The sequence below is a fragment of the Pseudomonas sp. SDO524_S393 genome, assembly GCF_054071875.1.
In genome coordinates, this window is sequence record NZ_JBSVVZ010000001.1 from 1 (window position 1) to 227,618 (window position 227,618).

General features: G+C 62.1%; 208 protein-coding genes, 2 tRNA genes and 5 pseudogenes (1 of these 215 running past the window's edge). 89 read left to right on the forward strand and 126 right to left on the reverse strand.

The window, feature by feature from the left end:
* Nucleotides 1-257: 257 nt before the first annotated feature.
* Nucleotides 258-1,160: a LysR family transcriptional regulator gene (locus ACW9IB_RS00005; protein ID WP_457411653.1), complete on the forward strand. Its 903-nt coding sequence runs from the start codon at nt 258-260 to the stop codon at nt 1,158-1,160.
* Nucleotides 1,161-1,239: 79 nt separating this feature from the next.
* A complete protein-coding gene (locus ACW9IB_RS00010) occupies nt 1,240-2,034 on the forward strand; it encodes an alpha/beta fold hydrolase (protein WP_457364268.1) in 795 nt (264 codons plus the stop codon).
* On the opposite strand, the gene ACW9IB_RS00015 is transcribed toward ACW9IB_RS00010, so the two are convergent.
* The 3 genes and pseudogenes from ACW9IB_RS00015 to ACW9IB_RS00025 all read right to left on the reverse strand — a co-directional run bounded on the left by ACW9IB_RS00015 (nt 2,024) and on the right by ACW9IB_RS00025 (nt 8,116).
* The gene (locus tag ACW9IB_RS00015; RefSeq protein WP_457411952.1) at nt 2,024-2,791 is read right to left on the reverse strand and encodes a methyl-accepting chemotaxis protein; all 768 of its coding nucleotides are present in this window, start codon (nt 2,789-2,791) and stop codon (nt 2,024-2,026) included. The genes ACW9IB_RS00010 and ACW9IB_RS00015 overlap by 11 nt on opposite strands.
* Before the next feature lie 135 nt (nt 2,792-2,926).
* Nucleotides 2,927-3,976: pseudogene (locus tag ACW9IB_RS00020) on the reverse strand (cache domain-containing protein); the annotation flags it as partial.
* A 135-nt stretch (nt 3,977-4,111) separates the two neighbouring features.
* A complete protein-coding gene (locus ACW9IB_RS00025) occupies nt 4,112-8,116 on the reverse strand; it encodes a molybdopterin-dependent oxidoreductase (RefSeq protein ID WP_457411656.1) in 4,005 nt (1,334 codons plus the stop codon).
* Between the two features lie 642 nt (nt 8,117-8,758).
* On the opposite strand from ACW9IB_RS00025, the gene nirB reads away from it, so the two are divergent.
* Entirely contained in the window at nt 8,759-11,299 is a 2,541-nt protein-coding gene (gene nirB / locus ACW9IB_RS00030) for a nitrite reductase large subunit NirB (protein WP_457411659.1), read from the forward strand.
* Nucleotides 11,299-11,655, forward strand: a complete 357-nt coding sequence (gene nirD, locus ACW9IB_RS00035) for a nitrite reductase small subunit NirD (protein ID WP_457411661.1) — start codon at nt 11,299-11,301, stop codon at nt 11,653-11,655. The genes nirB and nirD overlap by 1 nt, the downstream gene beginning before the upstream one ends.
* Before the next feature lie 24 nt (nt 11,656-11,679).
* Here nirD and ACW9IB_RS00040 read toward each other — a convergent pair whose 3' ends face one another.
* A complete protein-coding gene (locus tag ACW9IB_RS00040) occupies nt 11,680-12,147 on the reverse strand; it encodes a MarR family winged helix-turn-helix transcriptional regulator (protein WP_457364272.1) in 468 nt (155 codons plus the stop codon).
* Nucleotides 12,148-12,226: 79 nt separating this feature from the next.
* On the opposite strand from ACW9IB_RS00040, the gene ACW9IB_RS00045 reads away from it, so the two are divergent.
* Nucleotides 12,227-13,723, forward strand: a complete 1,497-nt coding sequence (locus ACW9IB_RS00045; protein ID WP_457411663.1) for an FAD-dependent oxidoreductase — start codon at nt 12,227-12,229, stop codon at nt 13,721-13,723.
* Here the strand turns inward: ACW9IB_RS00045 and ACW9IB_RS00050 are convergent.
* The 12 genes from ACW9IB_RS00050 to ACW9IB_RS00105 all read right to left on the reverse strand — a co-directional run bounded on the left by ACW9IB_RS00050 (nt 13,713) and on the right by ACW9IB_RS00105 (nt 26,453).
* Nucleotides 13,713-14,204: an Lrp/AsnC family transcriptional regulator gene (locus ACW9IB_RS00050; RefSeq protein ID WP_457364274.1), complete on the reverse strand. Its 492-nt coding sequence runs from the start codon at nt 14,202-14,204 to the stop codon at nt 13,713-13,715. The genes ACW9IB_RS00045 and ACW9IB_RS00050 overlap by 11 nt on opposite strands.
* 348 nt (nt 14,205-14,552) lie before the next feature.
* Entirely contained in the window at nt 14,553-15,938 is a 1,386-nt protein-coding gene (locus ACW9IB_RS00055; protein WP_457411664.1) for an aminotransferase, read from the reverse strand.
* Nucleotides 15,935-17,422, reverse strand: a complete 1,488-nt coding sequence (locus ACW9IB_RS00060) for an NAD-dependent succinate-semialdehyde dehydrogenase (protein WP_457411667.1) — start codon at nt 17,420-17,422, stop codon at nt 15,935-15,937. Before ACW9IB_RS00060 ends, ACW9IB_RS00055 begins: the two co-directional genes overlap by 4 nt.
* 166 nt (nt 17,423-17,588) lie before the next feature.
* On the reverse strand, nt 17,589-18,614 hold the full coding sequence (proX, locus tag ACW9IB_RS00065) for a glycine betaine/L-proline ABC transporter substrate-binding protein ProX (protein WP_457411670.1): 1,026 nt from the start codon (nt 18,612-18,614) through the stop codon (nt 17,589-17,591).
* Between the two features lie 69 nt (nt 18,615-18,683).
* Nucleotides 18,684-19,580, reverse strand: a complete 897-nt coding sequence (locus tag ACW9IB_RS00070; RefSeq protein ID WP_457411672.1) for an ABC transporter permease — start codon at nt 19,578-19,580, stop codon at nt 18,684-18,686.
* Nucleotides 19,573-20,769 carry a quaternary amine ABC transporter ATP-binding protein gene (locus tag ACW9IB_RS00075; RefSeq protein ID WP_457411674.1) on the reverse strand — a complete coding sequence of 399 codons (1,197 nt, stop codon included), beginning with the start codon at nt 20,767-20,769 and terminating at the stop codon, nt 19,573-19,575. The genes ACW9IB_RS00070 and ACW9IB_RS00075 overlap by 8 nt, the downstream gene beginning before the upstream one ends.
* 177 nt (nt 20,770-20,946) lie before the next feature.
* Nucleotides 20,947-21,342, reverse strand: a complete 396-nt coding sequence (locus ACW9IB_RS00080; protein WP_457364280.1) for a carboxymuconolactone decarboxylase family protein — start codon at nt 21,340-21,342, stop codon at nt 20,947-20,949.
* Complete coding sequence (locus ACW9IB_RS00085; RefSeq protein ID WP_457411676.1) at nt 21,335-22,147, reverse strand: alpha/beta fold hydrolase; 813 nt, start codon at nt 22,145-22,147, stop codon at nt 21,335-21,337. The genes ACW9IB_RS00080 and ACW9IB_RS00085 overlap by 8 nt, the downstream gene beginning before the upstream one ends.
* A gap of 4 nt (nt 22,148-22,151) precedes the next feature.
* On the reverse strand, nt 22,152-23,228 hold the full coding sequence (locus tag ACW9IB_RS00090) for an LLM class flavin-dependent oxidoreductase (RefSeq protein ID WP_457364282.1): 1,077 nt from the start codon (nt 23,226-23,228) through the stop codon (nt 22,152-22,154).
* 18 nt (nt 23,229-23,246) lie between these two features.
* On the reverse strand, nt 23,247-24,758 hold the full coding sequence (locus ACW9IB_RS00095) for an aldehyde dehydrogenase (RefSeq protein WP_457364283.1): 1,512 nt from the start codon (nt 24,756-24,758) through the stop codon (nt 23,247-23,249).
* A gap of 18 nt (nt 24,759-24,776) precedes the next feature.
* Nucleotides 24,777-25,724, reverse strand: a complete 948-nt coding sequence (locus ACW9IB_RS00100; RefSeq protein ID WP_457411678.1) for a flavin reductase family protein — start codon at nt 25,722-25,724, stop codon at nt 24,777-24,779.
* Between the two features lie 135 nt (nt 25,725-25,859).
* Complete coding sequence (locus tag ACW9IB_RS00105) at nt 25,860-26,453, reverse strand: amino acid synthesis family protein (RefSeq protein WP_457411681.1); 594 nt, start codon at nt 26,451-26,453, stop codon at nt 25,860-25,862.
* Between the two features lie 188 nt (nt 26,454-26,641).
* On the opposite strand from ACW9IB_RS00105, the gene ACW9IB_RS00110 reads away from it, so the two are divergent.
* From ACW9IB_RS00110 to ACW9IB_RS00120, 3 genes are all read left to right on the forward strand, one after another.
* Nucleotides 26,642-28,402 (forward strand): helix-turn-helix domain-containing protein, encoded by a 1,761-nt coding sequence (locus tag ACW9IB_RS00110; RefSeq protein ID WP_457411684.1) that lies wholly within the window; start codon nt 26,642-26,644, stop codon nt 28,400-28,402.
* 193 nt (nt 28,403-28,595) lie between these two features.
* Nucleotides 28,596-29,549: a PDR/VanB family oxidoreductase gene (locus ACW9IB_RS00115; RefSeq protein WP_457411687.1), complete on the forward strand. Its 954-nt coding sequence runs from the start codon at nt 28,596-28,598 to the stop codon at nt 29,547-29,549.
* Between the two features lie 11 nt (nt 29,550-29,560).
* Nucleotides 29,561-30,607, forward strand: coding sequence for an aromatic ring-hydroxylating dioxygenase subunit alpha (locus ACW9IB_RS00120; RefSeq protein WP_457411689.1), 1,047 nt, complete (start codon nt 29,561-29,563; stop codon nt 30,605-30,607).
* Here ACW9IB_RS00120 and ACW9IB_RS00125 read toward each other — a convergent pair.
* The gene (locus ACW9IB_RS00125; RefSeq protein WP_457364291.1) at nt 30,604-31,248 is read right to left on the reverse strand and encodes a TetR family transcriptional regulator; all 645 of its coding nucleotides are present in this window, start codon (nt 31,246-31,248) and stop codon (nt 30,604-30,606) included. The genes ACW9IB_RS00120 and ACW9IB_RS00125 overlap by 4 nt on opposite strands.
* A gap of 112 nt (nt 31,249-31,360) precedes the next feature.
* On the opposite strand from ACW9IB_RS00125, the gene ACW9IB_RS00130 reads away from it, so the two are divergent.
* From ACW9IB_RS00130 to ACW9IB_RS00140, 3 genes are read left to right on the forward strand one after another with little or no spacing between them, the layout of a single operon-like run.
* Complete coding sequence (locus ACW9IB_RS00130; protein WP_457364292.1) at nt 31,361-32,017, forward strand: O-methyltransferase; 657 nt, start codon at nt 31,361-31,363, stop codon at nt 32,015-32,017.
* 25 nt (nt 32,018-32,042) lie between these two features.
* Nucleotides 32,043-32,909, forward strand: a complete 867-nt coding sequence (locus ACW9IB_RS00135) for an SDR family oxidoreductase (protein ID WP_457411690.1) — start codon at nt 32,043-32,045, stop codon at nt 32,907-32,909.
* 13 nt (nt 32,910-32,922) lie between these two features.
* Entirely contained in the window at nt 32,923-34,122 is a 1,200-nt protein-coding gene (locus ACW9IB_RS00140) for an arabinose transporter (RefSeq protein ID WP_457364294.1), read from the forward strand.
* Here the strand turns inward: ACW9IB_RS00140 and ACW9IB_RS00145 are convergent.
* Nucleotides 34,119-34,739, reverse strand: coding sequence for a LysE family translocator (locus ACW9IB_RS00145; RefSeq protein WP_457411692.1), 621 nt, complete (start codon nt 34,737-34,739; stop codon nt 34,119-34,121). The genes ACW9IB_RS00140 and ACW9IB_RS00145 overlap by 4 nt on opposite strands.
* A 134-nt stretch (nt 34,740-34,873) precedes the next feature.
* On the opposite strand from ACW9IB_RS00145, the gene ACW9IB_RS00150 reads away from it, so the two are divergent.
* Entirely contained in the window at nt 34,874-37,072 is a 2,199-nt protein-coding gene (locus tag ACW9IB_RS00150; RefSeq protein WP_457364296.1) for an OsmC domain/YcaO domain-containing protein, read from the forward strand.
* A gap of 184 nt (nt 37,073-37,256) precedes the next feature.
* Here ACW9IB_RS00150 and ACW9IB_RS00155 read toward each other — a convergent pair whose 3' ends face one another.
* Both ACW9IB_RS00155 and ACW9IB_RS00160 read right to left on the reverse strand, forming a co-directional pair.
* A complete protein-coding gene (locus tag ACW9IB_RS00155) occupies nt 37,257-38,423 on the reverse strand; it encodes a cystathionine gamma-synthase (RefSeq protein ID WP_457411694.1) in 1,167 nt (388 codons plus the stop codon).
* A complete protein-coding gene (locus tag ACW9IB_RS00160; RefSeq protein ID WP_457364298.1) occupies nt 38,420-39,796 on the reverse strand; it encodes a pyridoxal-phosphate dependent enzyme in 1,377 nt (458 codons plus the stop codon). The genes ACW9IB_RS00155 and ACW9IB_RS00160 overlap by 4 nt, the downstream gene beginning before the upstream one ends.
* A 263-nt stretch (nt 39,797-40,059) precedes the next feature.
* Between ACW9IB_RS00160 and atzF the strand changes: the two genes are divergently transcribed.
* Both atzF and ACW9IB_RS00170 read left to right on the forward strand, forming a co-directional pair.
* Nucleotides 40,060-41,856, forward strand: a complete 1,797-nt coding sequence (atzF, locus tag ACW9IB_RS00165; RefSeq protein WP_457411696.1) for an allophanate hydrolase — start codon at nt 40,060-40,062, stop codon at nt 41,854-41,856.
* A gap of 2 nt (nt 41,857-41,858) precedes the next feature.
* On the forward strand, nt 41,859-42,566 hold the full coding sequence (locus ACW9IB_RS00170) for a GntR family transcriptional regulator (RefSeq protein WP_457411699.1): 708 nt from the start codon (nt 41,859-41,861) through the stop codon (nt 42,564-42,566).
* On the opposite strand, the gene dapA is transcribed toward ACW9IB_RS00170, so the two are convergent.
* From dapA to ACW9IB_RS00205, 7 genes are all read right to left on the reverse strand, one after another.
* Nucleotides 42,549-43,412, reverse strand: a complete 864-nt coding sequence (dapA, locus tag ACW9IB_RS00175) for a 4-hydroxy-tetrahydrodipicolinate synthase (RefSeq protein ID WP_457411702.1) — start codon at nt 43,410-43,412, stop codon at nt 42,549-42,551. The genes ACW9IB_RS00170 and dapA overlap by 18 nt on opposite strands.
* 284 nt (nt 43,413-43,696) lie before the next feature.
* A complete protein-coding gene (locus ACW9IB_RS00180) occupies nt 43,697-44,680 on the reverse strand; it encodes an alpha/beta hydrolase (RefSeq protein ID WP_457411705.1) in 984 nt (327 codons plus the stop codon).
* 6 nt (nt 44,681-44,686) lie between these two features.
* Nucleotides 44,687-46,078 carry a hypothetical protein gene (locus tag ACW9IB_RS00185; protein WP_457411708.1) on the reverse strand — a complete coding sequence of 464 codons (1,392 nt, stop codon included), beginning with the start codon at nt 46,076-46,078 and terminating at the stop codon, nt 44,687-44,689.
* A gap of 120 nt (nt 46,079-46,198) precedes the next feature.
* Entirely contained in the window at nt 46,199-46,678 is a 480-nt protein-coding gene (locus ACW9IB_RS00190; RefSeq protein ID WP_457364304.1) for a VOC family protein, read from the reverse strand.
* A gap of 79 nt (nt 46,679-46,757) precedes the next feature.
* Complete coding sequence (locus ACW9IB_RS00195; protein ID WP_457364305.1) at nt 46,758-47,240, reverse strand: hypothetical protein; 483 nt, start codon at nt 47,238-47,240, stop codon at nt 46,758-46,760.
* Nucleotides 47,241-47,350: 110 nt separating this feature from the next.
* Entirely contained in the window at nt 47,351-48,388 is a 1,038-nt protein-coding gene (locus tag ACW9IB_RS00200) for a helix-turn-helix domain-containing protein (protein WP_457411709.1), read from the reverse strand.
* Between the two features lie 111 nt (nt 48,389-48,499).
* The gene (locus ACW9IB_RS00205; RefSeq protein WP_457411712.1) at nt 48,500-49,405 is read right to left on the reverse strand and encodes an AraC family transcriptional regulator; all 906 of its coding nucleotides are present in this window, start codon (nt 49,403-49,405) and stop codon (nt 48,500-48,502) included.
* A 99-nt stretch (nt 49,406-49,504) separates the two neighbouring features.
* Here ACW9IB_RS00205 and ACW9IB_RS00210 point away from each other — a divergent pair, with 99 nt between their 5' ends.
* The 3 genes from ACW9IB_RS00210 to ACW9IB_RS00220 all read left to right on the forward strand — a co-directional run bounded on the left by ACW9IB_RS00210 (nt 49,505) and on the right by ACW9IB_RS00220 (nt 52,386).
* Nucleotides 49,505-50,245: an SDR family oxidoreductase gene (locus ACW9IB_RS00210; protein ID WP_457411714.1), complete on the forward strand. Its 741-nt coding sequence runs from the start codon at nt 49,505-49,507 to the stop codon at nt 50,243-50,245.
* A gap of 179 nt (nt 50,246-50,424) precedes the next feature.
* A complete protein-coding gene (locus ACW9IB_RS00215; RefSeq protein WP_457411716.1) occupies nt 50,425-51,468 on the forward strand; it encodes an SMEK domain-containing protein in 1,044 nt (347 codons plus the stop codon).
* A gap of 204 nt (nt 51,469-51,672) precedes the next feature.
* Nucleotides 51,673-52,386, forward strand: coding sequence for an alpha/beta fold hydrolase (locus ACW9IB_RS00220; protein ID WP_457411718.1), 714 nt, complete (start codon nt 51,673-51,675; stop codon nt 52,384-52,386).
* On the opposite strand, the gene ACW9IB_RS00225 is transcribed toward ACW9IB_RS00220, so the two are convergent.
* Nucleotides 52,373-53,254, reverse strand: coding sequence for an SDR family NAD(P)-dependent oxidoreductase (locus tag ACW9IB_RS00225; RefSeq protein WP_457411719.1), 882 nt, complete (start codon nt 53,252-53,254; stop codon nt 52,373-52,375). The genes ACW9IB_RS00220 and ACW9IB_RS00225 overlap by 14 nt on opposite strands.
* A 34-nt stretch (nt 53,255-53,288) precedes the next feature.
* On the reverse strand, nt 53,289-54,350 hold the full coding sequence (locus ACW9IB_RS00230; protein WP_457364312.1) for an aldo/keto reductase: 1,062 nt from the start codon (nt 54,348-54,350) through the stop codon (nt 53,289-53,291).
* Between the two features lie 204 nt (nt 54,351-54,554).
* Between ACW9IB_RS00230 and ACW9IB_RS00235 the strand changes: the two genes are divergently transcribed.
* Nucleotides 54,555-55,463 (forward strand): AraC family transcriptional regulator, encoded by a 909-nt coding sequence (locus ACW9IB_RS00235; RefSeq protein ID WP_457411721.1) that lies wholly within the window; start codon nt 54,555-54,557, stop codon nt 55,461-55,463.
* Nucleotides 55,464-55,608: 145 nt separating this feature from the next.
* On the forward strand, nt 55,609-56,868 hold the full coding sequence (locus ACW9IB_RS00240) for a serine hydrolase domain-containing protein (protein ID WP_457411723.1): 1,260 nt from the start codon (nt 55,609-55,611) through the stop codon (nt 56,866-56,868).
* A 68-nt stretch (nt 56,869-56,936) separates the two neighbouring features.
* Here ACW9IB_RS00240 and gstA read toward each other — a convergent pair whose 3' ends face one another.
* From gstA to ACW9IB_RS00275, 7 genes are all read right to left on the reverse strand, one after another.
* Entirely contained in the window at nt 56,937-57,548 is a 612-nt protein-coding gene (gene gstA, locus ACW9IB_RS00245) for a glutathione transferase GstA (RefSeq protein WP_457364315.1), read from the reverse strand.
* A gap of 15 nt (nt 57,549-57,563) precedes the next feature.
* Nucleotides 57,564-58,430 carry a glutathione-dependent disulfide-bond oxidoreductase gene (yghU, locus tag ACW9IB_RS00250; protein WP_457364316.1) on the reverse strand — a complete coding sequence of 289 codons (867 nt, stop codon included), beginning with the start codon at nt 58,428-58,430 and terminating at the stop codon, nt 57,564-57,566.
* Nucleotides 58,431-58,449: 19 nt separating this feature from the next.
* The gene (locus ACW9IB_RS00255; protein WP_457411725.1) at nt 58,450-59,388 is read right to left on the reverse strand and encodes a LysR family transcriptional regulator; all 939 of its coding nucleotides are present in this window, start codon (nt 59,386-59,388) and stop codon (nt 58,450-58,452) included.
* Between the two features lie 201 nt (nt 59,389-59,589).
* Nucleotides 59,590-60,213, reverse strand: a complete 624-nt coding sequence (locus ACW9IB_RS00260; protein ID WP_457411726.1) for a DJ-1/PfpI family protein — start codon at nt 60,211-60,213, stop codon at nt 59,590-59,592.
* Between the two features lie 81 nt (nt 60,214-60,294).
* Nucleotides 60,295-60,864, reverse strand: a complete 570-nt coding sequence (locus tag ACW9IB_RS00265) for a TetR/AcrR family transcriptional regulator (RefSeq protein WP_457364319.1) — start codon at nt 60,862-60,864, stop codon at nt 60,295-60,297.
* A 75-nt stretch (nt 60,865-60,939) separates the two neighbouring features.
* A complete protein-coding gene (locus tag ACW9IB_RS00270; RefSeq protein WP_457411727.1) occupies nt 60,940-61,527 on the reverse strand; it encodes a carboxymuconolactone decarboxylase family protein in 588 nt (195 codons plus the stop codon).
* Between the two features lie 299 nt (nt 61,528-61,826).
* Nucleotides 61,827-62,741, reverse strand: a complete 915-nt coding sequence (locus ACW9IB_RS00275; protein WP_457411728.1) for a LysR family transcriptional regulator — start codon at nt 62,739-62,741, stop codon at nt 61,827-61,829.
* Between the two features lie 249 nt (nt 62,742-62,990).
* Here ACW9IB_RS00275 and ACW9IB_RS00280 point away from each other — a divergent pair, with 249 nt between their 5' ends.
* Entirely contained in the window at nt 62,991-63,977 is a 987-nt protein-coding gene (locus ACW9IB_RS00280) for an alpha/beta fold hydrolase (protein WP_457411730.1), read from the forward strand.
* Between the two features lie 132 nt (nt 63,978-64,109).
* Nucleotides 64,110-64,880 carry an alpha/beta fold hydrolase gene (locus ACW9IB_RS00285; RefSeq protein ID WP_457411732.1) on the forward strand — a complete coding sequence of 257 codons (771 nt, stop codon included), beginning with the start codon at nt 64,110-64,112 and terminating at the stop codon, nt 64,878-64,880.
* Between the two features lie 52 nt (nt 64,881-64,932).
* Here the strand turns inward: ACW9IB_RS00285 and ACW9IB_RS00290 are convergent, their stop codons facing one another.
* The 26 genes and pseudogenes from ACW9IB_RS00290 to ACW9IB_RS00415 form a co-directional block, all read right to left on the reverse strand.
* Complete coding sequence (locus ACW9IB_RS00290) at nt 64,933-65,406, reverse strand: cupin domain-containing protein (RefSeq protein WP_457411733.1); 474 nt, start codon at nt 65,404-65,406, stop codon at nt 64,933-64,935.
* Between the two features lie 94 nt (nt 65,407-65,500).
* Nucleotides 65,501-66,379, reverse strand: coding sequence for a helix-turn-helix domain-containing protein (locus ACW9IB_RS00295; RefSeq protein WP_457411735.1), 879 nt, complete (start codon nt 66,377-66,379; stop codon nt 65,501-65,503).
* Nucleotides 66,380-66,499: 120 nt separating this feature from the next.
* Nucleotides 66,500-67,030: pseudogene (locus tag ACW9IB_RS00300) on the reverse strand (methyl-accepting chemotaxis protein); the annotation flags it as partial.
* A 1,145-nt stretch (nt 67,031-68,175) separates the two neighbouring features.
* Complete coding sequence (locus tag ACW9IB_RS00305; RefSeq protein WP_457411736.1) at nt 68,176-70,341, reverse strand: TonB-dependent siderophore receptor; 2,166 nt, start codon at nt 70,339-70,341, stop codon at nt 68,176-68,178.
* 354 nt (nt 70,342-70,695) lie between these two features.
* Nucleotides 70,696-71,175, reverse strand: coding sequence for a cytochrome P460 family protein (locus tag ACW9IB_RS00310; RefSeq protein ID WP_457364327.1), 480 nt, complete (start codon nt 71,173-71,175; stop codon nt 70,696-70,698).
* Nucleotides 71,175-72,209, reverse strand: a complete 1,035-nt coding sequence (locus ACW9IB_RS00315; RefSeq protein ID WP_457364328.1) for an alpha/beta fold hydrolase — start codon at nt 72,207-72,209, stop codon at nt 71,175-71,177. Before ACW9IB_RS00315 ends, ACW9IB_RS00310 begins: the two co-directional genes overlap by 1 nt.
* 223 nt (nt 72,210-72,432) lie before the next feature.
* Nucleotides 72,433-74,967 carry an autotransporter family protein gene (locus ACW9IB_RS00320; protein WP_457411737.1) on the reverse strand — a complete coding sequence of 845 codons (2,535 nt, stop codon included), beginning with the start codon at nt 74,965-74,967 and terminating at the stop codon, nt 72,433-72,435.
* 245 nt (nt 74,968-75,212) lie between these two features.
* On the reverse strand, nt 75,213-75,974 hold the full coding sequence (locus ACW9IB_RS00325; RefSeq protein WP_457364330.1) for a PIG-L deacetylase family protein: 762 nt from the start codon (nt 75,972-75,974) through the stop codon (nt 75,213-75,215).
* A 179-nt stretch (nt 75,975-76,153) separates the two neighbouring features.
* A complete protein-coding gene (locus tag ACW9IB_RS00330) occupies nt 76,154-76,813 on the reverse strand; it encodes a glycosyltransferase (RefSeq protein WP_457411739.1) in 660 nt (219 codons plus the stop codon).
* The gene (locus ACW9IB_RS00335; protein ID WP_457411741.1) at nt 76,810-77,409 is read right to left on the reverse strand and encodes an SAM-dependent methyltransferase; all 600 of its coding nucleotides are present in this window, start codon (nt 77,407-77,409) and stop codon (nt 76,810-76,812) included. The genes ACW9IB_RS00330 and ACW9IB_RS00335 overlap by 4 nt, the downstream gene beginning before the upstream one ends.
* Nucleotides 77,406-78,164 (reverse strand): PIG-L deacetylase family protein, encoded by a 759-nt coding sequence (locus ACW9IB_RS00340; protein WP_457364333.1) that lies wholly within the window; start codon nt 78,162-78,164, stop codon nt 77,406-77,408. Before ACW9IB_RS00340 ends, ACW9IB_RS00335 begins: the two co-directional genes overlap by 4 nt.
* On the reverse strand, nt 78,161-79,159 hold the full coding sequence (locus tag ACW9IB_RS00345; RefSeq protein WP_457411743.1) for an acyl-CoA dehydrogenase: 999 nt from the start codon (nt 79,157-79,159) through the stop codon (nt 78,161-78,163). The genes ACW9IB_RS00340 and ACW9IB_RS00345 overlap by 4 nt, the downstream gene beginning before the upstream one ends.
* Nucleotide 79,160: 1 nt before the next feature.
* Nucleotides 79,161-81,320 carry a glycogen debranching protein GlgX gene (gene glgX, locus ACW9IB_RS00350; RefSeq protein ID WP_457364335.1) on the reverse strand — a complete coding sequence of 720 codons (2,160 nt, stop codon included), beginning with the start codon at nt 81,318-81,320 and terminating at the stop codon, nt 79,161-79,163.
* A gap of 123 nt (nt 81,321-81,443) precedes the next feature.
* Entirely contained in the window at nt 81,444-81,698 is a 255-nt protein-coding gene (locus ACW9IB_RS00355; protein WP_457411745.1) for a DUF2934 domain-containing protein, read from the reverse strand.
* A gap of 23 nt (nt 81,699-81,721) precedes the next feature.
* Nucleotides 81,722-84,484, reverse strand: coding sequence for a malto-oligosyltrehalose synthase (locus tag ACW9IB_RS00360; protein ID WP_457411746.1), 2,763 nt, complete (start codon nt 84,482-84,484; stop codon nt 81,722-81,724).
* Nucleotides 84,481-86,565: a 4-alpha-glucanotransferase gene (gene malQ, locus ACW9IB_RS00365; protein WP_457411747.1), complete on the reverse strand. Its 2,085-nt coding sequence runs from the start codon at nt 86,563-86,565 to the stop codon at nt 84,481-84,483. Before malQ ends, ACW9IB_RS00360 begins: the two co-directional genes overlap by 4 nt.
* The gene (treZ, locus tag ACW9IB_RS00370) at nt 86,562-88,307 is read right to left on the reverse strand and encodes a malto-oligosyltrehalose trehalohydrolase (protein ID WP_457411749.1); all 1,746 of its coding nucleotides are present in this window, start codon (nt 88,305-88,307) and stop codon (nt 86,562-86,564) included. The genes malQ and treZ overlap by 4 nt, the downstream gene beginning before the upstream one ends.
* 19 nt (nt 88,308-88,326) lie before the next feature.
* On the reverse strand, nt 88,327-89,883 hold the full coding sequence (gene glgA, locus ACW9IB_RS00375; protein ID WP_457411751.1) for a glycogen synthase GlgA: 1,557 nt from the start codon (nt 89,881-89,883) through the stop codon (nt 88,327-88,329).
* A gap of 569 nt (nt 89,884-90,452) precedes the next feature.
* On the reverse strand, nt 90,453-91,406 hold the full coding sequence (locus tag ACW9IB_RS00380) for a D-2-hydroxyacid dehydrogenase family protein (RefSeq protein ID WP_457411753.1): 954 nt from the start codon (nt 91,404-91,406) through the stop codon (nt 90,453-90,455).
* Nucleotides 91,407-91,432: 26 nt separating this feature from the next.
* On the reverse strand, nt 91,433-92,437 hold the full coding sequence (locus ACW9IB_RS00385) for an alpha/beta fold hydrolase (RefSeq protein ID WP_457411755.1): 1,005 nt from the start codon (nt 92,435-92,437) through the stop codon (nt 91,433-91,435).
* Nucleotides 92,438-92,493: 56 nt separating this feature from the next.
* Complete coding sequence (locus tag ACW9IB_RS00390) at nt 92,494-92,931, reverse strand: YqaA family protein (RefSeq protein ID WP_457411757.1); 438 nt, start codon at nt 92,929-92,931, stop codon at nt 92,494-92,496.
* A gap of 3 nt (nt 92,932-92,934) precedes the next feature.
* Nucleotides 92,935-93,381: a DUF411 domain-containing protein gene (locus ACW9IB_RS00395; RefSeq protein ID WP_457411758.1), complete on the reverse strand. Its 447-nt coding sequence runs from the start codon at nt 93,379-93,381 to the stop codon at nt 92,935-92,937.
* A 98-nt stretch (nt 93,382-93,479) separates the two neighbouring features.
* Nucleotides 93,480-93,938 carry an SRPBCC family protein gene (locus tag ACW9IB_RS00400; protein WP_457364345.1) on the reverse strand — a complete coding sequence of 153 codons (459 nt, stop codon included), beginning with the start codon at nt 93,936-93,938 and terminating at the stop codon, nt 93,480-93,482.
* A gap of 81 nt (nt 93,939-94,019) precedes the next feature.
* Nucleotides 94,020-94,865, reverse strand: coding sequence for a methyl-accepting chemotaxis protein (locus ACW9IB_RS00405; RefSeq protein WP_457364482.1), 846 nt, complete (start codon nt 94,863-94,865; stop codon nt 94,020-94,022).
* A gap of 15 nt (nt 94,866-94,880) precedes the next feature.
* Nucleotides 94,881-96,014, reverse strand: a pseudogene (locus ACW9IB_RS00410) (cache domain-containing protein); the annotation flags it as partial.
* Nucleotides 96,015-96,148: 134 nt separating this feature from the next.
* Entirely contained in the window at nt 96,149-97,144 is a 996-nt protein-coding gene (locus ACW9IB_RS00415) for an aldo/keto reductase (protein WP_457411760.1), read from the reverse strand.
* Between the two features lie 120 nt (nt 97,145-97,264).
* Between ACW9IB_RS00415 and ACW9IB_RS00420 the strand changes: the two genes are divergently transcribed.
* Entirely contained in the window at nt 97,265-98,176 is a 912-nt protein-coding gene (locus ACW9IB_RS00420; protein ID WP_457411761.1) for a LysR family transcriptional regulator, read from the forward strand.
* Here ACW9IB_RS00420 and ACW9IB_RS00425 read toward each other — a convergent pair.
* Entirely contained in the window at nt 98,173-99,078 is a 906-nt protein-coding gene (locus tag ACW9IB_RS00425; RefSeq protein WP_457411763.1) for an AraC family transcriptional regulator, read from the reverse strand. The genes ACW9IB_RS00420 and ACW9IB_RS00425 overlap by 4 nt on opposite strands.
* A gap of 102 nt (nt 99,079-99,180) precedes the next feature.
* Between ACW9IB_RS00425 and ACW9IB_RS00430 the strand changes: the two genes are divergently transcribed.
* From ACW9IB_RS00430 to ACW9IB_RS00455, 6 genes are all read left to right on the forward strand, one after another.
* Nucleotides 99,181-99,741 carry a carboxymuconolactone decarboxylase family protein gene (locus ACW9IB_RS00430; protein ID WP_457364350.1) on the forward strand — a complete coding sequence of 187 codons (561 nt, stop codon included), beginning with the start codon at nt 99,181-99,183 and terminating at the stop codon, nt 99,739-99,741.
* Between the two features lie 51 nt (nt 99,742-99,792).
* On the forward strand, nt 99,793-100,854 hold the full coding sequence (locus ACW9IB_RS00435; RefSeq protein WP_457364351.1) for an acyl-CoA dehydrogenase family protein: 1,062 nt from the start codon (nt 99,793-99,795) through the stop codon (nt 100,852-100,854).
* The gene (locus ACW9IB_RS00440; protein WP_457411765.1) at nt 100,851-101,654 is read left to right on the forward strand and encodes an ABC transporter ATP-binding protein; all 804 of its coding nucleotides are present in this window, start codon (nt 100,851-100,853) and stop codon (nt 101,652-101,654) included. The genes ACW9IB_RS00435 and ACW9IB_RS00440 overlap by 4 nt, the downstream gene beginning before the upstream one ends.
* Complete coding sequence (locus ACW9IB_RS00445) at nt 101,641-102,840, forward strand: ABC transporter substrate-binding protein (RefSeq protein WP_457411766.1); 1,200 nt, start codon at nt 101,641-101,643, stop codon at nt 102,838-102,840. The genes ACW9IB_RS00440 and ACW9IB_RS00445 overlap by 14 nt, the downstream gene beginning before the upstream one ends.
* A gap of 11 nt (nt 102,841-102,851) precedes the next feature.
* Nucleotides 102,852-103,598, forward strand: a complete 747-nt coding sequence (locus ACW9IB_RS00450; RefSeq protein WP_457411953.1) for an ABC transporter permease — start codon at nt 102,852-102,854, stop codon at nt 103,596-103,598.
* Between the two features lie 115 nt (nt 103,599-103,713).
* The gene (locus ACW9IB_RS00455; RefSeq protein ID WP_105521727.1) at nt 103,714-103,902 is read left to right on the forward strand and encodes a hypothetical protein; all 189 of its coding nucleotides are present in this window, start codon (nt 103,714-103,716) and stop codon (nt 103,900-103,902) included.
* Nucleotides 103,903-103,928: 26 nt separating this feature from the next.
* Here ACW9IB_RS00455 and ACW9IB_RS00460 read toward each other — a convergent pair whose 3' ends face one another.
* Nucleotides 103,929-104,312, reverse strand: a complete 384-nt coding sequence (locus ACW9IB_RS00460; protein ID WP_457364354.1) for a fe2+ zn2+ uptake regulation protein — start codon at nt 104,310-104,312, stop codon at nt 103,929-103,931.
* Between the two features lie 235 nt (nt 104,313-104,547).
* On the opposite strand from ACW9IB_RS00460, the gene pvdQ reads away from it, so the two are divergent.
* Both pvdQ and ACW9IB_RS00470 read left to right on the forward strand, forming a co-directional pair.
* Nucleotides 104,548-106,836, forward strand: a complete 2,289-nt coding sequence (gene pvdQ / locus ACW9IB_RS00465; protein ID WP_457411767.1) for a bifunctional acylase PvdQ — start codon at nt 104,548-104,550, stop codon at nt 106,834-106,836.
* Nucleotides 106,837-107,047: 211 nt separating this feature from the next.
* Nucleotides 107,048-107,121, forward strand: a tRNA-Cys gene (locus ACW9IB_RS00470).
* A 121-nt stretch (nt 107,122-107,242) separates the two neighbouring features.
* Here the strand turns inward: ACW9IB_RS00470 and ACW9IB_RS00475 are convergent.
* From ACW9IB_RS00475 to ACW9IB_RS00490, 4 genes are all read right to left on the reverse strand, one after another.
* Nucleotides 107,243-108,496, reverse strand: a complete 1,254-nt coding sequence (locus ACW9IB_RS00475) for an O-antigen ligase family protein (RefSeq protein WP_457411769.1) — start codon at nt 108,494-108,496, stop codon at nt 107,243-107,245.
* A 333-nt stretch (nt 108,497-108,829) separates the two neighbouring features.
* Nucleotides 108,830-110,248 carry an efflux transporter outer membrane subunit gene (locus ACW9IB_RS00480; RefSeq protein WP_457411771.1) on the reverse strand — a complete coding sequence of 473 codons (1,419 nt, stop codon included), beginning with the start codon at nt 110,246-110,248 and terminating at the stop codon, nt 108,830-108,832.
* Entirely contained in the window at nt 110,245-111,813 is a 1,569-nt protein-coding gene (locus tag ACW9IB_RS00485) for a DHA2 family efflux MFS transporter permease subunit (RefSeq protein ID WP_457411772.1), read from the reverse strand. The genes ACW9IB_RS00480 and ACW9IB_RS00485 overlap by 4 nt, the downstream gene beginning before the upstream one ends.
* Nucleotides 111,806-112,915, reverse strand: coding sequence for an HlyD family secretion protein (locus tag ACW9IB_RS00490; protein WP_457411774.1), 1,110 nt, complete (start codon nt 112,913-112,915; stop codon nt 111,806-111,808). Before ACW9IB_RS00490 ends, ACW9IB_RS00485 begins: the two co-directional genes overlap by 8 nt.
* A gap of 98 nt (nt 112,916-113,013) precedes the next feature.
* Here ACW9IB_RS00490 and ACW9IB_RS00495 point away from each other — a divergent pair, with 98 nt between their 5' ends.
* From ACW9IB_RS00495 to ACW9IB_RS00525, 7 genes are all read left to right on the forward strand, one after another.
* On the forward strand, nt 113,014-113,721 hold the full coding sequence (locus ACW9IB_RS00495) for a CerR family C-terminal domain-containing protein (RefSeq protein ID WP_457364360.1): 708 nt from the start codon (nt 113,014-113,016) through the stop codon (nt 113,719-113,721).
* Between the two features lie 174 nt (nt 113,722-113,895).
* Complete coding sequence (locus ACW9IB_RS00500; protein ID WP_457364487.1) at nt 113,896-114,360, forward strand: hypothetical protein; 465 nt, start codon at nt 113,896-113,898, stop codon at nt 114,358-114,360.
* A 273-nt stretch (nt 114,361-114,633) separates the two neighbouring features.
* Nucleotides 114,634-115,113, forward strand: coding sequence for a hypothetical protein (locus tag ACW9IB_RS00505; RefSeq protein ID WP_457411775.1), 480 nt, complete (start codon nt 114,634-114,636; stop codon nt 115,111-115,113).
* A gap of 95 nt (nt 115,114-115,208) precedes the next feature.
* Nucleotides 115,209-115,817 carry a LysE family translocator gene (locus ACW9IB_RS00510; protein WP_457411776.1) on the forward strand — a complete coding sequence of 203 codons (609 nt, stop codon included), beginning with the start codon at nt 115,209-115,211 and terminating at the stop codon, nt 115,815-115,817.
* A 161-nt stretch (nt 115,818-115,978) separates the two neighbouring features.
* Nucleotides 115,979-116,998 (forward strand): hypothetical protein, encoded by a 1,020-nt coding sequence (locus tag ACW9IB_RS00515; protein ID WP_457411777.1) that lies wholly within the window; start codon nt 115,979-115,981, stop codon nt 116,996-116,998.
* A 393-nt stretch (nt 116,999-117,391) separates the two neighbouring features.
* A complete protein-coding gene (locus ACW9IB_RS00520; protein ID WP_457364364.1) occupies nt 117,392-118,012 on the forward strand; it encodes a LysE family transporter in 621 nt (206 codons plus the stop codon).
* A 94-nt stretch (nt 118,013-118,106) separates the two neighbouring features.
* Nucleotides 118,107-119,090 carry a GlxA family transcriptional regulator gene (locus ACW9IB_RS00525; RefSeq protein ID WP_457411955.1) on the forward strand — a complete coding sequence of 328 codons (984 nt, stop codon included), beginning with the start codon at nt 118,107-118,109 and terminating at the stop codon, nt 119,088-119,090.
* Between the two features lie 217 nt (nt 119,091-119,307).
* Here ACW9IB_RS00525 and ACW9IB_RS00530 read toward each other — a convergent pair whose 3' ends face one another.
* On the reverse strand, nt 119,308-120,060 hold the full coding sequence (locus tag ACW9IB_RS00530) for an SDR family NAD(P)-dependent oxidoreductase (protein ID WP_457411779.1): 753 nt from the start codon (nt 120,058-120,060) through the stop codon (nt 119,308-119,310).
* A gap of 165 nt (nt 120,061-120,225) precedes the next feature.
* On the opposite strand from ACW9IB_RS00530, the gene ACW9IB_RS00535 reads away from it, so the two are divergent.
* The 3 genes from ACW9IB_RS00535 (at nt 120,226) to ACW9IB_RS00545 (ending at nt 124,285) form a co-directional block, all read left to right on the forward strand.
* Entirely contained in the window at nt 120,226-121,125 is a 900-nt protein-coding gene (locus ACW9IB_RS00535) for a helix-turn-helix domain-containing protein (RefSeq protein WP_457411781.1), read from the forward strand.
* A gap of 118 nt (nt 121,126-121,243) precedes the next feature.
* Complete coding sequence (gene treS / locus ACW9IB_RS00540) at nt 121,244-123,310, forward strand: maltose alpha-D-glucosyltransferase (protein WP_457364367.1); 2,067 nt, start codon at nt 121,244-121,246, stop codon at nt 123,308-123,310.
* A gap of 102 nt (nt 123,311-123,412) precedes the next feature.
* Nucleotides 123,413-124,285 (forward strand): intradiol ring-cleavage dioxygenase, encoded by an 873-nt coding sequence (locus tag ACW9IB_RS00545; RefSeq protein ID WP_457411782.1) that lies wholly within the window; start codon nt 123,413-123,415, stop codon nt 124,283-124,285.
* Between the two features lies 1 nt (nt 124,286).
* Here the strand turns inward: ACW9IB_RS00545 and ACW9IB_RS00550 are convergent, their stop codons facing one another.
* The gene (locus ACW9IB_RS00550) at nt 124,287-125,180 is read right to left on the reverse strand and encodes a LysR family transcriptional regulator (protein WP_457411784.1); all 894 of its coding nucleotides are present in this window, start codon (nt 125,178-125,180) and stop codon (nt 124,287-124,289) included.
* Nucleotides 125,181-125,297: 117 nt separating this feature from the next.
* Here ACW9IB_RS00550 and ACW9IB_RS00555 point away from each other — a divergent pair, with 117 nt between their 5' ends.
* Together ACW9IB_RS00555 and ACW9IB_RS00560 are read left to right on the forward strand one after the other, a co-directional pair.
* Entirely contained in the window at nt 125,298-125,690 is a 393-nt protein-coding gene (locus tag ACW9IB_RS00555) for a tautomerase family protein (protein ID WP_457411786.1), read from the forward strand.
* A gap of 145 nt (nt 125,691-125,835) precedes the next feature.
* Nucleotides 125,836-126,051, forward strand: a complete 216-nt coding sequence (locus tag ACW9IB_RS00560; RefSeq protein ID WP_457364371.1) for a hypothetical protein — start codon at nt 125,836-125,838, stop codon at nt 126,049-126,051.
* 167 nt (nt 126,052-126,218) lie between these two features.
* On the opposite strand, the gene ACW9IB_RS00565 is transcribed toward ACW9IB_RS00560, so the two are convergent.
* The 4 genes from ACW9IB_RS00565 to ACW9IB_RS00580 all read right to left on the reverse strand — a co-directional run bounded on the left by ACW9IB_RS00565 (nt 126,219) and on the right by ACW9IB_RS00580 (nt 128,155).
* Entirely contained in the window at nt 126,219-126,557 is a 339-nt protein-coding gene (locus tag ACW9IB_RS00565) for an antibiotic biosynthesis monooxygenase family protein (protein ID WP_457411787.1), read from the reverse strand.
* A 41-nt stretch (nt 126,558-126,598) separates the two neighbouring features.
* On the reverse strand, nt 126,599-127,573 hold the full coding sequence (locus ACW9IB_RS00570) for a zinc-dependent alcohol dehydrogenase family protein (RefSeq protein WP_457411788.1): 975 nt from the start codon (nt 127,571-127,573) through the stop codon (nt 126,599-126,601).
* A gap of 62 nt (nt 127,574-127,635) precedes the next feature.
* Nucleotides 127,636-127,938, reverse strand: coding sequence for an ArsR/SmtB family transcription factor (locus tag ACW9IB_RS00575; protein ID WP_457364374.1), 303 nt, complete (start codon nt 127,936-127,938; stop codon nt 127,636-127,638).
* 130 nt (nt 127,939-128,068) lie between these two features.
* Nucleotides 128,069-128,155, reverse strand: a tRNA-Leu gene (locus ACW9IB_RS00580).
* A 224-nt stretch (nt 128,156-128,379) separates the two neighbouring features.
* On the opposite strand from ACW9IB_RS00580, the gene ACW9IB_RS00585 reads away from it, so the two are divergent.
* Complete coding sequence (locus ACW9IB_RS00585; protein ID WP_457411789.1) at nt 128,380-128,856, forward strand: hypothetical protein; 477 nt, start codon at nt 128,380-128,382, stop codon at nt 128,854-128,856.
* Nucleotides 128,857-128,894: 38 nt separating this feature from the next.
* Here ACW9IB_RS00585 and deoC read toward each other — a convergent pair whose 3' ends face one another.
* A complete protein-coding gene (gene deoC / locus ACW9IB_RS00590) occupies nt 128,895-129,575 on the reverse strand; it encodes a deoxyribose-phosphate aldolase (protein ID WP_457411791.1) in 681 nt (226 codons plus the stop codon).
* Between the two features lie 144 nt (nt 129,576-129,719).
* On the opposite strand from deoC, the gene deoR reads away from it, so the two are divergent.
* From deoR to ACW9IB_RS00630, 8 genes are all read left to right on the forward strand, one after another.
* A complete protein-coding gene (deoR, locus tag ACW9IB_RS00595; protein ID WP_457411792.1) occupies nt 129,720-130,478 on the forward strand; it encodes a DNA-binding transcriptional repressor DeoR in 759 nt (252 codons plus the stop codon).
* A gap of 154 nt (nt 130,479-130,632) precedes the next feature.
* The gene (locus ACW9IB_RS00600; protein WP_457411794.1) at nt 130,633-131,607 is read left to right on the forward strand and encodes a substrate-binding domain-containing protein; all 975 of its coding nucleotides are present in this window, start codon (nt 130,633-130,635) and stop codon (nt 131,605-131,607) included.
* Between the two features lie 42 nt (nt 131,608-131,649).
* Nucleotides 131,650-132,666 carry a galactitol-1-phosphate 5-dehydrogenase gene (locus tag ACW9IB_RS00605; protein ID WP_457364379.1) on the forward strand — a complete coding sequence of 339 codons (1,017 nt, stop codon included), beginning with the start codon at nt 131,650-131,652 and terminating at the stop codon, nt 132,664-132,666.
* Nucleotides 132,667-132,766: 100 nt separating this feature from the next.
* On the forward strand, nt 132,767-134,287 hold the full coding sequence (locus tag ACW9IB_RS00610; protein ID WP_457364380.1) for an FGGY-family carbohydrate kinase: 1,521 nt from the start codon (nt 132,767-132,769) through the stop codon (nt 134,285-134,287).
* Nucleotides 134,284-135,258: a sugar-binding transcriptional regulator gene (locus ACW9IB_RS00615; RefSeq protein WP_457411796.1), complete on the forward strand. Its 975-nt coding sequence runs from the start codon at nt 134,284-134,286 to the stop codon at nt 135,256-135,258. The genes ACW9IB_RS00610 and ACW9IB_RS00615 overlap by 4 nt, the downstream gene beginning before the upstream one ends.
* Nucleotides 135,251-136,738, forward strand: a complete 1,488-nt coding sequence (locus tag ACW9IB_RS00620) for a sugar ABC transporter ATP-binding protein (RefSeq protein WP_457411797.1) — start codon at nt 135,251-135,253, stop codon at nt 136,736-136,738. The genes ACW9IB_RS00615 and ACW9IB_RS00620 overlap by 8 nt, the downstream gene beginning before the upstream one ends.
* Before the next feature lie 19 nt (nt 136,739-136,757).
* Nucleotides 136,758-137,786, forward strand: a complete 1,029-nt coding sequence (locus tag ACW9IB_RS00625; protein WP_457364383.1) for an ABC transporter permease — start codon at nt 136,758-136,760, stop codon at nt 137,784-137,786.
* A 12-nt stretch (nt 137,787-137,798) separates the two neighbouring features.
* Nucleotides 137,799-138,467 carry an HAD-IA family hydrolase gene (locus tag ACW9IB_RS00630; protein ID WP_457411798.1) on the forward strand — a complete coding sequence of 223 codons (669 nt, stop codon included), beginning with the start codon at nt 137,799-137,801 and terminating at the stop codon, nt 138,465-138,467.
* A gap of 7 nt (nt 138,468-138,474) precedes the next feature.
* Here the strand turns inward: ACW9IB_RS00630 and ACW9IB_RS00635 are convergent.
* Nucleotides 138,475-138,754: pseudogene (locus ACW9IB_RS00635) on the reverse strand (hypothetical protein).
* A gap of 196 nt (nt 138,755-138,950) precedes the next feature.
* On the opposite strand from ACW9IB_RS00635, the gene ACW9IB_RS00640 reads away from it, so the two are divergent.
* Nucleotides 138,951-139,409, forward strand: coding sequence for a GFA family protein (locus ACW9IB_RS00640; RefSeq protein WP_457411799.1), 459 nt, complete (start codon nt 138,951-138,953; stop codon nt 139,407-139,409).
* Between the two features lie 2 nt (nt 139,410-139,411).
* Here the strand turns inward: ACW9IB_RS00640 and ACW9IB_RS00645 are convergent, their stop codons facing one another.
* Nucleotides 139,412-139,939, reverse strand: a complete 528-nt coding sequence (locus tag ACW9IB_RS00645; RefSeq protein WP_457411800.1) for a DinB family protein — start codon at nt 139,937-139,939, stop codon at nt 139,412-139,414.
* Nucleotides 139,940-140,065: 126 nt separating this feature from the next.
* Between ACW9IB_RS00645 and ACW9IB_RS00650 the strand changes: the two genes are divergently transcribed.
* Complete coding sequence (locus ACW9IB_RS00650; RefSeq protein ID WP_457411801.1) at nt 140,066-140,764, forward strand: tellurite resistance TerB family protein; 699 nt, start codon at nt 140,066-140,068, stop codon at nt 140,762-140,764.
* Here the strand turns inward: ACW9IB_RS00650 and ACW9IB_RS00655 are convergent.
* From ACW9IB_RS00655 to ACW9IB_RS00685, 7 genes and pseudogenes are all read right to left on the reverse strand, one after another.
* Nucleotides 140,758-140,949: pseudogene (locus ACW9IB_RS00655) on the reverse strand (hypothetical protein); the annotation flags it as partial. The gene ACW9IB_RS00650 and the pseudogene ACW9IB_RS00655 overlap by 7 nt on opposite strands.
* A gap of 18 nt (nt 140,950-140,967) precedes the next feature.
* Nucleotides 140,968-141,315, reverse strand: a complete 348-nt coding sequence (locus ACW9IB_RS00660; protein WP_457411803.1) for an SLOG family protein — start codon at nt 141,313-141,315, stop codon at nt 140,968-140,970.
* 64 nt (nt 141,316-141,379) lie between these two features.
* Complete coding sequence (gene mgtA / locus ACW9IB_RS00665) at nt 141,380-144,094, reverse strand: magnesium-translocating P-type ATPase (RefSeq protein WP_457411804.1); 2,715 nt, start codon at nt 144,092-144,094, stop codon at nt 141,380-141,382.
* 222 nt (nt 144,095-144,316) lie between these two features.
* Nucleotides 144,317-144,610: a hypothetical protein gene (locus ACW9IB_RS00670; protein WP_457411806.1), complete on the reverse strand. Its 294-nt coding sequence runs from the start codon at nt 144,608-144,610 to the stop codon at nt 144,317-144,319.
* A 340-nt stretch (nt 144,611-144,950) separates the two neighbouring features.
* Complete coding sequence (locus tag ACW9IB_RS00675) at nt 144,951-145,424, reverse strand: arsenate reductase ArsC (protein WP_457411807.1); 474 nt, start codon at nt 145,422-145,424, stop codon at nt 144,951-144,953.
* Nucleotides 145,425-145,437: 13 nt separating this feature from the next.
* Entirely contained in the window at nt 145,438-146,721 is a 1,284-nt protein-coding gene (locus ACW9IB_RS00680) for an arsenic transporter (RefSeq protein WP_457411808.1), read from the reverse strand.
* 19 nt (nt 146,722-146,740) lie between these two features.
* On the reverse strand, nt 146,741-147,097 hold the full coding sequence (locus ACW9IB_RS00685; protein ID WP_457364394.1) for a metalloregulator ArsR/SmtB family transcription factor: 357 nt from the start codon (nt 147,095-147,097) through the stop codon (nt 146,741-146,743).
* Between the two features lie 174 nt (nt 147,098-147,271).
* On the opposite strand from ACW9IB_RS00685, the gene ACW9IB_RS00690 reads away from it, so the two are divergent.
* The 4 genes from ACW9IB_RS00690 to ACW9IB_RS00705 all read left to right on the forward strand — a co-directional run bounded on the left by ACW9IB_RS00690 (nt 147,272) and on the right by ACW9IB_RS00705 (nt 149,100).
* Nucleotides 147,272-147,487, forward strand: a complete 216-nt coding sequence (locus ACW9IB_RS00690) for a hypothetical protein (protein WP_078742613.1) — start codon at nt 147,272-147,274, stop codon at nt 147,485-147,487.
* Nucleotides 147,488-147,558: 71 nt separating this feature from the next.
* Nucleotides 147,559-148,254, forward strand: coding sequence for an AzlC family ABC transporter permease (locus ACW9IB_RS00695; RefSeq protein WP_457364395.1), 696 nt, complete (start codon nt 147,559-147,561; stop codon nt 148,252-148,254).
* Nucleotides 148,251-148,562 carry an AzlD domain-containing protein gene (locus ACW9IB_RS00700; RefSeq protein ID WP_457411809.1) on the forward strand — a complete coding sequence of 104 codons (312 nt, stop codon included), beginning with the start codon at nt 148,251-148,253 and terminating at the stop codon, nt 148,560-148,562. Before ACW9IB_RS00695 ends, ACW9IB_RS00700 begins: the two co-directional genes overlap by 4 nt.
* A gap of 184 nt (nt 148,563-148,746) precedes the next feature.
* Nucleotides 148,747-149,100 (forward strand): hypothetical protein, encoded by a 354-nt coding sequence (locus ACW9IB_RS00705; RefSeq protein WP_457411811.1) that lies wholly within the window; start codon nt 148,747-148,749, stop codon nt 149,098-149,100.
* A 146-nt stretch (nt 149,101-149,246) separates the two neighbouring features.
* Here the strand turns inward: ACW9IB_RS00705 and ACW9IB_RS00710 are convergent, their stop codons facing one another.
* From ACW9IB_RS00710 to ACW9IB_RS00745, 8 genes are all read right to left on the reverse strand, one after another.
* Nucleotides 149,247-149,951, reverse strand: a complete 705-nt coding sequence (locus ACW9IB_RS00710; protein ID WP_457411813.1) for a YoaK family protein — start codon at nt 149,949-149,951, stop codon at nt 149,247-149,249.
* A gap of 68 nt (nt 149,952-150,019) precedes the next feature.
* Entirely contained in the window at nt 150,020-151,642 is a 1,623-nt protein-coding gene (locus ACW9IB_RS00715) for an ABC-F family ATP-binding cassette domain-containing protein (RefSeq protein ID WP_457411814.1), read from the reverse strand.
* Nucleotides 151,643-151,767: 125 nt separating this feature from the next.
* The gene (locus tag ACW9IB_RS00720) at nt 151,768-152,805 is read right to left on the reverse strand and encodes a DNA topoisomerase IB (RefSeq protein ID WP_457411815.1); all 1,038 of its coding nucleotides are present in this window, start codon (nt 152,803-152,805) and stop codon (nt 151,768-151,770) included.
* Nucleotides 152,806-152,880: 75 nt separating this feature from the next.
* Complete coding sequence (gene modC, locus ACW9IB_RS00725; RefSeq protein ID WP_457411817.1) at nt 152,881-153,960, reverse strand: molybdenum ABC transporter ATP-binding protein; 1,080 nt, start codon at nt 153,958-153,960, stop codon at nt 152,881-152,883.
* 5 nt (nt 153,961-153,965) lie between these two features.
* Entirely contained in the window at nt 153,966-154,646 is a 681-nt protein-coding gene (modB, locus tag ACW9IB_RS00730; protein WP_457411818.1) for a molybdate ABC transporter permease subunit, read from the reverse strand.
* Complete coding sequence (modA, locus tag ACW9IB_RS00735; RefSeq protein ID WP_457411820.1) at nt 154,647-155,414, reverse strand: molybdate ABC transporter substrate-binding protein; 768 nt, start codon at nt 155,412-155,414, stop codon at nt 154,647-154,649.
* Between the two features lie 118 nt (nt 155,415-155,532).
* Entirely contained in the window at nt 155,533-156,591 is a 1,059-nt protein-coding gene (locus ACW9IB_RS00740; protein WP_457411821.1) for an NAD(P)H-dependent flavin oxidoreductase, read from the reverse strand.
* Between the two features lie 109 nt (nt 156,592-156,700).
* A complete protein-coding gene (locus ACW9IB_RS00745; RefSeq protein WP_457411822.1) occupies nt 156,701-157,579 on the reverse strand; it encodes an alpha/beta fold hydrolase in 879 nt (292 codons plus the stop codon).
* Nucleotides 157,580-157,775: 196 nt separating this feature from the next.
* Between ACW9IB_RS00745 and acuI the strand changes: the two genes are divergently transcribed.
* Both acuI and ACW9IB_RS00755 read left to right on the forward strand, forming a co-directional pair.
* A complete protein-coding gene (acuI, locus tag ACW9IB_RS00750) occupies nt 157,776-158,759 on the forward strand; it encodes an acrylyl-CoA reductase (NADPH) (RefSeq protein ID WP_457411823.1) in 984 nt (327 codons plus the stop codon).
* A 67-nt stretch (nt 158,760-158,826) separates the two neighbouring features.
* On the forward strand, nt 158,827-159,399 hold the full coding sequence (locus tag ACW9IB_RS00755; protein ID WP_457411825.1) for a CGNR zinc finger domain-containing protein: 573 nt from the start codon (nt 158,827-158,829) through the stop codon (nt 159,397-159,399).
* Here ACW9IB_RS00755 and ada read toward each other — a convergent pair.
* From ada to ACW9IB_RS00775, 4 genes are all read right to left on the reverse strand, one after another.
* A complete protein-coding gene (gene ada, locus ACW9IB_RS00760; RefSeq protein ID WP_457411827.1) occupies nt 159,396-160,442 on the reverse strand; it encodes a bifunctional DNA-binding transcriptional regulator/O6-methylguanine-DNA methyltransferase Ada in 1,047 nt (348 codons plus the stop codon). The genes ACW9IB_RS00755 and ada overlap by 4 nt on opposite strands.
* A gap of 75 nt (nt 160,443-160,517) precedes the next feature.
* Nucleotides 160,518-161,183: a DNA oxidative demethylase AlkB gene (alkB, locus tag ACW9IB_RS00765; protein ID WP_457364409.1), complete on the reverse strand. Its 666-nt coding sequence runs from the start codon at nt 161,181-161,183 to the stop codon at nt 160,518-160,520.
* A 4-nt stretch (nt 161,184-161,187) separates the two neighbouring features.
* Nucleotides 161,188-161,355, reverse strand: coding sequence for a hypothetical protein (locus ACW9IB_RS00770; protein WP_457364410.1), 168 nt, complete (start codon nt 161,353-161,355; stop codon nt 161,188-161,190).
* 31 nt (nt 161,356-161,386) lie between these two features.
* On the reverse strand, nt 161,387-161,689 hold the full coding sequence (locus ACW9IB_RS00775) for a DUF1883 domain-containing protein (RefSeq protein ID WP_457364411.1): 303 nt from the start codon (nt 161,687-161,689) through the stop codon (nt 161,387-161,389).
* Nucleotides 161,690-161,899: 210 nt separating this feature from the next.
* Between ACW9IB_RS00775 and ACW9IB_RS00780 the strand changes: the two genes are divergently transcribed.
* Nucleotides 161,900-162,250: a hypothetical protein gene (locus tag ACW9IB_RS00780; protein WP_457364412.1), complete on the forward strand. Its 351-nt coding sequence runs from the start codon at nt 161,900-161,902 to the stop codon at nt 162,248-162,250.
* 43 nt (nt 162,251-162,293) lie between these two features.
* Here ACW9IB_RS00780 and ACW9IB_RS00785 read toward each other — a convergent pair whose 3' ends face one another.
* Both ACW9IB_RS00785 and ACW9IB_RS00790 read right to left on the reverse strand, forming a co-directional pair.
* Entirely contained in the window at nt 162,294-162,575 is a 282-nt protein-coding gene (locus tag ACW9IB_RS00785) for a hypothetical protein (protein WP_457364413.1), read from the reverse strand.
* Between the two features lie 141 nt (nt 162,576-162,716).
* Nucleotides 162,717-162,902 (reverse strand): hypothetical protein, encoded by a 186-nt coding sequence (locus ACW9IB_RS00790; RefSeq protein ID WP_457364414.1) that lies wholly within the window; start codon nt 162,900-162,902, stop codon nt 162,717-162,719.
* Between the two features lie 308 nt (nt 162,903-163,210).
* On the opposite strand from ACW9IB_RS00790, the gene galU reads away from it, so the two are divergent.
* Both galU and gorA read left to right on the forward strand, forming a co-directional pair.
* On the forward strand, nt 163,211-164,050 hold the full coding sequence (galU, locus tag ACW9IB_RS00795; protein ID WP_457364415.1) for a UTP--glucose-1-phosphate uridylyltransferase GalU: 840 nt from the start codon (nt 163,211-163,213) through the stop codon (nt 164,048-164,050).
* A 103-nt stretch (nt 164,051-164,153) separates the two neighbouring features.
* Nucleotides 164,154-165,512, forward strand: coding sequence for a glutathione-disulfide reductase (gene gorA / locus ACW9IB_RS00800; RefSeq protein WP_457411828.1), 1,359 nt, complete (start codon nt 164,154-164,156; stop codon nt 165,510-165,512).
* Here the strand turns inward: gorA and ACW9IB_RS00805 are convergent, their stop codons facing one another.
* A complete protein-coding gene (locus tag ACW9IB_RS00805) occupies nt 165,513-166,520 on the reverse strand; it encodes a DNA-binding protein (protein WP_457411829.1) in 1,008 nt (335 codons plus the stop codon).
* Nucleotides 166,521-166,691: 171 nt separating this feature from the next.
* Between ACW9IB_RS00805 and ACW9IB_RS00810 the strand changes: the two genes are divergently transcribed.
* From ACW9IB_RS00810 to ahpF, 3 genes are all read left to right on the forward strand, one after another.
* The gene (locus ACW9IB_RS00810) at nt 166,692-167,618 is read left to right on the forward strand and encodes a site-specific integrase (RefSeq protein WP_457411830.1); all 927 of its coding nucleotides are present in this window, start codon (nt 166,692-166,694) and stop codon (nt 167,616-167,618) included.
* A 144-nt stretch (nt 167,619-167,762) separates the two neighbouring features.
* Nucleotides 167,763-168,326 (forward strand): alkyl hydroperoxide reductase subunit C, encoded by a 564-nt coding sequence (gene ahpC, locus ACW9IB_RS00815; RefSeq protein WP_457364419.1) that lies wholly within the window; start codon nt 167,763-167,765, stop codon nt 168,324-168,326.
* Between the two features lie 119 nt (nt 168,327-168,445).
* Nucleotides 168,446-170,011: an alkyl hydroperoxide reductase subunit F gene (gene ahpF, locus ACW9IB_RS00820; protein ID WP_457411832.1), complete on the forward strand. Its 1,566-nt coding sequence runs from the start codon at nt 168,446-168,448 to the stop codon at nt 170,009-170,011.
* Between the two features lie 75 nt (nt 170,012-170,086).
* On the opposite strand, the gene gloA is transcribed toward ahpF, so the two are convergent.
* A complete protein-coding gene (gene gloA / locus ACW9IB_RS00825; protein ID WP_457411834.1) occupies nt 170,087-170,608 on the reverse strand; it encodes a lactoylglutathione lyase in 522 nt (173 codons plus the stop codon).
* Between the two features lie 205 nt (nt 170,609-170,813).
* Here gloA and ACW9IB_RS00830 point away from each other — a divergent pair, with 205 nt between their 5' ends.
* On the forward strand, nt 170,814-171,350 hold the full coding sequence (locus ACW9IB_RS00830) for a DUF4946 domain-containing protein (RefSeq protein WP_457411835.1): 537 nt from the start codon (nt 170,814-170,816) through the stop codon (nt 171,348-171,350).
* A gap of 110 nt (nt 171,351-171,460) precedes the next feature.
* Here ACW9IB_RS00830 and ACW9IB_RS00835 read toward each other — a convergent pair whose 3' ends face one another.
* The 3 genes from ACW9IB_RS00835 to ACW9IB_RS00845 all read right to left on the reverse strand — a co-directional run bounded on the left by ACW9IB_RS00835 (nt 171,461) and on the right by ACW9IB_RS00845 (nt 174,558).
* On the reverse strand, nt 171,461-171,826 hold the full coding sequence (locus tag ACW9IB_RS00835) for a histone-like nucleoid-structuring protein, MvaT/MvaU family (protein WP_457364422.1): 366 nt from the start codon (nt 171,824-171,826) through the stop codon (nt 171,461-171,463).
* A 205-nt stretch (nt 171,827-172,031) separates the two neighbouring features.
* The gene (locus ACW9IB_RS00840; protein ID WP_457411836.1) at nt 172,032-173,573 is read right to left on the reverse strand and encodes an EAL domain-containing protein; all 1,542 of its coding nucleotides are present in this window, start codon (nt 173,571-173,573) and stop codon (nt 172,032-172,034) included.
* Nucleotides 173,574-173,670: 97 nt separating this feature from the next.
* Nucleotides 173,671-174,558 (reverse strand): LysR family transcriptional regulator, encoded by an 888-nt coding sequence (locus tag ACW9IB_RS00845; protein ID WP_457411838.1) that lies wholly within the window; start codon nt 174,556-174,558, stop codon nt 173,671-173,673.
* 79 nt (nt 174,559-174,637) lie between these two features.
* Here ACW9IB_RS00845 and ACW9IB_RS00850 point away from each other — a divergent pair, with 79 nt between their 5' ends.
* Nucleotides 174,638-175,561: a DMT family transporter gene (locus tag ACW9IB_RS00850; RefSeq protein WP_457411840.1), complete on the forward strand. Its 924-nt coding sequence runs from the start codon at nt 174,638-174,640 to the stop codon at nt 175,559-175,561.
* A gap of 245 nt (nt 175,562-175,806) precedes the next feature.
* Nucleotides 175,807-176,883, forward strand: a complete 1,077-nt coding sequence (gene hppD, locus ACW9IB_RS00855) for a 4-hydroxyphenylpyruvate dioxygenase (RefSeq protein WP_457411842.1) — start codon at nt 175,807-175,809, stop codon at nt 176,881-176,883.
* Between the two features lie 136 nt (nt 176,884-177,019).
* On the opposite strand, the gene rarD is transcribed toward hppD, so the two are convergent.
* The gene (gene rarD / locus ACW9IB_RS00860) at nt 177,020-177,901 is read right to left on the reverse strand and encodes an EamA family transporter RarD (RefSeq protein WP_457411843.1); all 882 of its coding nucleotides are present in this window, start codon (nt 177,899-177,901) and stop codon (nt 177,020-177,022) included.
* A gap of 136 nt (nt 177,902-178,037) precedes the next feature.
* On the opposite strand from rarD, the gene ACW9IB_RS00865 reads away from it, so the two are divergent.
* Nucleotides 178,038-178,514: an Lrp/AsnC family transcriptional regulator gene (locus ACW9IB_RS00865; RefSeq protein WP_457411845.1), complete on the forward strand. Its 477-nt coding sequence runs from the start codon at nt 178,038-178,040 to the stop codon at nt 178,512-178,514.
* Here ACW9IB_RS00865 and ACW9IB_RS00870 read toward each other — a convergent pair.
* Together ACW9IB_RS00870 and ACW9IB_RS00875 are read right to left on the reverse strand one after the other, a co-directional pair.
* Nucleotides 178,511-179,518: an aldo/keto reductase gene (locus tag ACW9IB_RS00870; protein ID WP_457364429.1), complete on the reverse strand. Its 1,008-nt coding sequence runs from the start codon at nt 179,516-179,518 to the stop codon at nt 178,511-178,513. The genes ACW9IB_RS00865 and ACW9IB_RS00870 overlap by 4 nt on opposite strands.
* Nucleotides 179,519-179,599: 81 nt before the next feature.
* On the reverse strand, nt 179,600-180,502 hold the full coding sequence (locus ACW9IB_RS00875) for a LysR family transcriptional regulator (protein WP_457364430.1): 903 nt from the start codon (nt 180,500-180,502) through the stop codon (nt 179,600-179,602).
* A 101-nt stretch (nt 180,503-180,603) separates the two neighbouring features.
* Between ACW9IB_RS00875 and ACW9IB_RS00880 the strand changes: the two genes are divergently transcribed.
* Entirely contained in the window at nt 180,604-181,308 is a 705-nt protein-coding gene (locus ACW9IB_RS00880) for an SDR family oxidoreductase (RefSeq protein WP_457411846.1), read from the forward strand.
* A gap of 412 nt (nt 181,309-181,720) precedes the next feature.
* On the opposite strand, the gene ACW9IB_RS00885 is transcribed toward ACW9IB_RS00880, so the two are convergent.
* The gene (locus tag ACW9IB_RS00885) at nt 181,721-183,031 is read right to left on the reverse strand and encodes an MFS transporter (protein ID WP_457411847.1); all 1,311 of its coding nucleotides are present in this window, start codon (nt 183,029-183,031) and stop codon (nt 181,721-181,723) included.
* Nucleotides 183,032-183,203: 172 nt separating this feature from the next.
* Here ACW9IB_RS00885 and ACW9IB_RS00890 point away from each other — a divergent pair, with 172 nt between their 5' ends.
* The 3 genes from ACW9IB_RS00890 (at nt 183,204) to ACW9IB_RS00900 (ending at nt 186,109) form a co-directional block, all read left to right on the forward strand.
* Entirely contained in the window at nt 183,204-184,310 is a 1,107-nt protein-coding gene (locus tag ACW9IB_RS00890; RefSeq protein WP_457364433.1) for a sugar diacid recognition domain-containing protein, read from the forward strand.
* Nucleotides 184,311-184,401: 91 nt separating this feature from the next.
* Nucleotides 184,402-185,547 (forward strand): glycerate kinase, encoded by a 1,146-nt coding sequence (locus ACW9IB_RS00895; protein WP_457411849.1) that lies wholly within the window; start codon nt 184,402-184,404, stop codon nt 185,545-185,547.
* 49 nt (nt 185,548-185,596) lie between these two features.
* Complete coding sequence (locus tag ACW9IB_RS00900) at nt 185,597-186,109, forward strand: GNAT family N-acetyltransferase (RefSeq protein WP_457411851.1); 513 nt, start codon at nt 185,597-185,599, stop codon at nt 186,107-186,109.
* On the opposite strand, the gene ACW9IB_RS00905 is transcribed toward ACW9IB_RS00900, so the two are convergent.
* Nucleotides 186,106-186,798: an aspartate/glutamate racemase family protein gene (locus tag ACW9IB_RS00905; RefSeq protein WP_457411853.1), complete on the reverse strand. Its 693-nt coding sequence runs from the start codon at nt 186,796-186,798 to the stop codon at nt 186,106-186,108. The two genes, ACW9IB_RS00900 and ACW9IB_RS00905, sit on opposite strands and share 4 nt — an antisense overlap.
* Before the next feature lie 164 nt (nt 186,799-186,962).
* Between ACW9IB_RS00905 and ACW9IB_RS00910 the strand changes: the two genes are divergently transcribed.
* Nucleotides 186,963-187,634, forward strand: coding sequence for a DUF3313 domain-containing protein (locus tag ACW9IB_RS00910; RefSeq protein WP_457411854.1), 672 nt, complete (start codon nt 186,963-186,965; stop codon nt 187,632-187,634).
* A gap of 242 nt (nt 187,635-187,876) precedes the next feature.
* Here the strand turns inward: ACW9IB_RS00910 and ACW9IB_RS00915 are convergent, their stop codons facing one another.
* Both ACW9IB_RS00915 and ACW9IB_RS00920 read right to left on the reverse strand, forming a co-directional pair.
* Nucleotides 187,877-189,277: a DUF1254 domain-containing protein gene (locus tag ACW9IB_RS00915; RefSeq protein ID WP_457364437.1), complete on the reverse strand. Its 1,401-nt coding sequence runs from the start codon at nt 189,275-189,277 to the stop codon at nt 187,877-187,879.
* A 128-nt stretch (nt 189,278-189,405) separates the two neighbouring features.
* On the reverse strand, nt 189,406-189,771 hold the full coding sequence (locus tag ACW9IB_RS00920) for a response regulator (RefSeq protein ID WP_457364438.1): 366 nt from the start codon (nt 189,769-189,771) through the stop codon (nt 189,406-189,408).
* Between the two features lie 276 nt (nt 189,772-190,047).
* Between ACW9IB_RS00920 and ACW9IB_RS00925 the strand changes: the two genes are divergently transcribed.
* The 5 genes from ACW9IB_RS00925 (at nt 190,048) to ACW9IB_RS00945 (ending at nt 196,627) form a co-directional block, all read left to right on the forward strand.
* Nucleotides 190,048-193,551 carry a response regulator gene (locus ACW9IB_RS00925; protein WP_457411957.1) on the forward strand — a complete coding sequence of 1,168 codons (3,504 nt, stop codon included), beginning with the start codon at nt 190,048-190,050 and terminating at the stop codon, nt 193,549-193,551.
* Entirely contained in the window at nt 193,552-194,382 is an 831-nt protein-coding gene (locus tag ACW9IB_RS00930; RefSeq protein WP_457364439.1) for a CheR family methyltransferase, read from the forward strand. It abuts the gene before it with no gap.
* Nucleotides 194,379-194,984: a chemotaxis protein CheB gene (locus ACW9IB_RS00935; protein ID WP_457411855.1), complete on the forward strand. Its 606-nt coding sequence runs from the start codon at nt 194,379-194,381 to the stop codon at nt 194,982-194,984. The genes ACW9IB_RS00930 and ACW9IB_RS00935 overlap by 4 nt, the downstream gene beginning before the upstream one ends.
* Nucleotides 194,978-196,171 carry a hybrid sensor histidine kinase/response regulator gene (locus tag ACW9IB_RS00940; protein WP_457411857.1) on the forward strand — a complete coding sequence of 398 codons (1,194 nt, stop codon included), beginning with the start codon at nt 194,978-194,980 and terminating at the stop codon, nt 196,169-196,171. Before ACW9IB_RS00935 ends, ACW9IB_RS00940 begins: the two co-directional genes overlap by 7 nt.
* Before the next feature lie 78 nt (nt 196,172-196,249).
* Nucleotides 196,250-196,627 carry a response regulator gene (locus ACW9IB_RS00945; RefSeq protein ID WP_003217591.1) on the forward strand — a complete coding sequence of 126 codons (378 nt, stop codon included), beginning with the start codon at nt 196,250-196,252 and terminating at the stop codon, nt 196,625-196,627.
* A gap of 42 nt (nt 196,628-196,669) precedes the next feature.
* Here ACW9IB_RS00945 and ACW9IB_RS00950 read toward each other — a convergent pair whose 3' ends face one another.
* The 4 genes from ACW9IB_RS00950 to ACW9IB_RS00965 form a co-directional block, all read right to left on the reverse strand.
* Nucleotides 196,670-198,340 carry an ATP-binding protein gene (locus tag ACW9IB_RS00950; RefSeq protein ID WP_457411858.1) on the reverse strand — a complete coding sequence of 557 codons (1,671 nt, stop codon included), beginning with the start codon at nt 198,338-198,340 and terminating at the stop codon, nt 196,670-196,672.
* Nucleotides 198,337-199,839: an ATPase domain-containing protein gene (locus tag ACW9IB_RS00955; RefSeq protein WP_457411859.1), complete on the reverse strand. Its 1,503-nt coding sequence runs from the start codon at nt 199,837-199,839 to the stop codon at nt 198,337-198,339. The genes ACW9IB_RS00950 and ACW9IB_RS00955 overlap by 4 nt, the downstream gene beginning before the upstream one ends.
* A gap of 132 nt (nt 199,840-199,971) precedes the next feature.
* Nucleotides 199,972-201,030: a tetratricopeptide repeat protein gene (locus ACW9IB_RS00960; protein ID WP_457364444.1), complete on the reverse strand. Its 1,059-nt coding sequence runs from the start codon at nt 201,028-201,030 to the stop codon at nt 199,972-199,974.
* A 76-nt stretch (nt 201,031-201,106) separates the two neighbouring features.
* Nucleotides 201,107-202,000 carry a bestrophin family protein gene (locus tag ACW9IB_RS00965; RefSeq protein ID WP_457411860.1) on the reverse strand — a complete coding sequence of 298 codons (894 nt, stop codon included), beginning with the start codon at nt 201,998-202,000 and terminating at the stop codon, nt 201,107-201,109.
* 224 nt (nt 202,001-202,224) lie between these two features.
* Between ACW9IB_RS00965 and ACW9IB_RS00970 the strand changes: the two genes are divergently transcribed.
* From ACW9IB_RS00970 to ACW9IB_RS00990, 5 genes are read left to right on the forward strand one after another with little or no spacing between them, the layout of a single operon-like run.
* On the forward strand, nt 202,225-203,874 hold the full coding sequence (locus tag ACW9IB_RS00970; protein ID WP_457411862.1) for an AMP-binding protein: 1,650 nt from the start codon (nt 202,225-202,227) through the stop codon (nt 203,872-203,874).
* A gap of 21 nt (nt 203,875-203,895) precedes the next feature.
* Nucleotides 203,896-204,663 (forward strand): SDR family NAD(P)-dependent oxidoreductase, encoded by a 768-nt coding sequence (locus tag ACW9IB_RS00975; protein ID WP_457411863.1) that lies wholly within the window; start codon nt 203,896-203,898, stop codon nt 204,661-204,663.
* Nucleotides 204,664-204,675: 12 nt separating this feature from the next.
* Nucleotides 204,676-205,860, forward strand: a complete 1,185-nt coding sequence (locus ACW9IB_RS00980) for an acetyl-CoA C-acyltransferase (protein ID WP_457411865.1) — start codon at nt 204,676-204,678, stop codon at nt 205,858-205,860.
* 24 nt (nt 205,861-205,884) lie between these two features.
* A complete protein-coding gene (locus tag ACW9IB_RS00985) occupies nt 205,885-207,012 on the forward strand; it encodes an acyl-CoA dehydrogenase (RefSeq protein WP_457411867.1) in 1,128 nt (375 codons plus the stop codon).
* 11 nt (nt 207,013-207,023) lie between these two features.
* Complete coding sequence (locus tag ACW9IB_RS00990) at nt 207,024-207,797, forward strand: enoyl-CoA hydratase (protein ID WP_457411869.1); 774 nt, start codon at nt 207,024-207,026, stop codon at nt 207,795-207,797.
* Nucleotides 207,798-207,839: 42 nt separating this feature from the next.
* On the opposite strand, the gene ACW9IB_RS00995 is transcribed toward ACW9IB_RS00990, so the two are convergent.
* The 12 genes from ACW9IB_RS00995 to arnC form a co-directional block, all read right to left on the reverse strand.
* A complete protein-coding gene (locus ACW9IB_RS00995; protein WP_457411870.1) occupies nt 207,840-208,991 on the reverse strand; it encodes an acyl-CoA dehydrogenase family protein in 1,152 nt (383 codons plus the stop codon).
* 3 nt (nt 208,992-208,994) lie between these two features.
* Complete coding sequence (locus ACW9IB_RS01000; protein ID WP_457411871.1) at nt 208,995-210,098, reverse strand: enoyl-CoA hydratase/isomerase family protein; 1,104 nt, start codon at nt 210,096-210,098, stop codon at nt 208,995-208,997.
* Nucleotides 210,099-210,238: 140 nt separating this feature from the next.
* Entirely contained in the window at nt 210,239-210,949 is a 711-nt protein-coding gene (locus ACW9IB_RS01005) for an HPP family protein (RefSeq protein WP_457364453.1), read from the reverse strand.
* A gap of 161 nt (nt 210,950-211,110) precedes the next feature.
* Complete coding sequence (locus ACW9IB_RS01010) at nt 211,111-211,275, reverse strand: hypothetical protein (protein ID WP_457364486.1); 165 nt, start codon at nt 211,273-211,275, stop codon at nt 211,111-211,113.
* A 290-nt stretch (nt 211,276-211,565) separates the two neighbouring features.
* On the reverse strand, nt 211,566-213,188 hold the full coding sequence (locus ACW9IB_RS01015; protein WP_457411873.1) for an ArnT family glycosyltransferase: 1,623 nt from the start codon (nt 213,186-213,188) through the stop codon (nt 211,566-211,568).
* Nucleotides 213,189-213,191: 3 nt separating this feature from the next.
* Entirely contained in the window at nt 213,192-214,571 is a 1,380-nt protein-coding gene (locus ACW9IB_RS01020) for a UDP-glucose dehydrogenase family protein (RefSeq protein WP_457364455.1), read from the reverse strand.
* Nucleotides 214,568-214,969, reverse strand: a complete 402-nt coding sequence (gene arnF, locus ACW9IB_RS01025) for a 4-amino-4-deoxy-L-arabinose-phosphoundecaprenol flippase subunit ArnF (protein WP_457411875.1) — start codon at nt 214,967-214,969, stop codon at nt 214,568-214,570. Before arnF ends, ACW9IB_RS01020 begins: the two co-directional genes overlap by 4 nt.
* Nucleotides 214,966-215,313 (reverse strand): 4-amino-4-deoxy-L-arabinose-phosphoundecaprenol flippase subunit ArnE, encoded by a 348-nt coding sequence (gene arnE, locus ACW9IB_RS01030; protein WP_457364457.1) that lies wholly within the window; start codon nt 215,311-215,313, stop codon nt 214,966-214,968. The genes arnF and arnE overlap by 4 nt, the downstream gene beginning before the upstream one ends.
* Entirely contained in the window at nt 215,310-216,965 is a 1,656-nt protein-coding gene (gene arnT / locus ACW9IB_RS01035) for a lipid IV(A) 4-amino-4-deoxy-L-arabinosyltransferase (RefSeq protein WP_457411877.1), read from the reverse strand. The genes arnE and arnT overlap by 4 nt, the downstream gene beginning before the upstream one ends.
* Nucleotides 216,962-217,846: a 4-deoxy-4-formamido-L-arabinose-phosphoundecaprenol deformylase gene (gene arnD, locus ACW9IB_RS01040; RefSeq protein WP_457411879.1), complete on the reverse strand. Its 885-nt coding sequence runs from the start codon at nt 217,844-217,846 to the stop codon at nt 216,962-216,964. The genes arnT and arnD overlap by 4 nt, the downstream gene beginning before the upstream one ends.
* Nucleotides 217,846-219,837 carry a bifunctional UDP-4-amino-4-deoxy-L-arabinose formyltransferase/UDP-glucuronic acid oxidase ArnA gene (gene arnA, locus ACW9IB_RS01045; protein ID WP_457411880.1) on the reverse strand — a complete coding sequence of 664 codons (1,992 nt, stop codon included), beginning with the start codon at nt 219,835-219,837 and terminating at the stop codon, nt 217,846-217,848. The genes arnD and arnA overlap by 1 nt, the downstream gene beginning before the upstream one ends.
* The gene (gene arnC / locus ACW9IB_RS01050; protein WP_457411881.1) at nt 219,834-220,868 is read right to left on the reverse strand and encodes an undecaprenyl-phosphate 4-deoxy-4-formamido-L-arabinose transferase; all 1,035 of its coding nucleotides are present in this window, start codon (nt 220,866-220,868) and stop codon (nt 219,834-219,836) included. The genes arnA and arnC overlap by 4 nt, the downstream gene beginning before the upstream one ends.
* Nucleotides 220,869-221,342: 474 nt before the next feature.
* Between arnC and ACW9IB_RS01055 the strand changes: the two genes are divergently transcribed.
* The 5 genes from ACW9IB_RS01055 to ACW9IB_RS01075 form a co-directional block, all read left to right on the forward strand.
* Nucleotides 221,343-222,146, forward strand: a complete 804-nt coding sequence (locus ACW9IB_RS01055; RefSeq protein ID WP_457411883.1) for a M949_RS01915 family surface polysaccharide biosynthesis protein — start codon at nt 221,343-221,345, stop codon at nt 222,144-222,146.
* A gap of 116 nt (nt 222,147-222,262) precedes the next feature.
* Nucleotides 222,263-223,177: a site-specific integrase gene (locus ACW9IB_RS01060; RefSeq protein ID WP_457411884.1), complete on the forward strand. Its 915-nt coding sequence runs from the start codon at nt 222,263-222,265 to the stop codon at nt 223,175-223,177.
* A 159-nt stretch (nt 223,178-223,336) separates the two neighbouring features.
* Complete coding sequence (locus ACW9IB_RS01065) at nt 223,337-225,319, forward strand: methyl-accepting chemotaxis protein (protein ID WP_457364464.1); 1,983 nt, start codon at nt 223,337-223,339, stop codon at nt 225,317-225,319.
* Nucleotides 225,320-225,442: 123 nt separating this feature from the next.
* Nucleotides 225,443-226,204, forward strand: coding sequence for a GntR family transcriptional regulator (locus tag ACW9IB_RS01070; protein WP_457364465.1), 762 nt, complete (start codon nt 225,443-225,445; stop codon nt 226,202-226,204).
* Nucleotides 226,201-227,618, forward strand: the 5' portion of a protein-coding gene (locus tag ACW9IB_RS01075) for a fumarate reductase/succinate dehydrogenase flavoprotein subunit (protein ID WP_457364466.1). Its footprint extends 313 nt past the window's final position; only the first 1,418 of its 1,731 coding nucleotides appear in the window; its start codon is at nt 226,201-226,203; its stop codon lies beyond the right edge, outside the window. Before ACW9IB_RS01070 ends, ACW9IB_RS01075 begins: the two co-directional genes overlap by 4 nt.

Consider the following 227,618-nt stretch of genomic DNA (forward strand, 5'->3'; position numbering starts at 1 on the left):
CGCAGCCTCGCCGGGGCTCGACAGCTCCCACAGGGGTCTTGCAGTGGCTGAAAAAAACCCGCCAGCAGGGCCATCGCGCCGAACACTTTTTTACCAGCAACAGAGATCCCCTGTGGGAGCTGGCTTGTCGGATCGCCGCACCGCTGCGAAAGCGTCGGCACTGCTAATACAGATACCACCCTCCACACATCAGGTTAAGCTATAGGATTATTGGCAATAAACTCACCTATTCATACGCCTAACCTATGGATTGCCCCATGATCAACTTTCGCCTCATCCGCCATCTCTGGCTGTTTCTCGCCGTCGCCGAAGAACAGAACTTCGGCCGTGCCGCCAAGCGCCTAGGTATGTCGCAACCGCCGCTGAGCGAGCAGATTCAGGTGTTGGAGCAGGCGCTCAAAGTCACATTGTTCGAGCGTTCGCGGCGTGGGGCTCGGTTGACGCCCGTGGGGGCGGCGATCTTGCCGGCGGTGCGCAAGTTCGCCGAGCAACTGGAGCGCCTGGAGCTGGCGGTGGAAGAGGCGGTGGCGGGGCAGTCGGGCATGCTCACCATCGGGGCGATTTCCACGGCGATGTTCGATGTGCTGCCCGGCCTGATCGACCGGCTCAAGCAGCAATACCCCCATCTCACCGTATCGGTGCGCGAGATCGATAGCGTGGAGGCGGTACCGGCGCTGGAGGCCGGAGACATCGACCTGGCCTTCGCCCGGCTGGACGGTGACCTGGGCCCGGCCATCCACTCGCTGCCACTGCGCGAAGACCGCCTGATGGTGGCGCTGCCCAGCGATCACCCGCTGGCCGCGCGCTCGCGCATCAGCCTGTCGAGCTTGGCCAGCGAGCCGCTGGTGATGTTTTCGCGCAAGGTCAGCCCGGTGTATTTCGACAACCTGATTGCCACCTGCCGCGCCAGCGGTTTCTCGCCACGGGTGCTGCACGAAGTGCGTTCGGTGGCCTCGCAGATCGCGTTTGTCAGCTGCGGCCAAGGCATCGCGCTGGTGCCGGCTTCACTGAAAAAACTCGCGCCGGACAACGTAGTGCTGCGCGCGCTCAGCCAAAAGCTGCATGTGGTCACCACCGCCGTGGCCTGGAACAGCGAACGCCCAAACCCGTTGGTCACGGAGCTGGTCGCGCAGTATCAGGCTCATACGATTGGCGTATGAAAGCGTTCCGTCATTCGTCATTTACACAGGGTTGAAAACCCTCGAGATTTGACGGCTGTCTGATCAAGGAGCCTCCACCATGTCGTTCGCCCATACCCTTGTGCCGCTGACGGTCGACGGCGTGTCATTGAACATCGCTGCCCTGCATCGTCCCGGCGAGCGTGCCCCCATCGTGTTTTTGCATGGCTTTGGCTCGACCAAGGAAGACTATGCCGACATCGTCCTGCACCGGGCTTTCGACGGGCACCCCTTTGTGGCCTACGACGCTCCGGGTTGCGGCGAAAGCCAGTGCGCCGACCTGTCGAAGATCAACATTGCCTTCCTGTTGGACACCGCGTTGCAGGTGCTGGCGCATTTCGAGATCGAGCGCTTCCACCTGGTGGGCCACTCCATGGGCGGCTTGACCGCACTGATGCTCGCCGACCGGTTCCCTGGGCGCGTGCTCAGCTTTGTCGATATCGAAGGCAATATCGCCCCCGAAGACTGCTTTCTCAGCCGCCAGATCGTCGATTACCCGGCGCAGGATCCCGAAGCGTTTTTCAGCGCCTTTATCGAGCGCACCCGCCAGGCCCCGGCGTACGCCAGTGCGTTGTACTCGGCAAGCCTGCGCCACAAAGTCAGGGCCGGCGCGGTGCGCGGGATTTTCCAGTCGATGGTGCACCTGTCGGACCACGCCGACCTGATGGGCAAGTTCCTCGGCCTGCCGTGCCCGCGCCTGTTCATGTACGGCGAGCAGAACGCCACGCTGTCCTACCTGCCGCACATTCAGGCCCGGGGCGTGCGCCTGGCGCCGATTGCCGACTGCGGGCACTTCCCGATGTATTCCAACCCGGTGGCGATGTGGCGCCAGATCGGCGACTTCATCAAGACTTGAACCGTCCCACCAGGCCATTCAACTCATCCGACAGGTTCGACAGCCGGCCCGAATCGTCCTGCGCCGAGTTGGCCAGGCGTTCCACCAACCGCGCCTCGTCATAGATCTGCTGGATGTGCCGGTTAATCTCTTCGGCCACGCTGTGCTGTTCCTCGGCGGCGGCGGAGATTTGCAGGTTCTGGTCGCGGATCTCGTTGACCGACAACTGGATGCCTTCAAAGCTGTCCCGCGCATTTTCGATGGACGCCACACTGGCGCGGGACAGGTCCAGGCAACTGCCCATTTTCTGCGTGACTTCCTGGGTCTTGCTGCCCAGGGTGCCGAGCAGTTGTTCGATCTCCCCGGTGGAGTCGGACGTGCGCTTGGCCAGGGCGCGCACCTCGTCCGCGACCACGGCGAACCCGCGGCCCTGGTCGCCGGCACGGGCGGCTTCGATGGCGGCGTTGAGGGCCAGCAGGTTGGTCTGTTCGGCAATCGCGCGGATGGTGCCGAGAATCTGGTTGATGCTGCGGCTGCCGGCCTCCAGCTCGACCATGGCCTGGGACGACTCGGTCAGGCGCTGCCCCAGGCGGTTGACATTGTCGGTGGTCAATTCGATCTGTTGCTTGCCTTCGGCCACGCGGCGATGGCCGTTTTCGGCGGACTCGGCGGCGCCGCTGCACGAGCGCGCCACTTCGTTGGCGGTGGCCACCATTTCATTGAAGGCCGTCGACACCAGTTCCACTGCTTCGCGCTGTCTGCCGGCGGCCTCGTTCATGTTGTGCGCCACCTCGCTGTTGACCTTCGAGGCGTTGTGCAAATTGCTCGACGCCGCACCAATGTGCTGGATCAGTTGGCGGATCGCCGCGAGAAACTTGTTGAACCAGCCGGCCAGCTCGGCAGTTTCGTCTTTACCCGTCACATGCAGTTCATGGCGCAAGTCGCCTTCGCCCTGGGCGATCGACTGCAAGCCGGTGCTGACCTGGCCGATGGGCTTGACGATAACCTTGGAAAACGCCGCTGCGATCAACCCGAAAATCAGCACCAGCACGCCGACGATGACCGCCGTGAGGTACGTCATGCGGGTGGCTTCGGCCATGACTTCGCGCTGTTCGATCAGCCCCACATACCGCCATCCCAGACCCGGGGAAGTCCACACGTTGGCCATGTAGCGCACGCCATCGATGACCACTTCGGTGGAGCCCTGGGGCGTCTCGGCCAGGTGCGCGTAGGGCGCGCCAAGGTCCTTGAGCGGTTTGAAGTTGTGGGCGGCGTCACGCGGGTCCACCAGCACCACGCCGTCTTCGATCAGCATCACATAGCCGCTTTCTCCCAGCCTGATGCTCTTGAGCAGCTCGGTGAGGTTCTTGAGTGACACGCTGACCACGAACACGCCCTTGGGCTTGCCGGTGTTGTCCAGCAGTGCGCGGGCGGTGCCCACCAGGGCCACGTCATCCTTGTCGTAGTAGTAAGCCGGGGTTCGCACGGTTTTGCCGGGGCTGGCCATGGCGGCCTTGTACCACGGGCGGGCGCGGGGATCGTACTGGGCCAGTTTCGGGTCGTCGGGCCATTTGGCGTAGGTGCCGTCTTCCAGGCCGATGGACAGAATCGCCGCCGCTGGGTGTGTGGCGCCATAGCGGGCAAAACGGTCGATCACCTGCTGCGCCGCCGCCGGCATCGGTTGGTTGGCCGCATCGGCGGGGCGGTAATCTTTGAGGCTGTCGACGGACGTGTATACAGAATCGGTCGCCAGCTGATCGACGTTTTGCAGCGTGCCATCGAAGAACTGGCGGATATTGCCATCGATCTGGCGAATTTCCCGGGTGCTGCCATCGATAAACTGATCCACCGCCTGGGTCCGCGTATTCATGACCGAGATCACGGCGACCAGGCTGACCGGGATAAATGCGACAGAAACAAAAGCCAGTACCAGTTTATTTTTTATTTTCATCGAGACGACCATCAGCAGGGAGGGCGGCCAAACCGCCGCGTGTCAAAAAGCACGCGGCAATTTGCTATGACTGATGTTTCGGCGCTGTTTGGATAAAGCTTTAGGGTTTTTTGTACACAATACAAAAGGCGATTGTTCTGTATCCAATCAATACACATCACGCAGGTAACGCTTCTGTTCGCTCAACTGGCGCCAGTACTCGCCGGCGCCCTCGAGGCCCAGTCCGCCGTGGGTTTGCGCGATGTCACGCAGCGCCTGGTCGACGTCCTTGGCCATGCGGCTGGCGTCGCCGCAGATATACAGCCGGGCGCCGTCCTGCAACCAGCGCCACAGTTCGGCGCCGTTTTCGCGAATGCGGTCTTGCACGTAGATCTTCTGCGGCTGGTCGCGGGAAAACGCCAGGCTCAGATGGGTGAGCAGGCCGTCGTGCTGCATGCCCTGCAACTCTTCGCGGTAGTAGAAGTCCGTCGCGGCATGCTGTTCGCCAAAGAACAGCCAGTTGCGTCCCGAGTGGCCCTGGGCGCGGCGCTCCTGCAAAAAACCGCGGAACGGCGCGATGCCGGTGCCCGGGCCGATCATGATCATCGGCACGTCGCCGTCGCTGGGCGTACGGAAATGTTTGGACGGTTGCACGAACACCGGCACGTCGCCGTCGCCGGCACGGTCGGCGAGGAAGGTCGACGACACCCCCTTGCGTTTGCCATAGCGCACGGCGGCCACGGTAAGGTGCACTTCCTGCGGGTGGGCCTTGGCACTGGAGGCGATGGAATACAGGCGCGGTTGCAGGCGCTTGAGGGTGCCGAGCAGTTCGTCCGCCGTGCAGTCGATGGGGTATTCATGCAGCACATCCGCCAGTTGCCGGCCCCACAGCCAATCCTTGAGGGCAGCCTTGCGTTCGGGTTCGAGCAACTGCTTGAGGCCCGAGTTCGCGCTGCGTTCAGCGATAAACGCCAGGGTGTCGCTGCTGGGCCGGGCGATTTCGAAATGCTGGATGAGTGCCTGTTGCAGCGGCAGATCACCAAAGGTATCGATGTTCACTGGCGTCGTGGCAGCCAGACGGGTCAGGCCCAGCAGCTCGTCAACCAGCTCCGGACAGTTGCGCGGCTTCACGCCCAGGGCATCACCGGCTTCATAGCTCAACCCGGAGCCGGCCAGGTCAAGAGCGAACTGGCGCGTCTCCTTGTGTTGGCTCTGTGGATTCAAGTGCCGATTGAGCAACAACCGCGCGCCGTGCAACTTGGTTTTGCCGGCGTGGGTGGCGGGCGCGGCGGCCTTGGCCGGGTTGAGGCTGTGTTGCAAACGCTGCAACCAGGCCTCGGCGTGCTCTTCGAATTCGGTGTCGCAGTCGACGCGTTCCAGCAGGCGCGTGGCACCCAGTTCCAGCAGGCGCTGGTCAAGTTGTTTGCCGTGCTGGCAGAACTGATCGTAATTCGGATCGCCCAGGGCCAGCACTGCGAAGCGCAGCGATTCCAGACGCGTCTCGGCGTTGTTCAGGCTGTGCCAGAACGCCTGGCCATTGTCCGGCGGATCGCCGTCGCCAAAGGTGCTGCTGATCAGCGCCAGGGTGTGGGTGCTGGCCAGTTTGCTGGCGGGAAAGTCGGCCATGGCACTCAGTTGCACGTTGATGCCGCTGTCACGCAAACGCAGGGCGAATCGCTCGGCCAGGGCTTCGGCATTGCCGGTTTGCGAGGCCCAGAGCAAGGTCACGGCGGGCGACTCCAGCGCGGGCAGCGCAACGGCGGTGTTGTCGGCACGGCTGAACAGCCCGGCGAGTACACCGTCCAGCCACAGGCGGGTGTCTGCGGCCAGCGGCGCGCTGGAGGGCAGCGTCGGTACACCGGCGACCTGGCCCCCGGCGCCCGACTGCAAACCGCTGAGGAAACCGGCGAGGTAGGTGCGCTCGCGGTCGCCGAGTGGCGGCGGCGAGACGTTACGGATGCCGGCGATTTCGGCGAAGGCGTCGAGGCGCGACATGCTGAGGTCCTCTACTGAAGGGGATGAATCGGTGGCGGCCGGGCCGTCGAGGAACCGATGGTCGATCAGCTCGACCCGGGCCAGCGCCACCGCGCAGAATTTGAATTCAGGCTGCAACGAAATCGGGTCGACGGCATCGTGGGTGACGGCGTTGATCGCCAGGTGTTCGCCGAACACATCGTTCCAGTGGAAGGGCGCAAAACAGTTGCCGGGCCGCACACGGTCGGTGACTCGCGCCGGCAACACCGCACGGCCACGTCGGGAGCGCACTTCCACTGCGTCTTTGTCCTTGATGCCCAGGCTGGCGGCGTCTTCGGGGTGCAGTTCGACGAAGGGGCCGGGGTTGAGTTTGTTCAGGGTTGCGACCTTGCCGGTCTTGGTCAGGGTGTGCCACTGGTGCTGCACGCGGCCAGTGTTGAGTACGAAGGGAAAGCCCTCATCGGGCATTTCCGCCGGCGGCAGGTGAGGGCGGGGCAGGAAGTGCGCCTTGCCGTCTGGAGTGGCGAAGCGCAGCGTGCTGCCGTTCCTGTAGCGGATCGGGTTGCGGTCGCCGGCATCACTGGATGCGCAGGGCCATTGCACGGGGCGTTCGCGCAGGCGTGCATGGCTGGTGCCGCGAATGTCGTAGCCGGTCGCGGGATTCCAGGCGCGCTTGATCTCCTCGAACACTTCGGCGGCGCTGGCGTAGGTAAACGCCTCGGCAAAGCCCATCTCGCAGGCGACCCGGGCGATGATCTGCCAGTCCGGCAGGGTGTCGCCGGGGGCGTCCACGGCCTTTTGCATCAGCGTCAGGTTGCGCTCGGAGTTGATCATCACCCCTTCGGCCTCGGCCCACAGGGCGCCGGGCAGCAGGATGTCGGCGTAACGGTTGGTTTCGGTGTCGAGAAAGGCATCCTGGGTGATGACCAACTCGGCGGCCTGCAAGCCCTCGATCACTTTGCGGCGATTGGGCGCGCTGGCGACCGGGTTGGTGCAGATGATCCAGCAAGCCTTGATCTGTCCGGCGGCCATCTGCTCGAACATCGCGACGGTGCCGCTGCCGGCGGAGCGCGACAGGCTGTCGGCGGGCAACTGCCACAGGTCTTCGACAAAGGCGCGGTCGGCTTCGACCAATAGCGAGCGCTGGCCCGGCAGGCCCGGGCCCATGTAACCCATTTCGCGACCGCCCATGGCATTGGGTTGCCCGGTGAGGGAAAACGGCCCGCTGCCCGGACGGCAGATGGCGCCGGTGGCCAAGTGCAGGTTGCACAGGGCATTGGTATTCCAGGTGCCGTGGGTACTCTGGTTGAGACCCATGGTCCAGCAACTCATCCACTCGGCGGCCTCGCCGATCCAGGTGGCGGCCTGGCGGATATCCGCTTCGGCCAAGCCGGTCAGTTCGGCCACGACAGGGGGCGGGTAGTCGTCGAGAAACCCCGGCATCGCCTCCCAGCCTTCGGTGAAGGCGGCGATAAAGGCAGGGTCGGTGTGGCCGTTCTTGACCAGCAGGTGCAGCAGGCCGTTGAGCAGGGCCAGGTCGGTGCCCGGCTTGATGGGCAGAAACAGGTCGGCCTTGTCCGCCGTGGCGCTGCGTCGGGGGTCGACCACGATCAGCTTCGCGCCGGCCTTGACCCGGTCCATCATGCGCAGGAACAGGATCGGGTGACAGTCGGCCATGTTGGCGCCGATCACGAAAAACAGGTTGGAACGGTCGAAGTCGTCATACGAACCCGGCGGGCCGTCGGAGCCCAGTGACAGCTTGTAGCCGCTGCCGGCGCTGGCCATGCACAGCCGCGAATTGGACTCCAGGTTGGCGGTGCGTACAAAACCCTTGGCCAACTTATTGATCAGGTACTGGGCTTCCAGCGACATCTGGCCCGACACATAGAACGACAGTGCATCCGGTCCGTGAGTGTCGAGGATACGGCGCAGGCGGCCAGCGGTTTCACGGATCGCCTTGTCCATGGGCAGGCGCACCGGATCGTGATCGCGGGCCTGGCGCAGGTAGGCGTTCTCCATGCGCCCGGAGTCGGCGATGGCCTGACCGCAGGTGGTGCCCTTGGTGCACAGGCGGCCGAAGTTGGTGGGGTGGGCCTTGTCGCCGATCACCTTGACCACTTTGTTGTGTTCCACCTGCATGACGATGCCGCAGCCCACGCCACAATAGGGGCACACGCTGCGGACGCTCTGATTTGCCATCGATCACCTTCATAAACAAAAAAAGCGCCATGCGGCCCTCCGTTGAAAAACGGGGGCCACACGGCGCCTTTGTCGTGAGTGGTCAGTCTGCGTTGACTGCCTGATTGAGGTGTTGCTAGCAAGTCACGCGCCAGCTTTTTATCGGATGTCGTGTGGGGAAATGTCTCCCCAGGGTGAAGCTACTGATGCCCTGTAGTGAGCGGGCTTGTCGAATCGTCGCACCGCCCGCGCCGGGCTGCGTAGCAGCCCCAAAAACGGGAGCGCTGCGCACTCCAGCGCGGGACAAGCCCGCTCACTACAGAAAAGCATCCTGTCCAGCACAACAAATACCCAGCGCACCTGAATGTGCACATTTTTGAAGCGATGCGCACCAGTTGGAGGCGTGGAACACGGTCTGGCGCAGGGTCACTCGCCGCGCAAGCCAGTCCTGCGGGCGTCGCAGCCAATTGGCACAGAGCCTGCAAGTCCACCCTCAACCCACCTCGGTCAACGACGATCGACAACAGGGGTAATAGCGGAAGGTCCGGCGCAGTCGCCCGATCCGAACCCGCATAAGAACAGGCAAAGACGCCTGGAACCGTAAGGTTTCAGGCGTTTTTTTTTGCTTTTTAAAACCGTGATGAGCGTTGTCGGGTGCCTTATATGAACAGTCTGAAAACCCTGGTCGTCGTCGGCAATGGCATGGTCGGCCACCACTGCGTGGCGCAATTGATCGAACGTGGCGCGCTGGCGCATTACCGCCTGCACGTGTTCAGCGAGGAGCCGATGCGCGCCTATGACCGCGTGCACCTGTCGGAATATTTCACGGGTCGCGATGCCGAGTCGTTGGCCTTGTCCGAGGCGTCGCTGTACCAGACGCCGGGGGTTACCCTGCACCTGGGCGTGCCGGTGCTGGAAATCGATCGGGCCCGCCGCGAAGTGATCACCGCCGACGGATGCGTGCCGTACGACAAGCTGGTGCTGGCTACCGGGTCCTATCCGTTCGTGCCGCCCATCGAAGGCGCCGAAGGCGATTCGCGGTTGGTCTACCGCACCCTGCAAGACCTCGACGCCATTCGCACCGCCGCCCGCAGTGCACGCCGTGGCGTGGTGGTCGGTGGCGGCCTGCTGGGCCTGGAAGCGGCCAACGCACTCAAGAGCCTGGGCCTGGAGGCGCATGTGGTGGAGTTCGCGCCGCGCCTGATGCCGGTGCAACTGGATGACTTCGGCGGGCTGGCCCTCAAGGCCCAGATCGAACGCCTGGGCGTCGGCGTGCACTTGTCCCGAGCCACCCAGTCGATCAGCGCCGGCGAGCATTACCGCTACCGCATGAACTTTGCCAATGACGAGTTCCTGGAAACCGACCTGATCGTGTTCTCCGCCGGCATTCGTGCCCAGGATGCGCTGGCGCGCCAGGCCGGGCTGGAGATCGGTCCGCGCGGTGGCGTGGTGATCAATGACGAGTGCTTGAGCTGCGACCCGAACATCTACGCCATCGGCGAATGCGCCTCGTGGAACGGCAGCCTGTTCGGCCTGGTCGCACCGGGTTATCAGATGGCCCGGGGCGTTGCCGCACTGTTGTGCGGGCAGACCGCCGAACCGTTTGTGGGCGCCGACATGTCCACCAAGCTCAAGCTGCTGGGGGTGGACGTCGGGTCCATCGGCGATGCCCACGCCCACACCCCGGGCGCACGCAGCTATCAATTCATCGACGAGGCCAGCGCCAGCTACCGTCGCCTGGTGGTGGACGCCAGCGGCAAGCACGTGATCGGCGCGGTGCTGGTGGGTGACAACAGCTACTACGACACCCTGCTGCAATACATGCAGAACGCCATCGCGTTGCCCACCGAGCCGGCTAGCCTGATCCTGCCCTCCACCGGCGGCGCCCCGACCCTGGGCCCGGGCGCCTTGCCCGAGTCGGCAACGGTATGCTCGTGCCACAACGTGACCAAGGGCGCGATCTGCTCGGCCATCGATGGCGGCTGCACCGACCTCGGCCTGCTCAAGTCGCAGACCAAGGCCTGTACCGGTTGCGGCGGTTGCGCCGGTTTGCTCAAGCAAGTGTTCGAGCATGAACTGATCGCCCGTGGCGTCAGTGTCGACAAGAGCCTGTGCGAACACTTCGCCTTCACCCGCCAAGAGCTGTACGCGATGGTGCGCGTGGAAGGCATCACCACCTTCGAAGCACTGTTGGCCAAACATGGCCGGGGCCATACCGGGTGCGATGTGTGCAAGCCGGCGGTGGGCTCGATCCTCGCATCGTGCTGGAACCAGCCGATCATGGACGCATCGCTGGTGCCGTTGCAGGACACCAACGACACGTTCATGGCCAACATGCAGAAAAACGGCACCTATTCGGTGGTGCCCCGCATCCCGGGTGGCGAGATCACCGCAGACAAACTCATCGTGATCGGCGAAGTGGCGAAGAAATACGACCTCTACACCAAGATCACCGGCGGCCAGCGCATCGATTTGTTCGGCGCGCAACTGCACGAGCTGCCGGACATCTGGGGCGAACTGATCGCCGCCGGGTTCGAGACCGGGCATGCCTATGGCAAGTCCACACGCACGGTGAAGTCCTGCGTGGGCAGCACCTGGTGCCGCTACGGCGTGCAGGACAGCGTGAAAATGGCGCTGCTCATCGAAGACCGCTACAAGGGCCTGCGCTCGCCGCACAAGCTCAAGTTCGCGGTGTCCGGCTGTACCCGCGAGTGCGCCGAGGCGCAGAGCAAGGACGTGGGCGTGATCGCCACCGAGAACGGCTGGAACCTCTACATCGCCGGTAACGGCGGCATGCGCCCGCGCCATGCCGAACTGTTCGCCACTGACCTGGATGACGCCACGCTGATCCGCTACATCGATCGCTTCCTGATGTTCTATATCCGCACCGCCGACCGCTTGCAGCGCACTTCGGTATGGCGCGAGAGCCTGGAAGGCGGCCTGGACTTCCTCAAGGACGTGATTATCGACGACAGCCTGGGCCTGGGCGCCGAGCTGGAAGGGCAGATGCAACTGGTGGTCGACCGCTACGAGTGCGAGTGGGCCAATGCTCTCAAGGACCCGGAAAAACTCAAGCGCTTCCGTACCTTCGTCAACGACAAACGCCCGGACCCGGACATCCACTTCGTCCAGGAGCGCGGCCAGCGCCGGCCGATCATGGCCGCCGAACTCAACTTGATTCCCGTCATCGAGGAGATTGCCTGATGCACTCGTCCAATGTTCAGCGACACCTGGCTACCTGGAAAACCGTGTGCAGTGCACAGGACCTGGTGAGCAATTCCGGGGTGGTGGTGTGGTTCGACGGCGCGCAAGTGGCGCTGTTCTACCTGCCCCAGGCGCAAGCGCTGTATGCCATCGACAACCACGACCCGGAATCCGGGGCCAATGTGATCGGGCGTGGCTTGATCGGCAATATCAAGGGCGACCTGGTGGTGGCCGCGCCGATTTACAAACAGCATTACCGCCTGGAGGACGGCCAATGCCTGGAGGCGCCGCAACAACGCCTGCGGGTCTGGCCGGTGCGCTTGAACGGGGATGCGGTGGAACTGGGGGTGGACTGACTCGCGACCCGCCCGGGGCCTCCTTCAGGTCAGGTCCCGGGTGGCCCGGATCGAATCGTTTTTCAGTTCTTCGGCAAACTTGCGCATCAGCCGCACCAGGTTGTCGAAATCGCCTTCGTCCCAGGTGGAAAAGATCGAAACACCCATGCGTTCGCGGGCGTCGTCTACGCGGTCGGTCATGGCCTTGCCTTTTTCGGTGATCACCGACTCCCGCACTCGCCGGTCCAGCGAACTTGCCTGGCGCTCGATCAGGCCCTGGCTTTCCAGTTTGGTGACTTGCCGGCTCACGGTGGTGTAGTCACGTCCCACGCGATCGGCCAGTTCGACCACGCCAATCGGCCCCAGCCGCTCCACCAGCACCAACAGCGGGAACAAGGCCCGGTCGAGGGTAATTCCGGCTTCGCGCACCATCGCCTCGTCACGCTGGGGGCGGTTCATCACCCCGACAATCTCAACGAGTGAGCTATGCAGATCGCGCAGTTGCGCGCTCATATGTGCTTTTTGCATATTTTTAATTGACACTGTGTTCCTCCATCTTAATATGTGCATATTGCACATATAGGTGATCCGTATGAAAGCGCAATCCGTTGTCGATGTTCTGATTTGCGGTGCCGGTGCCGCCGGCCTGACCCTGGCGATTGACCTGGCCCGCAGGGGCATCGGCGTACGCCTGATCGAAAAAAACGCGCAACCCTTCCATGGTTCGCGGGGCAAGGGCATTCAGCCCAGATCCCAGGAAGTCTTCGAAGACCTCGGGGTGCTCGAGCGCCTGATGGCCGCAGGAGGAGTCTATCCGACTGAACGGCGATACCGCGACGACGGCACCTGCATCGACGCCGATTTCACCGAGGGCAGGGTGCCGACGCCCGCCGAACCGTACCAGCTGCCATTGATGGTGCCGCAGTTTCTGACCGAACGGGTGCTGCGTGAACGCCTGCTGGAACTGGGCGGCCGGCCCGAGTTCGGCTGCGAGTTGATCGGCTTTGTGCAGGACGCTGAAGGCGTCACCGCCAGGTTGTCGAGCGCGTCGGGCGAAGAAAGCCTGCGCGCCCGCTGGCTGGTCGGCGCCGACGGTGGCCGCAGCTTTGTCCGGCACGCGCTGGATATCGGCTTCCCCGGCAAGACCCTCGGCGTGCGTGCATTGGTGGCCGATGTGGAATTGTCCGGGCTGTCGCGAGAGGCCTGGCACCGCTTCGGTGACGCCGACCCGCAGCGGCAAATCGCGGTGTGCCCGTTGGCCGGTACCGAGCTGTTCCAGATCCAGGCGCCGGTCCCGCTGGACGCCGAGGTCGACCTCAGTGCCCCAGGCCTGACCGCCCTCGTCGCGCAGCGTACCGGGCGTGATGATATTCAGGTGCGGGCGGTGTCCTGGGCGTCGGCCTACACCATGAATGCGCGGTTGGCCGACCACTACCGGGTGGGGCGTGTGCTGCTGGTGGGCGATGCCGCCCATATCCACCCGCCCACCGGCGGCCAGGGCCTCAACACCAGCGTGCAGGACGCCTACAACCTGGGCTGGAAACTGGCGTCGGTGAGCCGCGGTGCCCCGGATGCATTGCTCGACACTTACGAGCAGGAGCGGCGTCCCGTGGCGGCCTCTGTGCTCGGGCTGGCCACCCGCCTGCTGGGGGCGATGAAAGACGGTGACATGCGCCGGGGCCGGGAAGTGCAGCAGCTCGACCTGGGGTATGCCGGGTCTGCATTGGCCCTGCAAACGTCTGCCCGCTCAGGTGCGCGGATGGCTGGCGACCGCGCCGCGGATGCGCCGCTGACCGGCGCGAGCGGCCAGCCGCAGCGGGTGTTCGACCTGCTGCGCGGGCCGCAGTGGACGTTGCTGGCGTTCGAGGCGCCGCGTGGGCTGGTCGCACCTCGGCCCGGGTTGGCGATTCATCACGTAGGGGCAGGCGATGAGCTGATCGACGCGCAAGGCCATCTTCAGCGTGCCTATGGTCTGGCGAAAGGGGACTGGATGCTGGTGCGCCCGGATGGCTACCTTGCAGGGATCGTAGCATCCAGGGAAGTTGACAGTTTGGAGGCGTATTTCCCGGGCGTCGGGCTTAGCCGTTGAGCGACGGATTGCCCAGCGCTTGCGCCGGCACCGCGCCGGGCGTCTTGATGGTCTTGGTGACGATGTAGGTGAAGTAGCGTTCGATGGCCAGGTCTTCCACCAACAACTGGTCGATGAAGCGTTGGTATTGATCGATGTCGGCGGCACGGATCATCGCGATGTAGTCCACGCCGCCGCCGGTGGCGTAGCAGAACTCCACCTCCGCGGCCTCGGCCATGCGCTGTTCGAAGCGGCGCATGTCCTGGGCGGTGTGGCGGGCCAGGGTGATTTCCACCAGCAGTTGCTGGCTCTTGAACACCTGGCTCCAGTCGATCACCGCGCGGTAGCCCTTGACCAGGCCGGCGCTTTCCAGCTTGCGCACGCGCTCCCAGGCCGGGGTCACCGACAGGTTGATCGCCTCGGCCAGGCTGGACTTGGTGATGCGCCCGTCCTCGGAGAGGATGCGCAGGATGTTCAGGTCGTAACGGTCAAGCTTGTGCATCAAGGAAAAACTCCACAGGCCACAGACTTAAAACAGCTCCTACAGGGATTTTGCCAACCCGGGAAGTCCCTGGTTGAAACACAAAACCTGTGGGAGCTGGCTTGTCGGGTCGCCGCATCGCTGCGAAGACGACGGCACCGCTAACACAGATGCCGCCTGACCCACCGTCTTCGCAGCCTCGCCGGGGCTCGACAGCTCCCACAGGGGATTGGCAGTGGCTGAAAAAGCTCTGCCAGCAGGGTCATCGCGCCGGGCACGTTCTCGCCAACAATAGAGCTCCAATGTGGGCGCTGGCTTGCCGGCGGAGGTCGTCAACGATAACGCATACCTGCCGGGTGTACGCCGTGTTCAACCGAGGACTTCGTTGGCCACCTGGTCTATCGCGCCGACGGTGATATCGACGATCAGGTCGGCGTCTTCGCGGGTGAGGATCAGCGGCGGGGCGAAGCCGAGGATGTCGCCGTGGGGCATGGCGCGGGCGATCATGCCGCGTTCCAGGCAGGCGGCCGAGACTTTCGGGCCGACTTTCAGCGCGGCGTCGAACGGCGTGCGCTGCTCGCGGTCGGCCATGAATTCCACGGCGGCGAGCATGCCGTCACCGCGCACTTCGCCCACCAGCGGGTGGCCTTCGAGGGTTTCGCGCAGGCGCCGGTTGAGGTAACCCCCCACCTGTTCGGCGTTTTCCGTGAGGTTTTCGCGTTGCAGAATGTCGAGGTTGGCCAGCGCGGCGGCGGCGCAGATCGGGTGTCCGGAGTAGGTCCAGCCGTGGCCCATGGCGCCTTCGGTGGTGGAGGCCTTTTCGATCACGCTCCACACCCTCTCGCCGATGATCACCGCCGACAGTGGCGCGTACGCACTGGTCAGGCCCTTGGCCGTGGTGATCAGGTCCGGGCGCATGCCGTAGCGCTGGCTGCCCATTTTCGAGCCCAGGCGGCCAAAGGCGCACACCACTTCATCGGCAATCAGCAGCACATCGTATTTGTTCAGCACGGCCTGGATCGCGTCCCAGTAACCGGTCGGCGGCACCACGATACCGCCGGTGCCCATCACGGGCTCGCCGATGAACGCGGCCACGGTGTCCGGGCCTTCGGCCAGAATCATTTTTTCCAGCTCGTCGGCGCAATAGCGCACGAATGCGGCTTCATCCATGCCGGTCGGTGCCTTGCGGTACCAGTGCGGGCACACGGTGTGCTTGATGCCCTGTTCCGGCAGGTCGAAATGCTGATGGAAGGCGGCCAGGCCGGTGAGGCTGCCGGTCATGATGCCCGAGCCATGGTAGCCCCGGTCGCGGGAGATGATTTTCTTCTTCTGTGGGCGACCCAACACGTTGTTGTAGTAGCGCACCAGCTTGATCTGGGTTTCGTTGGCGTCGGAACCCGACAGGCCGTAGTAGACCTTTTTCATGCCCTGCGGCGCCCAGTCCATGATGCGGCTCGACAGCTCGATGATCGCCTCGGTCGAGTGGCCGACATAGGTGTGGTAGTAGGCCAGCTCCTTGGCCTGCTTGTGGATGGCGTCGGCCACTTCGGTGCGGCCATAGCCGATGTTCACGCAGTACAGGCCGGCAAAGGCGTCGATCAGCTCGCGCCCTTCGTGGTCACGGATGCGGATGCCCGAGGCGCCTTGAATGATGCGACCTTTCAGCGCGCCGCTGGCATGGTCGTGGGCGTGGGTGGACGGGTGCATGAAGTGCGCGCGGTCCTGTTCGAACAGGCGGTCGAGTTCGTGGTTCATTGCGAGTCTCCTGGGAATTGTCCTTGGTGGTGCAGGCAAAAGTATTTGGTTTCGACAAAGGCTTCGAAGCCCTCGGTGCCGCCTTCACGGCCCAGGCCCGAGGCCTTCATGCCGCCGAACGGAATCGGGTGGCCGGTGAATTTCACCCCGTTGACCGCGACCATGGCGTGGTCGAGGCGGCGGATCAGCGGGTAGATCAGGTCGAGCCGGTTGGAGCAGATGTAGGCCGCCAGGCCGTATTCGGTGTCATTGGCCAGGGCAACCGCCTGGTCCAGGCTGTCGAAGGGCATCACCCCGGCGATGGGCGCGAAGTTTTCTTCGCGGTAGATGCGCATCCCGGGCGTGACATCCGCCAATACGGTGGGCTGGTAGAACAGGCCGCCGAGGGCATGAGCCTCGCCGCCGACCAGGCGTTGTGCGCCCTGTTGCAGCGCGTCGGCCACCCGCTCGGCAGTCACGTCGAAGGCGGCCTGGTGCATCAATGGGCCCACATCCACCGCCTGCTCCCGGTCACCCACAAGGGCCGGGCCCACCCTCAGTTCGCGCACGGCGGCGGCGAAGCGGGCGAGAAACGCCGGGTAGACCGAACGGTCCACGAGGATGCGGTTGGCCGCGCAGCAATCCTGGCCGGAGGTCTGGAACTTGGCTTCCACGGCCACCTTCACTGCCAGGCCCAGGTCGGCATCGGCACACACAATGAACGGTGCGTTGCCGCCCAGCTCCAGCGCGACCTTTTTCACATCCTGGGCCGCGGCTTGCAGCACCAGCTTGCCGACGCGCGTGGAGCCGGTGAAGCTCACCGAACGCACGCGGCTGTCCTGCACCAGGGTTTGCATGGTCATCTGTGGCTCGCCCAGCACCACGTTGAACACCCCGGCGGGAAACCCGGCTTCTTCGGCCAGTTGCGCCAGGGCAAAGGCCGAGTAGGGGGTTTCGTGGGCCGGCTTGACCACCACCGTGCAACCGGCGGCCAGCGCGGCGGCGGCTTTGCGGGTGATCATCGCCGAAGGGAAATTCCATGGCGTGAGCAGGGCGCAGACGCCCACTGGTTCCTTGACCGTGCCCAGGTGCGCGCCGGGAATATGGCTGGGGATGTTCTGGCCATAGAGGCGCCGGGCTTCTTCGGCGAACCACGGGATAAAACTGGCGGCGTAGGCGATTTCGCCACGGGACTCGGCCAGGGACTTGCCTTGTTCCTGGCTGAGGATACGGGCGAGGTCTTCCTGATGTTCGAGGATCAACGCGGCCCAGCGCTTGAGGATCGTTGCGCGCGCCTCAAGGCTCTGTTCACGCCAGGCGGGGAAGGCGCGGTGCGCGGCGTCGATGGCGGCGGCAATCTGCGGTTGTTCGAGCATCGGCACATGGCCGATCACTGCCTGTGTGGCCGGGTTGTGCACGGCGATGCTGCTGGCGCTGTCACTGTGGACCCAATGGCCGTCGACATAGCACAGCGCCTTGAACAGCAGTGGGTGTTGGTACGTCATGGTGGTCACTCCCAATCGTCTGAGTGCAGTCATGCTAGGGCAGGGCAGCGCGGGAAAAAGTCGGTTTGGTCGGGGCGTGGCAGTGGTTTTTTTCTGATTGCCGGTGCCATTTCCGGTGATTTCTGTGGGAGCCGGGCAAGCCCGGCTCCCACAAGGGGCGCGGGGGTTATTGGGCGGCCTTGGCGTTGGCGATCCAGCCGTCGAAGGTGGCCTTGTTTTCACTCATCCAGTCATCCGCGAGCTTGCGAATGTTGCGTTCGCTCGAACCGTCCTGGCTGATGGTTTTTTCCCAGTAGCTCCAGGTGGCCTGCGGGAAGGTCATCTGTTCCACCAGCTTTTTCACCGCCGGGTTGGCGGCAATGAACTGCTTGTTGCCGATCGCGTACCAGTTCCATGCCGCCATGGCCATGCGGCACGGGTCGGCGCCGCCGGCGCAACCTTCCACGCCAGGGGTCAGCGCGCTGGTGGTGCTGGGTACGTTGCCCGGCAATGCATCGAACGGCGTCGGCAGCCACACCACGTCCTTGCCCGGCACCATGGTGTTGGTCATCCACGACGGCGCCCAGGCGTAGAAAAACACCGGTTCGCCGCGCTTGAGGCGGGCGACGTTTTCGAACATCAGTGCTTCGTACTTGCCGCGCACCGGGTTGACGGTGGCCTTGAGGCCGAACTTGTCGAGCTGGTAGTCCACCACGTCACCGCAGCCCCAGCCCGGGTCGCAACTGATCAGGTCGGCCTTGCCGTTCTTGCCGAACAGGGCAGCGATCTTCGGGTCTTTCAGCTGTTCCAGGCTGGTGATGTGGTAAGCGTCGGCGGTCTTCTTGTCGATCATGTAGCCGTTGTAGCCGGCGCCGGTGATGGAACCGCCACCGACCACTTCGGTACGGTCCTTGACCTTGTCGAAGCTGGGTTGAAGCTGTGGCAAGGTCACGTCCATCGACAGGTCCAGGTCGCCCTGGGCCGCCGCCGGAAAGAACAGCGTGGTGTTGACGGTGCTCAATTTGCTCGCGTAACCGAGCCGCTTGGCGGCCTCGATGGCGATCTTGGTGATCACGTAGTTGCCGCCGGTGCTTTCCGACTGCACGAAGCGGATGGTCTTGCCATCGCCCGGCAAGCTTTCGGCCAGCACCGAAGTGCTCCCCAGGTACAGCACCGCCGCAACGCCAAGCAAGGTTTTGACTGGATGCATCATGATTTCCTCTTTGTTTTTCTCGTTATGGTTAAAGGGTGGCAGTCAATAACGGGCATTCATGATTGGTTGTTATGCGTTTACCGCGCGCAGGGTGAACAAGCGCTTGAACAGTGACTTGCGTTTTTGCGGTGTGGGTTGCGCCAGGTTCTGGGTAATGCGGTCGAGCATCATCGCCAGCAGCACGATGGCGATCCCGCCCACGGCGGCGCGGCCCACGTCCATGCGTCCCAGGCCCTGCAGCACCACCAGGCCGAGGCCTTCGGCGCCGATCATCGCCACCACCACCGACATCACCATGGCGGTCAGCACGGTCTGGTTGAGGCCGCCAAGGATGGTCGGGATCGCCAGGGGCAACTGGATTTCCCAGAGCAGTTGGCGACGGTCGGCGCCGAACGCCAGGCCGGCTTCGACCAGTTCGGTCTCGACCATGCGGATGCCCAGGTAGGTGAAGCGGATGAGGGGCGGGCAGGCGGAGATCACGACCGCCACTTCGCCCGACACGGTGCCCACGCCGAACAGCATCACCACCGGCACCAGGTACACGAAGGTCGGCGTGGTCTGCATGATGTCCAGGATCGGTCGCATCACGCGCCACACCCGTTCGCTGCGGGCGCACCATACGCCCACGGGAATGCCGACGATCATGCAGATCACAATCGCGGTGGTGATCAGCGACAGGGTGGTCATGGCTTCGTCCCACACCCCCAGCGCGGCGATCACGATCAGTGCCGCGGCGCTGAACAGCGCTACGCCCAGGCGCGCGGCGCGGTAGGCGATCAGGAACATCAGCACCACCATCACCGGGAACGGAATGGCGTGGATCACCGTGTCACTCAGCGCCAGCAGGTGCTCCACGGGCCAGCGAATCGCCTGGAACAACGGGCGCAGGTGAATGCCGATCCATTCCACACCCTGGCTGATCCATTGGTCCACGGGAAATACAGCGAGGTCTTCTGACTTAAGCATGGTGTGCAACCTCCGAAACGGCAGGGCGAGGGGGCGGGACGCTGGCGATGCAATCGAGGATATCGGCGCTGTCGAGGGTGCCGGCGAACAGCCCGTCGGCGTCCACCACTGCCACCGGCAGGCCCGGCTTGAGCAGGCGCGCCACTTCCACCAGCTTGGCGTTGGCCGGCACGCTGACGAATTGCGGCGACAGGCGTTGCAGGGCATCGCTGCCGGCGCCCACCGCCAGCAACGCGCCGGAGTCGAGCACGCCCAGCGCTTTGCCCGCAGCGTTGAGGACAAAGGCGCTGGCGCTGTCGTTGCCGACGACGCGGGTATCGCCCTGGGCCAGCAGCGTGTCGGCGGGGCGCATGATCGAACGCGCATCGAACAACCGCGAGCGGTCCACTTCGCGGGTGAACCCGGCGACATAATCGCTGCCCGGGTCGGCGACGATTTCCTGTGGCGTGCCTTCGCGCACCACTTGGCCGTCGGCCATGATCGCGATGCGCGTGCCCAGCTTCAGCGCTTCCTGGAAATCGTGAGTGATGAACAGGATGGTTTTTTTCAGGGTGCGTTGCAGGCGCAGCAACTCGTCCTGCATCTCGGTACGGATCAGTGGGTCGAGGGCACTGAAGGCTTCGTCCATGATCAGCACATCGGCGTCGGTGGTCAGCGCACGGGCCAGGCCGACCCGCTGGCGCATGCCGCCGGACAGCTCATGGGGATGGTGGTCGGCCCACTTGGCCAGGCCGACCACCCCGAGCACTTCCAGGGCGCGCTTGCGCCGTTCGGCAAGGGGCACGCCGCGCAGCTTGAGACCGAATTCGGTGTTTTCGATCACGGTCTTGTTCGGCAGCAGGGCGAAGTGCTGGAACACCATGGAGATGCGTGTGCGGCGCACTTCGCGCAGCTCGTTTTCGTTCAGGCTCACCAGGTCCTTGCCGTCCAGCAGGATCTTGCCGGCGGTGGGCTCGTTCAGCCGGTTGATGCAGCGCGCCAGGGTCGATTTGCCCGAGCCCGAAAGGCCCATGATCATGTAGATCGCGCCCGTGGGAATGGACAGCGATACGTTATTGAGGCCGACCACCGTGGCGGTCTCGGCCAGGATCCGGTCCTTGCTGGCACCGGCGGTCAAGAGCTGCATGGCTCGGTCGGGCGTCTGCGAGAACACTTTGTACAGGTTCTCGATCTTTAGTCGTTCGCTCACCAATTGCCTCCAATTGTTGTTTTGCTATCTGCGGATATTTCGTCAATCGAAATTTTTGGGCTACCGGCAGTAAAAGGTCACTTGGTGGTGCAGTCGCAAGGGTGCAGTCGCAAAAATTTCTTGTTGTTGTACACATCACTTACAGCATGAGCGGCAGGGCGGTGCAAGGGCCGGGCGTCAGCCGGTCGGGCTCTGCGCCGCGGCCATGCTGTCCCGGGCCTTGCGCGCCACGCGAAAGGCCTCCACGCCGGCGGGCACGCCGCAGTACACCGCGATCTGCACCAGGGCGGCGCGCAGTTCGTCGTCGGTCAGGCCGTTGCGCAGGGCACCGCAGAAATGCGTGCCGAATTCGTCCATGCGCCCCAGCGCGGCGAGCATGCCCAGGTTGAGCAGGCTGCGTTGCTTGAGGTCCAGGGCGTCGTCAGTCCAGACCATGCCCCAGCAATATTCGTTGAGCACGGCCTGGAACGGCCGCGAGAAATCGTCAGCCTTGCCCAGGGCCTGGTCGACGTAGGCATTGCCCAGTACCTGGCGGCGTACGTTTTCGCCCTGGGCCTGTAATGATTTATCCATGGTGGGTCTCCGAATCGGTCAGGAAGTCACGCATGAGGGCCGCCACCTGCTGCGGCGCCTCGATCAGAATGCAATGGCGCAAGCCCGGCAGTATGCGCAGCGTCGAGCCCTGGATGCGCTCGTGCATATAGGCGGCCATGCGCGGGTTGGAGCCGAGATCGTCGGAACCGGTGGCGATCAGCGTGGGGCAGCGGATCTGTCCCAGTTGCTCGCCGAAATCCGACTCGGCCAGCACCCGGTACGCCGCCGCATAACAGCCTGGGTCGTTGGCCGCGTTCAGCTGACGCAAACGCAGCACCGCATCGGGGTTGCGCGCCTGGAAGTCCTCGGTCAGCCAACGCGCCAGCGACGCTTCGTAATGCGCCACCGGCTCGCCGGATTGCAGGGCGGCGAGGCGTGCTGCCACACGCTCGCGCTCCTCGACGTTGCGCCCGGCGACGGTCGACAGCAGCACCAGCCGCCGCACCCGCTCGGGATGCGTCAGGGCCAGGCGCTGGGCAATCAGGCCGCCCAGCGAAAACCCGGCCAGGTCGAACGCGCCGAAGCCCACGTGCTCGGCCAGCGCCAAGGCTTCACCGACCAGGTGGTCGATTTCGTAGCGTCCCGGTGTGCGCGACGACTGGCCGTGACCGCGCAGGTCGAACGTGAGCACGGTGAAATCGTCGATCAACTCCGCCACCACCTCGCGCCAGGCGTCCAGGCTGGAGCCCACCCCATGGATGCACACCAGCGCGCGGGGGCCATGCCCGTCGAGGCGGTAATTGAGCGTGACGTTGGCCACGTGCAGTTGTCGTGAGTCGCTCATGGGCTTATCCCGTCACCGTTTCGCGACGCTTGGCGCGCTCGCGTTCGGCGAACACCGGCATCACTTCGTCGATGAACAGGCGCAGGGTCTGTTTTTGCAGCTCGAACGGCAGGTTGAAGGTCAGGCCCAGGCAATACTGGTCGACGCCGGCGGCTTCGTAGTCGAGCAGCTTGGCGATGATCTCGTCCGGGGTGCCGAACATCAGGTTGCGCCGGATGTTTTCCGGGTTGTAGTTCTCCTTGCCGCGCACCGCTTCGAACGGTACCGGTTCGGGGAAACCGTTGTGCACGGTGCCGACGTTCTGCATCAGGTTTTCGAAGGCGCGGCCAAAGTCCATGCTGTGTTGCACCGGCACTTGCCAATCGTCGGCGTTCGCGTAGACGCAGGTACGGCGCTGCATCATGAAACGTGGACGCGGCACGTGGGGGTTGTCGGCCACGGCCTTGTTGAATTTCTCGCCCAGCACGGCGATTTCCGCCGCGGGCATCGACAACGGCGTGGAGAGAATATTGGCGCCGATGCCCACCGCCCAGTCGAAGGTGCCCGGGTCGCGCGCAGCCACCCAGATACGTGGGTGGTCCTTTTGCAAGGGCTTGGGTACCGCGGCGGTCAGCGGGAATTTCCAGTAGTGGCCGTCATGGGCGTAGTCACCGGCCCAGAGTTTCTGCACCGCCGGCACCAGCTCCTTCATGTAGCCGACGCCTTCCTGCTGTTGCAGGCCCGGGGTCATGCGGTCGAATTCGTACTGATAGGAGCCTCGGGCGATGCCGAACTCCAGGCGGCCTTTGGTCAGGTGGTCGCACAACGCGGCTTCGCCGGCCAGGCGGATCGGGTGCCAGTAGGCCGCCGCGATGGTCGCGGTGCCCAGGCGAATGCGTTCGGTGTGCTGGCCGAGCCAGGTCAGGGTCTGGAACGGGTTGGGCGCAATGGTGCATTCGAGGGTGTGGTGTTCGGACGTCCACAGGGTTTCGAAACCGCCCTCATCGGCGATCTTCGCCAACTCCAACAGGTTGGCCATGACGGTCTGCATCGGCACGTCCGGGGAGAAACGTTCCATGCTCAGGGATACGGCAAATTTCATGTGAGGCTCCTTGAATAATCAGCGCAGGCGGATGACGAACGGGTCCTGCATCTCGCCGGAATAGTCGATGACCACGTTCTTGGCGCGGGAGAACTCGCGCATCACATCAAAGCCGCCGCGTCGCCCGTAGCCGCTCTGCTTGAAGCCGCCGTTGGCCGACATGTAGGCCGAGCTGCGGTAGGTGTTGATCCACACCGTGCCGGCGTCGATCTGGTTGGCAAAACGCAGGGCGCGGTCGATGTTCTGGGTCCAGATGCCCGAGGCCAGGCCGTAGGAGGTGTCGTTGGCCAGGCTGATCATCTGGGCTTCGGAACTGAACGGCATGACCCCCACCACCGGCCCGAACAATTCGTCGCGCATGAACGGCATGTCGTTGCTGGCGTTGGCCATCACCGTCGGTTCGAAGTACCAGCCTTCACTCAGGTGTGCGGCGCTCGGGCGCTTGCCACCGATGGCGGCCTGGGCGCCTTGCTGGAGGCCGCTGGCGATGTAGCCTTCGATCTTCTGCAATTGGGCCTGCAAGGCCAGCGGGCCGATGTCGGTGTTGGCTTCCATCGGATGCCCGACGGTGATGCGCTGGGTGCGCGCCACCAGCGCTTCGACGAACGGCTTATAGATCGAGGCCTCGACAAAGCACCGCGAACCGGCCACGCAGCTTTGCCCGGCGGCGGCGAAGATGCCGGACACGACACCGTTGACCGCCTTCTCGATGTCCACGTCGGCAAACACCACATGGGGCGACTTGCCGCCCAGTTCCATCTGGCACGGCACCAGGTTGTTCGCCGCGTTGCCGGCGATGCGGCGCCCGGTGTCGGTGCTGCCGGTGAACACGTATTTGGCGATGTCCGGGTGACGGGTCAGCGCTTCGCCGGTGACCGCGCCGTTGCCGGTGACCACGTTGACCACCCCGGCAGGGAAGCCGGCTTCGATGATCAGCTCGGCCAGGGCCAGGGTCGAGGCGCTGGCATGTTCCGAAGGTTTGATCACCACCGTGTTGCCGATGGCCAGGCACGGCGCAAGGGTGCCGGTGAGTAGCATCAGCGGCGAGTTCCATGGCGTGATCATGCCCACCACACCCAGCGGTTCGCGGCTGCTGTAGTTGAGCTGGTTGAGTTTGTTCACCGGGATCACGTCGCCCTGCAGCTTGTCGGCCATGCCGGCGAAGTAGGTATAGGCGTCGGGCAGGGCGCTCATCTGCGCGCTCATCTCCCGCAGAAGCTTGCCGTTGTCGCGGGTTTCCAGCAGGGCCAGCTCTTCGGCGTGTTCGGCCACCAGTTGGGCCAGGCGGTAGAGCAACTTGCCGCGTGCGGTGGGCGTCATGTTGCGCCACTGCGGGTCATGGAAAGTGCGCTTGGCCGAGGCCACCGCGCGGCCCACATCGCCAGCATCGCCCTGGGCGAACTGGTACCAGGATTGACCGGTGGTGGGGTCGAAGCTGTCGACATAAGTGCCGTTCTCGGGCGCGACGAAGCGGCCGTCGATAAACAGGTTGAGACGATTGCCCTCAAGGGCGCTGACCGTGGTTTTCATGCAAGTGTCCTGTGTGGATCAAAGCGGGGCGTTTTCGAGCATCGCGATGCGGCCGCTGGCGGCGGAACCGGTGTAGATGCCGAACTGCTGGTTTTCGCGTTCGCGGGCGTAGCGGCGCACCACCGAACGCAGTTCGTTGACGGGCATCTGTTCGATGGGCAGCTCGTCCAGCGGGAAGAAGCGCAGGGTGTCGGGCAGTTCGCCGTCCAGTGCGCCGAGTTGGGCGCGGTAGATCAGAAAGCCCGGGTCGGTGTCGTCGACATCGAACACCGAGTACAAAAAGGTCGACTCCAGTTCAACCGGCAACGCGCTGGTCCCGGCGTCGATAAAACCTTTGCGCTTGCCGGCCACCGGCAGCGTCCAGCCGCCCTTGCCGTCGGCGCGGAACAGGATCGCGCCGTCGGTTTCGATCAGGTAACCGATGATCATCTTGTGCGAGTCCAGCCAGCTGGCGGGCAGCGGGTCCTGGATATTCGCGTAGCGCCCCCGGCAGAAACACAGGGGCAGCTTGGGGCTGGTGCCGAAGGCGCGGACCTGGCCGATCAGCACCAGGTGATCGCCGGCGTCGATGCGCTGGTGCACGGAGCAGTCGAACCAGGTGAGGCTGTCGGTGAGGATCGGCGCGCCGGTGTGTACGGTGTCGTGGTTGACCGTGTGGAACTTGTCCGGCGACTTGGAGGCAAAGGTGCCGGAGACGTCGACCTGGCCTTCGTGCAGCAGGTTGACGGCAAACTGTTCGCTGGTGGCGAAGGCGTCGTGGCTGGCGGCGGATTTGCCGACACACACCAGCAACAGCGGTGGATCGAGGGACACCGAGGTGAACGAATTGGCAGTCATGCCCCGGGGGTTGCCTTCGGCGTCATGGGTGGTGATCACGGTCACGCCGGTCACGAACGTGCCGAACGCCTGGCGCAAGGCTCCTGGGTCGACGGCTGCAACGTTGGCGCTGATCTCGGTGCTCGGCATCGGAGTGCTCCTGTTATTAGGTGTTGAGGCAAGCCTACGGGCGAGTGGCGCCGTGGGCTTGCGTCGAAAAACCGGAATTGTGCGGCCGGTTTTGCTGGGGTTCGCGCTAATCCCTGTGGCTGGGCCGGTTTTTGTTTAAGACTTCTCCGCCTCCATCTCTGCCATGTCCTGGTAGCGATCCGCGATGCGCGGGTGGGCGCGGGAGCCGTCGGAGGCGCCGATGGCGATCAGCACTTCGTCCGGGCCCGGGGCGTCGGCCACCTGGAAGTTGGCGGTGAGGAAGTGCGAGCGCTTGCCGGTCTCGCTCTTGTGCACCATCGGCAGGGCGAGCAGGGCGCCCGGGGCGTTGCGGGTGTTGGTGAAGCTCAGGTAGGCGGTGCCTTCCACCGCTTCGCGGAACAGGTTGCCGAAACGCAGGGTGTGGATCAGGCCCGAGGCGTGTTCGATCTCGCCATTCACACCGACGGCGGCGGCCTTGCCAAAGGCTTCGACCTTGCCACCCGGCATCAGGGCGATCAGGCGGCGGGTCATTTCGTGGCCCAGGCCCGGGGCCAGACGCAGGATTTCGGGGCGCAGGTTTTCGACGAAGCCCTGGCCGGCCCAGGGGTTTTTCAGGATAGCGGCCACCACGATCAGCGTGATGGGTTGGCCGGCTTCCTTGCCCCCTTCGATAAAGGTTTCCTCGATGAAGGTGCAGTACTTCCTGACGCCCAGATTGTCCAGATTCATGATGAGGTGTCGCCCTTGTTGTGGTTGGTTTTGCCCAAGGCTAGGGGCAAAGGCAAAACCCGTCTTCCTGCGGTTCGGCGGATAAATGCGCTGGACATTGCTAGGAAGTGGAGCAAGTATAAGGCGGGCCGGGCAGGCACCTTGGCTGTCATGATCCCCACGTTCAGGTGAGCGTCTTGAATCGAGAAATGCAGATACTGTCGCTGCGCGACGTGGCCAGTCAGATCAACTCGGGCGGCGACTTGCAGTCGATGCTGCACCAACTGGTGTACGCCAGCTGCCGCCACACGCACTGGACCATGAGTTCGATCATGGCCATCGACATGGACGCAGGCTTTGGCCATGTGATCGCCCGGCACGACCCGACCCTGGTGCAGCGGCCGTTGGTGGACAGTTGGGAGTTGTCCTCCAGCCCGGTAATGACCGCCTTGCAGCGCAACGAGCCGGTGTTCATCCATGACGTGCGCGATTGCGAATACCCGGGCTACCGGCGTGATTCGGTGGAGCGTGATTACCGCACGGTGATGGTGATGCCGATGAACTGCACCGACTTCGAAGGCCGGCCCATGGTGCTCAGCGTGATCTCGCGCACGCTGATGGCCGCCTCCGAAGAAGACCGGGTATTCCTCGGCATGATCATTCACCTGGGGGCCATCGCCGTGGAGCGCCAGCGTCAGCTGGAAACCCAGCGCCGCGCCGCCGAACGCATGCAACAGGCGCTGCACGTGCACACCTCGATGCTGGAACACGTATTGGGCGGGGGCTCGGTGACGTCGCTGTCGTTGATGGTCGGCAACCAGTTACCCAACCCGGTGATCGCCGTGGACTTCACCGCCAACCAGGTGGTGGCGGGGCGTTCACCCGACACCACGTTGTTCGACGACGCCGCCTGGCAAAGCGCCGTTGCCGGTGTGTTGAGCGTGCAGATCACCCAGGCTGCCCAGGACAGCTTGCGCAGTGCGCTGCGCAACACCGTCAATCTGTTCCTGGATGACGGCCAGCGCCAGTTCACCTTGCGGGCGCAGATCGAGCCGCTGATGGTCGACCATGAGCTGGTGGGCGCGCTGGTGCTGTTTCCGGTGGCGGCGCCGGTCAACGAGCTGGATTTGCTGATGCTGGAAAGCGCCAAGTTCGCCCTGAGCGTGCAGATGATGCGCAGCTTTATCCGCTTTCGCTTCGAGACCCGCACCCAGACCGAACTGCTGTTCGAAGTGCTGGAAGGCCGCTGGCGCGACGCCGAGGATATCCAGCAACGCGCCCGGCGCCTGGGCATCGGCTTCAACAGCGCACAGCAGATGCTCATCATCGACTACGGCAGCAAGGCCCGCGAAGCGCGGAACCTGCACCACAACGTGGCGCGCATCCTCACCCGTGCGGCGATCCCGGCCACGGTGATCAGCGTCGACAACGGCCTGGTCTGCCTGGTCCCGGCCGAAGAACCGAACGGTCGCGAACGCCGGGCCAAGGTCAAGCGCCAGATCGCCGATGACCTGGCCCATTACCTGGGCGGCGAACCGCTGCTGTTGGCCAGTGGCGTGTGCAAGGTGCTGGACGACTATCCCGTGGCCTGGGAGCGCTGCCGCCGGTTGCTCGACATTGCCCGTTCGTTCGGGCGCAGCGGGCCGATTTCCGACCAGGACTTCGGCCCGATCCCGATCTTCGTCGCGGCCGTGGGCGGTGAAGACATCCGCACCTTCGTCAACGAAAGCGTGGGCGCCATGCTGGAACACGACCGCAAACACCAGACGCCGTACCTGGAAACCCTGACCGCCTACCTGCGCGAAAGCTGCCGCAGCCAGGCTTGCGCGGATGCGATGGGGGTGCATGTGACCACCCTGCGCTACCGCCTGGCGCGGATCCAGGAATTGTTCGGCATCGACGTGGAAACGCCGGAACGCCGCTTTGCCACCGAGCTGGCGATTCACTTGCAGCGGGTTATCGACAGTTGATCGACGCCCGGGAAAACCGCGCAGGCAAGTATCAATCTGAACAGCTTGCGCAGCAGGACGACGTGGAAAAAGACTGGCGGGCATTGTCGCGGCCATAAGCAGATCAAATAGATTGAATCACCAATGCTTATTTTTTTTATGGGAAATCACGGGGGAGAATCGGCGCAACAATAAAAAAACGACAGGTCCTTCCATGTCCGATCTACCTCTGCAACTACGCATTGCCCGGCGCCAGGACGAAGCCGAGGGCATCATCTCGCTGGAGCTTGTGGACCCCAACGGCGACTGCCTGCCGCCATTCGAGGCGGGGGCGCATATCGAGGTCCGGGTGGCGCCCGGTCTTGTACGTCACTACTCACTGTGCGGTTCACCCGAAGACCTGGTGCGCTACCGTTTGGGCATCTTGCGCGAGCCGGCTTCCCGGGGCGGTTCGGCGCAGATTCATGGGCAGTTTCACGAAGGGCGGTTGGTGGAAGTGACGGCGCCGCGCAACCAGTTCCGACTGGTGGAGAACGCCGGGCATTCGTTGTTGCTGGGCGGCGGTATCGGTATCACGCCGATCCTGGCGATGGCCTGGCGATTGCAAACGCTGGGGGCGTCGTTCGAGGTGCATTATTGCGTGCGCAGCGAGGCCCGTGCGGCGTTCCTCAATGTGCTCAAGGACGCGCCGTTCGCCGACTGTGTGACCTTGCACGTGGATGACCTCGGCCAGCGCGTGGACCTGCGCGCCTTGTTGCAAGGGCCCGATCCGCAGCGGCATGTGTACGTGTGCGGTCCGGCGGGTTTCATGGATGCCACCCTCGACACTGCACGCGGCCTCGGCTGGGCCGCGCAGAACCTGCATTACGAATATTTCGCCGCGCAGCTCGACACCGAAGGCGCCGCCTTCACCCTTCATGCCGAACGCTCCGGCCTCACCCTGCGAGTGCCGCCGGACCGTAGCATCGCCCAGGTGCTGCAAGCCGCGGGCGTGGAGGTGCCGCTGTCCTGCGAGCAAGGCGTATGCGGCACCTGCCTGACCCGGGTGCTGGACGGCATTCCGGACCACCGTGACCTGTTCCTCACCGACGACGAAAAAGCCGCCAACGACCAGATGCTGCTGTGCTGCTCCCGCGCCCACAGTGCGAGCCTGCGCCTGGATATCTGAAGGAGATGCCCATGAGTTTTCTACGCAATTGCTGGTACATCGCCGGTTGGGCCGATGAGTTGATCGAAGGCCAACTGCTGCCGCGCACGCTGCTCGACGAAAAGATCGTGATGTTCCGCGACAGCCACGGCGCCTTGCAGGCGTTGCAGGACCGTTGCCCGCACCGCTTCGTGCCGCTGCACCTGGGGCGCCTGGAAAATGACCGCATTCAATGCGCCTACCACGGCCTGAGTTTCGATTGCAGCGGCGCTTGCGTGCACAACCCCCACGGCAACGGCGCGATCCCGGCGGCGGCGCGGGTGCGGGTCTATCCGATGCAGGAGCGGCACGGGTTCGCCTGGATCTGGATGGGTGACCCGGCGTTGGCCGACGCGGCCCTGATCACCGACTTCAGCCCGGTGGACCCGGGCACCGCGTACATCGGAAAGAGTTACCTGCACGTGAAAGCCAATTACGTGTTGGAGACGGACAATATCCTCGACCTCAGCCATATCGAATTCCTGCACGGCAATTCCCTGGGCAGTGCGGCCGTGGCACAGGGCGTGATCGAGGTGGAGCAGCATGGCGACACCGTGCATTCCAAACGCACCACCCACAATGAACAGCTCACCCCCGAGCTTGAACGCCTGCGCGGTGTGCCCGCCGGCCAGCGCGTGGATCGCTGGCTGGATGTGCGCTGGAATGCGCCGTCGAACATGCTGCTCAACAGTGGCTACACCTTCAGTGGCGCGCCGCGTGAGCAAGGCAAGTCGGTGTACGTGGCCCATGTGTTCACCCCGGAGACCGCGTCCACCACCCACTACTGGTTCGGCATTGCGTTTCCCAAGAGCCTGGGCGAAGAGGGGCGGCGTCTGGCCGAAGACAATATCCAATGGCTGAGCCAGCCGTTCACCACCGAAGACATGCCGATGCTGCAAGCCCAGCAGGCGGTGATCGGCGACCAGGACTTCTGGGCGCTCAAACCGGTGTTATTGGCCAGCGATGGCGGGGCGGTGCGGGCGCGACGCCTGCTGGAAAAAATGATCAGGCATGAGCAGGCCGGCCTGCCCAGCGCTTAATCCTGGGGCGGGGACGCGTTCAGCGCCTGTGCATAGGCGCTGAACATGTCGGCCATGGCATCGGCATACACCGCGATCTCTTCGGGGGTTCGAGGGCTGATGGAAAAATCCTTGCCCACCGAACTGAGCGTGTTGAGGATCAAGTCGCAGGCCAGCGCGCGAACCGGCGGCGTTGCCTCGGGTAGCAACTCGAGCATGAAGCGCTCGAATGCCTGTTGTCCCGCCGCGCGCACCTCGACGGCCTCGGGGGCGTCGCGATACAGCGGCGCGGAATCGTGCAGGGCGCCGCGCATCTGCGCTTCCTCGCATTCCGAGCGGATGAATGCATGCACCAGCGTGCGCAGGCGCTCCAGGGGCGGGGTGTCATGCCGTTCCAGAATGTCGCGCAGCATCTGGGTAGTTTCCTGCCACTCATCGCTCTGCAAGCGGAACAGGATCGCCGCCTTGTTCGGGAAGTACTGATACACCGAACCCACACTGACGCCCGCCTTCTCGGCCACCCGTGCGGTGGTGAAACGGGTGGCACCTTCCTTGGCCAAAACCTGAATAGCCGCCTCCAGAATCGCAGCCACCAGTTCCGCAGATCGGGCCTGCTGGGGCTGTTTGCGCGAGGAAATACGCGGGGTCTGGCGCGTGGTCATGGAGCGCTCCTGTTCTTGGGGCCAATGCGAATAGCGAATGCGACGAATCGCTCGCATACTTTTAATGCGACGAATTAGTCGCATCTTAATCCCAACCCCACGGAAATCAATCATGTCGAGCCTGACCACCGCGCCATTGGCGCCCCTGATCGAACGCCTCTACGCTCAAGCCAGCGCCGCCACCAGCCCGGTGCTGGGGTCGGTGTCCAACGAAGAACGCGAGCGCCTGATGCACAGCAAGACCGAATACCTGGAACTCTACGGCATGCTCAAGGATCTGTGGCTGCCGGTGTCCCGCGACACCGGCAAGCTGCTTTACCTGCTGGCGCGCAGCAGCAAGGCGCGGGCGATCGTCGAGTTCGGCACTTCGTTTGGCCTGTCGACCCTGCACTTGGCTGCCGCGCTGCGTGACAACGGCGGTGGCGTGCTGATCGGCAGTGAATTCGAACCCTCGAAAATCGCCCTGGCGCGCCAGCACTTCATCGAAGGCGGCGTCAGCGACCTGATCGAGATTCGCGAGGGCGATGCGCTGGTGTCCCTGGCCCGCGACCTGCCGGACAGCGTCGACCTGCTGTTGCTGGACGGCGCCAAGGCGCTGTATGGCGAGGTGCTGAGCCGGGTGGAACCGCACCTGCGGCCTGGCGCGCTGGTGGTGGCGGACAACACCGATTACTGCCCGGAATACCTGGCACATGTGCGCGCACCGGAAAACGGTTATCTGTCCGTGCCCTTTGCCGATGACATCGAGTTGTCGATACGTCTGCGCTGACGTTCACTCACCCAGGAGCAACCTTATGCACGTATTTGTCACCGGCGCCACCGGTTGGGTCGGCACCGAAGTGGTGAAAGACCTGATCGACGCCGGTTATCTGGTCACCGGTTTGGTCCGTTCCGACCCCAAGGCCCGTGTGCTTGAAGCCATGGGCGCCAAGGTGCTGCGCGCGACGCTGGACGATCTGGACACCTTGCGTCGCGCCGCCTGGACCGCCGACGCGGTGATTCACACGGCGTTCAACCATGATTTTTCGCGGTTCGCCGAAAACTGCGCGCAGGACCGTCGCGTGATCGAAGCCTTCGAAAGCGCGCTGAAGGGCTCGGATACGCCGCTGATCGTGACCTCCGGCTTGTCCGGCCTGACACGCGGCGCCACCGAAGCCGACCTGCCGGGCGCCGGCTCGCCGCGTCAATCGGAAGCCGCCGCCCGGGCCCTGGCCCAGCGCGGTATCCGTACGGCCACCGTGCGCCTGGCGCCCTCGGTGCATGGGTTGGGGGACCACGGCTTTTTGCCGATCCTGATTCGCCTGGCGCGGGAGACCGGCGTGTCCGCGTATCTCGGTGAGGGAGGCAATTGCTGGTCGGGCGTCTATCGTTGCGATGCCGCGCAGGTTTACCGCCGGGTGCTGGAAGACGGCCTGAGCCAGTCGGCCTACCACGCGGTGGCGGACGAGGCGGTGCCGTTCAAGGCCATCGCCGAGGTCATCGGCCGCCATCTGGGCGTGCCGGTGGAGTCGCGGCCACGGGAGCATTTTGGCTGGTTCGCCAACATGGCCGGGGCCGATATGGCGGTGTCCAGCGCCCAGACCCGCGAGGTACTGGGCTGGAACCCTGGCGGCCCGAGCTTGCTGAACGACCTTGATCAAAGCGGTTATTTCACTTTCTGAGCAGGAACTTTTCATGACACAACACACTACGCCTCGGGGCTCGGTCAGCAGCGTGTTGCTGACGTTGCTGCCGATCACCCTGGCGGTATTCGTCGGTTTTCTGATCATGGGCATGCAATTGCCGGTGCTGCCGTTGCACCTGCACCAGACCCTGGGCATGAGCCCGCTGGTGGTGGGTGTGGTGGTGGGCGCACAGTTCGCGGCGGCACTGCTGTCGCGGGGTTGGGCGGGCAATTTTGCCGACATGCGCGGGCCCAAGCGCGCCATGTTGATCGGCCTGCTGGTGGCGGCCAGCTCGGGCTTTCTGTACCTGGCATCGCTGGCGTTCGTCAGCTCGCCGGTGCTGTCGGTGTGGATCCTGCTCGCCGGGCGCGTGGTGCTGGCGCTGGGTGAAAGCCTGATCATCACCGGCTCCATGGGTTGGGGCATGGGCCTGGTGGGACCGCAGAACGCCGGTAAGGTGATGGCCTGGATCGGCATCGCGATCTACGCCGCATTCGCCCTGGGCGCGCCCTTGGGTGTGCTGTTCAATCGGGAGTGGGGCTTCAGCGGGATCGCACTCGGTACCTTGGGCATTCCACTGTTGGCCCTGGCGATCGTAGCCGGTGCCAAGGGTGTTGCGCCGACCAGTCAGCGGCGCATGTCGTTCTATCGGGTGCTCGGCGCGGTCTGGTTGCCGGGCCTGGGGCTGGCGTTTTCCAGCATTGGCTTTGGGGTGATCACAGCGTTCATGGCGTTGTTGTTCGCGGCCAAGGACTGGGACAACGCATCGTTTGCCTTCACGGCCTTTGGCCTGGCGTTTATCGGGGCGCGGATTTTCTTTGGGCATCTGCCGGACAAAATGGGCGGGGCGATTGTCGCGCTGGTCTGTGTGCTGATCGAGGCGGCGGGGCAGTTATTGATCTGGGGCGCGGGTTCGCCGTTGATGGCGTACGTGGGCGCGGCCTTGACCGGCTTCGGCTATTCGCTGGCGTTTCCCGGTTTTGGCGTGGAGGCGATCAAACGCGCGCCGCCGCAAACCCGTGGGCTGGCGATGGGCGCCTATGTGGCGTTCCTCGATATCGCGCTCGGCATCAGCAGCCCGCTGGCCGGTGCCTTGGCCGGCGCGGCGGGGGTGGAGTCGGTCTACCTGGCGGGTGCGGTGGCAGTGTTGCTGTCGGTGGGGGTGGCCTGGGTACTGCTGACCCGGGCGCCCCGGTTGCAGAGCGCCTAGCGTTTGCTCAGGGCCAGTCGCGCGGCGAACAGCACGAAGATCAGGCCGGTGGTGCGGTCCATCCACTGGATGACCTTTTCCCTGCGCAGGAACCGGGACAATGGCTGGGTCGCGCCGATCAGCGCCAGCGACCACACCAGGCCCAGCACCACGTGAATGCTCACCAGGCCGAAGGTCCAGGCGATCAGCGAATGGCCCTGGGGAATGAACTGCGGCAGGAACGACACGTAGAAAATCCCCACCTTGGGGTTGAGCACGTTGCCGAGCATGCCCTTGAGGAACCAGTTGCCGCTGGGTTTTTCATCCGCTTGCAACGGTGACAACGAACGGCGCGGACGCAGCAGCATGTTCAGGCCGAGCCAGGCCAGATAGGCCGCGCCGCAGTACTTCAAGAGGTTGTAGGCCAGCTCCGATACCGCAATCAACGCGCCCAGGCCAAAGGCCACCGCCGCCCCCCAGACCAGGCAACCCGCGTTGATCCCCAAGGTGGCCTGCAACGCCTGGCGCTTGCCCTCTACAGTGGCGGTCCGCAGGACCAGCGCGGTATCCAGCCCGGGAGTGAGGGTGAGCAGGGTGGCGGCGAAGGTGAAGGCGAGGAGGTTGTCGGTGATGGACATGGGGCGTTGTCTGCAAGGAAAGGTGGGTGAAACTTAGCACCGATCGGCAGCCCGGTCGCAAAACCCTGAGACTTCCCGGCGAAAATCTTCATAATGGCGGCCATTTCGTTTAGCCCGTTATTCTGGTGTGCCCCATGGAAATCAAGGTCAACTTTCTCGACAACCTGCGACTTGAAGCCAAGTTCGACGACTTCACGGTGATTGCCGACCAGCCTATCCGCTACAAGGGCGATGGCTCGGCGCCGGGGCCGTTCGACTATTTCCTGGCGTCGTCGGCATTGTGCGCGGCGTATTTCGTGAAGTTGTACTGCCAGACCCGCAACATTCCCACGGACAATATCCGGTTGTCGCAGAACAACATCGTCGACCCGGAGAACCGTTACAACCAGATTTTCAAGATCCAGGTGGAGTTGCCGGCGGACATTTCCGACAAGGACCGTCAAGGCATCCTGCGCTCCATCGACCGTTGCACCGTGAAGAAAGTGGTGCAGGCCGGTCCTGAATTCGTGATCGAAGAGGTGGAAAACCTTGACGCCGATGCCCAGGCGTTGCTGATGCCGAGCAGCACTTGCGAGGGCGGCACCTACATCGCCGGCAAGGACCTGCCGCTGGAGCAGACCATCGCCAATATGTCGGGCATCCTCGCCGGGCTGGGCATGAAGATCGAAATCGCCTCGTGGCGCAACATCGTGCCCAACGTCTGGTCGCTGCATATCCGCGATGCGCAGTCGCCGATGTGCTTCACCAACGGCAAGGGCGCGACCAAGGAAGGTGCGTTGGCCTCGGCCTTGGGCGAGTTCATCGAGCGCCTCAACTGCAACTTCTTCTACAACGATCAATTCTGGGGCGAGGAACTGGCCAATGCGCCGTTCGTGCATTACCCGGACGAGCGCTGGTTCCAGCCGGGCCCCAACGACGAGCTGCCCGCTGAAATTCTCGATGCCTACTGCCGCAAGGTCTACGACCGCGAAGGCGAATTGCGCGGTTCGCACCTGTACGACACCAACTCGGGCAATGAAGCGCGCGGCATCGTTTCGCTGCCGTTCGTGCGCCAGTCGGACGGTGAGGTGGTGTATTTCCCGTCGAACCTGATCGAAAACCTCTACCTCAGCAACGGCATGAGTGCCGGCAACACCCTGGCCGAAGCCCAGGTGCAGTGCCTGTCGGAGATTTTCGAGCGGGCGGTCAAGCGTGAAATCATCGAAGGCGAATTCGCGTTGCCTGACGTGCCGGCCGAGGTCCTGGCCAAGTACCCGGGCATCGTCGCCGGTATCGAGGGCCTGGAAGCCCAGGGTTTCCCGGTACTGGTCAAGGACGCCTCCCTGGGCGGCGAATTCCCGGTGATGTGCGTGACCTTGATGAACCCGCGCACCGGCGGGGTGTTCGCCTCGTTCGGTGCCCACCCGAGCTTCGAAGTGGCGCTGGAGCGCAGCCTCACCGAACTGCTGCAAGGTCGCAGCTTCGAAGGACTCAACGACTTACCGCAGCCGACGTTCGAAGCCCAGGCGGTGACCGAGCCGAACAACTTCGTCGAGCACTTCATCGACTCCAGCGGCGTGGTGTCGTGGCGCTTCTTCAGCGCCCAGTCGGACTATGAGTTCGTGGAGTGGGATTTCTCGGGGCAGGGCGAAGACTCCAATGCCGAAGAGGCCGCGACGCTGTTCGGCATTCTCGAAGGCATGGGCAAGGAGTCCTACATGGCGGTGTACGAGCATCTCGGCGCAACCGCTTGCCGCATCCTGGTGCCGGACTACTCGGAAATCTACCCGGTGGATGACCTGATCTGGGACAACACCAACAAAGCGCTGTTCTTCCGCGCCGATATCCTCAACCTGCACGCGCTCGATGAACAGGCCCTGCAAGCCTTGCTCGAGCGCCTGATCGAAAGCGAGCTGGACGACTACACCGACATCACTACGCTGATCGGCATCGAGTTCGACGACAACACCGTGTGGGGGCAGTTGACCATTCTGGAGCTGAAACTGCTGATCTTCCTGGCCTTGCAACAGTATGAAGAAGCCAAGGAATGCGTGGAGATGTTCTTGCAGTACAACGACAACACCGTTGAGCGCGGGCTGTTCTACCAGGCGCTGAACGCGGTGTTGGAGATGGAGTTGGACGACGACCTGGAACTGGCGGATTACGAAGCCAACTTCCGCCGGATGTTCGGCAATGAGCGGATGGACGCCGTGATCGGCTCGGTCGACGGCAGCGTGCGTTTCTACGGCCTGACCCCGACCAGCCTGAAACTGGAAGGCCTGGATCGCCATCAGCGCCTGATCGAGAGCTACAAGAAACTGCATGCGGCTCGCGCCAACATAACTCCAGCCTGACTCCAGCGAGAACGCAGTGGCAGGTTTGGGGCCGCTTCGCAGCCCAGCGCAGGACAAGCCTGCTCACCACAAGAGCTTGTGCATGACCGAGCCCCGGTAGACGCAAGCCTTTTTTTTTTGTAGTGAGCGAGCTTGCCTCGCGCCGGGCTGCGCAGCAGCCCCAACAGGGCCGCCGCGTTAGCCGCTAGATCCGTGCCAGCGCCTGGGCCAAATCCGCGCGTAAATCTTCCACGTCTTCAACCCCCACCGACAGCCGTACCAGCCCGTCGCCGATGCCCAATTGCGCCCGCGTGGCCGCCGGGATGCTGGCGTGGGTCATGATGGCCGGGTGTTCGATCAGGCTTTCGACGCCCCCCAGGCTTTCGGCCAGGGCGAAGATCTTCACGTTTTCCAGGAAGCGCGTGGCGCCGGCAAGGTCGCTGTTGAGGTCGACCGAAATCATCCCGCCAAACCCACGCATCTGCCGACGCGCCAGTTCATGCTGCGGGTGCGAAGCCAGGCCCGGATAGTAGACGCGCGACACTTGCGGTTGTTTCTCCAGCCAGGTGGCCAGGTCCAGGGCGTTGCTGCAATGACGCTCCATGCGCAGGGCCAGGGTTTTTACCCCGCGCAACGTCAGGAAGGCGTCGAACGGCCCGGCGATGGCGCCCACCGAGTTCTGCAGAAACCCGAGGCGTTCGGCCAGTTCCGGGTTGTGGCCGACGATGGCGATACCGCCGATCACATCGGAGTGGCCGTTAAGGTATTTGGTGGTCGAATGCACCACCACATCAAAACCCAGTTCCAAGGGGCGCTGGATCCACGGGCTGGCGAAAGTGTTGTCGGCCACGCAAATGATGCCGCGATCACGGCAGATGCGGGCGATGGCGCCGAGGTCGGTGAGGCTCAGCAGCGGGTTGCTGGGGGTCTCGACCCAGACCATGCGCGTGTCGTCTTGCAGCGACGCTTCAAAGGCTTGCAGGTCGCTCAGGTCGACGAAGCTGAAGCGGTGCCCGGCGCTGCGCTGCCGCACCTTGTCGAACAGGCGGAAGGTGCCGCCATACAGGTCATTGCCGGACACAATATGGGCGCCCGCGTCCAGCAGTTCCAACACCGTGGAAATCGCCGCCAGCCCGGACGCAAAGGCGAACGCCTGGCTGCCGCCTTCCAGGTCGGCCACGCAGCGTTCCAGGGCGAAACGCGTCGGGTTGTGGGAGCGGCCGTAGTCAAAGCCCTTGTGCACGCCGGGGCTGTCTTGCAGGTAGGTGGAGTTGGCGTAGATCGGCGGCATCAGCGCGCCCGTGGTTGGGTCGGGGGATTGCCCGGCATGGATCACACGGGTGGCAAACGCGCTGTTATCGGACTGACTCATGCAAGGGATCTCCGTAGGTGGTTGAGCAGGTCGACGCGGGTGATCAGGCCATGGAAGCCCGACGCGTCGGCAATGATGGCGACCAGGCCGCGATCCAGTTCTGCCTGGAGTTCAGCCAGGCTGGCGCCGGGGGCCAGGGTGTGCAGGGTGTCGGTCATGGCGCTGGCGACAATCATGGCGAAGTCCGCCGCATCGTGGTGCAGGCCCAGGAGGATGTCGGATTCATCGATCACCCCGACCAGCTCCTTGCCGTCCACCAGCACTGGTAATTGCGACACATCGGCCAGGCGCATGCGCTGGAAGGCGGTGAGCAACGTGTCGTCGGGGCTCACGCTGATCACGCGGCCATCTTCGAAGCGCCGCGCGATCACATCGCGCAGGTCGCCGTAGTGCTTGTACTGCAACAGCCCGGCTTCTTTCATCCACTGGTCGTTGTAGACCTTGGACAGGTAGCGCGTGCCGGTGTCGCACACGAACGTGACCACACGCTTGGGCTCGGTCTGTTCGCGGCAGTAACGCAGCGCGGCGGCGAGCAGGGTGCCGGTGGACGAGCCGCCCAGGATGCCTTCGGCGCGCAGCAATTGGCGGGCGTGGTCGAAGCTTTCTTCATCGCTGATGGAGTAGGCATGGCGCACGCTGGAAAGGTCGGCAATGGAGGGGATGAAGTCTTCACCGATGCCTTCCACCGCCCAGGAACCGGGGGTTTCCAGCTGGCCGCTGCGGCTGTATTCGGCCATCACCGAACCGACCGGATCGGCCAGGACCATCTCCAACTCAGGCTGTACGCGCTTGAAGAAGCGGGTGAGGCCGGTGAGGGTGCCGGCAGAACCGACGCCCACCACGATGGCGTCCACATCATGCTGGGTCTGCGCCCAGATTTCCGGAGCGGTGCTGGTTTCGTGGGCCAACGGGTTGGCCGGATTGTTGAACTGGTCGGCGAAGAATGAACCGGGAATGTCCTTGGCCAGGCGCGCGGCCACGTCCTGGTAATACTCGGGGTGGCCCTTGCCCACGTCGGAGCGGGTGATATGCACCTCGGCGCCCATGGCCTTCAGGTGCAACACTTTTTCCGTGGACATCTTGTCGGGCACCACCAGCACCACGCGGTAGCCCTTGGCCCGGCCGACCAGCGCCAGGCCCAGGCCGGTGTTGCCGGCGGTGGCTTCGATAATGGTGCCGCCGGGACGCAGGCGGCCATCCCGTTCGGCGGCATCGATCATGGCCAGGCCGATGCGGTCCTTGATGGAGCCGCCGGGGTTCTGGGATTCAAGCTTGAGAAACAAGGTGCAGGGGCCGGTATCGAAACGGCTGACACGAACCAGCGGCGTATTGCCGATCAGTTCGAGTACGGCGGGGCGGGAAAGCGTGGGCATGTCGTCACCTGGTTACGGAATGGGCACAGGGCGGGGCAGCGAATTTCACAGCATGGCTTGGAACATAGGCCGGTATCGCGCACCTCGCAACCGGTGGGTCCGATGAATGTCTTTTTTTGGCGCATGGGGCCGTCGCGGTGCGCCATCAGCGCGCAGGCTGTCGCCAGAAAGGGGGGCACAACCGCTCTGAGTCGGGGGTTCTGGAGGTTGGCCCGTGGTTTGCTAATGGTTATTCAAACTTGGATACAAGATGGGATTTCGCTATGCACAACATGATCGGCTGGACCCTGGGTGAGTGGCAGGCGGCGTACCGCAGCGGCACGCTCACACCCGATAGTCTGTTGACGTTGGCCGCGGGCTATCCCGCCGACGACAGCGCCTGGATCAGCCGCGCGCAGCCCAGGCAGTTGGCTGAACAACTGACACGCCTGGCCGAACGACTGGCGGCGGTGGGCGGCGATTTCACCCGGCTGCCGCTGTATGGCGTGCCCTTTGCCATCAAAGACAATATCGATGCCGCCGGTTGGGAAACCACGGCGGCTTGTCCCGAATTTGCCTACGTGCCCGCGTCGGATGCCACCGTGTTGGCCAAGCTGTGCGACGCGGGGGCCATTCTGATGGGCAAGACCAACCTCGACCAGTTCGCCACGGGTCTGGTGGGCACACGCTCGCCCTACGGTGCGGTGGGCAACAGCTTCGACGCGGATTACGTCAGCGGCGGTTCCAGTTCCGGCTCGGCCTCGGTGGTGGCGCGCGGGCTGGTGGCGTTTGCCCTGGGCACCGACACCGCAGGCTCTGGACGGGTGCCGGCCGGGTTCAACAATATCGTGGGCCTGAAGCCGACCAAGGGGCGTTTCTCCAACACCGGCCTGGTGCCGGCGTGTCGCACGGTGGATTGTGTGTCGATTTTTGCCCTCACGGTGGACGATGCCGCGACCGTGGCGCAGGTGGTGGAGGGCTACGACGCCACGGATGCCTATTCGCGTGCCAACCCCTACACCGCGCCGGTGGCGGTGGGTGCCGCCTTTACGCTGGCGATCCCTTCGGTGCTGGAGTTCTTTGGCGACACGCAGACCCAGGCGGTGTTCGAACAGGCGGTCGAGCGCTTCAAGGCGTTGGGCGCGCAGATCACTCCGGTGGATTTCAGCCCGTTCAAGGCACTGGCCGACCAGTTGTATTTCGGGCCTTGGGTGGCCGAACGCACCGTGGCACTGGAGCACATGCTGGAACACCAGCCCGGGGCGATCAACAAGGTGGTGCGCGGCATCGTTGACAGCGGCCGCCAGTACAGTGCCTGCGATGCCTACAAGGCCGAGTACCTGCGGGCCGAGTTGAGTCGACAGATCAACGACACGCTGAACGGTTTCGACGCGTTGCTGGTACCCACCTCGCCGACGATTCGCAGCCAGGCAGAGATGGCGCAGGAACCGGTGCGCTACAACTCGCAGTTCGGTTACTACACCAACTTCACCAACCTGGCGGATCTTTCGGCCCTGGCGCTACCCGCCGGGCTGCGCGCCGATGGCTTGCCCAGCGGCATCACCTTGCTCGCGCCGGCCTGGCACGACACGGCCCTGGCCCACTTGGGCAAGCGCTGGCAAGCCGGCCTCGACCTGCCCTTGGGCGCCACCGGACGAGCATTGCCGGCACCGCAGGCTGCCCCGCAAGCCAGCGGCAGCGTGCGCGTGGCCGTGGTGGGCGCGCACCTTACCGGCATGCCGCTGAACTTCCAGCTGACCCAACGCAACGCGGTATGGGTGGAACAAACCCGCACCGCCGACACCTACCGCCTGTACGCCTTGCCGGGCACGGTGCCGCCCAAACCGGGGCTGGCCAGGGCGGAAAGCGGCAGCTCGATCATCGTCGAGCTATGGGACATGCCCATCGCCCGCTTCGGTGAGTTCGTCGCCGAGATTCCCGCACCGTTGGGCATCGGTACGCTCACGCTGGCGGACGGGCGCAGCGTCAAAGGTTTCATCTGTGAGCCCTGGGCCCTGGCCGATGCCTTGGATATCACCGAGTTCGGCGGCTGGCGCGCCTATATCGCGAGCCGGAGTTGAGCATGCAACTGGTGTCTACACGCAAACAGCGGGAGCGCCCCGATAGCTTGGCGGAGCGGATCTACGCGCAACTCAAGGCGGATATCTTCGAGTTTCGCCTGCTGCCCGGTGACCGTTTCAGCGAAGGTGATGTGGCCGCACAAGTGAACGCCAGTCGCACGCCCGTGCGTCAGGCGTTGTACCGACTGGAGCGGGAAGGCTACCTGGAGGTGCATTTCCGCAGTGGCTGGCAGGTCAAACCCTTCGACTTCGACTATTTCGAGGAGCTGTATGACGTGCGCATCGTGCTCGAACTGGCCGCCGTCAGCCGCTTGTGCGAAGGCGGGGCGGTGGACCCTTCGTTGCTGGAGGAACTGAAGGCAATCTGGCTGGTGGAGACGGGCGAGCGCCTGAGCGATACCCAGGCGGTGTCGGCACTGGACGAGCGCTTTCACTGCGCGCTGGTGGAAGCCACCGGCAACCGTGAAATGGCGCGCATGCACCACGAGATCACCGAGAAAATCCGTATCATCCGCCGCCTCGACTTCACCCGGCCCGAGCGCATCGCTGCCACCTACGACGAGCACGGGCAGATCCTCACGGCAATCCTGCAACAGCGCAATGACCTGGCGCAGCCCCTGCTCAAGCGCCATATCGAACTCAGCAAACAGGCCGTGCGCCAGATCACCCTGCACCGGTTGCACCTGGCCCGGTCAGTGGCCGGGGTTTGACACCGCCTGCAAGTGCGCCCGCAGGGTTGCGCTGGCCGGCTGCATCGGTGCGCGCAACGCGCTGCCGATCAAGCCTTGCTGGGCCAGCGCCGCTTTGACCGGCGCGGGGTTGGGCTCGATGAACATCGCGTGGATCAACGGCAACAAATCAAAAAACGTCGCCCGCGCCTCGGCGAGCTGGTTGTCGCGCACCTGTTGCCACAGCGTCACGAACCGTTCGGTGTGCACATGGGCCGATGCCGCGATGGCACCGCTGGCGCCCAGACACAGGGCGTTGAAGATCTGTATATCTTCGCCGCACAGCACCTGAACCTGGCCGCTGGCCAGCAGCGCGAGGGTGTTATTCAGGTTGCCACCGCAGTCCTTGATCGCAACGATACGTTCGTGGGCGACGATGTTCAGCAAGGTGGCCTGTTCGAAGGTCGCACCGGTGCGGTAGGGAATGTCGTAGAGAATGATCGGCACGCTGGAAGCGTCGGCCACCGCGCGGAAGAACGCTTCAAGGCCGGCCTGGGACGGGCGAATGTAGCTCGGCGCGGGCACCAGCAGGCCGGCCACCGGGCGTTTGAGGACTTCGCTCTGGAACTGCAGCAGTTCGAGCTGGTTGCTGCCGGCCAGCCCCATCACCACGCGGTGGGCGGGCACCCATTGCAACACCGCATCGAGCACGGCCAGTTGCTCCTGGCGGTTGAGCGACGCGGCTTCGCCGGTGGTGGTGCACACCATGATGCCCGCGACGTGTTTTTCCAGCAGATGGCTGACCAGCCGGTGCAGGCCGATGAAGTCGATGGCGCCGTCGTGAAACGGTGTGACCACGGGAACCCAGATACCTTGAAACGATGACATGCGCTTTCTCCTGAAGGTAGACCGATCAAGTCACCGTCAGAAGGGCAGAGGGAATTGTGCAAAGGGGGAGAGGTCCGTCGCGCTCAATGTCCTGTCAGCTCATCTGACGGGACAGCGCGCCCCGGTCACATGAGCGACTGTTTCTTCGATTTGAGGGTGCGCGCCACGCAGCCTTGCGCCTTGGCAATCAAGCCAATGGCGCGAAGGTTAGCGAATGACGTTGCAGACATGAGCTGACACACCCTGAAGAAGACCTGCATCTTTATGGATTGTCAGCGGATGTGTCAACCCGCCAGCAGGTGTTCCCGTACAAAACTCACCACCTCGGTTTCCAGCTCCGCGTCTTCCGGCGCGCCCATGAAACCGCCATGGGGCATCGCTTCGAAGATGTGCAGCAGCGCCGGCACCCGTGCCTGGCGCAAGGCCCGGTGCAGGCGCACGGTGTTGGACAGGAACAGGTCTCGCGTGCCGCTTTGCAGGAAAGTCGGCACAAAGCCCTGGGTGAAATCACCGAACAGCGGCGACAGGTATGGGTGGGTCAGGTCGGCACCATTGGCATACAGCAGGTTGGCTGCCATCAGCGGGTTGGGCAGCATCACATCGACCGTACGGTTGACGTGGAAACTGTCGCCCGATTCGGTCAGGTCCACTTCCGGCGACAACAGCACCAGCGCCGCCGGCAGCGGCAAGCCTTCATCACGGGCACGCAGCACCATGGCCACCGCCAGATTGCCACCGGCCGAGCGGCCACCAATCACGATCTGCTGCGGGCGGTGATGTGCGAGCACATGCCGGTAGGTGGCCATGCAGTCGTCCAGCGCCGCCGGGTAAGGGTGTTCCGGCGGCATGCGATAGTCCACGCCGTAGCAACGCAGGCCATGCAGGTCGGCCTGCTTGCCGGCGGCGATGCGGCAGTTGTCACCGCCGCCGAACACCAGCGCGCCACCGTGCAGGTCGATGTAGGCCAGGTTGTCGCCCACGGTTTCAGCGGGGGTGGCCATGTGCACGGTGGCGTTCTCCACCACGATGGTCGCCAGCGTCGCGCGCAGCGTGGCCGCCTGGGCGGCGCTGGCGGCTGCGTAATGCTGGGCGACAAGGGCTTGCAGGCGGCGCCAGCCGTCGTGGTCCTCGGGCGCGGGCAGGGGCTGCATCGCGTTCAAGGGCACGCCGTCGGCGCCGACCAGGCGCTTGAGCAGCGCCTGGGCCTGGGGGCTGATCGAGGACGGGACCGGCAGGGTCCGCGCTTCCAGGTGTACGCCGTTGGTCATGGGCCGTTACTCGAAGCGATCGATGCGGGTGGTGGAGTAGAAGAACTCGTTCTTGTCCGTGCTCGACTCGTAGAAGTACGCGTAGTCAGTCAGGTAGTACAGGTGGCTGACGCGCTTGTACTCGTCGTTGTCGTAGGTGCACGACAAGGCCTTGGCGCTGCCCAGCAATTGCGAGTTGAGCTCGCTGGCCTGCAGTTCGCGCTCGACGACGCAGCGGGTGGTCTGCGGTTTGCCGTAGCTGCCGACGATGCTGTTGAGGGTCGAACGGGTGCTCGAGTAGACCACGGTGTCACCCACCGGCAGGGCCTTCCAGTTGCCGCTGAAGCTCAATTGGGTGAGCGTCGAGCTTTCGGCCATGCCACCGGCACCAAAGGCGGATTTCGATACCAACTGCACCAGGTTGCGCCAGCTGATCGATTGCGACTCATAGCCCTGGCCACGGTTGGCCACGTTCAGTTGACCGCTTGGGGCATCCTGGGTGATGAAGTATTCGTTGCTCGAATCGCTGGTCTTGCCCTTGTAGGTCGAGGTGCCGCTGGTGCGCACGTATTTGAACGTGCGGGTCGGCTTGTCCAGGTTCAGTTGCTGAATGGCCGCCAGTATCTGCGGCTGCACCGAGTTCAATGCGATGGACACGGGGGCCTTCAGGCGTGGCTTGAAGGCCGGCAGCGCGGCGATCTTGTCAGGCGTGGCGCAGACGCTGTTGAACAGCAGCGTATAGTCGGCATTGGCGCCGGCCACCGGCTGCGGGGTCGGGAAGCTGTCGACGCGACCGTCGCTCACGCGGTTGGCCGCATCCATGTCATAACCGGCCAGGGCCTTGTAGGTACCGCCGTTGCAAGCCACGGCGAAGTACTCGCGTTTTTGCGCGTAGGGGGCGTTGTACGGCAGGTCGTTGAGCACCGACGGGTTGTCGAAGGCCGCCCAGAAACGGGTTTCGCCATTCACGGTCTTGACGCTGTTGGCGTCGATCAGTACCCAGTTGTCACGCTCGTTGGTCTGGACCAGACGCCAGTCGGGTTTCGGCGTGTCGGCACAGGCGCGGACGAAGGTCTGGTTGGCGGCCAGGGTCGCGCGTAATTCATCGGACAGTTTGCGCGGTGCGCTGTAGCGTCCGGCACTCAGCGGGTATACGCGCTGGGCGCCATCCAGGTAGAGCAAATGCAGCGACGGTGATGAGCAGGCGGCTTCGAACTGCATGGTGCGGCGCACACCGGCGGTGGACTCCGGCATCAGCAATTCGAAACTCAGCGCGTCGCCTTCGCGCACGATGCTGTTCTCGACCAGGGGTTGGGACAGGGTGCCGGCGAGCATGCGATCGACACTGGATTTCTGGGTGGCGCAGCCGGCCAGGGTGGCGATGCCACCGATGAGCAACAGGGAAGAAATAAAACGCACAGGGGCCTCGTTGAGTCCATTCAGGGATGTAAGGGTGACGGCAGCAAGGTGTGAATCTTTAAGGGTAACTGAATGAAATCGTCAGGGGGCATTCGGATTGAATGCCCCGGCGGGTGATTGTCAGCCCTTGACCGCCGCTTCGATGGCCGCGATATCGATTTTGCCCATGGTCATCATGGCGTCGAAGGCGCGTTTGGCGATGGCCGGGTCGGGATGGGTCACAGCTTCGGTGAGCACGCGCGGGGTGATCTGCCATGACAGCCCCCACTTGTCCTTGCACCAGCCGCAGGCACTGGCCTGGCCGCCATTGCTGACAATGGCGTTCCACAGACGGTCGGTCTCGGCCTGATCCTCGGTGGCCACCTGGAAGGAAAACGCTTCGGTGTGGGGGAACGCCGGGCCGCCGTTCAGCCCCAGGCAGGGAATGCCCATTACGCTGAATTCCACGGTCAGCACGTCGCCGAGTTTGCCCGAGGGATAGTCGCCGGGAGCCAGGTGCACGGCCTTTACGGCGCTGTCAGGGAAGGTCATGGCGTAGAAGGTCGCCGCCTCCAGGGCGGTGCCGTTGTACCAGAGGCACAGGGTGGTTTTGTCGGTCATTTTCGTGCTCCACGGGCGATGGGTGTGTGGAGTCTAGACGAAGCAGAAGGTGCGCCCGGCTTGCCCGCCGGGCGGTGGCTTACATGATGGTGTAGTCCCTGACCACGCCCTTGTTGAGGTGGATATTCAGGCGGCGGTTCTTTTGCTCGGGGGCGATGTTGTCGATGGCGGTGCGCCGTGTATCCAGGGCGTTGTCGTAGGTGTTGCCGGGAATATGGTTGGACACCAGCCCGAGCAAGTGGCGCATCGACGCGTTCTGGGTGGTGGAGGGGGAGTAGTTCCAGGTCTCGGTGCCGTCCGCCGAAATCGACTGGTCCTGGGGCTCGCCGTAAAGCGCCTTGAGTTGCTCGGCGGTGGTCTTGCCGGAAATGATATGGGTGCGCACGTAAGTGGTGTCGAACAGTGAAATGTCCGGCCCGGCCTTGCCCTGGATCCCGGGCAGTGACAGGTTGTTGAGGCTGCTGAGCCCGTTGACACCATTGACGCCGTTGGCACATCCCGACAGCAGGATGGCAGCCACAAGGGGTCCGATGACGTTGCGATTGAGTGCGCGCCTGGCCATGATTTTCTCCGTTTATTCAGGGCTGGATAACAGGGGCCAATCATAAAACGGCGAAAAAAACGCGGAAAAAATCTTCCTGTCCCAGCGTCTCAATGACTTGCCTGGGTGTCTCAGGCGGGCTGCATCTGCTCCAGAATGTTGCGCAGTGAAAACCCGGTATGCCGACCTGCCTGCGCGTGGGAGGGGGCCACCACCAAGGCTTCCCGGGCTTCCCGAGGCGAGTAGCCGAAGGCGTGTTTGAAGGCGCGGCTGAAGTGCGCATCGCTCTTGAATCCGAACTGAAAGGCCAGCCCGGACACCCGATGCCGCACCCCGGAATCCCCCTGAATCATCAACCGCGCCCGGTTCAGCCGGCGCTGCTGGATGTAGGCCGATACCCCGGTTTCCTGGCTGAACACCCGATACAGTTGCGCCCGCGAAATGCCAAGGTGTTTGCACAGGAACGTGGGTGACAAATCCGGATTGCGCAGGTGCTGTTCGATCAAGTGGCGGGCGCGGTTGAACAGGGTGAAGTCGATCTCGTCGGCGGCGTTGTGCAGGTTGGCCACCGAGGGCGCAAGGGCCGCCGAGACCATGGCCAGCGTGGCCTGCTGGGCATGGGGGATTTCCTCGGCGCTCAGCCTGGGCAAACGGTATTGCAGGGCGCGCATGTGATCGGCCAGTAATTCGCTCAAGCCGCCTTGCAGCACTTGGCCGTGCAGGTCCTTGTGGCCCAGGCTGGGGCTGAGCAGGTCGCGGGGGATGGTCAGGATGATCGTGTCGCCGGCGGTGATCAGGCAGTCCAGTTCACGGGCGAGGTCCAGCAGGTAAATCTGCGAATTGCCCGCCGCCAGCGTCGTGCGCCCGGCGGTGCCGTTGATGGTATGGGACAGGCCCAGGCACAGGTAGTAATGGTCCAGGCTGTCGCGGCGGATCATCTGGGTCGCACGCTTGACCCGGTACGGCACCGGCTCGCCGGCCCCGTCCCAGGCCCCGCAGCCCATCAACAGCGCACCCAGGTAGCCGGTGGCCAGGCGGTAGTTGAAGGCCGTGGACTCCGGCTCGCTGATCGTGATGTCGAAAATGGCGTTGACTTCTTCGCGCCATACTTCAAAGCGTTGCCGGGGCGGATAAGGCTGGGTGGTGAAGGTGTAAAGCGGGTTCTCCACGTGCGGCTCCCTGCGTGACAGCGATGGGTCGAAAGCGGCTTAGGATACGTGCTGGGAAAAGGCAGCGGTCTGCCGTTGATCGGCAGGACCGTGTGGCAGCCAATCGTGCACTCACACCGGTGCCGCCTCCCGGGAATAGCGCCCAGGCGCCAGTCCGGTGTAGCGCGTAAAGGCCACGCTGAAGGCACTCACTGAGTTGTAGCCGACCCGTTGGGCAATATCGGTGAGGGACTCGGTGCCTTCGCGCAGCAGTTTTTTTGCCTGAGCCATTCGCCACGCCAGCAAGTACTCCATGGGTGCCATGCCGAGGGCTTGCCTGAAGCGCTCGAAGAAGGTCGAGCGTGAGAGGGCGGCCTCTTTGGCCAGGTGGGCCACGGTCCAGGCCTGGTTTGGTCGCTCGTGCATGCAGCGCAGCGCGACGGCCAGGCGTTCGTCGCCGAGCCCGCGCAGCAGGCCGGGTGGGGCGCCGGCGGTCGGGGTCGCGCGCAGGGCTTCGATGAACATCACTTCCAGCAGGTGCGCCAGTATCACGTCCCGCGCCGGGCGTTTGCCGCGTGCCTCTTCGGTGAGCAAATCCACCAGCATCGCCAGGCGGCGCTCGCCGCGCACATGGATCAACCGGGGCAGCAGCGAGACCAACAGTGCCGCATCCGGGGAGCCGAAGGTGCAATGGCCGATCAGCAGATGCACATCGACGGCGGCGTCCTGCGGACCGATGCGAATGTCCCGCGGGCGCACTTCGACCGGCACGGTGTCCGGGGCTTCGGCGGGCAGGGGCTGGACGCTCATCATTGCAAAGTCATAGGCCGCCGGGATCAGCACGAAGTCGCCGGCCTGCAAGCCGATAGGCGGCTGCCCGGCGATGGAAAGCCGACACGCGCCGTCGAGAATCGCGTAATAAAACGGCTGGCCCTGCACCGAGCGACTGACCCGCCAGGCCCCGGCACCACTGACCACTTTGGCCAGCGAGGCACGGGGTTGCAGCAGCGTGACCACTTCGGCGAGCGGATCGAGCATGTCGGACTCCTGCGAATAATTGACGGACTGGCGATGATATTCAGTCCGGCTACGACAGCCTATCGTGGTGTTCCTGTCAATCATCGAGGCAAACGCCCCATGAACACTGTACTGATCACTGGCTGCTCTTCGGGTTTTGGTCTGGAGACGGCGCGGTATTTTCTCGAGCGCGACTGGAATGTCATCGCCACCATGCGCACCCCGAACGCAGGGTTGTTTGCTCCCTCCGATCGCCTGCGGGTGTTGCCTCTGGACGTGACGGATCCGCAGAGTATCCAAACCGTGATGAACGCTGCCGGGCCGATCGATGTGCTGGTCAACAATGCCGGGATCGGCTTGCTCGGTGCCCTGGAAGGCATTTCCATGGACGCGGCCCGAGGCCTCTTCGAAACCAACACCTTCGGCACGATGGCCATGACGCAGGCCGTATTGCCGCAGTTTCGCGAGCGCCGCAAGGGCGTGGTCATCAACGTGACCTCCAGCGTGACGCTCAAGTCGCTGCCCCTGCTCAGCGTGTACACCGCGAGCAAGGCGGCGGTGAACGCGTTCACCGAGTCGGTGGCCCTGGAATTGGCGGCGTTCAATGTGCGCGTGAGGCTGGTATTGCCCGGGCGTGCGCCTGGCACTGACTTCGGCAAGAACGCCCAGCCGCGCATGCAAGGCTGCATTCCCGAGGCCTACGGCGACCTGGCCCAGCGCATCTTCGCCGAGTGGTCGCAGGACACGCTGGTCACCGAAGCACGGGATGTCGCTGAGGCGGTATGGCGCGCAGCGAATGACCCGGCGACACCGATGCGCCTGGCGGCGGGGGCGGATGCGCTGGCGTTGACTGGAGAGTAGGGGGGATGGCGGAGATCATGGACACGTCACTGACATCTTCGTAATCTCGGTGCCGGTGTTTTTGTGTTCTTCGCCTTGTCCTTCTCGCGTCCCGTTGTGCAGGGGTATCGGATCGAAGCATGGTGCAAAAAACAGGAAGTAATAGCTTGGACATCCGATAACTCTATTTAAGGCAAATCATGATTACGCGCGGTCATCTTATTGGTGAAGTTATTGATGGGCTCACCACGATCTCACAACAAGTTTCTACTCGGTGTCAATTGGGGCTGACAGACCTCAATAATTACCTGGAGGATTTTTTTAAAGAGTACCTGAATACGGCGTTGGGTTTGTCGCTGGTCAACTTGAATGATGAGCGGAGTAATGAACCAGGACTGGATCTGGGAGATACGCTTGCTTCAATGGCTTTTCAGGTAACTTCAACGAGAACGTCTGCCAAAATTAATAAGACACTAGAGGTGGTTGCAAAGCTTGATAATCAGTTTGATAAGGTGGTGGTGCTGATTGTTGGAAAAAAACAGAAGACTTATTCGCTGGATGCAAAGCGTTCAAAAAAGCTTGGTTTTACGGATAAAGATATTTGGGATATGGATGATCTATGCAGGAAAACGATATCTCTCCCGCTTGATCGTCTGCAGTCTCTTTATGAGCTTGTACGTCGTGATCTGGCGAGGGTGCGCATAGAGCTTGAAATTCCGGATGAGGACGGTAATTTTGCGACATCGATCAGTTCTTATATTGAAAGTATTCCGAAACCTCAGTTTTCTGATTTTAAAAAATATCAACGATACCAGCGTGAAGTAGAGGAAGCGTTTGAACACTCTGTGAAAGATATTGCTGTACATTTTAAAGAATTTGCACGTCGCTTAGCCGCCTTGCCACGGATTACTCGTGAGGTCTACGCGTTTCTTGTAGAGCGTAGGGAAATGGATGAAAAGTTGATTCCGGAAGGTTTGGTTTATTATTCTGAGTGCGTGTGGTTTAACCGAAATAAGTTATTAAGGATTTGCAAGTTCCCTGATCTCCAGGTTGAGTTGGATTTACTTGATGAGCACGGATTTATCGATGTCTGGGAACCCGTGGAGAATAATCAGAGTCCTTTCATTCGGATCTTTGCCCTGGGCAAGGTTGAAGGGTTTATCCATGAGTTGATTGGCTATATTGAGAACCAGGGGGTTGGGTACAAGAAGCCAATTGTGTCGCTGGATTTTAGTGGCTTTTGAATTTTGCCCGGCGGTCAAAAGCGATCACCGTGGCAACCTGTGAGGAGCTTACGCAATCCCGAGCAGGTTTCCTCCATCTGATCCAGAAAGCACTTCAGGCTTGCAGGTGCCGGGGCGGATAGGTTTAGGTCAGCAGGGCAGAGGGATTCCGGTGGCGTTCATGCTAATGTTCCGGGCGGCCTCCCGCCCGGAACCCTGACACCCATGCATCCATTCCAACCCCCCACCGAATTCACCGTCCCCTTCGACGGCCACCTGCTTCGCGCCGACACGCTGACGGGGCGGCTCGATCCGCACCTGTTTTGCATCCACGGCGGCGGTACCCGCTGCCGTTCGGTGTTCGCCGAGCTGCGTCAGATGTTGCACGCGCAAGGGGTGGGGTCCACGGCCCTGGATTGCATCGGTCACGGGCAAATCGGGGGCGTGTTTGCCGATTCGTCCCTTTACCGCCGCGAGCAACAGGCGTTGTCGGTGATCCGCCACCGTCAGGTGCGGCCCAGTGCGCTGGTGGGGATCAGCATGGGCGCGTACAACGCCATCCGTCTGAGCGAAACGCTGAATGCTGGAACATTGATTTTGATCGTCCCCGGCATCTACACCCCTGAGGCGTACCAGGTGCCGTTCGGTGGGCAATTTTCGGCGATCATTCGTCGCCACCGCAGCTGGAGCGACAGCGATGTGTGGGACATTCTCGGACGTTTCACCGGCAGGTTGCTGGTGATCGCCGGAGAACAGGATGCGGTCATTCCGCTGGAAATTCCCGAGCGGTTGGTCGAGGCCGCGACGTGCGCCCGCGACCGGGAACTGGTGATCGTCCCCGGGGCGGGTCACAGCGGTTTGTTGCCATTGGTCCTGCAGAACCCCGAGTGGCGTGCGGCGATCACCACCCGGGTGCTGTCCAGCGTTACGACACGTTGAGCAAGTGCTTGTAGCCCATGATCTCGAAGACCCGCGCGGTCTGGGCTTCGGTCACCGCGTTCACGGCCTCGGTGCCGTAGTCGGCGTAATCGACGACCGTGCGCATCGGTTTTTGCCCCTTCGGTAATGCGAGCACACGGGCAATTTCGTCCGCCACGCCCTGGACCGGCGCATCGGCGCCGCGCAGCAGGTCGCGCAGGCCGTCGCCAATGTGGTCGTAGTCATCCTTGAAGCGCTCGTAGTCCTTGGCGGTCGCCGGGTCTGCCGGATAGACCGCCGACTGGAAGTGAGCCGTGCCGTCGGGAAAGATGCCGGGCATGACGATCACGGTTTCGATGCCGAAACGGTTGACCTCGTAGGCCGTCACTTCCGCCAGGGAATCGAACGCATATTTGCCGGTGATGTAGGGGCCGACGAAGGGCGTCACGATGCGGGTGATCGTGCTGCCCACATACAGCAGCACGCCGCTGCCTTGCTGGCGCATCCGGGGCAGGGCGGCGCGGTTCAGGCGATGGGCGCCGACCACATTGGTGTTGAGGCTGCTGGCCAGTTGATCGGGGGTGAACGCTTCGTACACGCCGATAAACAGGTGCGCGGCGTTGTGAACCACGATGTCGAGCGTTGCGTGCTCGGCGAGCACGCGCCCGACAGCGGCCTGGCACGAGGCCTCGCTGTGAATGTCCAGGTCCACCACCCGGACATGGCCGCCCTGGGCCTTGGCATAACCTTCCAATGCGGTGCGACGGTCGGCGTTGCGCCCGTTCGGGTCACGTACGCCGGCGAACACCGCGTAGCCCTGGCGAATCAACGTTTGGGCGGTCAACAAGCCCATGCCTGAACCGGCGCCGGATATCAGTACAGTCTGCATCGTTATCGTCCTTTCAACGGTTGCCGGGCAAGGTTCAGGAGGTGTGGGCCGTCGCGGCGTCCCACAGGTCCACTGCGCCTAAACGGTCGGCGCCCTGGGTGTCGACCATCCAGCCTGGGTATTCGGCGGGCAGCTGGCTGACGGCGTCGAGCTGGCGCATGTCTTGCGGCGTGAGCTCCAGGTCAACGGCGGCGATATTGTCCGCAAGTTGGTCCAGGCGCTTGGCGCCGATCAGCACCGAGGTCACGGCAGGCTTGGCGAGCAGCCAGGCCAGGGCGACACGGGCCGGGCTGCACCCGTGCGCCTCGGCGATGGGGCGCAGTACGTCGATGACCTTCCAGCCGCGCTCCTTGTCGACGATGGGGAAGTCGAACCCGGAACGACGCGCACCTTCGGGTGACTGGTTTTCACGGCTGTATTTGCCGGAGAGCAGGCCGCCGGCCAATGGGCTCCAGATCAGCAAGCCCATTTTTTCAGCCTCCAGCAACGGCACCAGTTCACGTTCCAGGTCACGCCCGACCACCGAGTAATAGGCCTGGAGGCTTTCGAAGCGCGCCAGCCCCTGGCGAGCCGCAATGCCTTGCGCTGTCGCCAGGCGCCAGGCATGCCAGTTGGACACACCGATGTAACGCACCTTGCCCTGACGCACCAGGTCATCCAGGGCGCGCAGGGTTTCTTCGAGCGGGGTGAGGGTGTCGGTGGCGTGAATCTGATAAAGGTCGATATGGTCGGTGCCCAGGCGCTTCAGGCTGGCTTCGACGGCATCCATGATGTGTCCGCGGGACGCACCGACGTGGTTTTTGCCGGGGCCCATGCGGCCGGCGACCTTGGTCGCCAGCACATAATCTTCGCGGGCGACGCCCAGGTTGCGGAACGACTGACCCAGGGTCTGTTCGCTTTCGCCCTGGGTGTAGATGTCGGCGGTGTCGAAGAAGTTGATCCCGGCTTCGAGGGACGCCTTGACCTGTTCGTCGGCGCCTTTCTGATCCACGGCGCCGATGTGCGCATAGATGCCGGCGCCACTGCTGAACGTCATCGTACCCAGGCACAGTTGCGAGACGATCAGGCCGGTATTACCCAGTTGCTTGTACTTCATCACGATCTCCTTCGGTCAATCAGACAAGGCAGTGACGACCGCTGGCCGCCGCTGTTTCGAGACCTATCGTCGACCTGGCGCGGCGGCGGTCGGTAGCATGCATGTCCCGGATGCTTGCACGATCCTCCAGAGACGCGGACAAGTGACTTCCCCAATGGGCCTAACCGTGAGAAAACGGACCCCTGCGCAGAACGGGAAACCTCCATGACCACACTGACGAGCCTTGCCCAGCTTATTTCACGCCAGACCGCCACTGACGGTACGTTCGAGACGGCGGTGCCCGGGGTGAAACTGATCCGCTGGTCGTCCCCCAGCGAGCCGATGCCGGTGGTGTTCGAACCGACGGTGTGCCTGGTGGCGCAGGGACGCAAGCAGGCGAGCGTCGGCAGCACCACCTATGTGTATGACCGTGCGCGACACCTGATCGCCTCGGTGGCGCAGCCGGTCATGGGTTCGGTGATCCAGGCGACTGAGGCCGAGCCTTATCTGTGCCTGCAGATCGACCTGGATATACGCGAGATCGCCGAACTGGCCATGCGTCATCCCGTCGTTGGGGAGTTCGCCGGGCCTGCTTCCGGGTTGTTGCTCAACGACACCTCGCCGGCGCTGCTGGAGGCCGCTGCACGCCTGGTGGCGCTGTTGGAAACACCGGAGGATGTGCCGACGCTGGCACCCTTGATGCTGCGCGAAATCCATTACCGCCTGCTCAAGGGCCCCGGTGGCGGCATCCTGCGACAAATGGTGCATGCCAATAGCCGACTCAATCAGATCGCGCGTTCGATTGTGTGGATTCGCCAGCACTTTCGCGAAGCCTGTCGAATCGAACAGGCCGCCGATGTCGCCGGGATGAGTCGCTCCAATTTCCACCTGCATTTTCGTTCGGTCACGTCCCTGAGCCCCCTGGAGTTTCGCACGCAGTTGCGTATGCAGGAGGCGCGCCGGCTGATGCTGGCGGAGGGGATCGACGCGGCCAGCGCCGGGTTCGAGGTGGGTTACAACAGCCCGTCCCAGTTCAACCGGGACTATGGCCGCCTGTTCGGTGTGCCGCCCGCGCGGGACGTGGGGCAACTGCGCGCTAACGGCCAATATGCCTGCGCGCAAGACCCCGACTGATCCACCCCATGGCCCGATCCCGCGCGAGATCGGGCCCGATCCCGTGCGCTCTAAAACACCCCACCGTGCATGCTGACCTCGGCACGTCAGCCGTGCTGATGTGCCGATGCGTTCAAGACCTGCAAACAATAATAATGAGGTGTTTATGCCGGTGTTTCTGCGTCATTCATTGCGCGGTGGGCGCAATGCCGTTCACCTGTGGGTGGGGGCTTCCACCCTCGCACTGTCGTTGAGCGCGTGTGCGGTCAACCCTGATGGCCCAAAGCCTTATCCCCATGCGCAGGAGCCGATTGGCGATGTGCAGGCCATCTATGACGGCAGGCTCAGCCAGGAACTGGCGATCACTACGTTCCGCAATACGGACCGCCTGTTCCCCGTGCGCACGATCAAGGCGGGCGGCCATCCGTTCCCGTTGCCGCGCAGCAGCCAACCGCTGGCTCCGGTGAGCTTCGACTACAAGGGCACGCGTTACAGCCTGGATGACTATGTGGCGACCAACCACGTGACCGGCCTGCTGGTGCTCAAGAACGGCCAAGTAGTCAATGAGCGTTTCGAAAAGGGCAACACCGCCCAGACCCGCTGGATGTCGATGTCGGTGGCCAAGTCGATCACATCCACTCTGGTGGGTGCGGCGTTGCAGGACGGCGCGATCAAGAGCCTCGACGACAAGGTCACCCGTTACCTGCCGGCGCTGACCGGCAGCGGTTATGACCAAGTCACCGTGCGCCAGATTTTGGCGATGCGCTCCGGGGTCAAGTGGAACGAGAAGTACACCGACCCGTCCTCGGACGAACGCCAGTTGATCAAGCTGCGCAGCGAGCAGGTGCCCGGTTCGTTGCTCAAGTTCATGGCCACGCTGTCGACCGCCGCGCCACCCGGCACGCGGACCAACTACAGCACCGGTGAAACCCAGGTGCTGGGGCAACTGGTCAGCGCGGCGGTGGGCAAGCCCCTGACGCAATACCTGAGCGAGAAAATCTGGGCGCCCTATGGCATGCAGAGCGATGCCAAATGGTGGCTCGACGGTCTTGATGGCAATGAAGTCGGGGGCAGCGGCATCAGTGCGACCCTTGAGGATTACGCGCGCTTCGGCCAGTTCCTGCTCGGTGGCGGCAAGGCCGGTGGGCGGCAGGTGTTGCCGGAGGGCTGGATGCGCTTCGCCAGCGCCACCACCGGCACGGACGCGGCCTACGGTGACTTCGCGTCCATGTGGTGGCCAGGCTGGACCGAGGCGTCCAAAGCCGATAAAGCCTTTACTGCGGTGGGCACCTTTGGCCAGTACCTGTACATCAACCCGACCCGAAATATCGTGATCGTGGTGTGGCAGGCCCAGACCAAACCCACCGGTGGCGAGGTGATCGACGACATGGTCGCCTTCGATGCCATCGCCAAGGCCCTGCCTTAAGTAACGGCAAGGGGCGGGTGGCTCCAGGAGTGACCCGCCCCGCATCGTTTCTCATTGCATCGCCAGAGCTACTTGAGCAGCAGGCCTTCTGCGTCCAGGGCGGCACGCACGCTCGGGCGTTGCTCCATGGTGGCCATGAACCGCTGGATCGCCTGATAACGGGATATATCAATGTTCACCCGGGGTGGCCAGCACAGCACGTTGTACAGATAGGCATCGGCCACCGAAAACTGCGTGCCCAGCACATATTCGTGACTGGCGAGGTGTTCGTCCACGTACTGGAAGCGTTCGTGCAGGTTGCCGGCGGCGAAGTTGGCCTTCGAGCGGGCATCGACGAAGGACGAAAACATCACGGCCATGCCCTTGTGCAGGTCGGTCGCCACGAAGTTCAGCCACTCCAGTGCGGTGTAGCGATCCCGGGAACCGAAAGGCGGCAACAACTGGAGTTGCGGGTGTTTGTCGGCGACCCATTGCAGGATGACGGCACCCTCGGTAATGACGTTGCCATCGGCCAGTTTCAGCGCCGGGACGAAGCCCTTGGGGGTCACCTCAAAATAGTCACCTTCCACGGTTTGCTTGGTACTGAAGTCGACCTTGATCAGCTCGAAGGTCTGCTGGGCTTCGCGCAAGGCGATTTGTGGCGCCAGCCCGCAGGAGCCAGGTGCAAAATACAGTTTCATTGAAGCCTCTTGCTATCAGGACAGGGAGTCGAAGTCGGTGGCGGCGTGGCGTTCGAGCAGGAACTCGCCCGGGGTGTCGGACCGGCGATTGACCCTGCGGCCACGGGCCAGGGCAGGGCGTGCGCTGAGGGCGGCGTACCAGCGCAGCAGGTGCGGGTACTGTTCGACGTCGAGAAATTCGTGGGTTTTATAGACCCCGTACAGACTGCCGGGGTACCACGGCAGCACCGCCATGTCGGCAATGGTGTACTCATCGCCGGCGAGGAATTCATGGGTCGCCAGGTGCGTGTCCAGTACATGCAGTTGACGCTTGGTTTCCATGGCGTAACGGTCGATGGCGTACTCGATCTTGATCGGCGCGTAGGCGTAGAAATGCCCCAGGCCACCGCCCACGAACGGCGCCGACCCCATCTGCCACATCAACCAGTTGAACGTCTCGGTGCGCGCCCGGCGGGTGGTCGGCAGGAAGGCGCCAAAACGCTCCGCCAGGTACACCAGGATCGAGCCGCTTTCGAACACCGGGATGGACGGTGTGACGGAATAGTCGACCAGTGCAGGGATCTTGGAATTGGGGTTGATGCCCACAAACCCGCTGCCGAATTGATCTCCCTTGAAAATGTCGACCAGCCAGGCGTCGTATTCGGCCTCCGAGTAGCCGGCGGCCAGCAACTCTTCCAGCAAAATGGTGATCTTCTGCCCGTTGGGCGTGCCCTGGGAGTAGAGCTGCAAAGGGTGTTTGCCCACCGGCAGTTTCTGTTCGAAACGGGCGCCCGAAACCGGCTGGTTGATGCTGCCGAACTGGCCGCCGTAGGTGTTTTTCGGGGTCCAGACCTTGTCGGGCACATAGCCGGGAGGCTGGCTGTCGAGCGGGGTGTCTGTCATGGGAGGCTCCTTGGCGATGCTACGGTTGGACTGCTGGGCAGGGCGTGCAGAGTTCGGAACGCAAGAGCGGGTCGTCTTTAAGATGGTGGACCAGAAAGTCGACAAATGTGCGGATCTTGATCGAGGCGCTGTTGTTCTTGCGGATGATGATGTTGATCGCCAGCGGCGCGGGCTCATAGGCGTCCAGCACGCTTTCCAGGGCGCCTTGGGCGATGTCGTCCAGCACCTGATAGGACAGCGCTCGAGTGATACCGAACCCTTGCCGGGCAATCTCGATGGCGCTCTGGGTGGTACTCACGGAGATTCGCGGGTTGATGCGTTGCGTCAAGGCAATGCCCTTGTGCATCAGCTTCCATTCCTGCGCGCGCTGGCTGGAGAACGAACAGATGGTATCGGCCTTGAGCAGGTGTTCGGGGCGTTCAGGGCGCCCGTGGGTGTCCAGGTAAGCGGGCGAGGCGCAGAGGATCTGTCGGGCCTTGCCGACGGTGATCGCGTGCTCGCTATCACTGATGCGGTTGCCGATGCGAATGGCGACGTCGATGCCATCCTCCAGCATGTTGACGGGCCGGTCGTGGAAGATGCTGGACAGGTTGACGTCCTTGAAGCGGGCCGTGTAGTGCCCCAGCAGTGGCGCGATGTAACGCTCACCGAACTGCACGGGCACCGTCAGCGTCAACAGGCCGGAGGGGGCGGCGGCGTAGATGCCCTCAAGGCCTTCGTCGGCTTCGCGCAGCCGTTCGAGGATATGGCGGCAGTCTTTGAGGAAGTATTCGCCCACTTCGCTGAGGCTCATGCTGCGGGTGTTGCGCAGGATAAGGTGCACCCCGATTCTTTTTTCCAGGGAGGCCACCGCGCGGGTGACACTGGCCGGTGATATCTCCAGGCGGCGAGCGGCCGCCGAGAATCCGCCTTCCTCGACCACGGTTAAAAAAGTCTGCATTTCTTGAAAACGATCCATGATTAACCCCGGTTATGTTTCGTAACTTCCCTGTCCTCTAGGCTCTGTACGAAAAGCCTTGATACTGCGTTGAAGCATTTTCTTTGATGTAAGGCGGGGCTTGAATAGGCCGGGTTGACAACACTGTATTTCGTTTTATGGAACGTTCGGATGGAATAAAAAAACACGATGCCTCTAAAGAGAACATCGTGTTTTAACCGGCTACATAACTTGAGGTGTCTCAAACCAGTGCTGGCTGGGCGTGTCGAAACGCATTCTTTTACGCACGTGCAGGCTGTTGTCCGCACTGCTCAGACGCTCCAGCAACAGGAAGGCAACTTCCGAGGCGGTGCCGGGACCACTGGAGGTAATGAACGGGCCATCTTCGACGACTGGCCGGTCGAAGAATTCGACGCCGGTGTCCACCAGTTGCTGCTTCCGCTTGCCGCCAACCTGGTGGTAGACCGTGGCTTTCCTGCCTTCCAGCACGCCCGCCGTCCCCAGCGCAATCGATGACACGCACACGCTGGCGACGGGTTTGCCGGCATGGGCGAAGTGCCTGATTGCCGCGAGGTAAGGCTCGCTCAACGCCTCTTCATAGAACCCTGCGGGCTCGGAACCACCGGGCAGCGCCAGTGCGTCGTAGTCGTCGAGGTTCAGTTCACCCAGCAGATTTGAAATACGCAGGTGCAAGCCAAACGTGGTGTGGATTTCCGGCCGCAGGCCGGCATGTACCAGGGTGAAGGGCGTGTCGCCCACCAGGTCCGCCCAACCGAAGACATCGGTAAACGCGGCAATTTCAAGTGGCTCTACGCCATTGGCCAACAGCATCAGGATACGTTTCATGGGAACTTCCTTAGTTGTCAAAAAGGTTATGTGACAGGCATACAACACCGTTCGGCCTTGGACGCCGCGGTGAATAACGCGTTATTGCGGTTGCAGAATGATCGTGGGCAGCCTGTCCAACATCCGGCTGAACACCGACAGGTCGGAAATACCCCGCGCCAGCACCAAGGCACCTTGTAATTCGATCAGGACTTGTTCGGCCCGATTGCGCGCTGCGGTCTCTGTCGCGCCCGAGGCTTTTGCCACGTGCATCAAACCTTCCAGCAACTGATGAAAGGTCTCGGCAATGGCCTGCCCGCAGGCTTTTGCCTGGTTGCGCGGCGGCGACAGCGTGTTCAGCAGGCACGATTCGGCGCCTTCCAGATAGACCTTGCGCATGGCCGAGGTGAACAATTCCATTTTGGTCGCCGCCGGCAGATCACCTTGCAGGACCGGGAACACCTGGCTCTCCAGGAACAGCCGGGTGTGTTTTAAAACGGCTTCGGCAATCTGTTCCTTGCCGAGGGGGAAACGGTGGTAAAGGCTGGATTTCGTCAGCCCCGTGGCAGACGACAGCATAGACATCGAGGCCCCTTCGAAACCGACGTCCTTGAACGCCTGACCGAGGCGTTCGATCAGCACGTCGTCTTCTACTTTGCGTGGTTTAGTCATGGCGCACGGGGTTCTCGCTCAACGGAACAGCAGCCGTGGCTTCGGGCGCAAGGCCCGAAACCACGGTGACTTCATTCAAACCACTTGTTTGAACGCGTGGCTGCCGCCGCGCGAGATTTTGCTTTGGTCGAACAGACGCAGGATCGGGAAGTCGACGTCGGTGCGTGCGACTTTCCAGAAGTAGTTGGTCATGAAGTTGAGCGTCAGGTGGCCGAACACTTCGGTGATGTCCTCGTCGTTCCAACCGGCGTCCTTCACTGCCTGGACTTCTTCGTCGGTGAGGTCACCCTTGTGGTTGACCAGTTGCAGCACGAATTGCAGCAGCGCGGTTTCCTTGGCGTTTACCGACTGGCCTTTGCGCGCCAGTTCAATGTCGTTCTCGGTGAGCTTTTGCAGCTTGGCGATGTAGGCCAGCAGTGAAATGCAGTATTCGCAACCGTTGGCTTCGCCGATGGCCAGGCCGATCTTGCGTGCCAGTTGTTTATCGAAACGCCCGTCGGTCAAGTTCTGGAACAGCGTGAGGTAGCTGTTCATGGTGGCCGGCGAGTTGGTCAGGGCACTCATGATCAGTGGGTTTTTACCAAACTTGCCTTCGGTCTTGGCAAAAATCTGTTGTTGTTCTTCAGTTGCAGTGGCGGGAGTCAATACGTTGATACGTGCCATGGGGAATGCCCTTTAAGTTGAAAGTTTGAATGTGCCGAACGTTCGGTCCAATTAAAGTTATAGGGGCGGTTAATACAGCGTCAAGCGCACGGATTTTGAAATTGCCAGGCAAAATTATTATGGGTTTTGAAAGGATGGTTTTACTTTTTCATGCGTTGAAAGTGTTTGCGTAGTTGTGCGGTTAGTTGTTGTCTGGCGTGGCGTTGTTTTGGGGTGATTGTTTCGTGCAGCGTTTCAGTTGGGTTTGAAAAAATAATGCGCGAGGCACGATTATTTTTTTATGACAGCTCGCCAAGTGTTCAATGATTCGTCGAAAACCGTGACAACGATTGCCGCAGGCGCGGCGTCGCGAACTCCAGGAAACGCCGCATCTTGAGCGGCATGTGAGGGTGTGCGGCGTACAGCAGGTGCACCGGGAAGGGTTCCAGCTCGTAGTCTTCCAGCACCCGGCACAAGGTGCCCGAGTCGATCGCCTCAAGCGCCTGGTAATGGAGCAGCCGCGCCACACCGGTGCCGCGGATCGCCGCGTCGACCAGGGCCACTGCCGATGTCAGCAATCGCGGCGTCACCGCCAGCTCGATTGGCGACCCCTTGTGCGGGTCGATAAAGCGCCAGGCCGTGGTGATCGTGGGGCCGTAGGTCGAGATGCAGGGCATGTTTTTCAGCGCCTCGGGGGTTCGTGGCGCACCGTGTACCTCCAGCAGCCGCGGGCTTGCACACACCACGCCGCGCAGCGAACCGACCTGGCTGGCGATCATGCCGCTGTCCGGCAGGTGGCCGATGCGCACCACCAGATCGATCTGGTCGTCGAACAGGTCCACGTTGCGGTCGCCCAGTACCAGCTTGATGTTGATGTCTGCAAAACGCTCCAGAAAATCGGACACGATGGGCAGCACGTGGAGCCGGCCAAACAGTTCCGGGGCGGAGATCACCAGGTCGCCACGGGGTGCGACGAACTCGCCGGCGGCGATGCGCTCGGCTTCGGCGAGCTGTTCCAGGATCGAACGCGCCGCCTGCGCGTAGCCGGCCCCGGCATCGGTCAGACCGATTTTGCGGGTGGTGCGCGTCAGTAACTGGGTGCCGATGCAGCGTTCAAGGTCCGCGATTTTGCGACTGACTGTTTGAACCGGAATCCGTAGTGCGCGCCCGGCGGCGGAAAAGCTGCCGGTTTCGAGGGTGGTCAAGAACAATGTCATGGCTTCGATACGGTCCATCGGGAATAACCTGAACGTTAAGGAGGAAAGTTGATGGGTTTGTTAAGTGAAAAAGTACGGTAGTTCAGCGGTCGATTGTTTCGTTATGGAAAAATAACCTTGAGTTGTATCTTCCCATTTTTGTTGAAGGTACTTCGCAAGATTACCCGATTATCACCCTGGGCGTGAGTGCGCATACTTGTTCGGCAGACCATGGGTAGTGCGCGAGCAATACTCCGAACTTTTATGCAGAACAGTCAGGTAAACCGTATGAGCCTTAACAAGTTGCTCGCCGCGATGTGTGCGTGCGCCGTAATTAACACTGGGTTTGGCATGATGACCGCGAACGCGGCGCCGGAGAAAAGCATGAGTGCGAAGATCGCTGGGTTTAACCAGGTGCATTACCGTTATGCCCAGGTCAAGGACGTCAAGGTCTTTTACCGTGAGGCGGGTGACCCCGCGAATCCCACTGTGCTGTTGCTGCATGGGTTTCCCACGTCGTCGTTCATGTACCGCAACCTGATCCCCATCCTCTCCAAGCGCTATCACGTAATTGCGCCGGACCTGCCGGGGTTCGGCCTGACCGAGAGCCCGCCGCAGGGTCAGTACACCTATTCGTTCGAGAACCTGTCGAACACCATCGACCAGTTCACCCAGGTGCTGGGCCTCAAGACCTACGCGTTGCAGGTCTTCGATTACGGCGCTCCGGTGGGCTGGCGCCTGGCGGTCAAGCATCCGGAGCGAGTCACCGCGATCGTTTCCCAGAACGGCAACGCCTACGTCGAGGGGTTGAGTGACGGCTGGGCACCGGTGAAGAAGTATTGGCAGGAACCGTCCCAGGCCAACCGCGATGCCTTGCGTGCAGTGTTGGATGTGGCCGCGATCAAGGATCAGTACCAGCACGGCACGCCGGATCCGAGTGTGATTGCCCCGGAAACCTACCTGATGGACGCCGCGCATGTCGGCCAGCCGGCCAACGCGGAAATCCAGCTGGACCTGTTCCGCGACTACAAGTCCAACGTCGATATGTACCCGCAGCTGCAACAGTACTTTCGCGATTACCAGCCGCGTTTGCTGGCGGTGTGGGGCAAGAACGACCCGATCTTCATTCCGCCGGGGGCCGAGGCGTTCAAGCGTGATCTGAAACACGCGGACGTACGTTTCTTCGACACCGGGCACTTCGCACTGGAAACCCACCTGGACCAGATCGGTGCGGACATCGTGGAATTCCTCGACCACAACGTTAAGCGCAAGTAACGCAGCGTTCCACGCAGTGGAATAGTCAATTGCGAACCATGGATGTTCTGGCGTCCCAGGGAAGGGACGAGACTGCCCCGGCGACAATCTGCGATTTTCCTATTGATCAGTGTTTCTATTTACAGGACTTATATGAAAACGTTTTTTCCCGGTCTCGCCCTTGCCCTTGCCATCTGTTCCAGCGCTTTCGCTGCCACGTCTGATACCAAACCCACGATTGTCCTGATCCACGGCGCGTTTGCCGACTCGTCGAGTTGGAACGGCGTCACCCAAATCCTGCACAAGGACGGCTACGACGTGATCGCCGCCGCCAACCCGTTGCGTGGGCTGGCCAACGACTCACGCTCGGTGGTCGAGCTGCTTCGCACCATCAAGCACCCGGTGGTGCTGGTGGGGCATTCCTACGGCGGCCCGGTGATCACCGAAGCGGCCAAAGGCAACTCGAATGTCAAAGGCCTGGTGTTCGTCGCCGCCGTCGCCCCGGAGAAGGGCGAAAGCGTGCACGACATCCTGGCCAGGTTCCCGGGCAGCACGCTGCCGACCTCGCTGGAAAAACCGGTCGAACTGTCTGACGGCAACAAAGACCTGTACATCCAGCAGGACAAGTTCCACGACCAGGTCGCCGCCGACCTGCCAGAGGCCGCCACTCGCCTGGCCGCCATCGCCCAGCGCCCGATTACCGCCGCCGCCCTGAGCGACGCCGCCACCGAAGCGACCTGGAAAAAACTGCCGTCCTGGTTCGTGTTCGGCGACGCCGACAAGGCCATTCCACCCACCGCACTGGCATTCACGGCCGAGCGCGCGCACTCGAAACAAACGGTGGTGGTCAAGGGCGCGTCCCACGCGGTCATGATCTCCAACCCGCAGGTTGTGGCTGACCTGATCGAAAAAGCCGCGCAGTAAAACGTTGAAAGCGGTCTTGTCGCTCAGGGTTTCAGGCTGAGTGGCAAGGCCGTTACCCCCTCAAAATCCGAATCCCATGGCGCTCCGCCAACGCCACCACGGCCTCCAACTGCGCCTCGGTCGGCGGCGCCACCTCTGGCACCACGCCATCAATGATCGGAATACCCGCTGCTGCAACAAATTCGTCAAACCCTCCAGGTGTGCCCATGACCACGGCGCGAACGGTGGTGTTGCCGAGGTTACGCAGGCGTTGCGGGACGTTGCGCGGTGCGAAGTAGCTTTCGCCGGCCCGCAGGGTGAACACTTCTTCGCCGATGGTGACTTCCAGTTCGCCTTCGTACAGGTGCATCGATTCGTCTTCGTGGATGTGCATGTGCAGGCCGGCATCGCAGCCGGGCGGCATCAAGCCTTCGACCATGCAGAATTGGCCGGCGGTTTCCTGGCTCGAGAGCAGGATTCTCAGTTGCACTCCGAAGAGCAGATAAGTGTCGGGATGGCGTTTGTGAACGGCCGGCTTGGTCAACATGGCGCTACCTTCAGCGTCGGGAAAGGAGCCGGGATTTGAGCATGGGCGGCCTGGCGTCTGCGTGTCTGTACGTGCGGTGAGGGGCCTGATCCTGCTATTCGCAAGCGTGTCGGAAGGTACTCGGGGTGACGCCGGTCTGACGTTGAAAGGTGCGGGCGAAGTGTTGCGGGGTCTGGAAGCCACAGGCCAGGGCGACCTCCAGGATGGACAGCCGAGGCTGGCGCAGCAAGGTCCTGGCTCTGTCGATACGAGCCTTGAGCACGTACTGGTGGGGCGGCAGGCCGAAGGTGGCCTGGAACAGCCGGGAAAAATGCGCGCGGCTGAAGCCGGCACACAGGGCGAGGTCGTGCAGGGAAAGACGCTGGTCCAGGTGCGTCTGAATGTAATCCTCGACCCGTTTGGCGCTGTAAGGCGGCAAGCCGCTGACCGGTTTGATGCCGGATGGGGCAAAGGCGTTGTAGCGGTTGACCAGGGTCGCGGCGATCGCATGCTCCATGGCGTCGACGAACAAGCGCCCCGAGGGGAAGCCTTCGCTTTGTTCCAGGTGCAGCGCCTGGAACAGCGCGCTCAGACGCTCATCGCGCACCCCGGGTGCCGGCAGCAGTTCGAATTGGCTCTTGCCGGCCTCGTCGGCGACGGCGCTCAGCGTTGCATCGCTCAAGCTGACGCTGATCAGATGGGCCGGTGCCAGCCAACGAATGTTTTCGTCTTGCCCGCGCAGGGAAAACGCCAGGGAGCGCGCCGCCACCGGAATCTGCCGTGTGGCGGAGTGATCGGTGTTGTGCAGCAGGCTGCTGGTGCGCAAGAACATCGTCAGCATTTGCGTGTCGAGCCGATGGGAGTGCCAGTGACCGGGCTCGATGCGGTGGGTTTCAACCGGCATGGCCGCAGGTGACGGCGTGCCGGTGGTGCTGGATCCAAACAGCGGTATGGAAGTGCCGTTGTGAATGGCCTGGATTTTTGCGTGAGCCATGGCCTGTGCCTTGTCGTGCATACCTGAGGATGGGCTGCTCGCGGGTGAGCAGCGGCATCAAAATCCACTATTGCAGAGCACAGTGCAATGGCCGGTCAGCGGATAATCAGCGCATGTCGCTCACGAGTTCGAGCCCTGGGGATGAAAGCGGCGCCCCAGCGCGTCCAGCCGTGTGGCGATCGGCGGCAGGCGTTCGCTGCTGCGGGCCAGGGTTTCCACGTCTTCGGCGGTGCCTTGCGCGATGCTCTGTACGGACTGCAAGCGGGCAACGATGTCCAGGTTGGCGGCGGACTGTTCGCGGGTGGTGGTGACGATGCGCCCGTTGAGTTGATCGATATGGGCGATGTCGTTGCCGACGGCCTTGAGCATTTCCACGGCCAGATGGCTGTCTTCCACACAACGTTCCACGCCCTGGCGGCTGTCGTGCATGGCGTCGACGGCCTTGCGGCTGCCTTGCTGGAGGCCCTCGATGATCTGGCGAATTTCCTGGGTGGAGAGGGCGGTACGCTGGGCCAGGTTGCGCACTTCGTCGGCCACCACGGCGAAGCCGCGGCCTTGCTCGCCGGCGCGGGCGGCCTCGATGGCGGCGTTGAGGGCCAGCAGGTTGGTCTGTTCGGCAATGCTGCTGATGACTTCCAGCACCGAGCCGATTTGTTCGGCCTGTACCGCCAGCGATTGCACGGTCTCGTTGGTGCCAGTGAGGCGCGAGGCCAATTGGGTGATTTCGTGCTGGGCGCGGCCGACGCTTTCCTGGCCGCGCTGAATCTGCCGGCTGGCTTGCCCCGCGTGTTCGACCGCCTGTTCGACGTGCACGGTGATGTGGCCCATGGCGTCTTCCATGCGCTGCATCGAGCCGGTCATCTGGGTGATTTCTGCCAATTGATGCCGTGCGCCTTTTTCCAAGGTGCCGCTGGCATGCGCCAACTCGTGGCCCAGTTGGCCGAGGCCGTGGGAGTCGCGGGTGACGCCGTCGATCAGTTGGGTGAGTTGCGACAGGAAGTGGTCGAAACGTTGGGCCAATGAGACATGCACCTTGCCTTCAGCCTGGGTGGTCTGCGCAGTGAACTGAGAGGTGACGGCGAGCATCTTTTCGAGCATTTCCTGGCTTTCCACCGCTTCGGCCTGGCTGTGCACGGCCAGGTAGAGCAGGGCGACGGTTTCCATCACCACGTAGAACGCATGAACGAAGATCATGCCCCAGCCGCCGTGATGCTCCATCACGAACACCGGGAAACCCTGATGCTGCAACGCATGGAACACTACGTGGTGCACGGCGATGGTCACGGCCGCCACCAGGATCGGCAGCCAGTCGCGGTAAAACGTGAGCACCGCGAGCAGGGCGAAAATGCCGAAGTGGGATTCGATCACGCCCTGTGCCTGGTTGATGTGCAGCGCCGCCATGACCATCAGGCCGGCACCGAGGGCGCAGCGCATCACGCGGGTACCGCCGATGGCACGGTAGAGCGCGGTCAGCACCAGGCTGGTGCCGCCGCCCACGAACACGGCCTGCAACAGGCTGTCGTGCCAGAACGCCAGGCCCAGGGAAAACGCGAACATCAGCCAGACCAGCGCCAGCATGATGCGGTCGGCTTTGCGGTAGTGCTCGAAGAAACGCGTAGAGGTGGGCATGCACACTGACTCCATGTGGTGTGGTCGACGCAGGACGAGGGCAGGGTGGAGCGAATCGGCGGTGTTCGATTTTTTATGGGATTCAGTGATGCTTGTTATCTATCGGCATCAGAGGGAGGGACTTGAGGAGCGGCTGCCCGGGCAGGCAGCCGCTGATCGGATCGCGGTCAGAAGCTGTATTTGGCCGTGAGCATCATGTTGCGCGGGTTGCCATAGGCGTCACCGCCGTAGCTGACCGAGTTGGCGATGGAAGAGTAGTAGCGACGGTCGAAAATGTTGTTGGCGTTGAGCTGCAGGTCGAGGTGGTCGCTGACCTTGTAGCCAGCCATCAGGTCGGTGACGGCGTACGCGCCTTGTTTCAGGCGATAGCTGCTGCCATCCGCCAGCGTGAGGTCGTTGTACATGCGGCTCTGCCAGGAGATGTTGCCGCCGACCCGGAGTTTTTCCAGAGGGCCCTGGAAGTTGTAGCGGGTGGTCAGCTTGAACAGGCGCTCGGGGGTGTCGGTGTCGAACTGTTTGTTGACGTTCTGCGGGTTGGCCTCGTCCTTGATGGTGTGGGTACGCGCATAGGTGTAGCCGCCGCCGACCTGCCAGTTTTCGGTCAGCGCGCCTTGCAGTTCGAAGTCGATGCCCTGGCTGCGAATCTCGCCCGAGCCTTCATAGCAGGAGGCCTGCGGGCAGTTTTGCACGAACACCTGCACGGCGCGGTTTTCCTGGTCGACGCGGAACAGGGCCAGGCTCGCATTCAGCGCGCCACCCAGGTATTCGCCCTTGACGCCGACCTCGTAGTTTTTGCCGACGATGGGCTTGACCGGCGTACCGGCAGTGTCCTTTTCGCTTTGCGGCGTGAAGATGTCGCTGTAGCTGACGTAGACGGAGTGATGGTCGTCCAGCTCGTAGATCAGGCCGGCGTAGCGGGTGAGGTTGCGCGTGACTTTGTAGTCGGCCCCATTGTCGTCGCCGTGGGCGTCGTAGTCATACCAGTCCAGGCGCGCGCCGAGAATCAGCTTCAGCGGGTCGGCCAGGCTCAGGCGGGTAGTGAGGTACACACCATCCTGGGTGGTGACGGCGCGGTCGTTGCTGTTATGCACGAAATCCGGTTTGCCTGCGGTGAGCGGCCAGTTGGTGTCGTAGGGGGTGTAGTTGTGGGTGGTCATGTCATAGATGCGCCGGCTGGCGCCTACCACCAACTCATGGGTGCGTCCGAAGGCCTCGAACGGGCCGCTGGCGAACGCGTCGATGCCGGCTTGCTTCTCATCGTAGGCGGCCTGGTAGACCGTGCGCGCCAGCGTGTTATTGACCCAGCGCGACTGGTAGGAGCCGGAGAACAGCGCGTTCTGTTCGGCGTAATTGGCGTTGACTTGCAGGCTCCAGTCGTTGGCCAGGCGTTGGCGCAGTTCGGCGAAGACCGTGTTGATCTCCTGGTCCTTGTTTTCCCAGTCGGTGCCCGGGTTGTAGGAACGTGACAGGTTCAGGTGGTGACCATCCTGGCCGACCATCGAGGAGCCCCAGAAGTAGTTGGTCTTGTCCTTCTGGTTCGAGAAACCGAGGGTCAGGGTAGTGTCCTCGCCCAGATCGGCTTCGGTGACGGCGTAGAACAGGCCGTGATAGTCCTCGGCGTGGTCGATGAAGCTGTTGGCATCGCGATAAGACGTGACCACACGGCCGCGCCAGGTGCCGCTGTCGTTGAGCGGGCTGGAGGCGTCGAGTTCGCCACGGTAGTCGTCCCAGCTGCCGGCGGCGCCGGTGAGGGTGACTTTCTGCTCGTCCAGCGGGCGCTTGCGGATCAGGTTGATGGCGGCCGACGGGTTGCCTGCGCCAGTGACCAGGCCGGTGGCGCCGCGCACCACTTCGACGCGGTCGAACATCGCCAGGTTCGGCTGGGCGCCGACCGACACGCCGTTGTAGCCGCTGGGAATGCCGTCGTACATGAGGTTGTCGATGTCGAAACCCCGTGATGTGTACGACTGCCGGCCAGGGCCGCTGGAGAAGTTCAGGAACAGACCCGGCGTGGCGTTGACGACGTCGTTGATACTGGTCATGGCCTGGTCGTCCATGCGCTGGCGCGTGATAACGGTCACGGCCTGCGGGGTTTCACGCATCGTCAGTGGCAGCTTGGTCGCGGTCTTCATCGCGCCGGTGGTGTAGGACTGCGTGCCTTCGGTGGTTTCGCCCAGTTGGCCTTCGCCCGAGATTTGCGTAGCGCCCAACTCCAGTGTGGCGGGTGGTGTTTCAGTGTCGGCGGCGAAGGCCGCTGTCGAGCTTGCCAGGCAGACCGCCAAAGCCATCAGACTGGGTGAAAAACCTTTGCCATTGCGTTGTTGCACAGACATGAAACTGACTCTCCCCGATACACCGTCCCTGGCGAATAATAAAGATGTTGATAATTATTCGCATCAGTGTGACGGATTGGATCCGGGAAAAAAAGCCTTTGCCAAGAATTGGTTAACGAATTTTTCACATTAAGGGAGCAGGCGTTTTGCCACTTTCAAAGACGAAACGCCGTCAATCCGGGGGTCGCTCCCGTGATTGATCACTCCGGGAGTCGTCAGGCGGCTGGTCGTTCTGACCTCGCGTCTTCCTGTAGCAGGGCGAGGATGGCGCGATCGGCCGGACACACGCCTGGCGCTGTGCGTGATGCCGGCCTGGTTTATCTGGTTGGGGATTGCCCACCCGCTGTCGCGCTTTCAGGGCGCCAGCTTGGTAAAGACATAATCCCGGTCTTTCACCAGCGCCTGGTGGCAGGCGAAGCAGGTCTGATGCTGTGCCTCATCCGCCGGCTTGCCGTTGATGAAACGACCAAAGCCCCAGCCCCCGGTGGACGCGTATTTCTTCGAGTCCTTGACCATGAACTGCACCGTGGTGGCCGCGCCGGGGATCGACGCGGTCTTGAACTCCGGCGACTGTTCGTGTTTCCACGCCAGCTTGGCCAATACGGTGCCATCGGGGAAGGGCAGCTTGCCCTCCCGGTAGGCTTTGAGTGCAGCGCTGTTGCCCAGCACCACGCGCAGTTCGTTCAGCGGGTCTGCCTCCTGGGCCGGCGCCACCAATTCCCATTGGCGGTAGCCGTCGGGGATGGTCACGCCATAGATCGGTGACGGGGCGCTGTCGGCGAAGGCACTGGCTGAACCCGCCAGGGCCAGTGCGGCTATGTAGAGGCGCTTCATCACAGATGGTCCGCGTCGATGACGGCTTTGGCAAACGCTTCGGGCGCTTCCTGCGGCAGGTTATGGCCAATGCCACCGTTGATCAGGCGGAATTCGTATTTGCCGGTAAACCGCTTGGCGTAGTCTTCGGGGGCCGGGTGGGGGGCGCCGTTGGCGTCGCCTTCCAGGGTAATGGTGGGCACGCCGATGGAAGGGGCCTGGGCGAGCTTTTGCTCCAGCGGATCGTATTGGGTTTCGCCCTGTACCAGGCCGAGACGCCAGCGGTAGTTGAACACCGTGATAGCCACATGGTCGGGGTTGTCCAGGCCTTTGGCGCTGCGGTCGAAGGTAGCGTCGTCGAAGGCCCATTTGGGCGAGGCGAGTTGCCAGATCAGCTTGGCGAAATCATGGGTGTTTTTCTGGTAGCCCGCCGCACCACGCTCGGTCGCGAAGTAGAACTGGTACCACCATTGCAACTCGGCCTTGGGTGGCAACGGGTTTTTACCGGCGGCCTGGTTGCCGATCAGGTAACCGCTGACCGACACCAGCGCCTTGACCCGCTCCGGCCACAATGCCGAGACGATATCCGCCGAACGTGCGCCCCAGTCGTAGCCGCCCAGCACGGCTTGCTTGATCTTCAGCGCGTCCATGAAGTCGATCACGTCGCTGGCCAGTGCCGCCGGTTGACCGTTGCGCAGGGTTTTATCCGACAGGAAACGTGTGTCGCCGTAGCCCCGGGCGTAAGGGATCAACACGCGATAGCCCTTGGCGGCCAGCAACGGCGCGACTTGCGCGTAACTGTCGATATCGTAGGGCCAGCCGTGCAGCAGAATCACCGCCGGACCGGTGGCCGGGCCGACTTCGGCGTAGGCCACGTCCAGCAAGCCGGCCTTGACGTGCTTGAGCGCACCGAAACCCGTCTGCGGGGCCGCGACGGCACGGGTTGGCGCTTCGGGCATTTCCGCGTGGGCCATGCCCATCACACCGAATTGCGACAGGGCCAGGGCCAGGAAAAGGGAGTGGCGGTTGAAGCGGCGATTCTTCTGAGTGTGCATGGCGAGCCTCCCGGGGCTTGATGTTTGCCTGGTGCTCAGTTGAACGCCCGGCTGTATCTGGCCTGTTTCAGGAAACCCGCCGAGTTAAAGACTGTGTATCGCAGGGCTCTCCGTACACACTGCGATACAAACCCAGGCTCTGTACGAAAAGCCTTGATACTCGGTGATGCTGCGTCGAAAACAGCCTCGCCTGACCTTCGTCTCAAGACTTTTCATCGAGACCCTAGAATTCGATTCTCACCCCCAGCGTTCCTTCGCGACCGCTGGAGCGGTTGCTGTCCAGATTGCGCTGGTAGCCCACTTCGCCATACAGGCTCACGCCTTCAGCGACCTGCACCCTGGCGCCGGTGCCGAGTTCAAGGGTGGTGGATTGCTGCTCGGTGTCGATCCGCGTGACATCGTTGTAGATCACGCTGTTTTCCCCGGCGCGGGTGTGCCATACGTTTGTCCGCACGTAGGGTTGCCACGGCATGCCGTAGAGCGTGTAGTCACCGCGCAGGCGTACGCCCAGGCGCGTGGTGACGCGGGTGTCGGCGCTGTACTTGACGTCGGAAATTTTGTCGTTCTGGCTGTCCAGGCGGGTCTTGCCCACGATCAGTTGCGCCTGCGGCTCCACGATCCAGTTCGACGTGACCGGCAGTGGCCAGCCCACTTCGGCAGAGGCAGTGAGGTCACGCCCACGGGTCTTCATCTTCACGCCCCGGTCCGACTCGTTGTTGCCCGTGAAGCGGGTGCCCATCAGCACCAGGTCCACATACCCCTGGTTCGCGCCGATCAGCGTCCAGTAAACCCCCAGGCTGTCGCCGCGCAGGGTGGTCTTGCCCGCATCCATGTCCTGCCAGCCGCCGGTAAAGCCCTTGATGTTGCCTTTGAGCGTGCCGTGGCCGACAAACACGCCGGCGCGCTGCGTGCTGCCGCTGTCGTGGGTATGGGCATACACATCGCTGCCCACCTGAAATCCCGTGAGCCTACTGTCCAGCGTCGGATTGACCGTCCCCGCAAAACGCTGCCGGCTGCTGTTGCCATAGACCCGGCCCCATCCCGCCGGAACATTGCCTGCCTGTTGCCGGCTCTGGTCACCCATGCGTTCGTGATAGGTGCCCAGCATGGCGCGCACCATCTGGTCGGCCGCGGGAAAGATCGCTGCGTAGACCGGCACTTCCTGGCGGTACAGAGGAATCGGTGTCAGCCCCGGGTTGAAGGGCAGCGGCGCCGCGCCGGGAGCCGGCAAAGGCACGATCACCACGGGGCCGGGTGGTTGCACGGGCACCGTGGAGCGCAGGTAATAATTGTTTTCGGTACCCGCCGTCACGCCGCCCTTGAACAGGCGATAGTCAAATGCGCCGGCAGACACCGGCCCCGCGAGACTGAAGGCGCCGGCACTGCCGGTGGCACCGTTGAGTGCCTGCACCACCTGAATGCCATCTTGCAGTGTCGCCGCGCCCGCGCCGCCCAGGTTGGTCACGCTGATGGCCGTGGTGCCGCCGTAGGTGCCCTGGTTGATCACCAACTTGTCGCTGGGCGAGCCGTCGCCCCCCAGCGCACTTTGCAGTGAAAGGCGCCCGCCGTTGCCGGTGTAGTTGCCGTTGATCGTCAGGGTGTCGCCGGCACTGGAACTGCCAGTGAGCATATCGATCAAGCCGCTGTTGTTGACGGTCACCTGCCGGCCGGCGGCAAAGGCGCCGATGACCCCGGTGCTGACCAACAGTTTGCTGGTGCCATCCAACCCCAGCGTGCCAGTGCCGGTCGCGCTGTCACCCAGGATGAGCGTGCCACCCAGTGTCAGCTCCGACTGGTTGTCGAGCTGCAGGTTTTCCCAATTGGTCAGCAAGCCCGGATTGTCGACTTTGGTGTTGTCCAGCGTAAGTCGGTCGTTGTCCAGGCCGCCGTCCAGCAGTTGGGTGGCGTTCACTTGCGCAGCGCTCAGGTTCTGCAGCAGCGCCGTGTCGTCGCCTGCGCCCATCAATACGAAGGCGTGCAGGTTGCCACCGCTCCAGATGAACTGGTCATTGCCGAAGCTGAGCAGGATCTGCCCGTTGACCTCGCCGCCGGACACCGTCACCTGGTCGTCACCGCCGCTGACGCTGATATTGCCGCCGACGAACGCCGTGCCCGAGATCAGAATGGTGTCGTTGCCAAAACCGGTCACCAGGTTGCCGATGATCCTGCCACCGGACATACCGAACAGGTTGTTGTCGAGCTTCATGTCAACGCGGCCGATGGTGCCGCCGGTCATGGTGGCCTGGTCGCCGTCTTCGAATGCCCCGGTGACGGTGCCGCCACTCATGTTGAAGGTGTCGAGGCCATCGCCCTGTGCCAGTGAGGCGACGGTGCCGCCACTCTGGGCGTAGCTGTCGATGCCGCCGCCCTGGCTGATGGCGCCCACCTGGCCACCGGCGATCTGCACCACATCGGCCCCGGCGCCCTGGGTTACGGAGCCGGTGACGCTGCCTTCGTTGATACGAAAGATATTCGCCCCGTCGCCCTGGTTGAGCGAGCCGTCGATGCCCGCACTCGGCCCGTTGATGTCCACCAGATCGTTACCCGCACCAAACACCACATTGCCGGTAATCCGCCCGGTGTCGGTGATATTCAGGGTGTTGTTGCCAGCGGTGTCGGTAAAGCCCGGCGCCGTGGCGCTGTCGCAGGAGGAGGTGTCATCTGCGGCAGTGATGACGGGCGTGCAGGCTCCGTAGGAAGTCGTCGGCGAAACTGCCACGACCATCAGGTACAACCACGAAAGTGTCCGTATGCGCATGATCCGTCCTCGCTTGGGGAACGTTGTCCCGGCACCTGCAAAGGCAAGTGCGGGCCAGACCATGACAACGTGACGCGCGATACGGATCAGGGAGGGCGGGTTACCTGTTCGAAAACACCGGCCAATGCAAGGCGTTGGCATGGCTTTCTCGACTGCACCTCAACAGGCACAGCACTTTTTGCACCCTAGTCGTCCCTGGAGCAGAGCGCTACTGTCAGAACTGACAGGTAGGCACGAATAAAAACCTACGAAAAAACGATTTCGTAGGGTTCGCGCATGCGTTCGAGCAACACTTGCGCGAGCATCGGCGCCAGGCCGATGGCGGGATCGCCGACCAACTGGCTGGCGTAGGCGTGAGCCGCATGCAGCTTGCGCGCAACGCTCCAGGTGTCGAGCCGCACCTTGCGCGCCCGCTGCCACGGAATCACCGAGGCTTCGCGCGCCGGCCAGTGCCAGGCCCAGATCGGCAGTTCGTAGAGGTGCGCACCGATCAGGGTGCAGGCATTGGCGCTGGCACGGCCCACCGCTTCGTGGTCGTCGTTGCCGTCCTTGCGCCAAGTGGTGAAGACCACGTCGCCCGGTTGCAGGTAGCGCGCGATGAACTGGCTCAACTGCGGTTCGCGCGCCGACAGGGCGTTGTCGCAGAAGCCGCCGCGAATCCACTTCAGGCTGTGCAGCGGCATGCCGAGGCGGCGCAGGGCTTCCACGCTTTCCTGGGGGCGTACCACGCTCAGGCGACTGGCCGGCCAGACATTCGAGCCCGGGTGGCTGGCGCTGCCGTCGGTGATGGAGATCAGTTGCAAGGGGTGTTCAAGGGTGCACAGCAGTTGCAGCAGGCCGCCACAGGCCAGCACTTCGTCGCCGGGGTGGGGGGCGATGATCACGACCCGCGCGCCAGGAGGCACCAGCGAGGTAATGGGAATGGGGGGAATCTGCGCCAATTGCGGGGCGGTGTTCCAGATTTGCACCGGGCCGCGGCGGCCTTCCTTCAGGGAGGCAGGTTTCATGGGGGTCACATCCTTGTCGAGTGAGGCGGGGTCGTACTCCATGGCGGGGACGACTCTCTTTTACACACGACAGACTCCGCCGTCGTGGCTGCATGACACTCCAACCCTTGGACTGCCAGCAAGGCGTCCTCAGCATAGACAAGGATTCGATTCTTTTACATCGTGAAACATCGATTTTTTTACGTAGCGCACACCAGGCCCTTCAAATAATCGCCAAACCCGCCCTGCGCGTGAGCGTCGAGCCGGGCGCTGGTGATCACTTGCGGGGCATGACTCCAGGCGATATTCGCGCCTGAGCGCTCCAGGTCCCGCACCAGTTGCACATCTTCATGGCACGCCAGTGGTTCGAAACCACCCGAGCGTACATAGGCACCGGCGCTGACCCCCAGATTGGCTCCATGCACATGCCGATGGCCATCCCGTGCCTCATAGCCCTGGTGATAGCGAATCTGCGCCGCCGCATCGAACCCTTCGCTCCAGGTATCGACGGTGACCGTGCCGCACACCGCATCCACCTCCAGGGCCAGCTGTGCCACCAACCAGTCGGGTGCGACGCGGCTGTCGGCATCGGTGCAGGAGATCCAGCGTGCCCCCAGGTTCAACAGATGCCGCGCGCCAACCCCACGCACGTGCCCGACATTGCGTGCCTGCACTTCCAGGCACTGCACTTGATAGCCTTGGGCAATACGGGCGCTGCCATCGCTGCAACTGTCCAGCACCACCAGGATCTGCACGGCCTCACCCTTTAGGGCCGGATGCCCGGCGGCGACCATCGCCGCGTCCAGGCACGCCTCCAGCAGCAGCTCTTCGTTATGGGCCGGGATCAGCACACCGATCATCGCAATTCCTCGAGGGTGGCAACCGAGGTGCCGTCGCGGCTCCACAGGTCGAGCAGAAAGTCGCTTTCATGGTGGCGAACCAGCGAATGCAGGGGCAGGCGCTCTTCCAGGAGGGCATGCACCTGTTCGCCCGTTTGTGGGCAACCTTCGATAGGCGGGCGCCAATGGCAGGCGAGCAACTGGCCGCCGTCAGTCAGGGACGCGACGGCCTGCCCGATCAGGCGGCAGAGGTCCTGCGTGTCGAGGTAGTAGCACAGCTCACTCAAGACGATCAGTTCGAAGCGTTCGGTGGGCCATTGTTCGGGCAGGCGGGATTGGCGTACCTGCGCATGGGGAAATCCCCCTAAACGACTGCGCGCCAAGTCGACTGCCGCCGCTGCGGTGTCGCAGCACAGCAGACTGTCGCAACGCGGCGCCAGCTCTGCGCTCAATTCACCATTGGCGCAGCCAGGTTCGAAAATCGAGGCGTAGCGCGGGCGAGTCAAGGCCGCCAGGGTCAGTGCGCGCTTACGACGCTCGTACCAGCGCTGGCGAAAAGCCCAGGGATCGTCGTTACCGGCAAACATCCGATCAAAGTAAGGCGTTGCCACACTCATACGAAAACCACCTCAAAGGGTTGCAGCAAGCGCTCCACCACATAGGGCGCCAATACCGGCGGCAAACCGATCTGCGGGTCGCCCTCCAGTTGGCTGGCAAACGCGTGAATCGCGTGACGCTTGCGGGCCACGGACTCGCATGTCAGCGGAATTTTACGGGCGCGGTGCCAAGGTACCTGGGCGTCTTCAGGCGTGGCCCAATGCCAGGTCCACACCGGCAGTTCATACAAGGCGGCACCCGTGTTCGAAGCCGCCTGGGCGCTGGCGCGACCGACCGCTTCATGGTCGCAATGACCGTCTTCACGCCAGGTGGTGAACACCACGTCATTGGGTTTGAGATAGCGCTGAATGAACCCGCTCAGTTGCGCCTCACGGGCGGCGACCTTGCCGTCGGTGAAACCGGCGCGCAGCCATTTCAGGCTGTGCAACGGCACACCCAGTCGGTGCAGGGCCTGCGCCGACTCCTGGGGGCGCACCACGCTCAGGCGTTCCACCGGCCAGCGCCGCGAGCCCGGATGGCTGGCGCTGCCGTCCGTCACCGAGATCAACTGGATCGGCCGGTCCAGCGCCGCCAGGCCTTGCAGCAAGCCACCGCAGCCCAGCACTTCATCGTCCGGGTGCGGGGCGATGATCACCGCGCGATGGCCTTCGGGCACCAATTGCTCGACGCTGACCTCGGGCAGCTCGGCCAACCGCGTCGAACCTTGCCAGTGATGCAGCGGCGTGCCCTGGCCAACGATCGGGTTGGGTCTCATAGTTGCCACCTCCCTGTGGGGTCGCCGGCCACCTGTTCGCCGAGAGCGGCCAGGTCGCGTTCGGCGTGACTTTGACGCACGTACACCGGCAGGTCCGCCATCAACTGTGCGAAGTGCGGGTCCTTGCAATAAGGCCCGGCACCGACGGCGCGGCCCACATGGCGCATCACCTGTTCCACGGTGTCCTCAATGGATGCCCGGGCCTGTTGCGCCAGTTGCCTGGCATCGGCGCGGGGGGCGCGGTCGATCTGCTCCGCGCAGGCCCGCAGCACACAAGCGGCGCTGTTGAGGGCACTGTCGACCGCACCCAGGTGGGCGAGGGCGTGAGGTTCCGGGCGTTTGCCGCACTGCTCGCGCAGCGCTTCGCCCAGGCGTTGCGCGGCGCCGTACCAGCACGCGGCGATGCCCACGCCGCCGTGCCAGAAGCCGACGCGACTGAGGTAGTCGCCCGGGCCGCCCACTGCGATGGCGTAGGCCCCGCTGAACACGATTTCGACACTGCCGGTGGCCGCCATGCCGACCGCATGCCAGCCCTCATCGGTCACGCTGACGCCCGGTTGTTGCATCTCCACGGCAACCAGCTGTTGGCGGTCCTGTTCATCCCAGGCGGTCAACAGCCCATGGCTGACCACGGCGGCGCCGGAGCACCACGCCTTGCGCCCCTCCAGCGTCAATCGCGCGCCGTCGCTGTGCACGCGCACCCTGGCGTTCGGCGGTTCGGCGGCCCACATCCCCCAGGTGCTGCCCAGAGGCGGCAGCGGGCTGTGCAGTTCGGCGATGATCGCCAGGGCATCGGTATGCCCTTCGAACAACTTGCACAGCCGCAGGTCGTGCCCGGCCACTTGCGCCAGCCGGCTGAAGCGTTCCAATGTCTGGCCGCCGCCGGGCAGCGGCAGTTGGTCCAGGCCTTCTTCCTGAAGCGCCCTCAGCGCGGCCCCCAGGGCCTGCGTGTCCGCATACCCACGGAAGCCCTGAAGGAATCCATGAAGTGCCATGTCACACCTCTTCCTCGTATTGCAGCTCGAACAACAATAGTGAACGGCCGGTCACGGCGTACTCGTGATCGAACTCGAAGCGTTCCTGGCCGCGCACCGAAGGCTGGTTGGTGTCGACCATACAGGTCCAGAAGCCGCCTTCCGGTACCGGTGGCAGGCGGAAGTTGACCAGGTCGTGATGGGCATTCACCACCAGCAGCAGGGTCGCGTCCGCACCGGGGCGACGGATGCCGGTTTCCTGGGCCCGGCCATCCATCAGCATGCCCAGGCAGCGGCCATGGCTGTCCTGCCATTGCTCGGTGCTCATTTCATTGCCGTCCGGCGCCAGCCAGGTGACGTCCTTCACGCCGATGTCTTCGTTATAGTCGCCCACCAGGAAACGGCCACGGCGCAGGATCGGGTAGGTCAGGCGCAACTTGATCAGGCGCTTGACGAACTTGAGCAGCGACTTGCCGTCATCGTCCAGGTCCCAGTTGACCCAGCCAATCTCGCTGTCCTGGCAGTACGCGTTGTTGTTGCCATGCTGGGTGCGCGCGAATTCGTCGCCGGCGACGATCATCGGCGTGCCCTGGGCCAGCAGCAGCGTGGCGAAGAAATTGCGCATCTGGCGCAGGCGCAGGGCATTGATGTCCGGATCGTCGGTGGGGCCTTCGACACCATGGTTCCAGGACAGGTTGTTGTTGCTGCCGTCCTGGTTGTTTTCGTCGTTGGCCTCGTTGTGCTTGTCGTTGTACGACACCAGGTCGTGCAGGGTGAAACCGTCGTGGGCGGTGATGAAATTCACCGAGCTGTAAGGCCGGCGCCCGCGATGGTTGAACATCTCGCCCGAGGCGGTCATGCGCCCGGCAAAATCGGCCAGCTGGCCGTCATCGCCTTTCCAGAAGGCGCGCACGGTGTCGCGAAAGCGGTCGTTCCATTCCACCCAACCCGGTGGGAAGTTGCCCACCTGATAGCCGCCGGGGCCGCAGTCCCAGGGTTCGGCGATCAGTTTGAGCTGGCGCAGCACCGGGTCCTGGCGGCAGGCCACGAGGAAACTGTGGCGCTCGTCGAAACCGTCGCGGTAGCGCCCCAGAATGGTGGCCAGGTCGAAGCGGAAACCGTCCACGTGCATCTCGTTGGCCCAGTAGCGCAGGGAGTCGGTGACCATTTGCAGCACGCAGGGATGGCTCAGGTCCAGGGTGTTGCCGGTGCCGGAGTCGTTGATATAGAAGCGCTTGTCATCCGGCATCAGCCGGTAGTACGAGGCGTTGTCGATGCCGCGCATGGACAGGGTCGGGCCTCGCTCATTGCCTTCGGCGGTGTGGTTGTAGACCACGTCCAGAATCACTTCGAGCTTCTGCTCGTGCAGGTGCGCGACCATCTCCTTGAACTCGGCGATCTTGCCGCTGGCCAGGTAGCGCGGGTCGGGGGCGAAAAACGCGATGCTGTTGTAGCCCCAATAATTGGTCATGCCTTTTTGCAGCAGATGCTGGTCGTTGACGAACGCGTGCACCGGCAGCAATTCCACCGACGACACCCCCAACTGGCGCACATGCTTGAGCACGTCATCCACCATCAGGCCGGCGCAGGTGCCGCGCACCGCTTCGGGCACCGACGGGTGACGCATGCTGAAGCCGCGCAGGTGGGTTTCGTAAATGATCGTGCGGTCCCACGGCACACGTACCGGCTGGTCGTTGCCCCAGGTGTGGGCGGGGTCGATCACCTTGCACTTGGGTACGAAGGGGGCGCTGTCGCGTTCGTCGAAACTGAGGTCGTCATCGGGGTGGCCGATGGTGTAGCCGAACAACGCTTCGGACCACTTCAGCGCGCCCACCAGTTGTTTGGCGTAGGGGTCGATCAGCAATTTGTGGTGGTTGAAGCGATGACCGTTGGCCGGGTCATACGGACCGTACACGCGATAGCCGTAGATCAGCCCGGGATGGGCGTCAGGCAGGTAGCCGTGGAAGGTCTCGTCGGTGTATTCGGGTAGCTCGATACGTTCCAGCTCCACTTCACCGGTGTCATCGAACAGGCACAATTCCACCTTGGTGGCATTGGCAGAAAACAGTGCAAAGTTGACGCCCAGGCCGTCCCACGTGGCGCCAAGGGGGAAGGGCAAGCCTTCTCGAATCCGCGACGGCTCGGTTTCGGGCGTCGCCTGGCCTTTATCGGGTTGGCTCATTGAATTGCTCCTGCAAGGTGTTTTTTGGGCCGAACGCGACCGCGCCGGCTGTGCGCCAGGCAAATCTCAAGTTCGGAGTGTGGTTTCCTGTGGGAGCTGGCTTGCTCCCACAGGGGATAGCCGTCAGCCCGCTGGCTTGGGCGGCGCCTTGGGCTTCTTGGGCGCGGCAGCTTTCGCAGCTGCGGGCTTGGCTTTGGGCGCAGCCTTCGGCGCGGTTTTCGGCTTGGCGGCCGCCTTGGGCTTGCTCGGCGTCAGGGCTTCGGCTTCCGCCAACTTGCGCGCCATCTCCCAGTGCCGCGTGTCCTGTCCATGGGGCTTGCCTTCAGACTCCCAGATCTGATGCGCCAATTCGCGTATGCGTTTGTCTTCAGTGCTCATCACAATGCTCCTCGCAGAAAATTTCAGCTTTGTCGATCATCAGAATTGGTGAAGACATTGACCGGGAGCTCCCCCAGGGCAGTGCTGATCAGCAGCTCCTTGTCTGGTGTGACTGCACCGGTATGAAAAAGTCCCTTCCAGTTTCGGGTCGGGGCGGCGAGCGGTAATTTCACCCGCGTATCGCCCCAAACCCGCGCATTGATCAGCGGGTGCACCGCGTTTTCCAGCAGGTGATGGGGCCAACGCGGCACCAGCACCAGCACCCATTGACCCGCCCATTCGCGGCTGAACGCTACGACGCGATCCGCCTGCGCGCCCACGACCTCCAGCGGCGTGTAGGTGCCGCTGTGGAACAGCTCGGGCCAGGCGTTGCGCAAGGCCAGGCCCTGGGCAATCACGGCTTGCTTGAGGCGTCCGTCGCGCCAATGGAACAGCAACTCGCCGAGGTCCGGCGGGGCGGCCAAGGCCTGTTGGCGCGCGATGAAGTCCACCGGACGACGGTTGTCCGGGTCGACGAGGCTGAAGTCCCAGAACTCGTCGCCCTGGTACAGGTCCGGCACGCCAGGCACGGTGATGCGAAGCAAGGATTGCGCCAGCCCGTTCACCGCACCAGCCGGGGCGATAACCTGAACAGCTGCGTTCAGGGCATCGCGCAAGGGCTGGCCGGCGTCACTGAGCAGCAGGCGCTTGAGGAAGCTTTCCACACCCTGCTCATAGGCGTCATTCGGTGCACTCCAACTGCTCTGCAGCTTGGCCTCGCGCAAGGCTTTTTGTTGCCATTGCCACAGGCGCTGTGCGTAGGCCTCGAGCGCCGCGTTATCCGTGAGGTCGAGGTCCAGCGGCCAACTGCCGAGCAACGCCTGGTAAAGGATCAGCTCATCGCCCGCCGACGGCGCCTCGGCGGCGTCACGCAACGGGGCGGCGAGTTCGCGCCAGTGGGCGACCTGCGTGGCATACCAGCCTGCGCATTCGCTCAGCACCGCCAGGCGCGCGCGGGTGTCCTCGCCGCGTTTGTGGTCATGGGTAGCGGTGGCCAGCAGGTTGTCGGGGAAGGCCCGCAGGCGTTGTTGGTTGACGGCATGGAAATCCGCCAACGGCGCACTGAACTGTTCGGTGCTGAAGCCCACGTCATTGCGCGACAACAGCACCGCCGAGCGATAGAACGCGGTGTCTTCCACGGCCTTGGCGGCGGCGGGCGAGGTCAGTTGCTGGAAGCGCACGCAGGCGTGCTTGAGGATCTTGCGTTCACGGCCCACCGGGCGATTGCGCCAGGGCTGGCCGCCGAGCCAGTTTTGCAGGTGTTCCAGCACCAGCCAGTCGCCTTCGCCCAGGGTGCTGCGCGCGCCGTCCATGGCCTGCTGGAACACCCGGTCGTCGGCGGCGCTGCGGCCCCGGGCACTGATGTAGGTGCGGTACACCGGAAAGTGCACGATCAGTTCCTGCAACGCCCGGCGGATGGCACCCAGAGTCAGGTCGCGGGTCATCACGTCGTCACGGGCCACTTGCAACAGGGCCTGGGCCACGCTTTCGAAGTCGCCTCCGAGGGAACCGTTGAGGATCTGCTGACGCGCCAGCCGCGCCTCGTCGATAAAGGCCGGCGGGCGTTCGCTGTGGTGCGCCCAGAGTTTGGCGAGGGTTTCGGCGCCCGCCGGATCATGTTGCAGCAAGGACACCTGGTCCATGAATTCGTAACCGGTGGTGCCATCTACCTGCCAGTCTTCGCGCAGGGTCTCGCCTTCGCCGAGGATCTTTTCCACGAAGATCGGCAAGTGCCGTCCGGGTGCCAGTGAATCCACCCGGCGGCGCAGTTTGCGGCAATACCCCCGAGGGTCGGCCAGGCCGTCGATATGGTCGATGCGCAAGCCATCCACCAGGCCGTCACTGATCAATTGGAAGATCTTGCCGTGGGTGGCTTCGAACACGGCGCTGCGCTCCACGCGCAGGCCGCCCAGCTCGTTCACATCGAAGAAGCGCCGCCAGTTGATGTCGTCTGCGGCGGTGCGCCAGCTGGCCAGGCGATAGGTCTGTTGTTCCAACAGTGGGTGCAGGCGCTCGAAGCCTTCGGGCTGGCGCCCGTCGAATGCGTTCAAGCGTTGTTCGATCAGGGCCGATACGTCGCGGGCCTGCTCGGCCAGCGCGCGCTTGAGCGGCACGGCGGCGGCGTGGGCGTCGTCCTGATAGGCCAGGGCGCTGAAACGCTCGGCCAGCGGCTTGAGCGGTTCGTCGGTGCCGAGTATGGCCGCGTAGTCCCGTGGGCAGATCGGGAAGCGGTGTTCGTAGTGCTGCGCATAAAACTCGCCCTGGGCCGCATCGAAGCGCAGCGCCAGGGTGCCGGTTTGCAGGGCTTCGCCGTAATCGCTGCCGAGGAACGGCATCAGCAGTTGGCCCTTGAGCAGCGGGTCGGGGGAGTGCCACTGAATGTCGAAGAATTCGCTGTAGGGGCTCAAGCGGCCCCATTCCAGCAGGTCGAGCCACCACGGGTTATCCGCGCCGCCCACGGCCATATGGTTGGACACGATGTCGAGGATCAGCCCCATGTCGTGTTCGCGCAGCGTGATCACCAAACGCCGCAACGCGGCCTCGCCACCCAGTTCCGGGTTGACGCGGGTGGGGTCGACCACATCGTAGCCGTGCATGGAACCGGCCCGCGCGCTGAGCAAGGGCGAGGCATAGAGATGGCTGATGCCCAGCTGCGCGAAGTACGGCACCAGCGGCACCGCATCATCCAGGGTGAAGCCTTTGTGAAATTGCAGGCGTTGGGTGGCGCGTAGCGGCAAGGCCTTCATCGGTCACGCTCGTAGGCCTGGTTGCGCGCCACGGCCAGTAGCTCCAGGCGGCGGGCGGCGTTGTCGTTGTCGAGCAGGGCACTGGCTTCCCCCGGCAGGCGTCGCCGCCAGTTGGGGTGTGTGTCGAGGGTGCCGGGCAGGTTGGCTTGTTCTTCGATGCCCAGTGCGTCTTCCAAGGGCAGCAACACCAACGGTGCGCGGGTGTGGCCGAGGTAGCGCACACTGGCGTCGAGCACGTGGTCGGTTTCGTTGCGGATCTCGTCGACGAAGTTCTGCGGGTCCTGGCTCAACGCCTGGCGCAGAGCCTGGCGTTCGCGCAGGCGGTGTTCGCTCCATTGTTCGACGGTAGGTGCGTCGATCAGGCTCAGTTGAATGTTCCACTCGATATCACGGCTGTGCCACCAGCCGTTGAGCGTGGGCAAGTCATGGGTGCTGGTGGTGGCCAGGGCGTTGTCCGGCCAGTCGAGGATCGGCTTGAACTGGCCATCGTGGTTTTGCTCGAACAGCAGCACGCGCATACCCAGAATCGAGCGACCGCTGAGTTTTTCGCGCAGGCCGTCGGGCACGGTGCCCAGGTCTTCACCCAGTACGATGGCCTGGTGCCGATGGGATTCCAGGGCCAGCAGGCGCAGCAGGTCATCCACCGGGTAATACAGGTAGGCGCCTTCCCGGGGCGAGGCGCCCAGGGGAATCACCCACAGGCGTTGCAGGCCCATCACATGGTCGATACGCAGACCGCCGGCATGGGCAAAGTTGGCGCGCAGCATCTCGATAAACGCGCGGAAGCCGTTGCGTTTCAAGCCTTCAGGGGAGAACGCGGAAATGCCCCAGCCCTGGCCGGCGCGGTTGAGAATATCCGGCGGCGCGCCGACGGTGAGGTCGGCCAGCAGTTCGTCCTGCCGGCTCCAGGCCTGGCTGCCACCACCGTCGGCACCCACCGCCAGGTCGGCGATCAGCCCGACGCCCATGCCACTGCCGCGCGCCGCTTGCTGGGCGCGCTCCAGGCTGCGGGCAACCAGCCATTGGGCGAAGGCGAAGTAGCCGATTTCATCCGCGTACTCCTCGGCGAATTGCGCCAGCGCGGGGCTCTGTGGGGTACGCCATTCCTGGGGCCAATGACGCCAGTCGAGGTCTTCGCCGGCCTCGGCACGCACCGCTTGCACGGCTTCGAAGCGGCAGTGGTTCTCCAGGGCTTCGCCGCCGGCCTGGCGGAAGCTCAGAAAGTCGGCATGCTGCGGATGCTGGCCGTGGCGGAAGTCTTCATACAAGGCGCGCAGCAAACGTTGCTTGGCGCTGGCGGCAGCGGGCCAGTCGATCAGGTTGTCCTGTTCCAGGGCATGCAGCGTCTCTGCCAGGCCGCTGGCCTCGATGGCGTTGCGCACTTCGCGCTCACCGAGGATGCAGGCCGGTGACGCGTAAAGGCTGTTGAGGAACAGTCGGCTCGACGGCGAATAGGGGCTGTAGCGCCCGGTGTCGGCACTGAACATTGCGTGCATCGGGCTGATTGCCAGGGCATCGGCGCCGCGTTCGGCGGCAGCGCGGGCCAGGTGTTCCAGGGCCAGGGTGTCGCCAAAACCGCCGTCGCCCAGACGCCGCAGTGCATAGAGCTGGGCGCTGAGGCCCCAGGCGCGGGCAGGGCGGCTGTTGACCGCTTCGGCCACGCTGTAGCAATGGGCCGGGGCCACGGCCAGGGTGAAGGTCTGCCCGTTGATGTGCACCTGGTGATAACCCAGGGCGATCACTCCGGGCAGCACGGCGTCGCCATCCAGGCGCAGGTCCAGGGTGTCGCCGTCTTCCAGGCTGACGCGGCACAGGGTGTCGGGCTCGAAGTAACGAGCCAGGTCGAGGCCTTCGCCGCTGTCGATGGTGAGCAAGGGCGGCAGGTGCTTGTCTTGTTGTATCTGTTCCAGCGCCAGCAGGCTGGCGTCGATTTCGGCATCGGTGTCGGCCGTGTGGCCCAGGCCTTTGAGAACGGCGCGCAGGGCGTCGGGTTTCACTCGTTGCGGGCGGCCGTTTGCGTCGATCCAATCGACGGCCAGACCCGCGCGGCTGGCGAGGATTTCCAGGTTCGCTTCGCTCAAGGGTGTTCTCCAACAGGGAATAGGGTGACGCGCGCGCCAAATGGCGCCAGTTGTGCGTCTTGATGGGCGGGCGTTTCGTACAGGCGCTGGCCGCAGGCAGGATGCTCCAGGGCGGTTGCGCCCAGGTTCAAGTCGATCTGCAACAGGCTGCCGTCGCCCAGTCGCCAACGTGCGCTGACGGCACCCGGTGCCAGCACCTGCGCGCCCAGGGCCACGCAGCCGGGCAGGTGCGGCAGGATATGGCGATGGCGCAAGCTCAGCAGGTGACGGTAGAACTGCGCGTGTTCGGGGTGGCTGAACGTCGGTGTGGATTGTTCGAAGGTTGCGGCGGCGTTGGGGTCTGGAATGCGCTTGCGTCGCTCAGGGTCCTTGAATGCGGTGAAGTCCGCGAATTCGTTGCGCCGGCCTTCGCGCACCGCTTCGGCCAGCTCGCCATGGTGGTCGGTGAAAAACAGGAACGGCTCGCTGGCGTTGACTTCATCGCCCATGAATAGCAGCGGAATCATGGGTGACAGCAACAGCAGCGTGGTCGCTGCCTTGAGTGCTTCGGGCGTGCAGAGCTGATGCAAGCGTTCGCCCAATGCTCGGTTGCCGATCTGGTCGTGGTTCTGCAAAAACAGCACGAAAGCGCTGGGCGGAAGGTGGGCGCTGGGTTCGCCGCGTGCATGGCCATGCCGGGTGGCTTCGCCCTGGTAGATGAAGCCTTCCCCCAGGCAGCGCGCGAGTTTGGCGGTGGTGTCTTCGGCGAAGTCGCGGTAATAGGCGTCGGTCTCTCCGGTAAGCAGCACGTGCAGGGCGTTGTGCCCGTCGTCATTCCATTGCGCGTCGAAGTGGTGCTCCAGCAGGTGCGCCTGGTTGAATTCGTTTTCCAGCACCAGCCACACATGTCGGCCAATGTCCGCCTGTTGGCGCACCCGTTCGGCCAGTTCCTGCAGAAACCCGGGGTTGTCGATGGCGTGCACGGCGTCCAGACGCAGGCCATCGAATCGGTACTCGAGCAGCCACATCAGCGCGTTATCGAGAAAAAAATCGCGCACTTCCCGGCGGTCGAAATCGATCCCGGCGCCCCAGGGCGTGTGCACGTCTTCGCGGAAAAAGCCCTTGGCGTACTGGCCGAGGTAATTGCCATCCGGGCCGAAGTGGTTGTAGACCACGTCGAGGATAACGGCCAGGCCGTGTTCGTGGGCGCAGTCGATCAAATGCTTGAGTTGTTCGGGCGTGCCATAGGACGCCTGGGGCGCATAAGGCAGCACCCCGTCGTAGCCCCAATTGCGCTCGCCGGGGAATTGCGCCAGGGGCATCAGTTCAATGGCGGTCACCCCCAGCTCGGCCAGGCGTGGCAAGTGGCGCTCCACGCCGGCATAGCCGCCCAGCGCACCGACATGCAGCTCGTAGATCACCGCTTCGTGCCAGGGGCGACCTTGCCAATGCGTATGCCGCCATTGGTAGGCCAGCGGATCGACCACCAGGCTCCAGCCATGCACATCCGACGCCTGGGCCCGAGACGCCGGGTCGGGTACATCCTTTTCCCCGTCGATATTGAAGCGGTAGCGCGTGCCCGCCGGGCAGGGTATTTCCGTTTCGAACCAGCCATCCGCCTGGGGCAGCATGGCGATGGACTTGCCGTCTTCCAGCTCGACGCTGACATAAAATGCGTCTGGCGCCCACAGAGCGAATCGCGTGTGTTGCGCGTCCAGCATGATTGCGCCGTGGGGCCAGGTTTCCAGAGTCCGTGACGGCATCTGCAGAGACCTCCCTTGGTTATTTCGTCGGTTTCCCCAGTGCCTTGGCCACCAGTTGTTCGTAGAGTTCGGCGTAGGGTTCCACCGCCTGGCACCAGTTGAACGGTTGAGTCATGGCGCGCGAACGCATGGCGTTGAGCAGGCCCGGGTAGGCGAAGACCTTGAACGCGCGGCTCAGGGCTTCTTCGAAGCTTTCCACGGTGGACTCGTTGAACAGGAAACCGGTGACGCCGTTTTCAATGGTGTCCGCCAGCCCGCCGGTGTTGCGCGCCACCGGCAGCGAACCGAAACGTTGGGCGTACATCTGGCTCAGGCCGCAGGGTTCATAACGCGATGGCATCAGCAGGAAATCACTGCCGGCGAACATGCGGCGTGCGTCGGTTTCGTTGAAGCCGATTCGTACGCCGACCCGGCCCGGGAAGCGCAGCGCCAGTTCGCGCATGGATTGTTCCTCCTCCGGCTCGCCGCGACCGATAACCGCGATCTGGCCGCCATGCTCGACGATAAAGCTGGCCACGGCTTCGGTGAGGTCCAGGCCCTTCTGGTAGACCAGCCGCGACACCACCGCAAACAGCGGGCCGGTGGAGTCGTCCAGGCCGAACAGTTCGCGCACGTGGACCGCGTTGACCGCCTTGCCGGCCCAGTCGCCGATATTGAAGTTGTGCATCAGGTGCGTATCGGTGGAGGTTTCCCAGCTTTCATCGATGCCGTTGGGGATGCCACTGAGCAAGCCTTGCTGGGTCTTGCTGGCGAGAAATCCATCCAGGCCGCAGCCGAATTCGGGGGTGGTGATTTCCTGGGCGTAGGTCGCGCTCACGGTGGTGATATGGCTGGAGTACGCCATGCCGGCCTTGAGGAACGACATCTTGCCGTAGAACTCCATGCCCTCCTGTTGCAGCGCATGGGGCGGAATGCCCAGCTCTGGCGTGGAAGCCAGGCTGACCACGCCCTGGTAGGCCAGGTTATGGATGGTGAACAGCGTCGGCGTGCGTGAACCACGCCAGTGCATATAGGCCGGAGCCAGGCCGGCGGGCCAATCGTGGGCGTGCACCAGGTCCGGGCACCAGTGAATCTGGGCGAGGTTGGCGGCCATGTCGGCGGCGGCCAGGCCCAGGCGGGCGAAGCGAATATGGTTGTCCGGCCAGTCGCGGCCGTTGTTGGCGCCGTAGGGCGTGCCTTCGCGCTCATAGAGCTCGGGGCAGATCAGCACGTAAATGACCAGGCCATCCTTGAGGTCCATACGCCCGATCTTGCACGGTGGCAATGCGGCATGACCGCCCAGCTCACCGATGATATGGATCGGGTTGTCGCTCTCCATCACCTGCGGGTAGCCGGGGATCAACACGCGCACATCATGCAGGTGCGCCATGGCACGGGGCAGGGCGGCGGACACGTCACCCAGGCCGCCTGTCTTGATCAGGTCGGCGAATTCCGAAGTGACAAACAACACTTTCTTGCGATTGGGGTTCTGACTCACGATCGGCCGCATAGTGGTGGGCAGGTCGGCCAACGATGTCGGCCCCCCTGCTGGCTGACTGAAACGCTCTCCCTGAGTATCTACTGCGGCACTGATCATAATGCACTCCCATCTGTTGGTCGGCTAATGGCCCGCTGCCACTAGCTCCGATTGGCCGCATCCTGCGGCCAGGCGCACAAGCGCTTTACAAACTGGCAAGGCGTATGCCAGTTGCACGGTCGGCGTAAAAAGATTGGATGGACGGGCATGGGGTGTGAACCGCGTGCGCTCGCCTTACCTGAAACTGGACCTACGGCAGAGTTGGAAAGTTTCGATTTTTTGCGGGGTTTTTGTTTTGGAACGGACCCATCGGTCATGAGTCTAGGACAGATCCCAGAGCCTGTAGGGGTTCTGGGGAAATTTTGTAGGACAAAAAACTTTTAAGCCTATGCCCAACTGGAAGGGGTGGGGGGACAGGTTGTAGTGAGCGGGCTGCTTTTTGTGGTGAGCGGGCTTGTCGAATCGTCGCACCGCCCGCGCCGGGTGGCGAAGCCGCCCCAATAAAAACGCCGCATCCCGTCAGACAGAATGCGGCGCCTGATTCCAGGGCCGCTTCGCGCCCCGGCGCAGGACAAGCCTGCTCACTACAGTGAGTATTACATCGGTGCGGCTTGCCCTCGATTGGTGCGTCAGCCCAGCACCCGAATAGGCGCCGCATTGGCCCAGGCATGAATGTCTTCGATCATCTGCACATAGAACTGCCGGTAGTTCTGTTCGCTGACGTAGCCCACGTGGGGCGTGGCCAGTACATTCGGCAGGCGGCGGAACGGGTGGCCTACCGGCAATGGCTCTTCGGCGTACACGTCCAGCGCCGCGCCGGCCAGGCTGCCACTTTCCAGGGCATGGATCAGCGCCTGTTCGTCGACGATCGGTCCGCGTGCGGTATTCACCAGGCGTGCGGTGGGTTTCATCCAGCCCAGGGCCTGGGCGTCCACCAGGCCACGGCTGCGTTCGCTGAGCACCAGGTGCACGGTGAGGATGTCGGCCTGCTCGAACAGGTCACGCTTGCTGACCCAGGTCACGCCTGACTCCGCTGCGCGCTCCGGGGTGAGGTTTTCACTCCACGCGATCACGCGCATGCCGAACGCCTGGGCGAATTTGGCCACCTTCTGGCCGATGCTGCCCAGCCCGAGAATGCCCAGGGTCTTGCCATGCAGGTCGCCCCCCAGGCCGATTTGCCAGTGGCCTGCGCGCAGGGAGTTGGCCTCGGCCACCAGGTTGCGGGTGGACGCCATGATCAACGCCCAAGTCAGTTCCGGCGCTGCGTGCTTGTAGCTGTCGGTGCCGCAGACCTGGATGCCCAGCGCCTTGGCCGCTTGAATGTCGATGGCGGCGTTGCGCATGCCGCCCGTCACCAGCAATTTGAGCCGGGGCAAGCCTTGCAGCAGAGCCTTGTCAAAGGTGGAGCGCTCGCGCATCACGCAGATCACCTCGAACCCCTGCAAACGCTCGATCATCGTGGCGGTATCCGCCGGGTAATCGTGCAGGAAATGCACCTGGCCCACGGCCGCAAGGCTCGACCAGTCCACTACGTCACTGGCCACATTCTGCCAATCATCAATGACTGCAATCTGTACCGACATTCACGAGTGCCTCGAAAAGGGTTGGATTAAAGGGCATTCAAGCCCTGCAACAGTGCGGCATGAAACCGGACCGGTTCTTCCATCTGCGGTGCATGCCCCAGGCCCGGGAATTCCACCAGGGTCGCGTGGGGGATCAGCTTGGCCGCTTGCTTGCCCAGTTCTGCGTAGCGACCGATCTTCGCCTTGACCGCCGGCGGGGCGATATCGCTGCCAATGGCAGTGGTGTCGGCGGTGCCGATCAACAACAGAGTGGGCATCTGCAGGTCCTTGAATTCGTAATAGACCGGCTGGGTGAAGATCATGTCGTAAATCAATGCCGAGTTCCATGCGACCTGAGTATGCCCCGGGCCTTGGTTGAGGCCGGCGAGCATGTCGACCCAACGCTCGTACTCGGGCTTCCAGCGCCCTGCGTAGTAGGTGTTGAGTTCGTACCGGCGGATGCCCTCGGCGCTGAGTTTCAGCTCGCGCTCATACCACTGGTCAACGCTGCGGTACGGCACGCCCAGGGCTTTCCAGTCTTCCAGGCCGATGGGGTTGACCAGCCCCAGCTGTTCGGTTTGCGTGGGGTAGAGCAGCGCATATCGGGTGGCCAGCATGCCGCCAGTGGAGTGGCCGATGATCGTGGCTTTATGGATGCCGAGCTTTTCCAGCAATTGGTGGGTGTTGATTGCCAGTTGCTGGAAGCTGTACTGATAGTGGTCCGGCTTGCTGGAGGTGCAGAAACCGATCTGGTCCGGTGCGATCACCCGGTAGCCGGCTTCGCTCAGGGCCTTGATCGAGTCCTCCCAGGTGGCGCCGCAAAAGTTCTTGCCGTGCATCAGCACCACGTTGCGCCCATTGGGTTGGCCCTTGGCGGGGACGTCCATGTAGCCCATCTGCAAGGCTTTGCCCTGGGACTCGAAATGGAAGTGTTCGACCGGGTAGGGGTAGGTGAAACCTTGCAGTTCAGGGCCGTAGGTGGGGCTGTCGGCAAAGGCGGGAACGGTGGCCAGCAGCAGGCTGGAAAGGCAGAGCGAGCGGATCAGCGGCATGGGGACGGCTCCGAAAACGAGTGCCCGGATGCTGTTGCCGGTGGATTAAGTGGGGATTAAGTCGGCACCCACTGCAAGGTCAGCGCGGCCAGCACGCCATAGCGCAGCCCCTTGGCCAGCGTCACCAGCAGCAGAAAACGCCACCAGGGCTCACGCATCACGCCCGCGACCAAGGTCAGCGGGTCGCCGATGATCGGCACCCAACTGAGCAGTAACGTCCAGTGCCCCCAGCGCGCGTAATGCCGGCGCGCCTTGTCCAGTTGCTTGTCGTTGACCGGAAACCAGCGTCGATCCTTGAAGTGTTCGATCCAGCGTCCCAGCCAGCCGTTCACCACGGAGCCCAGCACATTGCCCAGGGTGGCGACACCCAGCAGCAGCCACAGGGAATACTGGCCATTGAGCAGCAGCCCGACCAGCGCGGCTTCCGATTGCAGCGGCAGCAGCGTCGCGGCACCAAACGCCGCGACGAACAGCCCCAGATAGCCCGCCAGCACTGATCAGTGCGCCGGGTAGTCGGCCACGACCACATTGCGACCGTCGCGGCTCAGACCGATGACCTGATAGGCATCGCTGCGGCCATCCACTTCCATACCCGGCGAGCCGAGGGGCATGCCGGGAGCGGCGATGCCGAGCAGGTCGTCACGCTTGCGCAGGGCCATGACCTGGTCAGCGGGCACGTGGCCTTCGACGAACTTGCCGTCGATCACGGCGGTATGGCACGAGGCCAGGCGCGGTGTCACCCCCAGGCGTTGCTTGACGGCGCTCATATCGGTTTCGACGTGGTCATTGACCTTGAAGCCGTTGTTTTCCAGATGGCTGATCCACTTTTTGCAGCAGCCGCAATTGGCGTCGCGGTGCACGTCAATGGGGACCAGGTCGGCGGCCTGGACGAGGGAGGTGGTGAACAAGGCAGACAGCAAGACCAGGCGCAGTGGGGTTTTCATGGTGAGGCTCGCGGGTGGGAGAACGTCGTCAGAATGAGGCGATCATGACGACGTCATCGCAGGCAAGCCAGTTCATACCGGTGCGGAGTGTTTCCAAATTATACGAAAGGCGGGTTTTCCAGGCGGTGCTTGAGCTGGTCCAGGGCGATGGTCGAGAGCTCGATCATGCGCTCATGCAAAGTGACCAGTTGCAACTCGGTTTCGTAGGTGAGCACGCGTTTGAACAGCGTGCCGCCGCGAAAGGGTTGCAGGAAATAGTGGATGGAGCCGTCGACGGCCAGGGAGGTGAATACGGTCTTGAACTCCCCGGGGCGCCGGGCGATCTGCACGCGATAGCTCATGGGCACGCGCACGCCCAGCAGGTCGATGAACTCGGTGAAGCGGGTGCCGGCGGGGAGAGAGCCGGTGGTGCCGGTGTCGGCGCTGAGGGAAGTGGGGTGCCATTCGTGCCAGCGGTCTGGCTGGGTCACATACTCATACACCGCGTCGATGGGGGCCTGGATAAACCGTTCCTGACTGATCCGCTCCAAGCGGACCGATTGCTCGGCAGCGCGCATGGCACACCTCCTGTGTGACGACTGAGAACTGTCAGAATAGTCCCACTCCCGCGCTTTGCACGGGAGTGTCCACGCATTTTATCAACGGACTTTGAAGCGGCTCATCAAGGCAATCACCCGACCATTGGCCTCCAGCAGGCTCTGGGTGTTGGTTTGCGTGGCATGACCGCTTTGCACCAGCTCTTCGACCATCTGTCGGATCTGCACCATGCTGCGGTTGATCTCCTCGGTGACCGCGCTCTGTTGTTCGGCCGCCGTGGCGATCTGGGTGCTGAGGCTGTTGATATGGTTGACCGAGCCGGCCATCTCATCCAGGCCGCTGTTGACCCGTGCCGTGGCGTCCGCCGCCGACTGGCAACTGGCCTGGGTGTTTTCCATGGCGGCCACCGACGAACTCACGCCGCTGGTCAAGCGCGTGAGCATGTCGTTGATCTGCGAGGTGCTGGCCTGAGTGCGCGCGGCCAGGGCGCGGACTTCGTCGGCCACCACCGCAAACCCGCGCCCTTGCTCACCGGCACGCGCCGCCTCGATGGCGGCATTGAGTGCCAACAGGTTGGTCTGGCCGGCAATCGCACCAATCACACCGAGGGTTTCGGTGATGCGCGCGGCGTCCTGGCGCATGTTGTCCACCGTGTGGGTGGCGCTGGACACCTCGCCGATCAACGCGCTGACGCTGCTGGAGGCCTCGCCCACCACCACGCGAGAGCGATCGGCATGCTCGTTGGCGCGCTGGGTGAAGGCCGCGGTTTCGGCGGCGTTCTGTGCGACGGTGTCGGCGGTGGCGCTCATTTCGGTGATCGCCGTGACCGTCTGATCGGTTTCCGAAGCATGGCGCACCAGAATCTGGTTGGTCTGCGCCGAAGTGTGCTGCAACTGCGCAAGGCCCGAGGACATGGCGCCGGTGGCCTGGGTCACTTCACCAATCATGTTTTGCAGGTAGACGATAAAGCGGTTCACCGAGTGGCCGATGGCACCCAGTTCGTCTTCGGCCCGAATGGTGATGCGGCGCGTCAGGTCGGCATCGCCGGTGGACAAGGCATCGATATTGGTTTTCAGCATCCGCATGCGTTGCACCAGTTGGCGGATCGCATAGGCGGCCAGCAGTACCAGCAACACCACCATGGGGATTTGCAGCAGCGCGAGGCTGCCGAGCACATCATCGCGCTGGGCGGTGATCAGCGAGGTGGGCAGGGCGGTGGCCAGGAACCACGGCGTGCCTTCGATAGGGCGCATGTAGAAGGTGCTGGCCACGCCACCATTGTCGAACTCGCTGCGTTGCAACGCCTGGTCACGATGGGCGAGGGCCGCGCTGACCTGGGCGGCGAACGCCGAGGTGCCGGTCAGTTCGCTGATGTTTTTCAGCACGACCGGGCCGTTGATGCGTGTGCTGTTGCTGATGATCTTGCCGTCGCCTTCGACGATCAGCAGTTGACCGCCGATGTCTTTTTCCTTGCTGGCCACCAGGTCATTGAAGAAGCCCAGGGTCACATCGATGGTGGCGACGCCATAGGGCACGCCGTCGCGCTGGATGGCCATGGCACAGTTGGTGCGCGGCTCCTGGCTGGCGTCGTCCTTGTAGGCCGCCGCCCAGGCGCACTGGCCCCGGGGCGCGGCGAGGCCGCCCTTGTACCAGCTCTGGTCGTAATAATTGGGGGCGGGGTCGCTGTTCCAGAACGTGTTGACCACCAGCTTGCCCGAGGCGTCGCGGTGCCAGAAGGTGCTGTGCTTGTTGCGCCCCGGCGTGCGCTGATCGGGCAGCGGCCAGATACCGCCGCCAAACACCTTCAGTTCGCCATACTGGTCGACCAGGCCGGGCAGGACCTTGTCGATGGCATCGCTGTCCAGCAGCGGCACCGTCTGGGTGATGCTGCGTTGCTGGGCCTGAACCTTGTTCAGTTCGCCCTTGATCTGGTCGGCCACTTCGGCGACACGGTTGAGCACCACCTGTTCCTCGGTGTGACGCAGCGTGGGCGCGACCAACTGGCCGATGCCGACCACGGTCAACACGAACAACACCAGGACGAACAGCACCAGAAACAGGGTATAGCGGGCTTGGATGGAGCGCAGTGGGGGCATGGCAGTCGTCCTTACGAAGCGTTTGTTGTCGACGCGGCTTTATTGGAGCTTCGTAGGGCTATCGGCTTGGGAGGGAGGAGCTTTAGGTACGATCGTGCTAAAAAAGAGCGCCTTTTTCGGAGGCGCTCTCCGGGTCAGATATTCAGCATCGCCATGACCGCTTCCGGGTAGCGCGAGCCGGCCGTGGCTTCCAATGGAAAGATCGCTTCCAGTGTCGCCAGCTCGCTCGGGCTGAGTCGGATCGAAACCGCTGCCACATTTTCCTCCAGGTATTTACGTTGCTTGGTGCCGGGGATCGGGATGATGAAATCACCCTGTGCCAGCACCCAGGCCAGGGCCAGTTGCCCGGCGCTGATGCCCTTGTCGGTGGCCAACCGCTGTACCTGTTTGACCAGCTCAAGGTTTTTGCCGAAGTTCTCCCCTTGAAAACGCGGGCTGGAGCGACGGTAGTCATCGGCACCGAAGTCGTCCGAGCTTTGCAGTGCACCGGTCAGAAACCCGCGGCCCAGTGGACTGTAGGGCACGAAGGCGACGCCCAGGCGCCGGCAGGCGGCGAGGCAGCCGTTGTGTTCCTGATCTCGGCTCCACAGGGAGTATTCGCTTTGCAGGGCGCTGATCGGATGTACTTTGTGCGCGCGCTCCAGGGTCGCGGCGGAGGCTTCGCTCAAGCCCAGGTAACGCACCTTGCCTTGTTGCACCAAGTCGGCCATGGCTCCGACGGTTTCTTCGATTGGCACATTCGGGTCGATGCGGTGCTGGTAATACAGGTCCAGGGTGTCGACGCCCAGCCGTTGCAGGGTGCCGTCGATAGCGGTGCGGATGTATTCGGGGCGGCCATTCACACCGCGCAACGCGGGGTTGGCCGGGTCGCGCAGAATGCCGAACTTGCTGGCCAGGAACACTTGGTCGCGCTTGCCGGCAATGGCTTTGCCGATCAATCTTTCGTTGGTGTGCGGGCCATAAATGTCGGCGGTGTCGAGCAAGTTGACGCCCAGCTCCAGCGCGCGGTGCAGGGTTGCGGTGGCTTCCCGGGTGTCGCCGCCGGGGGTGTAGAAATCGCTCATGCCCATACAGCCGAGGCCGATGGCTGATACGAGGGGACCGTGGGTACCGAGTTGGCGGGTGTGCATGGGTTCAGCTCCTTGGGTGAGTAGGGCTGCATTGTTACGCTCGACAAAATCGAGATAAACCGGCTAAAAGTGCTATCAGTATTCGTAATATCTAAATAATCAGGCCGGGGGAGTCGTCATTTGGACCGTTTTAACGCGATGCGCGTGTTCACCCGGATCGTCGAGTTGCGAGGCTTTGCCAAGGCCGCCGACAGCCTGCAATTGCCCCGTGCCTCGGTGACCGTGCTGATCAAGCAACTCGAAGCGCATCTGGGGGTGCAACTGTTGCAACGCACCACGCGGCAAGTCAGCCCGACCCTGGATGGCGCAGCGTACTACCAGCGGTGCGTGCAGTTGCTGGCGGACCTGGAAGAAACCGAGGCGGTGTTTTCCACCCGCCGCCAGAACCCCAGCGGTACCTTGAGCGTGAATATGCCCTCGGGCATCGGACGCTTGATCGTGATCCCGGCATTGCCTGCCTTTGCGGCGCGTTATCCCCAGATCGAGCTGGAAATCGGCCTGAACGACCATCCGGTGGACTTGATCCGTGACGGCGTGGACTGCGTGCTGCGCGGTGGCCTGGCCCTGGATGAATCGCTGGTGGCGCGGCCCCTGGCGATGATGGACCAACTGACCCTGGCCAGTCCCGAATACCTGGCGCGCAAGGGTGTTCCGGGCTCAGTGGATGACCTGGTTGAGCATCAGATGGTGGAATACGTTTCCAGTGTCAGCGGTAAACGCTTTGGCCTGGAGTTCCAGGTAGGCAGCCAGTTACATAGCGTAAATTTGAAAAAGGGCTTGGCGGTGAACAGCTCCGATGGGTATTTCGCCGCGTGCGAAGCGGGATTCGGTTTGATTCAGGCGCCGCATTATCACGCCATGCGTCAACTGGCTGCCGGCACGCTGGTGGAGGTGTTGCCTCAGGTGGCGGTGCCCAAAATGGCGCTCTCGGCGCTGTACCCACCGCACCGTCAGTTGTCCCGACGCGTGCGAGTATTCGTGGACTGGCTGGTGGAACTCTGTGCCGAGCCCACCACCGGGTTGCGGCGCTAGCCCTGCGCCTTGCGATACGCCCCCGGCTGTTGCCCGGTGACCTTGTGGAATGCCCGGGTAAACGCCGCCACCGATTGATAACCCACCGCCAACGACACCTCCGCCACGGTCTGGTTGCCCTTGAACAGCTGGCAGGCGTGGCGCATGCGCATCATCAACAGCACCTGCCCCGGCGATTGCCCGCACAGTTCGTTGAAGCGCTTGAAGAATGCCGAGCGCGACAGGCCGGTGCTGGCCGCCATGCTTTCCAGGGTCCAGGCGTCGGCGGGGCGGGCGATCAATTGCTCCAGCAAGCCCGCAAACGCCGGCTGGCGGCCGAGTGCAGCAAGCCCGCCGAGCTCGGCGTTATCTCGCACCTGTTGGCGCAACACATACAGAAACAACAAATGACACAAACGTTCGAGCAGGGCGGGTGAGGGCGTCGGGGCAAGCTCGCACTCTTGCAGGATCAGTTCGAACAGGTTGCGCGCCGCGGTGAGCGACGGGTCGCCCGCGCGCAGAATGATCCAGGCGGGCAGGGTGTCGACGATCATCGCCGAGAGTCCGGACTGGAAGTGGAAAAAACCGCAGACCAGCCCCACGCCGTCGCTGGCGCTGCTGTCCAGCGGCAGCATCGGGCGGCGCGGGCATTCCTGTGCACCTTCTGCGGTGGGTTCTCCGGAGAGCCGATAAGCCAGGTCGCGCAACAGAAATACCGCGTCGCCATTGTCCAGGCGGTGCGGCGTGGTGTCGCCTTCGAGGTGCAGCCAGCATTGGCCCTGGACCACCAGATGGAAACTTGCGCTCGCCAGGCCGTGGGTACTCGCGTGCCAATCGCCGCAATAGCGGCCGACATGAAAGAGATTGGTGTTGAACTCGAGGCTATCTAATAACCAATCGACAAGTGCACTGGACGAATTCATCTAACGGAAAGACTCAAGAGCAAGTAATCGCTACTTTAGCCTATTGAGACGATTTTTTATAACCAACAGACTGGAGGCACGAACCCATCAGGAGACCACTCCATGTCCCGCGTACCTTTGCTCACCCCTGAAACCGCACCCGAAGCCGCCAAACCTTTCCTGGAAAACGCTCAAAAAGCCTCGGGTTTCATTCCCAACCTGCTGGCGGTGCTGGCCAATGCGCCCGCAGCGCTGGAAACCTACATCACCGTGTCGGGCCTTAACGCCAAATCGGAACTGAGCCTGGCCGACCGTGAGGTGGTGCAGTTGATTGCCGCCACCACCCATGGCTGCGATTTCTGCGTGGCCGGCCACACCGCCGTGGCGCGCAACAAGGCCAAGCTGCCCGAAGAGGTGATCGAGGCGCTGCGCCAGCGCGGCGAATTGCCCAATGCCCGTTATGAGACACTCGCCGCCTTCACCCGTGAAGTGATCGCCACCCGTGGCGATGTCAGCGATGCAGGTTTTGAAGCCTTCCGCGCGGCTGGTTACACCGACGGCCAGGCCCTGGAAGTTATTTTGGGCGTGAGCCTGGCAACCCTGTGCAACTTCGCTAACGTGTTTGCCCGTACCCCGCTGAACCCGGAGCTGGCGCAATACCGTTGGGAAAAGCCGGCAAGCTGAAGGCGCGTACGCGTTTGTGAAGGTCTACCGCTGTAAAAAGGAGAAACACCCATGCTTGACCCTATCTTGAGCCGTTGGCTCGATGTTCAAGCGCAGGCCCTGGACGTGGGCAGTTGCGATCCACAGGATGTGTTACCCCGCCTGGCCGAAGCCAATGTGCTACGCATTGGCGTGCCCACTCGGCTTGGCGGGCTGGGCGGTGATGTCACGGGGGCGGTGGAAGCCATCGCCAATGTCGCCAGCCATTCCCTGGCGGCGGCGTTTGTCTGCTGGGGCCAGCGTTCCTTTATCGAATACCTGCTGCAAAGTCCCAACGCGCGGCTGCGTGAGCAACTGATGCCGGACTTGCTCAACGGCACCCTGGCCGGTGCCACCGGGCTGTCGAATGCGATGAAGTTTCTGTCGGGGATCGAGAGCCTGCAAATCAGCGCCGAGCCTACGGCGGATGGCTGGACGCTCAACGGTCGCCTGCATTGGGTGACCAACCTGCGCAAGAATGGCTTTGTGGCGGCGGCGGCCATCGAGCATGCCGCCGGTGGCGCGCCGTTTATCCTGGCGATCCCGGATTCGGTGGCCGGTCTGCAACGCTCCCGTGACCTGGAACTGCTCGGCCTGCAATCAAGCAACACCGCAGCGTTGGGGCTGGAAGGCGTGGAACTGAGTCGCGACTGGTTGCTGCATGACGATGCGCGCAAATTCTTGCCGGCAGTACGCCCAGCCTTCCTGGGGTTGCAGTGCGGTATGTCGATCGGCCTGGCCCGGCGCTCCCTGGCGGAAGTCGCCAACCACCTGGGCGCCAGCCGCACCGTGCTGCGCGAAGAGCTGGAAGCCCTGCGGGTGACCCTTGATCATTTGGTCACCGAGCTCAAGAAAGGCCTGCTCGCCGAGCGCTTCGCCGCCGAGCCGGTGCCGTTGTTCAAGCTGCGCATCGCCTTGGCCGAAACGGCGGCCAGCGCCGTGCAACTCGAATTGCAGGCCAGTGGCGGCAAGGCCTACCTCACGGCCCATGGCAGCGGTTTTGCGCGGCGCTGGCGCGAGTCGGCGTTTGTGCCGATCGTGACGCCCAGCCTGGTGCAATTGCGCACCGAACTGCAACGTCAGGCCGGCCTGTGAGTGCGGCGGTATTGAGCGCCCGGGGCGTTTGCCTGGGGTACGCCAGCGGGCCAGTGTTGCAGGGCTTTGACCTCCAATTGCAGCCGGGTGAAGTGGTGTCGATCCTCGGCCCCAGCGGCGTAGGCAAGTCCAGCCTGTTGCGGGTGCTCGCCGGTTTGCAGGCCCCCCAGGGCGGCAGCGTGCAGGCCCTCGGCGAAGCCTTGCACGGGCCACATCCGCGGGTAGCGGTGGCGTTCCAGGACCCCAGCCTGTTGCCGTGGCTGAACCTGGAGAAAAACGTCGCGTTCGGCCTGGACTTCGCCCGACAACCGCACCTGAGCAGCACCGAGCGTCGGCGCCGTGTCGACCATGCCATTGCGGCGGTGGGCCTGGAACATGCGCGTCAGCAGTTTCCGGCGCAACTGTCCGGCGGCATGGCCCAGCGCACCGCGTTGGCCCGCTGTCTGGCGCGCCAGCCGCAAGTGCTGCTGTTGGACGAACCCTTCGGTGCCCTCGATGAAGTGACCCGTGCCGACATGCAACACCTGTTGCTCAAGGTCAACCGCGAGCAGGGTTCGGCAGCGGTGCTGATCACCCATGACATCGACGAAGCGCTGCTGTTGTCCGACCGCATTCTGCTACTGGGCAACCGCCCGGCGCGGACCCTCGGCGAATGGCACATCGACCTGGCGCACCCGCGCGAAGAACAGGTGGAAGCCATTGGCGCGCTGCGTATCGACATTCTCAAAACCCTACGGCAGGCGAGCCGCCCTCAACCCAACCCTCTTGATCTGCTGGAGCCTGCCCATGTGCCTGGATGACCTGACCCACTCGCGCCGCGACTTTCTCAAACTCTCGGCGGTGCTCAGTGCCGCCGGTGCCCTCCCGTTGTTGAGCAGCCTGCAGGCCCGCGCAGCCAGCGAGCCGGATGCACCGGTACGCATCGGCTACCTGCCGATCACCGACGCCACGCCCTTGCTGGTGGCGCACAACAATGGCCTGTTCGAAGCCGAGGGCATCAAGGCTGAACGTCCGGTACTGCTGCGCAGTTGGGCGCAGGTGATCGAGGCGTTCATTTCCGGCCAGGTCAACGTCATTCACCTGTTGTCGCCGATGACCGTGTGGGCGCGCTATGGCAGCAAGGTGCCGGCCAAGGTAGTGGCCTGGAACCATGTGGGCGGCTCGGGGCTGACGGTGGCACCGGGCATTACCGACGTGAAGCAGTTGGGCGGCAAGTCGGTGGCGATTCCGTTCTGGTATTCGATCCATAACGTGGTGGTGCAACAGCTGTTTCGCGACAACGGCCTGACGCCGGTGGCTCGCGCGACGGGCAGCGAGATTGCGCCCAATGAAGTCAACCTGGTCGTGCTGCCGCCGTCGGACATGCCGCCAGCCTTGGCCAGCAAGCGCATCGACGGGTATATCGTCGCCGAGCCGTTCAATGCCTTGGCGGAGAACCTCAAGGTCGGTCGTGTGCAACGCTTTACCGGCGATGTCTGGCGCAATCATGCGTGCTGCGTGGTGTTCATGCATGAACACGACCTGGCCAATCGTCCGGAGTGGTCGCAGAAGGTGGTCAATGCCATCGTCAAGGCCCAGGTGTGGACCCGTGATAATCGCGAAGAGGCAGTCAAACTGCTGTCCAAGGACGGCCCGAACCGCTACACCCCACATGCCGAGCCGGTGTTGAGCAAGGTGCTGGCGCCGGTGGCGGCCGATCGTGCGGCGTACCTGGCCGATGGGGCGATCCAGCACGCCAACTGGGACGAGCACCGCATCGACTTTCAGCCTTATCCGTTCCCCAGTTACACCGAAGAGCTGGTGCGCCGTTTGAAAGACACGCTGATCGAGGGCGACAAGAAATTCCTCGCCGACCTCGACCCGGCGTTCGTCGCCAAGGACCTGGTGGATGACCGCTTCGTGCGCAATGCCATCCAGGCAGTGGGCGGCATGAAAACCTTCGGTTTGCCGGACGGCTTTGAGCGGCACGAGGAGATTGGCGTTTGAATAACAGCAAAATCCCGGGCGCTTTGCTGGGACTGGGCGGTCTGGCCGCCCTGGTGGTGCTCTGGTGGCTGGGAGTGAAGATATTCGGGGCGGCCGACGGCTTGTCGGCGCGCTTTTCCGTAGCGGCCACCTTCAGCAGTCTGTGGGAGTTACTGGGGCGAGGTGAGTTGTACCTGCACGTGGCGGTGAGCCTCAAGCGCATCTTCGTCGGCTTGTTTCTGGCGTTGCTGGTGGGCGTGCCGCTGGGGCTGCTGGTGGGCAGTTCGCGCAATCTGGAGGCGGCGACCACGCCGGCGTTCCAGTTTTTGCGGATGATCTCGCCGCTGTCCTGGATGCCGATCGTGGTGATGCTGATGGGGGTAGGGGACCAGCCGATCTACTTCCTGCTGGCCTTTGCCGCCGTGTGGCCGATCATGCTCAACACCGCCGCTGGCGTTCGGCAACTCGACCCGCGCTGGCTGCAACTGAGCAAAAGCCTGAGCGCGACGCGTTGGGAAACTCTGCGGCGGGTGGTCATTCCCGGTGTGGTGGGGCATGTGTTGACGGGTGTGCGCTTGGCCATCGGTATTCTGTGGATCGTACTGGTGCCGTGCGAAATGCTGGGTGTCAGTGCAGGGCTTGGCTATTACATCCTCGACACCCGGGATCGCCTGGCCTATTCGGAACTGATGGCGATGGTATTGCTGATCGGGCTGCTGGGGTTCGCGCTGGATGCGTTCGCCCGCTGGCTGCATCAACGTTGGGTGCATGGCGGTTGATTGGCCGGGCCAGAGTTTCCTGTACCATGGGCGCCTGTCGGATCCGTTCGCCGTTGTACGCAGGGCGGGTCCGGCGCTTGGCACCGGCTACATTTTTCAGGTTCAGGAACCCGTCATGACACAAAAGCAACGTTTGAAGTATTCGATTCTGATCGCCCTGGCCGTACTGGCCTCGATGTTTGGCCTGTCCTACCTGCAGAACATCGGCGTGATCAGTGAGAAGACGTTCCAGACCATCGCCATTGCAATCGCTGTGGTCGTGGTGGTGATCAACGGCATCATGCGCCGCAAGGTCAAGCTCTGAATGTGAGGCAATGAGCCTGGCGTTAATCAGTCAGGCCGACCTTCGAGTACCTTGGCAGCCTCTTCATGGAGGCTGTAGCTTTTATCCGCGTTGAGGGTGATCACACCTTCGCTGCACAGACGCTTCAGCACTTCACGCACGCTGAGAAACGACAACGGGATGCCCAGCTCCATCAAATGGCTGTGCACGCCGCGCACGCCCAGGGTGCGCTGGTTGTCGGCTGCGGTGAGCAAGGCGTCGATGACCTTCAGCCGAATCAGGCTGGTGCGTAGCCCGAAACATTTGAGCAAGTGACGAATACGTTGGTTGCCCTGCTGTTCGGGCGCTTTGCCGAACGCACGGGCGCCGCCGCTGAAATTGGCGTCGGCAGTGGCTGAATGTCCATCCGTGGGCAGTTGCGGGTTGTACATGCAAAAAACTCCTTATCAGAGCCTGATCAGGAAAATGATGGCGCTCTTAGTAATAAGACGAACGAGCGAGCAAAATCATGAACGGATGTGTGTAGAAATTTTGTCGATGCCCATGTTGCGTCCCGTTGAACGCCTTAAATAAACGGCGGCCCGCGCTAAATTAATCCCGATTGTGTGCGTTCTTACGGTGGGGTAACTGCCCTGTGAGGGTGTTCAATTTGACTGTGGAGTCTGCGTGATTATTTCCAAGCGGTTGTCCGGTGTGTGCATGGCGGGTGTGATGCTGGGGCTGAGCCTGGCCGCCTCGGCACGGGAACAGGTGACACAGGCGTCGGCGGACATCCGTCGCACCAGCTTCGGCGTGCCCCATATCCGTGCCAGCGACGAGCGCGGCCTGGGTTACGGCATCGGTTATGCCTACGCCCAGGACAACCTGTGCCTGCTGGCCAATGAAGTGGTCACGGTGAATGGCCAGCGCGCCCAGTTCTTCGGCCCGGAGCAAGCGACCCTCGAAGAACGCAACAACCTGGCCAGCGATGTGTTTTTCACCTGGCTCAACTCACCCCAGGCCGTTGCGGCGTTCTGGAAAGCGCAAAGCCCGCAGATCCGGCAGCGCATCGAAGGCTATGTCGCCGGTTACAACCGATACCTGAAAGAGCAGGGCGCGCCCGTGCAGTGCCAGGCAGCCTGGGTGCGACCGCTGGTGGCTGAAGACCTGGTGAAGTTGACCCGTCGCTTGTTGGTGGAAGGCGGTGTTGGTCAATTCGCCGAAGCGCTGGTGGGCGCGGCGCCGCCGCAGGCGACGGCCAGCGTGCAGCCCGATGCCAAGGCTTTTGCCCTGGCGACGGCCCAACAGCAACGCTTCAGCCTGGATCGCGGCAGCAATGCAGTGGCCGTGGGCCGTGACCGTTCGTTCAATGGCCGCGGCATGCTGCTGGCGAACCCGCACTTTCCGTGGGTGGGCGGGATGCGTTTCTATCAGATGCACCTGACCATTCCTGGCCAGTTGGATGTGATGGGGGCTGCGCTGCCGGGCCTGCCGGTGGTGAACATCGGTTTCAACCAGCATGTGGCCTGGACCCATACGGTCGATACGTCCAAGCACTTCATGTTGTACCGTCTGACGCTGGACCCCAAGGATTCGACGCGTTACCTGCTGGACGGCAAATCCATCCCCCTGGACAAGACCACCCTGACGGTGCAGGTCAAACAGGCCGATGGCAGTCTCAAGGCGCAACCGCACACGGTTTACAGTTCGCAGTTTGGCCCGGTGGTGCAATGGCCCGGCAAGCTGGACTGGGACACTCACTACGCCTTCAGCCTGCGTGACGCCAACCTTGGTAACGACCGTGTGCTGCAACAGTGGTACGCGATGAACCGTGCCGGCAGCCTCAAAGAGCTGCAAACCTCGGTGCACACCTTGCAAGGTATCCCGTGGGTCAACACCCTGGCCGCCGATGACCAGGGCCAAAGCCTGTACATGAACCTGTCGGTGGTGCCCAACGTCAGCGCGGCCAAACTGGCTCAATGCAGCGATCCGCGTGCGGGCCTGCAATTGATCCTGCTGGACGGTGCCCATGGCGCCTGCGCCTGGGACGTTGACGCGCGCGCGGCCCAGGCCGGTATTTTTGCCGCAGACCAACTGCCGCAACTGGAACGCACCGACTACGTCCAGCACTCCAACGACTCGGCGTGGCTGGCCAACCCCAAGGCGCCGCTCACAGGTTTTTCACCGCTGATCAGCCAGGACAAAATCGGCCTGGGGCCGCGCGCGCGGTTTGCCCTACAGCGTCTGCAATCCCTGGAAAAGCAGCCGATCACAGTGGTCGATCTGCAAAACATGGTGATGGACAACGAGGTGTACCTGGCGAGCCAGGTCATGCCTGATCTGCTGGAATTCTGCGCCAAGCACCTCGGTACTGACGCGAGTACTTTGCAACCACTGTGCACCAGCCTGAAAGACTGGGACCAGCGCGCGAACCTCGACAGCGGCCTGGGCCTGGTGCACTTCACCGACCTGGTGGAACAACTGCAGGCCATCCCCGATGCCTGGCGCGTCGCCTTCGACCCGACGCAACCCCTGACCACGCCGCGTGGCCTGGCCATCGAGCGTGAGCCGGTGGCCAAGGCGCTGCGCAACGCCATGCTGGCGTCGAGTGCCGAGGTGGCCAAACTCGGCCTGACGGCGGACAGCCACTGGGGCGATGTGCAGGTGTCCGGCCAGACGCCGATCCATGGCGGCCCTCAGCAACTGGGGATCTACAACGCGATGCAAAGCGTGCCCCGGGCCGACGGCAAGCGTGAAGTGGTCAGCGGCAGCAGCTACCTGCAAATCGTCACCTTCGACGAAAAAGGCCCCCATGCCCTGGGCGTGCTGGCGTTTTCCTTGTCGAGCAATCCGGCTTCCCCGCACTTCAAGGACCAGACCGAAGCGTTCTCCCGGAAAACACTCAGCCCGTTGCCCTTTACCGAAGCCCAGATCAAGGCCGATCCCCAGTACCAAGAGCAACGGATCCAGGAGTAGGCCGACCACGCAACTCCTTGATGGCAAACCGAAATATTTTTGAAATCAAGGGGTTGCACGGGTTGGCAAATACGTACATAATGGCGCCCATCGAACGCATCGAAGCATTAAAAACTTCAATGTATTCAATGAGTTAGAGTAGAGACAGGGTTTAAAGCCCACTCAAGTTTTTACGCGGTGAGTGTTGATTGTAAAAGCACTGATCGTTTGAGGCCGAGTAGCAAAATGGTTATGCAGCGGATTGCAAATCCGCCTACGCCGGTTCGATTCCGACCTCGGCCTCCACTCTTGAAAACCCCGTAGATTAACGTCTACGGGGTTTTTTATTGCTCTGGATTCAGGGGGCGTTCTGCAACAACGATAGGCCTGAGCGTTCAACTCTTCGGTGAAAATTGCGCGCCGGCCATCATGAAACAGCATGCAATGAGTTGGAGTGGGGCGCCTTCATTATCCGACTTCTGCTGGACACCATCCCCAGCGTGATAGCCACCAAAGGATAAGCAAAATACTTTCCGTATAGCAGTAGAACGGAGGTAGTGGCGAGCATGCCGATGCACAGCGCGACGTCTTTTGATTTTTGACGTTTCAGCAAGGATTGCCGTGTGAAATAAACCAGCGGAATGGCCAGCATCAGACAGAAATAGATAAAGCCGAATAAACCCAGGTCCTGCCACGCGGACAATATATTGTGTATATACAAGCCAGGTTCATAGTTTCCGTAGGCGCCCAATAGAGGGTTTTCGATTATTTTTGATAAGCCTTCTTGTGCAATCTGATCCCTGACAATGGATGAGTTGTCTTCGGCCAGGTTGGCCAGTCTCAATGTTCTATTGTTCGAACTCTCATCGCTGAACGTGAGGACTGCGGTAATCGTTACTGCTGTGGCGATGGTAACGAGTAGTGCTTCCAGTATTCTGCGGTTGGACAGCGAAGACTCAAAAGTGGTGAAAAATATCAGGATGGCAACGAATTCGCTTCGCGCGCCGTTAAGATACAGACATGAGGCGGCAATGATGAATAAAATATATCTTTGTATTCTGGAGGTTGATTTTGCAATGGCCAAAATCATCGGGGGCATATAAGCCAGTGCAATAGTCTGGTAATTAGCCACCGATAACGGGTTTTCGGAGTGCGCGCTTAAGTCAAAGGCACCGTCGTTGGACTGATAAATGATGACGGCGCTCATCGCAAGACCCAGTGATGTAATGGTCTTTTTATAGCTGTTATCGAAGGCGTTGATATTTTTGAAAATAAAGTAGCAGGCTGCAAGGTTTACAAACAGCAGAAGGTTGTTCTGCGCGTTTTCTGTGTGCGGGCCGATGAGGTAGTGATAAGCAGAGACACCGCCAAAGAACATCATGAAAAACAGGAAAGTGATGTTTCTTTTTTCTATTGATTGTTTACTTAACAGGGTGAGTGTTGCATGCGTCATAAGTACTGCTGTCGCCAATGCTCCGACGATGCTTATGTACCCATTCAGAAATGGCGAGATGTAGTTAAGGCCAATGGCCGTATGATAAAAAAATGCGCCTGGAAACAATAGTAACAAAAATACGATTGACAATCTTTCGATGCTGGGTACGGAGGCATCCTTATGGGTTAAGAAAAAAATTATGCCATAAGAGTCTCGCTTGGGGCGAAGCGGGAGCCGGGCGGTCATGAATCAGCGCTGATGCTCACGCCGTCATTTGGGAGGGAGCCGGGCCAGAGAGATACTCTCGCAGGCCGGTAAATACCGACCATGCCGACACGCTGCTCACGACTTTTCATACAGACCCTAGTTTTTGAAGGCGTCAACGGCTGCGCAATAGGGACCTTTTTCAAAACGCGGTTATTGGAAAGAAAGCGTCTGATAGGGCTTCTTCTCAAGGGTCAGCGTTATGTTTTTTTGAGTGGAGTCGGTGACGATGGGTATGCCATCCCTCATGCTCATCTGGCGCGGTGCCTGGCGGAGGGCGGTCAGCCGATTGCCAGGGGAGTGTAAGCGCGGATGTCACAATGTCCACCCCAAGCCCAGCGCCTTGTGCAGCGACGCAAAATCCTTCAGCAACTCCGCGTCCCCCGAAATCCGGCTCTCCTGTGCCTGGTAGCGCGTGCGCTCCGCATCCAGCAAATCCAGCGTGCTGGCAGTACCCGCGCGATAGCGTTGGCGTGTCAGGTCGGCTGCGCGCACGGCGGACGATTCCACGTTGCGCAGCAGTACCACGTTCTGGCGTTGATGCCCGTAGCGCGCCAGTGCCACGTCTGCGTCACGCAATGCACTCAGCACCACGCTTTTATACTGGGCGAGGGCCTCGTCGCGGCCCGCTTCGGCGCCTTTGACGCTGGCCGCTACACGCCCGAAGTCCAGGGCGTTCCAGGTCAGCCTGGGCAGGATCAGCCAGGTGCCGTTGTCCTTGCGGGTCAGGTGGCCGGGGTCGCCGGCGGAGAATGACAAGTCACCCATGAAGTTGAGTTTGGGAAACCAGTCGGCGGTTTTCTCGCCGATCTGGGCGTTGCTGGCGGCGAGCTTGCGTTCGGCGACGCGGATGTCGGGGCGGGCCTTGAGCAAGGTGGCGGGATTGGCCAAAGGTACCTCGGCAGGAATACTCGGCAGGGCTTTGGTGCTGGCCAGGCGGTTGTCCAGTTCGCCGGGTTCCAGACCGCACAGCAGGCTCAGTTGGTCGAGGGATTCAACGATGGCTGCTTGCAGTGGCATGCGCTGGGCCTGGGTGTTTTCGGCCTGGGTCAACACTTGCTCCAGTTGCAGCTGTGAGGCCACTCCGCGACTGCGGCGTTGGCGGGTAAGGTCAAGGGCCTGGTTCTCGATATCGACGCTGGCGTCCACCAGGGCCAACCGAGCCTGCTGGTCGCGCAGGTCGGTGTAGGCTTGCACGACTTCGGCGGCCAGTTGCACTTGGGCATCGGCCAGTTGGGCTTGCGAAGCATCGGCTTCGGCCTGCGCCGCTTCGACGGCCCGGCGGGTGCCGCCGAACAGGTCGGCCTCCCAACTGGCGTCGAAGCCTGCAAGGTAGAGGTTCAAGGGGCCGCGTCCGCCACCGCCGCTGCCACCCAGCGCCGACGTGTCGGGCGAGCGCAGTTTCAACAGTGCCGCGTCGCCGGTCACCTTGGGCATCGCGTCTGCCCGGGCCCCGCTGAGGCTGGCGCGTGACTGCTTCACGCGGGCCTGGGCGGTGGCGATGTCAGGGCTATTTTGCAGAGCCTGGCTGACCAGCGCGTCCAGCTGTTTATCACCCAGGGCGTGCCACCACTGAGCGACGGCAGGTGTGCCGACGGCACTGTCGGCATGGGGCAGGTGACCGGCTGCCAGGGTTTTTGGCGCAACGTCGGGGGCGCCGTGGTAGTCCGGGCCGACGGTGCAGGCGGTCAGCAAGCCGACGGACAGGAGCAGGGGGAGGGAGCGAGCAATCATGGCTGTACCGTGCGCTTTTTCAGAATGAAGATCAGGGGCAGGCACGCAAGCATCGCGAGGCCCAGCAAGTAGAACGCGTCGTTGTAGGCCATCACCGAGGCTTGCCGCGCGATGTCGCTGGCCAATTGGGTGAGCGTCTGCAACTGCGCAGTGGAGGCATCGCCGGTTTGCGCCAGGTAGCTGGCGGTGTTGCTGGTCATGTGGTCCTGGGCCAGTTGGCTGTTGGCCAGGATGCCTTCGCGCAAACGGTCGTCATGGAAGTGGCTGCGGCGGTCCATCAGCACACCCAGCAACGCCAGGCCGATGGTGCCGCCCAGGTTGCGCGACATGTTGTAGAGCCCCGCCGCATCACCGGCATCCTTGGTCTCGACCGAACGCATGGACAACTGGCTGAGGGGCATCATCACCAGGATCTGCCCGAAGCCGCGCAGCAGTTGGGACCAGACAAAGTCATGGCCGACGCTGTCGGCGGTGAGTCGAGTGTCGACAAAACAACTGCCCCAATACAGCAGCAGGCCCAGGCCGACCATCCAGCGCAGGTCGTAGCGCCCGAGCATGCGCGGCAGGATCGGCATCAACAGAAATGCCGGTACGCCCGCCAGCAACATGATCGAGCCCGACTGTTCGGCGTTGTAGCCGGAGAGCAGGCCCAGGAACTGCGGCACCAGGTACGCCGTGCCATACAACCCGGCGCCGACGGTGGTGGCGATCAACAACACGCCGCCAAAACTTTTATTGAGCAACAACGGCAGGCGCAGGATCGGCGTGCTGGAACGGAACTGGCCGACCGCAATCAGGAAAAAACCGACCAGGGTAGTCACGCTCAGCCAGGTGATCAGCAGCGAGTCGAACCAGTGTTCGCGCTGACCTTCCTCAAGCACCACCGTCAGCGAACTCAGGCCCATGGCCAATCCCAGAATGCCCAGCCAGTCAGCACTGATGAAGCGTTGCAGGTTCATGCGCTCGGTGGGCAGGCCGGTGATCAGCAAGGTGATCAACGCAATGCTGATGGGCAGGTTGAGGAAGAAACACCAACGCCAGTTGATGTTTTCCGTGAGCCAGCCGCCGATAACCGGGCCCAGCAGCGGGCCGAGGATCACCGTCATGCCGAACATCGTTGTACCAATCGCCAGTTGGTGCGGGGGCAGGCGCGTGCGCACGATGGTCTGTGCGGTGGGGATCATGGCGCCGCCGGCAAAGCCCTGGCCGATACGCCCGGCGATCATCGCGCCAAGGCTGGAGGACAGGCCGCAGAACATCGAGAACAGGGTAAACATCAAGGCCGTGCCGATCAGGAACCGACGCAGGCCGAACACACGGGTCAGCCAGGCGGCGAGGGGGATCATGACGATTTCCGACATCAGGTACCCGGTGGCGATCCAAGTGCCTTCGGTGCCGGTGGCGCCGATCTGGCCCTGGATCTGCGGCAGCGCCGAGTTGGTGATCGACACGTCAAGGGTGGCCAGCAAGGCCCCCAGTGCCCCGGCGGCGACGGCGATCCAGTCGGTCAGCGAGGCATTGCGCGGTTTCTCGGCGGCCACCTCGGCCATCAGCGCTTCAGCCATGGTGGGCGTCCGCGTCGTGGGTGCGGGTGTCCACTTCCACGGTCGCCGACAGGCCCGGCATCAAGGCCGTGCGCACCTCATCCGGCACGTCCAGGGCAATGCGCACCGGCACGCGTTGTACGATTTTAGTGAAGTTGCCGGTGGCGTTGGACGGCGGCAGCAAGGCGAATTGCGCGCCGGTGCCCGGTGAAAGGCTGTCGATATGGCCTTGCAGCGTGCGTCCGGGCAGTGCGTCCACATGCACGCTGACCGACTGCCCGGCGCGCATCTCGCCGATCTGGGTTTCCTTGTAGTTGGCCGTGAGGTAAATGGCGCTGAGCGGCACCACGGTCAACAGGCGTGTGCCCGGTTGCACGTATTGGCCGACGCGTACGCCGCGGTCGGCGATACGGCCATCCAGCGGGCTGCGGATCACTGCGTCATCGACGTCCAGTTGGCTTTGCGCTTCGCTGGCACGGGCCACGCCGAGCTGCGCCTGGGCCTGCTTGAGCTGGGCCTGGAGCGTCCCGTAGCGGGTTTGGCTGGAGCGCAACGCGGCCTGTTTGGCGGCCACGGTACTGCGGGCCTGCGCCAATTGGTTGTTCAACTGCGCCAGGCGTTCTTCCGGCTCTGCGCCCGAACGGGCCAGCGGCGCGTAGCGGGCGACTTCAGTCTGGGCATGGCGTGCGTCGGCCTCGGCGCCTTGCAGTTGTGCACGGGCTTCGGCGATGGTCGAGTCCTGCTGCACCAGGTCGGCCTGGGCCTTGGCAAAGTCCGCTTCGCGGGCGGCAATGGTCGCCGAGGCTTCGTCACTCACGGCCTGGTATTTGCGCGCATCGAGTCGCACCAGGATGTCACCGCGCTTCACGTTCTGGTTGTCGGCCACCAGCACTTCGGCCACGTAACCGTTGATCTTCGGTGCCACGCTGATGCTGTCGGCCTGCAGGTAGGCGTCATCGGTGGTTTCGATGAAGCGCCCGGTGAGCCACCACCAGGCGGCCCACGACACACCGATCAGCAGCGCCACGCCGGCGAGGCTCAGCAGGATCCGTCGCGCCTTGCCGCGCTGGCCGTTGACGGTGTCTTCAGGCATGACCTGAGGGGAGGGAGGGGCAGCGGACATCGGGTCACTCCGGATTTATATCGGGTGGTATAAATTCCAATCTTCGCGAATTTTTGTCAACTGGTATATTTTGGTCCGATATTCGAAGGGAGTTGCCCATGGCACGACACAAACCAGCCGCCGAAGGGGGCTACCAACGGGGCGAGGAAACCCGCGCACGCATTGTCGAAGCTGCCGTCGCGGTGTTCGGCGAACGTGGCTACGACGGCGCATCCACCCGTGATATCGCCACCGCCGCCGGGGTGAATGCACCGGCGATCCAGTACTACTTCGACGGCAAGGAAGGGGTGTACCTGGAGTGCGTCGAACACTTGATCAGGTTGCTATGGGGCAAAATGGCCCCCAGTGTGGAGGCTGCCGAAGCCGCCCTGGCCGATGCCGAATCCGGCGACCCGGCACTGATCGAGGTGTCGCTGGGCATTCTCGGCACCGTGGTCTCGACCATCCAGGACAGCCCCCAGACCAGCGCGTGGCGCGCGTTCCTCGACCGGCATCAGGCCGGCCTGTGTCCGGAAAGCGCAACAATGGCGTTCGAAGAGCGCTTCAAGCTGCGCATTGGCCGGGTGATCCGCCAGTTGATCGCACGGCTGGCCGGCTTTGCCGTCGAGGACGATCGCACAGTGATTCACTCGATGGCGCTGTTTACCCAGGGCCTGGCGTTTCGCGTGCAGAAACCCAAGCTGCTCACGGCCCTCAAGTGGAGCGAAATCAATCAGAAGGAAATGGAACAGGTGCGCGATGTGGTGTTGATGCAGGCGCGCTTTACGCTGGAAGGGCTGGTGCGCCAGCGTGGCAAGCAGTCTTGATCAATGCTCTGCGTGAGTGCTCCGGCGGGCTGTCTCGGCATTTGGTCGCGACATTGGCGGTCCTTGTGAATTGTTGTGAAGGAGGTGATTAATGGCCACTGGCCCATGCTACCGTCCGTGACGGGCTATCGTCAGCTCGACGATTTCATTCGTTTCATTGAGGGAGCAGCGCCGATGTCTACTACTGTAACGCCCACTGGTGGCGGGTCGAACACTCCAAAAACCTCACCTTCGGTGTTCGACGACAAGTTGAACATCTCCAAGTCCAGCAAGGTCATCGCCGACTATATGCGCCAGAATGGCAAGTCGGCGATCACCAAGCAGGAACTGACGCAACTGGCCAACAATGCGTCGGGCAAGGTGCCGAAGGATGTGTCCGACGCGGCCAAGTACATGGAACGTCATCCGGATGTATTCACCGCCATCGAAACCCATGACGTGGCGGGTGCCGACAACCTGTCCGGCGTGTGGAACTTCGATTGGGCGGCCAACGGTGGGCTGAAAGGCACATCCACCGAAGCCATTGCCAAGATGCAGGACACTTTCGACCTGGCCATCGCCAAGTCGGCGCAGATCACCGAAATTTCCACGGCCAAGAAAGCCGAGCTGGATTCGACCAAGCAACGTCCGCAGAACTGAGCCGTTCCCGCCTCACACGACTCCCGGGGCAAAACCGGGAGTCGTCTGCTCATGCGATTGATCCTGAAGTTTCTCTTCAAAGCGCTTGTGGCTTGGGCGCCTTTTTCGCACCCATCCCGCGCCCTAAGCTGGCCCCTCGAACCCCAACGAGGACATGCCATGCCACTTTATCGCCGCCGGGCCGCAGGGGCCTGCTTCAAAATACTTGCACTCAGCCTTTCAGTCGCGTGGCTGGGATGCAGCCATGCCGCCACGGCGAAAGCAATCGCGCCTTTGGCCCAGTACGAACAACAGGCTCGTCAGTTCCAGCCGCTAAACGGCTTGGCCGCGACCAACAGCAATGACATCCGCCAGTTCATCTATGAATGGTTCACCCATTTCGAACACGCCTCCAGTGCCGACTACTTTCTCGCCCATCTGGATGACCAGCACCTGTCGGCGGTGTTCCCCGGCATGGCGCCGCTGACCAGCCACGCCGCGTTCGCCGACTGGTACAACAACCTGCTGGCCCAGACACTGTGGAATTTCCATGACGTGTCGGCCATCGAGATCAAGCAGACCGCCGCGCAGTCCTATCACGTCAGCTTCGTGGTCGACTGGTACGGGGAAGTGCGCGCCGACAGTGCGCAACTGGCCGGATGGCAGAGCCGCAGTGACAGCCGTGTCTACCATCGCAAGTTGCGCCAGGACTGGACGGTCAGGACAGGCGGCCCACTGGTGATCGAACAACTCACCGTCAGCGTCGTCCCTTGAAAGTGTATCCCTCGATCCGAGCATGGCTGTACGGGGCAGCCGGCCTCGCAAGCCATTAATGTCACTGGCATGCCTCTTCGCCCGGATACCGCGCCATGTTCATGTCCACCAGCCTATTGTCGGCCTTTGTACTGTTTGCCTTCGTGTCGTCGATCACACCCGGGCCGAACAACACGATGTTGCTGGCTTCGGGCGTGAACTTCGGCTTCCGTCGTTCGATGCCCCATGCATTGGGGATCAGCATCGGTTTCATGGTGCTGGTGATCGCCGTGGGCCTGGGGTTGGGCGAAGTGTTCAAGGTATTCCCGTGGGCGTACACGCTGCTGCGTTACGTCGGTGCGGCTTATCTGCTCTATCTGGCCTGGAAAATTGCCACGGCCGGGGGCATGTCCGAGGGTGGCGACGCGCAAGCCCGGCCCATGACCTTCCTCGGCGCGGCGGCCTTCCAGTGGGTGAACCCCAAGGCGTGGATCATGGCGCTGGGTGCCATCACCACCTACACGCCGGCCGAAGGTTATGTGGCCAACGTGCTGCTGATTGCCCTGGTGTTTGCCGTGGTCAACTTGCCCAGTGTGTGCATCTGGGTCGGTTGTGGCAGCGGTTTGCGCAATGTGTTGCGCGAACCGCGCTGGCTGCGCCTGTTCAATGGCTCGATGGCCGGGTTGCTGGTGCTGTCGCTGTACCCGATGTTGTTCTCGGGGTGAGGGAATGCCTATAGCCGCTTGCCGCCATTGACGGCTTTTGAGCGGCTATTGCATGCTCGCCGCTGCATGTCAGCCCTGCTACTGGATGTTGCGGCACGAAGCGATTGAACGGGTTCCTGGTTCAAGGGATCGCTTCAACACTCTCATTCGAGACCCTCAGCGTGAAGCGTCCTTTATTCCATTGCCTTGCCCTCGCGGTGCTTGCGAGTACCTCCGTTGCCGCGCACGCCGACACCCAAGTCGGTATTCGCGCCATCGAAACCGCCTACCATCAACTGCTCACCGAACTGGACCACAGCCGTGGCGCCCGTCCGGATGCCGATACCCGTCAGCGCATCATCCAGGCATCCCAGGTGTTTCAGGCCGCGATGCAGCGCGATGGCGGTGCCCGCGACAACCTGAACACCGACGTGAAAAACATCGTCAATTCCCTGAGCGACGGCAGCTACAGCGCCGATGGCAGCATTCGCGCCCTGCAACGAGACGCCAAGGGCAGCGTGATCGACGCCGGGCCCTGGGCGCCGGCATTGGCTGGCAGCCCGATCCGCCAACCCATCGGCACCCACTTGAACCAGACCAGCGAAGGCGACTGCGTGGGCATTTCGGTGGTCAAGGCGTTTTCCAACACCCGCACCGGTGCCGACATCCTGCAACGCGGCGTGACCCTGAATACCGACGGCAGCTTCAACGTCAGCCTGCCGGGGGCGCCGGGTACGGTGTTCCATTTGCAGGCGGGTGATCTGGACCAATACGGCAAGGGCGATGCGCCGGCAGCGGCGGTGGTGGGGGCGATGTTCCAGTATTTCCACCTGGACCCGGCAAAAGGTGCGCTGCCCACCAACAAAGTCATGGAGTTGCTGGCGGGTCAGTACGGTGATCACCTGCGCCTGGCCGACGCCCATAGCTCGCCTGACGACATCACCCGCTTCCTGCTGAGCAATGCCGGCGCAGTCGGCACGCGGGCGGCCATCGTGTTCGGCGGCAAACCGGCGCGCAATGGGGATTGGTCCAAGGGCGATGGGCATGCCTTTGCCATTCTCCATATCGACCCGGCGAGCGGACTGCTCAGTTACACCAACCCGTGGAACGAGGGCGTCCAGGTGCGCACCATCGCCATCAAGGAGCTGGCGATGCAGGCGGCGGGCACCTCGGCGGACTTTGAAATGGTGACGTTCCGCTAGGCTCAGACCGGCGAAATGGTCGCCAGCAGGCCGATACCGATGGTCAGCGCCAAAAAGCCGAACAGGAAAATTGCCATCTTGGTCATGGGACCTCCGGAGGGAAGGGCGGCAGGCACCTGCCTGTCGCGCCCGACAGGGATGTCGGGCGTGCGTTGATTGTCGGCGTCGAGGCGTTTTTGGTACAGATTCAGATAGTGAAGAAAAAACCGTATCAGATGCGCCGCCTCTCAGTAGGTTGAGGGGCTGGAGGGCAGCGGTTTTTTTGAGTATCAGGGAATAAAACCCAGGATTGCGCTGTTTTGTTCGATACAGCAACGCAATGGCGCTGAAACATCTTGTTCAGCTTTTATTGCGCGTTTTAGACTCGATCCACCTTTTCCGTGAGGCATTCCCATGTTCGGCGTAACTGACTACGGCTCCTTTGTGCTGGCGTTCATCCTTCTGCTGTTGATCCCGGGGCCGGGCAACCTGGCGTTGATCACCTCCACCAGCAAAGGCGGACTGCGTGCCGGCATAGCGGCCACGTTTGGTGCGATCCTGGGCGATCAGGTATTGATGTGGCTGGCGGTGGCCGGCGTTGCGGCCATCCTGCAATCCCACCCGGCGGCCTTCCATGCCGTGCAGTGGCTGGGTGCGGCCTACCTGATGTGGCTGGGCGCGAGCCTGTTGCTCGCCAAGCCGGGCGCCGCGTTGGTACTGGAGATCAAGCCTCGCCATTACCTGCGCCAGAGCGCAACGATCGCCTTGCTCAACCCCAAGACCATTGTGTTCTACATGGCGTTCTTCCCGCTGTTCATCGATCCGACCAGCAACCCGGGCTTTTCGACCTTTGCGTTCATGGGCGCAACCGTTGCCAGCCTGACCCTGATCTACGGCACGATCGTGGTGCTGCTGACCGGCTTTTTCGCCAGTCGCCTGCGCGCCAATGCCACGGCTTCGCGGGTGATGCAAAAGCTTGCGGGCATGTTTCTGGTCGGTTTCGGCCTGAAGCTGGCGGCGTTGCGCGCCGCCTGAGACAGCCGCTGCATTTGCCCCTAAGATGGCGCCCACTGCATCAACAACAAGAGTGGGCCAACCCTCGATGGAAAGACGTCAATTCAGCGGCGGCATGCAAGGCAAGAACCTGCGCTACCTCAACGATGCGCCCTGGCAGCCGACACCGGTCACCCGCGTCGGCTTCCTGTTGCTCGAACACTTCTCGCTTCCGGCCTTCACCCAGACCCTCGACACTCTGGTCACCGCCAACCTGCTGCGTCCCGAATTGTTCAAGTCCCGCACGTTCGGCTGGGACGATGGCGAAGTCATCAGCGATCTGGGGCTGGTCATCCGCCCGGACGCGCGCCTCGACGCAGCGGCGCTGCAAACCCTGGAACTGCTGGTGATCTGCGGTGGTTTCCGTACCGAACTCAAGGCCAGCGAAGATTTCATCCATCTGCTGCGCACCGCCGCCGAACACGGCATCCATCTTGCCGGGTTGTGGAACGGCTCCTGGTTCCTTGGGCGCGCCGGTCTGTTGCAGGGCTACCGTTGCGCGATCCACCCGGAACATCGCCCGGCCCTGGCGGAAGTGTCCAAGGCCACCCACGTCACCAGCGAACCCTATGTGATCGACCGCGACCGCTTGACTGCGTCCAGCCCCTCCGGCGCCTTCCATATGGCCCTGGACTGGATCAAAGGCCTGCACGGCAAGGCGCTGGTCGAAGGCATCGAAGACATTCTGGCCTTCGAAGAGTCTCGCTACCGCCGCGTCAAACCCACCGAAAACATCAGCGTCAGCGCGCCCTTGCGCGAAGTGGTGAAACTGATGGACGCCAACCTCGAAGAACCGCTGGAACTGGTCCAGTTGGCGGTCTACGCCGGCCGCTCACGCCGCCAGCTGGAGCGGCTGTTCAAGGAACAACTGGGCACCACGCCGCAACGCTACTACATGGAACTGCGCGTCACCGAAGCTCGCCGCCTGTTGCAGCACACCGAACTGTCGCAGGTGGAAGTGCTGGTGGCCTGCGGGTTTGTCTCGCCAAGCCACTTCAGCAAGTGCTACAGCTCGTATTTCGGATACCGCCCCTCCAAGGAAAAGCGGTTGGTCAAGTAGCTCCAGGTCGCGGGAGTTGTGTCAGGTGCAGAGGTACTTGCTGTGCCACCGTCTTCGCAGGCAAGCCAGCTCCGACATTAGAGCTCTATTGTTGGGGAGAAAGCGTCTGGCGCGCCGGCCCTGTTGGCAGAGCTCTTTCAGCCACAGCGAATCGCCTGTGGGAGCTGGCTTGCCTGCGAAAGCGGTAGCGCAGGCGCTGAAAAGATCGCCTGTCCGCTTAGCCGGCAACCACGCTCATACCGCCATCCGCCATGACCACTGAACCGACCATGTAAGACGCCTTGTTCGAGGCGAGAAATGCCACGACTTCAGCGATTTCTTCCGGCTGTGCGGCGCGTTTGATCGGTGCGGTTTCGCCGTGTTGTGCCAGGAAGCTCGGCCCGTCGGCGACGACGCTGTCGAGAATATGGGTGACCACATCCCCGGAGCCCACCGCGTTGACGCGAATGCCGTGCTCGATGACTTCCAGCGCGAGTGTCCGTGTGAGCTGCGCCAGCGCCCCCTTGGACGCGGTGTAGGCGGCAATGGTGGGAAACGCCTGGTACGCCGCGTAGGACGCAATGTTCACGATGGCGCCCGTGCCGTTGGGAATCATGGCTTTGATGGCTTCGCGCGAATGCAGGAACGCGGCGGTCACGTTGACGTTCTGCACGCGCTCCCAGTCTTCCCGGGTCATGTCGATCACCGGTTTGTTGATGATGATCCCGGCGTTGTTCACCAGTACATCCAGCCGCCCGAAGTGTTCGATGGCTTTGGCCACCGCCTGTTCGGCGACGCCGTCCCGGGTGATGTCCGCCACAAGGGGGACCAGCCCGGGACGAGCCAATTGCTCGACTGTCGGGTTTTTGTCTTCGGCGATGACGCTTGCACCTCGTTCATGCATCAGCAGCGCAACCGCGCGCCCAATACCGCTGGCGGCGCCGGTGACGAGTACGACTTTTCCGGCGAAGTCTTGAGGGATGGTATTCATTGAAACAGCACTCCTGATCGAATTAAGGCACCCAGGCCGACAGGCATTGGATGAGGGCCTACTGTCCGCTGTTGGCCCATTCGAATCTGGAGGGTGTTTGTCGAAACTATTGTGATCTTGCTTTTTATTGCTACCGTTAACGCCCATATACACGTTGGCCACTTGATGAAACCACTTGAACGAATCGCTGCGCAGTCGATGCCGCATTACCTGGCGCCCAGTCCCGTTGAAGCGCCTGCGCATTGGTTGCACCCGGATGTCCAGATACAGGTGTTCACCCATGCCAGCACTGCCCACGCCATCATGGTGCCGGCGGTGGCCGAACCGCTGTTGGTGCTGGTGCTTTGCGGAGGTGCACGGGTGCAGGAACGCGAGTTGGGGCAGGGGTGGAGCAACAGTGACGTCGGTGTCGACGATTTTTTCCTGACCCAGGCTGAGCGGCCTTACGAAATGCGTTGGCAAACCCGAGGCGAAGCGACGTTCCAGGTGGTGCATCTGTACCTGAGCCAACGTCTGCTGGACCAGGCGGCGGCTGATCTTCAACAGCACGGTCAACGTATACGCCTGGTCGAGCTGTCCGGGGCCAGGGATGCTCACGTGGCGTGCCTGGTGCGCTGCATCCACCAGGAGCTGGCCGGGCACCGCACGCCCAGCAATCTTTCTGCCACCGGCCTGGCCCAGGCTTTGGCGGTGCATCTGGTACGGCACTATCGTGAGCATGGCACACAGGCCAAGCCGCGAAATGCCTTGCCCGCATATCAACTGCGACGGGTGATTCAACGGATGGAGCAAGCGTTGGACCTCGACCTGAGTCTGGACGACTTCGCCGAAGAAGCGGGGTTGAGCCGCTTCTACTTCAGCCGCCTGTTCCACCAGGCGACCGGTCATTCGCCGTCGCAGTTCTTTATTCGGCTGCGCATGGCCAGGGCCCGTGAGCTCTTGTCGAGCACTTCCCAGAGCATCATCCAGATCGCCCTGGAGGTGGGTTACAACAGCCCGGCGCATTTCGCCCAGGTGTTCCGGCGTCACACCGGCATGACGCCGCGCGAGTACCGACAACAGTAGGCGTCGCCTCATGCGTGATGGCAGATTCGATGCAACGAATGGCCACGGGGCGCCTCATATGCTTACCACCGGCTGAATCTGCCGGTTGGATTCACTCACGACGACGGGTATCGAGCTTATGACGGCGGCGGACAAGGACCATGTGAACTGGCTGGTGGAACAATCGATGCTGCACGCGGCGCGGCAGCGGGCCCGGCTTTATTCGGGGCAGGGTCGCTTGTGGCAGCAGCCTTACGCACAAACCCGGCCCCGTGATGCCAGTGCCTTGTCCTCGGTGTGGTTCACCGCATATCCCGCGTCGATCATCACCCGCGACGGCGGCACGGTGCTTGAAGCCCTGGGGGACGAAAGCCTGTGGCACGCGCTGTCTAAAATCGGTATTCAGGGCATTCACAATGGTCCGCTGAAAAAGTCCGGGGGCCTGTCCGGCACGCGGCACACGCCGACCATCGATGGCAATTTCGACCGCATCAGCTTCGACATCGACCCGCAACTCGGCACCGAAGCACAGTTGCAGGCCATGACCCGCATGGCTGCGGCGCATAACGCAGTGATCATTGACGATGTGATCCCGTCGCACACCGGCAAGGGGGCGGACTTTCGCCTGGCCGAGATGGCTTATGAGGATTACCCGGGCCTGTACCACATGGTGGAGATCCGCGAGGAAGACTGGCCGCTCCTGCCCGAGGTGGCCGAGGGGCGCGATGCGCAGAACCTCAGCCCGTTGCAGGTCGATGCCCTGCGCGACAAGCATTACATCGTCGGCCAACTGCAACGGGTGATCTTCTTCGAGCCCGGGGTGAAGGAGACCGACTGGAGCGCCACGCCCGTGGTGGTCGGTGTGGACGGCAAGCCGCGGCGCTGGGTGTACCTGCATTACTTCAAGGAGGGCCAGCCGTCGCTTAACTGGCTCGATCCGTCCTTCGCCGCGCAGCAGATGATCATTGGCGATGCGCTGCATGCCATCGACGTGATGGGCGCCAAGATCCTGCGTCTGGACGCCAACGGTTTTCTCGGCGTGGAACGCAAGCTGGAAGGCTCGGCGTGGTCGGAGAGCCATCCGTTGTCGATCACTGGCAACCAACTGTTGGGCGGGGCGATCCGCAAGGCGGGCGGGTTCAGCTTCCAGGAGCTGAACCTGACCGTCGACGATATCGCCGCCATGTCCCACGGCGGCGCCGACCTGTCCTATGACTTCATCACCCGGCCCGCCTACCAACACGCCTTGCTGATGGGCGACACCGAGTTCCTTCGCCTCATGCTGCGCCAGATGCACAGCCTGGGCATCGATCCCGGCTCGTTGATCCATGCCCTGCAAAACCATGACGAGTTGACCCTGGAACTCGTGCATTTCTGGACGCTGCATGCCCATGACACCTTCCTGTATCAGGGCCAGACGTTCCCCGGCAATATCCTGCGCGAGCATATCCGCGAGCAGATGTACGAACGCCTGGCCGGCGAACACGCGCCGTATAACCTCAAGTTCGTCACCAATGGCGTGGCCTGCACCACCGTCAGCCTGATCACGGCAGCGCTGGGCATTCGCGAGCTGGAGGCGATCAGCGCGGCGGACATCCAGCAGATTCGCCAGATTCATTTGCTGTTGGTGATGTACAACGCGATGCAGCCCGGGGTATTTGCCCTGTCCGGCTGGGACTTGGTAGGCGCGCTGCCGCTGGCCGCCGATGAGGTGGCGCACCTGATGACCGACGGCGATACGCGCTGGATTCATCGCGGCGCCTACGACCTGGTGGACCTCAACCCGGACGCCGAGCTGTCGGCCGGGCAGATGCCGCGCGCGAATACGCTGTATGGCAGTTTGAACAGCCAGTTGCAGGACCCGGCGTCCTTCGCTTCGCAGTTGCAGAAAATCCTCGCCGTACGCCGCGCCTACGACATTGCCGCAAGCCGCCAGATCCAGGTGCCGGACGTGGACCACCCAGGGCTGCTGGTGATGGTCCACGAGCTGCCTGCCGGCAAAGGCACGCAGATCACCGCCTTGAATTTCGGCGCCACGCCGCTCACCGAAACCCTGCACTTGCCCGACGTTGCGCCAGGTCCGGTGGTGGACATCATCAACGAGCGGGTCGAAGGCGACCTGACGCCCGAGGGCGAGTTCACCATCACGCTGGACGCCTACGAAGGGCTGGCGCTGCGCGTGGTCAGCAGTTCGCCGATGCTCTAGTGGAATAAACCGGCATACCGGGGTGTTTCTGGAATAACCCATAAAACAACAAGGGTTCTCCGGAGTATCCGCCCCGGAGCGCTGATGTGCCGGAGCCTGCCCATGTCCCATCCCGACCGTGTTTTCGAATCGCTGATTACTCAACAAGCCGTCGACAGTTTCAACGACGCGCCAGACGCCCGCTTCAAGCAAGTGATGCAGAGCCTGGTTCGCCACCTGCACGCGTTCGCCAGTGAGGTGGAGCTGACCGAGCAGGAGTGGTTCGAAGCCATCGGTTTTCTGACCGAAACGGGTCAGCTGTGCGATGGGGCGGTGCGTCAGGAATTCATTCTGCTGTCGGACACCCTGGGCCTGTCGATGCTGGTGGACGCGGTCAACCACCGGCAGAGTGCCAAGGCCACGCAAACCACGGTGTTCGGACCGTTCTACATTGACGGCATGCCGGAGCGTGTCTTTGGCGAAAACATGGCCCTTACGCCCGGCGAATCCACCTTGATACACGGGCGCGTGCTGGACACCGAAGGTAAACCCTTGGCCAATGCGCTGCTGGATGTCTGGCAGACCGCCGGCAATGGCATGTATTCAGGACAGGACGTCGATCAACCGTTCGGCAACCTGCGCGGACGGTATCGCACCGATGAGCAGGGCAACTATGCGATCCGCACGATCCTGCCGGTGTGCTATCCGATCCCGGACGACGGCACTGTCGGGCGCATGCTGCATGCCGCCAACCGTCACATCTGGCGGCCCGGGCATGTGCATTTCATGCTGGAAGCGCCGGGTTATCGCAAGTTGGTGACCCACCTGTTCACTGAGGGGGACCCGTACCTGGCGTCCGATGCGGTGTTTGGCGTCAAGGCGTCGTTGCAGGTGGCCTATGCGCCACAGACGGCCCATGACGAGCTGTCCGCGAGGCTTGGCATGGCGCTGCCGTTCAAGCGTGCGCATTACGACTTTGTGCTGGAGCGTGAGTGATTCAGGCTGACAACCCTTGCGCGATGGTCTCGGCCAGCCACTGATTGGCCCGTCGCAAATTGCCGGGGTGGGGCGATTGGGTCATCCACACGCCCAAGGTCAACTGAAAGTCGCTGAGCTCGACGATGCTCAGTTCATCCGCATAGGCAGTGCCGGGCAATAGCGTGCGGGGGATCAGGCCCAATCCCAGCCCGGCGGCCACCATGCGCATCTGCACGCCGGCGCCGTGGGTGTCGACGGCGAGCTTCAAGCGTTGGCCGCGACTGCCCATGGCCGCTTCCAGCGCCGCGCGGTAGCCGCAGCCTTTGGGGTTCAACACCCATTCCAGGGAGGCTAATTGGTGGATGTCACTGGCGGCGCGGACCAGGGGATGGTGCTTGCTTTGCACCACCAGAATATCGAGCGTGGTGAGCAAGTGGCTGTCCAGGCCGGCGGGCGGGCGGTTGGCCGCCGGCAGCATCAATGTGGCCGCATCCAGTTCGCCCGCGAGCATCTGTTGCTCAAGCGTCGAGCTCCAGTCGGTGACGATCTGCATCTCCAGGCCGGGCAGTTCGGTGCGGATCCGCGTGACCACCTCCAGCACCACCGCATCCGCGACGATCTGCGTCAAACCCACCCGATAGCGACCGCTGGGCAAGGCGTTTTCCTGGGGAATACTCAGCAGATGGTCGGCGTCGCGCAGCAGATCCACGGCTTTCTCATAGATGCGCCAGCCCATGGCATTGGGCAAAGGCGGGCGAGTGGAGCGGTCGAACAAGGCCTCACCCAGGGTTTCTTCCAAGTGCTGGATGCGCCGGGATACGGCGGATTGCGTCAGGCACAAGGTCTGCGCAGCGCGGGTCAGCGACGCACTCTCGACGACCGTCACGAACGCTTTCAAATCCTGAAATAGCATGCTTATTACTCATCATGATTTGGAAAATTATGCGCTTGATGAATCAATAGGTCGAGACTAGCGTAATCACCACGGGCCGCCGCCGTGGATAGGCCGTTTACCCTTGAGATGATTGCCATGCCTTTAGTTCGAATCGACCTCGCCGCCGACACTTCCGCTGAAACCGCTGCGGCGATCGGCGATGTGGTGTATGCCGCCATGACCAGCGTGGCCAATGTGCCGGAGCACGACAAATTCCAGATCATCAACCGCCATGCCCGGGATGAATTGGTGTATCCCGCCGCCGGCTACCTCGGCGTGACCTATACGCCGCGCATTGTGTTTATCCAGGTGACCTGGAACGCCGGCCGCACGGTTGAAGTGAAAAAGGCGTTCTACCGGTTCATCGCCGAGGGCATCCACGCAAAAACCGGCCTGCGCAAGGAAGACGTGTGGATCAGCCTGGTGGACGTGAAGCGCGAAGACTGGTCGTTCGGCAACGGTGAGATGCAGTACGCGCCGACGGAATGATGTGGTGGTTTTGGGAGGTACCCCGGCAATTGCCGGGGTGTTCAAGCTCTTAATAGGCGTCCTCAAAATACTCACAATTCTTTACTTCTCACGAACCACTGCAAGGCTAACCTTTTCAGCATGTGGCGGCTCATGCCGCCTTTGAATGATCGAGGAAAAGATGATGCTGGATTTGCAAGGGCGCACATTGCGTAACAGTGACGAGACACTGGCACGGGTTCTTGAACAAAAAAGGGCGGTTGACGAGATGCTGGACAAAGGATCGGCGGCGGCCCGCGACAGTCACAATCGTAAATATGCCGCTATCTTCGACGCGATCATCGCCTCGCATGGAGACGGTGCACCGTCTGCCAAGTCCTAGGCAGTTGCTGGAAAGTTATTGCGAGACAAAAAGATAAGGGCGACCGGCCACTAGCATTCGATCTGACCAGTCGCACGTATGTCTAATGAGTGATAGTCCCCATCCACGACCGGCAGCTAACGACCCAAAGCTGCCGGTCAGCTCCTGCGTAAATCGGCCAAAAGCAGTCAGCCTCGCCATTCTACGAAACCGGCAACTACCTGTTCGCCAGCAGAAAAAGCAGCTCCTTCAATGTGGTAGACCCTCGGTTCTTCCGAAAAATATTCTTCCAGGCCTGCCATGAATATCCGATGGTCTTCACTCTCTTCGAAGCCCGGCGTGTGATCTTCAAGTGAAGCCCAACGCACTATCAAATTAAACCGCTCGGGGCTTTCAATTCCTTGCGCGAGCAAGTGTCCGCCGTAACCCTTCGCACGGGTGAGCAATGGAGCGACTTCGGCAAATGCACGTCTGAAATTTTCAATGCGTTCTTTGTGGACGGGGAGCAGAGCGATTTCATAAATCATGGTGTTCCTCTCATATGACTTGAACAGTTAAAAGTACGAACCTACGAAATAAGCGATGGCTCGACTGCAATCGCGATTTTTCCTTGAATGCCGTTGTTGGGCTTTTCCAGTCGGGCATGGGCGAGCGCAATGTCGGCAAGCGAATAGACAGCGCCGACGTGTGGCCGCAGCTGACCGCGCTCTACCAATGCGCTCAGCTCATCCAGTTTGCCCCGGTTCTGTCTGGTGAAAACGAAGTGATAACTCGCGTTCTTGCCCCATGCCTGGACAAGGTTCTGCGGCTGAGCAATGTCCACAATCGAGACCACGCGGCCGAGTTGAGCGAGCACATCAGGGCTGCGCGTCAACGTGTTGCCGCCGATGGTGTCGAACACCACATCGACTCCGCGGCCATGCGTTTCCCGATTGATGACATCGACGTAATCCTCCTTTTCATAGTCGATAACCACATCGGCCCCCATGCTTCGTGCGAACTCGAAGTGTGCTTCGCGCACGGTCGTGAAGACCCGCGCTCCAATGGCCTTGGCGACCTGGATCGCGATATGACCTACGCCTCCCGCGCCGCCGTGGATCAGGATGCTTTCTCCCACTCTGAGCACTGCACGACCGGTCAATGCTTCCCACACCGTCCCGCCAACCAGGGTCAGACTTGCCGCTTCGAGATGGCTCAGCGATGGCGGTTTCTTCCCGATAATGCTTTCGGCTGCAACCTGGTATTCGGCGTAACTGCCTGGCCCTTCAAATATCTGCGGGGTGTACCAGACTTCGTCGCCCGGAGCGAAGGACGTCACCCCCGGCCCGACTTCTTCGACAACCCCCGAGACGTCGTGTCCGGTAATGGCCGGTAGTTGCACCAGGTCGGAATAGTCACCACGTCGAACCTGATAATCCAAGGGGTTGATGGAGGTCGCGTGTACCCGCACCAGGACTTGTCCCGCACCCGGCACTGGCTTGGGCACGTCGCAGAGTTCGAACGATTCCGGGCCGCCAAATGACTTAAGCATCAACGCTTTCATTGTGAATCCTCATATCGATAAAAAGGGATATCGAGATATTTCGATATCATGCGGTAAAAAAATTACAGATCTGTCCCTATGATCTTGGCAAGCGCACTGATGGTGGCTTCATTGCGCTTGTAGTAGGTCCACTGACCGATGCGCCTGACCTCGACCAGGCCCACTCGTTGCAGTGTTGCAAGATAACCAGACACCGTTGACTGCGACAGCCCGATGCCTTCCTGAATACTACTGACGCAGACCCCCACCGTGAGAACGTCTCCTTCATCCTGTGGAGGAAAGTTCTTAACGGGGTCCTTCAGGCCTTTGAGGATTTCAAGGCGTGTAGGGTTGGAGAGGGCTTTGAATATTTCGAGTAATTCCATGAGCGCAAGATATCGAGATTTACCGATATGTCAATACAAGAGTCAAAAGAGGATGAAACAGATCCAGAAATTGCGGAACACAAAAGATAAGGGCCTGCATGAAGTTCATCATGCAAGCCCTTGATATCTATGGTGCCCGAAGCCGGAATCGAACCGGCACGCCCTTTCGAGCGGGGGATTTTAAGTCCCATGCGTCTACCAGTTTCGCCATTCGGGCGGTAGCGCGGTGCAGCAGGGTTGGGAATATATAGATCCAGGCTCTGTGGCGCAAGGTCATGAAGCCCTTTCTTCTCTGTGGAAGCGTACGAAAAAGCTCGATAGATCAGTGATCTACGCCGGCTTTGCAGAGTCAATCGGCCTATTCCCGCAACTTGGGAATAAGTTTCGAAAATGACAGTCGTAGCGATATGCCATCCCGGCTGTCTGGAAAGGAATCAAGTGATGCTCAGTGTTCGCACGTCGTCCTGGAAGCTTGTTGCAGGTGTTGTGGGTGTATTGGCGGCCAGCGCGGTAACGGCTGTGCAGGCGCAGGAGGTGGTGCAATGGGGCCGGTACAGTGCTGATCGAGGTGATCGCCTGACGGCGGCGTCGCGGGTCAAGGGAGACGAGTATGTGTTGCAGACATCGGGTATTTCGGTAGGGGATATCGAGACGCTGCAAACCGCACAAAAGCATCAAGACGAGACGCTGGAAAGCCTCAAGTCCCGGCTGGACGCTCAGACCCGAACGCTTGATGAGTTCAGGCGCAAGGAGGGTTCCAGTTCAAGCAGCAGTGACAGTCAACTGGCGGACCTGAAGCGCACCGTTGCCGATCAGAAAAGCACGATCGATCGGCTCAAGAGCGATATCAGCGACCAGAAACGCAGTTATGACGACCTCAAGCGCACCGTTGACAACCTGAGCAGCAAAGTGAAATGAGCCAATGAGCCCAGCAACCCCGCTGGGCTTTTTCATGCTCAATAGGCGCCGGCCACCGCAGTGTGCCCGCTGACAATCGCGATCCCGGAGCTGCTGCCCAGGCGCGTGGCACCGGCCTCGATCATCGCTTGGGCGGTGGCCAGGTCGCGCACGCCGCCTGAGGCTTTCACGCCGATCTCTGGCCCGACCACTTCGCGCATCAGGCGCACATCCGCCAGGGTGGCGCCGCCGTGGCCAAAACCGGTGGAGGTTTTGACGAAGGCGACGTTCAAGGCGCGGCAGATCACGCAGGCCTGGGTCTTCTGAGTGTCGTCGAGCAAGCCGGTTTCCAGAATCACCTTCAGCGGCACCTCGCCACAGGCCTTGAGGACCTGAGCGATATCGTCACGCACCTGGTCGAGCAGGCCGTCCTTCAGCCAGCCGATGTTCAGCACCATGTCGATCTCCCGCGCGCCAGCCTGGATCGCCAACTGCGCTTCATGCGCCTTGGCGGCGCTCAAGCCGGCGCCCAGCGGAAACCCGACCACGGCGCACACCAGTGGCGAGGTACCGCGCAGGCATTCAACCGCCAGCGGCACATTGGCGCTGTTGACGCACACGGACTTGAAGCCATGCTCGCGGGCTTCGTCGCAGAGTTTGCGAATGCTCGCCCGGGAAGCATCGGCGGCGAGGAGTGTGTGGTCGATATAGGCGGCGAGGGCTGCGTTATCTTGGGGCATGAGGGGCGTCCTGTGGGGAAGAGGGTGCTGGGAAAAGCCTGTTTGTGTTAAGTTGAAGGCATTAAATGTGAAATAAATAACATTGTAAATGGATTTTGTGAGCCTTGTTGTCAGCCGGCCACATACAACCTGGGTGAAAGCGCAGTGGATTCAAAGAAAAACGCACGATTCAAAGCCATGCATCAGGCCTTGCAGGGTGAGGTAGCGGTGCACCTGCGGGACATGGCCGCCTTGCTGGGCGTATCGGAAATGACCCTGCGTCGTGACTTGGTGGACAGCCCCCAGGGCCTGCGCCTGTTGGGCGGCCATGTGACCCGCAGCGGTGCGCCGGAGCCGGACTATCAGGTCGCCGAGCAAGACCAGCGCAACGTCACCGAGAAGCGTCAGATCGGCCTGCTCGCCGCCAGCCTGGTACGTCCGGGCGACACGATTTTCATCGATTGCGGCACCACCACGCCGTTTATCATCGACGCATTGCCCGACGACCTTGAGTTCACCGCGCTGTGCAATTCCCTCAACGTGCTGCTCAAGCTCCAGCAAAAGCCGGGCTGCACCGTGATTCTGTGCGGCGGCATGCTTGACCGGCGCAACCTGGTGTTCGAAAGCCGTGCCGAGGCCGGGATCATTGATGGCATTCGCGTGGCCTGGGCGTTCATCTCGGCGGCCGGGGTCAGCGCGAGCCAGGGCGTGACCTGTTTCAACCTCAATGAAGTGGACGTCAAACGCCGGGTCATGGCCCGCGCGCAGACCTGTGTGCTGGTGGCCGATCACACCAAGTTCGACCAGGTACGCGCGGCGCATTTTGCCGAGCTGACGGATTTCCAGCGGGTCATCAGTGATGCAGGCCTGTCGCCGGCACAGCGCCAGGTGATCCATGAAGCGGGGGCTGTTCTGGTGGTGTGATTTTTATATCGCATGTTTGGATTTTAACAAAATTGCCTTGACACCTCCGGGCGCAAGGCATAGTTTTTCAAATGTGATCGCTGTTCACATTTGTGAGTGCGGCCTCCTTGAAGGTCGTGCCCGAATCCAGACAACAATAAAAATAGGAATCACCATGCTACAGATCGCCCGTAAACCTGTTCAGGTGCTGTCCCTCGCACTGGCTGTCACGGCCTCGGTACTGGCGCTCAATGCCCAGGCCAAGGATCTGAAGATCGGTTTCAGCCAGGTCACCCTCCAGTCTCCGTTCTATGTGCAATTGCGCGACGGCGCCAAAGCCGCTGCCGCCAAGGACGGCGACGAGTTGATTTTCCTCGACGCCAATGGCGATATCAGCAAGCAGAACAACGATATCCAGGACCTGCTGACCCGCAAGGTCGACGTCCTCATCATCAATGCGGTGAACCCGGACGCCGTCGGTGCCTCCCTCGAAGCGGCCAAGCGCGCCAAGGTGCCGGTGATCGCCGTCGACCGCGCCATCAACGCGCCGGTCGCTGCCACCATCGGCCGCAACAATGCCGAGATGGGCGAGCTGTCCGGCAAAGCGCTGGTGGCCGCGTTGAAACAACAAGGCGTGGTCAGAGGCAAGATCATCGAGATCCAGGGCGATGCCGGTGGCGTGGTGATGCAGGAGCGGCGCAAAGGCTTCCACACTGCCTTGGCCGGCACCGACTTCAAGATCATCGAAGGTCCTTACAGCGAATACATGCGCGCCAACGCAGTCACGGCGATGCAAGACCTGCTGCAAGCTCATCCGGACGTCAAGGCGGTGATCGCCCATAACGATGACATGGCCATGGGCGCGCTCCAGGTGCTCAACGAGCGTGGCAAGAAAACCGTACTGGTGGCAGGCGTCGATGGCCTGTCGGAAGCCATCAATGCGATTCAGAACGGCGACCAATACGTGGCCACCGCCCTCAATGATCCACGTTATCTGGGCGAAGTCGCCATCGAAGCCGCGCGTGGCCTCATCACCGGCAAGACCATCCCGGCCTTCGTCGACGCGGGCACCCAAGTCGTGACCAAGGCCAATGCGGCCCAGGTCAAGCACGACGCCACCTTCGGCGAATACCGTCCCGGCGCGCTCTGAGGCGCCGCACTTTCCATTGCTTACCAACCAGGGGATTTCACTGTGAAAGCTGCCGTCATGTACAAACCGGGTGATATCCGGGTCGAAGACGTTCCAAAACCTGCGGTCAAGGCCGGCCACGCGCTGGTGCGCGTAGCCGCGTGTGGTGTCTGTGGTTCGGATATCCCGCGCATGCTGAGCAAGGGCGCCCATGTGATGCCGCTGATCTGCGGCCATGAATTCGCCGGTTTTATCGAAGAGATCGGCAGCGGCGTCGAGGGCTATGCCATCGGCGAACTGGTGACGGTGCCGCCAATGATTCCGGACGTGACCAGCGACCAATACGCCCGTGGTTTCCCGTCACGCTCGGAACAGTACGACTACTTCGGCAGCCGCCGCGACGGTGCCTATGCCGAGTACGTCAATGTGCCGTTGAGCAACCTGATCAAAGTGCCCGAAGGCATGGACCCGATTGCTGCGTCCCTGGTGGACCCGGCGGCCATTGCCCTGCACGCCATCTGGAAAGCCGACTTCAAGGCCGGGCAGAGCGGGGCGGTGGTGGGTTGCGGGCCGATTGGCCTGTTTGTGATCCAGTGGCTGCGCATCATGGGCGCCAAGGACATCGTGGCCATCGACATCGCCGAAGAAAAACTCGCCATGGCCCGCCAGGCTGGCGCGACCCACACCCTGCTCAGCGGTGCCGCGGATGGTGACCTGCCGCGCTGCCAGCTGGTGATTGAAGCGGCGGGCCATCCCAGCTCGATCAACCAGGCGGTGCAACTGACGAAGGCCGGCGGCCACGTGGTGTTTATCGGTATTCCCACCGGTGAAGTGCCAATCAGCACCGCCACCTTTTCGCACTTTCTGCGCCAGGAAATTTCCCTGCATGGCGCGTGGAACTCGTTCTCGGCACCGTTCCCGGGGGATGAGTGGACCGCGTCCATCGACAAACTCGCCTCCGGTGAATTGCAGTGGCAGTTCATGATCACCCACGACCTGCCGCTGGATGAGCTGCCGTCGATGTTCGAGCGTTACGCGGACCGCAGTGAAGTGGCCGCCAAGGTCATTTTCCGGCCTTGAGCCAACGGCATACGCTGTGATTCGCCCAGCCCTGCGACGCGCGCCGTTGCAGGGTTAAAAACAAAAAGCGTCGGCGGCACAAGACGCAGGAGGATGACCGATGACGTTGTTGTTGGGACTGGATTTCGGAACAGGTGGGGTGCGCGCCGGGTTGTATGACCTGCACAGCCACAAACTGGTGCAGGTGGCCGAAGCCCCCTACGCCACGCAATACCCGCAGTTGGGCTGGGCCGAGCAGGCGCCGGCGGACTGGTGGTCGGCGCTGGGCAAGGCCTGCCGGCAGTTGATGAGCCAGGCCGGTCACCCCAAGGTGGCGGCAGTGAGTGTTGCCACCACCGCGTCTACAGTGGTGGCCGCCCAGGCGGATGGCCAGCCCCTGGCTCCGGCGCTGTTATGGATGGATTGCCGCGCTGCCGTTGAGTCGGCGCGTACTGCACAGATCCACCATCCGATGATGAATCAGGGCGGTGACGCCGTAGAGTGGCTGGTGCCCAAGGCGATGTGGCTGGCCGAGCACGAACCCGAGGTGTACCGGCGTGCGGCGCGCATTTGTGAGGCGGTGGACTGGATCAACTTCCAGCTGACAGGGCGCTGGGTCGCTTCCCAGTTGAACGCCAGTTGCAAGTGGAACTACGACACCCTGCAACAACGCTTTCCGGTGGAGCTGTATGCCGAACTGGGCATTCCTGAACTGGCGGAAAAACTGCCGCCGGAAGTGATCAAGGTGGGCGGACGCATCGGTGCGTTGACCGCCGATGCCGCCAGCCACCTGGGCCTGGGCCGTGACACGCTGGTGGCCCAGGGCGGCATCGATGCCCACATGGCCATGCTCAGCGCCGGCACCACCGGCGCGGGCGAATTGCTGTTTATCGGTGGCACCTCCGTGGTGCAGTTGATGCACACGCCCAAACGTATTGATGTGCCCGGTATCTGGGGGCCTTACCCCGATGCCTTGCTGGACGGCCAGTGGTTGATGGAAGGCGGGCAAGTCTCTGCCGGCTCGATCCTCAACTGGCTCGCACAAAAGATGTTTGGCCTCGACGATGCCGGTCACCAACAACTGATCCGCCAGGCCGCGGCCTTGCAGCCGGGCTCTACCGGTCTGCTGGTGCTGGATTACTGGATGGGCAACCGCACGCCGTATCGCTCGCCGGACATGCGCGGCGCGATCATGGGGCTGTCGCTCAATCACGACCGCCATGACCTGTACCGCGCTTCGGTGGAAGCCATTGCGCTGGGCTCGGCGAATATCTTTCACACCTGGCGCGCCGAAGGTATCGAGATCACTCGCGTAGTCGCCGCCGGAGGCTTCCAGAAAAACCCGTTGTGGTTGCAGGCCACCGTCGATGCCACGGGCGTGCCTTTTGAAATGGTGCCCCACGACAACCTCACCCTGATCGGCACCGCCGCCGCAGCCGCCTGTGCCCTCGGCGAGTTCAGCGATTTGCAGCAAGCGGCCACGGACTTCACCACCGTGGGCCGGCTGATCGAGCCCGACCCGTATGCCCATGAGCAGTACATCGAATTGCTGGGCCGTTATCGCGCCGCCACCGACAGCGTGGCGCCCATCAGTTGCAAGCCGCCGGCGAATCGCGTCCTGGGTGTGAGGCCGGCCGCATGAGCGCCGAATCGCTGTCACCCAGGCTCAGCGGGGATTCCCAGCGCGATGACCTGATGGTGCAGGTCGCCAAGCTCTACTACGACCTGGAAAAGACCCAGAGTGAAATTTCCACCGAGACCGGCCTGACCCGCTGGCAAGTCAGCCGCCTGCTGCGTGAAGCCCGTGATTGTGGGGTGGTGCGCATCGACATCGTCGCCCATTCGGCCCGCGCACCGGCGCTGGAAGTGGCCCTGCAACGCCGTTACGGGCTGCGCGAAGCCCTGGTGCTGGAGGTGGATGACGAGGACGCCCTGAACGTAGTGACCCAGGCCGCCGCGCGTTACCTGTGCAACCTGCAACCGATGCCGGCGCTGATTGGTGTGTCCTGGGGCCGGACCCTGACCAAAATGGCCCAGTGGCTGGTGCCGCGCTGGAACGAGGGCGTCAACGTGGTGTTGCTCAATGGCGCGATCAACACCCGCTCGGTCGGCGAGCCGAGCCATAACGTGGCAGAGCGTTTCGCCCAGGCGGCGCGTGGCCAGGCCACGTTGCTGCCGGTACCGGCGATTCTCGGGCATGCCCACACCCGCGAAGCGCTGGAACAAGACCCGGTGATCGCCCAGGTCATGCGCCTGGGTGAACAGGCGCCGGTCGCCTGTTTCAGCCTGGGGGAGCTGTCGGACCATTCGGTGTTGATGGAATCGGGTTACATCGACCTGCCGCTGCTCAGGGAGCTGGAGCGCCTGGGCGCAGTGGGCGACATCATGGGCCGTTTCATCGGCATGGACGGCGAACCGGTGCTGCCCGAACTGGATGCTCGCACGCTGGGCCTGCGCCTGTCGGCGTTGCGTGAAAAAGCCTGGTCGATGGCCGTGTGCGTCGGCGCCCACAAACACCGCATCGTGCGGGCTGCGGTCAAGGCCGGTTACGTCAATGTGCTCGCCACCGACGCCGGTACCGCCCGTTATCTGCTGGAGCAGGATCATGAATGAGTTGGCCCTGGAGATTCGCCACGTCAGCAAGCGTTTCCCGCCCAATGTCATCGCCCTGACCGATGCCTCCCTCGAGGTGCGGCCGGGCGAGGTGCACTGCCTGCTGGGCGCCAATGGCGCGGGCAAGAGCACGTTATTGAAGATCGTCGCCGGGGCCCACCGGCCTGATGCGGGCGACCTGTCCATCGCCGGTGACCCCATCGAACTGAAGAACCCGCAACAGGCGCGTCAGGCCGGTATCGCGATGATCTACCAGGAACTGGATTTGATCCCGCAAATGACCGTCGAAGAAAACCTGATGCTCGGCTACGCGCCCAGGCGCTTTGGCATGATCGACCGTGGCCGGCGCAGCGCCTTGGCCAAGGCCGCGCTGTCGCGTGTCGGCGCGAATTTTTCCAGCACCGACCGGGTCGGCACCTTGTCGATTGCCAATCAGCAACTGGCGGCGATTGCCCGGGCGTTGACCTGTGACGCCAAGGTGGTGGTGATGGATGAGCCGTCCGCTGCCCTGAATGAAACCGAACTCAAGCAAGTGTTCCAGGTAATCCGCGAGATCACCGCCGCCGGCGTCGCGGTGTTGTATGTGAGCCATCGGCTGAATGAAATTCGCGAGATCGGCGACCGGGTCACGGTGCTGCGGGCCGGGCGCACCCTGCAAACCCACGAGTTGGCACACATCGACGATCAGGCGCTGATTGCGGCGGTGGTCGGCGAGCATCGTGACCTGCTGGAGCGCAGCCCGCGCCAGCCGCCGCGCGAGACGCTGGCCCTGAACATTCGGCACTTGTCGGGTGCGCAAGGGCTGGATGTGCGTGAGTTGCAGGTGCGCCAGGGGGAAATCGTCGGCCTGGCCGGCCTCAATGGTGCGGGGCGCAGCAGTTTGCTCAAGGCGCTGTTTGGCGTGGGGCGCACCGACAGCGACGTCGAGCTGTTTGGCGAGCCTTATCGTCCGTTGACGTCACGCCAGGCCATCCGGCAGGGCGTCGGCCTGGTCCCGGAAAACCGCAAGACCGAAGGCCTGGTGCTCGACGCGCCGATCTACCGCAATGCCTGTCTGGTGCACACGCGGCACCTGCGCTGGTTTTCCCATCGCCAGGCCAAGGACCGCGCCGGCCCGGTGCTCAAGCGCCTGCAAACCAAGCTCGACAACCTGGAGCAGCCCGTGCGGCAACTGTCTGGCGGCAATCAGCAGAAAGTGGTGATGGCCAAGTGGGTGATCGACGGCGCGCGCCTGTTGCTGCTCGATGAGCCCAGCCGGGGCCTGGACGTGGGCGCCAAGGCCGACCTGTACGCCCTGGCCCGCAGCCTCGCGCAGGAAGGCGCGGCGGTGCTGGTGGCCAGCAGCGAACTGGACGAGTTGTACGTCAACTGTGACCGGATCTGGGTGATGCACGAAGGGCGCAACGCAGTGTGTTTCGACCCGCTGCACGCCACGCGTGACCAGATCGACCAAGCCATCCTTGTGGGTCGGCATCCTTAAAGAACAAGAGTGTAGAACCATGACTATCGCCAGCAATCCGACCCCGGTCTTCGACAAGCCCGTGAGCCTCACGACCCACCGCCGCCGCGCGGTGCTGGACTGGGTGATGCGCTACAACTTCGTGTTTATCTTTCTGTTCGCCGTGGTGGTGGCCACGTTTCTGTCCGATGACTTCCTCACCTTCGGCAACATCGCCAACCTGTTCCAGCAAGGCGCGATCGTGGGGATTGTCGCCATCGGCATGACCTTCGTGATTCTCACTGCCAATATCGATCTGTCGGTCGGCAGCCTGTGCGCATTCGGCGGCATCCTGGTGGCGGTACTCTTGCAAAACCAGGTCAGCGGCTGGCTGGCAGTGCCGGCGACGTTGCTGGTGGGCCTGGCAATCGGCACCTTGATGGGCAGCTTGACGGTGTTTGGCAAGGTGCCGAGTTTTATCATCACGCTGGCCGGGCTGGTGTCGTTGCGCGGTGCGACATTCCTGGCATCCGATGGCGCGCCGATTGGCGGCCTGCCTGCCGGTTTCACCGGTTTTGGCTCGTCGATGCTCGACATCCTGCCCAGTGCCGGTATCGCGTTTCCGGTGTTGGGGCTGATCTTTATCCTGATCACCGCCATTGCCTGGCTGGTGCTGCGCTACACGGTGTTCGGCGAGTACGTGCTGGCCACCGGCGGCAACCTCGAGGCAGCGCGCTTGTCCGGTGTGCCGGTGCGCGCGGTGACCATTGCGGTGTTTGCCATTTGCGGCGGGCTGGCGGCGTTTGCCGGGTTGTTGATGACCTCGCGCCTGCATGTCGGTCAACCGACCGCTGCCCAGGGCCTGGAGCTGGACGCGATTGCCGCCGTGGTGCTGGGCGGCACCAGCCTGTTCGGTGGGCGCGGCAGCGTGGTGGGCACCGCGGTGGCGGTGATGCTGCTGCAGGTGTTGCGCAATATCTTCAATTTGCTCGGGTTGGGTTCGTTCTATCAGATGGCGATCACGGGCGTGATCATCGTGCTGGCGATTTTGCTCAATCGCCTGATCGACCATTACGCGGGCCGTACCTGAGGACAACCACAGATGAACGTTCCATCTATCAAAGCAGTGATTTTCGACATGGACGGGCTGCTGCTCGACACCGAGGGCGTTTATACCGAGGTCACGCAGTTGATTTCCGATCGGTACAACGGTCGCACCTTCGATTGGCAGTTCAAGCAAAACACCATTGGCCTGGGCGCCCATGACCTGGCGAGCTATATCGTGCGCTCGCTGGAGCTGCCCATCAGCCCTGAAGATTTTCTGGCGCTGCGCACGCCGTTGATGAATGAGCGCTTTCCCTATGCGGACGCCATGGCGGGCGCCGAAGCGCTGGTGCGGCATTTGTCGGCCTGCGGCATCCCCATCGCGGTGGGGACCAGTTCTTCACGGCGTTACTTTGACCTGAAGATCACGCGGCACCGCGAGTGGTTCGCGCTGTTCGACGCCATCGTCACGGCGGATGACCCCGAAGTGGGCGCCGCCAAGCCAGCACCGGATATCTTTTTGGTGGCGGCGCGGCGTCTGGGTGTCGACCCGGCGCACTGCCTGGTCTTTGAAGACTCGCCGTTCGGCATTACCGCGGCCAAAGCTGCCGGAATGCAAGCCATCGCCATCCCGGACCCGGCAATGCCGGAAGACAAGTTCCGGCACGCCGATGGGCGTCTGCTCAGCCTGGAAGCGTTCGACGCAGCGGCTTGGGGCCTGGTTTGAACCGCGTCTAAACGAACGGCTGCCCGCTGAAACCCCGTGGCAGGCGCTGCAAGCCGGGTAGGTCGGTCAGACGCTGGGTCCAGGCGCTGCGCCAATCGTCGGCGGTGTGGGTCTTGGCCTTGCGTGCGGCGCGGCGCGGCGTTGCGCTGGTTGCGACGGGCTTCTTTATACGCGTCGGTATTGCGGCAGGTGCGGCATTTGACCCGATTCAACTCAGTGCTGGAGGGCAGATTGTTACCGTGATGGCCGCAGGCCAGATGCCCGGCGACTTTGAAGTGAATGACCATGTGAGCGTCTCCTTCAAGGGGGTACGTGTACCGGTAGACCCACGGCGCACGCGGGGAGGGCGGGGTTGTCTGAAACCTCGACACCTGAAGTTACGACCTCACGCGCAGCGCAGCGTTCGGTTGGGGTTTCAAGCCTGTTCAAGGCCTGCCGCCAACGTTACCCTGCCAAGCACCCAATCATGAAAAGGAAGCAATGATGAGCGTCGAAACCCTGCTGCAAGAGGGCGGTTGCCGCTGTAACCGCGTGCGCTTCAGTGTCAGCCTGCCGCCGGTAATCACCATGGCGTGCCATTGCACCGGCTGCCAGAAAATGACCGCCAGCGCGTTTTCCCTGAGCGCGCTGATCCCCGCCGGCGGTTTCACGGTCACCCAGGGGTGCCCAGTGATCGGCGGCCTGCACGGCGTGGACCGCCACTACTTCTGCCCCCATTGCATGAGCTGGTTGTTCAGCCGCCCCCACGGCATCGACGAATTCGTCAACGTGCGCGCAACCTTGTTGGATAACGCCAGCGACTATGTGCCCTTCATGGAAACCTGGACCCGCGAAAAACTGCCTTGGGCCGTCACGGCAGCGGTCGAAAGCTTCGAGCAACTACCCGAGCCCCAGGACTTTCCGCGTCTGATGCGGGCTTACGCCGAGTTCAGCGCGCGCTGACGTCAATCGATCAACGCCAGCAGGTCGGTGTCACCCACATCCGCCCCGGCCTGGGACAACAGGGTGGTGACCTGGCCACGGTGATGGGTCTGGTGATTGAAGAAGTGCACCAGCAGGCTGAAGAACGGTTTGTCGGCCGCGATGCCGCGCATGTTGTGGTAATGCAGGCGGTGGTCGAGGTCGGCTTCGGTCAGAGTGGGCACCCAGTCGAGGATCAGTTGGTCCAGCCAGGCGCGATGGGACGTCAGTTCGCGAATATCAGCGAAGGCCAGTTGCTTGAGGTTCGTGGGGGTTGTTATCGCCGTCAGAGGTTCCAGTGCTGAATAGTGGGCCGGATGTTGTGCGAAGCGCTTGAGCCACACGGTGTCAGCCAGGGCCAGGTGGTTGAGGGTGCCGAGTATCGAGCCGAAGAAGGCCTGGCGGTCCAGTGCCAGCTCTGCGTCCGTCAAGCTGCCGGCGGCCTGATAGACCTTGCGGTTCATCCACTGGTTGTAGCTCGCCATCAGCGTGAGGTGTTCGATCCGGTTCACGGGGCTTTTCTCTGGAAGATGGTGTGACGGCCATGATAAGCCGTGCCCGCCCGGCGGTCATGGTGTTCTGACGGTGGCGGGCTATGGTTGATGAACGTCCCTGTTGCACCCCGGGAGGGTGACGCCATGAACACCAGTGATCTATTGGAACAACTGCTGCGCGCCGGGCAGCAGGGCGGCTCGGCCCCCGGCGGTGGCCTGGGCGGGCTGCTGGGCGGTTTGTTGAAGGGGGCCGGTAACGGCAATGCCACTTCCGGTGGTGGTCTGGGTGGTTTGCTGGGCGGCCTCGGTGGCTTGTTGGGCGGTGCGCCGACGGGGGGAACCGCGCAAGGACGTTCCGGCGGCATGAACTACGCCGTGCTGGCATCCCTCGGGATGGCCGCCTTCCAGGCGTACCAGGCGTGGCAACGTCAGCAGGCGAGTACCTCGCAGCAGGCTTTCCAGACGGTCGATCAACTCGATGGCCCGGCTGCCGAAGCCCATAGCCATGCCGTGTTGCGCGCGCTGATAGCGGCAGCCAAGGCCGATGGCCGTATCGATGAGAAAGAACAGGAGCTGATTTCCAGTGAGCTGGGCCGGCATACCGATGACCCGCAGCTACAGCAATGGCTGGATGCGGAAGTGGCCAAGCCATTGGATGCGGCGGACTTCGCCGAATTCGCCCAGGACCCCGCCATGGCCGCCGAGGTGTACCTGGCCAGTGTGATGCTGGTGGACGATCAGCAGGACGCCGAACGCAACTACCTGGACGACCTGGCGGGGCAGTTGCAGATCGACCCGCAATTGCAACTGCACCTGGAGCAGCAGGCCCGTCAGACTGCGTAGAGCTTGGACAGCACGCTGATGAGCAGAATGACGCTCAACGTCAGTCCGACAAAAATCAGGTTGCGCCGCAGCGCTCGCCGTTTGGCCGGCGGCAACAGCAACAGGGTGTGGCGCGCACCGCGATAGTGGCGGGCACGGTATTTGGCGAACCCGTCCGGACGTTGTGGGGTGTGTTTTTTGTGCATGATGCACCTCGCTTGTGTTCAGCTTTCTACGCTCAGTACTGAAATACCGTTGGTTCTGGCCTGACCGACCAGCTCCGAGGTGTCATCACCGCCCGGCAGGGCGATGATCACGTCGGGGCGGCTGTCGGCCAGCATGAAGTGGTTGCGTTGGCGCTCGGCCTGTTTGCCATGGCGTTGCCAGTTGGGCGGGTAGCGCACTACGTCAATGCCCAACTCGCGGGCCCAGTCCTCGATGGCACTGCCGAGAAACTGGTTGCCGCCATGGATCAATACCTGCACCGGGCGCAGGCGGTGGTAAGCGTCCAGCACCTGGCGGGACTTTTGGGTGTCGGCGTAATGACGACCTGCACAGATCAAGACGCGCATAGGGTGTTTCCTTGTGTTGCACGGTGGCGGTCGGGCGACCGCCACCGTTTAAACGGCGGGGAGATCAGTACCACTGCTTGAAGCGGCGGATGTAGATCGTCTTCATCAGTTGGGCCACGCAGCAGTAGCTCAGCAAGGTGCCGACCAGCCACGGGAAGTACGCCAATGGCAGCGGTTGCAGCCCCACCAGGGCGCCCAGCGGCGAGAACGGTACGTAGATCCCCAGCACGATCACCACACAGGTCATCATCAACACCGGCCAGGCGGCGGTGCTCTGGAAGAATGGCACCTTGCGCGTGCGCAACATATGCACCACCAGGGTTTGCGAGAGCAGCCCCTCAATGAACCAGCCCGACTGGAACAGCGTCTGCACTTCCACACTGTTGGCCGCGAACACGAACCACATCAGCGCAAAGGTGGTGATGTCGAAGATCGACGAAGTCGGCCCGATCCAGATCATGAAGCGGCCGATGTTTTTCGCATCCCACTTGCGTGGCTTGGCCAGGTACTCCTTGTCCATCTTGTCCCACGGCAGGGCCAGCTGGGAGATGTCGTACATCAGGTTCTGCAACAGCAGGTGGATCGACAGCATCGGCAGGAACGGGATGAACGCACTGGCCACCAGCACCGAGAACACGTTGCCGAAGTTGGAGCTGGCGGTCATGTTCAGGTACTTCATGATATTGCCGAAGGTTTCGCGGCCTTTGAGCACACCTTCTTCCAACACCATCAGGCTCTTTTCCAACAGGATGATGTCGGCCGATTCCTTGGCGATATCGGTTCCGCTGTCCACCGAGATGCCCACGTCGGCATCCCGCAACGCCGGTGCGTCGTTGATACCGTCACCGAGGAACCCCACGGTGTGACCATTGGCTTGCAGCGCCTTGAGCACGCGGGATTTCTGTAGCGGCGTCAGTTTGGCGAACACGGTACGTTCTTCCACACGGCGTGCCAGCGTAGCGTCGTCCATGGCCTCGATTTCAGCACCCAGCAGGGGCTGGCCGGGTTCCAGGCCGACCTGGCGGCAGATCTTGCTGGTGACTACGGCGTTGTCGCCGGTCAGCACTTTTACCGCCACGCCAATCTGTTGCAGTGCGGCAATCGCCGGGCCGGCGGTTTCTTTCGGCGGGTCGAGGAACGTCAGGAAGCCGTGGATGACCAGATTACGCTCGTCGGCGGTGGTGTACTGCTGGCGCGCCAGGGATTTGGGAATGTGGCGAGTCGCAACCACCAACACACGGAAACCGTCTTCGTTGTAGTCGTTGGCAATCGCCAGCAATTCTTCGCGGCGACGCTCGTCCAGCGGTACAGCGGCACCCGACTCCATGACATGGGTAGAAATGCTCAGCATCTCTTCCACGGCGCCTTTGCACACCAGTAGTTGGTCTTCGGCGGCGTCCTTGACCACGATCGACAGGCGGCGGCGTACGAAGTCGAACGGCAATTCATCGACCTTGCTGTAGGCGAACGGCACCTTGAACTTGGGGTTCTGCTCGGAGAACTCCACCACCGCCTGGTCCATCAGGTTCTTCATGCCGCTTTGGTGGTGGCTGTTGAGCCAGGCCAGGGACAGCACGGCATCATCGCGCTGGCCGAAGGCGTTGACGTGGTGTTCGAGGATGATCTTGTCCTGGGTCAGGGTGCCGGTCTTGTCGGTGCACAGCACGTCCATCGAGCCGAAGTTCTGGATCGCGTTGAGGCGCTTGACCACCACTTTGCGCTTGGCCATGGCCGTGGCGCCCTTGGCCAGGTTGGCGCTGACGATCATCGGCAGCATTTCCGGGGTGAGGCCTACCGCCACCGCCAGAGCGAACAGGAACGCGTCACCCCAGTCGCCTTTGGAGAAGCCGTTGAGCAGGAACACGATCGGTACCATCACCAGCATGAAGCGGATCAGCAGCCAGCTGACGCTGTTCACCCCACGGTCGAACGCGGTTTGTACCCGGGAGCCGACAATCGCCTTGGCCAGGGAGCCGAAGTAGGTCCGTGGCCCGGTAGCCACCACCACGGCCTTGGCCCGGCCGCTGACCACGTTGGTGCCCATGAAGCAGATGTTGGGCAGGTCCAGCAGGTTGTTTTGGTCAGCCGCCAGGGGCGTGGCGGATTTTTGCGTGACGTCACCGAGGGTGTCGTACTTTTCCACCGGCAAGGCTTCGCCGGTCAGCACGGCCTGGCTGATAAACAGGTCGCGGGATTCGATCAGGCGAATATCCGCCGGGATCATGTCGCCGGCAGACAGTTGCACGATGTCGCCGGCCACCAGGTCGCGCATCGGCACTTCCCGCAGGGTTGGCTGGGCGCCCACCTGTTCACGGCGCAATACCGTGGCGGTGGTGCGCACCATGGCCTTCAGGGCTTCGGCGGACTTGGCCGAACGGTGTTCCTGCCAGAAACGCAACAGGCTGCTGAGCAGCACCATGGTCATGATGATGATGACTTTGGTGGGATCGGCGTCTTCACCTTCCTGCATCGGCAGCCAGCAGTCAGTGAAGAAGCTGATGCCGCCCAGGGTCAGCAACACGTAGATGAACGGGTTGTTGAGTGCCTGCAGGAACTGGATCAGCGCATGTGGCGGCTTGTCATGGGCGACTTCGTTGTGACCTTCCCGTTGCAGGCGCGCGGCGGCGTCCAACTCGGTCAGGCCATCCTGGGTGGCGCGGACATTGGCCAGGGTGGCCGACAGGCCGTTCCGGGCTTCGCGGGCGGCACGCATCGACAGTCTGGTGTCGGCGTCGGTGCCATTTTTCTTGTGCAGCGGCGGTTTTTTTACGGCGCTCATTGTCTGTACTCCTGTCGCCCATTTTCGACAAAACATACCCGTTACTTACCTGACTGCAGGCGAGCGAAAGCATGCCGAGTCGCTAACTTCGCGATCGGTTTCAATAATGTATTGGTATGGCTTTTGCTGGCGCGTTAGTTAACTAACGCGCAGCGAACTACAACTGGAATAGTTCATGGAGAACTCCAGGTTATTCAGTGAAAGTTGCTGTTTCCAGCAGGTTCAGGCTGCGCGAGCGCTCAGGTACAGATCGAGCATCAGGCTGGCCTGGGCCACGCGGGAAACCCGGGGTCTCTGCGGGTCTTGAGTGTCGGCGTGATCCCAGTGCTGCACCAGCTGGCCGCTTTCAGGGCAGATACGCCAGTGCGCCCGCGGTGGAGCCGGACGCACTTGAGGGGAGGGTGTGACAGTAAAGGCCGCGCGGGCCGGGGCAAAGCCTGCAGGTGCGCGGCACAGCCGGGCGCGCAGGGCAGCGACCAGCAGGGGTACATCGAAAACAAAGGTTTGGAAGGTCATAACACACCTCGGGACCGGACGGGCGACCGGCGAGGCAGTTACGTGGAGCATCGAGCTCTAGCGCAGCTTACCGGACCGGGCAGGCGAGTCCTGTCATATTCTGGGTTTGGCGCCCGATGCCCGCGAAAGCGGTGCTCGGGCAGCGACTAGATACTGTGTCCATTGGCTTCTTTTGTGAGGTTGAAAAAAGGCCCTGGTTGCGGGCACGGGCAATCTACTTAGCGGGTTGCAAATTGTCAATGCAGGATGAGTTAAATAACCAGCCGTTCAGAATTTATTCAGATAAAGGGCAATTGAAGTTATGGGTTATATAACTTCAAATACCTGATCGGGTGCGCTTTCAAGACAACTGCGCAATACGTTCGAGTTCCACCTTCAACGCGTCAGCACTCAAGCCGCCGAAGGGCAGGGCCAGGAATGCGCGACAACGGGCGGTGATGATGTCCAGTGTGGCGTTGAACGCGGCCTGGGTGCTTGCCTCGTCGCCGTGTATGTCGGATGGATCTTCAAGGCCCCAATGCGCCTTCAACGCAGGCCCGAAGTACACGGGGCAGGCTTCACCCGCCGCTTTGTCACACACGGTAATCACGATGTCCGGCGGGCTGCCTTCGAAGGCTTCGTTGCCCTTGCTGTACAAACCTTCGGTATTGATACCCGCCGCCTGTAAGGTGCTGAGGCTGCGCGGCAGCACTTGGCCCTTGGGGAAGCTGCCGGAGCTGATCGCTTCGAAGCCGGGTGGTGCGAGGTGGTTGAACACGGCTTCGGACAAGATGCTGCGACAGCTGTTGGCGGTACACATGAACAGGACTTTCATGACGTCTTCTCCGTTAGAAGCTTAAGCGCAAGGCGAGGGCGGCGAGGGTGATCAGCAAAACGGGCAGGGTCAGCACAATGCCAACCTTGAAGTAGTAGCCCCAAGTGATGGTGATGCCCTTGCGCGCCAGGATATGCAGCCACAGCAAGGTGGCGAGGCTGCCGATGGGGGTGATTTTTGGCCCCAGGTCGCTGCCGATCACGTTGGCGTAGATCATTGCGTCCTTGACCACGCCCACGGCGTGGCTGGATTCGATGGACAGTGCGCCGATCAGCACCGTTGGCAGGTTGTTCATCGCTGAGGACAGCAGGGCCGTCAGCACCCCCGTGCCCAGGGCGGCACCCCACACGCCATAAGTGGCGAAGGTGTCCAGCCAGGTCGCCAGGTAGGTGGTGAGGCCGGCGTTGCGCAAGCCGTAGACCACCAGGTACATGCCCAGAGAGAAGATCACGATCTGCCAGGGGGCTTCTTTCAGTACTTTGCGCGTGGAGATGGTGTGGCCCTTGGCGGCGATCACCAACAACAGCACGGCGCACACGGAGGAGATTGCGCTGATGGGAATGCCCAACGGTTCCAGGGCGAAGCAGCCGACCAGCAGGATGCCCAGTACCCACCAGCCTGCGCGAAAGGTCCCACGGTCGTGGATGGCATGGGCAGGTTCTTCAAGGTTGGCCGGGTCATAGGCCTTCGGAATGTCACGGCGGAAGAACCACAGCAGCACCGCCAACGTCGCCGCGACACTCACCAGGTTGACCGGCACCATCACGGCTGCGTATTCGTTGAAACCGATCTTGAAGTAGTCCGCCGAGACGATGTTCACCAGGTTCGATACCACCAGCGGCAGGCTCGCCGTGTCGGCGATAAACCCTGCGCCCATCACGAACGCCAGTGTGGCCGCCGGGGAAAAGCGCAGGGCCAGCAGCATCGACATCACGATGGGGGTGAGGATCAACGCCGCGCCGTCATTGGCGAACAGCGCCGAGACCAGCGCACCCAGCAGCACCATATAGGCGAACAATCGCCGCCCGCGCCCACGTCCCCAGCGCGCCACATGCAGGGCAGTCCACGCGAAGAAACCGGCTTCGTCCAACAGCAGACTGATGATGATCAACGCTACAAATGTGGCAGTGGCATTCCAGATGATGTGCCACACCACCGGGATGTCCGCCAGGCTGATGACCCCGCAAGCCAGGGCCAGAATGGCACCCAGCGTGGCACTCCAACCCACGCCCAATCCCTTGGGCTGCCAGATGACCAATACGATGGTGAAGATGAAAATGGCAATCGCGACAAGCATGTAGAAAGGCTCCGATGGCTCAGCAGCAGGTACTGGTCCGTTGTGGTCTGTCGCCCATTGCACTCAGGCGCTGTGCGTCGTTGTGCAACCATGGCTGGTTGGCTTGCAGGGTGGTGTGCAGCACGGCGAATACCCAGTCGGGCAGCGCCGGATTGATGCGGTAATAGATCCATTGGCCTTGGCGACGGTCGACCAATAACCCGCAACTGCGCAATTGCGCCAGGTGCCGGGAAATTTTTGGCTGGCTGTCATCCAAGGCATGGATCAGTTCGCATACGCAAAGTTCGCCTTCGCGCAGGATCAAGAGCGTCAGGCGGGCACGGGTGGCATCGGCCAGGCATTTGAACAGCGTGGGTACAGAGAGGGAGTCAGGCATGGTTGGGGTTCCATATTTGATAATTCGAATATACGGATATCCATATGTATTGGTCAAACTCTGTTTCAATTGACCTGAATCAACGGCTTGGGAGCTCATCACAAGTCTTTGAAATTAAAATGAAACACGCCTGTCCTAAAGTGCCTGCCCATTGCTGATGAAGGAAGACCCCGCGTGACCCGTGCCACTCGCAATCTGCGCAAGACCCTCGATTCCGTCGCGGACAACAACGAAACCGCGGCATTCGACCTGATGCGCGCCGTCGAAAAACTCGGCGATGAAGTGCTGCGTCAGCGGCTGCTCAACACCATTCACCGGCTCAACCAGGACGCCTACGAATTGCGCGAAGCGAGGGACTCGGTGGAGCAGGTGTCGGTCAAGCTGGCCTGAGCAAGATCGTTCAAGACAGCACCCGTGTTGCGCTGGCATGCTTGTCGACTGTCTGTCGATGAGCCGTTTCCATGTCTACCGCCTTGCCTCATTACGCGTTCGCCCGTGGCGCAATCGCTGTCATCCCCTTGTCGTTGGCGTGCGCGCCGTGGGGGCTGCTGGCCGGCTCCATGGCCATCGACGCGCAGTTCACACCGCTACAGGCCCAGGGGTTGTCCGCCATCGTGTTTGCCGGCGCGGCGCAGCTGGTTGCGATTGGGATGGTCAAGAGTGGCGCCAGCCTGATTTCGATTCTGTTGACCACCTTGCTGCTGACCTCCCAGCATTTGCTGTACGGCATGCATTTGCGCCCGATTTTGTCGCCGCTCAAGACCCGTTGGCGCATGAGCCTGGGCTTTTTGCTGACTGACGAGTTCTTCGCCCTGGTCAGCCACCATGACCGCGAGACCTTCAATCGCTGGTACGCCCTGGGCGTGGGCCTGACGTTTTACATCGCCTGGAACCTGTTCACCCTGGCCGGCATCGTGCTGGGCAAAAGTATCCCGGGCCTCGATCAACTGGGCCTGGAGTTTTCCATCGCAGCGACCTTTATCGCCTTGATCACCCCGGTGGTACGCGACGTGCCGACCGTAGTGTGCGTGGCCGTGTCGCTGCTGTTTTCGGTGTGGCTGAGTTTCCTGCATTGGGAATCGGCGGTGGTGGTGTCCGGCGTGCTGGGTATGAGCGCAGGCTTTGCCTGCAAGCGATTGGGAGTGGGACAGCGATGATCTACGTGATGATTGTGGCCATGGGCCTGGCGGTGTTCCTTAACCGCTACCTGTTTATCGAGCCGCGCCTGCCGGTGCGACTCAATCGCGGCGCGCGGGAGTTTCTCGGGTTTGCTGTGCCGGGCATGCTCACGGCGATCTGCGGACCGATCATTTTTCTCGCCGACCATCACCTCAACCTCAGCCCGACCAATCCCTACCTGCTGGCAGGTATCAGCGCGGTGGCGTTGATGTTCTGGACCCGCAACGTGCTGATCACCGTGTTGCTCAGCATGGCGCTGTTCTACCTGTTCCGCTGGTGGTTCTGAACGCCGGACGAAAAAAAGCCCGCGGGAGAGCGGGCCGAAGGGAGACTTCTAAAAATGAGCGTGGCCACTATAGAGGCCACGTCATCCCTTCACAGTGAAACTAAATTCATCCAGCCAGCGTGTGCGCCAGCCTGTGCGGTACGCACAAATGGTAGAGTCGCGTTTTTTTCAAGGAAGCGATGGCATGCACAAGCTGGTAATGGGCGCATTGGTAGTGGCCACACTGGCCGGTTGCGCGAGCTCGAAGATGAAAGAAGCGCGCGCCGGCACCCCCTACAAGACCCTGGCTTCGGACAAGGCCACGCTGGTGATCGCCGAATGCATCCAGTTCGGCTGGCAGGATGAGTCTGTATTCGGCGTGGACGCCGGTGGTTTCAAGGAGCCGATCGGCGCCGGTGGTTTTACCGTCTACACCACGGCGGGTGACTACTTCGTCGATGTGCAAAGCGCCGGCGCAGGCTCGACGGTCAAATATTACGCCAGTGAAGATACGTTGCCGGCCAAGCGCCGCCTGGCAGCCCTGGCGACGTGTTTGTAATCCGTTGCCTTAGTGCTTTCAGGAAATGCCCGGCAGGACATCCTCCGGACATTCGCTTATGATTCACCTCGCTCGCCCGGCATGATGGCTCTTTACCAGTACACGGATGTCGAGGCTGGACAGTCGGGCGGGCATCCTTCCTCGCATCACCGTGGCATATACCCCAGGTGCCAGCGTCGCGGAATATTCAGCGACACCAGCCCCAGCAAAGCTGCAAGCACAGCACTGGCCAGCAAGGCCCCGAGCCCCCAATGCCGCTCCAGCAGCGCCCCGAGTACCGCACCGGCAAACATGCCCGCCCAAGGCACCAGTTGCACCCGCCAACCGTTGCGCCGTTCGCCCAGCATCCATCGGCCCAGACCACGGCCAAACCGTGACAGCGCACCGGTCACGTAGGTGAGGCCCACGGGCAAACCATTGACCTCTTCCACCGCCGCATTGAGCATGCCCATGGCAATGATCGCCGACAGCAGGGCGGCCAATGAGTTGGCCTGGGGCAGCAGCGCACCGGCACAGAGCAGGGCGGCGATGCAGAGCAGCAAGGGCAAGGCATGCCGTCGACCGAGGCGGCTCACGATCACACCCAAGGCATTGCCGACCACGAAGGTTGCCACCAGTAACAACAGATGCAGGCTCAGGCCAGGGTCGCCGGTACTGATCGCCACGGCGAGGCGTGTGGTATTGCCGCTCATGAAGGACACAAAATCGCCGCTGGCCATGAACCCGATGGCGTCCGTCATGCCCGCCAGTACCGACAGGCTGGCCACCAGCATCAGGCCAATGCGCCCGCGCCATCGTTGTCGATGGGCGAGCGCTGCGTTGGCGTAAGGCTGGCGGGGTGAAGGCAGCATGGGATCGGTTCCTCGGTGAGATCATCCGGCCATTACCGTAGGCCGCTTCGCGCACCGGTGCAATGCCCTCAGACACTCGCCAATTGCCAGCCCCTGGGTTGCCAGACCAGGCAGTGGGTGGGCTTGATTGCTTGAATGAACGCCTCGTCGTGAGAGACCACCAGCATTGCACCGGTAAAGCCTTGCAAAGCCTGTTCAAAGGCAATCACCGATTCAAGGTCCAGGTGGTTGGTCGGCTCGTCCAGCAACAGCAGTTGCGCCGGGGTCTCGCGCCACAAGGCAATTGCCATGGCCGCCTTCAAGCGTTCACCACCGCTGAGTTGGCCGGCCGGTTGCGTCACGCGCAGAGCATCCAGCTGCAGCAGGGCCAGGCGGGTGCGCAGTTCGGCTTCAGCCAGTGGCGTGTCGAGCAGGTTGAGCTGTTCGACGATGGAGCGCCGGTCATCCAACAGGGTGAGGTGCTGGTCGATATAGGCCGTGGGCACCTGCACGCGGCATGCTCCGCTCAGCGCTTGCAACTCGCCGGCCAGTAGCTTGAGGAGGGTGGATTTGCCGCAACCGTTCGGCCCGCGCACGGCAACGCGCACCGGGCCGGTCAACTGGACGTTGAGGGGGATGGCCGGCAGCCAGGGCAGTTGCACGTCCTCAAGCGTCAGCACTTGCCGGCCATTGGGCACCACTGACGCGGGCAGCGCCAGCAGGGTGGGCAATTGATCCTGAACGCGTTCATAAGCCTGGCGCACCTGGGCATCCAGCGTGTGCTTGTGTTGCCGGTGGGCGCTGCGCACCGCGCTGACGATTTCGGTGGCGGCGCCTTTCCAGCGGGCCTGGGTAAAACGGTCGACATTGGCGGTTTCGGCGTGTTTGCGCGAGCGGGCCGCGTTGCGTTGCAGGGTGTCGTGGTCCTTTTGCAGCCGTCGGCGTTCGCGGCTGCGTTCCAGACGCGCGTGTTCCAGCGCGGCTACGGCAGCGTGCTGTTCCGTGTCGCACTGTTGACGATAGGCGTCGTAATTGCCGCCGTACAGCCGCACGCCAAGGGGCGACAGTTCGATGATACGTTGCAGGGTATTCAACAGCTGCCGATCATGACTGACCACCACCAGGCCACCGCGCCATTCCTTCAGTACTTGAAATAACCAGGCGCGCCCGGCGCTGTCCAGATGGTTGCTGGGTTCGTCCAGCACCAGCAAACGAGGGCTCGCCAGTTGCGCGCCGATCAACGCCACCCGCGCCAGTTGGCCGCCGCTCAGGGTGTCGGCGGCGTGATCAAACGCCAGACTGTTCAGGCCTGCTGCGTCCAGTGCACTGCGCAGGCGTTCGGCCAGGTCCCAGCGCTCGTCGATCAGCTCGATATCGTCCACACAGGCCGTGCCCTGTGCCATCCGCGCCAGCGCGGCCAGTATTGGTGCAGCACCGGCGACATCGGCGACCGTGTCGCCCGGCGCGATCCGCACGTTCTGGGGGACATACGCCACGCTGTGCGTGCCATCCCGCTTGCCGGCAGATGCGGCCAGACGCCCGGCAATGATTTTGGCCAGGATACTTTTGCCCCGACCATTGCGGCCCACGATGCCGGTAGGGGTGTGATCGATGGACAGCGAAAGATCGTCCAACAAGGCTTCGCCATCGGCGAAGTGGAACGACACATGTTGCAGGGAAACGAGTACGGGCAGCCGGTTGACGTCAGTCATCAGCACCTCCAGAACAATGTTCGACAGGTCAACAAGCGCGCCAGGCGGCCCGTTGCAGAGACATGTTGGAAGGCTTAGTTGTTCACGTCAGCGGTCATCCCAGGAGAGCAGAAGGGAGACAGAGCCTAACGCGCCTTGGCTTTCTTCGGCAAGCCCTCGGCCAGCTGTTCAAGGAACATCGCCAGTGCCACTTCTTCGGCCTTGAGCCCCTTGCGTACCCGTGGCTTGGGTAGCCGGGACAATTGCCCCAGGCTGAAATGCTCCAGCACGGCGGGATGGATGTAGCATTTGCGGCACACCGCCGGTGTATTGCCCAGTTGCTTGGCCACGCTTTTGACCGTAGCCACCACATGCCGCTTGGCGTCGGACTCAGGCTGCCATTCCAATTCGCGCAGCACGGCAAGGGCCAAGGCCGTGCCGGCCCAGGTGCGATAGTCTTTGGCGGTGAAGTCTGCGCCGGTAAGGCTGTGCAAGTAGGCGTTGACGTCATGGGAACTGACGGTGTGCCGTTCGCCGTGCTCATCCAGGTACTGGAACAGATTCTGCCCGGGGAGTTCGAGACAGCGTCTGACCACCGTGGCCAGGCGCCGGTCCTTGACGCTGACCTGGTGCTCTACGCCGCTCTTGCCGCGAAACTGGAACTTGATCTCACTCCCCTTGATGCCCACGTGACGACTGCGCAGTGTCGTCAGCCCGTAGGACTTGTTGTCCCGCGCGTACTGCGGGTTGCCGACGCGGATCAGTGTGGCATCCAGCAGCAGGACCACCGTAGCCAGCACTTTTTCCCGGGTAAAGCCAGGCAATGCGACCTGGGCTTCGAGTTGCTTGCGCAAGGCGGGCAGTGCCTTGCCGAAGGCTTGCAGGCGTGCGTATTTGTCGGAGTCGCGTACCTCGCGCCAGCGCGCATGGTAGCGATACTGCTTGCGCCCGCGCGCGTCGCGCCCGGTAGCCTGCAGATGGCCACGTGGGTCGGCGCAGATCCACACATCGGTGTAGGCGGGTGGCACCGCCAGGGCATTCAAGCGCTCGATTTCAGCCGCATCAGTGATGCGCGTGCCCTGGGTATCGATGTACTGAAAAGCCCCGCGCACGGTTTTGCGGCGGATGCCCGGTTGGGTGTCGTCAACGTAATGCAGGTCGGCGGGCAGCGCAGAGTCGGACATGGTGCGGGTTCCTTGGCAGCTCATCAGGCCGGTATGTCTGATTGACCGCACGGGCGTGCGGTCGTGCCAAAAGGTTTACGCCAACACCGCCACCGCCTTGATTTGTGCCCACAGTGTCTGGCCGGGCTGGAGTTGCAACTGATCGCGGGAAAAACGCGTGATGCGGGCAAGCAGGGGCGTGCCGCCGGCGTCGAGGCGCACCAGTACGTGGGCGTTGTTTTCGGCGGTCAGTTCCTGCACCACGGTGACCGGCAGGCGATTGAGGATGCTGCTGTGTTCTTCGGCCTGGCGGCTGAGGCTGACGTCCCGTGCCTGCACCTTGAACCGCAACGACTTGCCGATGGCCAGGGGTGCATGGGCCACGCGCATCTGCAGCGCGCTGGCGGGCAGTTGCAGGGTGAGTAGCTGGTAATGCGCATCGTAGGCACTGACCGTGCCATTGATCACTACGCCTGCATCGTCCCCCAGTGCCATGGGCAGGTCGAGTCGCGCCAACGTCTCGCCGATGGGGCCGCTGGCCAGGGCCTTGCCGTCGCTGAGCAGCACGATGTGATCGGCCAGGCGCGCCACTTCATCCTGGGCATGGCTCACGTAGAGCACCGGAATATCCAACTCGTCATGCAGGCGTTCCAGATAAGGCAGGATTTCGCCTTTGCGCTGGCTGTCGAGGGCGGCCAAAGGCTCGTCCATCAGCAACAGGCGTGGACTGGTCAGCAAGGCGCGGGCGATGCCGATGCGTTGACGCTCACCGCCGGACAAATGTTGCGGATGGCGTTCGAGCAAGTGAGCGATGCCCAGCAGTTCGGTGGCGTGGGCCATGTCCACGCGGCGCAGGGCAGGAGCGATACGCTTGAGGCCGAACTCCAGGTTGGCGCGCACCGACAAGTGTGGAAACAGGCTGGCCTCCTGGAACACGTAACCCAGCGCGCGCTTGTGCGGGGGCACGAATCGTCCGCTGCGGCTGTCTTGCCACACCTCGTCGTTGATCTGGACGACTCCGTTCCCGGCGCGCTCCAGGCCGGCGATGCAGCGCAGGCAGGTGGTCTTGCCTGAGCCGGAATGCCCGTACAACGCCGTCACGCCGCGGCCGGGCAGGTGCAGGTCCACGTTCAGGGCAAAACCGGAATAGCTCAGTTGCAGGCGTACATCGATCATTGCAGTCAGCTCCAGCCCATCTTGGTTTTACGGCTGGAGTAGAGCGCCAGCAACACGAGGAATGCGAACACCACCATGGACCCCGCCAGCCAATGGGCCTGGGCATACTCCATGGCTTCGACATGGTCGTAGATCTGCACCGAGACGACGCGGGTCTTGTCCGGGATGTTGCCGCCGATCATCAGCACCACGCCGAATTCGCCGACGGTGTGGGCAAACCCCAGGATGGCCGCGGTGACGAAGCCCGGACGGGCCAGGGGCAGGACCACGGTGAAGAACGTGTCCCAGGGATTGGCACGCAAGGTGGCGGCCACTTCCAAGGGGCGTGTACCGATTGCGGAGAAGGCGTTTTGCAACGGCTGCACCACAAAGGGCATGGAATAGATCACCGAGCCGATCACCAGCCCGGCGAAGCTGAAGGTGAGGGTGCCCAGGCCCAGCCATTGGGTGAATTGGCCGAAATAGCCATTGGGCCCCATGGTCAACAGCAGGTAAAAGCCGATGACCGTCGGCGGCAGCACCAACGGCAAGGCGACGACGGCACCGATGGGGCCGCGCCACCAGGAGCGGGTGCGCGACAGCCACAGGGCAATCGGAGTGCCGATGACCAGCAAGATGACGGTGGTTAACGACGCCAGTTTGAGGGTCAACCAGATAGCGGAAAAATCGGCACTCGATAGCGGCATTTAGAGCTCGTAACCGTAGGACTTGATAACAGCGGCGGCTTTCGGCCCTTTGAGGTAGTCAACCAGTGCCTTGGCTGCGGCGCTGTCTTTGCCTTTGTTGAGGATCACCGCGTCCTGTTTGATCGGATCATGCAGGGCGGCCGGGACGATCCACGCGGAACCGCTGCTGACTTTGCCGTCTTTGTAGATCTGCGACAAGGCCACGAAGCCCAGCTCGGCGTTGCCGGTGGACACGAACTGATAGGCCTGGGTGATGTTCTGGCCTTCGACGAGCTTGTCCTTGACCTGGTCGGTCAAGCCTTCCTTGGCCAGTACCTGGGTGGCGGCCAGACCGTAGGGTGCGGCTTTGGGGTTGGCGATGGACAGGTGTTTGAACTCGTTTTTCTTCAGGACCTCGCCTTTGGCGTCCACGTAGCCTTCTTTGGCCGACCACAGCGCCAGGGTGCCCACGGCGTAGGTGAAGCGCGAACCCTTGACGGTATCGCCTTCGGTTTCAAGTTTGAGCGGGGTGGTGTCGTCGGCGCTCAGGAAAACTTCAAACGGCGCGCCGTTCTTGATCTGGGTGTAGAACTGGCCAGTGGCGCCGTAGGCTGCGACCAGTTTGTGGCCGGTGTCCTTTTCGAAGTCGGCGGCGATGGCCTGAATCGGCGCGGTGAAGTTGGCAGCCACGGCTACCTGCACTTCATCGGCCTGGGCGGAACTCAGGGCGAATACGGCAATCAGGGAGGCCAGGGCGGTCGGTGCCAGGCGTGAGGTGCGAATCATCATGAAGCAGCTCCTTAGGGGTGTATGGCTTGTTATAGAGAGAAGGCTCAACCGCTATGTATGGGAATATATAGCGGTTGGCCATTGCCGGTACAGTGCTAAGTTGCTGGCGATGCGGGTTCTACTTGAGCCTGGCCAGTGCTTGCTCGGCCAGTTGGCGTGTCAGTTCATAAGTTGTGGTGTCTTTGCCCAGGCGCAGCGCCTGGCCGGACCACAGGTTGCTGAAACCGGCTTCATCCTTGGCCTTGAGCGGCATCAAGGCGCCACCGGCGGTGGGAAACGCCGGCGCGGCGGGGTTGATCGCCCCCAATTCGCGCATCACACGGTTGACGATGCCCCGCGCCGGGCGCCCGGTGAACAGGTTGGTCAGCGCGGTTTCACTGGCCTGAGCATGACGCAGCGCATGGTGGTGGGATGGGGTGACGTTGGCCTCAGGCGTAAACAGATACGCGGTGCCAATCTGAACCGCCGAGGCCCCCAGGGCGAATGCCGCCACGATGCCGCGCGCATCACCAATGCCACCGGCGGCAATCACCGGCACATTGACCGCGTCGACGACCTGCGGCAGCAGGGCGAACAGGCCGATCTGGGTGTTGAGGTCGTCACTGAGAAACATCCCGCGGTGCCCGCCCGCTTCGCTGCCCATGGCGATGATCGCATCGCAGCCTTTCTGCTCCAGCCAAATCGCTTCTTCCACGGTGGTGGCCGAGGACAGCACCTTGGCACCGGTGGCTTTCACCCGGTCCAGCAACGACTGTTCCGGCAGGCCGAAATGGAAACTGACCACCTCGGGGCGAAACGCTTCGATCACTTGGCAGGCGGCGTCGTTGAACGGCGCCCGGTTGGAAACGGGTGTGGGCGCATCAAAGTCGGCGCCCAGCTCACGGTAATAGGGTTCCAGCAGTGCTTTCCAGCGTCGATCACGGTCTTCGTCCGCCGCCGGTGGTTGATGACAGAAGAAGTTGACGTTGACCGGGCGTGAGCTGGCCTGGCGGATGGCGGTCAGGGCTTCACGCAGTTGCTCCAGGCTCAGCGCGGCTGTCGGCAGCGAACCGAGGGCGCCAGCGCTGCTGGCGGCAATGACCATGGCGGTGGTGGTGCCGACCGCCATGGGGGCCTGGATGATGGGCACGTCAATGCCCAGCAGGTCGAGAATGCGGGTGTCTGGCCAGGTGCTCATGGGATGTTTCTCCAGCGTTAGTCAGGCTTTTCGCTGTTGTAACAGTGCCACAGGCACCCGGCCAGTCTGTTTTATTCACTGGACGACAGGCGCATTTCGTGAGTGGTCATCAGTCGATGGCCTGTCCCAATACCTCATGAATACGCTGGGCGATGTGGGCGGCGTGGGTTTCCAGCGCAAAGTGGCCGGTATCCAGCAGTTCCACGACGGCATTGGCGTTGTCGTTTTTGTAGGCATGAGCCCCGGGCGGAATGAAAAACGGATCGTTCTGGCCCCAGATGATCAGCGCCGGTACCTGGCTAGCCTTGAAGAACGCCTGGAAGGCCGGGTAGAGCGTCAGGTTGTTGCGGTAGTCGAGGAACAGGTCCAGCTGGATCTCGTCATTGCCGGGTCGCTGCATCAACAGCACATCGAGCATGTAGGACTCGGGGGCCACCTTTTCCGGTTGGTCGACCCCGTGCAAGTACTGATAGCGCGTGCCTTCCAGGCTGATCACGGCGTTGCGGATCACCTCGCGGTTAGCCTGGCTTGGATCGGCCCAATAGGTGCGAATGGGTGCCCAGGCATCGCCCAGACCTTCCAGATAAGCGTTGCCGTTCTGCGAAACCAGCGCACTGACCCGTTCCGGGTGCGCCACTGCCAGACGCAGGCCCACCGGTGCGCCGTAATCGAAGACGTACAAGGCATAGCGGCTGAGTTGCAAGGCATCGACAAAATGGCCAATGGTGACCGCCAGGTTATCGAAACTGTAGTGATAGTTGCGTTCCGCGGGCACTTCGCTGAAGCCGAAGCCCGGCAAGTCTGGCGCAATCACCCGGAAGCGCGTGGCCAGCAACGGGATCAGATTCCGGTACATATGGGATGAGCTGGGAAAACCGTGCAGCAGCAAGATGAGCGGCGCGGTTGGATCGCCGGCTTCCCGATAAAACACGCGTACGCCATCGGCATCCACATGCTGGTAACGAACGGTGGTGGTTTGATCCGACATCTCGAACACCTCTTGTAACTTGTTAAATTGATTTGATGGGTTACTTGTCGAGGCGAGACTGCCCTGAAAAATGTAACCTGTCAAATTAATTTATAGGGTTACTTGATGCCTGCGGCTTTAGTCGAACGACAGAAAAAAACATTGCGCAAACGGGGATATCTGCGTTTTGTTTCAGCACCCCAACGAGGAGTTCGTCATGTTCAACGGCATTTTGATTGAGAAGGATCAGGACGGTTATAGGGCCAGGGTGCAGTCCATCAGCGACGACCAATTGCCTGACGGTGATGTCACGGTGCGAGTGGCCTACAGCACGCTGAACTTCAAGGATGGCCTGGCGATTACCGGATCCAGCCCGGTGGTGCGTGCATTTCCCATGGTGCCGGGCATCGACCTGGCGGGTACTGTCGAACACAGTTCGCACCCGGACTACACCGCCGGCGATCAGGTGGTACTCAATGGTTGGGGCGTCGGCGAAAGCCACTGGGGCGGCCTGGCACAGAAGGCGCGACTGGACGGTAACTGGCTGATCCCCCTGCCCAAGGCATTCACTGCGGCCCAGGCGATGGCCATTGGCACCGCCGGGTATACGGCGATGCTCTGCATCCTGGCGCTGGAAAAAAATGGCGTGACGCCTGAGCAGGGCGAAATACTGGTCACCGGCGCCAACGGTGGCGTCGGCAGTTTTGCGATCGCCTTGCTGGCGCGCCTGGGCTACCGCGTCGTGGCGTCCACCGGGCGCACCTCCGAGCATGCGTACCTGGAGCAACTGGGCGCGAGTGAAATCATCGACCGCACCACGTTGTCGGCCCCGGGCAAGCCCTTGGCGAAAGAGCGCTGGGCCGCGGTGATCGACTCGGTTGGCAGCCACACCCTGGCCAACGCCTGCTCGGCCACCAAGGCCAATGGCACCGTGGCGGCCTGCGGGTTGGCCCAGGGCATGGACTTTCCGGCGTCGGTGGCGCCGTTCATCCTGCGCGGCGTGACCCTGGCCGGCATCAACAGCGTGACCCAGCCCAAGGCCCAGCGGATCCTGGCTTGGGAGCGCCTGGGCAAGGACCTGGATTTATCCTTGTTGCAACTGATCACGCAGGAAATCAGCTTGAGCGAAGCATTGGAGGCGGCGCCCGCGTTGCTGGCCGGTCAATTGCGCGGGAGGGTGGTGGTAGATGTGAATCGCTGAAACAGGTAACTGTTCAAGTTGCTTTAAAGGGGTTACCATGGCGGCGTTTTCACGGGAACGAACCGCCATGACCCCAACCTTGGAACCCTACGTACTTGCCGACGATCCGGTACTCGATATGCTCAACACCCGAGCGAATGTCGAGGGTGCGCCTTTCGAGTTCTGGCAGAGCGACGCGGATGTGGAGCGTTGGCTGGTACGTCTGGGCTGGGCCGAGGAGGGCGCGGTGCCGGCGTTCGAGACCGGGGCTTTGCTGGCCGTTGCCAAAGGGTTGCGGGAAGTGATCCGCACCTTGCTGGAGCAGCGCAAGGCTGGCGAGCAGGGTGATCCTGCGGCGCTCAACACGTTCCTGCGCAAGGCCGTCAGCCATCCGCAACTGGCCTGGCCTGCGCCCGGTGAACTGCGTCTGGATCGCCAGCGCAAGCAACAAACCCCCGAGCAATTTCTGTCGCCGATCGCTGAAGCAGCGGCGAGCCTGCTGGTTGCCGGCGACTTCAACCTGATCCGTACCTGCGAGCACCCCGAGTGCGTGCTGTGGTTCTACGACCGCACCAAAGGCCACAAGCGGCGCTGGTGCAGTATGGCGCTGTGCGGCAACCGCCATAAGGTCGCCGAGTTTCGTCGGCGCAAGCAGCTTTAAAGGTCGTTTTCCCGCGCCAGCAACTGACGCTTGCGCTCCACCCCCCAGCGGTAGCCTGAGAGGTCACCGTTGCTGCGCACCACTCGATGGCAGGGGATCGCCACCGCCAGGCTGTTGGCCCCGCATGCCTGGGCTACGGCACGGAAAGACTTCGGCGCGCCGATACGCTCGGCGATCTGTGCGTAGCTGGCGGTGCTGCCCACCGGGATATCACGCAATGCTTGCCATACCCGCTCCTGAAATGCCGTGCCACGCATATCCAGTGGCAGGTTCAAACCTAGCGCCGGGGCTTCGATAAAACCGACGACCTGGGCGACCAACTGTTCGAAGTCGGGATCGGCGCCCAACAGGTTGGCATTGGGAAATTGGTCCTGCAGGTCATGCACCAGCGTTTCTGGATCATCCCCGAGCAGGATTGCGCAGACGCCGCGATGACTCTGCGCCACCAGAATCGCCCCCAATGAACATTCACCGACCGCAAACCAGATGTCCCGATTCGCGCCGCCGGCCTTGTAGTCGCCGGGCTTCATGCCCAGCACCTGGTCGGCTGACTCGTAGAAGCGGCTGTTGGAATTGAAACCGGCGTCGTACAGCGCTTGCGTGACGGACTGCTTGCCTTTCAAGCCATCACGCACTTTGCGCGAGCGATGGGCACGGGCGTAACCCTTGGGGGTCAGCCCGGTGACCGATCTGAAGATCCTGTGAAAGTGGAAGGCGCTCAAGCCTGCCTCGGACGCGAGCCTCTCAAGACTGGGGGCTGTCTCGGCGTGTTCGATCCGACGACAGGCGCTGGCCACCAACTGTGCATGGTGAGCTGCCAGCTGGGAACGGTTGCCGGACGCACGTTTGTTCGGGCGATAACCGGCAGCTTCGGCCTGTTCGGGGGTGTCGAAGAATTCGACGTTTTCAGGGCGTGGCCGGCGTGCGCTGCTGCTGGCGTGGCAATACACCCCGGTGGTTTTCACGCCGTACACAAACAACGTATCGGCGTTTGGGTCGCGGGCCAGGATGGCGGCCCAGCGAGGATCTTGTTCAGTGTTCATGGCCTGCACTCTGGACGGGTCATGGGCAGATTAGCCGCGCAGGGCGCTGGGGACACTCCGAAGCTTGCGGTCAAATTATCCCGCCGTGCGAAAGGTCAGGTTGATGCGTTGCGGGCCCATGACGGCATGCACGCCGTCCTTGACGGGCATCACCCCATGGAAGCGCAGGCGATCGACGCCGCCCCAGACCACCACATCGCCGTGGAACAGCGAGATCTTCTGTGTCTTGTCGCCGCGCGCATGACCGCCAAACAGGAACACCGCCGGCAGCCCCAGCGACACCGAGACCACCGGCGCGCTGTAGTCGCGCTCATTCCGGTCCTGATGCAAGGACATCTTCGCCCCCGGCACATAGCGGTTGATCAGACAGGCATCGGGCGCAAAGCCGATAAATCCCGCTTCTGTGGCAGCCAGCACCGCCAATTGGCGCAGGGTATCGGGCAGGGCGGGCCAGGGGTGTCCGCTGCGCGGGTCCGTCGGAGTGTAGCGGTAGCCGGAAGCGTCAGTGGTCCAGCCCAGCGCACCGCAACTGCTCAAGGCGGCTGACATGCGGTGGCCACCCGGTGTGGTCATCTGACGGAAGGGTGATTGCGCCAGGACCTGGCGCAATGCCGGGAGCAAACGTTCGATCCAGGGCAGGGCGTAGCCCCTGAGCACGCTGGACTGCTCGCCTATTGGCTCGCGCCCGGCGGGTTGTTGCAGGGCGTCATCGGCGAACAGGTCGGCAGTGGGCCCGGGCATGGGATTAGAGCGCCTTGCTCACATTGATATCGGTGATTTCATCGCTGGCATCGTGAATTTTTGCCAGCGCTTGCCTGGCTTCCTCCACGCTGTTGCTCTGCAACTGGGCGAATTCAAAACGGCGTTCACCGTTGAGTTTGTACTTGATGACGTATTTGGTTGTGGGAGTCACGACGTGTTCCTGTAGGTGTGCGTTAGTCGGTTCAGCTCAGCTTGGAGGTGGTGCGACGCACGATACGAATCTTGTGGGCCAGGGCAGGCTTGCGGGTGACGCTGATGGCCCGGCGGGTGACCACGTCCAGCGTGATGTTCCAGAAGCCGGTGCTGGGAGCGGTGATCTTGGCGGGGAACTTGTCAAAAGCGCCGCCGTGATAGGTGTGGCGGCCACCGTTCTTGAAGCTGCGAAAATTCGCATCGCTCATCAGACGGATATTACAAGTCTGCGAGCATTCAATGACGACAATGTCTCCCTCGTTAAGGTGCTCGCGCTGATGGATGAATTTCATGGGTGTCTCCAGAAGGGCTTTTTCTGAAAAATCAGAATGATACGTAGGTTAAGATGGAGTTTATCAGCCCCTGCGCGTTAATTATCGGGCGCTTGTCGACGACATCGACAATTTAAAACAGTTATTTACCCTGTTATCAGGGATAAATCCTACTTGGGCGGGAGAAAATTACCATCCCCGCGGTCGTAGGGTCTTTATCGGAGGTTTTATATGAAGTGGCGTGTGTTGGTTCTGGCCTTGGCGTTGGGTGGATGTGCTTCGGTTGCAGATATCAAGCAGACCCCGCCAACGTTGTCGGTCATTTCCGGAAAGAAACCTCAGGAATATGCCGCGTGCGTGGTGCAGAAACTCTCGGCTACACGCCGTGCGCCGCAGATCGAACCGCATAAGGATGGTGTTCGGGTGATTGTGCCGCAGAAATTTTCAGCCGATCCATCGGCTATTTTCGTGATTGAAGAGCGCTCCAGCGGCAGCAGCATCAAGCTCTACGAGAGCATGGCCAATCTGCCCATCCGCCCCGGTGACGTTAAAAAGGCCGGTGAAGAGTGCATTTCCGGCTGAGTCCGTCACGTGCCTCGGTCATGAACCCTGACTGGCGGCGAGCCTATTTGCAGACCACGACCACGCTGCGGCTCTTGTAGTTACCCACGTCTTTGCCCAGGGTCTTGTCACTTTCATTCAAGGATGGAGTGCCTTCGGTGCCCACGATGCGATAGCCGGTGCCCGCGCAGGAGGCGTCGGCCTTTTCGTAGCAACTGGCCCAGGAGTTGGCCTCGCCGGAACAGTCGATGGTCAGGCCCTGTTCGCCGTTTTTCAGGTAAACATCGGAAGTGGTGGTGCAGCCGGCCAGCGCCAGTGCCGCAGTCAGTGCCAGGATCTTGTTCATGGGGTCGTCATCGAAGGTGTTGGAAGGGGCGCAGACCCTGTCACGGGGCGTCTGCCAAAGACTATAGCGAATTGCCATATCGGTATATGGCAAACGCAAAAAAGCCCCGGTATCGGGGCTTTTCCATGCAAAACGCCAGGCTTACTTGCCCTTGGGTTTCTTGCTCGAGGCGTGTCCCGCTTCATCCACGAACACCTCGGCGACCATAATGGCTTCGCGTTCGGTGGCAAAGGTGCCCGCAACGCTGTCTCCGTGGAAGTTGATCAGGTGCCAGCCGTCTGCCCGCTTGGTGATCAAGTAACCGTTTACGCCTTTTGCTTCTGACATCTATCAATCCCGTGGTGTGGTTCAAGCCTGCCATGATAGCGCCAATCGGCTTTCGCTCGTGCAAGTTGTTGCAGAGCCGTGTCAATGCCCGGAAAGCCTGCTAAAAAGGGGCTTGTTCCTTGAGAAAATCAGGGTAAACATGCGTTCTGGCCAGCCGTTGGTGAGGCTCTTCGTAGGATTGGCGGAACTTACGCTGACATTTTTTCTCTATGTTGACATCGCAACGCCAGCAGGACCCATTGTAAGGTGACTGCGGCCTGATTAGACTGCGCCGAATTCCGTACGCACAGCCCTTTGTAAGGACTTATATGATCAAGAAATGCTTGTTCCCAGCAGCCGGTTACGGCACTCGCTTCTTGCCAGCGACCAAGGCCATGCCCAAAGAGATGCTGCCGGTGGTGAACAAGCCACTGATTCAGTACGGCGTCGAAGAGGCGCTGGACGCCGGCCTGAACGAAATCTCCATCGTGACCGGCCGCGGTAAACGCGCCCTGGAAGACCATTTCGACATCAGCTACGAGCTGGAAAACCAGATCAAGGGCACCGACAAGGAAAAATACCTGGTCGGCATCCGCAAGCTGCTCGACGAATGCTCGTTCTCCTACACTCGCCAGACCCAGATGAAAGGCCTCGGCCACGCGATCCTGACCGGTCGCCCGCTGATCGGTGACGAGCCGTTCGCTGTGGTACTGGCGGATGACCTGTGTGTGAACCTGGAAGGCGATGGCGTACTGACCCAGATGGTCAAGCTGTATCAAAAGTACCGTTGCACCATCGTTGCAGTGATGGAAGTGAACCCAAGCGAAACCAATAAGTACGGCGTTATTGCCGGCGACGACATTGGCGATGGCCTGATCCGCGTCCGTGACATGGTTGAAAAGCCCGCACCGGAAGACGCTCCGTCGAACCTGGCGATCATCGGTCGCTACATCCTGACTCCGGACATCTTCAAGCTGATCGAAGAAACCGAGCCAGGCAAGGGCGGCGAAATCCAGATCACCGACGCCCTGTTGAAGCAAGCCAAAGACGGTTGCGTGATTGCCTACAAGTTCAAGGGCCAGCGTTTTGACTGCGGTGGCGCTGAAGGCTATATCGAAGCCACCAATTTCTGCTACGAGCACTTCTACAAGACGGGCAAGGCCTACTGATTCACGGTCGCCTTTCTCGCTTAAAAAAGCCACCTTCGGGTGGCTTTTTTGCTTTTCAGCCCCATGTAAGTCGGTATGCTGATGTCCTGCCGAGGAGAGTGAAATGGCCTACGATTTTGACCTGTATGTAATTGGCGCCGGTTCTGGCGGTGTTCGCGCGGCGCGTTTTGCCGCAGGTTTTGGTGCCAAGGTGGCGGTGGCGGAAAGCCGTTACCTGGGTGGGACGTGTGTCAATGTGGGGTGCGTGCCGAAAAAGCTGCTGGTGTATGGCGCGCACTTTTCCGAAGAGTTCGAGCAAGCCAGTGGTTTTGGCTGGTCGCTGGACGAGGCGAATTTCGATTGGGCGACCCTGATCGCCAACAAAGATCGCGAAATCAACCGCCTCAATGGCATCTACCGTAACTTGTTGGTCAACAGCGGCGTGACCCTGCATGAAGGGCATGCACGCCTGATAGATCCGCATCAGGTGGAAATCAATGGTGAGCGCTTTACCGCCAAGCACATTCTGATCGCCACCGGCGGCTGGCCGCAGATCCCGGAAATCCCGGGGCGGGAACACGCCATTGGCTCCAACGAGGCGTTCTTCCTCAAAGCGCTGCCAAAGCGTGTGCTGGTGGTGGGCGGCGGTTACATTGCCGTGGAGTTCGCTGGCATTTTCCACGGGCTGGGCGCGCAAACCTCGTTGCTGTATCGCGGCGATCTGTTCCTGCGTGGCTTCGATGGTTCAGTGCGCACCCATCTGAAGGAAGAGTTGACCAAGCGCGGTCTGGACCTGCAATTCAATGCCGATATCGAGCGTATCGACAAGCAGGCCGACGGCAGCCTCAAGGCCACTCTGAAAGATGGTCGCGTATTGGAAGCCGACTGCGTGTTCTACGCGACGGGCCGCCGCCCGATGCTGGACAACCTGGGGTTGGAAAATACTGGCGTCAAACTGGACAAGCGTGGCTTTGTCGAAGTGGATGAGCAGTACCAGACCGCCGAGCCGTCCATCCTGGCCATTGGCGATGTGATCGGTCGCGTGCAGCTCACGCCGGTGGCGCTGGCTGAAGGCATGGCAGTGTCGCGCCGCCTGTTCAAGCCGGAGCAGTATCGTCCGGTGGATTACGCGAATATTCCAACGGCTGTGTTCAGTCAACCGAACATCGGCACAGTGGGCCTGACGGAGGAAGAAGCGAAAAAGAATGGCCACAAGGTGCAGGTCTTCGAAAGTCGCTTCCGCCCGATGAAACTGACCCTGACCGAGTGCCAGGAAAAGACCCTGATGAAGCTGGTGGTGGATGCCGATACCGACAAAGTGATCGGCTGCCACATGGTGGGGCCGGATGCCGGCGAGATCGTTCAGGGTTTGGCGATTGCGCTCAAGGCGGGCGCAACCAAACAGCATTTCGATGAAACCATCGGCGTGCACCCGACGGCGGCGGAAGAGTTCGTCACTATGCGCACGCCTGTCGCGGGCTGATCACTCGCTGGGCGTTGCGTCCGGCGCCGTCGCAACGACGGTTGCCAGGCGCAATGCTTCAAGACTGGCCTGGGTCTTGGCCAGGTCGAGTTCCAATGCCTTGTTGATGCGCTGGTGTTCGGCCAGTGCGTCATGGCGCGACTGGCTTTCCAGCAGGGCTACGCGCAGGCGCTCCTGGAGCAGGGTGCGCTCACCTTCGATCTGCGTCACTTGTTCGTTCAGCTTGACCTGCGCGGCTTGATCCTTGCGCGCTCGTTCTTGCGCAGCGGTCAATTCCTTCACCGTCACTCGGTGTTCGATCAGTAGTCGCTCGTTGTCGCGGTGCAATTGAGTGATTTCGTCCTGACGCACCATGGCGCTCTGCTGAGCCTGGCGCAATTCTGCCTGCACCTGCTGTAACTGACCTTCGTGACGGCGTTGCTCTTGTTCGCGCTGCTCCTTGATTGCGTTGCGGTAATGCTCCAACGCATCCCTGGCGTGCACGTGTTTTTCTTCCAGCGAGCGAATCTGCTCGTCCTTGTCGTTGAGGCGTAGCTCGTAATCGCTGCACGCCTGGCTCAGGCCTGCGTTGCGGGTTTGCTCGGTTTGCAGGCTGGTGCGGGTGGTTTGCAGGTTGGCGCTTTCTTCGGCCAGGGCGGCGGCCTGGATATCAAACTGCTGCTGGAGTTGGGTGCGTGTTTCTTCGAGTGCTTCTACTTGGGCGAGCAGGGCGGTTTTCTGTTGTTCGAATTGAGCCAGGGCCAGGTCAATGGGCTCTTGGGCCTTTTCTTTCAAGCGTTGGGCAAGCCTCGCCACTAGTTCGCCAAGTTCGTCGTCAAGCGGCGCTTCAGTGATGGTCAGGCGGGTCTCGCTCTCATCCAGTTCCTTCAGATAGCGATGAATGGTGGTTTTCGAGCCGGTGTTACCCAGTTCGATACGTACCGCGTCGATACTGGGGTTTTCGCCGCGGGCGAGAATCGCCAGGCGTGCTGTTTGAACGACTGCTTTATTGATGCCACCGCGAGCCATGGAGCCTCCGTCGATTTGGTACTGTGTTACGTAGTATGTATATACGTAATTTATCATGAATAAAATCACGATGAAATTGCTCATTTAACAGATGGGATATTGGCGTATTATCCCGTGTTATACGCAGTCCAACCGCCTAGATGTCCACCGCCAGTACGAAAGGCCCCCTCCATGAGCGATCTCGACCGTTACCTCAACGCCGCCACCCGGGATAACACGCGGCGCAGTTACCGTGCGGCTATCGAGCACTTCGAGGTCAGCTGGGGCGGTTTCCTGCCGGCGACCAGCGACAGCGTGGCGCGCTACCTGGTGGCGCATGCCGGGGTGCTGGCGGTCAATACGCTGAAATTGCGGCTCTCGGCATTGGCGCAATGGCATACAAGCCAGGGTTTTCCTGATCCGACCAAGGCTCCGGTAGTGCGCAAGGTGCTCAAGGGGATTCGTGCCGTGCACCCTGTGCAGGAAAAGCAAGCCGAGCCGCTGCAGCTCTCACAGCTGGAGCAGGTGGTTGCGTTTCTTGAGTGCGAAGCAAAAGACGCCGTCCACGACCCTGCGCGATTGTTGCGGGCCAAGCGTGACACTGCACTGATCCTGCTGGGGTTCTGGCGTGGTTTTCGCAGTGATGAACTGTGTCGGTTGGCGGTTGAGCACGTACAAGCCACACCTGGTGCGGGTATCAGCCTGTACCTGCCGCGCAGCAAAGGCGACCGCGACAACCTCGGCAAGACCTATCACACCCCGGCGCTGTTGCGTCTGTGTCCGGTGCGGGCTTACTGCGAATGGTTGAGTGCGTCGGCCCTGGTGCGCGGCCCGGTGTTTCGCAGCATCGACCGTTGGGGCAACTTGGGTGAGGAGGGCTTGCATCCCAACAGCGTGATTCCGCTGCTGCGCCAAGCCCTCGAGCGTGCGGGTATCGCAGCCGAGCAATACACCAGCCATTCATTGCGTCGTGGCTTCGCCACCTGGGCCCATCGTAGTGGGTGGGATTTGAAATCGCTGATGAGTTACGTCGGCTGGAACGACATGAAATCCGCCATGCGCTATGTTGAAGCGACGCCCTTTCTCGGGATGACACTGGCGAACCCGCCGCTGCTTTGAGATTTCTTCTATTAATACAGTCACCTGATAGAGAAACCCAATCGTCAGCATCAGGTTTGCCAATGAGCCATCAGCGAGGAGAGCGGGTAGGATTCACTCCATCAACTTCTTAACCCTTCTACACAACCTGACGGAGATTCAACGATGCCTATCATCAACAGCCAAGTAAAACCGTTCAAAGCGACCGCGTACAAAAACGGCAACTTCGTAGATGTGTCTGACGCTGACCTGAAAGGCAAATGGTCCGTAGTGTTCTTCTACCCAGCCGACTTCACCTTCGTATGCCCGACCGAACTGGAAGACCTGGCTGACAACTACGACGAGTTCAAGAAACTGGGCGTAGAAATCTACAGCGTGTCCACCGACACCCACTTCGCCCACGCTGCCTGGCACAACACTTCGCCAGCCATCGGCAAAATCCAGTACACCATGATCGGCGACCCAACGCTGACCATCTCCCGCAACTTCGACGTGCTGATCGAAGAAGCTGGCCTGGCAGACCGTGGCACCTTCGTGATCAACCCTGAAGGCCAGATCAAGATCGTTGAGCTGAACGACGGCGGTGTTGGTCGTGACGCCACTGAGCTGCTGCGCAAAATCAAGGCCGCTCAATACGTCGCCGCTCACCCGGGCGAAGTTTGCCCAGCCAAGTGGAAAGAAGGCGAGGCCACCCTGGCTCCGTCCCTGGACCTGGTCGGCAAGATCTAAGTCTGTGAAGTACCAAGGGCGGAAATCCGCACCTAAGTAAGCTGCATCCGCCCTCAAAACGCCCGGGCGATATTCGCTCGGGCGTTTTTTTATGCCCGGAATCAATAGGAATCGCCCGTATGTTGGACGCCAATCTTAAAGCTCAGTTGAAGTCATACCTGGAACGGGTCACCCAGCCGATCGAGATCGTCGCCTCCCTCGACGACGGCGCGAAATCCCAGGAAATGCTTGCCCTTTTGCAGGATGTCGTCAGCCTCACCACGCTGATCACCCTGAACACCGATGGCAATGATGCGCGCAAGCCTTCGTTCTCCATCAACCGCCCGGGTGCCGATATCAGCCTGCGTTTCGCCGGCATCCCCATGGGCCATGAATTCACTTCGCTGGTGCTGGCCCTGCTGCAAGTCGGTGGCCACCCGTCGAAGGCCAGTGTCGAAGTCATTGAACAGATCCGTGCCCTCAAAGGCGAGTTCAGCTTCGAGACGTACTTCTCGCTGTCCTGCCAGAACTGCCCGGACGTGGTCCAGGCGCTGAACCTGATGGCCGTGCTCAATCCGAACATCCGCCACGTCGCCATCGACGGTGCGCTGTTCCAGGCAGAAGTCGATGAGCGCCAGATCATGGCGGTACCGAGCGTCTACCTCAACGGTGTGAACTTCGGCCAGGGCCGCATGGGCCTGGAAGAAATTCTCGCCAAACTCGACACCAGCGGCATCGAGAAAGCCGCCGAGAAGATCAGCGCCAAGGACGCCTTTGACGTGCTCGTCGTCGGCGGTGGTCCAGCGGGCTCTTCGGCTGCCATCTACGCTGCCCGTAAAGGTATCCGTACCGGTGTGGCTGCCGAACGCTTCGGCGGTCAGGTGCTGGACACTATGTCCATCGAGAACTTCATCTCGGTGCAGGAAACCGAAGGGCCGAAACTGGCCAGCGCGCTCGAAGCCCACGTGCGTCAATACGACGTGGACATCATGAACCTGCAACGTGCCAGCAGCCTGATCCCGGCGAAAAATGCCGGCGACCTGCACGAGATCCGTTTTGAAAGCGGTGCCACGCTCAAGTCCAAGACTGTGATCCTGGCCACCGGTGCCCGCTGGCGCGAAATGGGTGTGCCTGGCGAGCAGGAATACAAGGCCAAGGGCGTGTGCTTCTGCCCGCACTGCGATGGTCCGCTGTTCAAGGGCAAGCGCGTGGCGGTGATCGGCGGCGGTAACTCCGGCGTTGAAGCGGCCATTGACTTGGCTGGTATCGTGAGTCATGTGACCCTGCTGGAGTTCGACAGCAAGCTGCGCGCCGACGCTGTGTTGCAACGCAAGCTCTACAGCCTGCCGAATGTCGACGTGATCACCAGCGCGCTGACCAGCGAAGTGAAAGGCGATGGGCAGAAAGTCACCGGTCTGGCGTACAAGGATCGCGACAGCGGTGAGTTCAAGACCATCGACTTGGAAGGTATCTTTGTACAGATCGGCCTGTTGCCCAACACTGACTGGCTCAAAGGTACCGTAGAGCTGACACCGCGCGGTGAAATCATCGTCGACGCCCGTGGCGAAACCTCACTGCCAGGTGTGTTCGCTGCCGGTGACGTGACGACGGTTCCGTACAAGCAAATCGTGATTGCGGTGGGTGAGGGTGCCAAAGCCTCCCTGAGTGCTTTCGATCATTTGATCCGCACTTCCGCCCCGGCGTAAATCCAGCCTGCGGAAATGAAAAAGCCCCATGAGTGATCATGGGGCTTTTTGCTGCCTGTCTGAGCGGTCGTTAACTCAGAGCGGTGCTGGCTGGATGATTTCAACCCAGTACGCATCCGGGTCCTTGATGAAGGCCAGGCTTTTCATGCGGCCATCGCTCAGGCGCTTCTGGAAGTCGCAGCCGAGGGCTTCGAAACGTTCGCATGCGGCAACGATGTCGGGCACGGAAATGCAGATATGGCCAAACCCGCGCGGATCGGTGTTGCCGTTGTGGTAAGCGAAGTCCGGATCGTTTTCGGTGCCGTGGTTATGGGTCAGTTCCAGGATGCCTGGGATCGACTTCATCCATTGGGTACGTGCGGCGGCGTCTGCCGGGATCTGGGATTTGTCCACCAGGGCCAGGAAGTACAGGCTGAATTCGGCTTCGGGGAAGTCGCGTTTTTCAACCAGCGAGAATCCCAGGACGCGGGTGTAGAAATCCAGCGACTTGGTGATGTCTTTGACCCGCAACATGGTGTGGTTGAACACGAAGTTCGTGGTAGCGGTGTCAGGTTGGGCGGTGACGCCCGGGAAAGTGTTCAGTTCGTGCAGGCTCATGGGCCCTCCGGAAAAAATCGGGCAAACGCGGCGCGCGCGGCTTGACGTGTAATGAGCGGTTCCCTGGCTTGCGGCAGGCGTCCTTGCAGCCGGACCATGATACGCAGGCCTGCCTGATGCGCCAAATTAAAAAGCGCGCGCAGCCCTTGCGAGCAAAGGGTATCGGGCCTCAGACTTTGTCGCTTGAACCTTGGGTATTTTCGCAATGATCGATTTTCGTACATCGTTATTGAGCGCGCTGTGCCTGGTAGGGGGCAGTTCGTTGGTATGGGCGGCTGACCCTGAAATTCACTGGCCCAGTGGTTGGCAAGTCGAGGAAGTGGTGCCTGACGGCCAGGCGCCTGCCACAGCGCAATCCGTTTCTCGCCAGCGTGCGATCAAGAACGATGAAAATGGCAATACCTTGATGGTGATCGAGTTGACCGGTACTCCAATAGAAGTCGGACACAAGGTTAATCTTCAGGGGGTGTTGCTGGAAATGCGCAAGTCCATCCAGAAGGACTTTGCCCAAAGTGGTTATCAGAGTGTGTGCACCAAAATGCATCCTGCGGTATTGAGTCGGCTTGAGGCGTTGGAAACTACTTGCGTGATTACCGAAAACGGGCGGCACGTGTTGTCGCAAACATTGGTGGGCGCAGTGGATACCGATAAGGCGTATGTTTTTTCTTACGCGGGACAGGCCCAGGCCTATGAGGCCAGCAAGGCTGAAGTCAGCTCGGTACGTGACAGTCTGAAACTTTGAATAGGCTCCGCTAATCGATTCTGAACATCATGAAGGGTTATTTAAGTTCGCTTTCGAACTAGGCACAAAAAAGCCCCGCGTGTGCGGGGCTCTTTGTTAGTGCGTTGCGATCAACTGCGCAGCCAGGAATCTACAGTGGCAGCGCCGTGCTGTTCCTTCCAGGCTTTCAGGCCGCGATGGTTGCCGCCTTTGGTCTCGATCAGCTCGCCGGTGTGCGGGTTCTGGTAAACCTTGACCACGCGTGCGCGACGCTGTTTAGGGGCGGCGGCCACTGCGGAACCGGCCTTGCCCGGGTTTGGATCAAGGATGGAAATGATGTCGCGCAGGCCTTTGCCGTAGGACTTCATCAGGGCCTGAAGTTTTTCTTCGAATTCGATTTCTTTTTTCAGGCCGGCGTCGTTCTTCAGGCTTTCCAGCTGTGCGAGCTGTTCTTGAAGGGCTTTTTCTGCTGCGCGAAATTCGGCGAGTCTGGACAAAATCTGTACTCCAATAGTGTAGTTGGCTGATATCAACTGCAGACAAAGCTATAAGCCAAGCGCTTTAGGTGACTCAAAGAAAACAGTCTTTCTGCGAGTTCTGCGAGTTCTGCACAGGCATGAAAAATTGTAGTAGTTAATTTGCCACGAGTAAATCATGTCTTTAGTCGAAATACATTATTTCATCCTGGCAGTAGATGGCTATTCAATGGCTGGCCAGGGATTTAATGAAGGCGTCACCGGCCAGTGGTTTACCAAAAAGATAGCCCTGCAGGAAGTCCACGCCCTGGGCAGCCAGATAATCTCGTTGTTCCGGTGTTTCCACGCCTTCGGCCACGATGCCCAGATCGAGCTTGCCGGACAGCTCGATGATACTGTCCAGAATATGTCGGGATAATGCGTCCGCACCGATCATGGCGACAAAACTTTGATCGATCTTCAAGTAATCCACATTGAAGTTGCGCAAGTAACCCATGCTGGAATGACCGGTGCCGAAGTCATCGATCGCGATCATCACGCCCAACTGATGCAGCGCGTCGAACAGCTGGCGAGTAATGTCGGTGGGCTCGATCAGCTCGCGTTCGGTCAATTCCAGCACCAGCGTGACCTGCCCAGGTGGGAAGGCAGCGAGGAATTCTCGGCAGTCGTCCACCAATGCCAGGTCCTGGCAGTGACGGGCGGTGATGTTCACGCCGATATGGAACCCCGGCGTGAAGCGCTCTGCATGGGGCGCCAGGATCGCGGCGGTCTGACGCAGCAAGGCCTGAGTCATGGGCACGATCAGGCCGGAATGCTCGGCCAGGGGGATGAAGAGGTCCGGTCGGACCAGGCCTTCCTTCGGATGCTGCCAGCGCATCAGCACTTCGCAGCCTGCCCACGCCTGTGTGTCACCGCGTACCACCGGCTGAAAATACGGGATGAACTCGTTGGCGCCCAGGGCCCGCTGCAACTCATGGGTCGGCGCCGAAGCGCGTTTTTGCAGCCAGTGGGCCAGGGCGCCTGCCAGCACGCCAAAAAACACGACCAGACTGAATACCGCCGGATAGCGGTCTTGCATGTAACGCCAGATTTCCCCGGCGGGCATGCCGGCGTCGACACTGTAGTGGTAGCGTTGTGACGTCAGGTGATGATGCGCGACGGGAAAGACCGGCACAGGGTTATCGTGCACCTTGCCGTCCGCGCCCAGCCAATTCGGTCCCACTTGCAGCACCAGGTGTGCATAGCGGCTGATCAGGCGCAGCGCGTTGGTCAGGTGGTAGCCGTCGATTGAGGCAAGGGCTGCCTTGTCGCCATCAACCAGCCGGTAAACCAGCAAGGCGGTATTGGGTGTCACTGGGTTGCCATTCATCAACCACAGTTGGCCGTCGACGTAATCGGTCGGGTTGACGGGGGACGCGTAGTCGCTGCCGAACAATGACGTGCAATAGATGTTTTTCTGCCAGGACAGGGTGGTCGCCCGCACAAACGGTCGACGTGTGACCTGTTCACGCAGGGCCAGTTGCGCGGCATTGTCGCAGGGCTGGCCAGCCAGGGGCAGCAAGTCCCGGGCGGCGAGGGCGGTATTGTCGAGCATCAGATCGAATTGACGCACGGCCTCCAGCGCCGTCTGCGCCGTGCTTTTCTGCAGGGTGCGTTCCGCCTGCCAGTGCAGGATAAACACCCCCAGCACGATCGGCAGCAGCCCGCTGAGCGCCGTGATCAGGTGGCGCGTGGTGCGGTTTCTCGGGCCTTTTACGGTGAGCGGCATGGATGGCGCGGCCTGTGGCTGAAGGTGAACGGTATCGGGAGGCGGATTAGTTCGATGATAGATGGCCCGGCCGGAATAAGCTTCACTTGCCTGGCCGTTACTCGGCAATCTCCTGCGAACAACCCACCTCTTGCGCCATACGAATGAACGCCAGGGTGGCTGGGGATGCCTGTCGGCTGTCCAACACAGCCAGGCCAATAGTACGCGGGACATTCGGTAGCAAGGGACGTTGCACGTACCCGGGGTTGCGCACGCGGGGAAGGGAGGCTTGCGCGACCACCGTCAGTGCGTCGCCTCGGCTTACCAGATCGAGCGTGCTCAACAACTGGGCGCAACGATAGCGCACGTTTGGCGTGAGACGCGCGGCGCTGAACAAGCGCGAAACCAACTCCGAAGAGCCCGCCTCGGTGAGGATGAACGGATCGTTGCACAGATCCTCCAGGCGCAGGGCAGGGCGTGCGGCCAACGGGTGCTCGACGGGCAGCAGTGCCACCATCTGATCGGTCATCAGAGCAAAGGTGTCGAAGCGCTCTTGCTCCAACACCACGAAACCGATATCGATGCGCCGGTCATCCAGCCACTGCACCACCTGGCGGTCAGGGCCTTCATCGATATGAACTTCGATGCCCGGATATTCCTGTCGAAACCGCGCGAGGATGGGTGGCAGCAATCGGATCGACGACGTCGGGCCGAACGAGCCGACTCGCAAGGTGCCCCGTTTCAGGCCTCGAGCGTCCGCCGCTTCCTGTTGCAGGGTGTCGGCCAGGCCCAGCATGGCGCGTGCACGCAACAGCAATTGCTGGCCGATATCACTGAGTTCCACCTGGGCTTGATGTCGCCGAAACAACTCGACCCCCAGTTCCTGTTCCAGGCCCTTGATGGCATGGGATACCGCGGATTGGCTGATACCCAGCTGATGGGCCGCGCTGGTAAAACCCTGTAGCTCAGCCACGCGAGAGAAGATTTCCAACTGTGTAAGCGTCATGAGTAATCACTCATTTTACGATGATCAGGCATTAACAGAAGAATACGCCCATCTTTCCGCCAAGCAGAGCGCCATTTCCATGTATTCAACCTCAGACCGCTTTACCTACCTGACGCTCGCAGTCGTCACCATGATCTGGGGCGGCACCTTCGTCGCTGGGCGTTATCTGACAGGGGTTGTCGATCCGCTGCTGGCGGCGAGCCTGAGGTTTATCCTGGCAAGCCTGGCCTTGCTGTTGTTCATGGCAGTTGCACGCGTTCCGTTGGCGTTCCCCAGCCGCCGCCAACTGGCGCAACTGACGGTACTGGGATTCTTCGGCATCTTTTTCTACAACCTGTGTTTTTTCTACGGCTTGCAGAACATCAATGCCTCACGGGCCTCCCTGATCGTCGCCTTGAACCCGGCGGTGATCGGCCTGGCATCCTGGTGGTTGTTCAAGGAGCGCCTCGGGCGCAGCAAGATCATGGGTATCGCTCTGTGTCTGGCGGGTGCGGCGATGGTCATCGTCAGCCGCAATCCCCAGGTGTTGCAGGACGCGTCCGACCATTGGGAGGGCGACGCTTTGATTGCCGGTTGCGTAGTCGCCTGGGGCATTTATTCGCTGTATTCCCGAGGGCTCAACCAGAGCCTGGGCCCATTGCAGACCGTTGCCTGGTCGGTGTGGCTCGGTACGTTAATGCTGTGTGCCACCACCTGGGTCACCGGACATTTCACGATCGACGGGTTAAACGCACTCCACGCGCCCCAGCTACTGAGCCTTGTGTATCTGGGGGTGTTGGGGTCGGCCCTGGCTTATATCGGCTACTACGAAGGCATTCGGCGTATTGGCGCCACCCGCGCCGGAGTGTTCATTGCGCTGAACCCGCTGACAGCGGTGATCTGTGGCGCCGTCCTGCTTGGCGAACAACTGACCCCACCCATGTTGCTGGGCGGTGTGGTCATCCTGCTGGGCATCTGCCTGTGCAACAAACCGCTTGCACGGGCCAAGGTTATGGGGATTTGATAAGAGTACGGACAAACTCGGTTACGCTGTGTAGAATCGATTTACGCATACAAGAATAGAGACTTGCGCTCACGCAAGCCTAAGCCGTCAGAGACTGATGTAACCATGAAGCTACTCGGCTCCCCCCTCATCTTTGGTGACTTCCTCGCCCGCAGCGTGCGAGGCCTTTCCTGCGCGCCACCCATGCCCCTCATCCTTGCTGGCAATTGAAACCTTCACGCACAAGAATGATGAGGCGCCAAACCATGGCACATACCACCGAAAACCCAATGGGCCTGATGGGCTTTGAGTTCATCGAATTCGCGTCGCCGACGCCGGGCACCCTGGAGCCGATCTTCGAGATCATGGGCTTTACCAAGGTCGCAACCCACCGCTCCAAGAACGTGCACCTGTACCGCCAGGGTGAAATCAACCTGATCCTCAACAACGAGCCCAACAGCATCGCTTCCTACTTCGCGGCCGAGCACGGCCCGTCGGTGTGCGGCATGGCGTTTCGCGTCAAGGACTCGCAAAAGGCTTACAACCGCGCGCTGGAGCTGGGGGCGCAGCCGATCCATATCGAAACCGGCCCGATGGAGCTGAACCTGCCGGCGATCAAAGGCATCGGCGGCGCGCCGCTGTACCTGATCGACCGTTTTGGCGAAGGCAGCTCGATCTATGACATCGACTTCGTGTTCCTGGAAGGCGTGGACCGTCATCCGCAGGGCGCGGGACTCAAGGTGATCGATCACCTGACCCACAACGTCTACCGCGGTCGCATGGTGTACTGGGCCAACTTCTACGAGAAGTTGTTCAACTTCCGTGAAGCCCGCTACTTCGATATCAAGGGCGAATACACCGGTCTGACCTCCAAGGCCATGAGTGCACCGGACGGCATGATCCGCATCCCGCTCAACGAGGAATCCTCCAAGGGCGCCGGGCAGATCGAAGAGTTTTTGATGCAGTTCAACGGCGAGGGCATCCAGCATGTGGCGTTCCTCACGGACGATCTGGTCAAGACCTGGGACGCGCTGAAAAAGATCGGCATGCGTTTCATGACAGCGCCGCCCGACACCTACTACGAAATGCTCGAAGGCCGCCTGCCCAACCACGGCGAGCCGGTGGAGCAGTTACAGGCGCGCGGCATCCTGCTGGATGGTTCGTCCGTGGCTGGCGACAAGCGCCTGCTGCTGCAGATCTTCTCCGAAACCCTGATGGGGCCGGTATTCTTCGAATTCATTCAGCGCAAGGGCGACGATGGGTTCGGCGAGGGCAACTTCAAGGCCCTGTTCGAGTCGATCGAGCGAGACCAGGTGCGTCGTGGTGTGTTGACCGCCGACTGATCGTTTCGGCGTAAAAAAGCCCGGCAGGGAACACCTCGCCGGGCTTTTTATGATGTGCAGGATTTTTGTGTGCAGCTCCGCAGCCCGGCGCGGGCGGTGCGACGATTCGACAAGCCAGCTCACCACAAAAACATGTCTACACCTTGCGCTGATGTGCCAGGTGCTTGAAGCCCTCATACACCAGCACCATCACCGCCAGCCAGATCGGAATGTACGTCAGCCATTCGCCTGCCTTGATGCCTTCCCCCAGCAGCAACGCCACCGCCAGCAACAGGACCGGCTCCACATAACTGAGCAGCCCGAACAGGCTGAACGCCAGCAAGCGGCTGGCAACGATATAGCTCACTAACGCCGACGCACTGATCACGCCGAGCATCGGAATCAGCGCATACAACTTCTGATGGGCATCCAGCACTGCAAACCCCTGGTCGCCACTCTGTACGAACCACCAGGCCACCGGCAGCATCAAGGCCATGTCCAGCCACAGGCCGCCGAGGTGATCTGTCGCCAAGTATTTGCGCACCACGAAATAGATCGGGTAGCCGATGATCACCACCAGTGTCGCCCAGGAAAACCCGCCTGCCTGATACAACTCGTTCAGCACGCCGAGGGCGGCAAACACCACCGCGACCGTTTGCAGGCGCGACAAGCGCTCACCGTAGACCAGGCGCCCGGTCAGCACCATGGTCAGCGGCAGCAGGAAATACCCCACCGAAACATCCAGGCTGCGCCCGTTGAGCGGTGCCCACATGAACAGCCACAACTGCACCCCGAGCAATGCCGAAGAGGCCAGTGCGCCGATGATCAGTTGTGGCTGGGCTGCAAGCCTGCGCAACAACTCCCATGCCCGACGCCATTCGCCACTGATCAGCATGAATACCGTCATGCACGGCACCGTCAGCAGCATGCGCCAGCCAAAAATCTCCAGGCCGCTCAAGGGGGTCAGCAGTGACGTGAAGTAATACATCACGGCGAACAACACCGAAGCCAAGACCGATAACACAACACCTTTAGACACGCTGTCCTCGCGAAAACCGATTGATATAAAAAGAGAGAGGGAGTTTCAGGGTGGGAATATATTGCTTTTGAGGTGAGACGTTTGTTCTGTTTTACGGCATCTTATGGGAAATTTTCTCACGCCCAGGTTCGTTCGGATGTCGATTACAGACCAGCCGCCCCTCGATGCTTTTGATATCGCCATTCTCCAGCACCTGCAACACGACAACACCACTGCGCTGCGGGTGATCGGCGAACAGGTGAATTTGTCGACCGCCGCCGTGCAGCGGCGGATCAAGCGCATGCAACAGAGCGGGACGATCACCGCCAATACGGCGGTGGTCAATCAGGAGCGAGTGGGTAAACCGATCACGATCCTGGTGGAGGTGCACGCCGAACGCACCCACATCGAAGACCTTGATGTACTCAAGGCACAAATGTCGATACCCCAGGTGCAGCAGTGCTATTACGTCACTGGCGATGCAGATTTCATGCTGGTGATCGTGGTAGAAACCATGAAGGCCTATGAGGCCTTGGCCCGGCAGTTGTTCTACGAAAACCGCAACATCAAGTGGTTTCGCAGCATCGTGGTGATGGACCGGGTCAAGGTCAGTCTGGAGGTGCCTCTGGATTAGCGCGCAATACGCCCTGACACAAAGTGGCTCACATCATTGAAGCCTGGCGTTGATGAGTGCCCCGGCGTCACCAGCGAGTCGATAAACGCTTCATCCTCCGCCGTGATCTTCACGTCCAGCGCGCCGGTGTAGGCGTCCCACTGTGCCTCGGTGCGCGGGCCGACAATCGCCGAACTCACCGCCTGATTGTTCAGCACCCACGCAATGGCAAACTCGACGATCCCCACCCCACGGCCCTGGGTGTACTGCTGAATCTGCTGGGCGATACGCAGCGACTCCACGCGCCACTCGGTTTCCAGAATGCGCTTGTCCTGGCGCGCCGCACGGCTTCCGGCTTCAGGGGTAACATCCGGCGCGTACTTGCCGCTGAGCACACCACGGGCCAGCGGACTATAAGGCACCACGCCCAGACCATAGGCCGCCGCGGCGGTGATCTGCTCGACTTCGGCCTGACGATTGACGATGTTGTACAGCGGCTGGCTGATCACCGGTCGATCGACCCCCAGGCGCTCGGCCACGCGAATCACCTCGGCAATGCGCCAACCCCGGTAGTTGGACAGGCCCCAATAACGGATCTTGCCCTGGCGGATCAGATCGCCAATCGCCGAGACCGTAACCTCCAGCGGGGTGTTGTGGTCTTCACGGTGCAGGTAATAGATATCCAGATAATCGGTGTCGAGACGTGCGAGGCTGGCCTCCAGGGCGTTGAAAATCCGTTTGCGGCTCAGCCCGCTGCGGTTGGGCACACCGTCCGTGGGGCCGATGGCCACCTTGGAGGCCACCACCCAGTCATCACGGTGACGGGCAATGGCCTCGCCGACGATTTCTTCCGAGCGACCGCCGGTGTACACGTCGGCCGTGTCGATAAAATTGATGCCCTGGTCCCAGGCCTTGTCGATGATGCGCAGCGAGTCCTCGGTGTTGGTCTGTTCGCCAAACATCATGGTGCCCAGGGTCAAGGCGCTGACCTTCAACCCGGACTGGCCCAATGTGCGATAAATCATGCAAAGCTCCTCTAGGCGGTGAAACGTGACTTATGCAATAGCAGACTCGCAGGCTCTGGAACAAGCCCTGCGTGCGTTTCTTCATGGACGGAGCAGCGTCGCGCAACGTTCCTGGAGAAATCGGTGCAGCACTTTCACCCGCTCCGACACTTGCAATCGATGTGGGCACATCAGATTGAACGGCGCCGGCTCGCCTTGCCATGCCTCGAACAGCGGCACGAGCCGACCTGCCGCTATATCACCCACCACATCAAGCCGGGCCTTGTAGGCAATGCCGTGCCCGGCCAATGCCCAGCGGCGCACGACTTCGCCGTCATCGCTGAGAAAGTCCCCGGTCACTTCCACCTCCTGCCATTCGTTGTGCTGGCGAAAGCGCCAGGTCTTGCTCACCTGACCTCGACGCATGTACCGCAGCGCGCTGTGACGGGACAGTTCCATGGGCTCTTGTGGCGTGCCGTGGCGCGCCAGGTAGTCCGGACTGGCGCAGGCGACGCGGCAATGATCCGGCGCAATGGGCAGTGCCACCAGGCTGGAGTCCTGCGGCACACCGAAACGCAGGGCAATGTCCACGGTGTCACGGAACAGGTCGGCGTTGCTGTCGTTGAGCAATAACTGCAAACGGATATGGGGATGCTGCGCCTTGAACTCATTGAGCCAGCCCAGCACCACGTTGCGCCCGAAATCCGATGGTGCCGCCAATTGCAGCAGGCCGGTCAGCCCCTGGCTCTGTTGTTTGAGTGCCTGTTCACCTTCGGACAAGGCCGCCAGCGCCACGCGAACGCTGTCGAGGTAGCGTCGACCCTCTTCGGTCAGCCGCATGCTGCGGGTGGAGCGCGCCAGCAAGCGGCTGCCCAGGCGACTCTCCAGGCGCTTGAGGGCAATGCTGGCCGCTGCGGGGGTCAGGCCCAGCCCGCGCGCGGCTGCAGACAAACTGCCGGTATCGGCGGTGCGCACGAAAACTTCCAGGTCGAGGATCGAGCTCATTTATAAAAATCCTTTAAAGATCTTGTCGTTTTACCGGGATTTTTCTTCGATTGCCAAGCTGGGAGGATGAACGCTCACTTTCTGAACCAGGACATTCCTTCATGACTTCTTCCCTGAAAGGCAAAACCGTCATTGTGATCGGTGGCAGCAGCGGTATCGGCGCGGCGGTGGCCAAAGCGGCGGCGGAACGTGGCGCGCAGGTGGTATTGGCTGGACGACGCTTGGTATCGGCTGCCGAAAACGGCCTGCGCAGCGAACCGGTGGATGTCACCGACAGCGCTTCCCTGCAACGACTCTTCGAGACGGTGGGGCGCTTTGATCACCTGGTCTACACCTCCGGTCCGTCGGTGCGCGCCAAGAGCTTGATCGACACAGATCTTGATGAAGCGCAGGAAAACTTCAACGTGAAGCTCTGGGGCTCCCTGCGCGCGATTCAACACGCACTGCCATTCCTGAGCGAGCACGGCAGCATCACGCTGACCTCCGGACAACTGGGGCGTAAGGCGGTGGCCGGGCAGTTCATCAAGACCGGCATCAATGCCGCAACCGAGGCATTGGGCAAGCAGTTGGCCAAGGAACTGGCTCCGCGCCGGGTCAATGTGGTCAGCCCGGGAGTGATCGACACACCGGCCTACGCCGGGCTCGCTGAAGAACAGCGCCTGGCGATGTTCGCCAAGGCCGGTGCGGCCCTGCCGGTCGGCCGTGTGGGGCAGGGAGAGGACGTGGCGGCGGGGTATGTGCTGGCGATGGAGAACGGCTTTGTGACCGGCGCCGTGATCGATATCGACGGCGGTGGCCTGCTCTGATCCTGGCCGAGTTTTCCTCGCTCAGTACAAAAAAACCGTTCGCCACCACAAAACCTTGGTTTGAAAAATACTCACTGTGGTGAGCAGGCTTGCCGAATCGTCGTACCGCCTGCGCCGGGGCGCGAAGCGGCCCTGAAATCAGGCGCCGCATTCTGTCTGACAGGATGCGGCGTTTTTATTGGGGCGGCTTCGCCACCCAGCGCGGGACAAGCCCGCTGACCACAAAAAGCTGCTCGCCACAACAAAACCTTGGCTTGAAATACCCACTGTAGTGAGCAGGCTTGTCCTGCGCCGGGGCGCGAAGCGGCCCTGAGATCAGGCGCCGCATTCTGTCTGACGGGATGCGGCGTTTTTGTTGGGGCGGCTTCGCCACCCAGCGCAGGACAAGCCCGCTCACTACAAACCCAGGGGCTCAGACCTTCAGGGTACGGGTCATACGCAGCGCCAGCACGCTGCCGGCCACAATCACGCCCGCCAGCAGATACAACGCCATGTCCGTGGACCCGGTCGCATCCTTGACGAACCCGACGATATACGGGCTCAGGAAGCCGGCCATCTGGCCCATGGAGTTGATCAGCGCCAGGCCACCCGCTGCTGCACCTGCGCTGAGCAGGGCGGTGGGCACGGGCCAGAACATCGGCAGGCCGGTGAGAGCGCCCATGGTGGCAATGGTCAGGCCGAGGATGGCAATGGCCGGGGTCGTGGCGAAATTCACCGCGATGATCAGGCCCACTGCGCCCATCAGCATTGGCACTACCAAGTGCCAACGACGCTCCTTGCGCAAGTCGGCAGAACGGCCCACCAGCAACATGAACACCGCCGCCAGCAGATACGGGATCGCACTCAGCCAGCCGATCACCAGGTTATCGCTGAAACCCAGGTTCTTGATGATCGACGGCAGCCAGAAATTGATGGCGTACACACCGCTCTGGATGCAGAAGTAGATCAGGCCGAACGCCCAGATCGCCGGGTTCTTGAACACTTCGGCCAGGGAGTCGCTGGTGGTTTTCGGCTTATTTGCCAGATCAGTCGCCTGATCGGCTTCCAGCACCGCGCGTTCATGGGGCGTGAGCCACTTGGCGTTGGCAAAGTTGTCGCTGAGCAGGAAGTAGGCGAGGGCGCCGAGGATCACGGTCGGGATGCCTTGCAGCAGGAACATCCACTGCCAGCCGGCCAGGCCACCCTGGCCCGCGGCAAAATGGTTGAGGATCCAGCCGGAGAACGGGCTGCCGAGCAGGCCCGACACCGGGATCGCCGACATGAACAACGCCATGATTCGTCCACGGCGGAAGGTCGGGAACCACTGCGAAAGGTACAACACCACTCCGGGGAAAAAGCCGGCCTCGGCGGCACCGGTGAACAGGCGCAGGGTGTAGAAGTGCGTGGGCGTGGTGACGAACAGCAGGCAGGTCGACAACGTACCCCAGGCAATCATCATCAGCGCAATCCAGCGCCGCGGGCCGAACTTGGTCAGCGCCAGGTTGCTCGGCACGCCGCACAGCACGTAGCCGATGAAGAAGATGCCGGCGCCAAGGCCGTATACCGTTTCGCTGAATTTCAAGGCGTCGAGCATCTGCAACTTGGCGAAGCCGACGTTGACGCGATCGAGGTAGTTGAACAGGTAGCAGATGAAAATGAAGGGGATCAGGCGCAGGGTGATGCGCTTGTAGACAGCGTTTTTGTCGTCATCGTTGGCCTGGGCGGCAGCGGCGCTCTGTGACATGGCGTTCTCTCTTTATTATGATTTTGTGCGATGCAAAGGTAACGTTGATCGCCTGAAGAGTCTCGGCCACGTTGCCGGGTGATGTCTTTGTGCTCGCGCACAGTCAAGCCTGTTTTGCGCTGTGCCTATGAACAACCCGCTTTCAAGAACATCTTTTAAGGAGATGGGCTCCATGTTCGAGCTGGATCATGACTTGGCCCAGGATATCGTCGACCGCACCATGGCCATCCTGCCCTATAACGTCAACGTCATGGACAGTCAGGGGCTGATTCTCGGCAGTGGCGAACCCGAACGCATCAACACCCGGCATGAAGGCGCGCAATTGGTGCTGGCCAACGGTCGCGTGGTGGAAATCGACGGCCAGACCGCCAAGCACCTCAAGGGCGTGCAACCGGGCATCAACCTGCCGCTGCTGCACGACCAGCGCCTGATCGGCGTGCTGGGCATCACTGGCGAACCGGAGCTGTTGCGCACCTATGCGGAACTGGTGCGCATGACCGCCGAGATGCTGGTCAGCCAGCGCCATCAACAGGCCGAGCAGCAATGGCGCCGCCAGCGTTGCGACGATTTGCTGGCGTTGCTCCTGGCCGAGACCGGTGACTCACCACGCTTGGTGGACGAAGCCCTGCAACTGGGGCTCAAACCGCAGATGACGCGCACGCCCTATCTGTTCGAGCTGGGTGTCGGCCAATCGGCGGAGGCCTTGAGCGCCTGGTTGAGCAGCCGCTACCCGGACAGCTGGTGTGTCAGCTCGGCGCAGTTTTCGTTGCTATGGTGCCGCCCAGCCGCCGCGCCCGTGGACAACCCCCGGCTGCTGGAAAAACTCGACAGCCTGGGCTGGAATGTGCTGCGCGTGGCGGTGGGCGGACAGGCCGATGGCTTGGCCGGACTGCGCCGCTGTTATCGCCGCGTCGGCGATTTACTCGCTTATGGTCGGGACGTGCTGCCGCACACCCGCTTGTTGATCCTCAATCGCTACCGCCTGCCGGTCATGCTGTGGCGCCATCGCAACGACGATGCCCTGGACGAATTGCTCAGCCCCTTGCGCAAGGTGCTGGCCAAGGACACCAATGGACAGCTATTGGCCACGCTGCGCAGTTGGTGCGAGCACGACGGCCAGAGCCAGGCCTGCGCCGATGCTCTGGGTATCCACCGCAACAGCCTGCGCTACCGCATGGAGCGCATCGCCGAACTCAGTGGCGTCGATCCACTGACCCTGGACGGCATGCTTGCGTTGTACCTTGGCGTGCAGTTGTTGCCTCAACCTTTGTCGGAATGAACAACAAAGCTCACCCACACTTGTGCATCGGACCGGCGTCAGCAGCGGTGCCAACTGGCAGCATGGGCGTTATAAAAACCGGAGAAAGCCCATGAAAATCATCATCGCCCCCGATTCGTTCAAGGACAGCCTGAGCGCTGCAGGCGTCGCCCAGGCCATCGCCGACGGGCTGTCCCAGGTCTGGCCGGATGCACAACTCATCCAGTGCCCGATGGCCGATGGTGGTGAAGGGACGGTGGATGCTGTGCTCGCCGCCTGTAACGGTGAGTTGCGCCGTCAATGGGTACAAGGCCCCTTGGGTGTGACGGTGGAGGCGCGCTGGGGCTGGCTCGCCGACAGTCATACCGCAATCATCGAAATGGCCGAAGCCAGCGGCCTGCAATTGGTGCCACCGGGGCAGCGCGATGCCTGCTCAAGCAGCACCTATGGCACCGGCGAGCTGATCCGCGCGGCCCTCGGCCTCGGTGCGCGGCGCATCATCCTGGCGATTGGCGGCAGTGCCACGAATGATGGCGGCGCGGGTGCGATGCAGGCGCTGGGCGTGCAACTGTTCGACGCCCAGGACCAAGCGTTGCCACCTGGCGGGCTGGCCCTGGCGCGACTGGCGCGCATGAGCCTCAAGCAGCTTGACCCACGCCTTGCCGATGTCCGCTTCGAAATCGCAGCCGACGTCAACAACCCCCTGTGCGGCCCCCACGGCGCTTCGGCGATTTTCGGCCCGCAAAAAGGCGCCAATCCCGACCAGGTGCTACAACTGGATGCTGCCCTTGGCCACTTCGCCGAGCACTGCGCCCGAGTGCTGCCCAGGGACGTACGCGATGAGCCCGGCAGCGGCGCCGCCGGTGGCCTGGGTTTTGCGGCCAAGGCCTTTCTCGGCGCGCAGTTCCGTGCCGGCGTAGAGGTCGTCGCCGAGCTGGTCGGACTGGAATACGCCGTACGCGGCGCCGACCTGGTCATTACCGGTGAAGGGCGTTTCGACGCCCAGACCCTGCGCGGCAAAACCCCGTTTGGCGTGGCCCGTATCGCCCGGCAACACGGCGTTCCGGTCATCGTGATTGCCGGCACCCTGGGCGACGGCTACGAACAGATGTATGCCCACGGCGTCGATGCCGCGTTTGCATTGCCCGCAGGCCCCATGAACCTGGAACAGGCATGCAGCGAGGCGCCGCGATTGCTGCGTGAGCGGGCAGCGGATATCGCGCGGGTGTGGCGGGTGGCTACGTTGCACGGTCGGTAGAGGCGACCCTACACTGGCCGACCCTGTGTCTTTCAACGGATGAAACACAATGCCCACGGCTGAACCCGTTATCGTTATCCAACGTTTTACCGAAGCCCATCTGGAAGGTGTCACCGCGCTTTATAACGAGCCGGCGGTGTGTCGTCAGGTGTTGCAGATGCCGTTCCAGTCGGTCGAGGCATGGCGCAAGCGCCTGGTCCTGGATAACGAGCGGCGCTTGCAACTGGTGGCGTTGCATGAGGGTGGAGTGGTGGGGCAGCTTGGTCTGGAGCAGTATCTGCGTGTGCGCCAGAGCCATGCCGGTTCACTCGGCATGGGTGTGGCCACGGCCTGGCAGGGTAAAGGTGTGGGATCCCGCCTGCTGTCGGCCGCACTGGAGGTGGCCGACAACTGGATGAACCTGCACCGCGTGGAGCTGACGGTATATGCCGATAACGAAGCCGCGCAGCGTCTGTATCGCAAATTCGGCTTCGAGGTCGAAGGTCGCTTGCGCGATTACGCGGTGCGTGACGGCCAGTTCGTCGACACCCTTAGCATGGCGCGCCTGCGCAGCGCTCCTTAATCCTGCAGTGCAAACGCCACCGCTGCCTGCGCATGCAGCTCGGTGGTGTCCAACAGCGGCAGGTCACTGTGCTCGGGCTTGATCAGCAAGCCGATTTCCGTGCAACCCAGGATGATCGCCTGGGCGCCGCGGGCGGTCAGAGACTCGATCACGCGTTGGTAGACCTCGCGTGAGGCGTCGCTGATCACGCCAACGCACAGTTCTTCGTAAATGATCCGGTGCACGGCTTGGCGTTCGTCGGCGTCCGGCACCAGAACATTCAAGCCCTGGGCGGCCAGGCGGGATTTGAGAAAGTCCTGTTCCATGGTGAAGGCGGTGCCCAACAGGCCCACGGTCAAGGTGCCGGCTTGAACGGCTGCGGCGCCGGCAGCATCGGCGATATGCAGGAAGGGGATCGACACCGCGGACTCGATGCGCGGTGCCACCAGATGCATGGTGTTGGTACACAGCACTACGCACTCTGCGCCACCAGCCTCCAGACGGCGGGCGGCGTCTTCGAGGATCAGCGCAGTGTCGTCCCAGCGCCCGGCGTGCTGAGCCTGTTCAACCGGGCCGAAGTCCACGCTGTACATCAACAGTTGCGCCGAGCGCAGCGGGCCGAGCTGGTCGCGTACGCGCTGGTTGATGATGCGGTAATACTCGGCGCTGGACTCCCAGCTCATGCCGCCGATCAGGCCGATGGTGCGCATGCGATGCTCCTGACAAAGAAAGTCGCCTCACCTTACCCATCGGGCTTCGATTAGTCATACGCAGTTGTCGGCGAAATGACCGGTGCAGTTATGCGACAGCGCTATTTCCCCAGATTTCGCTATACCTACAGCTCCATGTTTCGATGATCGTCAGGGAGTTGAAGATGAACACACGGCGAATGATCAGCACACTGTGCCTCGCTGCAATCGGAATGACCGGCTGTGCCAGCCAGATCACCCCACCCGAGGAGTACTCGGGTTTTCTCTCGGATTACAGCCAGCTCAAGGAAGCCAAGTCACCCTCGGGCGCTGAAGTGATGCGCTGGGTCGACCCGCAACTGGACCTGAGCCGCTACCACGCGGTGTACATCGAGCCGACCCAGTTCTACCCCAAGCCGCAGCCCACCGCGAAGATCCCCGACAGCACCCTCAACGGCATCAATACGTACTACAACCAGGCGCTAAAACGTGAACTGGAAAAGTCCCTGCCATTGGCCAACGCACCGGCGCCAGGCGTGATTGTGGTGCGTGCGGCCATCACGGCGGTCAGCAGCAAGACCGAAGCGCTCAAACCCTACGAGTATGTGCCGGTGGCCTTGGTGGTGGCGGCGGTCAGTACCGGCACGGGTATGCGTGACCAGGAAACCACGCTGGGTACCGAGGCGCAATTTCTCGACGGTGCCAGCGGCAAGGTCCTGGCCCAGGTGGTGCGCAAGGGCACCGGCAAGCCACTGTCCAACGAGGCGCAAGTCATGAAGGCAGGGGATGTGAAGGGCGTGATCGATGGCTGGGCGTCGGATTTGCACCAATCCTACGTGAAGCTGGAAAAACATTAGCAGGGGGCAGGTTTTGTCCGGGGCTGGGAGCGCACATGCGGTGCGACAATTCGACAAGCCTGCTCACTACAAAAGCGGATCCACTGTAGTGAGCGGGCTTGTCCCGCGCTGGGCCGCGAAGCGGCCCCAATAAGGCCGTCGCGTTTATCCAGCCAGTTCGTGGTTTCAGGTTTCAGGGGCGCTGCGCACCCCGGCGCAGGACAAACCTGCTCACCACAAAAAACGCGTGGTGGGCAGGGGAGTTACTTGAGCGGAACCAGCGGCGGCAGTTTCCACTGACCGTTGACGGCCTCGGGCTTGGGCAGGTAGATGCGCAACACCGCGTAGAAAGGACCGGTGGGCGCCGGCAGCCAGTTGCTCTGCTCATCCTTGGGTGGCTCATGGTGTTGCAGGGCCAGGGTCAGGCCACCGTCGGCATCGCGCTTCAAGGTCGACAGCATGTGCGAGTTGATCTCGTAGCGCTTCTTGTGGTTCGACACCAACAGTTTGGTCTTGGCGTCGTACATGGTCAGCGCCCAGAATGCGTCGGCCGGGGGCAGTTGGTCCTTGGCAAACCGTACGATGTAGCTGTGGCGTGCACCGTTGGCGGGCTTGCCTTCGCTGTCCAGGGTGTAGCGCAGGGCGATCGACTCATCGGCCGAGTTGCCGAAGATGTTCTGGATGGCACCGGCGTAGCGGTACAGGTAGTTGTTTTTCAGGCGGTCGCGGCTACCGAACAGCTCGCTGTTGGCGACGGCATGGGTGTCGAGCTTGTCTTTCTTGAACGCGGCGTATTCGGCGCGCGCGTCGGAAATGCCGTCATCCAGCGCCTTGCGTTGTTCGGCGGTCAGTTGATTGACCTTGAATGGCGCGCCGGGGGCGATGCCGATTTTGGCGAAACGGGCCAGCAGGTCTTTTTCGCTGTCCTGGGGCGCGGCGAACGTCAGCATGAAGTTCAGGTAGCGAAACAATTGCGGGCCTTCGGTCATGGTCGCCGTCGGCTTGGGCCATTCGATCTTCGGCACACTGGCGGGGGCGGCCTGCTTCACGTAGTTGCTCAGCGACTGCACCTTGTAGCCATTCTGGATCTGCTTGACCTTGTTCAAGTCCTTTTCGTCGAACAACTGCGTGCGGTAAAGCGCCACGGCGATGTTGCTCTCGCTGTAGACCACGCGGTCCACGTCCACCGGCTGCTGCCCCTTCCAGCCGGGACCGGCGATCATGTAGTGGCCACCGTTGTTGCCGGTACTACGGGTGCCCAGGTACGCGAAGTTCTGCGTATAGAGGTCCATCAGTTGCACGGAGTAGTAGCGGTTGTCTTCGATCCTGGGCAGGGTCAGTACCAACGGCTCGCGGCGCAGGTCCATCCACACGAAGGAGTAGGGCGTGTCCGGGTTCGGCGTGGCGAACGCGGTGTCCTTGGGGGTGAACACCTGGGCGGTATTGCCAATGTGGTTGAACGATGCCTTGAAATTGACACCACCCTTGTCAACAGCCTGGGTGTAAAGCGTCTTGTACATTTCCACCACCGGATAGCCATACAGGTAGGCTTCCTTGGCAATGGCGCGCGCTTCGTCGGGAGTTGCCGAGAAGTCGGCCCAGGCACCGGTGCTCATGACTATCGAGAGGCTCGCCAACAGCAGGCGCGTCGGTTTTCCAATCATGGGGTTGCGTCCTTCCAGAGATCTTTTCAAAGGCGGGGGGATCAAAGCGCCGAGTTTCGCGTTTTATTCGCCTGACGTCACGTTAATCCCGGCGGGTAGCGTGACGTGGGCGGACGGATTCGGCTGGATCAGACGCTCGGCAGCATCGCCTTGACCTTGTCGCGCAACTGATCGATGGAAAAAGGCTTGCCGATCATCTGCATGCCGCTTGGCAGGTCGATAGTCTCGGCGTAGCCGCTGGCAAACAGGATGGGCAGGGCGGGGCGCAGTGCGCGAACCTTGTTTGCCAGGTCTTTGCCATCCATGTCAGGCAGGCCGACGTCGGTCATCATCAGGTCGATAACCTGATCCGGGGCATTGACGATCGTGAGGGCCTCTTTGGCATCGGCGGCCTCAAGCACCTGAAACTCCAGTTCTTCAAGTACATCGACGATCAGCATGCGTACGATAGCGTCATCTTCGACTACAAGGATGGTGGAGGCAGCGGCGGACATAAGTAGGGTTCCCGAGAAGTGGAGGTGCAGGTCTTGATCGAATACAGACCATCCTCTAATGAGTCATGACAATCTCGGCAAGTTCCCGGCTTGGGGATGGCATTGTGAAGGCATTCGCCGGGAATGTCTCGCTTGAGCCGTTCAAACCGGTCTGGGCCCGCGCTTTGATTCGAATGAATCAGTAGGCATTTGCGCCAAGTTGTCGCGTAAACATAGCCCTGGCCATCGACTTTGGGGCAAACTCCCGGTTTTTCCGTACCAGGCCAAGGCATGCCCATGACTCCCGTGTCGTCCATCGATGAAAAGAGCTTTCGTACGCTGCTGAGCCGCAACGTGGCGCTGCCACTGAGTGTGGGCGTGCTCAGCGCGGTGTTTTTCGTCTGCCTGATCACCTACCTGCTGACCGTGATCAAGTGGGTCGAGCACACCGACCGGGTGATCAATAACCTGAACGAGTCCTCCAAACTGACGGTGGACCTGGAAACCGGCCTGCGTGGCTTCCTGATCACTGGCGACGAGCATTTCCTCGACCCCTATGAAGTGGCCAAGCCGCGCATCATCGCCGACTTGCGCAACTTGCAGGAGCTCGTATCGGACAACCCGCAGCAAGTAGACCGTCTCAAGCGCCTGGAAGCCATGCAGGTGGAGTGGAATACCTACGCTCAGTCGATGATTGACTTGCAGCGCTCCAGTGGCGACTACCGTGGCGCCGTCAAGGCGGGTCGGGGCAAGCGGCTGACCGATGAGATCCGCAGGGAGTACGACGATGCGGTGGCGATGGAGCAACAGTTCCGTATCGCGCGCAATGACGATGTGACCCGCACTACCGTTATCAGCGTGACCCTCTACCTGGCGTTCGTATTGGGCCTGAGCGGCTTTCTGGCGTATATCGGTCGAAAAAATTTACTATCTCTTTCAGAGAGTTACAGTGCAAGCCTCGCGTCACAACAGAGGACTGCCCAACGCCTTCAACAGCAAGCCTGGCTGCGCAACGGCCAGACCGAACTGGCGGAGCAGGTGCTGGGTCAACTGACCCTGAACCTGCTGGGGCGCAATATCCTGCAGTTCTTCGCCCAATACATGGGCTCGGCGGTCGCTGCGCTGTACGTGCGCGAAGAGCACGGCGGCCTCAAGCGCGTGGCCACTTACGGATTCTCCCGTGAACAGGAACAACTGGAACAATCGATCTACAGCGATGAGGGTATCGTCGGCCAGGCCGCCCAGCTCGATCGCCTGATTCGTCTGGATGATGTGCCGGTGGACTATTTCAAGGTCAGCTCGGGCCTGGGCGAGGGCACCCCCCGCAGCGTGCTGGTGATGCCGACCAGCGATGATGACCGCGTCAATGGCGTGGTCGAGCTGGGTTTCCTGCGTCCGCTGGAAGAGCGCGACGTCGAACTGCTGGAGCTGATTGCCGGCAACATCGGCACCTCCATCGAAGCGGCGCGCTATCGCCAGCGTCTGCAAGAGGTCTTGGCCGAGACCCAGCAGCTCAATGAAGAGCTGCAAGTGCAGCAGGAAGAACTCAAGACCGCCAACGAAGAGCTGGAAGAGCAGTCACGCATCCTCAAGGAGTCCCAGGCTCACCTGGAAACCCAACAAGCCGAGCTTGAGCAGACCAACGAGCAACTGGCTGAACAGACCCAGACCCTGGCCGAGCAGCGCGACGCCATGGACCGCAAGAACGTCGAACTCAACGAAGCGCAGCGGGAGCTGGAAGACCGTGCCGAGGAGTTGCAGCGCTCCAGCAAGTACAAGTCCGAATTCCTCGCCAACATGTCCCACGAGCTGCGCACACCGCTGAACAGCTCGCTGATCCTGGCCAAACTGCTGGCCGAGAACCCCCAGGAAAACCTCAGCGCTGAACAGGTCAAGTTTGCCGAGTCGATTTATTCGGCGGGCAATGACTTGCTCAACCTGATCAACGACATCCTGGATATCTCCAAGGTGGAAGCCGGCAAACTGGAAATGCGCCCGGAGACCTCCAGCGTGTTGCGCCTGGTGGACGGTTTGCGCGGCATGTTCGAACCCCTGGCGGCTGACCGCAAGCTCGGTTTCAAGGTGGAAGTGCAGGACGGTACGCCGGACATGCTGTTCACCGACCGCCAACGCCTGGAGCAGATCCTCAAGAACCTGCTGTCCAACGCGGTCAAGTTCACCGAGCAGGGTGAAGTCAGCCTGTCGGTGTCCCGTGCACCGGGCGAAGGCATTGCGTTCAGCGTGCGCGATTCGGGGATCGGTATTGCCCCGGACCAACAGGAAAGCATCTTCGAAGCCTTCCGCCAGGCTGACGGCACCACCAATCGACGCTATGGCGGCACCGGCCTGGGCCTGTCGATTTCCCGTGATCTGGCCACGCTTCTGGGCGGCTATATCAGCGTGAGCAGCGAGCCGGGCAAGGGCAGCATTTTCACCCTGGTACTGCCGGAGCAGTATGTGGAACGCGAGCAGGACATCGCCTCGGTCGAGGCGCCGCGTCAAGTGGTGGTCGCGCCCGTGCCGGCACCGACGCCGATCAAGGTGTCACCGATGCCGGTGGCCGACGCCCAGTTGATTCCGCGCTTCGCCGATGACCGTGACAAGGCGCCTTTCTCCAGCCGCTGCATCCTGGTGGTGGAAGACGAGCCTAACTTCGCCCGCATCCTGTTCGACCTGGCCCACGAACTGGGTTATCACTGCCTGGTGGCCCATGGTGCGGACGAAGGCTACAGCCTGGCCGAAGAATACGTGCCCGACGCCATCCTGCTGGACATGCGCCTGCCGGATCATTCCGGCCTGACCGTGTTGCAGCGGCTCAAGGAGCATGCCAACACCCGCCATATCCCGGTGCATGTGATTTCCGTGGAAGACCGCGTCGAAGCCGCCATGCACATGGGCGCCGTGGGTTATGCGGTAAAACCCACCACCCGTGAAGAGCTCAAGGACGTGTTCGCACGCCTGGAAGCCAAACTGACCCAGAAGGTCAAGCGCGTGCTGCTGGTGGAAGATGACGATTTGCAGCGCGACAGCATTGCCCGCCTGATCGGCGACGATGACATCGAAATCACCGACGTCGGCTATGCCCAGGCCGCCCTGGACCTGCTGCGCACCAATATCTACGACTGCATGATCATCGACCTCAAGCTGCCGGACATGCTCGGCAATGAGCTGCTCAAGCGCATGTCCACCGAAGATATCTGCTCGTTCCCGCCGGTGATCGTCTACACCGGGCGCAACCTGACCCGTGATGAAGAGGCCGATCTGCGCAAGTATTCACGCTCGATCATCATCAAGGGCGCGCGCTCGCCGGAGCGGTTGCTGGACGAAGTCACACTGTTTCTGCACAAAGTCGAATCCCAGCTGTCCCATGATCGCCAGAAGATGCTCAAGACCGCACGCAGCCGCGACAAGGTCTTCGAGGGGCGCAAGATCCTGCTGGTGGACGACGATGTGCGCAATATCTTCGCCCTGACCAGTGCCCTGGAGCACAAAGGCGCCGTGGTGGTGATCGGGCGTAACGGCCGCGAAGCCATCGACAAACTCAATGAAGTCGACGATATCGACCTGGTGTTGATGGACGTGATGATGCCGGAGATGGACGGCTACGAGGCCACTGCCTTGATCCGCCAGGACCCGCGCTGGAAAAAACTGCCGATCATCGCCGTGACGGCCAAGGCCATGAAGGACGATCAGGAGCGCTGCCTGGCGGCGGGTTCCAACGATTACCTGGCCAAGCCGATCGATCTGGATCGTCTGTTTTCACTGATCCGCGTCTGGCTGCCAAAGATGGAACGCATTTAAGTGGAGCGAAGTTTTTTGGAAAAAAGCAGCGATATCGAGCTGCGCCTGTTGATCGAGGCGATTTACCTCAAGTACAGCTACGACTTTCGCGACTACTCCGGCGCGTCGGTCAAGCGCCGCGTGGCCCACGCCCTGCGCCAGTTCGACTGCGCCACCATTTCCGCGTTGCAGGAGCGGGTGCTGCATGATCCGGCGGCGTTCATGCAATTGCTGCAGTTTCTGACGATTCCGGTGAGCGAGATGTTTCGCGACCCCTCGCACTTTCTCGCGATCCGCCAGGAAGTGGTGCCGCTGCTCAAGACCTACCCCTCGATCAAGATCTGGATCGCCGGTTGCAGCACGGGGGAGGAGGTGTACTCCATGGCCATTCTGCTGCGCGAGGAAGGCTTGCTGGAGCGTACGATCATTTACGCCACGGATATCAACCCGGCGTCCCTGGAGAAAGCCAAGCAGGGGATTTTTTCCCTGGAGAACGTGCGAGCCTACACCGCGAACTACCAGCAGGCGGGCGGGCAACGTTCATTTGCCGACTACTACACCGCGGCATACGATTACGCGATCTTCGACAAGAGCCTGCGCGAGAATGTCACCTTTGCCGATCACAGCCTGGCGACCGATAGCGTATTCTCCGAAACACAATTGATTTCATGCCGCAACGTACTGATTTATTTCAATAAAAAGTTGCAGGATCGGGCGTTTGGCCTGTTTCATGAATCTTTGTGCCATCGCGGCTTCCTGGTGCTGGGCAGCAAGGAAACCCTGGACTTTTCAGCCTACGGCAAACAGTTCGAACCCTTGGTCAAGCAGGAACGGATCTACCGAAAATCATGAATGCAACGGCGGCCACCCCGGTATCGGTTCCGGGTATAGAAGCAATCGTGATCGGTGCCTCCGCAGGCGGCGTCGAGGCATTGCTGACTGTGTTCGGGCAACTGCGCGAAGGCTTCGGTTTGCCGATCGTCACCGTATTGCACTTGCCGGACGAACGCCGCAGCCAGTTGGCAGAAGTGTTTGGCCGCCGTGTGGCGATGCCCGTGGTCGAAGCACGGGACAAGGAACTGATCCAGCCCGGCACCCTGTATTTCGCCGGCCCCGGTTATCACTTGTCGGTGGAGCATGATCGTAGCCTGTCGTTGAGCCAGGAAGATCGCGTGCACCATTCAAGGCCTGCCATCGATTTCCTCTTTGAGTCTGCCGCCGACACCTACGGCAAGAGCCTGCTGGCCATTCTGCTGACGGGCGCCAACCACGACGGCGCGCGAGGCCTGGCCCACGTCAAACAACAAGGCGGAACCACTGTCGTGCAGGACCCCGCTGAAGCACGCGTTGCCGTTATGCCCCTTGCGGCTCTGGCCCTGCACACCCCCGACCATATTCTTCCGCTGAGCCGCATTGGCTCGCTGCTGGCTTCCCTGGAATCCTCCCCATGCTAAGTCCCATCCAGGCCAAATTGCTGATCGTCGACGATCTGCCGGAAAACCTGCTGGCCCTCGAAGCGCTGATCAAGCGCGAGGATCGCCAGGTGTTCAAGGCATTGAGCGCCGACGAGGCCTTGTCACTGTTGCTGGAGCACGAGTTCGCCATGGCGATTCTCGACGTGCAGATGCCCGGCATGAACGGTTTCGAGCTGGCCGAATTGATGCGCGGTACCGAGAAAACCAAAAACATTCCGATTGTGTTTGTCAGCGCCGCTGGCCGTGAACTCAATTACGCCTTCAAGGGCTATGAGAGCGGCGCCGTGGACTTCCTGCACAAACCGCTGGATATCCACGCGGTGAAAAGCAAGGTCAACGTATTCGTCGACCTGTATCGCCAGAGCAAGGCCATGAAGCAGCAGGTCGAAGCCCTGGAGCGCAGCCGGCGTGAACAGGAGCTGTTACTGACGCGCCTGCAGGCCACCCAGGCCGAATTGGAGCAGGCGGTGCGCATGCGCGACGACTTCATGTCGATCGTCGCCCACGAAGTGCGAACGCCGCTCAACGGGCTGATCCTGGAGACCCAGTTGCGCAAGATGCACCTGGCGCGAGACAACGCCGCTGCGTTCACCCTGGACAAGATGCATGCCATGGTCGACCGCGATGAACGTCAGATCCAGAGTCTGATCCGTCTGATCGAAGACATGCTCGACGTGTCGCGCATCCGCACCGGCAAATTGTCGATTCGCCCGGCTCGGTTCGACCTGGCGCAATTGGTCAGTAACCTGGTGGAGAACTTTGCCCCGCAAGTGGCGGCGGCGGAATCGTCCATGCACCTGGTGGCCGAAGGCCCTGTGGAAGGTCATTGGGATGAGTTCCGCATTGAACAGGTGATTACCAATCTGCTGACCAACGCCTTGCGCTATGGCGCCAAGAGCCCGGTGGACGTGCGGGTGTATGCCGAACACGGCGAGGCTCGGGTGGAGGTGCGTGACCGCGGCATCGGCATCAGCGAAGAGAACCAGAAACGTATTTTCCAGCAGTTCGAGCGTGTGTCCGCCAGCCATGTGGCGGCGGGGCTGGGCCTGGGCCTGTTCATTTCCGAGCAGATCGTCGTGGCCCATGGCGGCACCATCGAAGTCGAAAGCCGGATCGGCGAGGGTGCGTTGTTTCGCATGTGCCTGCCGCTTGACGCCTCGGCATGAAATCAATCGTCGGCGCAACGCAACCTCTGCGTGACCCCATGGTCGTAATTGCAGCTATTGACCGGACAAAGGCTTCCCATGAGTGAAGATGCACAAGATGTCGTTCTCATCGTCGAGGACGACGAATCCATTATGTTTGTGCTGGGTGAATACCTGGCGGGCCTGGGCTATCGGGTGTTGAAGGCGATCGACGGGGAGCAGGCCTTCGAAATTCTCGCGACCAAGCCGCACCTGGACCTGATGGTCACGGACTACCGTCTGCCAGGTGGCATTTCCGGGGTACAGATTGCCGAGCCTGCGATCAAGCTGCGTCCGGAACTGAAGGTGATCTTCATCAGCGGTTACCCGCAGGAGATTCTCGACTGCAACAGCCCGATCACGCGCAACGCACCGATCCTGGCCAAACCGTTCGACCTGGATACGTTGCAGGAGCACATTCAGCGTTTGCTGGCCTGACCCCCCCCCGCAGGGCTGCGCCGCAGCCCTGAGCGGCTCCAGTCAGTTCCGGATCATCTCCCGAACCTTGGCCGTCAGCAGGTCGAAGGTGAACGGTTTGGTGATCAACTGCATGCCCGGGTCGAGGAACCCGCCTCGCACCGCCGCATGCTCGGCATAGCCCGTGATAAACAGCACCTTGAGGTCGGGACGAATCTGCCGGCCGATTTCGGCCAACTGGCGGCCGTTCATGCCCGGCAGCCCGACATCACTGATCAACAGGTCGATGCGCTGGTCGGATTCGATGATCGGCACCGCCGTATCGGCGTCACCGGCCTCGACAAAACCATATCCCAGCTCCTTGAGTACGGCGCTGACCAGCACCCGCACCGCCGGATCATCCTCGACGATCAGCACGGTCTCGCCGGCATTGGCGAACGGCAACAGCGCCGGATTCACGGCTTCTTCTGCTGCGACTTCACCCATGAAGCGCGGCAGGAACAGGCTGACCGTGGTGCCCTTGTCGACTTCGCTGTGAATCGTCACATGACCATGGGACTGGCGGGCAAAGCCGTAGATCATCGACAGACCCAGGCCGGTGCCCTGACCGATCGGCTTGGTGGTGAAGAAGGGGTCGAACACGCGGCTGATCACGCCCTCCGGGATACCGCAGCCGGTGTCGCTGACGCTCAGTTCCACGTAGTCACCGGGCTTCAGGCTGCCATAGGCCGCCGTGAATACGCTGTCGAGGTGGCGATTGGTGGTTTCCACCACCAGCTTGCCGCCGTTGGGCATGGCGTCCCGGGCGTTGATTACCAGGTTGAGCAGGGCGCTTTCCAGTTGGTTGGGATCCGCTTCGGCGATCCACAGTTGACCGTCCAGGCGCATATCCAGGGCGATGCTTTCATTGATGCTGCGTTGCAGCAACTCGCCCATGGAGGTCACCAGATGGTTGAGCTCCACGGGCTTGGAGTCCAGGGACTGACGGCGTGAAAACGCCAGCAGACGGTGGGTGAGGCCGGCAGCACGGTTGGCCGAGGTTACGCCCAGGTCGATCAGGCTGTCGATGTCGTCCAGCCTGCCCCGGGCAACGCGCCTGCGCAGCAGTTCCAGGCTGCCGATGATGCCGGTGAGCATGTTGTTGAAGTCATGGGCGATGCCGCCGGTCAATTGGCCGACCGCTTCCATTTTCTGCGACTGGCGCAGCGCATCTTCGTTGTGACGCAGCTGCGCGGTGCGTTCTTCCACCTGTTGCTCGAGGGTTTCCAGGGTGCTTTGCAGGCGCTGCTCGCTCTGGCTCAAGTCCACCAGGCGGTCACGGGCCTCATACTGACGGCGCCGCCCGCGCAGAGCCGCGCTCACCAGGCTGATCAGAGTGACGGGGTGAAAAGGCCGCTCCAGAAACGTGACATTACCCAGCAGACCACTCAGGTGCGACGAGCCGTTCTGCTCGCTGCCGCCATGATGGGTCATCAAGACAATGGGCAAATCAGACCAGGCCGGTTGCTGGTGCAGTTGCTCCAGCAGCGGCTCAAGATCGACGCCGTGCAACGCTTCCGCTGCGATGATCAGCAATCCTGCGCCTTGTTCCAACGCCTCGCACATTGTTACCAGGCTGTCGGCGACGATGCCGTGGTAGCCGGCTTCGTTGAGCATCATCAACGCCAGGGTACTGTCACGCCCCAGCGGGGCGAGAACAATTGCGCGTTCGGAAACGGGAGGCAAGTTGCTCACTGAGCATTGTCCTTGAGCAGTGGAGCGGCGGCGCCCATGTAGTTGGGAACGCCGCGCAGCACGCCCTGGAACGCGTCCAGAGGCTCACCGATGGTCATGCCCTGAGCGCCGATGCGGTATTCGCGAATCGTCGACTCATGGCTGCCGGTGCGTTTCTTGATGATCGAGATGGCGCGACGCACCTTGCCCAGGGCTTCGAAGTAACGCAGCAGGATGACTGTGTCGGCCAGGTACGTAATGTCCACCGGGGCCTGCATATCGCCCACCAGACCATGCTGGGCAACGGTCATGAAGGTCGCCGCACCGCGCCGGTTGAGGTACAGCAGCAGTTCGTGCATGTGCAGGATCAGCGCGTTCTCTTCCGGCATCGCGGCTTGATAACCGTTGACGCTGTCGATCACCACCGTCTTGATGCCGCGCTCATCGACGCAGCGTCGTACGCGGTGGGAAAACTCGCCGGGGGACAATTCGGCGGCGTCGACTTGCTCGATCAGCAGGTTGCCGGTGGCTTGCAGAGCCTGCAGATCGATGCCCATGTGTTTCATGCGCTCGAACAACAGCCCCAGTTCTTCATCGAAAATGAACAAGGCAGCCTTTTCGCCTCGGGCGACGGCGGCGGTAGCGAATATCATCGAAATCAGCGACTTGCCGGTACCTGCCGGGCCGAGGATCAGGCTGCTGGAGCCGGTTTCTATACCTCCACCCAGCAAGGCATCGAGCTCGCGAATGCTACTGGTGAGGGTTTCGCGTACATAGCCACTGCGGTGTTCGGCCGCCACCAGACGAGGGAAGACGTGCACGCCGTCCTGCATGATGGTGAAGTCATGGAAACCGCCACGGTACTTCTGACCACGGTACTTGACTACGCGAACCCGGCGGCGTTCGGCGCCATAGTTGGGCGTCAGTTCCTCCAGGCGAATCACGCCATGGGCCACACTGTGCACGGTTTTGTCGAGGGCTTCGGTGGTGAGGTCGTCCAGCAGCAGCACAGTGGCGTCGTAGCGCACGAAATAATGCTTGATCGCCAGGATCTGCCGACGATAACGCAGTGAGCTTTGTGCCAGCAGCCGAATTTCAGACAGGCTGTCGATGACCACCCGGGTCGGCTTTACCCGCTCGACCACTTCGAAAATCTGTCGGGTGGCTTCCCCCAGCTCCAGGTCGGAGGAATACAACAGACTCTGCTGATGCTCGGCATTCAGCAGGTTTTCCGGTGGGGTCAGCTCGAATATTTCGATGTTGTCATCCAGCTCCCACCCATGGGAACCGGCGCCCTGGCGCAGTTCGCGCTCGGTTTCCGACAGGGTGATGTACAGCGAGCGTTCACCGTTTTGCGCACCGGCCCGCAGAAAATGCAGGGCCACGGTGGTTTTACCGGTACCGGGTTCACCCTCCAGTAAGAACAGATGGCTGCGTGCCAGCCCTCCGGCCAGAATGTCGTCAAGACCTTCGATCCCGGTGGCCGCCTTTTCACTCAACAGCGCGTTGGATGTAGACAAGGACTGCCCTCATGTCATGTACAAGTAGAGGTGCGCGCCGCTCTGGGTGCGCCATATTCACTTGACCGTAACGGTTTGTGGCGGTTCCACGCTTTTACGGGGCGCGGTGGGATTTGCAACTTTTTGGAGTGGCTACAGGCCTTGCTGCAAGGCCGGGTCATCCGGGTTCTGCTGTTCGAGTTGTGCCAACAGCACCTGCACGTTCTGCAACTGGCCGGATTCCTTCCAGTAATTGACCAGCAGCACCCGCGCCTTGCGATTGGCCGGGTGACGTTGAAGGATGTCTTCCAGTTGGCGCTGAGCGGCTTCCAGCTCCTGTTGCGCGTGCAAGGTGGTGGCGAGGTCGTAGCGGTAATCCTGGTTATCCGGCTCCAGCTCCACCGCTTTCGACAACCCCAACAGTGCATACGGGCGCTCGCCATGGTGCAACAGCCACAGGCCCAGGGCGTGTTGCAGATAGGCCGAATCCGGGTGTGCCGCCAACTGCCGGGCCAGTAATTGGCGCGATTCGTCGGTCTTGCCTTGTTTATCCAGCAACTCGATCTGCGCCACCACCGCCTGCAGGTTGTCCGGTTGCAGGCGTACGGCTTGCTCCAGTGCATGTTGCGCATCGGGCAACAGCGCGCTGTGAATGTACAAACGCGCGAGCTGAATCCAGCCCTCGGCGGTTTCGGGCTGCCCCTTGAGCTTCTTCACGAATTCGTCGAGCACCTGCTGCAACGGCCCGAAATAAAGACCCAGGGTGTCCGGGGAGAGACCCAGCAGCGCGTTGGCAGCGGCGAAGCGTACGTCTTGTTCGGGGTCATCCAGCACCGGACCGAGCAGCAGGGTGCGCTGGCCGGTGGGCACCAGGCCGACGATGCTGTGGATCGCCGCTTCACGCACCAGCGGCGCGTCATTGGCCAGGTCTTTGTCGGCCAGTTTCAACGCCTGAGGGCTCGGGTAATTGGGCAGTTCGGCGTGCAGGGCCGCGCGGCGCTCGGGCGACAGGTCCGGGCGTCCCAGTTGCTGGTACAGCACGCGGGCGGCGCCAGGCTCGCCGTTGTGCGCCTGTCTCAGCGCCTTGGCGTAGCCATGGGCAATCGCCGGCGGCACGGCGACCGGTGTGGAGCGGGAGAAATACCAGGTGATCAGCACGATAAACAGCAGGGCGCACAGGCCGACGATGGAGTAACGGCGTGACTTTGACATGCAGGCGTCCGAGAGCGAAGGAGGCTAGTACAAAGCCATCAGCTTCGGTCAGACCACCGCGAGTGTCAAACCCGCCTCAGGTCAGCACGTACTCCAGCGGTTCCAGGACAGGCGGCAAATCGCTTTCACCAAGGGCCGCCAGCACGTCCCGCTCCAGGGTACGCAGGAGGGCGTTGCACGGCAGATCGTTTTCGTCGAAACCGAACGGGTCTTCCAGGTCATCGCCGATTTCATCAAGGCCAAAGAAGGTGTAACTGACGATGGCGGTGAACACCGGCGTCAACCAGCCCAAGGGCTCGGCCATGGCGAACGGCAGCAAAATGCAGAAGAGGTAGATGGTGCGGTGCAGCAGCAGGGTGTAAGGGAAGGGCAGCGGTGTGTGCTTGATGCGCTCGCATGACGCCTGCACCTGGCTCAGACTGACCAACCGGGTCTCCAGCTGGGTGTAACGCCACTCGCTGATCACACCTTGTTCGGCCAGCGCGGAAAAACGCCCGCCCACCTGTTGCAGCACCTGATCCGGCACATTCGGATGGCCGGCCGCCAGCCCAATCCAGGGTTGCACCGCCTGGCGTTCATCCTCGAGCCGCAAGCGCGCGATCAAACCATGGGCAAACCCGCACAAACCGCGCAACAGATATGCGCGCTCTGCCTTGTCGGCCAGCATCTGGGTCTCGCGGATCAGCGAACGCACCTCGATGATCATCTGCCCCAACTGCTTGCGCCCCTCCCACCAGCGGTCGTAGCAGGCATTGTTGCGAAAGCTCATGAAGATCGACAGCGACAAGCCCAGCAAGGTGAACGGCGTGGCATTGACCTTGGAAAAATACGCCGGGTGCCAGGTTTCCACCAACACGATCACCGACGCCAGCAAGGTCACCAGCAGGCTGCGCAGGGCAATACGCTTGGCAATCGAGCCCTTGAGGGAAAACAGGATGCCCAGGAGGTTGGGTTTGGGACGAACGATCATCAGGAAGCTTCTTCGGTGGCGCAGGCCAACAGGTTAGAAGCTGGCTGGCAGGGCGTCCAATCGCTTGGGCCGACCGACTCATCAGCGAGGTCTATGATCAAGGGCGGCATTGGCCAAACCAGTCAGCCACGTTGAAGGCTTTGACCATTGCCGCTCCGGTGCTCTGGAGCGACTATTTCCACGGTTTGCGTCCTGAAAATAAAAATACAGAAGGATTTGAAACGATGCGCGATTACTTGGCTGCCTCCACCGGGTTTGATTACCAGCACACCGTCAATGCGGCACTGTCCGGCACCTTGCAGGGGTTGAACGCCTGCGTGGAGTGTTGCGACCGCCACGCGCTGCCCGGGCGTATCGCGCTGTTTTGGGAGGGCAAGGACGGGCGCAGTGCCACTTCGACCTTTACCGATTTGCAGGACCAGGCCGCGCGTTTTGCCAACTTTCTGCTGGCCCAGGGCGTCAAGCGCGGTGACCGTGTGGCGGGCCTGCTGCCGCGTACTGCCGAATTGCTGGTGGTGGTATTCGCCACCTGGCGCATCGGCGCGGTCTATCAGCCGTTGTTTACCGCGTTCGGGCCCAAGGCCATCGAGCACCGTTTGAGCAGTTCGGGGGCTGCGCTGGTGGTCACCGATGCGGTCAATCGCCCCAAGCTGGTCGAAGTGGAAGGCTGCCCGACCATCGTCACGGTCGGCGGCGCTCGCGGTGAAGGCATTGTGCGGGGCGATTTCAGTTTCTGGGCTGAGCTGCCCAACCATTCCAACGTGTGCGAGCCCGTGCTGCTCGGTGCGGATGATCCGTTCCTGCTGATGTTCACCTCGGGCACCACCGGGCCCTCGAAGGCGTTGTCGGTGCCGCTCAAGGCCATCGTCGCATTTCAGAGCTACACCCGCGACGCAGTGGACCTGCGCCCCGACGACGCATTCTGGAACGTTGCCGACCCGGGCTGGGCCTATGGCATCTACTTCGGTGTGACCGGGCCGTTGTCCATGGGCCACCCGATCACCTTCTACGACGGCCCGTTCACCCTGGAAAGCACCTGCCGGGTGATCAACAAATATGGCATCACCAACCTGACTGGTTCCCCCACGGCGTATCGCTTGCTGATCGCCGGTGGCGAGCAGTTCGCCCGCGCGATCAAGGGCCGGTTGCGCATCGTCAGCAGCGCCGGCGAGCCGCTCAACCCGGAAGTGATCCGCTGGTTCGCCGACCACCTGGGCGTGACCATCCACGACCACTACGGCCAGACCGAACTGGGCATGGTGCTGTGCAACCACCATGGCCTGGAGCATCCGGTGCATGTGGGGTCGGCGGGTTTTGCCTCGCCGGGGCATCGCATCGTGGTGCTGGACGAGGACTGTCAGGAACTGCCCGCCGGCCGGCCGGGCATTCTGGCAATCGACCGCGAACAATCGCCAATGTGCTGGTTCGCCGGCTATGACGGCGTGAAGACCAAGGCCTTCGTCGGCAAGTATTACCTCAGCGGCGACACGGTGGAGCTGAACCCCGACGGCAGCATCAGCTTCGTGGGGCGCAGTGACGACGTGATCACCACCTCCGGCTACCGGGTCGGCCCGTTCGATGTGGAAAGTGCGTTGATCGAACACCCCGCCGTGATCGAAGCCGCTGTGGTCGGCAAACCCGACCCGGAGCGCACCGAACTGGTCAAGGCCTTCGTGGTGCTCGGCGAGCAGTACCGCGCCAATCCGGAACTGGCCGAGGAGCTGCGCCAGCACGTGCGCAAGCGTCTGGCCGCCCATGCCTACCCACGGGAAATCGAATTTGTCAGCGACTTGCCCAAGACCCCGAGCGGCAAGTTGCAACGCTTCATTTTGCGTAACCAGGAAATCGCGAAGGCCCAGGCGGCCGTTGCGTGACCCACTTTTAAGGAAACGATGATGCAGATTGAAAACAAGGTATTCCTGGTCAGCGGCGGCGCTTCGGGCCTCGGCGCGGCCACGGCCGAGATGCTCGTCGCCGCTGGCGCCAAGGTAATGCTGGTCGACCTGAACGCCGACGCCGTCGCCGCCAAGGCCAGGCAGTTGGGTGACAACGCGCGCAGCGCCGTGGCGGACATCAGCCAGGAAGCCGCCGCCGAAGCCGCCGTGCAGGCGGCCGTCGCCGCGTTTGGCGGTTTGCATGGCCTGGTCAACTGCGCCGGTGTGGTGCGCGGCGAGAAAATCCTCGGCAAAAACGGCCCCCATGGCCTGGCCAGCTTTGCCCAGGTGATCAACGTCAACCTGATCGGCAGCTTCAACCTGCTGCGCCTGGCCGCCGCCGCCATCGCTGAAACCGACGCGAACGCCGATGGCGAACGCGGGGTGATCATCAACACTGCATCGGTCGCCGCGTTTGACGGGCAGATCGGCCAGGCCGCGTATTCGGCCTCCAAGGGCGCGATTGCCAGCCTGACCTTACCCGCTGCCCGTGAGCTTGCGCGCTTCGGCATTCGGGTGATGACCATCGCCCCCGGCATTTTCGAAACGCCGATGATGGCCGGCATGACCCCGGAAGTGCGCGATTCCCTGGCCGCTGGCGTACCGTTCCCGCCACGCCTGGGCAAACCCGACGAATACGCCGCTCTGGTGCGACACATCATTGAAAACAGCATGCTCAATGGCGAGGTGATCCGTCTCGACGGTGCCTTGCGCATGGCAGCCAAGTAAGGAGACAGCGTCATGAACGATCCCATCGTTATTGTCAGCGCCGTGCGCACGCCCATGGGCGGGTTCCAGGGCGACCTCAAGAGCCTTACCGCCCCGCAACTGGGCTCTGCCGCCATACGTGCGGCGGTCGAGCGCGCCGGTATCGCACCGGATGCCGTGGATGAAGTGCTGTTCGGTTGTGTGCTGCCGGCCGGGCTCGGACAGGCCCCGGCACGCCAGGCGGCGCTCGGTGCCGGGCTGGACAAGGCCACCCGTTGCACCACCCTCAACAAAATGTGCGGCTCGGGCATGGAGGCCGCAATCCTGGCCCACGATGCGCTGGTGGCGGGCAGTGTCGATGTGGCGATTGCCGGCGGCATGGAAAGCATGTCCAACGCGCCCTACCTGCTGGACCGTGCCCGCAGCGGTTACCGCATGGGCCATGGCAAGGTACTCGACCACATGTTCCTCGACGGCCTGGAAGACGCCTACGAAAAAGGCCGTCTGATGGGCACCTTCGCCGAAGACTGCGCCATGCACAATGGCTTCAGCCGCGAGGCCCAGGACGCGTTTGCCATTGCCTCCCTGACCCGCGCCCAGGAAGCCATCACCCACGGCAGCTTCGCCGCCGAAATCGTGCCGGTACAGGTCACCGTCGGCAAAGAGCAGAAAACCATCCTGCATGACGAGCAGCCACCCAAGGCCAAGCTGGACAAGATCACCAGCCTCAAACCGGCGTTCCGCGAAGGCGGCACCGTCACGGCGGCCAACTCCAGCTCGATCTCCGACGGCGCGGCGGCGTTGCTGCTGATGCGTCAGTCCGAAGCGCAGCAGCGCGGCCTGAAACCCTTGGCGGTGATTCACGGGCACGCGGCCTTTGCCGATGAGCCGGGGCTGTTCCCGGTGGCACCGGTTGGCGCAATTCGCAAGCTGATGAGCAAGACCGGCTGGAATCTGGGCGAAGTTGACTTGTTCGAGATCAACGAAGCCTTTGCGGTGGTCAGCCTGGTGACCATGAGCAAGCTGGAAATCCCCCATGCCAAGGTCAATGTTCACGGCGGTGCCTGTGCGCTGGGCCATCCGATCGGTGCTTCCGGCGCGCGGATCCTGGTCACGCTGCTGTCAGCCCTGCGCCAAAAAGGCCTCAAACGTGGGGTAGCCGCCATTTGCATCGGCGGCGGCGAAGCCACGGCCATGGCCGTCGAATGCCTGTATTAAGGCTTTTTATCTCAGAGGCAGCCCATGCTCCCCAATGAAGAACAGCTGCAAATCCGCGAGGCGGCCGGGCAATTTGCCCAGGAACGCCTGAAACCCTTCGCCGCCGAGTGGGACCGTCAACACCGCTTCCCCAGGGAGGCCATCGGTGAAATGGCCGAACTGGGCTTTTTCGGCATGTTGGTGCCGGAACAGTGGGGCGGTTGCGACACCGGCTACCTGGCCTATGCCATGGCCCTGGAGGAAATCGCCGCCGGTGACGGCGCCTGCTCGACCATCATGAGCGTGCACAACTCGGTGGGCTGCGTGCCGATCCTCAAGTTCGGCACCGATCAGCAAAAGGCACAGTTCCTTACCCCCCTGGCCAGCGGCGCGATGCTCGGAGCATTTGCCCTGACCGAGCCCCAGGCCGGTTCCGATGCCAGCAGCCTGAAAACCCGCGCACGCCTGGACGGTGATCACTACGTGCTCAACGGTTGCAAGCAGTTCATCACCTCCGGGCAGAATGCCGGGGTGGTGATTGTGTTCGCCGTCACTGACCCGACAGCGGGCAAGCGCGGGATCAGCGCGTTTATCGTGCCCACCGACTCGCCGGGCTACAGCGTGGCAAGGGTCGAAGACAAGCTGGGGCAGCATGCCTCCGACACGTGTCAGATTCTGTTCGAGGACGTGAAGGTACCCGTGGCCAACCGACTGGGCGAGGAGGGCGAAGGCTACAAGATCGCCCTGGCCAACCTCGAAGGCGGTCGCGTGGGGATTGCCGCGCAATCGGTGGGCATGGCCCGGGCCGCCTTCGAAGCCGCGCGGGATTACGCCCGGGAGCGCGAAAGCTTCGGCAAGCCGTTGATCGAACACCAGGCCGTGGCGTTTCGCCTGGCGGACATGGCCACCCAGATCGCCGTGGCGCGACAGATGGTGCATTACGCCGCCACCCTGCGTGACAGCGGCCAGCCAGCGCTGGTAGAGGCGTCCATGGCCAAGCTGTTCGCCTCGGAAATGGCCGAAAAGGTCTGTTCGGCCGCCTTGCAAACCCTGGGCGGTTACGGTTATCTCGCCGACTTTCCCCTGGAGCGGATCTACCGCGATGTGCGGGTCTGCCAGATCTACGAAGGCACCAGCGATATTCAACGCATGGTCATCTCACGCAATCTCTAAGGAGCCGCTACATGAGTTACGCAACGATTTTGCTCGAAGTCCAAGACCGCGTCGGGTTGATCACCCTGAACCGCCCGCAGGCGCTGAACGCCTTGAACGCGCAATTGGTCAGCGAGTTGAACCAGGCGCTGGACAGCCTGGAAGCCAACCCCGAGATCGGTTGCATCGTGCTGACCGGCTCGAAAAAAGCCTTTGCCGCCGGCGCCGACATCAAGGAAATGGCCGAGCTGACCTACCCGCAGATCTACCTCGACGACCTGTTCAGCGACAGCGACCGCGTGGCCAACCGCCGCAAGCCGATCATCGCGGCAGTCAACGGTTTTGCCTTGGGCGGCGGCTGCGAGCTGGCCTTGATGTGCGACTTCATCCTGGCGGGCGACGGCGCCAAGTTCGGCCAGCCGGAAATCAACCTCGGCGTGCTGCCGGGCATGGGCGGCACCCAGCGTCTGACCCGCGCGGTGGGCAAGGCCAAGGCCATGGAAATGTGCCTGACCGGGCGTTTCATCGATGCAGTAGAGGCAGAGCGTTGCGGGATCGTGGCGCGTATCGTCCCGGCCGATGAGTTGCTGGAGGAAGCGCTGAAGGTCGCCACGCTGATCGCGGGCAAGTCGGTGCCGATCAGCATGATGGTCAAGGAAAGCGTGAACCGCGCGTTTGAAGTGAGCCTGTCGGAAGGCGTGCGCTTCGAACGCCGCGTGTTCCATGCGGCGTTCGCCACGCTGGATCAGAAGGAAGGCATGGCGGCGTTCGTGGCCAAACGCGCACCAGCGTTCAAGGACAAATAACCGGCTGGATCGATCGTTCCCACGCCGAGCGTGGGAACGCGGTCACAGCGGATAGTGCTTCAGCTCCCGCGCAATCACCATCCGTTGAATCTCGCTGGTCCCTTCGTAAATCTGCGTGATCCGCGCATCGCGGTAGTAACGCTCCACCGGGTAATCCTCCAGGTAGCCATAGCCGCCATGAATCTGCATGGCCGATGAGCAGACCTTTTCGGCCATTTCCGAAGCGAACAGCTTGGCCTGGGACGCTTCCGACAGGCACGGCTTGCCGGCACTGCGCAGGCGTGCGGCGTGCAGGATCAACAAGCGCGCGGCGTTGAGGCGGGTTTGCATGTCGGCCAGCAGGTTGGCCACGCTCTGGTGTTCGATGATCGCCTTGTCGAACTGCACACGGTCACGGGCGTAGGCCAGTGCCGCTTCAAAGGCTGCACGGGCGATCCCCAGGGCCTGGGCGGCAATGCCGATGCGGCCACCTTCGAGGTTGGACAGGGCAATCGCCAGGCCCTTGCCGCGCTCGCCGAGCAAGTTGGACTCGGGCACGCAGCATTGGTTGAGCGTGACCGCACAGGTGTCCGACGCCCGGATGCCCATCTTGTGTTCGGTGCGGTCCACCACGAAACCGGGCGTGTTGGTGGGCACCAGTAACGCCGAAATGCCTTTCTTGCCAAGGTCCGGGTCGGTCACGGCAAACACGATCGCCAGCTTGGCGCGCTTGCCATTGCTGACGAACTGCTTGGCGCCGGTGATCACCCATTGGCCGTCACGCAGCTCGGCTCGGGTGCGCAGGTTGTGCGCTTCGGAGCCTGCCTGAGGTTCGGTGAGACAGAAGCAGCCAATGGCCTGGCCACTGGCGAGTTCGGCCAGCCAAGTGTTTTTCTGTTCGGTTGAGCCGTAGTTGAGGATTGGCCCGCAACCCACTGAATTATGGATACTCATCAATGCGCCGGTGGCGCCATCGCCGGCGGAAATCTCTTCCACTGCCAGGGCGTAGGCCACGTAGTCGATGTAGGTGCCGCCCCATTCTTCGGGGACCACCATGCCCAGCAGGCCGAGTTCGCCCATCTTGGCCACCAGGGCATCATCGATCCAGCCGGCTTTTTCCCAGGCTTGCGCGTAAGGCGCGATTTCATTGCGGGCAAAGTCGCGAGCCATGTCGCGAATCATCACTTGTTCTTCAGTGTATTCAATATCTTGCATGACTTAGCTCACAACCTGGTCGAAGTGATGAAAGAAGCTCCCGACATGGCTGGGGTCCAGCCCGTGGAGAGTTGGCGGGTTCCAGCGCGGGGTCTTGTCCTTGTCGATGATCAGAGCGCGCACGCCCTCGATCAGATCACCGCGTTCGAACCATTGGCGGTCCAGGTGCAACTCCAGGGCAAAACATTGCTCCAGTGGCAGGCGGCGGCCCCGGCGCAGCATCTCGAGGGTGACGGCCATGGCCAGGGGCGAGCGGGTCTGCATCAGGCTGGCGGTGGTCAGCGCCCATTCATGGCTGTCGGCCACGGTTACTTGCTGCAACTGCTCGACGATGCTCGGCACGTCGGGCAGGGCGAAGAAGTGGTCGATGGCCGGACGCAATGCCGCCAGGGGCGCGTCGGGCAGTTGTTGCACGGCGAGCTTGGCCAGCACGCCTTGCAGGGTCTTCAGCGGCGACTCCTGCCAGTGCAGGCGGTCGAGTTTCTGGTCGAGGTCGTCCAGCCTGGTGCTGTCGAGGTACCAGTCCGCCAGCCCGCAGTACAGGGCGTCGGCGGCCCGGATCTGCACACCGGTGACGCCCAGGTAGATTCCCAGCTCGCCAGGGATGCGCGGCAGAAAGTAACTGCCACCCACATCCGGGAAATAACCGATGGCGACTTCAGGCATGGCCAGGCGGCTGCGCTCGGTGACCACACGCAGGTCCGCGCCTTGCACCAGGCCCATGCCGCCGCCCAGCACGAAGCCATCCATCAGGGCCAGTACGGGTTTGCGGTAATGGTGGATCAACAGGTCGAGGGCGTATTCCTCCACGAAGAAGTCTTCGTGCAGGGTGTCGCCCGCCTTGAAGCTGTCGTACAGGGAGCGAATATCGCCCCCGGCGCAGAAGGCTTTTTCGCCGGCACCGCGCAGGACCACGGCATAAATCCTGGGGTCATCCGCCCAGGCCTCCAATTGCTGTGTGAGGCGGCGGACCATGTCGAGGGTGATGGCGTTCAGGCCGGCGGGGCGGTTGAGGGTGAGGTGGCCGATGTGGTTGCGGACGTCGGCGAGTACCTCGTCCTGAGGCCCGTGGGTACGGCTTGCCTCTGATGAAACCTGAGCAGTCATCTCTAACTCCCTGCTTTTATTGTTCTTTGTCGAGCGGCCCGCAGACGGGCCATCCCGTGATCGTACCAGTGCAAATTTGCCCCGTACAACCCTGAATCATGCAGGTCGTTTTTGCATTTATGCAGACAAAAAGAGCGACTTCAGGCCACTCGACTGGACAGCACTTCGCCAATACTGCGCCGGCGTGCATGGTTCTCGGCCGCATGGATCAATTGCTCCAGCTCGGTAGGCTCGATGTCGTAGAACTGCTCCATCTCGGCCAGGGCCAGCTTCAGATCGACGGCGGTAATAGCCGGGTCGGTCACGGTGGCGGGTTGGCCAATGACCGCTGCCGGTGTTTCCACGGTCCCCTTGGGATATCGGATACGGGTGGCGTTGTTGTAGGCCAGGGCGCAGGCCAACAGCGTAGCGGCACCGAGCAAGACGGGCGCCAGTTCATACCAGCCGAGGGCGGCGGATGCCGGGTCGGCCAGCACCAGGGTCATGGCCAACCCACCGGCCGGCGGGTGCAGGCAGCGCAGCCAGCACATCAGGATCACGGTCATCCCGGCCGCCAGGCACGCACTGCCCAGGGTCGGCCCCAGTACGCGTGCAACCAGCAGTGCCACCACCCCGGCACACAGGTAGCTGCCGATGATCGACCAGGGTTGTGCCAAGGCGCCCGACGACACGGCAAACAGCAGTACCGCGGAGGCGCCAAGGGGGCCGAGCAGGTGCAAGCCGACCTCCATGCCAAACACCTGGCCACACAGCCAGACGCTGAACAAAGTGCCCAGGGCCATGCCAATGGCGGCACGGCTCCATTCGGTGGGGCGAGTGTTGATAGCAGCGGGTAACCAGCGAGCGAGCATGAAAAAGGTCCATAAACAACGGGCGAAAAAAAAGGCTTGTCTGGTTTCCCGGAAAAGCCCTTTGAAAGTTCCAACTTGGGGGAGGAACCTGCTTAGTGTGCCGCCCGCCAGGCAGGGGCGCTAATGCATATTAATGCAGGTTGAATGCAAAGTTAATGCAGTTAAAGCCGGATCACGCGGACCAGGCCACTCACTTCACCCAACACGCGCCGGTTGTGTTCTTCATCGAACAGGCGTTTCTGCAGGTTTTCCTGCAGCCGGGGATCATCAGCCAGGGGCCCTTTCAAGGCGACCAACGCATCGCGCAATCCCATCAAGCGATCCAGTTTCGGTACAGGGATATACCCCACACGCACCTGGTCCCGGGTGAGCGGTGAAAGGGTGTCGAAAAATCGGTCATCGGCCACGGCATCGTCCTCTTGCAGGCCATAAACACTTTGGTCTACGGCGTCCTTGTCGTTATGTAGGGTGTGCAACACCGAGCCCCGCCAGCAGGGTGGTTATTAATTAACGCACTCGGCGACGGAGTTTATCGTTGGGTTTCAGGCACGGGGAAGGGAAAGCGCTCCAGTCATTACGCATATCTATGTAGGACGTTTCCCTGGGCTGCCCGCCTTCAGGGCTGGGCAGCTTTAACCAGGTGCAGGAGCACGTATGGGTTGCGGTCGAACTCGCCGGTCAGCGTCGGGGTCAGGTTGCGAAAACGCGGATCCGTCAGCCCTTCGTAGTCTGCCTCGCTCATCACCAGCCAGGCGGGTGCTTGCAGCGGCTTCAGGTCGGCAGGCACCTGGGTGAACAGCGGCACCTGGTCGCAGTCGAGGTTGACCATGTACTTGATCGCCTTGGCGTCTTTGCCCAGGGCGTGCAACACCACCGGTGCGCGCTGCTTCATGACCTGTTCGTGGACCTGCAGCGTGAAGGTGCGCGTGTCATAGACACTGCGCACCAACGGTTCAACGACCATGATGTAACTCGCCCACACCGCCAGTACCGCGGCAAAAGCCGGCCCCACGGGCCGCCATTGCACCTTCAACAGGGCCAGCAGCGCCAGCACCTGAAGCGCACCGAGCACCGCGAAGATCAGACCCAATTGGTTCAGTTGCTCCGGATACCGCGGCCGCGCCACCAGCAGCCCGATGACCAACAGCGCCGGCAACAGGCTCCAGATCCCCAGCATCAAGCCACGCAGCCCGGCAAACAGGCGTCCGTGAGCCACCTGGAATGGATACGCCGCAATGATCGCCGCCATCGGCAGCATGGGCAGGATATAGCGCGCTTTCTTGGCCTGGGGAATCGAGAGGCCGACCATCACCAGCAAGGCCGCCGCCGCGCAGTACAGCACCAACTGCCGCGCCGGATCGGGCGTGCGCCGTCCACTGGCAAACAGGGCAACCAGTACCAGCAGCGCCATGGGATAGGCGAGGGCGTAGTTGCCCAATGAACTGGTGAAGTAATACAGCGGACCGCTGGAGCCTTCACTGCCATCCATACGGCCAAGGAACTGCATGCGGATCACATCCTGCATAAAGCTCTCGCCGCCGCTGAGCTTGGCCATCAGCAACAGCAAGCCCACCCCGGCCACCAGCAGCGCCAGCGCCAGCAGGCCGAAACTGAATAACTGGCGCCACTGGCGGTTGATCAGGTAATAGCTGCACAGCACGCCGGTGGGGATGACCAGGCCAATCGGCCCCCGGATCGCGAAGCCAATCAGCAAAAGGCCGTACACCAGGTACAGGCGCTTGCCCGCGCCGAAGTGATCATGGGCATAACCCAGGTAAAACGTCGCCAGGGCCACCAGGGCAAGCATCTGATCGAGGGACACCGCGCGGGTTTCGCTGATGAACGTGCTGCTGAGCAACAGCAACGCGATGCTCAACAGGCCCCAGCGCTGCGAGTAGGGCGCCGTGAGGCGATACACCAGCATGACGATCAGCGCCGATGCAATCGCCGTGGGCAGCCAGGCCGTCAGGCTGGTGACTTCCCCCAGGGGCAACGACAGCAGCCAGGTGAGCAGCGTCGAGGTGGCGAGGTAATCGGCATAGGGTTGGCCGTAGGTCGTGGGAAAAAAGCCCGGGCCGTGACGCAACATCTCCTGGGCGAACACCACGAAGCGTGAGTCGAAGCCGATGATCGCCTGGTGCCAGCTGCCGGCAATGAACAGCAGCAACGCCAGCAGCCCCAAGCCCAGGGACTGTCGGCGGATCGTCGCATTCAGCGGGGAAGGTTGCGCTTTGTTCACGTATCAGGCTTCCACGACCTGGGGCACCCATTGCTGCTGCGGGATCGGCAACTGGCAGGAATCGCCACGGCCCATCGGGAAGTACTGGAAGCCTTTGCGGGCCAGGCGCTCGCCGTCGTAGAGGTTGCGACCGTCGAAGATCACCGGGGTTTTCAGGCGTTGGTGGATCAGGTCGAAGTCCGGCGCCTTGAACTGCTGCCACTCGGTGCACACCACCAGCGCATCGGCGCCGCTCAAAGTGGATTCCGGCGTGCCCATCAGCATCAGCCGTGGGTCGTCACCATAAATCCGCTGGGTTTCCTGCATGGCTTCCGGGTCGAACGCACGCACATTGGCGCCGGCGGCCCACAACGCCTCCATCAGCACACGGCTGGGGGCATCGCGCATGTCGTCGGTATTGGGCTTGAACGCCAGGCCCCACAGGGCAAAGGTCTTGCCCTTGAGGTTGCCCTTGAAGAACGCATTGATGCGTTCGAACAGCTTGCTCTTCTGACGCTGATTGATCGCTTCCACGGCTTCCAGCAGGTCGCTGGAGCAGTTGGCCTGTTTGGCACTGTGGATCAACGCGCGCATGTCCTTGGGGAAACACGAGCCGCCGTAGCCGCAGCCCGGGTAGATGAAGTGGTAGCCGATGCGCGAGTCGGCACCGATGCCCAGGCGCACGGCTTCGATGTCCGCGCCCAGGTGTTCGGCCAGCTCGGCGATCTGGTTGATGAAGCTGATCTTGGTCGCCAGCATGCAGTTGGCGGCGTACTTGGTCAGCTCGGCGCTGCGCAGGTCCATGAAGATGATGCGGTCATGGTTGCGGTTGAACGGCGCGTACAGGTCGCGCATCACCTCGCGTACTTCTTCACGTTCGCAGCCGATGATGATGCGGTCCGGGCGGCGGCAGTCGGCAACGGCCGAGCCTTCCTTGAGGAATTCCGGGTTGGAGACGATATCGAACTCCAGGTGCCGGCCCGCCAGGTGCAGGGCTTTTTCGATGTGCGCACGCAGGGTGTCGCCGGTGCCCACGGGCACGGTGGATTTTTCCACCAGGATCACCGGGTCGACCCGATGGCGGGCCACCGCGTCACCCACCGACAGTACGTATTTGAGGTCGGCTGAACCGTCCTCATCCGACGGTGTGCCCACGGCGATAAACAGCACTTCGCCATGTTCGACCGCGAGTTTTTCATCATAGGTGAAGTGCAGGCGCCCGCTTTCCAGGTTCTCCTTGACCATGGCCGACAGCCCCGGCTCGAAGATACTCACGTGGCCCTGCTGCAGCAGCTTGACCTTGTTCTGATCAACGTCCATGCAGATGACATCGTGACCGACTTCGGCCAGCACGGTGGCCTGCACCAGACCGACGTAACCACTACCAAATACACTGATTTTCATGGGGCATTCCTGGGGCTTGTAGCACGAGCACGACGAGAGTTGATGACCAGCACACCGAGGATGACCAGCGCCACCCCCAGGGTTTTTGAAAGCGAAAAATCTTCATGGAACAGCGGCAGGCTGGCGGCCAGCAGATACACCAGCGCGTAGCTGATGCTCAGCAGCGAATAGGCTCGCCCCAACGGCAAGTGTTTGAGCGCGCCGAGCCAGCAGAGCATCGACAGCGCGTAGGCCAGGATCGCCAGGACCACCACCCCAAGGGCACCGAGGTCGATGGGCACGCTGAGCCACTCATGCGGCAGCGGCAGGCGTGTCATGCTCCAGCGCATGCCCAGTTGGGCGGCGCTGACCAACCCGACGCTGCCCAGAGCCAGGGCAAAGCCCTGCGCGCGGCTCATACGTGGCGCCCCAACAGCACGACACCGGCGATCACCAGCAGCACGCCGAGCCAGTGGCGCGCGTCGACGGGTTCATGGAACACAAAGCGCGCCACCAGCGTGACCAATACAAAATTCAGGCTGAGCATGGGGTAGGCGATGCCCACTTCCAGGCGTTGCAGCACCAACAGCCACACCAGCAGACCCAGGCCCAGGCACACCAGCGCCGACCATAGCCACGGCGAGCGGAGTTTCAGCACCCAGCCCTCGGGCAGATCACGCCAGCTTTCCACCGCGAACTTCTGCGAGACCTGGCCCATGCACGTCAGCAAGCAGGCGGCCAATAACAGCAGCAGCGTGATCATGGTGCGACCTGCGGGAAGATCAGGATCACGATATTGCCTTGCTCATAGCGCTTGCCGTCGGTAGGCAGCAAGGCGACTTCGGCGATCTCATCGTCACCCTTGACCCGCATCACCACGCCAACCGCGCCTTGTTTACGGGCTTCGCTAATCCACGCCTGGACCTGAGCGGTGTCCACCTTGTGATCGCTGGCATCGGGGTAGGCGAGGCCGTACTTCACTTCGCCGACGGTGTTGTAAAGGGTCACATCCGGGCGCGCCAGGCGCCAGGACAGCGCAGAAGCGGCGCCCAGGTCGTTGCTCAGCAGCGCGGTGGTGGATTGCAGCTCCTGCAGGTGATCGACGATGAATTGATCCGGGGTCTTGTTGTACACCACCGAATGGGGCAACGCCGCCGGCAGCAGGGCAACCATCAGCCAACTGCCGATGACCGGCGCAACCCACAGTTTCGAGGGGCGTGCGGCGTGCAACAGGTTCGCCAGGATCCAACCGAACAGGAAGATGAACACCAGCACCAGGCTGAAGGTTTCCTGGCCGTGGGCGTACACCGGTTTCTTCAGCTGGAACCAGGTCAGGGCCAGCAGGACCAGCACGCCAATCACCAGGTTCAGCCAGCCGTTGAAACGCAAGACGCGTTCGCGGCCCTGGGCCAGTTTGTCGGCGAGGGTGTGGCCCATCAACAGGGCCAGCGGCAGCAGGCACGGCATGATGTAGGACGGCAACTTGCCCTTGGCCAGGCTGAAAAATGCCAGGGGCATCAACAGCCACAGGACCACGAAGCCGATTTTGGCGTCGCGTTTCTCCTGCCACGCCCGCTTGAACGTGGACGGCAGCAACGCCACCCAGGGCAGGCTGAACGCTACCAGCAGCGGCAGGTAGTACCAGAACGGTTCGGCATGCTGGGCATCGTCACCGGCAAAGCGCTGGATATGCTCGTGCCAGAAGAAGAAATTCCAGTAGTCCGGCTCTTGCGCATGCACCGTGAGCACCCAGGGCAAGCTGACGGCAATCGCCACCACCACCGCGACCAGGCCATAACCCAGTAGTTCGCGAAAGCGTTTTTGCCAGATCATGTAGGGCAGGGCGATCAATACCGGCAGCAACCACGCCAGGAAGCCCTTGGTCATGAAGCCCATGCCGCAGGCCAGGCCCAGCAACGCCCACGACCACAAGCGCGCGCTGCGGCGGGTGCTGTCGACACACAGCCACAAGGCAACGCCGGTAAGGTTGACCCAAAAGGTGAACTGCGGGTCCAGATTGGCGTACCCACCCAGGGCGGCCACGCTGACGAAGCTCATGTACAGCACGCTGCTGATCAGGCTTTTTTGCGGGTCATTCCACAGACGGCACGACACCAGGTACACCAGCAAAATGCTCAAACCACTGCTCAGCGCCGAGGCAAAGCGCACGCCGAACAGGTTCTGGCCGAATATCGCCTGGCCCAGCGCGATCATCCAGTAACCGGCCGCCGGTTTTTCGAAGTAGCGAATGCCCATGAAGTGCGGCGACGCCCACTTACCGGTCAGCAGCATTTCCTGGCTGATCTGTGCGTAGCGGGTTTCATCGGGAATCCACAGGCCATGGGTGGCCAGCGGCAACAGGTAAAACACGCCAAACGCCAACAGGAGCAGGGGCAGCGCCCAACGGCGGATCATGCCTGCTGCACTCCAAGCCAGCCTTCGCGGCCGGGCAATGCGCCGCGCACCAGCTGTTGCCGGGGCAGGGTGGTCAGGTCGGCGGGCAGCAGATCGCCCAGTGGGGTGAAGTCGATGCCGCGCTGCCCTGCCTGGGCGAGCAACTGGCGAAAATCATTGGCCATCAGAATCCCTTCTACTTCTGCGTGGATCGTGTAGACGTTCAGCTTCGACTCGGCGAAGCGGTCAAGAATGAAAGCGTTGAAGTCTTTGGCCGCCACGACCGGCCCGACGACTTCGTCGAAGGTCGGCAGGTCGACCGGAATCTGTGGGGTGCCCGCGCTGCCATCGGCCAGTGTCGGCCTGAACAGGCTGGTGCCCCGGCAATCGCTGTTGTAGCGAAAGTTGAACCCTTGCTTGGCTTGCACCACGCGCTCGTCGGCACGCCAACCGGCAGCCGCCGAGCAGTCGATACGCGCACCCAGGATGTCGCTCAAAGTGTCCACACCCCGGCGAATCTGTTCGATCAATTGCGCCTCGCTCCAGCGCCCGGTGTTGGCCTGCCAGCCGTGGTGATCCCACGCATGCAGGCCTACTTCGTGGCCGGCGGCCTTGGCCTGACGCATCAAGTGCCCCAGGTCGCGGCCAATGGGCTTGCCCGGCCAGGCAGTACCGGCGAGCAAAATGTCCCAGCCGTAGAGGCCGGCCGCGTTGGAGCGCAGCATCTTCCACAGAAACTGCGGACGGATCAGGCGCCACAGGTGGCGCCCCATGTTGTCCGGCCCGACGCTGAAGAAAAACGTCGCCTTCACCCCCGCTTCATCCAGGGATTCGAGCAACCGCGGCACCCCTTCACGGGTACCCCGGTAGGTGTCGACGTCAATGCGCAGGCCAGCTTTCATCAGTGCTTGTCCGCAATTTCGAGCATGGCTTCACGCAGGAAGAAGTCCAGCGTGTTGCCGATGGTTTCGCTCATCTCCACGGTCGGCTCCCAGTTCAGCAGGCGCTTGGCGTTTTCGATGCTCGGTTTGCGGTGGGCCACGTCCTGGTAACCGGTCCCGTAGAACGCCTTGCTTTCCACGTCGCGGAAGCCGGCGAACGGCGGGAAGTTGCCACGCAGCGGGTGCGCTTCGAACTGACGCAGCAGCTCTTCGCCCAACTGGCGGATGCTGGCTTCGTTTTCCGGGTTGCCGATGTTGATGATCTGGCCGTTGCACGCGTCAGTGTCGTTATCGATGATGCGCGCCAGGGCTTCGATACCGTCGGCGATGTCGGTGAAGCAGCGCTTCTGCTCGCCGCCGTCGAACAGGCGGATCGGCGTGCCTTCCACCAGGTTCAGGATCAACTGAGTGATGGCGCGGGAGCTGCCGATGCGGGCCGAATCCAGGCGATCGAGGCGCGGGCCCATCCAGTTGAACGGACGGAACAGGGTGAAGTTCAGGCCCTTGGCGCCGTAGGCCCAGATCACGCGGTCCAGCAGTTGCTTGGACACGGAGTAGATCCAGCGTTGCTTGTTGACCGGGCCGACCACCAGGTTGGAGGTGTCTTCGTCGAAGTACTGGTCCTGGCACATGCCATAGACTTCGGAGGTCGACGGGAAGATCACGCGCTTGTTGTACTTGACGCAGTAGCGCACCAGCTTGAGGTTTTCTTCGAAGTCCAGCTCGAACACGCGCAGCGGGTTACGCGTGTATTCGATTGGCGTGGCGATGGCCACCAGCGGCAGGACCACGTCGCACTTCTTGATGTGGTACTCGATCCACTCGGTGTGGATGCTGATGTCGCCTTCCACGTAGTGGAAGTTCGGGTGGCTGCGCAGGCGCTCGATGGCGTCGGAGCCGATGTCCAGGCCGTAGACTTCGTAACGGTCGTCGCGCAGCAGGCGCTCGGACAGGTGGTTACCGATAAAACCGTTCACGCCCAGGATCAGCACGCGAGTGCGGCGTGGCTTGCGGCCAGACTCGGCGCCGCGCAGTACGGAACCGTCCACCAGACCCAGCTCGTTGGCCAGGGACGGGCCGGCCAGGTACAGGCCGTTGTCGTTGCGCTGGCCGAACCGAATCACCAGGGAGTCTTCACCACAGGCGATGCGCAGCGGATTGACGCTGATCACACGGCCAGGCGCCAAACCTTCGTTGCCCTTGACCACTTCGGCCTGCCACACGATCAGTTTGTGCTCGCCCACCGCGCAGAAGGCGCCCGGGTAGGGTTGGGTCACGGCGCGAACCAGGTTGAACAGTTCCTGCGCCGGCTTTTTCCATTCCAACTTGCCATCGGCGGCGGTGCGGCGACCGAAGTAGGTGGCCTGGCTTTCGTCCTGGGCGGTTTCCGCCAGCTTGCCGGTGGCCAGTTGCGGCAGGGCATCGCGCAGCAGGTGGGTGGCGGCATCACGCAGCTTGGCGTGCAGGCTCAGGCCGGTGTCGGTCGCGTCGATGAGCACTTTGTGCTGGGCCAGGATCGCGCCGGCGTCGGCACGCTTGACCATGCGGTGCAGGGTCACGCCGGTTTCGGTCTCGCCGTTCACCAGCACCCAGTTGGCCGGGGCGCGGCCACGGTATTTGGGCAGCAGCGAGCCGTGCAGGTTGAACGCGCCTTTGCTTGCGGTGGCCAGCAGGGCCTCGCTCAGCAGGTTGCGGTAGTAGAACGAGAAAATGAAATCCGGGTTCAGCTTGGCGATGCGCTCGACCCACAGCGGGTGGTTGGCGTCTTCCGGGGCATGCACCGGGATGCCGTTGCGTGCGCAGAGTTGAGCGACGGAACCGTAGAAATTGTTTTCCTTGGGATCATCGGCATGGGTGAACACGGCGGCGATGTCGTAACCCGCATTGAGCAGGGCTTCGATGCCCGCGCAGCCAATATCGTGGTAGGCGAAGACAACAGCTTTTTGACTCATGACGAAACCTGATCGGAAGGAGAAGGGGAGGAGTGAGAAGTGGCCAGACCATCAACCACAACGACCGGAGCCGGCGCCGCCGGTTGGTTGCGCAGCACTTTTTCGATAAAGAACCGTGGACGGGCCCGCACATCGCTGTACATGCGGCCCAGGTATTCACCCAACAGGCCCATGCCGATGAACTGCCCGCCGGTGAATACGAACAGCACCGCGAACAACACGAACAAGCCGTCGCCGGCCCAGTCGGCACCGAAAGCCAGGCGCATCACGATCAACGCGAAGGCGAACAGCATGCCCAGCGCCGCCAGGCTGAAGCCGACGATGGAGAGCAGGCGCAGCGGGGTAGTGGTCATGCAGGTCAGCAGGTCGAACATCAGGCTGATCAGGCGCATGGCGCTGTATTTGGATTCGCCGTGCTCGCGCTCGGCGTGGTGCACCAGAATTTCCGTGGTGTGGCGCGCGAAACCATTGGCCAGGATCGGGATAAAGGTGCTGCGCTCGCGGCAGGCGAGCATGGCGTCGACGATGGTGCGGCGGTAGGCGCGCAGCATGCAGCCGTAATCGCTCATGGCCACGCCGGTGGAGCGTTGCACGGCCAGGTTGATCAGCCGCGACGGCCAGCGGCGGAAGGCCGAGTCCTGGCGGTTGTTGCGCACGGTGGCAACCACGTCGTAACCCAGCGCGGCTTGTTCCACCAGGCGCGGGATTTCTTCGGGCGGGTTTTGCAGGTCGGCGTCGAGGGTAATCACCACCTCGCCCCGGGATTGTTCGAAACCGGCCATGATCGCGGCATGCTGGCCGTAGTTGCGGTTGAGGATCACCGCGACCACGTGGCTGCCGTCCTGTGCGGCGGCGTCTTCGAGCAGTTGGGCCGAATTGTCGCGGCTACCGTCATCCACCAGGATGATTTCGTATTCGTAGGCCAGTTGCTGGCAGGCTGCGGTGGTACGGCGCAGCAGTTCAGGCAGGCTCTCTTGTTCGTTGTAGACCGGGATAACGATCGACACGCAATGAATAGGGTAGGGTTTCAAAGATTCATGACCTCGGGGTTAGAACAACTTTGGAGCGCTGAAACAACAGCAATCAGTGGGCGAAAGTGCAGGCAACTGATTAAAAGGCAGTGGTGTGCGTGGTGTGCATTCGACATTCCTGAAGCCTGGCAGCCTGTTCTTCCTGATGAACTGGAGTAAAGACTAAAAAATATAAAGGTAAAGCGTAATCAACAGGTTAGTCGGCAAAGCGCGGTTTGCTCTCAAGTCCATGGGGCCCAAGATTAAGCGTAAAAATGTAGAACGAATATGAAAGCCGGATGAAAAACTCGTTTATTTGACAGGTAGACAGCTAGGGTTCAGCTAGCCCGCCAGGCAACTGCGCGACACGACTTATCGATAAAAGCGTGAGCTGACGCAAGATGCCGGAATGACGCCTTTGGGTGATTGAAGAATCTTCTCTGCATTGCCCCTCAAGTGCCGGTAAAGTAAGCCCTCTCTAGCCAGGGTACTCGGATGAATAGCGTGCAGCTTTTACGCGGCCAGTTGCGGCCAGTGTTGGTGGGGTTGTTGATGACGGTGGCCTGTGTCACCACCGTGCGGGCTGAATCAGGGGTGGTCCTGACCCCGGTCGAGCAGGTCCCCGAAGGGGTGGAAGTACGGGGCAAACAGGTCGCCGCGTATACCTGGGACGACCGCCAGGGCAAGAACCTGCTGGTGCTCGCCGAGCAGGTCAGCGAGCGTGACGATGACGGCACCCAATCGGCCTTCGTGTATGCAGCGCAGTACCTGATCGACGGCAAGCACCCCAAGCGCGTGTGGATGCTCTACGACGATGTGCAGCACTGCGAATTCGACGCAGCCTTGCGCTTCGACATGGCCGCGACCCAGGTCACCGACCTGTCCGGCGACGGTATCACCCAGGCCACTGTGGGCTATTCGCGCACCTGTACCAGCGATGTCAGCCCCAATGAATTCAAGTTGATCATGCACGTGGGCAAATCCCAGAAATACCGCTTGCGCGGTGTCGACCGCTATGGCGCCAGTTGGTGGGACGAGGAGGCCGGCGCATTGCGTGGCATGCCGTTGCCCAAGGATTGCAGCGTAGCCGCGCAGCAGGCCCTGGTCAGCGAGTACAAGGAGCAGGGCACCGAACTGCCGTTGCCGGGCTGCTACACCGACGAGAAGGATTTTGCCAAGGCACCGGAAGGCTACCTGGCGTTCATGCGCCAACAGTGGTTCGCACTGATGCAAAAACAGGATGGCGAGTGGAGCCAATCCCAGAGCCAGCCACAGGACCCGATTGACGACGAAGAATAGCCAGGTGATTTGGTAAGAAGGCCGACCCTGGGGTAGACTCGGCCTTCGCCAATTCACTAAATACCTTGATTAAACAAAGGCTTGTTCAAGGTATTTAATCCAAAGGCTGATCTACCTTGACTGAGTCTATCCGCAACCCGCTGACCCTCTACCTCACCCGCCTGGCCCCCTCCAGCCAACTGACCATGCGCTACGTGCTGCAGGATGCCGCCGACCGCCTGGGCTTTGAAGACATCAACCTCGAAGACATCGACTGGCACTTGCTGCAACCCGAGCACGTCATCGCCCTGGTGGCGGCACTGCGGGAAGACGGTTACGCGCCGAATACCTCGTCGTTGTACGTGAACGCAGTGCGTGGCGTGATGAACGAAGCCTGGCGCATGAGCCTGATCAGCCAGGAACACTTGCTGAAAATGCGCACGGTCAAGGCCACGCCCGGCACGCGTTTGGGCCAGGGCCGCAACCTGCGACGCACGCTGATCCGTGAATTGATGGACGTCTGCGCCGCCGACCCGCGCCCCCAGGGCCTGCGCGATGCTGCGGTGATCGGCCTGTTGTATGGCTCGGGCATGCGCAAGTCCGAGTCGGTCAACCTGGACCTGGCGCAACTCAACTTCGAGGAGCGCAGCCTGCGGGTGATCGGCAAGGGCAACAAGGAACTGGTCAAGTACGCCCCGGCCTGGGCCTTCGCCAAGCTGCAAGCCTGGCTCGAATACCGTCGCGATCAACTCAAGGCAGGCGAACAGGACGACAGCTTTCTGTTCAACCGCATCCGCCGGGGCAGCCACATCACCCGCGAGCGCATCACCAAACACGCGATTTATTACATCGCCCGCCAGCGCGGCGAGCAGGTGGGCGTGAAGATCATGCCCCATGACTTTCGCCGTTCCTTCATCACCCGGGTGATCGAAGAACATGACCTGTCGATTGCGCAGAAACTGGCGCATCACACCAACATCCAGACCACTGCCAGTTATGACGTGCGCGACAACAATGAGCGCCGGCGTGCGGTCGACCGCTTCGATTTGTAGCTCGAACCCGTGACCTGACCGTCATTTGCACGAGGCTCAAGGTGCGCCGATAGAGGTGATGGCTATATGATATCACTTCGGGTCAACCCCGATGCAGAACCGTCGCCTTGAAAGAACGGTGGCCTGCGGGGTTGATGAATCGCTTCTTTGAGAATACTCATGCCTAATCGCTCTTTACACGTTAAGTTGTTCTGGACCGCCCTGATCGGTGCTGTTGTGGTCATGGCGTTGTTGCTGGGGTCCATTGCGTCCATCGCCTATGGCACTTCGGTGAAGGAAACCTCGGCGCTGGTGGACTCGATCGTCCAGGCCAATGCCAGGGAAGTGGAAACAGAGTTGGGGGTCGGGTTTACCGTGGCCCAGTCCCTGGCCAGCGTGGCTACGGCGATGCAGCAACAACACGTTGACCGCCGCAGCGCCGACGCCGCGACGCGTCAATTGCTCGAAGCCAACCCGCAGTTGCTCGGCCTGGGCCAGTACTGGGAACCCAATGGCTTCGACGGCAAGGACGCGGATTTCATCAACGCGCCCAACCACGACGCCACCGGCCGTTACCTGACGTACTGGAACCGTGCCGGCGGCTCGATCAAGTCGGAAGTACTGGCCGGCTACACCCCGGAAAACGCCGACAACCAGTACTACTATCGCCCCCTGCGCAGCGCCCAACCCTGGGCGTCCGAACCTTACGTGTACGCCACCGGCAGCGGCCAGCAACTGATGTTGGTGTCGATCATGGTGCCCCTGTTGCAGGGCGGCAAAGCCTTGGGTGTGGCCGGAGTGGATATCCCGCTGGAGAGCATCAACCGTCAGTTGGCGAAGATCGATGCCTTCGGCGGTTACGGCGCGTTGGTTTCCAGCAACGGCTTGTATGCCAGCCATCCGGACAGCAAGCGCCTGGGGCAACCGGCCACTGATTTGCCCGACGCCGCCAAAACCGCGATCAAGGCTGGCCAGGCTTACAGCTTCCAGCGCGAGGGTTGGAACTATGTGCTGCAACCGGTGCGCATCGGCAAAGCACCCAACACCTGGGGATTGATGGTGGCTTACCCGATGGCCGAAGCGCTGGCGGGGATCAACCAGTTTCTCTATACCGCCGTGCTGATCGGCCTGTTTGCATTGCTGGCCCTGGCCTTGGTGCTGTGGTACTTGCTGGCCTGGCAGATTCGACCACTGGCCGGGCTGACCGCGGGGATCCAGGCGTGGGAGGGGGAACTGGGCCTGCGTTTCGAACAGCGCAGCGGCGACGAAACCGGCAAGCTGGCCGGTGCGTTCAACCAATTCATCCAGCGCCTGGGCGGCCTGGTGGGCACTATTCGCCAGAGCACTGGCGCGTTGACGCAAATCTCCAATCACCTGGGCGATACCACCCAGGCCGTGGCCGAGCGCGCCACGGCGCAACACACCGCTACCGAGGAGATGGCATGCGGCATCACCGCGCTGGCGCATTCGGTGACCGAAATGTCACAACAGGCCGAGGACGTCGAGCAGTTGGCGCGTAATACCGGAGTGTTGACCCGTCAGATTGCCGAAGACATGACTCAGACCCTGCACGGCATTACCCATATCGACCAGACCATGGACGTGGTAGCGAGCACCGTGGGCGATCTGGAAAAACGTTCCCAGGAAATCGCCGGCATCATCGCCGTGATCCGCAGTATCGCTGACCAGACCAACCTGCTGGCGCTGAACGCCGCCATCGAAGCGGCGCGTGCAGGGGAGCAGGGCCGGGGCTTTGCCGTGGTGGCCGATGAAGTGCGCCAACTGGCCGAGCGCACCAGCCGCTCTACCGGTGAAATCAGCGGCATGATCAGCGCGATCGGTTCGGATGTGCACAACACCGTGGCCAACGTGCAGCAGGTGGGCGAAGCGGTGCGCCAGGGTGTGACGCAACTGAGCACTTCGGCCCAGGGTGTCGATCAGATTCGCCAGCACGCCGAGGATATTCTCACGCGCATCAGTGAAGTCGCACGCCAGACCCAAAGCCAGGCGGCCACCGGCGAAGAACTGTCCGTGGCGATCCAGGGCGTCAGCCGCATCTCCGAACAGAATGACTTGGCCATTCGCAGCCTGCTGGACCAGTCTGTCAACCTGCGCGAGCAAGCCGGCTCGCTGAACCAGCAGTTGACCCAATTCAAGGACTGACCCGTGCGCCCCACCGATCTGTCGGTGGGGCGTCGGCTTTAAGCTTATGCATAAACGGTATTTCCAAGTCAGCCGTTAGACTTCTTAAGATCACGTCATAACTCGTTATGACAAGTGGCCTTGATGAACGAATCCACCGCAGCCTTATCTCCGCTCTCCAGCATTCCGTTGCATGCCCAACTGCGCGACCTGTTGCGCAGCGGCATTCTCGACGGACAGTACCCGGCCAATACGCAGATGCCCTCCGAAAGTGAGCTGGGCGCGCGGTTCAAGGTCAGCCGGATTACCGTGCGCCAGGCGCTGGGCGACCTGCAGAAAGAAGGCTTGATCTACAAGATCCACGGCAAGGGCACCTTTGTGTCCAAGCCCAAGGCGTTCCAGAACGTCAGCACCTTGCAAGGGCTGGCGGAATCCATGACCGGGCGCGGCTTTGAAGTGATCAACCGCCTGCGCAGCTTTCGCTTCGTGCCGGCGGACAAACAAGTCGCCCTGCGCCTGGGCGTGGAAGAGGGCACCGTGGTGGCGCAGATCAAGCGCGTGCGGCTGCTCAACCGCGAGCCGGTGTCGCTGGAAATCACCTATCTGCCGCAATCCCTCGGCGAGCGCCTGGAAAAGGCCGACCTGGTCACGCGCGACATCTTCCTGATCCTGGAAAACGACTGCGGCCTGCAACTGGGCCACGCCGACGTGGCCATCGACGCGGTGCTGGCCGACAGCGACCTGACCCAGGCGCTGAACGTCGAGCCCGGCTCGCCGATCATGCACATCGAACGTCTGACCCACACCGCCGACGGCCAGCCCGTGGACTTTGAACACCTGTATTACCGTGGCGATGCCTTCCAGTACCGCCTGCGCATTGACCGTGAACGAGGCAGCCGCCCATGAGCCGCAACACCGTGGAGCAGGAATACGACATCGTGGTGATCGGCGGCGGCACCGCCGGACCGATGGCAGCGATCAAGGCCAAAGAAGCCAACCGCGACTTGCGGGTGCTGCTGGTGGATAAGGCCAATGTGAAGCGCAGTGGCGCGATCAGCATGGGCATGGACGGGTTGAACAACGCGATCATCCCCGGCCACTCCACCCCCGAGCAGTACACCAAGGAAATCACCATCGCCAACGACGGGATCGTCAATCAGGCGGCGGTGTACGCCTATGCCACCCACAGTTTCGAAACCATCGAACAACTGGACCGCTGGGGCGTCAAGTTCGAGAAAGACGAAACCGGCGATTACGCGGTGAAAAAGGTGCACCACATGGGCGCCTATGTGCTGCCGATGCCCGAGGGCCATGACATCAAGAAAGTGCTGTACCGCCAGCTCAAGCGCGCACGGGTGGCGATCACCAACCGCCTGGTGTGCACGCGCCTGCTCACGGACGATGAAGGCGCGGTCAACGGTGTGATGGGTTTCGACTGCCGTACCGCTGACTTCCAGGTGATCAAGGCCAAGGCCGTGATCCTGTGCTGCGGGGCCGCCGGACGTCTGGGCTTGCCGTCTTCCGGCTACCTGATGGGCACCTACGAAAACCCGACCAACGCCGGCGACGGTTACGCCATGGCCTATCACGCCGGCGCCGAGCTGGCGAACCTGGAGTGCTTCCAGATCAACCCGTTGATCAAGGACTACAACGGCCCGGCCTGCGCCTACGTCACCGGTCCCCTGGGTGGCTACACCGCCAACAACAAGGGCGAACGCTTTATCGAGTGTGATTACTGGAGCGGCCAGATGATGTGGGAGTTCCACCAGGAACTCGAAAGCGGCAATGGGCCGGTGTTCCTCAAGCTCGATCACCTGGCCGAGGAAACCATCCAGAACATCGAAACCATCCTGCACAGCAACGAACGCCCGAGCCGTGGCCAGTTCCACGCCAACCGGGGCACCGATTACCGCAGCGACATGGTCGAGATGCACATTTCCGAGATCGGCTTTTGCAGCGGGCATTCGGCGTCCGGCGTGTGGGTGAACGAGCGCGCGGAAACCTCGGTGAAGGGGTTGTACTCGGCCGGCGATATGGCCGCCGTGCCGCACAACTACATGCTCGGGGCGTTTACCTATGGCTGGTTCGCCGGCACCAACGCGGCGCATTACGTGGCCGAGCGGGATTTCAGTGCAGTGAGCGCCGCGCAGGTCGCCACCGAACAGGCTCGCGTGTATGCGCCGCTGGACCGCGACACCGGACTGCCGCCGGCCCAGGTCGAATACAAGCTGCGCCGTTTCGTCAACGACTACCTGCAACCGCCCAAGGTCACGCGCAAGATGGAAATCGGCCTGCAGCGCTTCAGCGATATCGAGCGTGA

Bases quoted from the DNA above. Each gene is read 5' to 3' on its own strand.
- ACW9IB_RS00005 (WP_457411653.1), top strand. From the start codon at position 258: ATGATCAACTTTCGCCTCATCCGCCATCTCTGGCTGTTTCTCGCCGTC.
- ACW9IB_RS00010 (WP_457364268.1), top strand. From the start codon at position 1,240: ATGTCGTTCGCCCATACCCTTGTGCCGCTGACGGTCGACGGCGTGTCA.
- ACW9IB_RS00015 (WP_457411952.1), bottom strand. From the start codon at position 2,791: ATGAACGAGGCCGCCGGCAGACAGCGCGAAGCAGTGGAACTGGTGTCG.
- ACW9IB_RS00025 (WP_457411656.1), bottom strand. From the start codon at position 8,116: ATGGCAAATCAGAGCGTCCGCAGCGTGTGCCCCTATTGTGGCGTGGGC.
- nirB (WP_457411659.1), top strand. From the start codon at position 8,759: ATGAACAGTCTGAAAACCCTGGTCGTCGTCGGCAATGGCATGGTCGGC.
- nirD (WP_457411661.1), top strand. From the start codon at position 11,299: ATGCACTCGTCCAATGTTCAGCGACACCTGGCTACCTGGAAAACCGTG.
- ACW9IB_RS00040 (WP_457364272.1), bottom strand. From the start codon at position 12,147: ATGAGCGCGCAACTGCGCGATCTGCATAGCTCACTCGTTGAGATTGTC.
- ACW9IB_RS00045 (WP_457411663.1), top strand. From the start codon at position 12,227: ATGAAAGCGCAATCCGTTGTCGATGTTCTGATTTGCGGTGCCGGTGCC.
- ACW9IB_RS00050 (WP_457364274.1), bottom strand. From the start codon at position 14,204: ATGCACAAGCTTGACCGTTACGACCTGAACATCCTGCGCATCCTCTCC.
- ACW9IB_RS00055 (WP_457411664.1), bottom strand. From the start codon at position 15,938: ATGAACCACGAACTCGACCGCCTGTTCGAACAGGACCGCGCGCACTTC.
- ACW9IB_RS00060 (WP_457411667.1), bottom strand. From the start codon at position 17,422: ATGACGTACCAACACCCACTGCTGTTCAAGGCGCTGTGCTATGTCGAC.
- proX (WP_457411670.1), bottom strand. From the start codon at position 18,614: ATGATGCATCCAGTCAAAACCTTGCTTGGCGTTGCGGCGGTGCTGTAC.
- ACW9IB_RS00070 (WP_457411672.1), bottom strand. From the start codon at position 19,580: ATGCTTAAGTCAGAAGACCTCGCTGTATTTCCCGTGGACCAATGGATC.
- ACW9IB_RS00080 (WP_457364280.1), bottom strand. From the start codon at position 21,342: ATGGATAAATCATTACAGGCCCAGGGCGAAAACGTACGCCGCCAGGTA.
- ACW9IB_RS00085 (WP_457411676.1), bottom strand. From the start codon at position 22,147: ATGAGCGACTCACGACAACTGCACGTGGCCAACGTCACGCTCAATTAC.
- ACW9IB_RS00090 (WP_457364282.1), bottom strand. From the start codon at position 23,228: ATGAAATTTGCCGTATCCCTGAGCATGGAACGTTTCTCCCCGGACGTG.
- ACW9IB_RS00095 (WP_457364283.1), bottom strand. From the start codon at position 24,758: ATGAAAACCACGGTCAGCGCCCTTGAGGGCAATCGTCTCAACCTGTTT.
- ACW9IB_RS00100 (WP_457411678.1), bottom strand. From the start codon at position 25,724: ATGCCGAGCACCGAGATCAGCGCCAACGTTGCAGCCGTCGACCCAGGA.
- ACW9IB_RS00105 (WP_457411681.1), bottom strand. From the start codon at position 26,453: ATGAATCTGGACAATCTGGGCGTCAGGAAGTACTGCACCTTCATCGAG.
- ACW9IB_RS00110 (WP_457411684.1), top strand. From the start codon at position 26,642: ATGCAGATACTGTCGCTGCGCGACGTGGCCAGTCAGATCAACTCGGGC.
- ACW9IB_RS00115 (WP_457411687.1), top strand. From the start codon at position 28,596: ATGTCCGATCTACCTCTGCAACTACGCATTGCCCGGCGCCAGGACGAA.
- ACW9IB_RS00120 (WP_457411689.1), top strand. From the start codon at position 29,561: ATGAGTTTTCTACGCAATTGCTGGTACATCGCCGGTTGGGCCGATGAG.
- ACW9IB_RS00125 (WP_457364291.1), bottom strand. From the start codon at position 31,248: ATGACCACGCGCCAGACCCCGCGTATTTCCTCGCGCAAACAGCCCCAG.
- ACW9IB_RS00130 (WP_457364292.1), top strand. From the start codon at position 31,361: ATGTCGAGCCTGACCACCGCGCCATTGGCGCCCCTGATCGAACGCCTC.
- ACW9IB_RS00135 (WP_457411690.1), top strand. From the start codon at position 32,043: ATGCACGTATTTGTCACCGGCGCCACCGGTTGGGTCGGCACCGAAGTG.
- ACW9IB_RS00140 (WP_457364294.1), top strand. From the start codon at position 32,923: ATGACACAACACACTACGCCTCGGGGCTCGGTCAGCAGCGTGTTGCTG.
- ACW9IB_RS00145 (WP_457411692.1), bottom strand. From the start codon at position 34,739: ATGTCCATCACCGACAACCTCCTCGCCTTCACCTTCGCCGCCACCCTG.
- ACW9IB_RS00150 (WP_457364296.1), top strand. From the start codon at position 34,874: ATGGAAATCAAGGTCAACTTTCTCGACAACCTGCGACTTGAAGCCAAG.
- ACW9IB_RS00155 (WP_457411694.1), bottom strand. From the start codon at position 38,423: ATGAGTCAGTCCGATAACAGCGCGTTTGCCACCCGTGTGATCCATGCC.
- ACW9IB_RS00160 (WP_457364298.1), bottom strand. From the start codon at position 39,796: ATGCCCACGCTTTCCCGCCCCGCCGTACTCGAACTGATCGGCAATACG.
- atzF (WP_457411696.1), top strand. From the start codon at position 40,060: ATGCACAACATGATCGGCTGGACCCTGGGTGAGTGGCAGGCGGCGTAC.
- ACW9IB_RS00170 (WP_457411699.1), top strand. From the start codon at position 41,859: ATGCAACTGGTGTCTACACGCAAACAGCGGGAGCGCCCCGATAGCTTG.
- dapA (WP_457411702.1), bottom strand. From the start codon at position 43,412: ATGTCATCGTTTCAAGGTATCTGGGTTCCCGTGGTCACACCGTTTCAC.
- ACW9IB_RS00180 (WP_457411705.1), bottom strand. From the start codon at position 44,680: ATGACCAACGGCGTACACCTGGAAGCGCGGACCCTGCCGGTCCCGTCC.
- ACW9IB_RS00190 (WP_457364304.1), bottom strand. From the start codon at position 46,678: ATGACCGACAAAACCACCCTGTGCCTCTGGTACAACGGCACCGCCCTG.
- ACW9IB_RS00195 (WP_457364305.1), bottom strand. From the start codon at position 47,240: ATGGCCAGGCGCGCACTCAATCGCAACGTCATCGGACCCCTTGTGGCT.
- ACW9IB_RS00205 (WP_457411712.1), bottom strand. From the start codon at position 49,405: ATGCTCGATCCGCTCGCCGAAGTGGTCACGCTGCTGCAACCCCGTGCC.
- ACW9IB_RS00210 (WP_457411714.1), top strand. From the start codon at position 49,505: ATGAACACTGTACTGATCACTGGCTGCTCTTCGGGTTTTGGTCTGGAG.
- ACW9IB_RS00215 (WP_457411716.1), top strand. From the start codon at position 50,425: ATGATTACGCGCGGTCATCTTATTGGTGAAGTTATTGATGGGCTCACC.
- ACW9IB_RS00220 (WP_457411718.1), top strand. From the start codon at position 51,673: ATGCATCCATTCCAACCCCCCACCGAATTCACCGTCCCCTTCGACGGC.
- ACW9IB_RS00225 (WP_457411719.1), bottom strand. From the start codon at position 53,254: ATGCAGACTGTACTGATATCCGGCGCCGGTTCAGGCATGGGCTTGTTG.
- ACW9IB_RS00230 (WP_457364312.1), bottom strand. From the start codon at position 54,350: ATGAAGTACAAGCAACTGGGTAATACCGGCCTGATCGTCTCGCAACTG.
- ACW9IB_RS00235 (WP_457411721.1), top strand. From the start codon at position 54,555: ATGACCACACTGACGAGCCTTGCCCAGCTTATTTCACGCCAGACCGCC.
- ACW9IB_RS00240 (WP_457411723.1), top strand. From the start codon at position 55,609: ATGCCGGTGTTTCTGCGTCATTCATTGCGCGGTGGGCGCAATGCCGTT.
- gstA (WP_457364315.1), bottom strand. From the start codon at position 57,548: ATGAAACTGTATTTTGCACCTGGCTCCTGCGGGCTGGCGCCACAAATC.
- yghU (WP_457364316.1), bottom strand. From the start codon at position 58,430: ATGACAGACACCCCGCTCGACAGCCAGCCTCCCGGCTATGTGCCCGAC.
- ACW9IB_RS00255 (WP_457411725.1), bottom strand. From the start codon at position 59,388: ATGGATCGTTTTCAAGAAATGCAGACTTTTTTAACCGTGGTCGAGGAA.
- ACW9IB_RS00260 (WP_457411726.1), bottom strand. From the start codon at position 60,213: ATGAAACGTATCCTGATGCTGTTGGCCAATGGCGTAGAGCCACTTGAA.
- ACW9IB_RS00265 (WP_457364319.1), bottom strand. From the start codon at position 60,864: ATGACTAAACCACGCAAAGTAGAAGACGACGTGCTGATCGAACGCCTC.
- ACW9IB_RS00270 (WP_457411727.1), bottom strand. From the start codon at position 61,527: ATGGCACGTATCAACGTATTGACTCCCGCCACTGCAACTGAAGAACAA.
- ACW9IB_RS00275 (WP_457411728.1), bottom strand. From the start codon at position 62,741: ATGGACCGTATCGAAGCCATGACATTGTTCTTGACCACCCTCGAAACC.
- ACW9IB_RS00280 (WP_457411730.1), top strand. From the start codon at position 62,991: ATGAGCCTTAACAAGTTGCTCGCCGCGATGTGTGCGTGCGCCGTAATT.
- ACW9IB_RS00285 (WP_457411732.1), top strand. From the start codon at position 64,110: ATGAAAACGTTTTTTCCCGGTCTCGCCCTTGCCCTTGCCATCTGTTCC.
- ACW9IB_RS00290 (WP_457411733.1), bottom strand. From the start codon at position 65,406: ATGTTGACCAAGCCGGCCGTTCACAAACGCCATCCCGACACTTATCTG.
- ACW9IB_RS00295 (WP_457411735.1), bottom strand. From the start codon at position 66,379: ATGGCTCACGCAAAAATCCAGGCCATTCACAACGGCACTTCCATACCG.
- ACW9IB_RS00305 (WP_457411736.1), bottom strand. From the start codon at position 70,341: ATGTCTGTGCAACAACGCAATGGCAAAGGTTTTTCACCCAGTCTGATG.
- ACW9IB_RS00310 (WP_457364327.1), bottom strand. From the start codon at position 71,175: ATGAAGCGCCTCTACATAGCCGCACTGGCCCTGGCGGGTTCAGCCAGT.
- ACW9IB_RS00315 (WP_457364328.1), bottom strand. From the start codon at position 72,209: ATGCACACTCAGAAGAATCGCCGCTTCAACCGCCACTCCCTTTTCCTG.
- ACW9IB_RS00320 (WP_457411737.1), bottom strand. From the start codon at position 74,967: ATGCGCATACGGACACTTTCGTGGTTGTACCTGATGGTCGTGGCAGTT.
- ACW9IB_RS00325 (WP_457364330.1), bottom strand. From the start codon at position 75,974: ATGAAACCTGCCTCCCTGAAGGAAGGCCGCCGCGGCCCGGTGCAAATC.
- ACW9IB_RS00330 (WP_457411739.1), bottom strand. From the start codon at position 76,813: ATGATCGGTGTGCTGATCCCGGCCCATAACGAAGAGCTGCTGCTGGAG.
- ACW9IB_RS00335 (WP_457411741.1), bottom strand. From the start codon at position 77,409: ATGAGTGTGGCAACGCCTTACTTTGATCGGATGTTTGCCGGTAACGAC.
- ACW9IB_RS00340 (WP_457364333.1), bottom strand. From the start codon at position 78,164: ATGAGACCCAACCCGATCGTTGGCCAGGGCACGCCGCTGCATCACTGG.
- ACW9IB_RS00345 (WP_457411743.1), bottom strand. From the start codon at position 79,159: ATGGCACTTCATGGATTCCTTCAGGGCTTCCGTGGGTATGCGGACACG.
- glgX (WP_457364335.1), bottom strand. From the start codon at position 81,320: ATGAGCCAACCCGATAAAGGCCAGGCGACGCCCGAAACCGAGCCGTCG.
- ACW9IB_RS00355 (WP_457411745.1), bottom strand. From the start codon at position 81,698: ATGAGCACTGAAGACAAACGCATACGCGAATTGGCGCATCAGATCTGG.
- ACW9IB_RS00360 (WP_457411746.1), bottom strand. From the start codon at position 84,484: ATGAAGGCCTTGCCGCTACGCGCCACCCAACGCCTGCAATTTCACAAA.
- treZ (WP_457411749.1), bottom strand. From the start codon at position 88,307: ATGCCGTCACGGACTCTGGAAACCTGGCCCCACGGCGCAATCATGCTG.
- glgA (WP_457411751.1), bottom strand. From the start codon at position 89,883: ATGATCAGTGCCGCAGTAGATACTCAGGGAGAGCGTTTCAGTCAGCCA.
- ACW9IB_RS00380 (WP_457411753.1), bottom strand. From the start codon at position 91,406: ATGTCGGTACAGATTGCAGTCATTGATGATTGGCAGAATGTGGCCAGT.
- ACW9IB_RS00385 (WP_457411755.1), bottom strand. From the start codon at position 92,437: ATGCCGCTGATCCGCTCGCTCTGCCTTTCCAGCCTGCTGCTGGCCACC.
- ACW9IB_RS00395 (WP_457411758.1), bottom strand. From the start codon at position 93,381: ATGAAAACCCCACTGCGCCTGGTCTTGCTGTCTGCCTTGTTCACCACC.
- ACW9IB_RS00400 (WP_457364345.1), bottom strand. From the start codon at position 93,938: ATGCGCGCTGCCGAGCAATCGGTCCGCTTGGAGCGGATCAGTCAGGAA.
- ACW9IB_RS00405 (WP_457364482.1), bottom strand. From the start codon at position 94,865: ATGATTGGTGAAGTGACCCAGGCCACCGGCGCCATGTCCTCGGGCCTT.
- ACW9IB_RS00415 (WP_457411760.1), bottom strand. From the start codon at position 97,144: ATGCACACCCGCCAACTCGGTACCCACGGTCCCCTCGTATCAGCCATC.
- ACW9IB_RS00425 (WP_457411763.1), bottom strand. From the start codon at position 99,078: ATGAATTCGTCCAGTGCACTTGTCGATTGGTTATTAGATAGCCTCGAG.
- ACW9IB_RS00430 (WP_457364350.1), top strand. From the start codon at position 99,181: ATGTCCCGCGTACCTTTGCTCACCCCTGAAACCGCACCCGAAGCCGCC.
- ACW9IB_RS00435 (WP_457364351.1), top strand. From the start codon at position 99,793: ATGCTTGACCCTATCTTGAGCCGTTGGCTCGATGTTCAAGCGCAGGCC.
- ACW9IB_RS00445 (WP_457411766.1), top strand. From the start codon at position 101,641: ATGTGCCTGGATGACCTGACCCACTCGCGCCGCGACTTTCTCAAACTC.
- ACW9IB_RS00455 (WP_105521727.1), top strand. From the start codon at position 103,714: ATGACACAAAAGCAACGTTTGAAGTATTCGATTCTGATCGCCCTGGCC.
- ACW9IB_RS00460 (WP_457364354.1), bottom strand. From the start codon at position 104,312: ATGTACAACCCGCAACTGCCCACGGATGGACATTCAGCCACTGCCGAC.
- ACW9IB_RS00475 (WP_457411769.1), bottom strand. From the start codon at position 108,496: ATGACCGCCCGGCTCCCGCTTCGCCCCAAGCGAGACTCTTATGGCATA.
- ACW9IB_RS00480 (WP_457411771.1), bottom strand. From the start codon at position 110,248: ATGATTGCTCGCTCCCTCCCCCTGCTCCTGTCCGTCGGCTTGCTGACC.
- ACW9IB_RS00485 (WP_457411772.1), bottom strand. From the start codon at position 111,813: ATGGCTGAAGCGCTGATGGCCGAGGTGGCCGCCGAGAAACCGCGCAAT.
- ACW9IB_RS00490 (WP_457411774.1), bottom strand. From the start codon at position 112,915: ATGTCCGCTGCCCCTCCCTCCCCTCAGGTCATGCCTGAAGACACCGTC.
- ACW9IB_RS00495 (WP_457364360.1), top strand. From the start codon at position 113,014: ATGGCACGACACAAACCAGCCGCCGAAGGGGGCTACCAACGGGGCGAG.
- ACW9IB_RS00500 (WP_457364487.1), top strand. From the start codon at position 113,896: ATGTCTACTACTGTAACGCCCACTGGTGGCGGGTCGAACACTCCAAAA.
- ACW9IB_RS00510 (WP_457411776.1), top strand. From the start codon at position 115,209: ATGTTCATGTCCACCAGCCTATTGTCGGCCTTTGTACTGTTTGCCTTC.
- ACW9IB_RS00520 (WP_457364364.1), top strand. From the start codon at position 117,392: ATGTTCGGCGTAACTGACTACGGCTCCTTTGTGCTGGCGTTCATCCTT.
- ACW9IB_RS00525 (WP_457411955.1), top strand. From the start codon at position 118,107: ATGCAAGGCAAGAACCTGCGCTACCTCAACGATGCGCCCTGGCAGCCG.
- ACW9IB_RS00530 (WP_457411779.1), bottom strand. From the start codon at position 120,060: ATGAATACCATCCCTCAAGACTTCGCCGGAAAAGTCGTACTCGTCACC.
- ACW9IB_RS00535 (WP_457411781.1), top strand. From the start codon at position 120,226: ATGAAACCACTTGAACGAATCGCTGCGCAGTCGATGCCGCATTACCTG.
- treS (WP_457364367.1), top strand. From the start codon at position 121,244: ATGACGGCGGCGGACAAGGACCATGTGAACTGGCTGGTGGAACAATCG.
- ACW9IB_RS00545 (WP_457411782.1), top strand. From the start codon at position 123,413: ATGTCCCATCCCGACCGTGTTTTCGAATCGCTGATTACTCAACAAGCC.
- ACW9IB_RS00550 (WP_457411784.1), bottom strand. From the start codon at position 125,180: ATGCTATTTCAGGATTTGAAAGCGTTCGTGACGGTCGTCGAGAGTGCG.
- ACW9IB_RS00555 (WP_457411786.1), top strand. From the start codon at position 125,298: ATGCCTTTAGTTCGAATCGACCTCGCCGCCGACACTTCCGCTGAAACC.
- ACW9IB_RS00560 (WP_457364371.1), top strand. From the start codon at position 125,836: ATGATCGAGGAAAAGATGATGCTGGATTTGCAAGGGCGCACATTGCGT.
- ACW9IB_RS00565 (WP_457411787.1), bottom strand. From the start codon at position 126,557: ATGATTTATGAAATCGCTCTGCTCCCCGTCCACAAAGAACGCATTGAA.
- ACW9IB_RS00570 (WP_457411788.1), bottom strand. From the start codon at position 127,573: ATGAAAGCGTTGATGCTTAAGTCATTTGGCGGCCCGGAATCGTTCGAA.
- ACW9IB_RS00575 (WP_457364374.1), bottom strand. From the start codon at position 127,938: ATGGAATTACTCGAAATATTCAAAGCCCTCTCCAACCCTACACGCCTT.
- ACW9IB_RS00585 (WP_457411789.1), top strand. From the start codon at position 128,380: ATGCTCAGTGTTCGCACGTCGTCCTGGAAGCTTGTTGCAGGTGTTGTG.
- deoC (WP_457411791.1), bottom strand. From the start codon at position 129,575: ATGCCCCAAGATAACGCAGCCCTCGCCGCCTATATCGACCACACACTC.
- ACW9IB_RS00600 (WP_457411794.1), top strand. From the start codon at position 130,633: ATGCTACAGATCGCCCGTAAACCTGTTCAGGTGCTGTCCCTCGCACTG.
- ACW9IB_RS00610 (WP_457364380.1), top strand. From the start codon at position 132,767: ATGACGTTGTTGTTGGGACTGGATTTCGGAACAGGTGGGGTGCGCGCC.
- ACW9IB_RS00615 (WP_457411796.1), top strand. From the start codon at position 134,284: ATGAGCGCCGAATCGCTGTCACCCAGGCTCAGCGGGGATTCCCAGCGC.
- ACW9IB_RS00620 (WP_457411797.1), top strand. From the start codon at position 135,251: ATGAATGAGTTGGCCCTGGAGATTCGCCACGTCAGCAAGCGTTTCCCG.
- ACW9IB_RS00625 (WP_457364383.1), top strand. From the start codon at position 136,758: ATGACTATCGCCAGCAATCCGACCCCGGTCTTCGACAAGCCCGTGAGC.
- ACW9IB_RS00630 (WP_457411798.1), top strand. From the start codon at position 137,799: ATGAACGTTCCATCTATCAAAGCAGTGATTTTCGACATGGACGGGCTG.
- ACW9IB_RS00640 (WP_457411799.1), top strand. From the start codon at position 138,951: ATGAGCGTCGAAACCCTGCTGCAAGAGGGCGGTTGCCGCTGTAACCGC.
- ACW9IB_RS00650 (WP_457411801.1), top strand. From the start codon at position 140,066: ATGAACACCAGTGATCTATTGGAACAACTGCTGCGCGCCGGGCAGCAG.
- ACW9IB_RS00660 (WP_457411803.1), bottom strand. From the start codon at position 141,315: ATGCGCGTCTTGATCTGTGCAGGTCGTCATTACGCCGACACCCAAAAG.
- mgtA (WP_457411804.1), bottom strand. From the start codon at position 144,094: ATGAGCGCCGTAAAAAAACCGCCGCTGCACAAGAAAAATGGCACCGAC.
- ACW9IB_RS00670 (WP_457411806.1), bottom strand. From the start codon at position 144,610: ATGACCTTCCAAACCTTTGTTTTCGATGTACCCCTGCTGGTCGCTGCC.
- ACW9IB_RS00675 (WP_457411807.1), bottom strand. From the start codon at position 145,424: ATGAAAGTCCTGTTCATGTGTACCGCCAACAGCTGTCGCAGCATCTTG.
- ACW9IB_RS00680 (WP_457411808.1), bottom strand. From the start codon at position 146,721: ATGCTTGTCGCGATTGCCATTTTCATCTTCACCATCGTATTGGTCATC.
- ACW9IB_RS00685 (WP_457364394.1), bottom strand. From the start codon at position 147,097: ATGCCTGACTCCCTCTCTGTACCCACGCTGTTCAAATGCCTGGCCGAT.
- ACW9IB_RS00695 (WP_457364395.1), top strand. From the start codon at position 147,559: ATGTCTACCGCCTTGCCTCATTACGCGTTCGCCCGTGGCGCAATCGCT.
- ACW9IB_RS00700 (WP_457411809.1), top strand. From the start codon at position 148,251: ATGATCTACGTGATGATTGTGGCCATGGGCCTGGCGGTGTTCCTTAAC.
- ACW9IB_RS00705 (WP_457411811.1), top strand. From the start codon at position 148,747: ATGCACAAGCTGGTAATGGGCGCATTGGTAGTGGCCACACTGGCCGGT.
- ACW9IB_RS00710 (WP_457411813.1), bottom strand. From the start codon at position 149,951: ATGCTGCCTTCACCCCGCCAGCCTTACGCCAACGCAGCGCTCGCCCAT.
- ACW9IB_RS00715 (WP_457411814.1), bottom strand. From the start codon at position 151,642: ATGACTGACGTCAACCGGCTGCCCGTACTCGTTTCCCTGCAACATGTG.
- ACW9IB_RS00720 (WP_457411815.1), bottom strand. From the start codon at position 152,805: ATGTCCGACTCTGCGCTGCCCGCCGACCTGCATTACGTTGACGACACC.
- modC (WP_457411817.1), bottom strand. From the start codon at position 153,960: ATGATCGATGTACGCCTGCAACTGAGCTATTCCGGTTTTGCCCTGAAC.
- modB (WP_457411818.1), bottom strand. From the start codon at position 154,646: ATGCCGCTATCGAGTGCCGATTTTTCCGCTATCTGGTTGACCCTCAAA.
- modA (WP_457411820.1), bottom strand. From the start codon at position 155,414: ATGATGATTCGCACCTCACGCCTGGCACCGACCGCCCTGGCCTCCCTG.
- ACW9IB_RS00740 (WP_457411821.1), bottom strand. From the start codon at position 156,591: ATGAGCACCTGGCCAGACACCCGCATTCTCGACCTGCTGGGCATTGAC.
- ACW9IB_RS00745 (WP_457411822.1), bottom strand. From the start codon at position 157,579: ATGTCGGATCAAACCACCACCGTTCGTTACCAGCATGTGGATGCCGAT.
- acuI (WP_457411823.1), top strand. From the start codon at position 157,776: ATGTTCAACGGCATTTTGATTGAGAAGGATCAGGACGGTTATAGGGCC.
- ACW9IB_RS00755 (WP_457411825.1), top strand. From the start codon at position 158,827: ATGACCCCAACCTTGGAACCCTACGTACTTGCCGACGATCCGGTACTC.
- ada (WP_457411827.1), bottom strand. From the start codon at position 160,442: ATGAACACTGAACAAGATCCTCGCTGGGCCGCCATCCTGGCCCGCGAC.
- alkB (WP_457364409.1), bottom strand. From the start codon at position 161,183: ATGCCCGGGCCCACTGCCGACCTGTTCGCCGATGACGCCCTGCAACAA.
- ACW9IB_RS00775 (WP_457364411.1), bottom strand. From the start codon at position 161,689: ATGAAATTCATCCATCAGCGCGAGCACCTTAACGAGGGAGACATTGTC.
- ACW9IB_RS00780 (WP_457364412.1), top strand. From the start codon at position 161,900: ATGAAGTGGCGTGTGTTGGTTCTGGCCTTGGCGTTGGGTGGATGTGCT.
- ACW9IB_RS00785 (WP_457364413.1), bottom strand. From the start codon at position 162,575: ATGAACAAGATCCTGGCACTGACTGCGGCACTGGCGCTGGCCGGCTGC.
- ACW9IB_RS00790 (WP_457364414.1), bottom strand. From the start codon at position 162,902: ATGTCAGAAGCAAAAGGCGTAAACGGTTACTTGATCACCAAGCGGGCA.
- galU (WP_457364415.1), top strand. From the start codon at position 163,211: ATGATCAAGAAATGCTTGTTCCCAGCAGCCGGTTACGGCACTCGCTTC.
- gorA (WP_457411828.1), top strand. From the start codon at position 164,154: ATGGCCTACGATTTTGACCTGTATGTAATTGGCGCCGGTTCTGGCGGT.
- ACW9IB_RS00805 (WP_457411829.1), bottom strand. From the start codon at position 166,520: ATGGCTCGCGGTGGCATCAATAAAGCAGTCGTTCAAACAGCACGCCTG.
- ACW9IB_RS00810 (WP_457411830.1), top strand. From the start codon at position 166,692: ATGAGCGATCTCGACCGTTACCTCAACGCCGCCACCCGGGATAACACG.
- ahpC (WP_457364419.1), top strand. From the start codon at position 167,763: ATGCCTATCATCAACAGCCAAGTAAAACCGTTCAAAGCGACCGCGTAC.
- ahpF (WP_457411832.1), top strand. From the start codon at position 168,446: ATGTTGGACGCCAATCTTAAAGCTCAGTTGAAGTCATACCTGGAACGG.
- gloA (WP_457411834.1), bottom strand. From the start codon at position 170,608: ATGAGCCTGCACGAACTGAACACTTTCCCGGGCGTCACCGCCCAACCT.
- ACW9IB_RS00830 (WP_457411835.1), top strand. From the start codon at position 170,814: ATGATCGATTTTCGTACATCGTTATTGAGCGCGCTGTGCCTGGTAGGG.
- ACW9IB_RS00840 (WP_457411836.1), bottom strand. From the start codon at position 173,573: ATGCCGCTCACCGTAAAAGGCCCGAGAAACCGCACCACGCGCCACCTG.
- ACW9IB_RS00845 (WP_457411838.1), bottom strand. From the start codon at position 174,558: ATGACGCTTACACAGTTGGAAATCTTCTCTCGCGTGGCTGAGCTACAG.
- ACW9IB_RS00850 (WP_457411840.1), top strand. From the start codon at position 174,638: ATGTATTCAACCTCAGACCGCTTTACCTACCTGACGCTCGCAGTCGTC.
- hppD (WP_457411842.1), top strand. From the start codon at position 175,807: ATGGCACATACCACCGAAAACCCAATGGGCCTGATGGGCTTTGAGTTC.
- ACW9IB_RS00865 (WP_457411845.1), top strand. From the start codon at position 178,038: ATGTCGATTACAGACCAGCCGCCCCTCGATGCTTTTGATATCGCCATT.
- ACW9IB_RS00870 (WP_457364429.1), bottom strand. From the start codon at position 179,518: ATGATTTATCGCACATTGGGCCAGTCCGGGTTGAAGGTCAGCGCCTTG.
- ACW9IB_RS00875 (WP_457364430.1), bottom strand. From the start codon at position 180,502: ATGAGCTCGATCCTCGACCTGGAAGTTTTCGTGCGCACCGCCGATACC.
- ACW9IB_RS00880 (WP_457411846.1), top strand. From the start codon at position 180,604: ATGACTTCTTCCCTGAAAGGCAAAACCGTCATTGTGATCGGTGGCAGC.
- ACW9IB_RS00885 (WP_457411847.1), bottom strand. From the start codon at position 183,031: ATGTCACAGAGCGCCGCTGCCGCCCAGGCCAACGATGACGACAAAAAC.
- ACW9IB_RS00890 (WP_457364433.1), top strand. From the start codon at position 183,204: ATGTTCGAGCTGGATCATGACTTGGCCCAGGATATCGTCGACCGCACC.
- ACW9IB_RS00895 (WP_457411849.1), top strand. From the start codon at position 184,402: ATGAAAATCATCATCGCCCCCGATTCGTTCAAGGACAGCCTGAGCGCT.
- ACW9IB_RS00900 (WP_457411851.1), top strand. From the start codon at position 185,597: ATGCCCACGGCTGAACCCGTTATCGTTATCCAACGTTTTACCGAAGCC.
- ACW9IB_RS00905 (WP_457411853.1), bottom strand. From the start codon at position 186,798: ATGCGCACCATCGGCCTGATCGGCGGCATGAGCTGGGAGTCCAGCGCC.
- ACW9IB_RS00910 (WP_457411854.1), top strand. From the start codon at position 186,963: ATGAACACACGGCGAATGATCAGCACACTGTGCCTCGCTGCAATCGGA.
- ACW9IB_RS00915 (WP_457364437.1), bottom strand. From the start codon at position 189,277: ATGATTGGAAAACCGACGCGCCTGCTGTTGGCGAGCCTCTCGATAGTC.
- ACW9IB_RS00920 (WP_457364438.1), bottom strand. From the start codon at position 189,771: ATGTCCGCCGCTGCCTCCACCATCCTTGTAGTCGAAGATGACGCTATC.
- ACW9IB_RS00925 (WP_457411957.1), top strand. From the start codon at position 190,048: ATGACTCCCGTGTCGTCCATCGATGAAAAGAGCTTTCGTACGCTGCTG.
- ACW9IB_RS00935 (WP_457411855.1), top strand. From the start codon at position 194,379: ATGAATGCAACGGCGGCCACCCCGGTATCGGTTCCGGGTATAGAAGCA.
- ACW9IB_RS00940 (WP_457411857.1), top strand. From the start codon at position 194,978: ATGCTAAGTCCCATCCAGGCCAAATTGCTGATCGTCGACGATCTGCCG.
- ACW9IB_RS00945 (WP_003217591.1), top strand. From the start codon at position 196,250: ATGAGTGAAGATGCACAAGATGTCGTTCTCATCGTCGAGGACGACGAA.
- ACW9IB_RS00960 (WP_457364444.1), bottom strand. From the start codon at position 201,030: ATGTCAAAGTCACGCCGTTACTCCATCGTCGGCCTGTGCGCCCTGCTG.
- ACW9IB_RS00965 (WP_457411860.1), bottom strand. From the start codon at position 202,000: ATGATCGTTCGTCCCAAACCCAACCTCCTGGGCATCCTGTTTTCCCTC.
- ACW9IB_RS00970 (WP_457411862.1), top strand. From the start codon at position 202,225: ATGCGCGATTACTTGGCTGCCTCCACCGGGTTTGATTACCAGCACACC.
- ACW9IB_RS00975 (WP_457411863.1), top strand. From the start codon at position 203,896: ATGCAGATTGAAAACAAGGTATTCCTGGTCAGCGGCGGCGCTTCGGGC.
- ACW9IB_RS00980 (WP_457411865.1), top strand. From the start codon at position 204,676: ATGAACGATCCCATCGTTATTGTCAGCGCCGTGCGCACGCCCATGGGC.
- ACW9IB_RS00985 (WP_457411867.1), top strand. From the start codon at position 205,885: ATGCTCCCCAATGAAGAACAGCTGCAAATCCGCGAGGCGGCCGGGCAA.
- ACW9IB_RS00990 (WP_457411869.1), top strand. From the start codon at position 207,024: ATGAGTTACGCAACGATTTTGCTCGAAGTCCAAGACCGCGTCGGGTTG.
- ACW9IB_RS00995 (WP_457411870.1), bottom strand. From the start codon at position 208,991: ATGCAAGATATTGAATACACTGAAGAACAAGTGATGATTCGCGACATG.
- ACW9IB_RS01000 (WP_457411871.1), bottom strand. From the start codon at position 210,098: ATGACTGCTCAGGTTTCATCAGAGGCAAGCCGTACCCACGGGCCTCAG.
- ACW9IB_RS01005 (WP_457364453.1), bottom strand. From the start codon at position 210,949: ATGCTCGCTCGCTGGTTACCCGCTGCTATCAACACTCGCCCCACCGAA.
- ACW9IB_RS01020 (WP_457364455.1), bottom strand. From the start codon at position 214,571: ATGAAAATCAGTGTATTTGGTAGTGGTTACGTCGGTCTGGTGCAGGCC.
- arnF (WP_457411875.1), bottom strand. From the start codon at position 214,969: ATGAGCCGCGCGCAGGGCTTTGCCCTGGCTCTGGGCAGCGTCGGGTTG.
- arnE (WP_457364457.1), bottom strand. From the start codon at position 215,313: ATGATCACGCTGCTGCTGTTATTGGCCGCCTGCTTGCTGACGTGCATG.
- arnT (WP_457411877.1), bottom strand. From the start codon at position 216,965: ATGATCCGCCGTTGGGCGCTGCCCCTGCTCCTGTTGGCGTTTGGCGTG.
- arnD (WP_457411879.1), bottom strand. From the start codon at position 217,846: ATGAAAGCTGGCCTGCGCATTGACGTCGACACCTACCGGGGTACCCGT.
- arnA (WP_457411880.1), bottom strand. From the start codon at position 219,837: ATGAGTCAAAAAGCTGTTGTCTTCGCCTACCACGATATTGGCTGCGCG.
- ACW9IB_RS01055 (WP_457411883.1), top strand. From the start codon at position 221,343: ATGAATAGCGTGCAGCTTTTACGCGGCCAGTTGCGGCCAGTGTTGGTG.
- ACW9IB_RS01065 (WP_457364464.1), top strand. From the start codon at position 223,337: ATGCCTAATCGCTCTTTACACGTTAAGTTGTTCTGGACCGCCCTGATC.
- ACW9IB_RS01070 (WP_457364465.1), top strand. From the start codon at position 225,443: ATGAACGAATCCACCGCAGCCTTATCTCCGCTCTCCAGCATTCCGTTG.